This is a genomic window from Curtobacterium sp. VKM Ac-1376, from assembly GCF_015351025.1.
Taxonomy (GTDB): Bacteria; Actinomycetota; Actinomycetes; order Actinomycetales; family Microbacteriaceae; genus Curtobacterium.
Genome location: NZ_JADKRV010000001.1, coordinates 168,980 through 393,809, shown reverse-complemented (window position 1 = coordinate 393,809; position 224,830 = coordinate 168,980). Strand labels below are relative to the sequence as shown.

The window sequence follows — 224,830 nt, the reverse complement described above, 5'->3', positions numbered from 1 at the left end:
GCAGCAGCGCGACCACGCGCACCAGGACGAGAACCGCTCCCCCGCGCACGGCCGCCGCGGCTGGTTCGACTGCGCCTGCTGCCCGCCAAACATCATGCGGACGTTCGCCAGTCTGGACGGCTACCTGGCGACGGCGACCGACGGCGGCCTGCAGATCCACCAGTACGCCACCGCCTCGCTCGGGAGCGTCGACGTCACGACGGACTACCCGCACGACGGCCGCGTGGTCGTCACGGTCACCGAGGACGGCCCGCTCGCCCTGGGACTGCGGATCCCGGCCTGGTCGGACACCACGACCGTCACGGGTCCCGACGGGTCGGCGAACCCGACGGCGGGCACCCTGCACGTCATCGACCGCGAGTGGTCGGCCGGGGACACCGTCGAGCTCGTCTTCGACACGACGCCGCACCGGTACGTCGCCGACACCCGCATCGACGCCGCCCGCGGGCAGGTCGCCATCGAGCGCGGTCCGCTCGTGTACGCGGTCGAGCAGGCGGACCAGCAGGGCTTCACGGTCGACGACCTGACGGTCGACGCCGACGCGCCGATCACCGAGGAGCGCCGCGACGACCTGCTCGACGGCGTGGTCACGCTGCGGATCCGCGGGCACGCGCCGGCCGAGCACGAGCAGCCGGCCTGGCCGTACCAGCGGCTGGACGGGCCGGGAGGCGCGACCACCGCCCGCGATGCGACCAGTGTCGACGACGTGGCCGGTCCTGCGGACGCCACCACGGGCCTCCAGGCCGGTCACGACGTCACCGCGACCGCGGTCCCGTACTACGCGTGGGCGAACCGGGGAGCCGCGCCGATGCGCGTCTGGCTCCCCCTGGCGCGGTGACCTCGTGGACCGCAGAGCGTTCCTCGTCGGCGGTGTCGCCGGCGGGGCGGCCCTCGCCCTGGCCGGGTGCTCCGGCACCCTGCCGAAGGTCGTCGCGAAGCCCGCGAGCTTCGGGAAGGACGCGACCGGCACCGTGCAGGTCTGGTGCCGGTCCGCGACCCAGGCGGGCCTGACCTCGGCCGTCGCGGGGTTCAACAAGGCGAACCCCGCGTTGCAGGTCCAGCTCACGCCGGTGCCGGACGCGCAGTACGTCACGAAGCTCGCGACCGCGATCCGCGGCGGTGAGCCGCCGGACGTCGTGGACATCGACGACATCAACTCGCAGCTCTTCATCTTCCGCGAGGCGTTCGCCGACCTGACCGACGTCGTCACGGGCCTCGACTACTTCGACGCGATCTCCCCCGGGCACCTGCGGCTGCTCGAGTACCGCGATCGGTACTACGGACTGCCGTACCTGGCGGACAACTCGCAGCTGTTCGTCAACACGGAGCTGTTCGACAAGGCCGGCCTCGACGTCGAGGACTCCACGAAGGACCTCGACTCGCTGCTGGCAGCGGCGAAGGCGATCCGGAAGACCGGCGACGACGTGTACGGCTGGTCGATCTCCGGCAACGCCGCGGGCATCATCGGCTTCGTGACGCAGCCGCACGTGTGGGCGACCGGCGTCGACATGATGTCCGGCGAGGTCGGCAAGCAGACGGCGAACATCACCGGCAACGAGGCCCTGGAGCGGATGCTCGAGTTCTACCGGAAGCTCTGGAAGGACGGCGTGCTGTCGAAGGCGACGTACTCCGACGCCGGCACCACGTGGGGCGCCGACTTCCGGGCCGGCAAGGTCGGCATCTTCCCGACGTCGTACGGGGCCACCGTGCCCGCCGCGACGAAGGCGATGCGGGCGAAGATGCAGACCGTCCTCATCCCGTCGTGGGACGGCAAGCGGTCGTTCTTCGACGGCGGCGACAACATGTGCATCCCGAACGGGGCGGCCAACCCGTCCGGGGGCTGGGCGTTCATGCAGTACGCGAACGCGCTCCAGCAGCAGCAGGCGCTGCCGGACGGCGGGTACTTCCCGACCCGGTCGGACGCGGCCACCCCGGCGTACCGGAAGCGGTTCCCCCTGGCGTACGGCCCGCTCGACGCCCTCGAGAAGGGCTACGCGCCGCAGACGCTGGCGTACAACCTGCTCGTCAACCAGCCCTCGTCGCCGTACTTCGCGATGTTCCGTCAGGCCGTGTTCGGGTCGGGGAGCGCCGCCGCCATGCGGACGGCGCAGTCCGACTACCAGCGCATCCTCGACCAGGTGCAGGCCTGAGCCGCTGCCCTTCCCGCTCGTCTCGCTCTTGTTGATGCACAGAGAGGTGCACGCATGTCGACCATCTCCACCCGGCGCCCAGCCGGTCGGACCGGCGCCGGCCGTTCGACCGTCGGTCGCGGTCCGGGCCGCGGCCCGGTCCGCTCCCGCAACTCGCTCACCCATCCGCCGCGCGCCGGCGCCGTGCTCGTCGCCCCGGCGATCCTGTTCGTCGCCGTCTTCGTGCTCGTCCCGCTCGTGTTCGCGCTCTACATCTCGTTCACGAACTGGCCGCTGATCGGTCCGTACCGGTTCATCGGACTGCAGAACTACCTGACGCTGTTCCAGGATCCGACGTTCGTGCACGCGATCGGTTACACGCTGCTGTACACGGCGATCGTGACCCTGCCGATCCTGGCGCTCGGGTACTTCCTGGCCGTGCTCGTCCGGGCTCGCCGCCGCGGCAGCACCGTGCTGCGGACGGTGTTCTTCCTGCCGTACGTGGTCGGGCTGACGACGCTCTCCTTCATGCTCGTGCTCGAGGCGCAGCCCAACTCCGGTGCCGTGAACATGGTGCTCCGCTGGCTCGGGATCACCGACGGCACCACCGCGTGGCTCGTGAACGGGCCGCTCGCGACCCTGCTCATCTGCGTCCTCGTGGTCTGGGCGGTGTCCGGGCTGACCATGGTGCTGCTCATGTCGGCGATGCAGGGCGTGCCCGACGAGGTCTACGAGTCGGCGCAACTCGAGGGGGCGTCGTGGTGGCAGACCGAACGCCTCATCACGTTCCCGATGATCCGCTCGACAGTCGCCCTGAGCGTCATCATCTCGGTGATCGGGTCGCTGCTCGCGTTCAACCAGTTCTACATCCTGACCCAGGGCGGGCCGGGCACCGAGACCACCACGATCGTGAACGCGATCTACAACCGCGGGTTCGTGAACCTGCAGCTCGGTGCCGCAACTGCCCAGTCGATCGCCCTCGTCGTCGTGATCGCCGCCGTGACGGTGTTCCAGTTCTGGGCACTGCGAGAGAAGGACTGACGCCATGAGCACCACGACCTCCCGTGCGGCCCTGCCGGCGCCGGACCTGTCCACGCGCACCCTGACCACCACCGGCGACGGCCGACGCCGACGCCACCAGCAGGGCAGCGTCCAGCACCCCCGCGACACCGCGGTCAAGCGCACCCTCTTCGCCATCGCCGGCATCGGCTCGGCACTGGTGTTCGGGGTCCCGCTGATCTGGGCGGTCCTGCGGGCGTTCCAGCCCGAGGCCGTCATCACCCAGGCACCGGACCCGGCGACGTTCTTCCAGCTCGGCTGGCAGAACTTCGCGGCCGTGTTCGCCTCGTCGTCGCACCTGCTCACCGGCGTGGTGAACTCGCTCATCGTGTCGATCGCCACGGCGGTGCTGACGGCGGTGATCGCCACGATGGCCGGCTACGGGTTCGCCCGCTTCCGGTTCCGCGGGTCCGGGCTCGTGTTCGGGCTCGTGCTGCTGACGATGATGGTGCCGTTCCAGGCGATCCTGACGCCGCTGTACCTCGAGCTGAACGCGATGGGGCTGACGAACTCGCTGCTCGGGCTCGTGCTGTTCTACACGACGGTGAACCTGCCGTTCGGGGTGTTCGTGATGCGGAACGCGTTCGAGTCGATCCCCACCGAGCTCGAGGACTCGGCCTTCGTCGACGGGGCCTCGCGCTTCCGGGTCGTCGTGTCGGTGCTCCGCCCGCTGCTCCTGCCCGGGGCGGCGACCGCGGCCCTGTACGCGTTCCTGGCCTCGTGGACGGAGTTCCTCGGAGCGCTGACGTTCCTGACGAAGGACTCGCTGTACACGCTGCCGGTCGCGCTGCTCAACCTGCAGACCGGGGCGTACGGGCAGGTCTCGTACGGCAACCTCGTCGCCGGTTCGGTGGTGGCGATGATCCCGTGCATCGCGCTGTACGTCGGGCTGCAGCGGTTCTACGTCGCGGGGCTGTCGTCCGGTGCGCTGAAGGGCTGACGGTCGGGTCAGCTCGGGGCCTGCCCCCTCGCACCGTGCGAGGGGGCAGGCCTCGCACCGTGCGAGGGCCCGCTCCGGTGCGAGGTTCCGTACTCCGTGCCAGGCACGATGGCTCGCACGGAGTACGGAACCTCGCACCGTTCGGCGCCGCACCTCGCACCGTGCGACCTACGTGCTGCGCCGCACGACGAGCTCGGGCGCGAGCAGCGTCTCGTCGCGTGGCTCCCCCTCGACCAGGGCCCGCACGGTGTCGAGCACCCGCTCCCCCATCGCCCGGAAGTCCTGCCGCACGGTGGTGAGCGGCGGCGTGAAGTGCGCGGCCTCGGGCACGTCGTCGAACCCCACCACGGCGATGTCGTCGGGAACGCGGAGGCCCTCGTCAGCGAAGGCGTGCAGCACCCCGAGCGCCATCTGGTCGTTGCCCGCGAAGACCGCGTCGACCGTGGTCACGTCGATGTGCCGCGCCGCGTCGAACCCGCTCGCCGGGGTCCAGTCGCCCTCGAGCACCAGCGGTTCGAGCCCGGCGTCCCGCATGATCCGCACGTAGGTGTCACGCCGGACCTCGGACTCCTGCGACACGTGCGGCCCGGCGATGTGGACGATCCGGCGGTGGCCGCGATCGAACAGGTGCTGCATGACGAGTGCGGTCCCCGCGGCCTGGTCGATCGCGACGGCGGCGACGCTGGGCGCGACCGGGGTCCGGACGGCGTCGCGCTGCACGGCGTTCGACACCACCACGGGGACGGTGACGGGCACGGTGAGCGAGGCGAGGGCGTCGAGCACCCGGTTGTCCGCGGCCACCAGGACGATCGCGGCGACGTCCTGCGCCAGCAGCGTCGTGAGCGCGCCGGACAGGTCGGTCGGGCTCGGTTCCTCGGGCAGGGTCGACAGCAGCACGTGGTACCCGGCCGAGCGGGCCGCGCGTTCGAAGCCGATCGCGGTGCTCGACGGGCCGTACAGGGCGTCGCCGGCGGTGATGATGCCCAGCGCCTTGCTGCGTCCCCCTGCGAGCGCGCGGGCAGCGGCGCGGGGGCGGTAGCCGAGCTCGGTGACGGCGTCGGAGACCTGCGTGCGGTACTGCTCGCGGACGGTCGGGTCGCCGTTGATGACACGGGAGACGGTCTGGTGGGACACGCCGGCGCGCTCGGCGACGTCGAAGATCGTGGGTGCCTTCCGGCGCTTGCCGCCCTTGCCCTCGGGGGCGGTCGTGGTGGTCACGTGGCCAACCGTACCGCTCGGTTCGGCCACCGCGGCAAGATCGCGAAACGGTCTCGTTGAGTTGACACCCCGTCACGGAACCCACGAGATGTGAGCGCTCACACGAGCGCGATCGGTGGCAACGCCCTGGCCGCGCAGCTGTCGGGTGTGAAGACGAAGCGCGTGACCTTCCTGCTCTTCGTCAACGTGGGCGTCATCTCGGCGCTGGCGGGCGTGGTCTTCACCGGCCAGCTCAACCTGGCGGCACCCGGTGCGGGCAACGGCTTCGAGCTCGACGCCATCGCCGCCGTCTTCATCGGTGGTGCCGCCGTCACCGGTGGCATCGGCACCGTGCCGGGAGCCATCGTCGGTGGTCTCATCATCGGCCTGCTGAACAACGGCAGGTCGATCCTGGGTGTCGGTACCGGGTTCCAGTCCCTGATCAAGGGCCTGGTGCTGCTCGCCGCCGTCGCGTTCGACGTGTTCAACAAGCGCCGGGCGGCGTCCGCGCGCAAGTAGGGCGCAGCGTCACCTTCGCGAAAGCGACAGATGTGCGCGGAACATCCGCGCACTTCTGTCGCTTTGGCGGTTCAGCGGGACAGGACAGCCCACCCCGCGGCCGGGAGGCGCAGGGTCCCGTCCTCGAGATCCGCTCCACCCGTCTCCACCTGCGTCGCATCAGCCGTGGGCACCTGGACGGGGTCGTCCGCCAGGTTCAGGGCGGTCACCACGGCGGCGTCCGCCGTCGCGGTCCGCAGCACCACGGCGGTGTTGGTCAGGTGCACGACGTCGGTGTGGGCGCGGTGCAGCCAGGGGTTCCGGCGGCGCAGGGCGATGAGCGCCTCGTACGCGTGGGTCAGCGCCGTGGGTTCCGGCGCCTGGTCCGGGAACTCCGGTCGGACCGCGTCGTCGCCGCCCTCGCGTTCCTCCTTCACCCCGGTCAAGCCGTACTCGTCGCCGGCGTAGAGAACCGGGGTCCCCGCCACCGTGAACAGCACTGCGGCCGTGTGCCCGGCAAACCGCTCCCCCACCGCGCTCACGATCCGGGTGACGTCGTGGTTGCCGACGAACGTCGTCGGGGCGAAGGTGGCCAGCAGGGCGTCGTGCCGCTCGATCGCGTGCGCGAGCTCGTGGCCGTTGCGGTCCGCGATGCCGTGCCAGATCCCCTGCCACAGCTCGTACTGGGTCAGCGAGTCCATCGTCGAGTCGCGCGCGATCGCCGCCGCGTCGCCGTGGATCACCTCGCCGCTGAACCAGGCGTCCGGGAACCGCTCCCGCACCCGCGGCAGCACCTGCGCCCAGAACGCCGGCGGCACCGCGTACGCCGCGTCGAGTCGCCAGCCGTCCACCCCGCGGTCCAGCCAGTGCGTCATCACTTCCACCACGAGGTCCTCGGTGGCGCGGCTGTCGTGGTCGAGCGCGACGAGGATGTCGTGGCCCTCGAACAGCCCGACGGGCACGGGCTGCCCCGGCTGCCACCCGGACCAATCGATGGCGAACAGGTCGGCGGTCGGCGCCTCCGGGCCGTGATCGGACAACACGGTGAAGGCCGGGTGCTCACGGCCGACGTGGTTGAACACCCCGTCCAGCAGCACCCGCACGCCCCGCTCGTGCGCCGCGGCGACCAGGGCGTCGAAGTCGGCGTCGTCACCCAGGCGCGGGTCGATGCGGAAGTGGTCGACCGTGTCGTACCCGTGGGTCGAGCTCGCGAACACCGGACCGAGCAGCAGCCCGTTCAGCCCGAGGTCGACGACGTGGTCGAGCCACCCGGCCAGGCGACCGAGGCGGTGCTCGACCGGTCGCTCCGCCACGGGTGTCGTCGGTCGGACCTCGGCGCCGACGAAGCCGAGCGGGTAGACGTGCCACCACATCACGTGCTCGACCCACGAGGGCTCGGACGGACGGGCGGGTGCGGTGTCGGCGTTCACCGCACCGATGCTGCCAGGCGCACCTGGGCCGCGTGCGTGGTCGCTGTGTGCCGAGGTGCACCTCAGGACGAGGATGGAGCGATGGGACGGTCGATCAGGACGGAAGCGGACGCGACGGCGTCGGGGTCGGCACACGCCGAGCGCACCTGTGACGGGTGCGGACGCCGGATGCCGTCGTCGGCGGCGCCGGAGGCGAAGTGGTGTTCCGGAGCCTGCCGGCGGCACGGTCTGGACGACACCGACCGGGCCCTCGAGCAGCGCATCGACGAACTGCTGGCCGCGCGGGCGCGGACCTCGAGCATCTGCCCGTCCGAGGTCGCGCGCTCGCTCGACCCCGACGACTGGCGACCGCTGATGGAGCCGGCACGTCGAGCTGCCCGGCGCATGGTGGCGCGCGGCGAGGTCGAGATCACCCAGGGCGGGTCCGTCGTCGACCCGTCGACCGCCAAGGGTCCGATCCGCATCCGTCGTCCGCGGTGATCCTAGTCGCGGCGCGCCTGTTTCAGGTGCGCTCGTGAACCGTGCGGATGAGCCGTTCGAGCGCGGTCACCAGCGCCCGTGTCTTCTTCTGGGTCACGCGCGACGTCGAGTACTGGAAGTTCGTCTTCTCATCGGTCAGCCGCTTGACGTGCAGGCCGGGTCGCGTGTCCGGTGCAGGCCTGGTCGAGCAGCCGACGAGCGGCAGCGTGGTCGTCACCGAGGTGGTGGTAGCCGAGGATCGCGCCGCAAAGAGCGTCCGACACCGCGATCCCGCCGAGCACAGCGTTCGCACCGGCGGCCTTCCAGTCCGCGTGACTCGTCGACTCGACGGAGAGGAGCGCGACCTCGAGGTAGGGCTGCGCTTCGTCTCGGCGCATCGCGACTGCTGCCCTGTCGACGGCGCACGCGAGCCGCCATCAGATGTACGTCCTGATCTCCTCGCCGAAGACTGTTCGGGCTTCTTCTCGCCACGACCCGACGAGCGGGTCTCCCTCGGCCACGAACCGACGGAGATCAGCGCGAGTCACGTCGAACACCTGGCACTCGTTCCCCGTCCACCGCCGGACGAGGTCACCGAGGCGGACGACGACGTCGGTGTCGACGGTCTGCTCGAAGACGACGAGGAGGTCCAGGTCGGACGCCGGCGTCGCGGTGCCCCGGGCGACCGACCCGAAGATCGAGACCGAGAGGACCCCGGCCTCCGCCGACTCGACGTACGCGCCGATCCGACGTTCGAGTTCGTCGCCGGCTTCGAGGCCGAGTTCCACCGCCGGCCAGAGCAGGTGTTCCCGGTTGACCCGGTAGGCCGAGCGCTGGAGACCACGCTCGACCTGCACGAGCCCTGCTGCCTCGAGCTTGTCGAGCGCGCGTTTGATGCCGGTGTGCTGCGCAGCGCCCGCGACCCGCGCAACCTGTCGTCCGGTCATGCCGGAATCGGTCCGGGCGAGGACGCGGAGCGCGTCAGCCTGCGTGGCCCCAGCAGTGTGGCGAGTGGTTTCACGAGTTGCATGTCGATGCCTCCGCAAGAAGTGACCGATCAGCGGTACATGTGGTGCGTTTTTGTGCACACTCCGCGCCGGACGGCACGCGGGGAGGGAACACGTGTCGTCCAACGTGGGTTGCATCGATGGATGACTGCAACCGGATCGACCGAACAGACTCCTGCCCGCCGCGAAGCCCTGGTCGTCGGAGCCAGCGGCATCACGGGTTCCGCCCTGGTGCGCCACCTGCTCGACCTCGGATGGGACGTGACGGCGCTCTCCCGCCGACCGCTCGCCGAACAGGGTGTCCGGACCGTCGCAGCCGACCTGCGCGACCCCGAGAGCCTGGCGGCCGCACTCGCCGACGAACACCCGACACACGTCTTCTTCACCGCCTGGCAGCGGCAGGACACCGAGGCGGAGAACATCCGCGTGAACGGCGGCATGGTCCGCGACCTGCTCGCGGCGCTGTCGCACGCTCCGCTCGAGCACGTCGCCCTGGTCACCGGCCTGAAGCACTACCTCGGCCCGTTCGAGGCGTACGCCGCCGGCGAGATGCCCGACACCCCCTTCCACGAGGAGGAGCCGCGCCTCGACACCCCGAACTTCTACTACGCGCAGGAGGACGAGCTCTTCGCAGCCGCCGAACGCCAGGGGTTCACCTGGTCCGTGCACCGCTCGCACACCGTCATCGGACACGCGGTCGGCAACGCCATGAACATGGGCCTCACACTCGCCGTGCAGGCCACGCTGGCGAAGGAGCTCGACCTGGACTTCGTGTTCCCGGGCAGCGAGGCGCAGTGGAACGGCCTGACCGACATGACCGACGCCGGGATCCTCGCCGAGCACATGGTCTGGGCAGCGACGTCACCCGAGGGTGCGGACGAGCCGTTCAACATCGTCAACGGCGACGTCTTCCGGTGGCGCTGGATGTGGCCGCGCCTGGCCGCGCACCTCGGCGTCGACCCGGCACGCGTGGTCGGCTACGAGGACGCCCCGCGACCGCTCGAACAGCAGATGGCCCCCTACGAGTCCGAGTGGCCCGGCATCGCCGAGCGCCACGGTCTCGCCGAGGCGGACATCACCCGGCTCGCCTCGTGGTGGCACACCGATGCCGACCTGGGACGCGCGATGGAGGTCGTCACGGACATGGGCAAGAGCCGCGAGGCCGGGTTCACCGCGTTCCGTCGCACCGAGCGGGCGTTCGCCGAGCTGTTCGACCGCTACCGTGCCGACCGCCTCATCCCCTGATCGAGCCCGGTCCCGATCAGAAGGCGTACCGGATCCGGCAGGACGGCAGGTGCTCGGCCACGAGTTCGCGGAAGCGCTCGACGAGCTGCCCCTTCATGCCGGACCGGTAGCGCACGTTCACGGCACCGTTCTGCGACACCTTCTGCTCCTGCAGGTCCGGGCGCCACAGCAGGTCCTCGGCCTTGGGGTGCCACCCGAGGTTGACCTCGTGCAGGGGCTGGTTGTGCGTCAGGAAGATCACCTCGGCGGCGAGCTGGGCCTTGGCTGCCGGTGACAGCACCTCACCGACCTGCCGGAGCAGCGCTGCCCAGTCCGACTCCCACGTCGGGGTGAGGATGACCGGCGAGAAGTTCAGGTGCACCTCGTACCCGGCGTCGACGAAGTCGTTCACCGCGGCGATCCGCTCGGCGATCGGGCTGGTCCGGATGTCGGTGACCTTCGCGGTCTCGTGCGGCATGAGCGAGAAGCGGACGCGGGTCCGGCCCATCGGGTCCCAGTCGAGCAGGTCGCGGTTGACGTACTTCGTGGCGAACGAGGCCTTGGCCGTCGGGGTCATCCGGAACAGGTCGCAGAGGTCTCGGACGTTGTCGCTGATCATCGCGTCGACCGAGCAGTCGCTGTTCTCACCGATGTCGTAGACCCAGGATTCCGGGTCGCACTGGTTCGGCTCGGTCTTCGGCCCCTGCTTGGCGATGTTCCGGGCCACGTGCTTCGTGATCTGGTCGATGTTCGCGAAGACCGTCACCGGGTTGCTGTAGCCCTTGCGCCGCGGCACGTAGCAGTACGCGCACGCCATGGCGCAGCCGTTCGCGGTCGACGGCGCGATGAAGTCGGCGGAGCGGCCGTTCGGCCGGGTCACCAGCGACTTCTTCACGCCGAGCACGAGCGCCTCGGTCTTGATCCGCACCCAGCGCTGGACGTTCCGTTCGTCGCCGTGCACCTCGGGGATGTTCCAGTGCGACTCGACGGGGACGATCTCGGCGTCCGGCCAGCGCCCGACGATCTCCTGCCCACGCTGCAGTTCGAGGGCGGCCGGCTCGGCGTAGATGCGTCGGACGTCGAGCATCGGGCGGACGCGTTCGTGGCTCATCGGCTCCTGTCTACCCGGGACCACCGACGGTGCAGACTCGGACCATGACCGCCGAACCCGACGACCACTTCTTCGTCGTGGACGGCCGACGCTGGCGCCGGACCGACCCCGCCCTGCCCGAGGAACTCGCCGCCGCGCTCCGCTCCCACCTGGGCCGCGGGCGGAACGCCGTGAAGACCGCGAAGCGTGCGGGCGACGACGCTGCGTTGGCGGCGGCACGGCACCGGAACGGCCTGGCCAAGCACGGGCTGGGCGAACGCGGCCCCGAGTGGTGGACGCGCCCCGAGGCCGACCGGATCGCCGACGCCGAGCGAGCCCTGGCCGACCTGGACGCCCTGCCGTGACCACGATCCGGCCGCCTCGCTTCGAACGGCTCCTGAGCCTCGTCGTGTTCGGACCGGTCCTCATCGGCACCGGAATCACGCTCGCTGCCGTGGCGCTCGTGCCCGGGGCATCCGCGCGGGGCTTCGTCCTCGTGCTCGGAGTCGCCCTCGTCGCGGCACGAAGTTCGCCCCGCTCTGGCGACGCGAGGCGCTGCTCCAGGTTCGAGCCTGGGCAGCAGCTCACGAGGTCCGAAACGTCCCATGACGCTCGCGATGGGGAGCAGAATCGGGCGTACCTGGTCCGCCGACTAAGCCTCGGTGTGCCCCAGGTGCGGCTCGAGGAGCAGGCACGCCGTGCGCGACGCGGCGGCGTGCAACTCGAGCACGACGAGTTCGTTCCGGCCCTCGCGGAGCACCGGCCCCGGGATCGCCAGGGTCTGCTGCGGCCCCCGTGACCAGTATCGACCGAGGCAGAACCCGTTGACCCAGGCGACACCCTTGCGGAACCCGTCGAGCGACAGGTAGCGGTCGTCCACGGTACCGAGGTCGAACGACCCCGCGGCGAAGGTCGGACCGGCGAGCACGTCACCGCCGGTCCGTGTGGCCTCGGACAGCGCGGCGACCGCCGCGGGTGCGATCGGGTCGAGCGCGAGCGGGGACGCGGTCCACCGTGCGACCGGAGCGCCGTCGATCGCAACGCCCCCGATCAGTCCCTTCGGCTCACCGATCCGGACGCCGTAGTCGACGCGGCCCTGGTCCTCGACGAGGAGTTCGAGCGTGCCGGTCACCACCGGCAGGGTGATGGCACGGTCGTGGTGCTCGCGCTCCAGGACACCGACGACGACACCGTCGACGGAGACGATCGCGCGGTCGCGCACCTCGGTGCCGACGGTGAGCACGCCACCGGCGGGCAGGTCGACCTCGGTTCGGTAGGCGACGAAGCCGCTCGCGGCCCCGAGGGAGTCGAAGGTCGGCGGCTCGTCGTGCGCGGACCACGTCGTGAGGGTGGGCAGCAGGGAGCGGAGCGACGCGACGCGGTCCAGACGGACGGCGAGGTCCGTGGCGGGGGTGATCCGGGCCTCCAGGCCGACTCCGTCCGGCGCATCGGACGCGAGCCGACCCGAACCACCCGGCTCCATCGACGCGGGCAGCGGCGGGACGGGCGCGTAGCGCTCGATCACCGACCGGAAGGCGTGGAACTTCGGCGTCGGCCGACCGGCCTCGTCGAGCGGGGCGTCGTAGTCGTACGACGTCGCGATCGGGCGGTAGACGCCCTTGTCGTTGGCGCCGTTGGTGAAGCCGAAGTTCGTGCCGCCGTGGAACATGTAGATGTTGACCGAGCCACCGGCGGCGAGCAGCACGTCGAGGTCCTCGGCACTGGCAGACGCCGGCGTGGTGTGGTGGTGCTCACCCCAGCTGTCGAACCAGCCGTCCCAGAACTCCGAGCACATCAGGGGGCCGGTCGGCTGGGCCTGGCGCAAGCGCTCGAGGCGGGCGGCCGAGCGCGATCCGAACGAGCCGGTCTTGTGCAGGGACGGCAGCGAACCGTCCTCGAGCATGGTGCCCATCGGCTGGTCGACGCTCGTGAACGGGACCGTCAGGCCGATCGAACGGTGCATCTGCTCAAGAGCCCGCAAGTAGGACGGGTCGGAGCCGTAGGCGCCGTACTCGTTCTCGACCTGCACCAGGACGATGGGCCCGCCCTGGTCGATCTGCCGCGGGACCAGCACGGGGGCCAGGTGCTGCAGGTACGTCTCGACCGCTGCGAGGAACCCGGGCTCGTTGCGTCGGACGCCCACCGAGCCGTCCGCGAACAACCAGTACGGCAGACCGCCGTTCGTCCACTCGGCACAGATGTAGGGGCCGGGGCGGACGATGGCGTGCATGCCCTCGGCGGCGATCAGGTCGAGGAACCGGCCGAGGTCGAGGCCGCCGGTCAGATCGAAGACGCCGGGCGACGGCGCGTGCGCGTTCCAGGCGACGTAGGTCTCGATGGTGTTGAGGCCCATCAGCTTCGCCTTGCGGATGCGGTCGGCCCACAGATCGGGGTGCACGCGGAAGTAGTGGATCGCACCGGACAGGATCCGGTGCGGCTCGCCGTCGAGCAGGAAGTCGGTGTCGCCGATGGCGAAGCGCATGGTGTGACCTTCTCATGGCCGGCCGGAGCCGGGCGTGGAGCGGGGCCGTGCGGACGTGTCCGCACGGCCCCGCGGGGTGTGCCGGGAACTACTTCGACGAGACCGTGAAGCCCTGGTCCTCGCCGTACTTCACGAGGGCCTTCTGCCAGGCCTCGAGACCGGCGTCGAGCGAGGTGCCCTTCTCGTACGCCTGGCCGACGGTGTCGGCGTAGACGCTGTTCGCGTACACCTGGTACGGCAGGTACGTGAAGTCGTTGTCCGAGGACTTCGACGCGTCGACGAGCACCTTGTTGATCTGCTGGCCGCCGAAGTACTCCGGCTTCTCGTCGAGGAAGGCCGCGGAGTCGAGGTCAGCGGTGGTCGAGGGGAACCCGCCGGACTCCATGAAGACCTTCGTCGACTCCTTCGAGGAGTTCAGCCACTTGAGGAAGCCCGCGGCGAGGGCGGGGTTCTTCGACTGCTTCATGACGACCTCGGCGCTGCCGCCGTTGTTCGCGGTCTGGGCGGTACCACCGTCGTAGGTCGGCATCGGGGCGACGCGCCAGTCACCCGAGGCCTGTGCGACGCCGGACTCCAGGTTGCCGGGCATCCAGGCGCCCGTGATCATCGTGGCGATCTCACCGTTGCCGAGCTGCTTGTACCAGTCGTCCGTCCAGCCGACCGTCTTCGACAGCAGGCCCTGCTCGACGAGCTCGTTCCAGGTGCTCGTCCACTTCTTGGTGCCCTCGTCCTGCAGGTTGATGGTCACCTTGTCGCCATCCGTGGTGAACGGGGTGCCACCGGCCTGGGCGATCATGCTCGTGGTGAAGCCCGCGTCGCCGGAGTCGGCCGCGATGTACGCGTTCGGGTCGGCCTCGTGCAGCTTCTTGGCAGCAGTGACGTACTCGTCCCACGTCTTCGGCACCGCGATGTCGTGCTTGTCGAAGACGGTCTTGTTGTAGAACAGCGCCATGGGCCCGGAGTCCTGCGGCAGGCCGTAGACCTTGTCGTCGATCGACACCGAGCTCCAGGTGCTCTTCGCGAACTTGTCCTCGAGCGAGTCGAAGCCGTAGCCCGACAGGTTCAGGAGCGAGTCGGACAGGGCGAACTGCGGCAGCGCGAAGTACTCGACCTGGGCGACGTCGGGGGCGCCCGAGCCGGCCTTGATCGTGTTCTGCAGCTTGGTGTACTGGTCCGCGCCGGTGCCGGCATTGACGAGCTTGACCGTCACCTTGGGGTACTGCTTCTCGAACGCCGCGACCTGGGCCTTCGCCGACGGGGTCCACGACCAGTAGGTCAGGGTGCCACCGTCCTTCAGGGCCTTGTCGATGTCGTCGGCCGAGCCGCTGGAGCCGGAGCTGCCGGAGGCGCACGCGGCGAGGGCGATCGCGGCGGTGACGCCGATGGCGAGGGCGCTGAGCCCGCGCCGGAGACGCTTGTTCATGGGAGTGCCTTTCACTTCTTCGTGGAGGGGGTGGTGCTGCTGTGTACCGGACCGGGAGCCGCGTGGCTGGGTCGCCCCGGGCCTCCCGTCCGAGGGATCAGGCCTTGACGGACCCGGCCGCGAGGCCGGACTGCCAGAAGCGCTGGAGGAAGAGGAACGCGACCACGATCGGGATGATCGTGAGGAGCGACCCCGTGACGACGAGGTTGTAGATCGGCTGCGCGCCCGACCCGGTGGCCTGCGCGTTCCACTGGTTCAGGCCGACGGTCAGCGGGTACCACTTCGGGTCGCTCAGCATGATGAGCGGCAGGAAGTAGTTGTTCCAGGTGGCGACGACCGCGAACAGCAGGACGGTGACGACACCGGGAGCGAGCAGGCGGAGCGCGATGGTGAAGAAGATCCGGAACTCACCGGCGCCGTCCATGCGGGCGGCCTCGAGGAGCTCGGCGGGGATCGCGTCGACCGCGTAGGTCCAGACCAGGTACATGCCGAACGGGCTGATGAGCGACGGCAGGATGATCGCCCAGGGGGTGTTCGTCAGGCCGACCTGCGAGAAGAGCAGGAACGTCGGGACCGCCAGCGCCGTGCCGGGGACCGCGATGGCACCGAGGACGACGGCGAAGACCGCGCGGCGGCCGGGGAACTGGAACTTCGCCATGCCGTAGCCCGCGACGGTGGCGAGCAGGGTCGCACCGCCGGCACCGACGACGACGTAGAGCAGCGTGTTGCCGAACCACTGCAGGAAGATGCCGTCGTTGTACGTCACCGTGTCGACGATGTTCTGCCAGAGGTTGAAGTCCCCGCCGAACCACAGGCCGAACGTGGAGAGCAGCGACGCCTGCGTCTTCGTGCTGTTCACGAGCAGGTAGAACAGCGGCGCGAACGAGTAGACGACGAAGACGACCATGACCGCGGTCAGCAGACCGGATCGCTTCGGCTTGCGTCCGTCGACGTGCTGCTCGGTCTTCCGGGAGGCGCGGATCGAGCGGGTGCGCGGCGAACGCTGCGTCGTGGTCGCCTCGGTGGCCGTGGCGGCCGCGGGTCCGGTGGGGTGCTGGATGGTGCTCATCGGTTCTCCTCGCGGGTGCCGCGGACCTGGACGACGTAGGCGATCACCGCGGTGATGACGCCCATCACGATCGCGACGGTGGCGGAGTAGTTGAACTGCTGGCCGCTGAAGGACAGCGAGTAGGCGTACATGTTCGGGGTGAAGGCGCTGCCGATGACGTTCGGGGCGAGCGTCTTGAGCAGGTTCGGCTCGTTGAAGAGCTGGAAGCTGCCGATGATCGAGAAGATCGTGGCGATGACCATCGGGCCGCGCAGGGCCGGCAGCTTGATGGAGAACACGGTGCGCATGGGGCCGGCGCCGTCGAGTTCGGCCGCCTCGTACAGCTCACCGGGCACGGTGCGCAGTGCGGCGTAGAAGATCAGCATGTTGTAGCCGAGGAACTCCCACGTGACCACGTTGCCGATCGACGTCAGCACCCAGCTCGGGCTGAACGGCTGCAGCAGGTCGATGCCGAGCGCGTCGTTCGCGGCACCCGTCAACCCGAACTGGTTGCCGTAGATGAAGCCCCAGATCAGGGCGGCGACGACACCGGGGACGGCGTACGGCAGGAACACCGCGATGCGGAAGAACGACGTGCCCCAGAGCCGGGCGCTGTCGAGGGCCAGGGCGGCGACGAGCGCGAGACCCAGCATGATCGGCACCTGGACGACCAGGAAGATCGCGACCCGACCGAACCCGGACCAGAACTTGGCGTCCTGGACGAGCTGCACGTAGTTGGCGAACCAGACGAACTGGTTGCCGCCGATGAGCTGGTCGCGGAACAGGCTGAGCCAGAGCGCGTACCCGATCGGCACGATGAGCATCAGGACCAGGACGACGACGAACGGGCCGACGAACAGCCAGCCGGTGAACCGTCCGCGCGGCTTGGGGCGCCGGCCTGCGGGGCGCTGTGCGGCGGGGCGCGGTGCTGCCTCGCCGGGGCGCGCTGCGAGCGTGCTCATGTGACTCCTTCGTCTGCTGCGTTCGGGTGTCGATGTCGCGTCACGGCCCGGACCGGATCGGGGTGTCCGGGCGGTCACCGATGTTGACGTCAACATCCAACCGTCGCGACGATAGCATGGCAACGTCAACATGCGCTAGCGTCCGGGGAGGCCGAGCACTCGGCAACCTCGACCGGAAGGAGCGCAAGCGTGACGACGGAGACCCCCGCCGGCACCCGCCGCGCCCCCTCGATGGCCGCCGTCGCCGACGCTGCCGGGGTCTCGATGCAGACCGTCTCGCGCGTCGCCCGGGGCTTCGACAACGTCAGCCCGGACACCCGCGACCGGGTCCAGCGCGCGATGGAGTCGCTCGGCTACCGCCCGAACCGTGCCGCCCGCGCCCTGCGCTCCGGTCGCTTCCGCACCATCGGCGTGATCATGTTCACACTGGCGTCCTTCGGGAACATGCGGACGCTCGAGGCCATCGCCGACGCCGCCGGGGCCGCGGACTTCACGATCACCCTGCTGCCGATGGCCTCCCGGACCGAAGAGGGCGTGCGCTCCGCGTTCTCACGCCTGCACGAACAGGCCGTCGACGGCGTCGTGATCATCATCGAGTCGCACATCATCGACACGGCCGAGGTCGTGCTGCCCGACGGCGTGCCCATGGTCATCGTGGACTCCACCGGCAGCACCGAGCACCCCGCGATCGACACCGACCAGGCCGACGGCGCCCGGCAGGCGACCCAGCACCTGCTCGACCTGGGCCACGAGACGGTCTGGCACGTCGCCGGGCCGGAGTCGTCGTACTCGGCGGCCCGTCGACTCGCCGCGTGGCAGGACACCCTGGAGCGCGCCGGTCGCCCGGTGCCGCCGGTCTTCCACGGTGGGTGGACGACGGAGGACGGTTACCGGGCCGGGCTCGAGATCGCCGCACGCCCGGAGATCACCGCGGTGTTCGCCGCGAACGACCAGACGGCGCTCGGGGTCCTGCGCGCCGCACACGAGTCCGGCCGGCCGGTGCCGTCGTCGCTCAGCGTGGTGGGGTTCGACGACTCCCCCGAGTCCGACTCGTTCTGGCCGCCGCTGACCACCGTGCACCAGTCGTTCGACGAGGTCGGCCGCCGAGCGGTCGCGAACCTGCTCGCCCAGATCGACGGCGAGCGGGTCAGCGTGGCCGCCGACCTGGTGCCGGTGCGCCTGGTCGAGCGCGCGAGCACGGCGGCGCCGCCGGCGCGCTGACGCCACGGCCGGGCCCGTTCCCCGGAGCGACACTCTGCCGCCGAACATCCGTGGAGAACTGTCGCTTTCGCGGACCTGACGGACCCACTCAGCGCACATCTGTCGCGTTCGCGACCACACGCCAGCCGGGAGGCCCGGTGCCCGCCCGCCACGGGCCTCCCGGCCGCCGTCGGCGCGGCCCACCCACCTACCCGCCCGCGACGAGCAGAGGACGTCGGGCGCGAGCGCCCGACGTCCTCTGTGCTCACTCGACGCCCGCCGTGACGTGCGCCGAGGCGCCTTCTCAGCCGATCGAGACGGCGGTCCAGGAGACCGGCGGGAGCTCGATCGTGATGGTGTCGCCCTCGCGGCGGACCGACTCGTTCGTCCGGAGCCCCACCCGCGACGTGTTCGCCAGGTCGTTGACGGCGTGCAGGTCGTCGTCCCAGACACCCTCGGCGTGGACGTCGCCCGACGCACCGATGCCGGCGAGGTCGATCGTCACCGTGGTCGTCTCGGACGGGTGGCGGTTCACCAGGAACACCGCGGCCTTGCCGTCCTCGGAGACCGTGGCGGCGGAGTCCACGACCGGGACCTCACCGTGCTTGCCGCCGTCGACCGTGTCACCCGTCGACTTGATCTGCAGCGAGGTGCCCTGCGCCAGGCGCGAGGTGACCGAGAAGGGGAAGAAGGTCGTCTGCCGCCAGGCCGGGCCGCCGGGCTCCGTCATGATCGGGCCGATCACGTTGACGAGCTGCGCGATCGAGGCCGAGGCGACGCGGTCCGCGTGCCGCAGCAGCGAGATGAGCAGGCCACCCACGACGACGGCGTCGGCGACGGTGTAGACGTCCTCAAGCAGGCGCGGGGCGACGGGCCACTCGTCGAGCGTGAAGCTCTTGGCCTTCGCCTCCCACTTCTTGATCGACCAGACGTTCCACTCGTCGAACGAGATGTCGATGCGCTTGTCGGACTTCTTCTGCGCCTGGACGTGGTCGGCGGCCGTGGTGACCGTCTTGATGAAGTGGTCCATGTTGACGCCCGACGCGAGGAACGACGGCAGGTCGTCGTCCTCCTCGTAGTAGGCGTGCGCGGAGATGTAGTCGACGTCGTCGTAGGTGTGCTCGAGGACGATGCGCTCCCACTCGCCGAACGTCGGCATCGACGCGCTCGAGGAACCGCAGGCGACGAGCTCCAGGTCGGGCTGGATCTGTCGCATGGCCTTCGCGGTCATCGCCGCGAGCTTGCCGTAGTCGTCGGCGTTCTTGTGGCCGAGCTGCCACGGGCCGTCCATCTCGTTGCCCAGGCACCACATCGTGATGGCGAAGGGGTCCCGGCGACCGTTCGAACGGCGGTATTCGGACAGCGCGGTGCCGGCGTCGATGTTCGCGTACTCGAGCAGCTCGATGGCCTCCTGCGTACCGCGGGTGCCGAGGTTCACGGCGAGCATGAGCTCGGAGCCGACCTGGTCGAGCCAGTGCTGGAACTCGTGCAGGCCGACCTCGTTCGTCTCGGTCGAGTGCCAGGCGAGGTCGAGGCGTCGCGGACGCTGCTCGACGGGGCCGACGCCGTCCTCCCACTTGTAGCCGGAGACGAAGTTGCCGCCGGGGTAGCGGATGGCGGAGACGCCGAGTTCCTTGACCAGTTCGACGACGTCCTTGCGGAAGCCGTGTTCGTCGGCGGTCTCGTGTGCGGGCTCGTGGATGCCGTCGTAGACATGGCGGCCGAGGTGCTCGACGAACCCGCCGAACAGGCGACGTCGCACCGGCCCCACGGTGAACGCGGCGTCGAGGACGAGGTGTGTGCGGGGCATGGATCTCCTTCGATCGTGGCAGTGCGGTTCGTGCGGGGAGCGGGGCGGGGAACACTCCGGGTACCGAAGCGGGCCGTCACGAAAGTGAGCGCTCACCTGCCAGAAACGCTACCGGGTTCGCCGCCGACGCGAAAGGGGTGGCGGATGATCGGAGCGGGCGCTAATGTGAGCGCTCACGGAGCACCCGAAGACCGCTCCGTGTCCGGAGCAGCGATGCCCCGGCGGGAGCACCGACCCTGTTCCCGAGCCCGGCCCATCCCGATGGAGTGATGCCATGCCGATCCCACCCGCAACACCCGCGTCGCGGCTCTCGCGCCGCGGCTTCCTCGCCGCCGGCGCGGCGGCTGCGACGGTCCTGCCGCTCGCCGCCTGCTCGAGTCCGCTCGCCGCCGGTCTCGCCGGCAGCGCCCTCAATCCCGAGACGCTCGTCTTCTGGAACCTCTTCGGCGGCGGCGACGGCGTCCGCATGCAGGCGATGGAGGACGGCTACGCGAAGCAGCACGGCGGTTCGAGTGCACTGCAGGGCACCACGTTCGCGTGGGGCAACCCGTACTACTCGAAGCTGACACTGGCGACCGTCGGCAACAAGCCACCGGACGTCGCGATCGCGCACCTGACCCGTGCGAAGCCGCTCTGGGACGGTGACCTGCTCGACCCGATCACCTCGGACGACCTGGCGAGCGTCGGCCTGAGTGCGGCCGACTTCAACCAGAAGGCCTGGGCGGCGCAGAAGACCGACGGCAACAACATCGCGATCCCGCTCGACACCCACCCCTTCGTCCTCTTCTACAACGTCGACGTCTGCAAGAAGGCCGGCCTGCTCGACAGCGACGGCAACCTCAAGGACCTGTCCGGCATGGACACCTTCGAGCGTGCCCTCGCCGCGGTCTCGAAGGTCACCGGCGGCACAGCCCTCAACGTCGCGAACGTCGTGCCGGAGACCGCCACCCCGTGGCGCTTCTTCTGGACGATGTACAACCAGCTCAAGGACGCGACCCCGTTCCTCAGCAAGGGCGGCGCCGAGCTCACCGTGAACGAGGACGCCTACAACGAGGTCACGAGCCGCACCCAGAAGTGGGTGAAGGAGGGCTGGCTGAACAAGGCCCTCGACTACGCCACCGCGCAGTCGCTCATGTTCGACGGCAAGGCCGGCTTCTTCATGCAGGGCGAGTGGGAGATCAGCACCGCACAGTCGATCAAGGGGCTGAAGTTCGGCATGGCGCCGATCCCCCAGCTCTACGACAAGCCGGCGACCCAGGCGGACTCGCACACGTTCATCCTGCCGAAGAAGGCCCGCACGCCCGAGCAGCGCAAGCAGCACCTGCTCTTCATCAAGCAGATGCTCGAGCAGAGCCTGACCTGGGCCGAGGGCGGACACGTGCCGGCGTACATGCCGACGTTCGACAGCACGCAGTACCGGGACCTCAAGCCGCAGTCGAACTACGCGGCCGCTGCTGAGACCGCCGTGTTCGACGACGCCGCCTGGTACGGCGGTTCCGGGTCGACCTTCGAGGGCACGGTGGGCGCGCAGCTCGCCCTCGTGCAGCAGGGCAGCTCGTCCCCCGCGCAGGCGCTCCGTGCCATCAAGTCGCAGCTCGCGACGTACCTCAACACCCCGAGCCCCCTGTGACCCGGCACGTGACCGGCCGGCGCACCATCACCAGCACCGGCACCAGCACCAGCACCAGGCACGCGACCGCCGTGAACACCGCGCGAAAGGCACGATGACGTGACCACAGCACCTGTCCTCGACCGGCCGACCGACGCGGCCAGCGCGCCGCGTCTTCGCCGGAACCGTACGTACCGGAACAGTCTCAGCAGCGGCCAGGGCCGCAGCGGCTGGCTGTTCCTCGCCCCCTTCGGCCTGTTCTACGTGGCCTTCCTGCTCGGCCCGACGGTCTGGATGATCGTCACGAGCTTCTTCAACACGTCGACGGTCCGCACCGGGCTCGGCAGCTTCGCCGGGTTCGCGAACTACGCCGAGATGCTCGGGCGGTCCGACTTCTGGTCGTCGCTCTGGCACACCCTGCAGTTCACGCTCTACACGACTCCGCCGCTCGTCATCCTGGCGTTCATCTTCGCCGTGCTGACCAACCGGATGAACCGCGGTCAGTGGTTCTTCCGACTTGCGTTCTTCCTGCCGTTCATCCTGCCGTCGGCGACCATCTCGCTGATCTGGGTGTTCATCTTCACGCCGGCCACCGGCCTGTGGGCGAGCCTGCAGTCGGCGATCGGCATGACCCCGGGCTCCGGCATGCTGTCGAGCCCGAACACGGCCATGATCGGTGTCGCGATCGCCACCGTGTGGTGGACGCTCGGCTTCAACTTCGTGCTCTACCTGGCCGGTCTGCAGGAGATCCCGCGCGAGCTGTACGAGGCCGCTGCGGTCGACGGCGCGTCGAACTGGCAGCAGATCAAGTCGATCACGCTCCCCCTGCTCGGCCGCACGACGACGCTGGTCATCCTGCTGCAGATCATCGCGAGCCTGAAGATCTTCGACCAGGTCTACCTGATGACGAACGGCGGCCCGGGCATCTCCACCCAGGTCTCGCTGCAGCTCATCACCGGCGTCGGCTTCACCGACAACCGGCTCGGTGCCGCATCGGCCGCGTCGGTCCTCCTGTTCATCGTGATCGTGGCGATCGCGGTCATCCGGCAGCTCGTCGAGCGCGCTGCCGCCAAGCGAGAGATCGGGGCCTGACATGACCGCCACCGAGAGCATCACCACCGGCCGCGGCAAGCTCCGCACCGGCGTCTCCTCGGCCGCTCCCACGAGCGCCGCGAAGATCGGCGTCAGTGGGCGCGGCTTCACGATCGCGTCGGGGATCGTCCTGACGGTGTTCGCGATCATCTGGCTCATCCCGAGCGTGTTCGCCCTGAAGACGTCACTGTCCGACAACGGCGTCGCCGCCCTCGGCGCGAACGCGATCCTGTCGAACTGGAACCCGACGCTGCACTCGTACTCGTCGCTGTTCCAGGCGGGCGACATCTGGAACTGGTACCTCGCCAGCGCCATCACGAGCGTCGTCACCGCCGTGCTCACCGTGCTGTTCGCGTCGATGGCGGCGTTCGCGCTGTCCCGGCTCGTGTTCCGCGGCCGCAACATCGCGTTCCTGCTGATCATCCTCGGGATCATGATCCCGACCCAGGTGCTGATCATCCCGATCTTCCAGGAGCTCAACGCCGTCGGCCTGCTCAACACCTACTGGTCGGTGATCTTCCCGCAGGTGCCCGCCGTGATCGCGGTGTTCATCTTCAAGCAGTTCTTCGACGGCATCCCGAAGGAGCTGGAGGAGGCGGCACGCATCGACGGCGCCGGCATCTGGAAGATCTACTGGTCCGTCATCCTGCCGCTGTCGCGTCCGGTGATCGCGGCGGTGACGATCCTGACCTTCGTCGGGGTCTGGAACAACCTGCTGCTGCCGCTGTTCGTGCTGTCGAACCCGGACCTCATGACGATCCCGGTCGGGCTCGCCACGGTGCAGGGCAGCTTCGGCCAGCGCTACGCCGACATCCAGGCCGGTGCGATCCTCGCGGCGCTGCCGCTGATCATCCTCTACCTGATCTTCCAGCGGCAGATCGTGGAGGGCGTGACGGGTTCCGGCCTCAAGGGCTGACGCGACCCCACGACGGACGGGAGGCCCGGTGCCAGCTGGCACCGGGCCTCCCGTCCGTCCGTTGTTGCGTCACGTGGCGCGGCGCGGCTGGTCTGACCGGGCGGAACCGGGCGTACCTGGCGGAACCGGGCGTCGCCATGGGAAGGAACGGGCGCGGGTCAGGCGGGGACGGAGACCTTCGCCTCGTGCTTCCAGAAGCCCGAGAACGTGATCCGCGACTTCGGCAGGCCAGCGCGGTGCAGGTGGCGGCGCCCCTCGGTGGCGAGCCGGGACTCACCGACCACGAACGCGTAGCCCCTGTCGTCGGACGGCACGTGCCGCTGCAGCTCGGCGAGTGCCCCGCTGCCGGGGACCGTACCCGGCTGGCGCACGATCCACGTCACCTGCACGCCGGCCGGGGCGTCGAGGTCGCGGATGTCGGCGGCGGTCGGGACCTCTTGGATGATGCGGCCGACGGTGTCGCGGGGCAGCGACGCGGCGATGCCGACCACGCCGGGCAGTCCGGTCTCCTCGGCGGCGACGACGACCTCGCTGGTGCCGTCGGGCACGTCGAAGATGCAGCCCTGGTCGAGCATCGCGAGCTCGTCGCCGGGGCGGGCGGCGCAGGCCCAGATGGCGGCGCGGCCCTCGAGCTCGCCACGGTGGTCAAGGTGCACCACGAAGTCGATGTCGAGCTCCGCGGTGCCGTCCGCGAGCAGGCGGTACGCGGCGACCGTGTAGTTCGCGCAGTGCGGGCGGGTGGCCTCGGGGATGCCGAGGAACGTCGGCCACCACTTCTTGCCGTCCAGGTCGGGCATCCGGAAGGCGTCCTGGTCGGGGCGCTGGACGAACAGGCGGAACCAGTGGTCGAACCCGAGGTACCCGAACTCGTGCAGATCGTCGCCGGTGACGGTGACGCGCTGCATCGAAGGGGTCACCCGCTCGGTCCGCAGGACACGGGCGCGGAAGAGCCGGGGGTTCGTCGGCAGGAGCCGCGGGGTCTTCGCCATGAGGCAAGGCTAACCTAAGATGATCTTCGTGCCAGCCCCCTCTTCCACCCTGGCTTCCGGTCCGGAGGCCCTCGACACCGACGCCTCCCGCGCCCTCGGCGTCCACCGGACCGCGGTGCGCCGACGCGTCGCGCTGATCGTCGGCCTCGTCGTCGCCCTCGTGCTGGTGGCCGCCGCGAGCATGCTGCTCGGCAGCAACCGGATCGGCATCGACCAGGTGTGGGCAGGGCTGACGCGCACGGGCTCGACCACCGACGAGGCGATCGTGTGGGGCTCCCGCATCCCGCGCACGCTCATCGGCGCCGCGGTCGGCGCGGCCCTCGGCATCGCCGGGCTGCTCATGCAGGGGCACACCCGGAACCCGCTCGCCGACCCCGGCCTGTTCGGCGTCTCGTCCGGTGCCGGGCTCGCGGTCGTCCTCGGCGTCTACGTGTTCGGGGTGACCAGCACCAGCGCGACCGTGTGGTTCGCCCTGGTCGGCGCGCTGGTCGCCAGTGTCGTGGTGTTCTCGGTGACCATCGCCGGCAGCGGCACCGCGAGCCCGGTGCCGCTCGCCCTGGCCGGGGCCGCGGTCTCGGCGTTGCTCGCCGCACTGACGTCGTTCGTCGTCCTGACCGACCAGGAGTCGCTCGACGCGTACCGGCTGTGGGTCGTCGGCTCGCTCGCCGCCCGTCAGCTCGACATCCTCGCCGCGGTGTGGCCGTTCCTGGCCGCCGGGCTGGTGCTCGCGGTCCTGAACATCCGGGCACTCGACGCGCTCGGTCTCGGCTCCGAGCTGGCGAAGGGCCTCGGCGAGAACGTGCTGGTCGCGCGGCTGGTCGGTCTCGGCGGGATCACGCTCCTCGCCGCCGGGGCGACCGCGGCCGCCGGTCCGATCGGGTTCGTCGGCCTGACCGTGCCGCACGTCGCCCGCGCCCTGGTCGGCACCGGCCACCGCTGGACCCTGCCGGTCTCGGGTCTGGTCGGTGCCGCGCTCGTCCTGCTCGCCGACGTGATCGGTCGGTTGATCGGCGGGTTCTCCGAGGTCGAGGTCGGCATCGTGCTCGCCGTCATCGGCGGCCCGGTGTTCGTCGCCGTGGCCCGTCGCCGATCGCTGGTGTCGCTGTGAGCGGCGCGGCGGTCCGCGCGGTCGGCGACACCCCCGGCCCCACCGGCGACCGCGCGGCCGGTGACGCCCCCGCCCACACCGTCGACCGCACGCCGGGCCGCGCCGGCGTCCGGATCGGACCGATCGGGCTCGCCTGGCGCCCCCGGGTGTTCTGGTACACGGTCGCCTCGCTCGTCGCCGTCCTGGTGCTCGTCGTCATCGGGGTCGCGATCGGCTCGACGTGGATCGCCCCCGGGGTCGTGGTGCGCTCCCTGCTCGGGCTCGAGTCCGGGCCCGACGCCTTCATCATCACCACCCTGCGTCTGCCCCGCGTGCTCACCGGCGCACTCGTCGGCCTGACCCTCGGCGTCGCCGGCGCACTCACGCAGACCTTCACGCGCAACCCGCTCGGCACCCCGGACATCATCGGCGTCACCGCGGGGGCGAGCGTCGGAGCGGTCGCGGCGATCGTCCTGGGCGGCGGCACGTACGCTGTGTCGTCGCTCGTGCTCGGCGGGGGAATCCCGGTCGCCGCGACGATCGGTGCCCTGCTGGCGGCGGTCGTCGTGTACGGCCTCGGATGGCGCGGCGGGGTGCAGAGCTACCGGCTCGTGCTCGTCGGCATCGGGGTGAGCGCGACCCTCGACGCCGTCACGAGCTACCTGCTCGTCCGCGCCAAGATCACGGTCGCCACCGCGGCGTCCCAGTGGCTCGTCGGCAGCCTGTCGAGCACCTCGTGGGAGAGCGTCTGGCCACTCCTGATCGTGGCCGCGGTCGCGGTGCCCATCGCGCTGGCGACGAGTGCCGCGCTCGGCATCGGGCAGCTCGGCGACGAGGTCGCGACCGGTGTCGGCCTGAGCGTCCAGCGACACCGGCTGCTCGTCATCACGCTCGCGGTCGTGCTGACCGCCGCCGCGGTCGCCGCCGCGGGCCCCGTCGGCTTCGTCGCGTTCGTCGTGCCGCAGGTCGCGCTCCGGCTCGCCGGCACGAACCGCCCACCCCTGCTGCTCGCCGGCACCCTCGGTGCCGTGCTCGTGCTCGCCGCCGACCTGCTGTCCCGATCCGCGTTCCCGTGGCAGGTGCCGGTCGGCATCATCACCACCGTGATCGGGGCGCCGTACCTGATCTGGCTCCTCGTCCGTCACCGCAAGGAGATGTCCCGATGACGACACACCACCAGCACGACACCCCCGTGCTCGAAGCCAAGGGCCTGTCCGTCGGCTACGACCGGCACCCCGTGCTGCGCGACCTCGACCTGCGCATCGAGCGCGGCTCGGTCACGACGTTCCTCGGCGCGAACGGCTGCGGCAAGTCGACCCTGCTCAAGGCGTTCGGCCGTGTCCTCAAGCCGCAGGCCGGCGAGGTCCACCTCGACGGGGTCCCGATCCGCAAGGAGCCGAACCGCCAGGTGGCCCGGAAGCTCGCGATCCTGCCGCAGTCCCCCGTCGCCCCGGCCGGCACGAGCGTGCTCGACCTGGTCATGCGCGGTCGGAACCCGCACCAGTCGTGGGCGAAGCCGTGGACCGCCGAGGACGCCGCCGTCGCCGAGGACGCGATCGCCGCCACCGGGCTGACCGAGGTCGCGCACCGTGACGTCGCCAGCCTGTCCGGCGGGCAGCGCCAGCGCGCCTGGATCGCCCTCGTCGTCGCGCAGCAGGCCGAGACACTCCTGCTCGACGAGCCGACGACCTACCTCGACCTGGCCCACCAGCTCGAGGTCCTGCGCCTGGTGCGCCGGCTGAACCGCGAGCAGGGGTCGACGATCGTCATGGTGCTGCACGACCTGTCGCTCGCGGCGCGGTACTCGGACCGGCTCGTCGTGCTGCACGACGGCGGGGTCGTGGCCGACGGCGCTCCGCACGAGGTCCTCACCCCGGCACTGCTCGAGCACGCCTTCGGCCTGCACGCCCGTGTGTTCCCGGACCCGGTGACCGGTGCGCCGATGATCGTGCCCGAGGCGGACGAGCACGACCCCGTTCCGGATGCCCCGACCGAGCACGCGGCCCCGAGCACGAAAACAGAAGACGCGCTGGCGAGTGCCGCGAACTTAGGTTAGCCTCTCCTAACGTGAAGACCTTCCGACGTGGCCACCTGCGCGCCGCCCTCCTGACCTCCGTGACCGTCTCGGCACTCCTCCTGACCGGCTGCTCGAGCACCGGCACCTCGAACGACTCCGACAACGACGGCGACACCGCCTCGTCCGGTGCCTGGTCGTACGAGGACGCCACCGGTGCGACCGTGAAGGTCGACCACACGCCGAAGCGCGTCGTCGTCCTGAACGACATCGCACTCTCGTTCATCGAGTACGGCCTGAAGCCCGTCGCCACCTTCGGCCAGCTGACGATGGCGAAGGACGCCCGGTTCAAGGACCTCGACACCGACGGCATCACCCAGCTCGGCACCGCGTACGGCGACATCGATCTCGAGCAGCTCGCCGCGCTGAAGCCCGACCTCGTCGTGACCTCGGTCTACCCGACCGACGCGAAGGGCACGCTCGACACCACGCAGCCCGGCTACGGCTTCAAGGACACGGCGCAGGAGAAGCAGATCACGGCGATCGCTCCCGTCGTCCAGGTCAAGTGGGGCGGCGAGGGCGAGGACGTCATCGAGGAGATCGCGGAACTGTCCGAGTCGCTCGGTGCGAAGGAGTCGACGGTCGACGCCGCCGAGGAGCGCTTCGACACCGCAGCCGACGAGCTCGAGAAGGTCGCGAAGGACAAGGACCTGTCGGTCGTCTCGATGTACGCCGACGGCGACGGCGCGTACGTCACTCGTCCGACCGACGAGCCGTCCCTGCAGATGTACGCGTCGTACGGCGTCGACTTCGTGAACCCGAAGCCGAAGGGCTTCTACTGGGGCATCTACTCGTGGGAGAACGCCGGCCAGATCACCGGCGACGTGCTGCTGCTGTCGCAGCAGGGCTACCAGGTCGCGGATCTGGAGAAGCAGCCGACCTTCGCCGACAACGCCGCGCTCGAGGCCGGCCAGGTGCACAGCTGGACGTTCCCGGCCCTCGACTACGCATCCCAGGCCGACTACATGACCAAGCTCGCGGGCTGGCTCGAGGACAGCAAGAAGCTGTCGTAGAACGCACCCCCGGAGCGGCCTGGAGGCGCGGTGCCAGCTGGCACTGCGCCTCCGGTCCGTTCGTGGTCGCGTTCCGGGCCGTCAGCCGACCGGCAGCGCGGCGTTCACCGCCGTCTGCGCCTCGCGCCAGACGGCCGCGCGCGATCCCGCGTAGGTGCCACCCTGGCCGTTGGAGAACGACCGCAGGTTGTGCTTCGCGCCGTCCGTGTTGCCCTGCCAGTAGGCCGTGACCGCACGCGAGGTCCCGCCCACCAGCCACACCTGGTCGGCCGCGTCCGTGGTGCCGGTCTTGCCGAACAGGGTCGCACCGTCCGGGGTCTGCCCACCGCTCGCCGTGCCGCCCCGGAACGCGCCCTGCATGACGTCGAACGCGGTGGCCGCGGTCTGCGGGGACACCGCCTGCGAGCAGGTGCGCGGCTGCCCGCCGAGCTCCTCACCGTCTGGAGCGATCACCTGGTCGACGACCACCGGCGCGCAGAAGCGTCCGCCGTTCGCGATGCCGGCGTACGCCGATGCCATCGTCAGCGGCGCGATGCTCTCGGTCCCGAGCAGGGACGCCGGGTTCCAGGGCAGCTCGCCGCCGCTCGCCAGGTGCACGCCGAGCCGCTTCGCCACGTCGCGGATGTCGCAGAGGTCGAGCTGCTCGGCCATCGACTGGTAGGCGGCGTTCACCGACTGCGCCGTCGCCGCACGCACCGAGTACGGACCGCGCTGACCGGGTGAGTCGTTCTTCGGCTGCCAGAACGCGGACGCTGGTTCGCCGCAGGCGGTCCACTCGCTGTGCGGGTGCGGTGTGCCGTTGACGACCGTGTCCGGGCTCCGGCCGGCCTCGATCCACGCGAGCAGCGTGAACATCTTGTAGGTCGACCCGGTCTGGAACCCGGTCGAGCTGCCGTCCGCCTCGTCGGTCGCGTAGTTCAGCGAGGTCGCGGTCCGGGGCGCCTGCACCGACCGGTCGTAGTCGGTGTTCTGCGCCATCGTGAGCACCCGCCCGGTCCCCGCCTCGACGGTGTTGAGCGTCGCCCCGAGCGCCAGCCGCGTCTCGGTCTTCGGGTCGTACTGATCGAGCAGCTGCTTCTGCTCCGCGTTCAGGTCGAGGTCGAGCGTGGTCTGGATCCGGTACCCGCCGGTACGCCAGGCGTCCGCCCGCTGCTGCTTCGTCGCACCGAGTTGCGGGAGCCGCTCGGCGATGGTCGTCGCGTGGTCGCAGAAGAACTCCGCGCCCATCTCGACCGCCTCGCACCCCTGCTCCGGTGCCGTCAGGTGGACGGAGTCGGCGACGCGGGACAGTCGAGCCGTGCGGTACTCCTCGGTCGACAGGTGCCCCTGCTCGTGCATCGACCGCAGGATGACGTTCCGCCGGGCGGCGTTGTCGCGGTGGTGGTCCGGCGTCGACAGGTCCCGTCGCTCCGGCCACTGCACGATCGCGATGAGGGACGCCGCCTCGGCCGGGGTCAGGTCGGTCGCCGACTTGCCGTAGTAGTGCTGCGCCGCCGACTGCACGCCGTAGGTCTGGTCGCCGAAGTAGGCGATGTTCAGGTACGCCGCCAGGATCTGCTGCTTCGTGTACTGCTTCGCCAGGCTGATCGCGAGCTTCATCTCGGCGAGCTTCCGCTGCGGTGTCCGCCGGGTCGCCTCCTTGTACGCGGCCTCGCGCTCCTCGGCGGTGGGCAGTTCGCTCGCCTGCTGGATCTTGATGTTCCGGACGAGCTGCATCGTCAGCGTCGACCCGCCCGAGCCGCCCTCGCCGCCAGATGCGGCCACGCCGACGAGCGACCGGACGACCGACGTCGCGTCCACGCCGCCGGTCTCGTAGAACCGCTTGTCCTCACCGTCGACCGCTGCGTGCTCCAGCTCGTCGCTGATCTGCTCGAGCGTCAGCTCCTGCCGGTCCTGGTCCCACACGTTCGCCAGGTGCACGGGCTCGCCACTGCGGTACGCCCAGATCTGGTTGCGCTGCGGCAGATCACCGATCTCGATGTTCTCGGGCAGCGACTCGAACACCCCGATCGCCGAGGTCGTTCCGACGCCGGCGACCGCGATCACCGGTGTCACCCCGACGCTCACCATCAGGCCCGCGAGCACACTGCCGCCCACGAAGCCGAGCGTGGCTCCCCCTGCACGTCTCATCGTCATCGTCGTCGTTCCCCCTCGTCGCGCCACCAGCGGCGCGGTCCGAGGAGCGTCCCAGTCCTGCTCGGGCGGTCGCCGGGACTTCGCCGCAGAACACCGTCGTGTCCGCTGGGAAAGTGCCGGGGTCGGTCGGCGCCGCGACACCGCGCTACGATCCGGTACCCCCTCCACCACGGAACGAGACGGCATGGCCCCGGTAGCGCCCCGCGTCCTGCACATCCTCTGCACGGCGTTCCTCGTCGTGGCCTTCCTGTCGGCGTTCCTCGGCGGGTACGCGATCGCGGACGACTCGGGCGAGGGCGGGGTCAACATCGGTGCCGGGGTCCTGATGTTGCTCGGCGCGCTGTTCGGCGCGATCGGCCTCGTGCTCGGGGTCGCCGCACTCGTCGCGGCGGCGGTCACGAGGCGCGCGGCGAGGCTGCGGGCCTGAGCGCCCGGCCGCCCCGCACCCAGACCGAGCGCGTACGGTGAGACCCGTGACACGCACCGCTCCGGTACGACCGCACCGCCTCGCACTCATCGCCGCAGCCGTCGCGCTCGTGGCGGGCGTCGGGTTGCTGTTCACACCCTGGGACGGCCCGGTGATCGTGCTCGCATGGGCGCTGATCATCGCGTCGATCGTCGTCGGTGCCGTGACCCTCTACCTGGTGCGCGCGCCCCGGAGCTAGTGCATCCGCACGCCACGCCGTCAGCCGCGCCGGCGCGTGCTCGCTGAGCGCGGTGGGTTCGCGCGGAGGTGCTCGGCAGCACCGCCGAGGATTCGTGCGAGGTCGTCGACGTCGGCGTCCGACATCGTCGCGAACAGCAGGCTGTGCAGCGTCTCGATGTGCCCGGGGAACACCTCAGCGAGCGCTGCCCGGCCGGCCTCGGTGATCGTGACGACGGTGCTGCGCTCGTCGTCGGGTGACGGGCCACGCGTGACGAGCCCGCGCTGGTCGAGCAACTGCGCCTGGTAGGTCAGTCCGCTCCGGCTGTAGACGACCCCGTCGGCCAGGTCGGTCATCCGCTGCTGCCCACCCGGGGCGTCGCCGAGCCGCGCGAGCACGTGGAACTGCACGTAGCTGAGTCCGCCGACGTCGCGCAGCTGCTGCTCGATGCCGTGGCGGAGCAGGCCACTCACCTCGGTGAAGGCGAAGTACGCCGCGAGCTGCGTCGGGGACACGGAGTTCGGCACGTCGGTCATGGGATCCATCCTACCCGTTGCTTCGAGTTCGAAACAGTGCTAGCGTCGGCAGCAGTTGCTTCGAAGTCGAAGCACATCAGCACCACCCGACGAGAGGCACGATCATGAAGGCAGCACGGTTCCACGAGGTCGGCGGTCCCGAGGTGCTCCGCATCGAGGACGTCGAGACCCCCGCTCCGGAAGCCGGGCAGGTGCGACTCCGCGTCGCCGCCTCGGCGTTCAGCGCAGCGGACAACGGCATGCGGGCGGGGTTCCTGCCGATCCCGATCGAGCTGCCGCACGTGCCGGGCTACGACGTCTCCGGCACCGTCGACGCGCTCGGCGAGGGCGTCGACGGACTCACCGTGGGCGACGCGGTCATCGCGTTCCTGCCGATGGAACGCGACGGCGGGGCTGCCGAGTACGTCATCGCCCCGGCCGACGCCGTCGTCGCGGCGCCGACGAGCATCCCGCTGGCCGACGCCGCGGGACTGCCCTCGGTTGCCCTCACCGCCTGGCAGGCCCTGTTCGACGACGGTCGGCTCGAGGCGGGCCAGCGGGTGCTGATCGTGGGCGCCGGCGGCGTGGTCGGCAAGTACGCGATCCAGCTGGCGGTCCGGGCCGGGGTGCACGTCACCGCGACGGCCAGCCCGCGCAGCATCGGCGCGGTCCGGGCAGCCGGGGCGGACGAGGTGATCGACCACACCACGACCGACGTCCAGACCGCCGTGACCGAACCCGTCGACGTGCTCCTCAACCTGGCGCCGATCGACCCCGAGGAGTTCGCAGCGCTCGTCTCGCTCGTGCGGGACGGCGGCGCGGTCGTCAGCACCACCGCGTTCATGGCCACCCCGGGCGACGAGACCCGAGGGGTCCGTGCGGCGACGGTGTTCGTCCTCCGGAACCGTGAGCGGCTGACGGAACTGGTGTCCCTGGTCGACGCCGGGGCGCTCACCGTGGAGGGCACGCGGCGCATCACACTCGACGAGCTGCCCGCCCTGCACGCCGAGGCGAGCGCGGGACGCGTCACCGGCAAGGTCGTGGTCCTGGCGGAGTGAGCCGCAGCACCACCACCACCCGCAGCCGCGCCGGATACGCTCGGCGCATGACGGACCGGGGGTGGCACGAGGACGTGCTCGGAGCGCCGTACGAGCGGCTGGAGCTGCCGCTCGGCACCGACTCCGAGGGCCCCGTCGTCGCCACCCTGGTCCGCCGCCGGCACACCCCGACCGACATGCTGCTGCACGGTCGCGGGCCCCTGCACGGCGTCGATGTGCTGTACGTGCACGGGTGGTCGGACTACTTCTTCCAGGTCGAGCTCGCCGAACGGCTCGAACGGCTCGGCGCCCGGTTCCACGCGCTCGACCTGCGGAAGTACGGCCGGAGCCTCCGACCGCACCAGACTCCCGGCAACGTCGACGACCTGGCCGTGTACGACGAGGACATCGCCGCCGCACTCGACGCGATCTCCGCCGAGCACCCCGACTCCTCCAACCGTCGACTCGTCCCGATGGGCCACTCCACGGGCGGCCTGACCCTGTCGCTCTGGGCGGCCCGGCACCCGGGTCTCGTGCACGGCCTGGTGCTGAACAGCCCCTGGCTCGAGTTCCAGGCCACCGCCGTCGGTCGGGCGATCGTCGCACCGGTCATCAAGCTCGGTGCTCGCCGGAACCCGCTCGCGCCGATCCCCGCCGTCGACCCGGGCTTCTACACCCGCACGGTCTCCGCCGAGGGCGAGGGCTCGTGGACGTACGACCAGCAGTGGCGCCCGGAGCGCGGCTTCCCGCTGCACCCGGGTTGGCTCGCCGCCGTGTTCGACGGGCAGGCGCAGGTCGAGAAGGGGCTCGGCATCGCGGTCCCCGTCCTCGTGATGCTGAGCGACAAGAGCATGCTCCAGCCGCGGTGGGACCCGGGGATGGCCCACGCGGACGTCGCCCTGAACGTCGACACCGTGGCACACCGAGCGCTGTCCCTCGGCGACGAGGTCACCGTCCGTCGACTCTCGGGCGCGCTGCACGACGTGGTGCTGTCCGCGCCGGACGTGCGGGAACAGGCGTACGACGCCGTCGGGCGCTGGGCGAGCACGCTCCGCTGAGCACCTCCGACGGTGCGGCGTCGGTCCGACAGCGGCGTCAGTCCGACAGCGCCGTCACGGCCGCCCGCGTCGCCGCTGCCACGAGCCCAATACGGTACGCGCCGACCGAGCTCGCGAGGGAGGGTGGCGGCGTCCCCACGGGCCTCCCGTCCGCCGCGTATCAGGACCGCGACAGACGCTCGACGGTTGCGTGCGCGCCGTCGGCGATGAGCCCGTCGAGCGCGTCGCGGTACGCGGCGACGAACCGTTCGTCGTCGACCAGGTCACCGAAGACCTGGCGGTTGGCGATGAAGGCGAGCCGGTCCTCGCGCTGGGTGAGTGCGATGCGGTGCAGCGGCTCGGCGAGCCGGTCGACGATCTCGATGGGATCGCCAGCCTCGTCGGTGCCCTCGTCGTATCGTGCCCACGACGCGACGATGCCCGCGGACAGGGTGACGGGACGGTCGGCGGCCAGGTTCTCGCGCACCACGGGGAGCAGCCACTTCGGGATCCGGTCGCTCGACTCGGCGCAGAGACGGGCGAGGGTGTCGCGGACCTCGGGGTTCTGGAAGCGCTCGATCAGGGTGGCCTTGTAGTCCTCGAGGTCGATGCCGGGCACCGGGTGCAGCGTCGGTGATCCCTCTTCGTCCATGTAGCGGCGCAGGAAGGTCGCGATCGCCGGGTCCTGCGTGGCCTCGTGCGCGTAGCGGTACCCGGACAGGTACCCGAAGTAGCAGAGCCCCTGGTGGCTGGCGTTGAGGAGCCGGAGCTTCATGAGCTCGTACGGCTCCACGTCGTCGACGAGCTGCACGTCGGCCCGCTCGTACGGCGGTCGGCCGGCGGGGTGGTCGTCCTCGAGCACCCACTGGAAGAACGGCTCGGCGACGACGGGCCAGGCCTCGTCGATGCCGAGCTCGTCGCGGACCCAGGCGCGGTCCTCGTCGGCGGTGACCGGGGTGATCCGGTCGACCATCGAGTTCGGGAACGACACGTGCTCGTCCATCCAGTCGGCGAAGGCCGGGTCCTGCAGCCGGGCGTACGCGGTGAACATCGCGCGGGCGACGTGCCCGTTGCCCTGGATGTTGTCGCAGGACATCACGGTGAAGGGGTCGAGTCCGCGGTCGCGTCGTCGACGCAGTGCCTCGACCACCAGGCCGAAGACGGTGCGCGGCGGGCCGTCACCGCGCAGGTCGGCGGCGACGCCGGGCTCGTCGGCGACGAACTCGCCGGTGACGTGGTCGAAGTTGTAGCCGCCCTCGGTGATGGTGAGGCTGACGATCCTGGTGTCCGGGTGCGCCATCTTCTCGACGACCGCGTCGGGCTCGTCGACGGCGAGCAGGTAGTCGACGATGCTGCCGATGACGCGGGATTCTCGGCTACCGTCCGGGTGCTTCAGGACGAGTGTGTACAGGCCGCCCTGCTCCGCCATCGCGGTCGCCATCCGGCGGTCCTGCTCGAGCACACCGACCCCGCAGATGCCGTACTCGCGGGCCTCGCCCCGCTGCAGGAGCCGGTCGATCACCATCGCCTGGTGGGCGCGGTGGAAGCCGCCGACGCCGAAGTGGACGATGCCGGCGATGACGCCGTCACGCTCGTAGGTGGGGACGGCGACACCGCTCGCGGCGATCTCGTCGAGGGTCTCCGGGGACAGGCGGACGGGCATCGGGTACTCCTTCGTACGGCGGGGGGGGTGCGGCGGGTCGTGCTGCGGATCGTCCGTCCAGTCTGACACCCGGTCCCCACCGAAGAACAGGTGTTCAGCACAGTGGTTCTGCATCGGGGGACGAACCTGGGGAAGCACCCAGTCTCGTTGCACCGAGTGCATCGATGCACCTAGTGTTCCTCCTCGTGACCATCGCGACCGATCGCCGAGCTGCCCTCAAGGCGAAGCACCGCGCAGCGATCCTGCAGGCCGCGCGCGACCTGATCGACGAGCGCGGCGGCCGCGACTTCAGCGTCGACGACCTCGCCACCCGGGCCGACATCGCCCGGCGCACCGTGTTCAACCACTTCGCCTCCCTCGACGAGGTCCTGCTGGCCGTGTGCGAGCAGGAACTGTCCGTCATCATCGACCGGTTCCTCGCCGACATGGCCCGCACCCCGGTCGGCGACGGCAGCCGGGCGTCGATGTTCGACGAGCTCGAGTCCGCGGCGCGCGGTGCAGACCTGGCCCCCGCGATCGCGAGCATGTACCGGATCCTCGGCGACCCGGGCAAGGACGACCCGAAGGGCGCCGTCCTGACGCAGACGGCCTTCTCGCGCGTGACCGAACGGCTCCGGGGCGAGGTCGCCCGGCGCTACCCGGCCGCCGACCCACTCGACGCGGCGCTGCTCGTCGAGTCGCTCATGAGCGGCATCGTCGTCATCGCGGAGCACTGGCTGGCCACGTCCGGCCCAGAACTCGACCGGCCGGCCCTCACCGCGTGGGACGACCTGCTCGCACGACTCGTGCACAGCGTCCGCAGCGGCTACATGGCCGACGACTGACACTCCTCATCCCCCAGGGGTCCACCGGCGCACCCCGCACCACCAGCACCTGACAACGAAAGGAACGCAGGCAACCGCATGGCCGGTCTCCTCTACCGTCTCGGACGGTTCTCCGCACGACGCCACTGGCTCGTGATCATCACCTGGGTCGTGGTCATGGCCGTCGCGGGCGTCACCTACACGCTCTTCGCCGGCACGATCTCGTCGTCGATCACGATCCCGAACACCAAGACCAGTCAGGTGCAGGACCAGCTCGCCGACAAGTTCCCGTCGGCGAACGGCGGCAACGGCACCATCGTCTTCGAGACGAAGGACGGCAAGGCGTTCTCGTCGTCGCAGCAGTCCGAGATCGACGACTTCCTGACGAGCCTCGAGGAGCTCGACGGCGTCAAGGGCACGACGAGCGGCTTCGACACGCAGCAGCAGCTCGACGACCAGCGACAGAAGATCGTCGACGGCCGCGAGCAGATCGAGTCCGGTCGTGACGAGATCGAGAGCGGACAGCAGCAGCTCGACGCGCAGAAGACCGAGCTGGAGTCCGGCAAGCAGCAGATCAAGGACGCCCAGGCGCAGCTCGACGCGCAGAAGGCACAGGCCGAGGCCGCCGGTGCAGCCAGCGGTGCAGCGGCGTCGGCCGCGCAGGCACAGGCCGCGGCGGCACAGCTCCAGCAGGCGCAGGCGCAGATCGACGCCCAGCAGGCGCAGATCGACGCCGGTGAGCAGCAGATCGCTGCCGCCCAGAAGACCATCGACGCGAACAAGCAGAAGCTCGACGACAGCGAACAGGAGCTGGAGCAGGGCTCGGAGCTCCTCGACCTGTCGAAGGACGTCCGCTTCGTGTCGAACAACGGCAGCGCCGCGATCGGCACCGTGCAGTTCACGAAGTCGACCTACGAGGTCCCCGCCGACACGAAGACCGCGATCGCGGACGACGCCGAGTCGGCCGACATCGACGGTGTGAACGTGTACGTGTCGAACGACATCGCCCAGGGCGTCCCGTCGATCCTCGGCCCGGGTGAGATCGCCGGTGTCATCATCGCGGCCGTCGTGCTGCTCCTGATGCTCCGCACGGTCATCGGTGCCGCGGTGCCGCTCATCAGCGCCGTCCTCGGCGTCGGGGTGGCCTCGCTCGCCGCCCTGTCGTTCTCGAGCCTGGTCGAGTTCATCTCGGTCACGCCGGTGCTGGGGGTGATGCTGGGCCTGGCGGTCGGCATCGACTACTCGCTCTTCATCCTGAACCGACACCGGACCCAGCTGAAGCAGGGCATGGCCGTCCCCGAGTCGATCGGGCTGGCCAACGGCACGTCCGGCAACGCCGTGGTCTTCGCGGGAGCGACCGTCATCGTGGCGCTGCTCGCGCTCAACATCACCGGCATCCCGTTCCTCGGGCTGATGGGCACGGTGGGTGCCGTCGCGGTGTTCTTCGCGATCCTCATCGCCACGTCCTTCGCACCGGCGCTGCTGTCGCTCATCGGCATGCGGATCCTGCGGAAGAAGGAGCGCACGAAGATCGGCAACACCGGTTCGACGCGCGTCCCGAACAAGCCGATGTCGACCTGGCGCGCCGTCGTCACGCTCGTCGCCGGCGTCGCCGTGCTCGGTACCGTCGCCCTCCCGGCGACCCAGATGCGCCTCGGCCTGCCCTCCGGCTCGTCGGAGGCCGTCGACTCCAGCCAGTACAAGGCCTACAAGACGCTCGAGAAGGAGTTCGGCGCCGGGCAGAACGGCCCGCTGCTCGTCGTCGCGACGCTGCCGGAGTCGATCAGCAAGAGCGACGTCACCGCCACCGAGGTCACCATCGGCAAGGCGATCGCGAAGAACGACGACGTCAGGGCCGTGCTGCCCATCGGTGCGTCGAAGGACCGCGACATCATCGCCTTCCAGGTGAAGCCCGCCGGCGGTCCGGACAGCGTCTCCACCGAGAACGTGGTCAAGGACCTGCGCGAGCAGACCGTCTCGACCGACGACGGCAGGGTCACCCTCGGCGTCGCCGGCAACGCGTCCGCGAACATCGACGTGTCCGAGAAGCTGTCGAACGTGCTGCCGCTCTACCTCGTGGTGGTCGTCGGCCTGTCGCTCATCATCCTGATCATCGTGTTCCGGTCGTTCCTCGTCCCGATCACCGCGACGGCGGGCTTCATCCTGTCCGTCCTGGCGTCCTTCGGCGGCCTGACGGCCATCTACCAGTGGGGCTGGCTGGGCTCGGTGTTCGGCGTGCACGACCCGGCACCGATCCTGAGCTTCCTGCCGATCATCGAGATCGGCATCCTGTTCGGGCTCGCGATGGACTACCAGCTGTTCCTGGTGTCCGGCATGCGAGAGGCCTACGCCCACGGCGCGAGCGCCAAGGTGGCGGTCCAGCGCGGTCTGCACGCCGGTCGCGCGGTGGTCACGGCGGCGGCGATCATCATGATCTCGGTGTTCGCGGGCTTCATCTTCTCGGAGTCCTCGACCATCAAGCCGATCGGTTTCGGCCTGGCCTTCGGCGTGCTCGTCGACGCGTTCATCGTCCGCATGCTGCTGATCCCGGCTGCGATGCACCTGCTCGGCAAGAGCGCCTGGTGGTTCCCGAAGTGGCTCGACCGGATCGTGCCGGACGTGGACGTGGAGGGCGCGAAGCTCGAGCGCACCCACCCCGCCGCCGGGCACGAGGACGCCCACACCGGCACGCACGCACTCCCGGTGGAGCCGGACGCGCACGCGCACGACTCGGGGCACCCGCCCGCGCACCGCGCGTAGTCGACGCACCCAGCCTGGAGGCCCGGTGCCGGTCCACGAGACCGGCACCGGGCCTCCAGGCCGTTGCGCCCGCCGCCCGCTCACCGGGAGCACGCGCACGCAGAGGATGTACACGCAAGGGACGACGAAGCACGCGTCGATCGACCGGCGTTCCGTCGGAAGGTGCACGCGCATCGAAGCGCCGCCCGCACCCGGCGACACGCCACTTCGTGCACGAACGGTATCCTGGGCGCATGACCGAGACCGCACCGGACCCGCTCGCGCTCGACCGGCAGCTCTGCTTCGCCCTGGCGGCGACCAGCCGCAGCGTCATCGGGCTGTACCGCGACCTGCTCGAGCCGATGGGCCTGACGCACCCGCAGTACCTCGTGATGCTCGCCCTGTGGGAGCGGGACCAACGGTCGGTGCGCGAGATCGCCGGCGAACTCCGGCTCGACTCAGCCACCCTGAGCCCACTGCTCAAGCGCCTGGAGGCCTCCGGGTACGTCCGCCGGACCCGCAGCGCCGCAGACGAACGCCAGCTCGAGGTGTCCCTCACCACGGCCGGGCACGCCCTGCGCGACCGGGCCGAGGCGGTCCCTCTGGCCGTCGCCGACCGGCTGGGGTGGCCCCTCGTCCGGCTCGAGGCCCTGAAGGACGAGCTCACCGAACTGTTGGACCGCGTCGACCAGGTGTGATCCGCGATCTTCAGTGCAATAATGGTTCGTGCACGAACGAAAGGACGCACCGTGGGACGCTTCGGACACTGGTACCAACGGTGGAACACCACGCTCATCGACAAGATGGGCCCCTCGCAGATCGGCGCCGGCCACCCCGAGGGCGTCGACGACCGCACGATCGACCGCGGTTGCCCGCTGTGCGGCAAGCCGCTCTCGCTGCACCAGGTGATCCGCCCGGAAGGGCAGGTGCGCTCGTCGACGCTGGTGTGCCCGCGCGACTGAGCTGTCAGCCTGAAGAACTGCTCCGAGGCGGAATTGCATCGGACAACTCGTCGTTCGCCCTGACGTGAAGCTCTTCGAACCCGCCACCCTCGGCGCCCTGTCCCTGTCGAACCGCATCGTCATGGCCCCGCTCACGCGCACCCGCGCCGGCGAGCACGGGGTCCCCAACGACCTGCTCGTCGAGCACTACCGGCAGCGCGCCGGCCTCGGCATGATCATCACCGAGGGCACCTGGCCCGTGCAGGAGGGCCGCTCGTACCCGGGCCAGCCCGGCATCGAGACCGACGAGCAGATCGCCGGCTGGCGCCGCGTGACCGACGCCGTGCACGCCGCCGGCGGCACGATCGTCATGCAGCTCATGCACGGCGGCCGCGTCTCGCACACCGAGATCTCGCAGACCCCGCGCATCGTCGCCCCGTCCGCCATCGCCGCTCCCGGGCAGACGCACCTGGCCGACGGCTCGAAGGTTGACATGCCGGTGCCGCACGAACTGGCCACCGCCGAGGTGCAGGACGCCGTGCAGGAGTTCGTCCAGTCCGCCCGGAACGCGATCGCCGCCGGCATGGACGGCGTCGAGGTCCACGGCGCCAACGGCTACCTGGTGCACGAGTTCATGTCGCCGGTGTCGAACACCCGCACCGACCAGTACGGCGGCTCCCCCGAGAACCGCGCGCGCTTCGCGATCGAGGTCACCACGGCCATCGCCGAGGCCATCGGCGCCGACCGCACCGGCATCCGCCTGTCGCCCGAGCACGGGATCCAGGGCGTCATCGAGGACGACGCCGACGACGTCCGCGCCACGTACACGGCGATCGCCGAGGGCCTCGCGCCGCTCGGCCTCGCCTTCGTCGACGTCCTGCACGCCGAGCCGACCGGTGACCTGGTGCAGCACGTCCGCCGCACCGCGGGCGCACCCTTCGTCGTGAACTCGGGCTTCTCGTCGCTCACCACCCGCGACGAGGCGATCGCCATCGTCGAGGGCGGCCACGCCGACGCCGTCGCGGTGGGCCGCGCAGCCATCGCCAACCCCGATCTCGCCCACCGCTGGGAGCACGACGCCGAGCTCAACGAGCCGCGTCCGGAGCTCTTCTACGGCGCGACCGCCGAGGGCTACACCGACTACCCGTCGCTGGCCGAGGCGCGCGCCACCGTCGCGTAGTCGACGCACCGACAGACCGGACGGGCGCGCCCCGCTCCGCGATGACGCGCCAGCGGCATGCGGGGCGCGCCGACCGAGCCCGCGAGGGAGCGGTGGCGACACCGCCACGGGCATCCCGTCCGTCGTGCCCCGCCAAGGCGAGCCGGTCTCCTAGGATCGACGCAGTGAGAACTGCAACGTCGGGCGAGCGGGGCCCCGCGCACCGCGCGCGCGACACGACGCGGTGGGACATCCAGGGCCTCCGTGCGTTCGCCGTGCTCGCGGTGGTCGTCTACCACCTGTGGCCCGGCGCCCTGCACGGCGGATTCGTCGGCGTCGATGTCTTCTTCGTGATCTCCGGCTTCCTCATCACCGGGCTCCTGCTGGGCGAGCACGTGGCGACCGGCTCCATCCGGCTCGGCCGGTTCTGGTCGCGGCGGGCGAAACGCCTGCTGCCCGCCGCGTTCCTGACGATCGTCGTGACCGGCATCGCCGTCCTGGTCGCCGTGCCGAGTGCCCTGTGGGGGCAGTACGGGCGCGAGCTGATCGCCTCGACGGTGTACCTGCAGAACTGGGAGCTGGCGGCGAACGCCGTCGACTACCTGGCCTCGGCCGACGCCCCCTCGCCGTTCCAGCACTTCTGGTCGCTGTCGGTCGAGGAGCAGTTCTACATCCTCCTCCCGCTCCTGCTGCTCGGGCTGGCCGCGCTCGGCCGACGCCGTCGGCTCTCCCCCCTGGTCACCGCACGGCTGCTGCTCGGCGCGGTCGTCGTCGTGTCGCTCGTCTGGAGCATCGTGCAGACGGCCACGAACCCCGGCGTCGCCTACTTCTCCACCGGCACCCGGGCGTGGGAGTTCGCGCTCGGCGGGCTCGCCGCCACCGTGCACCTGCCCGAGGTCCGCACCGAGGTCGCCCGCAGGGTGCGACTCGTGGCGACCGGCATCGGCGTCGTGGCCCTCGCGCTGTCGCTCGTCGTCATCACACCGGACACCGCGTTCCCCGGCATCGCGGCCCTGCTGCCGGTCGGCGGCGCGACCCTCGTCGTGCTGTTCGGCGCGGGCACCGAGTTCGAGGACGTGGGCGCGCTCCGGCCCGTGGCGTTCCTCGGCCGGATCTCGTACGCCCTGTACCTCTGGCACTGGCCGTTCATCGTGATCCTGCCGATCATGCTCGGCCGCCCGCTCGGCTGGGCCACCAGCACCGCGGTCCTGCTCGTCGCGGTCGGCCTGGCGGCGGTGACGACGATCTGGTTCGAGGAGCCGGTCAGGTTCTCCACCTGGCTCCGCGACCTGCAGCCGCGGGGGGTCGTCTCCCTCGGCGTCATCTGCACGTTCACGGTCGTGACGCTCGGGGCCGCCACCCTGACGGCCGTCTACGTGCAGCAGGTCGACGCGACGACGGTGACCGAGCAGATCACCGCTGAGCAGGACGAGTCCTGCTTCGGCGCCGCGGCCAGGATCGGTTCGGACGACCCGTGCATCGACCCCGAGCTCGCCGACGTGCGGGTGCCGGCCCCCGCCGCAGCCGAGGACGACGACGACAACCGCGCCGAGTGCTGGAACGGCGCCTTCCGGACCTGCGTCCTCGGGAAGGCGACCGGCTGGTCCAAGCACCTCATCGTCGTCGGCGACTCCCACAGCAACGCCCTGCTGGGTGCCTACGAGAAGATCGCGGACGACAACGGCTGGCGCATCGACCTGGCCGGCATCGGTGGCTGCTACCTCACCACCGCCCAGCAGGACGCCGTCAACGACGAGTCGATGCGCGGGTGCAACGCCTGGAAGCACGCCGCGATCGACTACGTCCGCGAGCACCGCGACGCCGACGCCCTCGTCGTCACCCACTCCGCCACCCAGATGCCGGTCAGTCTGCCCGCCGGGAAGGCTCGCGACATCGCCACCCGGAACGGCCTGGTGGACGCGTGGGAGCAGGCGGCCGGCGACGAACTCCCCGTCATCGCGATCCGCGACAATCCGCTCCCCCGGCCCGACGTCATCGCCTGCGTGAGCAAGATGTCCGGCCCGACGACCGACGCCTGCGACCAGCCGCGGTCCGAGGCGCTCGGGACCACCGACTCGTCGGTCGAGGCGGTCGCCGCGTTCCGGGCAGCCGGTGGGCAGGCGGCGGTGATCGACCTGTCCGACCACTACTGCACCGACACCACCTGCCCGGCGGTCATCGGGGGCGTCCTGGTCTACCGTGACACGACGCACATCACGGCGACGTGGGCGGCGTCGCTCGAGCCGTACCTGGAGCGGGCACTGCGGAAGCGGTTGGCGGCGTTCGACCGCTGACGACCGCGCGCCCTGCTGAGCGCGGACAGCTCAGGTCACGACGGCCAAGGGAGTCGGACCCGCCAGCGAGCCCATCCCTCGAGCTGTGCCTTCGCGTTCTCGAGGCTGGTGTGACTCCCGGTGATCTCACCGAGGGTGGTCACGACCGCGTACTCGACCGCGTACCCGAGCGACGACGCGACGTTGCCGACGACGACACCACCGACGCGCGCTTCCCAGCGATGCGGGTCGACCACCGTCCAGCGGACCGTCTCCGCGACGGAACGCCCTGAGGACCACCCTGTGGTGGTCACCACGAGAGGGAACCGGCAGGGCAACGCGGCGCGGGCCGTACGAGCAGGTGAGGACGAGGATGCATGGGAGCTTCCGGCTGACATCGGACGATGGAATCGATCCGGCGGCCGGGGTCTCGGGTCACCTGTCGTCGACGGTAGGCGCTTCGGCTGGGAACGGAGCCGGTTGCGTGGCGCGGTCGAGCCCGGTCAAGGGCGGTCGACCGTCACTCCCGCTCGACGAGCACGCTCAGCAGACGCATGAGTTCGGCGCACTGGTCGTCGTCCAGCGGCGCGAACAGCGCGTCGAGGACGTCCGACGCCACGTCGTGACCGTCGTCGAGCGCAGCGCGCCCTGCGTCGGTGAGCACGTGCTCCAGGCGGCGACCGCGTCCAGCCGAGCGTTCGATGAGCCCGCGCTCGACGAGGCGGTTCGCGAGGGTCCCGAACGCCTGGTCACTCTGGAAGGTCGCAAGGGCGAGGTCGTGCGCGGAGGCTCCCGGCATCCGGTCGACGGCACGCAGCGCGTCCCACTGCACGAGCGTGACACCGACACCGCGTTCTCGCAGCGCGGCGTCCATCGTGCGGTGGTTCCGGTACTGGGCGCGCTTGACCGCTTTTCCGAGGGCCTCGAGATCCGTCGTCATGGTGTTACGGTATCAACATCCTTACATCAACATGCTTACTCAGGAGCGCCATGACCAGCACCCTCCCCGAAGACCTCCCCGTCGTCGCAGCCGGAGACCCCGCAACACGCACCGCACTGGTCCTCCACGGCGGCGGCGGTCAGCAGACCGTCGCGCCGATCGTCGGGCACCTCGCCGCCACCATGCACGCCCTCGCCCCCACGCACCCCGGCTGGGACGGCACGACCCGACCCGAGTCGATCGCCTCCGTCGCCGACCTCGCCCACGCCTACCTCGCGCTCCTCGTCGACCACGGCGAGCACGGCGTCGTCGTGATCGGTTCGTCGATCGGTGGCTGGATCGCCCTCGAGATGGCGGTGCAGGCCGCGGCCGACGAACGGTACGCCGGCGTCCTCGGTGGGCTCGTCGTGATCGACTGCGTCGGCGTCGTCGTCGACGGTGAGCCGATCGCGGACTTCTTCGCCCTCGACGCCCGCGAGCTCGCGGAGGTGGCATGGCACGACCCCGAGCGCGGCTACCGGGACCCGGCCGGGTTCACCGACCAGCAGCGCGCGGTCCAGCAGGCGAACGGGAAGACGATGGCCACCGTCGCCGGCAGGAGCATGAGCGACCCGGGGCTGTCGGCTCGCCTCGGCGCCGTGGCCGTCCCGACCCTCGTCGTCTGGGGCGCCAGCGACCGTGTCGTCACCCCCGCCTACGGACGGGCAGTGGCGGACGCCGTCCCGGGGGCGCAGTTCGCCGTCGTCCCCGATGCTGGACACCTCCCGCACCTCGAAGCACCCGACGCGACGTGGGCCGCGATCGATCCGTTCCTGACGCGGATCTGAGCACCAGGACGCGGCGGTCCGGGCGGCACCGGGCCGCACGCGTCGTACAGTGCACCATGACCGAAACAGCGCCAGTGCCACAGTTGCTCCGTCTCGGGGTCCTGGCCGTCTCCCGGAAGGCCGACGAGCGCCGCCTGCCGATCCACCCCGCCCACTTCGAACGGATCGACCCCGATCTGCGCGCGAACATGGTCCTGGAGCGCGGGTACGGCCAGCGCTTCGGCGTCCCCGACGACCACCTCGAACCCCTCGTCGGGGCGATGGCCGACCGTGACGAGATCATCGCGGCGTCCGACGTCGTCCTCCTGCCGAAGCCACAGGCCGACGATCTCGAGGACCTTCGCGAGGGCCAGGTGCTCTGGGGCTGGCCGCACTGCGTCCAGGACCGGGCCCTGACGCAGCTCGCCATCGACAAACGCCTGACCCTGATCGCGTGGGAGTCGATGAACCACTGGCGGGACGACGGTGGTTTCAGCCTGCACGTGTTCCACAAGAACAACGAGCTGGCCGGGTACTGCTCGGTGCTCCACGCCCTGCAGCTCTGCGGCTCCACCGGTGACTACGGACGGCGACTCACCGCCGTCGTCATCGGCTTCGGCGCCACGGCTCGCGGAGCGGTCACGGCGCTGAACGCGCACGGGGTCCACGACGTCCGCGTCCTGACCAACCGGGACATCGCCGCCGTCGGTTCCCCGATCCCGTCGGTCGACATCCTGCAGTTCAGCCACGACGACCAGGCACCGTTCGACAGCGCGGTCAAGACCGGGGACGGCCCGGTCCCGCTGGCGCCCTACCTGGCCGAGAACGACATCGTCGTCAACTGCACGCTCCAGGATCCGAACGCACCCCTCACCTACCTCCGTACCGAGGACCTCGACGCGTTCCGCCCGGGCAGTCTCATCGTCGACGTGTCGGTCGACGAGGGGATGGGCTTCAGCTGGGCCCGGCCCACGTCGTTCGCCGAGCCGATGATCACGGTCGGCGGCTCGACCAACTACTACGCCGTCGACCACAGCCCGTCACTGCTCTGGAACTCCTCGACGTGGGAGATCAGCGAGGCGTTGCTGCCGTTCCTCCGGACGGTGATGTCCGGCCCGGCCTCGTGGACCGCGTCGGAGACGATCCGTCGGGCGATCGAGATCGAGGACGGCCGGGTCCGCAACCCGGCGGTCCTCGCCTTCCAGGGTCGGTCCGGCGAGTACCCCCACCCCACGACGAGGTGACGCGGTCGTCCGCGAGTCCCCGGGGGCGGGACCAGCGGACGGGAGGAGAGCGAAGAAGGGCCCCGGCGATTCCGCCGAGGCCCTTCTTCTGTGCAGCTGCACCAGCTGCGTCTCACTGTGCGCTCGAAGGGACTCGAACCCCCAACCTTCTGGTCTGTAGTCGATCAGGCCGCCTGACGTGGTGCACCGGGCGCGCCCGCTAGCGCACCCTCGCCGTCGCGGTCAACCCCCGATTCACCGAGCGCGGCCCGTGGATAGTTCCAGCGTGAACATTCCGACAGCATGGGGAACCGCGATAGCGGGGTTCCTCGGCTCGCAGCGCGCTGCGGGCCTCCCTGAGACGACGATCTACACCCGCCGGCAGCACCTCGAGCACATGGCCAGGCGCATCGGCACCGAGGACCCGTGGACGACGAGCGGCGCGCAGCTGGTCGCGTGGGCGGGCGCGCAGACCTGGGCACGCGAGACACGGCGCGGCCGACGCACGACGTTCCGGGCGTTCTGGCTCTACGGCGTCGAGGCCGGCCACACGACGACGAACGCGGCCCTGGCGCTGCCGAGGGTGAAGCCGGCACCGCCGCTCCCCCACCCGACGCCCGACACGGTCTACCAGACCGCCCTACGGCGCGCTGACGAGCGCGAGCGGCTGATGATGCGGCTCGCGGCCGACGCCGGCATGCGCCGCGCGGAGATCGCCGTGGCGCACTCGGACGACGTGTTCGAGGACATGCTGGGCTGGTCGATCGTCGTGCACGGCAAGGGCGGCAAACGGCGCGTGGTGCCCCTCACACGCGGTTTCGCGGCCGTCCTGCGGGATCAGCCCTACGGGTACCTGTTCCCCGGCGACGAGGCCGGCCACCTGTCCCCGCGGTGGGTCGGGAAGCTTGTCAACAGACTGTTGGACGGCGACTGGACGATCCACTCACTGCGACACCGGTTCGCCTCCCGGGCGCACCGGGTGAACCGGGACCTGGCCGTCGTGCAAGACCTCCTGGGGCACGCCTCGCCGGCGACGACGCGGATATACGTCGCGACCGACGACACCGACCGACGACGCACGATCGAGGCGATCGCGTCGTGAGGCGGGGGCCGGAGCGTGACCCGAACACACTCCGGCCCCCGGTCGTGGGGGTGGCGACGATCGCCACCCCCGGCGGAGACTGACCCCATGGGGTTCAGCTTCCGCAAGTCCGTCCGCGCCGGCAAGGGCTTCCGCATCAACCTGTCGAACACGGGCGTCTCCGCGTCGAAGCGGGTCGGCCGGGTGTCCGTCAGCACCCGCGGCCGAGTGTCGGTGCGCCTGTTCCCCGGGTTCTTCTGGCGCTCGAAGTAGCCCTGGTCAGATCAGCGCGAGCGCCTTCCGCGCCTGCCATGCCCGTACCGCGTCGTGTGCGGCGCGTGCGAGGTGGTAGTGCCCCTGCTCGTTCGGGTGCACCTGGTCGGACAGGACATCATTCGCCTTGTCCCAGTAGCCGGCCTGGTTCGGGTCCGCCACGATCAGGTTCGGGAACTCGGCAGACATCTGGTCCACGATCGCGTTGAACGCGTCGAGCGCAGCGTCCGAGCCATTGGGGAACTGCGTCGAGGCGGCGTAGTTCGCTAGGTACGGTTCCTTCATCCAGAGCACGGGCGGTGGGTTCGGGCTCACGGGCAGCACCGCATCGATGTAGAGCGAGGTTCCACCGGTCTTCGTGAACCGCACCGTGTGTCCTCGAGCCGACGCCGGCGTGCGCCAGACGTAGATCGACGCGTTAGCGATGCTGCTCGCCGAGAGGTCGAGCCCGGTGACGAGCGTCGTGCCGGCGGTCTGGTCCGTGATGTTCACCACGGCGCCGGCGGTGCCAGCCCCGCGGCAGACCGTCGCTATGAACACGTCCCTGTCGGCAGGCACCACGTACTCGAAGTACGACCCGACCGTGCTGCTGTACTGCGCGGTGCCGCCGGCGAAGAATCCGGTTCCGACCTGCCAGGTCGTCGCCGACTTCACGATCCGGGCATCGGTGTCCTGCACGATTTCGGACGCGTTCACCAGGGCCATGATGCCGCGGGCGCTGTTGATGGCGCTCGTGATGTCAATGGCGGTCGCGCCGTTCTGGCGGGCCGAGTTGATCAGTGCCTGGAGCACGACCAGCGCCTTGGTCCCTGGCACCCAGGGCGCGGTGCCGATGCCGCCGGCGACGCGGCCGAGCGAATCACCGATTGTCGTTCCCCCGGACGCGCGCTTCAGGTCGTTCGCGGGGCCGCCGTCGCTCGTGGGGTAGGTGAGGCCGAGGGACTTCGCGAGGCGTCGCGCCCAATACTGCGACTCGTCTGTCAGGCCCTGCTCGGCGAGGAACGAGTGACCGTAGGTGATCAGCTGCGCCCGGCTGCCCGGCGACGTCGGGACCGCGGGCAGCGCCGTGCTGCCGTCCGCGCCCTGGTCCCCCTTGGGGCCGCGGGGCAGGACCAGGTTCAGCTGCTTGACGGTCTCGTCACCGGTGAGGAAGGCGTCCGCGTCCGCGGTGGCGTCGACTGTCTGGACCTCGCCGATCGTGACGTCGGTGACGGCGCCGGGCTCGCCGCGGATGATCGCGGCGCCGTTCGCGGTGGCCACCGGAGCGACGACGGCGAGGTCGATGGTCTGGCCGGCGGGGACGGCGATCGAGAACGAGCCGTAGGACACGGGGGTGCCGGCGTAGGTGAGGCTTTCGAACGAGACCCTGTAGGTGAAGCCGGTCGGGTTGGTCTCGGTGGTGTCGGTGGCGATCAGGTTTACACCGCGCTTGCCGTTGAGGGTCAGGTAGCCCTCGCTGTCCAGGTCGCACTTGATCGGGACCGGCAGGATCGTCGCGCCGGCGGCGACCACCTTCAGCGCGGTCGCCGATGGGGTGAAGACGACTCGGCCCGACAGGGGCACTTCGTCGGGGTTGAAGTCGGCGTCGACCACGCTGTCTGCGACGGCGGCGAGCAGCCGTCCGGTGACGGTTCCGTACTGCATGGGGTGTCCTATCCGAGTGCGTCGTCGGGCTCGGACTTGAGCCCGTCTGGGTAGCCGGCGGTGGTCTGCTCGTCGGGGTTGGGGCGGTTCGCGGCCTGCCAGGCGGCGTAGCCGGCGGTGAGGGCCACGCCGAATCCGGCGAGGGCGATGCCGTGCCACTCGTCGCCGGTGATCGTCGTCCCGCCGGCGGACTTCTCCTGCACGGCGGCGACAGCTGCGGTGAACGCGCCGCCGACGCCGGCGGTGACGGCCGCGGCGATCGCCTTGCGCGCCTCGGCGAGCTTCTGCCCGATCGTCGGCCAGATGCCGGTGGCGGTCTGCTCGTGCTCGCCCATCAGTTGATCCGCTTCAGGTAGCCAGCGACGATGTCGAGTTCCGCGGCGAGCATGGCGTCGGAGCCGTCGTTGTCGCGGTAGCGGACGAGCAGCGCGCCGTCGTCGCTGCTCTTGATCGGGGCGCGCTTGCCGCTCGCGCCGCACACGTAGGCGACGTTGGCCTCCACATTCGGGTTCTTCGTGACGGGGATGATGCTGTACATGCGGTGCCTCCTAGGGGCTGTGCGGGTGCTGGCGGGCTTGGGAGCGATCGGGGTTGGGGTCGTGTCCCACCGGGGGCGGAACCGGCCCTGGATGTAGCTCACGGGGCGGGTGCGGTAGCGGGCCTCGCGGCTGTCGGAGCCGTTGGCGCCGTAGGTGGTGACGTAGCCGTTGCCGAGGTCGCCGACCATGAACTCGACGTGGTTGCCGACGCCGTTGCCCTCCCAATCGAAGATCAGGACGTCCCACGGTGCGAGGTCGTCGGTGCCGGCGGCGTACGTGCCGTCGCCGGCGGTCTTGAAGTTGTCGACCCAGAGGATCGGTCCGGGCTTGCCGCCCCAGAGGACGTGCGAGCAGAACGCCGCGCAGTCGTCCATGGCAGCGGAGTTGGTCCACGGGACGGGCAGCCGGTCGCGGCTGCTGCCGGCGAGGCTGAGCGCGTACGCCGAGGCGTCGGCGCGGGTGCGGCGGGTGAGGGTCACTGTTCGGGTCTCCTGTCTCGGGTGTTCTCGACTTCGTGCTCGAGCTCGCCGATGCGGTAGCCGTGCTCGCCGAGGGTGCGGAGGATGAGCTTCACGTCGTCGCGGATCGTCGTGAGAGTGCCGGCGTTCGCTTCGTGGCGCTCGTCCTGTTCCTCGCGGAAGTTGGTCTTGTGGTCGTTCTTGACCTCGTGCTTGACCACAGCGAGGTCGCGACTGATGCCCTCGAGCCACGGGCGGACCTTGCGCCAGACTCGCCAGCCTCCGACGCCGAGGCCGACAACGAGAGCGGCGTAGACGATCCACCGGGTGGTGGGTTCGGCCCAGATGGTGCCGGCGAAGTCGGCCCAGGTGTCGCTGGCGACGATCACTGTTCCGCCAGCCACATGCAGTTGAAGTTCGCGTCGTTGCCGGTGCCGACCGCGACCACGCCGTCGGTGTCGATCGGGAACGACATCAGGGCCGCGGCCGAGCCGGTGCCGTTGAGGGCGACGAGGCGGATCAGCTGGCCGGGCCGGTAGCCGGCGGGCAGCGTGAACATCGTCGTGCCGTTGCCCCCGGAGGCGCGCCCCTGGAGGAAGGCGACCGGTCCGAACTTCGTGTACCGGACCCGCTGGGCGGAGTCGTTGGTCCAGCCGTTCTGGAGCGGCGGGTACGTCCACGGCAGGAGGTTCGTGCGCGCCATGAGGGTCGCCAGGTCCGAGTCCAGGGGCGGCTGGCCCTGGTTCTGGAGGATCGCTTCGAGCTTCAGCGCGTTCTGGTAGTCGATGTCCGCGAGGTCGCGCACACGGTCGGTGGAGGCGAACGCCGGCAGTGCGTAGGTGGGCGTGTAGCGGGACATGGTCAGAGTCCTGTCGTGACGTTGGCGAGGTCGCCGAGCCGGATGTCGGGGTCGAACTGGCCGAGTTGCGCGGCCGAGGTCGTGCCGAACACGGCGGCGATGTCGGGGTCGGTGATCGTGCGGGGCTGCGCCGGCGTCATCACGAGGTCGTGCGTCCAGCCGCGGTCGTAGCGGAGGGTGCCGCCGATCGGCTGGTACTGGGGGCCGGCGTTCGGGAGCGTGTTGAACACGGACCCGGTGAAGTACAGGGCGGTCTTCAGCTGGAACGGCCGGTAGAGGACGTCACTGGTCGCGGCGTCGAGCGGGAACCGGCGGTCGTCCAGTCGGACGGTGGGCAGCCGCAGTTGCCCGTTGATCGTGTCGACGATCCCGACGATCTGCTCGGCGAGCCAGCCGGGGGTGCGGTTGATGTAGGGCACCACGCTGTCGGCGGCGTACTCGTCGGGGTCGAGGAACATCGCTTCGGTGTCGTACTTCAGGATGCGGTTGCTGTCGCTCGTCGCGCCGCGTGCGGTCTTCTCCTGGCGGATGCCGCCGGTGTAGATCACGCGCTTCTGCTGGCCTGCGGAGAGGTTCGGGTCTGCGCCGTACCAGGTGTAGGAGACCTGCACGATGTCGATCGCCTCGGCCGAGGTGCTCTCGACTGCGAGCCCGTCTGGCACGGCCACCCGGTCGGCGCTGACGGCGCGGCCGGAGGGCAGGTCGAACCGGACGACGCCGCCGGTGTAGACGAGGTTGATGCTCGATGCTTTCGCGTAGGACCCGATCCGGACCGCGTTCGCGTCGGGGTCGTAGTTGACGACGCCGAGCGGCACGAGCCGGTAGACCTGCTCGATCAGCTCGAGCAACGTCCGCTGGTCCGACGCCGACTGCCCGTGCATGCGGCGGAGGATCGTGCCCTGCGAGTTGGCCTCGCTCGGCACGGTGTCGTAGGCGCTGAAGACGCGGCCCGCGCCGCGGTCGAACAGGTTCGTCATGCGGGTCACGGGGTTCTGCTCGCCCCATCCGCCGGGCCCCTCAACGGACTTCTCGCCCATCTCACCGGTGAGGATCGTGGACGCCGCCTCGGCGAGCCTGTCGCCGGCGCTGATGTTCACGACCCAGACGGGATCGCGGGTCTTCGTGACCGGGTTGAACACGCGCCGGCGGGTGGCGCTGGCCTTGCTGATGCGGCCTCGGAACACGATCAGGTCGCCGAGGATCGCGGACGTCCGGACAACGGCGATCTTCTGCCCGCCCAGGGTCTCCCCGGTGATCCAGTCGCCGGTGGGGTCGATCACGCTCGCCGACAGGGTGCCGGGCTCGGCGGCGTCGTAGGCGTCCTCGCGGCCCCAGACGATCGACAGGTCGTTGAGCGCGACCATGCGGGTCCCGTCCCACTTCGAGGCGATCGTGCGGCCGCTCAGGAGCAGCTGCACGCCGAACGTCGTCACGACGCCTCCCCCGGCATCGTGCGGCCGGTGGTCCTGTAGAACTCGCGGAGCACGCTCGCGACCTCGCGGCCGATCGCGGTCTTGTCGCCGACGCCGGTGTTCACCTCGATCGTGACGTGCGTCGGTGCGGCCGTGGAAGCCGCCGGCGTTGTCGAGCGGGTGAGGTCGGTTGCGTCCCATCCGCCGGTGGCACTCAGCGTCGACACGGAGGCGACACGAGCGAACCGGGCGACGCCGACGGTCTGCGCGCTCGCCTGCTCGACGGTGCGCGCGGAGCGGGCGCCGCCGAACAGGTCGCCGGCCTTGTCGATCGCGCCGGAGATGTTGAACGTTGCGACGTCGCCGAGCAGACCGATCAGCTTCCCGCACCACTCCCACGCGGTCTTGATCCAGTCGACAACCGGGGAGATGGCGACTTCGATCGCGGTGAACGCGACCTCGGCCGTCTGGCGAATCTCGTCCCAGTGCTGCACGACGAGGACGACGGCGGCGATGACGAGGCCGAGCACGACGATGATCGCGAGGACGATCCAGGTGATCGGGTTCGCGAGCCACGCGGCGTTGGAGGCCCACTGCGCGGCGGTCTGGATGGCCTGCACGGCCGCGTAAACCTTCATGGCGCCGGAGATGAGGGTGATCGCGCCGGCGACGACGGCGATCACGAGCGCGAGCGGGCCGAGCACCGGCGCCCACTGCTGGAGATGCAGCAGCACCGGTTCGAGCACGGGCAGCGCCGACGCGCCGATGTCGGTGAACGTGGTCATGACGACGCGCTTCAGCTTCTCGAAGCCCTGATCCTGGCTGACGGTCTCGTCCAGGCGCTTCGCGGCGCCGGCGACCTCGCCGAGTCCCTGCACGGCGGTCGTCGGGTCGAGGGCGAACAGGGCCGCGCCCAGGTCTTCTGCCTGGGTGCCGAACAGGTTCACCGCGGCGGCGTTGCGCTCCACGGGGTCCTGCATGTTGCGGAGCCGGTCGAGCACGGTGTCGAGGCCCTGCGCGGCGCCCTCGCCGCCGGCGGCGATCTGCGCGGTCGCTTCCTGCGCGTTGAGGCCGAGCGCCTCGAATCCGGCGGCCGAGCTAGCGGAGCCGTCCGTGGCACGGATCTGGAATTCCTTCAGGGCGTCGGCCACGAGGTCGGTGTTCCGTGCGCCGGCGGCGAGCCCCTGGTCGATCAGGCCGGTTGCGGTCTGCCCGTCGAGGCCGAGCCGTTGGAACAGTGCCGGGTACTCGGTGAACGTGTCGATCAGGTCTTCGCTGGCGCGGGCGTTGCCCTGGAGCCCTGACGTGATGATGTCGAGCGCGGCCTCGGCGTCGGGTGCCATGCCGGTCCGCATCAGCTGCCCGATGGCGGTCGTGACGCCGCCGAGGTCTTGGTCGAACGTGGTCGCGACGTCGAGGACCCCGGCGGTGACGTCCTTCGTCATCGAGTCGCTGGCGTCGCGCATCCCGTCGATGTTGCCGATCACCTGACGGGAGGCCTCGGCGACCTGCTCGAGACTGTCGCCGTAGGCCTCGGCGAACAGTTCGCCGTTGATCCGGCCGAGCCGTTCGGACTCGGCCGGGTCGAGGCCGAGTTGGCCGGCGAGCTTGTTCCCGACCTGTGCGTTGTCGACGGCACCGAGGACCCCGGCGGCCAGGGCAGCGCCGGCGGCGGCGCCGGCCAGCTGGAGGCCGGCGGCTGCCTTCTCGGCGTGCTCCTGGATACCGTCGACCGCCTTCTCGGCGTCGCGTGCGGCGCTCTGTGCGCCCTTCGCGTCGCCGAGAATGCGGACGGCGAGAATCGCGGTCTTACCGGCCACTTCGTGCCTCGTTTCGTTGGCCGATCAGGTCGACCATGGTTGCGATGTCGTCGGGGTCCTCGTGTCGCCAGACCGAGGCGGGGATGCCGGTTTCGAGGGCCAGCGCGACTAGAAGTCGGTGGGCTGACCCTCGGGGATGGATTCCCCCAGGCCCTCCACCGCCGCGGCCTCGGGGTCGGCCTCGACCTCGTCGGCCTTCTTGAACGAGACGTCCGTCACGGCGTGCTCGCCGGACGAGAACTCGTCCCAGGTCTGGGTGGTCTTCCCCTCGCGCTTCGCGGCGCTCCAGGCGCGGAAGAACATCATCCGCATGGCGTTGTCGGTGAGCCCGCCCCACGCCTTGTTCTTCCGGAGGGTGGACTCGAACGCGAGCGTGTCGCCGATGTTCGGGGTGACGTCGACCGTCTGGCCGTCGTGCTGGGTGATGGTGAGGGTTGCGTTGGACACGGGTCATGCTCCTTGGATGGTGTCGATGGCGCTTTGGACGTAGTTCTCGTAGACCGGCAGCCAGCGACCCTCGGAGTCGCGGGCGCCGTCCGACAGGAACGGCTGAGCTTTGATGTGGCGTCGCGACCAGCCCCAGTGGATCGGGGCCACGTACGGGACGCGGGAGGTGCCGGCGCGGATCACGCCGGCGGTCTTCGTGCCGGACGCACGGATCGTGGCGCGGAGCCGGCCCGTGCGGTACGGGGCGAGCGCGGCCGAGGCGTGCGCTGCGATGGTGGCGGCGCGCTTGTGTGCGTCCTTCAGGTCCGAGAGGTCGTCGCCGGCTTGCTTCAGCGCCGAGCGGAGCCGACGGGCTCCGTCGACCTGGACGACGGTCTCGATCATCAGACGAGGACGAGCGGGGTGCCGTCGACGTCGACCGGGATCGGCTCGCCGATGACGCGGAACTCGAAGTCGGACGTGTTCTTCTTCTTGACGTCGCCGCCGGCGGTCAGCGGGACGATCGTGCAGACGCCCGACCAGGACACCTCGTGCGCGGTCGACGGGGTGAACAGGAATGGGACGTCCTGGATGCGGTGCTGGTAGCACCACAGCTCGAACGAGTCGAGGCCGAAGTCCTGGTTCGCGGTGCCCTTCAGCGCCCAGTCGGTCTTGGCGTCGCCGGCGACGACCTCGCCGGACAGGACGGGGATGTCGTCTTCGAAGTCGGTCGAGGGCTCGATGCTGAACTTCGTGAGCTGCTGCGCGGTCTCGCGCTGGCTGGCGGTCTCGCCGAGCTTCAGCGAGCCGGGGCCGAGCACGTGGGACGTAGCGACCATGGGGTTGCTCCTATTCGGGGTCGGTGTAGGTGAGGACGTAGGCGGGCAGGGCGGGGCCGGCGGTCGGCTGGAAGCTCGTGGGCTCGGCCTCGGTGAAGTCGAGGGACGGGGCAATCGCGGCGATGATCGCGTCGACCCGGGACCAGGACACGATGTGGTTGTCGGTGGGGCCGGCGGTGACGCAGACCTCCCAGGTGGTCTCGACCTGGTGGTAGGTCGGGAACGTCAGGCGGGGCGGGAGGACGATCACGGCGCCGTCCGGTGCCCCCTGGGGGACCTCGGTGCCGTTGAACGTGACGACGACGGCGGCGAGGTCGGTGGGGAGCGCGGCGCGGATCATGGCTGCGATCTGCTCGGCCCGCTCGACCCGCGGGGCGGTGGGGCTCATGCGAGCCCCACCAGCCACGGGGCGAGGATCGACGTCGCCGTGCTCATCGGGTCCCGTGCGAGCCGCATGGGCTGCACGTCCTGGGTCTCGAACCCGACGACGCCGTTGCGGGACGCCTTCCGCCAGTACAGGTCCGCGCCGACCTCCAGGATGGCCCGCCGGCGGACCGGCGGCGGGACGTCCGCGTAGGCGGTCGTCCCGATCCGCTTGTCGACCATCGCCTCGGCCTCTTCCGCGGAGTCCGCGACGAGCTTCAGGGCGGCGTCACCGGCCGCGCCGACGTACTCGGCGAGGGTGACGTGATCGGCGTCGGCCATGCTCAGGCGGCCGGAGCGGCCGGGTCCTTCGTCACGACGGGGATCAGCGCGCCCGGGATCTCGGCGGCGATCGCGGCGTAGTAGTACACCGAGAATGCCTGGGTGAGGTTGATGATGTTCGAGTCGGTCAGCTGCACCAGCGGGCTGTTGTACGCACGCAGGGCCAGCTTGTTGACGAACTGCGGCGTGGCGTCGGCCTGCTTCGGGTCGACCCGGACGATGACGCCGGCGAGGTTGCCACCGAGCGCCTCGGGGGCGATAGTGCCGACGGCGTTCACGCCGGTGCCGGAAACGGTCATGAGCGGCCGGCCGGTGGTGTCGGTCATGTTCGCCAGGCCCTTGAACGTGGCCTTGTCCACGAGCATGACGTCGAGCGAGAGACCCTGGTCCTCGTAGAGGCCAGCGGCGTCGATGATGCCGCCCACCCATCCGGTGTACTTCGTCTGGTCGGTGATCGTGACGGCCGTCCGGGCGTTCGGTCGGTCGGCGTCGACACGGGCGGCGCGGAGCGTTGCGACGGCGGCGCGCAGGTTCACGTTCTTGTTCCGGCCGGCGGCGATCGCCATGCCGCGGAGGTTGAGGTCGAGCATGTTGACGCTGGAGCGCTCGATCTCCTTGCGGGACAGCTGCGTGTACCCACCGATCGTCTTCACGGGCGCGGTGCGGGTCTTGACCTTCACCTTGCCGTACACGAGGTCGTCGCCCTCGTTGACCTGCTCGGCGACCTGCGTGGTGTTCGTGTCGAGCTCGCCGAACTCCAGGGTCTCGCCCTGGTCGGGGAGCGTGCCGCTCGAGAAGATGCCCGACAGGATCGAGTTGTCCTCGATCAGACGGGTGAGGTCGCCGACCCAGGCGGGGCGCAGGCCGCCCTGGTCGCCGAGGACACCGCCCTGCCCGTCCGGGCCGTAGGCGCGTTCCATCAGGTCCTCGTAGGCCTGGATGGTGCTCTCGTCGCCGCGGACGAACGCCTTGATCCACTGACCGGCGCTGCGGTTGTCGACGGGGGCGTCCGCGCCGCGGTGCTCGCCGAGGCGGGCCGTCAGGGCGTCGAACTGGCGGCCGTTCTCGGCGCGCTCCTGGGTGAGCGCGGCGTCCAGGCGGCGCTGGAACTCTTCGGTGTCCACGGGGTCTCCTTGGGGTGTGTGGTCGTTGCTGATGGGCTGGCGGTGGCGAACGTCGGTGACGGTGGCACCGTCGTAGGCGGGCATGGGAACGAGGGACACTTCACGGACCCGAACGGCGGTGCGAGTGATGTCGCCCGACTCGTCGTCCACCTCGTAGCTGACGGACTGGAACCCGACCGACATGGACGTGACCACGCCGTCGCGCAGCAGCGTGTAGGCCTCGTCGCCCAGCGGGGTCTCGGAGATTCGGGCGGTGACCTCCCAGCCGCCGTCCGTGTCGCGGTGCGACGTGATTCGCCCGATCGGGTCGCTGTGGCGCCAGTACAGGAGCGCGTCGTCGGAGTCCTGCACGGACCCGCGGGCGAACGTCTCGTTGTACGTGCCGAACCAGTCGTTGATCGGCACCTGCTGGTCGTACGGGACCGCGATCCCGGTAAAGGTCCGGGCGTCCGAGTCGACTTCGCGGACGTGCAGCTCGCGCACGTGCAGCTGGTCGTCGGCGCCGGCTCGGCGGTGCAGCTGGTCAGGCATCGGTGTTCTCCGTCTTCGCGGGTGCGGTGGGCTTGCGCGCGGCGATCCGCTCGCGCTGCGTGTCGGTGAGCGGGGGCCGGCCTTCGAGCGCGCGAACCTCGTCCACGTCGAGCCAGCCGGCGGTGAGCCCGATCGAGTAGGACTCGTATCGGGTCTTCGTGTCGGTGCGCAGCAGCACGTCGATGTTGAATCGGACCGTCTGGCCGCGGACGCTGACCTCGGTCAGCGCTTCCTCGATTTCGCGGAGGACGTTCATCAGCGAGAACCGGACGTAACCAATCCAGTCCTGCTCGACGTTCGCGTAGGTCTGCGAGCCGCCCTGGACGGCGGCGAGGAACAGCGACCCGGGGACGCCCATCAGGCGGGCGATCTGGGTCGTGGAGAACTGCTGGGACTCGAGGAACTGGACGTCGGCCGGCTTCAGCAGCAGCGGCGCGTACGACAGCCCCTTGCCGAGGACCTTCACGTCGTGGGCGTTGAAGTCCTCGCGGGGGTTGCCGTCCTTGTCCAGCCCCTTCCAGACCTTCTTGTAGGTCTCGGCCTCGTCCTGGTTGAGCGGCTGGTCGGTCTGGAGGATGCCGTTCGGCATGCTGCCCTCGGAGAACCACCCGGAGCCGTAGTCGCGGGCGTCGATCGCGCCGGCGATTTCGAGGCGGGCCGCGGTGATCGGGCCGAGCCCGCGGGCCATGCCGGGGATGCTGAGGAACTTCAGGTGGGCGATATCGGAGGTCGTCCAGTCGTTCCGGCCGTCGTAGGCGAACGTCTTCCGTCCGGTCTTTGGGTCGGTCGTGGGCGTGACCTTGCGCGGGTCCAGAACCTCGGTGTCGATCCACTCGCCGTTCAGGCGAATGATCCGGAGGAACGCGTTCCCGTCGAGGTACAGGCAGACGGTGATTTCTTCGAGGAACCGCGACCGGGACATCGACAGGGCTGGCTTCTGAATCTGGAGCGGCGTGTCCGAGAGCACCTGTCCGCCGCGCTCCACGACGAGGGGCAGCTGGGCGACGGCGGTGGCGTGGATTTGCACGGCGCGGAACACGGTCGAGAGGGTCAGCGCGCGTTCCTGGGTGACGCCGTAGGCGATGTCGCGGCGCGGGGGCTGGAGCTTGGCCGGCATGGTCCCGGTCGAGTTGGCGCCGGTGGTTTCGGCAGGTGCGCCGGCCCGGAGGAGGGCGGCGGTGCGGGACCAGAACGACGACATGGCAGGAACCCTCCAGGGGGTCCCTGCCATGCGGCAAGCTCGGCGGTCGGTAGCGGTCGGCTCGGGTCGTTTGCGGTCGTTTCGGGTCGGCTTAGAACAGCTGCATGCCGACCTTCTCGGGCAGGTGGTCGACGGCCCACGCGGCGAGGGTGCTCGCCTCCAGGGCGCTGATCGATCCGACCGAGGCACGCCGGCCCCAGGTCCACGCGCCGTCGCCGATCCACCGGCGGGTGGCAAGCTCGGCGGCGCTGTCGAGGGCGGCGTGCGGGCGGTAGCGGAACTTCGGTTTCGGCTCGGTGGTGACCCAGGCGAGCACGTTGGACGCGGCCGCGGTGACGCCGGACGAGGTCAGGGGGACGAGGTTGAGCTTTGCGCGCTCGGCGGCGTCGAACAGCGTGGCAGACGGGCCGACACGGTCGATCGCGGCCGGTGCGTCGAACTCGTCGCACAGCTGGGTGAGTCGCGGGATGACCCAGTCCGAGCCGGGTCCGTGGCCGTTTGGGACGACGGTGACGATGATGTCGCCGGCGACGCGGACCGCGGCGACGATCGTGGCGTCCACGTTGTCGACGCCGATCGCGGCGCCGAACGCGATCGGTCCCTCGGGCTTAGTGTCGTCGGTCCACGCGGCTCGCTTCCAGGCCTCGAGCGGGATCGTGCGTTCGGTCGCGCCGGTGCGGCGGTTCCCGTAGGCGCGGGCGAACTCGCCGGGGCCGAGGCGCTGGAGGTTGTCCACGAGGGTCTGCATGTCGAACAGGTAGCCGTACCCGGGGTGTGCGGCGGCGACGGCGTCGAGGTCGGTCGGGTCGACGTCGGGGCCGATGCCGTAGTCGATCAGGCACACGGTCGGATCGCCGGCACGGGCGCGCTCCAGGACGGCGTTGAAGAAGGTCGAGTCGACGGTGCCCTCGGTGCTCTCGATCCATACCTGTGGCCGCTGCCCGGTGACCATGGACCGGGAGCCGGCGGCGCCGGCGATCGCCTGGACGAGCGCCTGACCGTCCGTCTGCGAGAACGCCCAGGCCTCGTCGATCGAGGCGCGGTCGACTTGCTTCGAGTGCAGGGAATCGGCGGTCGGCGGGTGTGGTCGGAAGGTCGATCCGGTCTTGAATCGCAGCGCTTCCGACCCATTGGAAAGACGGGGCTTATTGGCGATCGGTGCGAGCAGGGATTGCGCCCAATCGTCTTCCACCATTTCTCGCCACTTGTCCGTGGCGTGCTGGCCCGATTGCGCCGTGTACCAGGACCGTCGCCCCTTTCCCATTGTCGCGTTCTGAATGCTGCCGGCGAGGTCGAGCGTCGTTTTGCCGCACTGGCGTTGAACGGTCATAACGACGTCGGAGTACACGAACCGGCCGTCCGAGTCGACTTCGAGCGCGACGTCGCCGGCTTGCCGCTGCCAGGGGATCAGCGGTTTGCCCATGGCAGAGGCGACGAGGGCCAGGTGCCCGCCGTAGGTGGCGCGGTCAGGATTCCGTGGCGTCGACTGCCGAGGTTCCACCGACTGTGGGCGGGGTCGCGAGTGCATCGATGATCCTTCGTAGTTCGGGTGAGAGGTTGAGGTCGTCGTGGTCCTCGACGGTGGGGTCGAGCTGTTCCATGAGGCTGGCGAGGGTCGCAACCTCGTTCGCTACGGCCCTGCCCTTGCGGTTGCCGGCGGCGACGTTCTGCGCGAGGGACAGGCACATACGGGCGAGCGCAATTCGCGATCCGACCAGCGGGTTTTTCTCCGCTATCTCGATCAATGCGACGCGGACGGCCGCTTCTTCGTGCGATTCGCCGTAATCGAGTTTTATCTCGTCCAATCCGGCGAGTAGATCGGGTGCGTCAGTTTGCATTTTCCGGGCCTCGCTTTTTTCTTTTCTGGTCAAGTTGGGGGAGAGAACGACGGTGGGAACGCTGGGTGTCGTTTCCGCCGGCGTCAGAAAAACGGATCATCCCCACCAGCCGCCGTCCGGCGGACCGACAGTGGCCCGCTCAGGCTCTTTCACGGCCGCATCGGGCACAGGCTCACGCTCGGGCTGTCGTGCCCGTGGTGCGGCTGCTGCCAGGGCTGGGGCCACGATGTCGTACCAGGTCGCGACGTGCTGACGCATGACCTCGGGCCGCTCGGCCAGGGCTCGGCGCTCGACGGTCTCGCGGCCGGGGTCGACGGTGACCACCTTGTAGCGCAGGGCGCGGTACTCGGCCAGGTCGTCAGCCGAGGGCATGCTGTGGATGATCCACACGCCGCACGGGACCTGGAGCCGGCGTGCACGCTGGATCGCTGCCGAGCGCGCACCGATCGCCACGTGCCGCACGTGCTGCGGGTACACGTGCGTCTGCTCGGGCTTCACGGGCATCAGCGCTCGAGCAATCTCGTCCAGGTCGATCGCGACGTCGAGCGGGCTCGCGTGCTCGCGGACGTAGGTGGACTTGCCGCCGGCGGGCGGGCCGATCAACACGGTGATGATCGGCCCGCCGGCGCCCGACATGGCGAGGTTGCGGCGCTTCGAGTTGCACGACTTGCAGGCGGGCCGGAGGTTGTCCATGTCGTCGGACCCGCCCTCGTGGAACGGGATCACGTGGTCCTTGGTCGTGGCCTTGTACGAGCATCCGGGCAGCTGGAGCCAGCACAGGTCGCCGTAGAACTCGATCACGCGCCGTGTGAGCGCCGCTGAGGCGCTACCGCCGCGCTTAGCCCCTCCCATGCTCACCGCCCCGCTCACAGGCCCGGAGCCAGTCATTTACGGCCGCGGGACGGTACCGGATCAGCCGGCCGTCCTTCACGTACGCGGGTCCACGGCCGGCGGCACGCATGCGCTTCAGGGCCTCGGGCTTCACCTGCAGTAGCTCGGCGACCTCGGCCGGCGTCATGTACTTACCCACGGCGGCGCGCCTCCAGGTCCGTCGCGAGCATGACGACTTCGAGGTCGATCAGCAGGTCGATGCCGTAGACGGCAACGGATCCGGTCTGGCCGGCGAACGCGAGCGACAGGTTCAGTGAGCGCCAGTTGGGCCAGGTGTCGCTATCCAGACGGCCGGCGAGCACGACGCGCTTCGTGCTTCCGTCCTGAGCCTGGCGCGGAGCGCCGCCCTGGGCGTGAGTCGTCAGTGCCAACGGTTCCTCCAGGTGTTCGTCTTCGGGGCGTGGAGCCCGAACGAGGCTCCTGTCGCTCGTTCTGCTGCTCGGGCTCGCTGAGCCGAGTCCACGAGGCAGAGGTCGCACATGTGGTCCGAAACGACGCCGAGCAGGTCGTCGTCGGTGGCCTCGCGAATGAACCAGGCCCCGGCGTCGAGCAGCGCCAGGTGGCGCTGAAGCATCGTCCGATCGTTCGCGATCGTGCCGGCGTGACCGCAGAGGCGATTGACGAGCGCGTAGATCGTGCTCATGCGCTGGCCTCGCTCGTCGTGTGCAGGTCCACGACGCTCCATGCGTCCGCGAACGTCGGCACGTGAGCGCACCGCGCGATCGTGCCGTCGGCGGCCGTCAGGACGGCGAACCAACCCGGGAGGCGGTATGTGGTCGTTCCGCCGCGCTCGACGCGCCAGCGGCCGACTGCAGCCGTCGCCTGCATGACGTGAGCGCTGCGAGGCTCGGAGCAGCGGACGGTGCCGTGCGTCCAGGTGCGGACGATCGGTGCGTGGCACCTGCCGTCGTCGCCGAACCGACCGTGCGTGTACGGGTGGTTAGTCATCATCATGCGATGTCCTGTCGTTCGCCGCATGCGTTGCGGCAATGGCCGGTGACGGGGTGGAAGTCGTGGCGACCGCTGCGGGAGCCCCCGCAGTCGTTCCCGATCGCTCGCGCGGTCTGTGGTCGCGTTAAGACCTGTGGAGTGGACGGTTCTACGGGTGGTTCTCTAAGGACGGTTTGGGTGACACTGGCGTCACCCGGTGGGGGTGACACTGGCGTCACCCGGGGGGTGACACTGGCGTCACCCGGTGACGTGAACGCCACCCGCTTCGGGGCGCACTCTGTGGTGCGGTGATTGAGCAGCCGGAGGCGCCGTTCACGGGCCTTCAGCGGCTTTCCGCAGTGGGTGCAGATCACGCGGTGGGCCGTCGTGCCGTCGCAGTTGGGCGGGCAGCTGAGGCGGAGCCTGTAGAGGTTGGGGCGCCGGTGATCCGCCATGTCGCGCATGCCGCCCGCCTGGTAGTCGCGGGCTACTTCGCCCGCGGCCACCAGCGCATCGATCGACCGCTGCACGCTGCGCTCGTCCACGTTCGCGTAGAGGGCGAGCGTCGACACTGCCGGCCACGCTCCGCCGTCGCCGTCGTGGTTTGCGATGCCGAGCAGGACGATCTTGGCGGTGCCCTTGGCGTTCGAGTGATGCAGCGCGAGTGCCATAGCTTCAGCGCTCACGCGGCGGTCCCGCGGGGCTCGGTGGGGCAGACGTCGGCCGGGTCGAACAGGTAGGTTCCCGTCTGACCGGGCAGCTTGTGCGCGGGCTTCAGCGAGCCGGCTTCTACGCGCTGGAGGACGGCCTGGCGACTGACGCCGAGCACCTGAGCGACCTGCGAGGTCGTCATGTAGTCCAAAGTTGACATGCGTCAACCTTGCAAGTTGGACACACGTCAAGCGTGCAAGACACGCCGACAAACTTGATGCGCGTCCAATCCCGGCCACTAGTCTTGTCACATGACAATGCATCCCGTTGGGCAGCCGGGCTTCATCCCGAGGTGGACGACCGCCGACCGTCTTCGCAAGGCGCGCGAGGCGTCCGAGCTAGAGCAGCAGGACATGGCCGACCGCACTGGCCTGTCCCGAACGACCGTCAGCAACTATGAGCGCGGCGCTGTGAAGCCGCGGCGGGCGGGCATGATCGCGTGGTCCCTGGCGACCGGCGTGCCGCTCCAGTGGCTCCTGACGGGCCAGACGGAAACAGAAAACGCCCCCGGTCCCGATGGTGGGACCGAGGGCGATTCGGATGGTGTGCGCTCGAAGGGACTCGAACCCCCAACCTTCTGATCCGTAGTCAGATGCTCTATCCATTGAGCTACGAGCGCGTGGCCTTGCGGCCGTGGAAGACTCTACAACAGGTGCGGCTCGGGCGCCAATCGAGGCGGTCCCGACCCCGCGATCGGCGTGTCGCACAGCGCCAACCGATCACCCAGCCGGGCCCATCGTCAGAGCGCAGCGGGCTCCTCGCCGAACACCTCGGCCAGGAACACCCGCAGCGCCTGCCACGAACGACTGTCCGCACGCTCCTGGTACTGCGCGCCGTGGTCCGGCGCGTCCGCCCCGGGGACGGCGAACGCGTGCATCGCGCCCGCGTACGTGACGACCTGCCAGTCGACCTCGGGCGCTGAGCGCATCTCGTCCTGCCACGCGTGCACGGTCTCGTCGGGAACGACCGGGTCCGCTCCCCCGGTGAGCACGAGGAGCTTCGCCCGGATGTCCGCCGCGTCCGAGGGGTCGTGCGTGATGAGGCCGCCGTGGAACGACACCGCCCCGGCCAGGTCGGCTCCGGTCCGTGCCAGTTCGAGCGCGGTGGAGCCACCGAAGCAGTACCCCATCACCACGACGCGCGTCGGGTCGACGTCGGGGTCCGCGAGCAGCCGTTCGAGTCCGGCCGTCGCACGGGCCCGGAGCAGCGGCAGGTCCTGGTAGTACCCACCGGCGACCCGGGCCGCGGTGTCGTCGCCGGGGCGGATCCCGGCGCCGTAGACGTCCGCCCCGAACGCCACGTAGCCGAGTCGGGCGAGCATCGTGACCCGTGCCTCGACGTGTTCGTTGACGCCGTGCCAGTCGTGCACGACGAGGACGGCTGGACGACGGCCCGCGATCGCGGTGTCCTTCGCGAGCACGCCGAGCAGCTCGGTGCCCTGGTGGTCGTAGGCGACGGCACCGACACGGATGTCGGCGCCGGCGGGTTCGGGAACGGTCTGCAGGACGTCATCGGTGGTGTTCACGTCGCCCGACGCTACGCCGCGGACCGGCTCAGGCGTCGATGTTGTCCCAGCCGACGGGGCCGGACGAGCCGGCCGCGTACTCGTCGAGCGGCGTCTTCCCGGCACGCCAGGCGTCGAGGAAGGGTCCGACGACCCTCCAGCCCCGTACGGCACTGTCACCACGGACGGACAGGGTCGCGTCGCCCTCGAGCACGCCGGCCAGCACCTCACCGTAGGCGCTGAGACGCCCGGGGTTGAAGGTCACTTCGAGGCTGGTGTGGTCGAGCGTGTACGGATCACCCGCACCGTTGACGTTGAGCTCGAGCTGCATCTCGTCGGGTGCGATCCAGATGCGGAGCCGATCCGGCCGCTCGGTGCCGGTGAGTCCCTCGGGCACGTGCGGCGAGTCCTTGAACGTGACGATGATCTCACGGCGCTGCTCGGCGAGCGCCTTGCCCGACCGGAGCGTGAACGGCACGCCGGCCCAGCGCCAGTTCGCGATCTCCAGGGTGATCTGCGCCAGGGTCTCGGTGCCGAGGGCGGGGTCCACGCCGTCCTCGTCCGCGTACGACGGCAGGTCGCGGTCACCGATCGTCCCGGCGGTGTACCGGGCGCGCCTGCCGGCGGTGACGACGTCGCCGCCCCACGGTCGGACGGCCCGCAGCACCAGCTCCTTCTGGGTGCGCAGGTCGTCGGCGTCGATCGACGCGGGCGCCTCCATCGCGACCACGGCCATCACCTGCAGCAGGTGGCTCTGGATCATGTCGGTGAGCGCCCCGGCCTTGTCGTAGTAGCGGGCCCGGCCCTCGAGCCCGAGGGTCTCGTCGTACACGATGTCGACGCGCTCGACGTGCTGCGAGGACAGCAGCGGCTCGATGATGCGGTTCGCGAAGCGCAGCCCCAGCAGGTTGAGCACGGTGGACCGCCCGAGGAAGTGGTCCACGCGGTGGATCCGTTCCTCGGGGATGAACGAGTGCAGCAGGTCGTTGAGGTGCGACGCACTGTCGGCGTCGGTGCCGAAGGGCTTCTCGAGTGCCAGGCGGGTGCCGGCGGGCAGGGTGATGTGGGCGAGCTGTTCGCAGCTCTTCTCGGTGACCGCCGGCGGCAGGGCGAAGTAGATCGCGGGGTCGTGGTGGCACTCGGCCAGCAGCGCCCGCAGGTCGTCCGGGTCCGTGACGTCGGCCTTCCGGTAGGTCGATGCGTCGACGACCGCCTGCAGCCGCGCCGGCAGGGACGCGTCGGCGGAGGCCCCCTCGTCCTCCTCGTTCTTGGACGCCTGCGCGTTCGCGAAGGACTCGCGCACCTGCGCCTTCCAGTCGGCCTCGGACAGGTCCTCGACCCCGGCGCCGACGAGCTGGACGTCCCAGTCGTCCTTGACCTGGAGCAGGGTGGCGAGGCCCGGCATGAGCAGGCGTTTGGACAGGTCGCCGCTGGCTCCGAGGATGAGCAGGCTGGTCTGGAGGCTCGACATGCATCAGACCGTACTCATCGGCCCCCCAAGGGCGGCCGGGCCGCTACGGTGGTGTCAGTTCGGCGCGAGGGAGCACCATGAGCAGTGGGTACGAAGGGCGGCGCCTCCGTGTCGCCGTGGTCGGGACGGGCATGATCGCAGGCGTCCACGCCCGCGCCGCCAGGGCCTCGGGTGCAGAGGTGCTCGGTGTGCTCGGCCGGAACCCGACGCGGTCCGGCCAGGTGGCGGCGCAGCTCGACCTGCCGCGGGGGTACGCCTCGCTCGACGAGGTCATCGGCGATCGACCGGATGTCGTGCACATCTGCACGCCGAACGACCAGCACCACCCGCAGGCGCTCGCGGTGATCGCCGCCGGCATCAACGTGGTGTGCGAGAAGCCCCTGGCGATCGACCCTGGCCAGGCCGCCGAGCTCGTCGCCGCAGCTGCCGAGGCCGGCGTCGTGGCCACGGTGCCGTTCGTGTACCGCTACCACCCGATGGTCCGCGAGATCCGGGCGCGCATCGCCGACGGCGAGCTCGGTCGGCTGCTCGCGGTGCACGGCCACTACCTGCAGGACTGGATGCTCGACGAGAACGCCTCGAGCTGGCGGGTGGACCCGACGTCGAGCGGGCTGTCCCGCGCCTTCGCGGACATCGGCTCGCACTGGTGCGACCTGGTCGAGTTCGTCACGGGCGAGCGCTTCACCTCGGTCTCCGCGGCGACCGACATCGTCTACCCGACCCGTCCGGCGGCGTCCGGCCCGTCGTTCTCCGGCTCCCCTGACCCGGACCCCGTGGCGGACGCGGCCCAGCGGGCCGAGGTGACCACCGAGGACACCGCGGTCGCGACGTTCCGCACCGGCACCGGCCGCATCGGCAACGTCGTGATCTCGCAGGTGGCGGCCGGCCGGAAGAACCGACTGTGGTTCGAGGTCGACGGCACCCGCGGCTCGGCTGCGTTCGACCAGGAGCAGCCCGAGTCCGCCTGGTTCGGCAACGAGCGGGGGGCGCAGATCATCGTCCGCGACCCCTCGCAGGGGTACCCGGACCAACGGCGTCTGGCGATCGTGCCGTCCGGGCACCCGCAGGGCTACCTCGACGCCTTCGCGGCGTTCGTCGCCGACACCTACACAGCGGTCCGCACGGGGGTCGCCCCCGACGGCCTGCCGACCTTCGCGGACGGCGCACGCTCCGCCGACATCATCGAAGCCGTGATCGGCAGTGCGGCCGGGACGACGTGGCGGGCGATCCTGTGAAGCTCGGGATGCTGACGGCCTGCCTGCCGGGTTGGTCCCTCGACCGGATCGCCGGGTTCGCGCAGACGCAGGGCTACGAGCGACTCGAGGTCGCCGTCTGGCCGGGCACCGGGGGCCGCGACTTCGAGGCCGCCCACCTGCCGGTCGCCACGTTCACCGACGAGGACGCCCAGTCCACCCGCGACCTGCTCGACCGCACCGGACTCGAGGTCTCCGCGCTGGCGTACTACGAGAACAACCTGCACCAGGACCTCGCCCGCCGCGACGAGGTGCGGACGCACCTCAAGCACGCGATCGACACCGCACAGACGCTCGGCGTCCCGTACGTCGGCACGTTCATCGGCCGCGACACCACCAGGTCCGTCCGCGAGAACATGGCCGAGGGGGACCGGGTCCTGCCCGAACTCGTCGACTACGCCGGCGAGCGCGGCGTGCGGCTCATCATCGAGAACTGCGTGATGGAGGGCTGGCACCCCGACGGGTACCCGGGCAACATCGCGTACTCCCCCGAGCTCTGGGACTGGGTGACGGGCCTCGGCTTCGGGCTGAACTGGGATCCATCGCACCTGACGTGGATCGGCATCGACCCCGTCGAGACGATCCTGCCGTTCGCCGAGCACATCGTGCACGCGCAGGCGAAGGACGTCGAGCTCTTCCCCGCCGAGCGCAACGAGTACGGCTTCTTCGGCAAGGTCGACAAGGGCGACGACCCGTGGGACATGGGCTGGTGGCGCTTCCGCGTGCCCGGGCGCGGCGTCGTCGACTGGCCGCACGTGGTCGACCGCCTCTACGAGGCCGGCTTCGACGGCACCCTGAGCGTCGAGCACGAGGACCCGCTCTGGGGCGGAACGGACGACAGGGTGCTCGAGGGGCTGCGCATCGCGCACCGCACGTTGCGTCCACTGATCGCACAGGAGCCCTAGCCGGGAGGCCCGGATCACGTGACCGACGTCGGTCAGGTGATCCGGGCCTCCTCTTCGAAGGCTGTGAACGGACCCGTGCGCGCTCGCGCACGCTGGGCCCATGAGCACGACCGTGAGCGACTTCGTCATCGACCGCATCAAGGCGTGGGGCGTCTCCCGCGTGTTCGGCTACCCCGGCGACGGGATCGGCGCCTTCGACGGAGCGCTCGGCAAGGCGGCATCGGGGGGTGACGGCCTGGAGTACGTCCGCCCCACCCACGAGGAGATCGCGGCGCTGATGGCGACCGCGCACGCGAAGTTCACCGGCGAGGTCGGGGTCTGCGTCGCGACGTCGAGCCCCGGCGCCTTCCACCTGCTGAACGGCCTGTACGACGCGCAGATGGACAACCAGCCGGTGGTGGCGATCGTCGGACAGCAGGGGCTCGCGGCGATGGGGTCGTTCACGCAGCAGGAGTCGAACCTGGAGCGGGTCTTCGCCGACGTCGCCTGCTACGTGCAGACCGTGGCCACACCCGAAGCCGTGGGTGTGGTCGTCGACACCGCCTTCCGGACCGCGTCGCTCCGGAAGCAGCCAGCCGTGGTGATCCTGCCCCACGACGTGCAGGCGATGGCCTACGACGCACCACCGCTGGAGCACTGGGCCTCGCGGTCGAGCGACGTCCCCGCGTCCACCCGGATCACCCCGCCCGCGGACGAGGTCCAGAGGATGGCCGACATCATCAACGCGGGATCGAAGGTGACGTTCCTGGTCGGTGCGGGTGCACGCGGTGCGACTGCCCAGGTGCTCGCCACCGCCGAGAAGGCGGGCGCGGGGATCATCACGGCACTCCGCGGCAAGGACGTGATCCCGTCGGACGTGCCGTACCACTCGCAGCAGCTCGGCCTGCTCGGCTCGTTGCCGTCCCTGCACCAGATCCGCGACTGCGACACCCTCGTCCTGCTCGGGACGAACTACCCGTACGGCGAGTACATGCCGAAGACGGGACAGGCCAGGGGCATCCAGGTCGACATCAAGCCGGAGCAGCTGGGCCTGCGGTACCCGACCGAGCTCAACCTGTGGGGTGACGTCGGCGCGACGCTCGACGCCGTGCTCCCGTTGCTCGAGCAGAAGGACGACAAGTCGTTCCAGGAGACCATCGCGCACGGGATGCGCGAGTGGGAGTCCGAGATGCGCGCGCAGTCCGAAGTGTCCTACAGCGACGGCGTCAATCCCCGTCGGGTGATCCAGGCCGTGAACGACCGGCTCCCCGACGGCGTCACGGTCACGGCCGACGCCGGCACCACCGCCGACTGGTACGGCCACCACATCCGGCTGCGCGAAGGCATGCGGGGCGACATGTCCGGTCGGCTGGCGACGATGCTCGCGGCGATGCCGTACGCGGTCACGGCCAAGTTCGCGTTCCCGGATCGTCCAGCGGTGTGCACCATCGGTGACGGGGCGTTCCAGATGCTCGGCATGAACGAACTCATCACCGTGAAGAAGTACATGGCGGCGTGGCCGAACCAGCAGCTCGTGATCGTGCTCATGCACAACGACGACCTCGGCCAGGTCTCGTGGGAGATGCGCACCGAGGACGGCAACCCGATGTGGCGCGGCTCGCAGGACGTCGAGTCGATCGACTACGCCGGGTACGCGACGCTGCTCGGGTTCCAGGGCATCGCGGTGCACGAGGACTCGGAGGTCGACGCGGCGGTGGAGCGCGCCTTCGCCCACCAGGGCGTGACGCTCATCGACGCGTACGTCAGCCGGAGCGTCCCACCGCTGCCCCCGCACATCACCAAGGAGTACGCGATCAACACGGCGAAGAGCCTGCTCAAGGGCGACCCGGTCGAGTTCGACGTCGTGAAGGACTCCGCGAAGGCGATGGCGACCGAGGTCACCGAGCGGGTGAAGGGCACCTTCAGCCGCGACTGATCGGCTGCGGTGTTGCCCACGTGAACTTCACGTGACGTGTTGCCGTCGGCGCTGGCGCGTCGGCTGTGCGTCTTCGTAGGTTCGTCGCCGATGAACACTTCCAACACCACCGGACCCGCCGGTGCGACGACCCGGCGGCGCCTCGGCGCCGGCGCGGCCTTCGTGACCGCCGGGATCCTGGTCGCGCTGTCCGTCCCGTCCGCAGCCGTCGCCGCCGTCGGCGACACGACGATCGACATCATCGATGTCAACGACTTCCACGGTCGCCTCGAGTCCGAGGGCACCGAAGCCGACGACGCCGCCGGCGCCGCCAAGCTCGCCGGTGTGGTGCAGTCCTACCGCGAGGCCAACCCGAACACGATCTTCGCGAGCGCCGGCGACAACGTCGGCGCATCGACGTTCACCTCGCTGATCCAGCAGGACGAGCCGACGATCGACGCGCTCAACGCCATGGAGCTCGACGTCAGCGCGATCGGCAACCATGAGCTCGACAAGGGTCAGGACGACCTGACCGGCCGCATCGAGGACCACGCCGACTGGCCCTACGTCTCGGCGAACATCGTCGAGGAGGGCACCACCGCTCCCGCTTTCACCCCGTACTCCATCGTGGAGAAGAGCGGCGTCAAGGTCGGCTTCATCGGCGCGACCACCGAGGACCTCATCCCCGGGCTCGTCAGCCCCGGTGGCGTCGAGGGCCTCGCGATGGCCCCGATCGTGAGCCAGGTCAACACCTACGCTGACCAGCTCACCGACGGCGACGACGCGAACGGGGAGGCCGACGTGCTGGTCCTCCTCGTGCACGAGGGCGCGGCCACGAGCGCCCTCGCGGACGCCACCGGCACCGGCGCCTTCGGCACGATCACCTCCGGCGTCTCGTCGAAGGTCTCGGCCATCGTCTCCGCACACACACACGCGACGTACAACCATTCGATTGCCGGCCCCGACGGAACGGAGCGCCCCGTGATCCAGGCCGGGTCCTACGGCGTCAACTACGGGCACCTGCAGCTCACCGTGAACGCGGACAAGCAGCTCACCGGCATCACGTCCGAGGTCAAGTCGGTCAACGCGGAGACGCGCGTGCCGGCCGACCCGACCTCGGTGAACGCTGTGGCGGACATCGTGACCGCGGCGAAGGCCGTCGCCGACGTCGAGGGCAGCAAGAAGCTCGGCGAGATCACCGCCGACATGCGCCGCGCGGTGCAGTCCGACCGCACCGCCGAGAACCGCGGTGGCGAGTCCGTCCTCGGCAACTACATCGCCGAAGTGCAGCGCAGCGCCACCGAGCGCAACGGCTCGCAGGTCGCCTTCATGAACCCCGGCGGGCTCCGCACCGACATGGTCTACGCGTCGAGCGGCGCCGGCGACCCGGACGGCACCGTCACCTACAAGGAAGCCGCGCTCGTCCAGCCGTTCGCCAACACGCTGGTGACGGAGGACATGACCGGCCAGCAGATCAAGGACGCCCTCGAGCAGCAGTGGCAGCCGGACGGCCTCGAGCGGCCCTTCCTGAAGCTCGGCGTCTCGGACGGTTTCGCCTACACGTACGACCCGTCGAAGGGCCGCGGTGAGCGCATCACCGGCATGACCCTCGACGGCAAGGCGATCGCCCTGACCGACACCCTCAAGGTGACCGTGAACTCGTTCCTGTCGACCGGTGGCGACAACTTCGCCGCCTTCGCGACCGGCACGAACGTCGCGGACTCGGGCCAGGTCGACCTGCAGGCGCAGGTGGACTACTTCCTCGCGAACCCGACGGTCACACCCCCCGTCGACCAGCGCGCCGTGGGCGTCACGGTCACGCCGACCCCGGCGGGCGGCTTCCAGCCCGGTGACGAGATCTCGATCGACCTGTCGTCGCTCGTGTTCAGCAGCGATGACCCCGCCAAGGCCGGCACCGTGTCGGTCAGCGCCGACGGCAACGAGCTCGCCTCGGCGCAGGTCGACCCGACCATCGTCGACAAGACCGACGAGCAGGGTCGCGCGAACCTGACCGTGACGGTCCCCGAGATCGAGGCGCCGACGGCCCGCGCTGCGGCGCTCACCACCGGCTCCGTTGCGCTCGCAGCCGTCGCCGAGCCGGTCGCCGCGACCGACGCACCGCTCGTGGTCACCCTCCCGGGCGGCCAGACCGTGACCCTCGCGGTGACGATCCCGGTCGCCGCTGCGGTCGACCCGACGGATCCGACCGACCCGACGGACCCCACCGACCCGACGGACCCCGTCGACCCGAACCCGGGCACGGGCGGCGGGGTCACCCCCGGCCCCGGCACGGGAGACGGTGACGACGCCGGCATCGGTGGCGTCGGCGGGACCGACGACGGCCCGCGCGCCGGTGGCGACCTCGCCTACACGGGTGCGGACCTGACCGCTCCGGCCATCGCGGCGGGCATCCTGCTGCTGGCCGGGATCACGGCACTCGTGGTCATCCGCCGGAAGCGCGCACACCGCGACGCGACGGTCCTGACGGACTGACCCCGCGCCTCCGGGCACACGCAGCGAACGGGCCGTCTCACCCTGGTGAGGCGGCCCGTTCGCGTCGTCCTGGAGGCACGGATCACCCCCGGCGCGCACGTCGCGCACCCGGGCTCGCGCGATGGCTGTCCCATCGCGGGAGAACACTGCGGATCCGCGGATCTGCGGGGTACTCTCGGGGTTGTCGCACCGCGACGCGTCGCGCCGGGTCGCTCTTCAGCAAGTCGACGGTGGTTCCGTTCGGCGAGACTCCACGACGCGGGCGTCCTCCGCCTCCAGGGAAACGGCGGAGGACGCCCACTCCTCCCGTCCGCGGTGCGTTCAGCGGAACAACTGCTCGCCGATGTACGAGCCCTTGCGGGGCGCCGGCGGCACGGCGAACACCGCGGACCCGATGTGCGAGACGTACTCGTTCAGGCGGTCGGAGGCGCCGAGCTTCCGCTGCAGCCGGGTGAAGTGCTCCGGGTCGTTCACGTACGCGATGAAGAGCAGTCCGGCGTCGAGCTGGCCGTACTCGTTCAGCCCGTCCGTGTAGTTGTAGGGCCGCCGCAGGATCTTCACGCCACCGTTCGCCTCGTGCGCGGCGAGGGCGATGTGCGACGTCGGGTCGATCTTCGTCGCGCCGTCGTGGTCCTCGGCGTGGAAGTCCGGGGTCGTGTGTTCCTGTCCGCCGGACAGCGGGGCGCCCTGGATCTTCGTCCGCCCGAACACCCGCTGCTGGTCGCTGACGACGTCCGCGTCCCAGATCTCGATGTTCATCCGGATCTTCCGCACCACCTGGTAGGTCCCGCCGGCCATCCACCCGGCGTCACGGTCGAGCCAGACGAACCGGTCGTGGTCGGCGTCCGTCGTGATGTTCCTGGTGCCGTCCTTGAACCCCATCAGGTTGCGCGGGGTCGTCTGGTGGGGCCCGGCCGACGCGCGCCCGAAGCCGAGCACGGTCCAGCGCACCGTCGCGGTGCCCCGGGCCATCCGCGCCAGGTCGCGCACCGCGTGGTAGGCGACCTGCGGGTCGTCGGCACAGGCCTGCAGCGACAGGTCGCCGCCGGTCAGGCCCGCCTGCAGGTTGTCGCTCGGCAGCGCCGGGATGTCCGCGAGCGCAGCGGGACGCCGGTCGGCCAGCCCGAAACGCTCGTCGAAGACACCCGGGCCGAGGCCCACCGTGACGGTCAGGGATGCCGGGCCGAGGTCGAGCGCCTCGCCCGTGTCGGCGCCGACCCCGTTGCCGTGCGCGGGTTCGACGCTGCCGACCGTCTTGCCTGCCTGCAGCTGGGCGATCGCGGCCGACCAGCGGGCCAGGAGCACCTGCAGTTCGGTCGTCACGGTCGTCGACAGGTCGAACGTCATGGAGACGCAGTACCGCTGCGGGGCGGTGCGGATCCCGCCCTGCGGCTGCCGGGAGGCGGTGGCGTAGAACGGGTGGCTCTGCGACAGGTCGATCGACTCGTCACCGTTCGTGGCCGCGGTGAACGGGCTGACCCCGGTCGCGGCGGTGGCACCGCCGATGCCCGCCGCAGCACCGACACCGGCGCCGGCCACGGCCAGCCCGGCGCCGAACAGCCCGCGGCGGGAGACGTCCGCCCGGGGTGCTCCGTCCGGCTCGGTCACGCGGTCGCGACCTTCTCGGCCAGGCGCGACAGGGGGTCCTGCAGCGCCTGGATCTGCTGCGAGATCGTGTTCGCGTCGGACTGCTTGGTCGCGGCGTCCCACGCGGCGAAGCCGCCCAGGTCGCCGGCGTCGCGGTAGCCGTCCATCAGGGTGTTCGTCGCGTCGAACTGCTTCGCGATCTGCTTCGTCAGGGTCGGGTCGAGCTTCGTCAGGCCCGGCTTGAGGAACGCGAAGGCCTGGCGCGCACCCTCGACGTTGGCGGCGAGGTCGACGAGGTCGATGTGGCTGTACGCCTCTTCCTCGCCGGTGATCTTGTTCGACTGCACCTCTTCGAGCAGGCCGGCGGCACCGTTCGCAAGGTCCTCCGGCTTGTAGTCGAGCGTCGGCACGAGCTCCGCGAGCAGCTGCACGTTGTCCGTCAGGTCGGCAGCGGCCTGCTTGGTCGAGGCGGTGATCTTGCCCGCCTGGAACAGGTCCTTCTCGACGGCGTGGAACCCGCTCCAGCCGACGGCCGGGTCGAGGTTCGACGCGCGCATGTCGATCAGGTAGTCGAGGTTGCCGGCGTTGTCGGTGGCCTTGTGGCCCTGCTTGACGAAACCGTCGACGTCGCTCTCGACGTGCTCGTAGAACGGGCGGGCGTTCGCGTAGTCCGTCTTCGCGGCCGCCAGGTCACCGGCGTCGATGTCCTCCTGCAGCTGCTCGACCGCGGCGACCATGTCGCCGACCTGGCCGTCGACGTAGGTCGCGTAGCCCTTCGCACCGTCGCGGAGCAGGGTGGCGGCGCTGCTGTTCTCGGTCGACACCGCCTTGCCGGTGACGGTGAAGTCCGTCAGCTCGGTCTCCGCGCCGGGGCAGTACACCTGGTACTTCCCGCCGGTCAGCGTCGCGGTGAACTGCACCGCGTCGAGGCCGGGGGCCAAGTTCTCCTTCTCGCCGAGGATCCGCTGGTCCTGCAGCAGCTCGACCTCGGTGATGGCCGTCGACGACTCGTTCTTCACCGAGAACGTGACGGGGCCGGCCGGGACCTTCGTCTCGGACACGGCGCACTGGTCGGAACCGTCGTTCGTCAGGGTGATGGTGACGCGCGAGACCTCCGCGGTGTCGGTGGAGCTGTCGGATGCGCCGTCGGTGCTCGCGCAGCCGGTGAGGGCGAGCGCGGTGACGGCGCCGAGGGTGGCCAGGGTGATCAAGGGTCGAACGGGCTTACCGAAGGACATGGTCGGTGCTCCTTGCAGGGTCCGCGGACGGAGGGCCGCGGACGGGGACGGGTTCGGGAGTGGGGGTCTTGGGGAGTCGCCGACGACGGCGGTCGGGGATCGCCAGCAGCGCCTGGGCGGCGGCCGCGATGCCGAGGGCGACCGGCAGCCAGGCCTTCCAGAGCAGCAGCTCGGCGGAACGCGTGTCCGCGGCGGCCACCGAGGCGGCCGACCGCTCGACGCGGGCGTCGGGGACGGACCAGACGGTGCGGTCCAGGGTCGTGGTGCGTGCGGACGGGAGGCCCCCACCGCTCAGCGTCAGCACCTCGCGTTCATCGCGGGTGGCGTCCAGGACCCCACCGCGGACCGTCCACAGGGTCACGGTGTCGCGCACGGCCCAGCGGGCCGCGAACGGCCCGGGGTTCGTCGACGGGGAGACGCCGACGGGCAGGCGGCCGAACAGGGTGACGAGGTCGTCGAGGGTCAGCGTCGACGGGCGGTCGGCACCGCTCCCCTGCTCGCCGGTCCCGTCCTGCACGACGCGCCACCGGTCGGCGGCCACGCCCGCGCGGGTCACACGGCGGTGGGCCGACGTCGGCATGGTGATGTGGGCCTCCTGGCCGGTTCCGGTACCGGCCACACGCAGGACGCCGGACGCACCGTCGACGCTGGCGGAGACGGAGCTGGCGTCGCCGCTGACCGCGGTGGTGCGGGGCAGGTCGACGCCGCCCGTCGGCACGGCGATCGCGAGTGCCGCTGCGGCGACGGCGAGTGCGCCGGCGACCACGGCGCGCACCCGGGGCAGGCGGTCCGGCGACGGACGCCAGACGCGCGGCCAGAGGGTGAGGGCCAGCACGGGGACGACGTACAGGACCCACCCGAGCACCTCGATGACGCGTGGGTCCGGCGGGATGCCGAGCACACCGGTGACCAGGGCGCCCTGCACGGAGCCGTTCGGGGCGAGCCACGACAGGTCGACGGTGCGCTGCTGGCCGATGGTGATCCAGCCGGCCTCGTGGGCGCGGCGGAGGACGGTCAGCACCAGGCCGCCGGCGACGAAGACCAGGAAGACCCCGGTGCCGGTGAAGAACCGCGACAGGTCGAGTCGGACGCCACCCGCGGAGATGCCGAAGCCGACGACGACCGCGGCCGCGATGCCGATCACAGCGCCCAGGGCGGCGAGGCCGGTGTCCGACGACGCCTGGAACGTGGCGAGGAGGAACACCGAGGTCTCGAAGCCCTCCTTCAGGACGGCGAGGAATGCCGTACCGGCCAGCGCCCACGCGGTGCCACGACCGAGCGCCGCACTCGCGCTGGCCTCGAGCTCGGCGGTCAGGGTGCGCGCGTGGGTGCGCATCCAGACGATCATCCCGGTGACGAAGACGACGGCGACGATGCCGATGACCGCCTCCATCCCCTCCTGCTGGGCCTGCGGCAGTGCCTGATCGACGGCCTGCAGCCCGAAGCCGACGGCGACGCTGAGCAGCACCGCGAGTCCGACGCCGGACCACATGGGGGCGAGCGGGACACGGTTCCGACGCAGGAACGCGGCGATGATGCCGACGATGAGCGTGGCTTCGAGGCCTTCGCGGAGGCCGATGACGAGGGTGGCGAGCATAACGAAGGTTAGGCTAACCTAACCTCGGTTCGGCCCGCCAGTCCTGCGATGTGATGTTGGATGGTTCTCATGAACCTGCTGTCCGTCGAGGGCCTGGCGTCGGTCACGAACGTGCTCGACCTGGCCGGAGTCTTCGCGTCCGCCCTGCTCGGCGGCTCCATCGCCCGCGCGATGGACTTCGACCTGTTCGGGTTCCTGGTCGTCGGTTTCGTCTCGGGTCTCGGCGGCGGCATGCTCCGCGACACCCTGCTGCAGAACGGCCCGCCCGTCGCGCTCGTCGACCCGCTGTACGTGCCCGTCGCCGTCGCCGGGGCACTGATCGCCTTCCTCGTGTCGTTCTCGGAGCTGACGTGGGACCGCCTGTTCACCGTCCTCGACGCCGCCGTCATCGGCTTCTGGGCCGTCGTCGGCGTGCAGCGCACCTACGACGCCGGGCTCGAGTGGCCCGCCGCCATCATCATGGGGACCATCACCGCGGTGGGTGGTGGAGCAATGCGCGACCTGCTGCTGCGGCGCGTACCGGCGGTGTTCGGCGGGAACGCGCTGTACGCCACCGTGGCCGTCGCCGCTTCGGCCGTGATGGTGATCACGTCGGCGCTCGGGTCGCCCTCGCTCGGCATCCTGCTGGCGGTCACGCTGTCACTCGGGCTCCGCTGGGGCGCCGTCCGACGCGGGTGGGGGCTGCCGAACGGCCGCGACTGGCAGCCGAAGTCGACGCTCGGATCGCTGCTCCGACGCGGTCGCAGCCTGCGGCCCGATGCCCTGCGCCTGCTCCGCCGCCCGGGTCGTCGCACCGGCGCCGGCAGTGTCCGGGAAGAGCACGAGGACTGAGGGGCTGTCGCGCGTCGGTGCTCGGCGCTACCATGGATACCGCCGGGTATCGTCCCGGCGCACGCTGTCCGCACTGCACCGACGCGACCCGAACGCGCCGGTTCCGAGCAGACGTGGGGATGGGGGCTTCGCTGATGCCGCGCGTGATCAGACGCGCGGCGCGGCAGGTCCCCACCGCGCTGCTTCCCCCGACGGCCCCGGGCCCGGTCGAATCAGGAACCGATGAGTGACGACGACTCCCCCACCCAGCGCATCCCGCGGGCCGAGGTCCGCGAACGTCTGCTCGCCGCCGGTGCCGTCGTCTTCGCCGAACAGGGCGTGTACGGCGCGCGGCTCGACGACGTCGCTGCCCGTGCGGGGTTCAGCAAGGGTGCGGTCTACTCGAACTTCTCGTCGAAGGAGGACCTGCTCGCCCAGGTGATGCAGCGTTCGACGAACCTGGTGCTCGGATCACTGCAGGAACTCGTGCACGAGGACACCGCGGCGGTCGAGCTCGGGGACCTCGTCCGCGCCGCGTTCGGCCTGCACGACCAGAGCGAGCAGTTCGCGCTGCTGTCGGCGTTCCGCGGGTACGCCGTTCGGCACCCGGAGTTCCTGCCCGAGTTCATCCGCCAGCGCCGGATCCTGCAGGACGGGGTGCTCGAGCTCGTGCGGCTGTGGTTCGGCGCCCACCCGGAGGCCGACGCAGGCATGCCCCTGGAGGACTTCGCGATCGTGGTCATCGGTGCGAACGTCGGGATGGTGTTCGACGCGCCGGCGCTGCCGGGGGTCAACACGGGCGAGGTCGTCGCCGCCCTGGTCGAGGCGGTCATCCGTCGGCGCTGACGCGGGCGGCGCGGCGCGCTCTGCTCGAACCGTGCGAGGTTCCGTCTTCCGTGCGAGGTCGCGCGGCTCGCACCGAGTGCGGAACCTCGCACCACTCGCGCCCCTCGCACCGTGCGAGGGCGCCCGCGTCAGGCCGTCCGGCGGTCGTGGCGGGGCTTCGGGCCGTCGTGGGACCACGCTGACGAGGGCAGCAGGCTGGGCGGCAGCAGACGCGACCGCACCACGCGCACCGCGGGGACCGATGCGTCGAGGGCGACCCGGGCCTCCCGGACGTGGCGTGCCAACGCGTCGCCGTCCACCGAGGCGGCCCCGCCGGCTGCGAAGCGCTCACGGTCGACGGCGTCGACCGCGACCTCCAGGTGCGGCAGCACCGACGCGGGCAGTCCCGGGCGCAGGCGTGCGAGCACCCCTCGGGCGGTCCGGGCGACGGCGGCGGAGTCTCCGGGCGGCGCGATCCCCGGGGCGTACCCGTGGTCAGCGACGTCGTCGAGCAGCTCCCGCCACGCCTGCACGGCGGGTGAGCGCCCTTCGGAGATCGCCGCCAACCGGGAGCGCCGCCGGACCGCACGCACGACACCGGGGGCGGCGAACAGCGCGAGGACGAGCAGCAGGCCGATCACCAGCCCGGCGGGCCCACCGCCACCGCCGGTACCGGTCGCTCCGGCCGCACCGGGTGCCGGGGACGCCGTCGAGGTCGGCGACGCCGAGCCCTCGGCGGGTGCGGACTGCTCGGGTGCCGGCAGCGGGGTCCCTGGGTTCGCCGCTGTCGGCGATGCGGACGGTTCCTCGGACGGCGCTGCCTCGTCGGAGTCGGGCGTCGGCTCGAACGCGACCCAGCCGGCGCCCTGGATGTACAACTCGGGCCAGGAGTGCAGCTGCCGGTTCGACACCGCGTACTCACCATCGGGCTGGGCCGCCCCGGCCCGGTACCCGACCGCGATGCGGGACGGGATGCCGAGCGTGCGGGCCATCACCGCCATCGCCGACGAGAAGTGCACGCAGTAGCCCTCGCGCACGCGCAGGAAGGTCGAGACGACGTCCATGCTGTCGCCGTCGTACCCCTGCTCGACCGGGGCGGTCTCGGAGTAGGTGAACAGGTCGCTGCGGAACCACTGCTCGAGCGCCCGGGCCCGCGCGTAGTCGTCGGCGGCGCCACCGGCCACGCGCGTCGCCGCTGCCGAGATGTTCGCGGGCAGGTCGTCGGGCAGGGTCAGGTCGGTGCGCAGCTGCTCGCGGCTCGGCTCCTGGAACCCCCGGCCATCGGAGCGCGCGAGGACGCCGGAGGCTGCGACGGCGTCGAGGTAGTCGTTGGCGAAGGTGGAGGCGCCGTACACCTCGTACATCGCACCGCGTGCCGTCGCGGCCCCGGTCGAACGGACCGTGCTCGAGTTCCCCATCCAGCGCCACTGCGACAGGTCCAGGTTGGTGGACTGTGACTCGATCGACACCGCCCCGGACGGCACCGGCAGGTAGGTACTCGACAAGCCGGTGATCCGCACGGTGACGTCGCCGCGGGTCGCCAGGCGCGGGTTGACGCCCTCGGCCCACTGCTGCTGGTCGGCAGTGTCGGCCTCCGCCGCGTTCGTCACGGTCGGGACCCAGTCGCCGGTGCCGAACTCGTCGAGGTCGGCGAGCTTGAGGTACTCGGGCTGCCCGTCGGACGAGCGGTACCGGAACACCTCGAGCTCGCTCGGACGGCGCAGGTCGTTGCCGAGTTCGAGCAGGGTGCCGGGGCGTCCGGGCTGGATCGGGGACTGGATCGCCCCGGTCACGCTCGACAGCCAGCTGGCGTTGAGCGGCACGATCGTCGGCAGGCCGATCGCGATGACGAGCCCGATCGCGCCGACCACCGCGGCCGGCAGCGCGCGCTGCACCGGGCGGACCGAGAGCCAGAGCAGCGCGAGGAACGCCACCGCCGTGGCGATCACGAGCGGCGTGCCCGCTGGCTGCCCGGTGATGACGCCGGGCACGATGAGGATGACGAGCGCGGGGGCCGCAGCGAGCGACGGGATCCGTGCGATGGCGGCGAGGAACAGCGAGACCGCTGCCACCCAGCCGATCGACACCGTCACCACGAGTCGGATCGAATCGGTCTGCGGCAACGGTGCGGGGTTCAGGCGGATGGCGGCGAGGGTGGAACCCAGCGCCCCGTCGGCGTCGAGCCACCCCAGCGGTTGCACGTCGTTCACCAGTGCGGTGGCGCACGAGCACGCGATGACCGTCGCCACCAGGGCCACGAACCGGATCCCAGGCACCTGCCGTCGGACCGCGAGCACCACCGCGACGAGCACGGCGACCACGACGACGCCCGATGCCCACCATGCGATGCCCTGCACGAGCGGTCGGATGGCGAGCGAGGCCAGGAGTACCGGCACCGGGGCGAGTGCGACGACCCAGGCGCTCGGCCCGTCACGGAGGTCGTCGTCGCGGTCGAGGATCTCGCGCACGTCCGCCCGCGGACGGGCCTGCGCGGCGACCCCGCTCACCGTGCCGCTCCGGACGGCGTCGCACCGGCGACCGGGACGACCAGCGTCCGCCAGCCGCCGCGGTCGAGGATGCCCCGCACGGCCGGGTCCGGCGGCACGATGGTCGCCAGGATCCCGCGGCTCGAGCCGCTCGTGGCGCTGATGAGCTCGGCGGCCTGCTCGGCGGTGCAGTTGCCCGTGACGACAGCGGTCATGCCGTGCACGTCGCGACCGCGCACCTCGGGCAGGACGTCGGTGACCTCGCGCGCCTCCGACCGCAGGCGCACGTCGGCCAGCCCGACGAGCACGTCGGTGAGGCCACCGACGTCTCCCGCGTGCCGGGTGCTGCCGTCCGGGCCGTCGAACACGAGCACGACGCGTGAGGTCCGGGCGGCGAGTGCGCGGGCGACGCTGGCGGCCACCACGACGGCGTGCTCGAACGCCTGGTCGCCTCCGAGGTCGGAGATCTCGGCCAGGTCCTCACGGCCGAGCCGCTGGTAGGACTCGCGGCGGACGTCGAGCGCGATGACGGCCTCCGGTGGTTGCGCCTGCGTGGTCTGGCGGACGTGCAGTTCACCGCGACGCGCACTCTGCGCCCAGTGCACGCGGCGGATCGGGTCGCCCGGTCGGTACGGACGGAGCTCGCTGTCGTCGGCCGAACCCCCCTGTCCGACCCGGCCTTCGTCGGCCGAGACGGCACCTGCGAGCGCGCCGGCGTCGATCGCACCGAGCGGGGCCGAGGCGGGGACGACCACCACCTCTTCTGCGGGGACGACGGGGCGGTCGATGCGGAGCAGGCCGAACGGGTCCTCGACCCGGATCGTGACCGGACCGACCAGGCTGCGACCGCGGTGCATCGCGAGCGCCTCGACGTCGAGGACCGCCGGTGGCACGCCGGGGCCGACCTCGGCGTAGGTCTCCGCCTCGGCAAGGCTGGCGAAGGCGTCCTCGAGCTGTTCGCGCACGAGCAGCGTCGCCCGCGGCCCGATCGGCAGGCTGGTGCTGCCGAGGGTGATGCGTTCGCGGTACACCTCGCCGACCTGCACGATGGCGCGCGCGGTGCTGCGGCTGCCCCGGAGCGGCGTGGCGACGACGAAGGCCATGACGATGCCGAGCACGACGAGCACGAGCAGCAACAGCCCGGCCGAGACCGCGACGCTCGTGGTGCCGACCAGGCCCCCGCCGACCAGACCGATGCCGATCGCGATGACCGTCCAACCGCGGACCGTCGGGCGCGGGAACGGGGTCCGTCGGGCCAGGGAGAGTCCGCGACGACCGAGCCGTGACGCCGTGGACCGCGCGGCACCGACGCGTCGCAGGAACGACGACGGTACCGATGGACCGGCCATCAGGAGCGGACTGGGGTGGCCGTGAACGGGATGGCCATGTCCGAGACGATGCGCACGACGATCTCGCGCACGGTGTCCTCGCCGGTGCCACCGAGCCCGCGGGCCACCGGGACGAGCCGGTGCGCGAGCACGATCGGCGCGAGGGCCGCGACGTCGTCCGGCGTGACGAACGGTCGGCCGAGCAGGGCGGCGTGCGCACGTGCGGCCTGGGCCAGGTGGAGGGTGGCGCGGGGGCTCGCGCCGAGCACGAGGTCGGGGTGGGTGCGCGTGGACCGGACGATGGCGATGATGTACGCCTCGACGTCCGGGGCGATGTGCACCCGCGAGACGGTCTCGATGATCGCCCGCAGCGTGGTGACGTCGACGATCGGGTGCAGACGCGACAGCGGGTCACTGCCGCCGCGGTTCGCGAGCATCTGCCGCTCGGCGTCGACGCTCGGGTACCCCATCGCGATGCGCGCCATGAAACGGTCGCGCTGCGCTTCGGGCAGCGGGTAGGTGCCCTCCATGTCGATCGGGTTCTGCGTCGCGACGATCATGAACGGACGGTCGAGCTGCCGGGTCACGCCGTCGACGGTGACCTGCGACTCGGCCATCGCCTCGAGCAGGGCCGACTGGGTCTTCGGGCTGGTGCGGTTGATCTCGTCGCCGATGACGACGTTCGCGAAGACCGGGCCGGGCGAGAACCGGAACGTGCCGGAGGACTGGTCGAAGATGTTCACGCCCGTGACGTCCGACGGCAGCATGTCCGACGTGAACTGGATGCGGTTCACCGACCCGCCGACCGAGGCGCCGACTGCCTTGGCGAGCACGGTCTTGCCGACGCCGGGTACGTCCTCGACCAGCAGGTGCCCCTCGGCCAGCATCACCGTCAGTGCCGTGCGGATGGCTTCCGTCTTGCCGTCGATCACCGTGGCGACGGAGGCCACGATGTCGTCGCCCACCGCTCGCACGCGTTCGAGCGGGAAGGCGGGGTCGGTCGGCTCCGGCACGCAGGGCTCCATCGTCTCGGGACAGGTGTCGTGCATGCTACCTCGGGCCGGTGACAGCACCCGGTACGGGTGCACGGACTGGTCGTTCCGCGCACCGGTGGCCGATCCGCGTGTGGTGGGCCGGGAGGCACGGCCCACCACACGGGATCCGTCACCTCGTGCGCGGAACGGCCCACGGGCCTCCAGGCGGTGACGGGGTCAGCTGCCGGACGTCAGGTCGAGGGTGCCAGCGCCGCGTCAGCGGCGCGCAGGACGCGCGCGGCGACCGCGACCCCTTCTTCGCGACCGAGCTCGGTGTCCTCGTGCTCGATGTTCACCCACATGTCCGGGTCGATCGCACGCAGTGCCTGCAGGAAGGACGACCAGTAGGCCTCGTCGTGCCCCTTGCCGAGCGCGACGAAGTCCCACGCCGACGGCTTCGGCCACTCGTTCGCCCACTCGTCACCGCCGAGGTTCGTGCGCGGCTCGTCCGGCGACAACCGCCGGAACCCGTTGTCGAGCACCCCGTTGATCGCGGCGTGCGGGTTGATCCGGACGTCCTTCACGGCCGCGTGGAACACGAGGGGACCGAGGTCACGGGCGACCGCCACCGGGTCCATCTGCTGCCAGAACAGGTGCGAGGCATCGAGCTCGACGCCCACGTTCGTCAGGCCGCCGCGCTCCACGAGCTCGCGGATCGTCGCCGGGTTGAACACGACGTTCTGCGGGTGCAGCTCGAGCGCCACCTTGACACCGTGCTCGCGTGCCAGGGCGTCGATCTCCTGCCAGAACGGCACCGCCACGCTCCACTGGTGCTCGAGCACGTCGAGCGCGGCGGAGTTCCAGGCGTTGACGATCCAGTTCGGCCGCGTCCCCCCGGGCTCCCCCGCCGGCAGCCCCGACATCGTGACGACGCGGTCCTGGCCGAGCCGTGCGGCGAGCCGGATGCTGCGTCGGAGGTCCTCGGCGTGCGCCGGGCCGATCGCCGGGTCGGGGTGGAGCGGGTTGCCGTTGCAGTTCAGTCCGGCGATCGAGACGCCGGTCCCCTCGAACTGCGCGAGGAACGTGTCACGGGCGGAGTCGTCCACCAGGATCGCGTCGAGGTCGGGCACGTGCACCGGGGGCAGGAACCCACCGGTGTTCAGCTCGATGCCGGAGAGCGCGTTGGCGGCGATGACCTGGAGCGCGTCGGCGAGGGGGCGGTCGTGCAGGATCGCGTTGTACAGCCCGAGCTTCATGCGCGGACCCCCTCGGCGGTCGTGTCGCCCGCGGCCGTCCCGTCGGTTGCGGCCACGTCGACGGACGCTCCCCCGGTCGCCGCGGACCGTGCCACCGCGTCGAGGACCTCCATGTTGTGCACGCCGTCGTCGAACGTGGCGTTCGCGGGCAGCGCGTCGGGCACCGGGCCGGAGCGCCCCACGATCTCGTCGAGGAACGCCCGCGCCTGGTACTCGAACATCTGGTTCTGCCCCCAGCCGACGCCCGGGGCGTCCATCGCCATGCCGCCCGCGACGTAGGGGTGGTCCGGGCCGAGCACGACCTGGCGGTACCCGCCCAGGCGCGAGCCGTCGGACTGCAGCGCGAGGCCGATCTCGGAGGCACGCTCCTGGTCCCATCGGGCGGCGCCGCGCTCGCAGAACACCTCGATGACGAGGCCGTTCGGGTGCCCGGCCGCGACGCGGGAGGCCTCGAGCGACCCGACGACCGTGCCGTCGCCGAAGCGCGCGCTGAAGGTGGCGTAGTCGTCGTTGCCGACGGCCTCGACCTCGCCGGTGAGCGGGACGGCCTGCCCGCGCAGGGCATGCCCGGCGGCGACGGGCCGTTCGGTGATCGACGTGGTGAAGGTCCCACCGCTGACGCTCCGGACCGGGCCGGCCAGGAACTCGGCGACGTAGGACAGGTGCGAGCCGACGTCGGCGAGGGCCCCGGACCCCGGTTCCCCGGCGAAGCGCCACGAGAACGGGACGTCGGGCGAGGCGCCGTAGTCGGTCCAGTACCGGCCGGACACGTGCAGCACCCGGCCGAGCGTGCCGTCCTCGACGAGCTGCTTGACCGCGGCGAGGCCGGGCGCCCGACGGTAGGTGAAGCCCACCCGTCCGAGCACCCCGCGCTGTGACGCCTCGGCGGCAGCGGCGGCCATGGCCCGCGCGTCGTCGAGCGAGTCCGACAGCGGCTTCTCGCACAGCACGTGCTTGCCCGCGGCGAGCAGCTCCTCGACGATCTCGCGGTGCAGGCTGTTCGCCACGACGACGCTCACGACGTCGATGTCGTCGGCCGCGGCGATCGCGCGCCAGTCGGTGTCGTGCCGCTCGTAGCCGAAGCGCCGTGCCGCCTCGGCAGCCAAGGGCTCGTAGACGTCGCCGACCGAGACGAGCCGGACGGGCGGCAGCGTCGGGGCGAAGAGGGACGGTGCGTTCCGCCACGCAGCCATGTGGGCCTTGCCCGCCATGCCCGCGCCGATGACGGCGACGCCGATGCTGTCGCTCATGTTCTCTCCTTCGAGAAGGTGGCTGGATTCCTGTTCTGCAACGTTCTGGAACGTTCCAGAACGTGTCGGTAGACTGTAGCCGCACCAGCCCATGTCCTGTCAAGCACCGTGCCGGAAAGGCTCAGCGTGACCCCTCGCCCGCCGACGATCATCGACGTCGCCGCACGCGCGGGCGTCTCGAAGTCCCTGGTCTCGATGGTGCTGCGCGACGATCCCGGCGTTTCCCCCGCCCGCCGGTCCGCGGTGCTCGAGGCCGTCGCCGAGCTCGGGTACCGCCCGAACCGCGCCGCCGCCATCCTCGCCGGCACCCGGACCCGGACCATCGGGGTCATCGTCGACGACTTCCGCAACCCCTGGTACGTTCCGATGCTCGACGGCATCCGCGAGGCCCTCGCCCCGCACGGCCTCCGCCTCACCCTCGCCGACACCCGCGCGAACGCCCACCTCGGGTCCTCGCCGTTCGACGACCTGGTGTCCCTGCGGGTCGACGGCGTGGTGCTCGCCGCCGAGGGCTTCCCCGACGTCGTCGTGCCCGCGGACACCCCGGTCGTCGTCGCCGGCGCGCGGGAGGACGTGCCCGGCGGCCTCGACGTGGTCGCCTCCGACGAAGCCGCCGGCGGACGGTTGGCAGCGGATCACCTGATCGGCCTGGGTCACCGCCGCATCGCCCACGTCACCGGCTCGGGAGGCCCGGCTGCCGTCCGCCGTCAGGCCACCGTCGCGCAGCTGGTCGCGTCCGGCATCGAGCCGCTGGTCTACGGCTCCGGCCCGACCTCGGAGACGACCGGCTACGAGGGCATGCGGCTCGCACTCCGGGAGCACCCCGACCTGACCGCGGTGTTCGCCGCGAACGACGTCATGGCGATGGGCGCGATCGCCGCCGTGCAGGAATCCGGACGCCGCGTGCCGCAGGACGTCTCGGTCATCGGCAACGACGAGACCCCGCTCGCCGCGTCACCGCTGCTGCGCCTGACGACGGTGGACCCGCACAACGACGAGGTCGGGCGCCTGGCGGCCGCGCGGTTGGTCGAGCGGATCGGCGCGGCTGCGGCGGCTCCGGCAGATCCGATCCGGACGCTCGTGCCGCCGACGCTCGTGGTGCGGTCGACGACGGGGCCGCCGCGCGCCTGAGTGGTGACCACCCGGGGCCGACGCCGGCGGGGCGGAGGTGTGCCGGGCCTCCAGGCCGGGTGCGAGGTGACCCGAGGTCAGACGCGCGCGCCCTCGAGCCGGTCGACGGACTCGGCCAGGTCGGCGAGCTCGGGGACCCTGTGCGCCTCGGCGAGCGCGCCCTCGAGCGCCTCGGCGTGGATCGGGGTGGCACGCTCGAGCAGTGCCGCCCCGGCGTGCGTGAGTTCCGTGTACAACCCGCGGCGGTCGTCGGCGCACAGGACGCGGGTCAGGAGGGCGCGCTCCTCGAGCCGGTTCACCAGCCGGGTCGTCGCACTCGGACTGAGGGCGGCGGCGCGGGCGAGCTGCTGCATGCGCATGTGGAAGCCGTCCTGGCGACGGAGGGCATCGAGGACCGTGAACTCCACGACGGACAGGTCGACCTCGCGCAGGGCACGCTCGAGTCGCGTCTCAATCAGGCCGTGCAGCGCCGCCAACGTGCGCCACCCGTGGGCACGGACGGCAGTGGAGGTGTCGTCGACGGACATCGGGGCTCCTTCGGATCGCTGCGGACACAGGCACTTGCTTGCGCGGATACCCCGCGTGTGCAACTATCGATATGCCGCGTCCGCAACAATTAGCGTACGCGGTACAGCTGCACCGCACAACGGAAGGACACCCCATGCCCGCGGGACTCATCGCCCTGGCACTCGGCGGATTCGGCATCGGCCTCACCGAGTTCGTCATCACGGGACTGCTGCCCGAGGTGGCGGCCGACTACGGCGTCACCGAGACCACCGCCGGCTGGCTCGTCACCGGGTACGCCCTGGCGGTCATCGTCGGAGCCCTCGGCCTGACCGCGGCCACCACCCGGCTCCCCCGCAAGCCCGTCCTGCTCGGACTGCTCGTGCTGTTCATCATCGGCAACACCCTGTCCGCCCTCGCCCCGACGTACGGCGTGATGATGACCGGACGCGTCATCGCCGCGCTGTGCCACGGGGCGTTCTTCGGCATCGGCTCCGTCGTCGCCGCGAACATGGTCGAGCGGGCCAAGCGGGCCTCGGCCGTCGCCCTGATGTTCACCGGACTCACCGCGTCGAACGTGCTCGGCGTGCCCTTCGGCACCTTCCTCGGGCAGGCCGCTGGCTGGCGTGCGACCTTCTGGGCCATCGCGGCGATCGGGGTCGTCGCCCTGGTCGGTGTGCTCGTGCTCGTCCCCGCCGTCCGCTCGACCGAGGTCCCCTCGCTCGCCCGCGAACTCGGGGCCTTCCGCTCCGGGCAGGTCTGGCTGTCGCTCGGCATGACCGTGCTCGGCTACGGCGGCATGTTCGGTGCCTTCACCTACATCGCCTACACGCTGACCTCGGTGTCCGGGTTCCCGTCGTCGGCGGTGCCGTGGCTGCTCATCGTGTTCGGTGTCGGGCTGTTCGTCGGGAACTTCGCGGGCGGCAAGCTCGCGGCCCGCTCCATCGACCGCACGCTGCTCGTGGTGCTCGTCGTGCTGACCGTGGTGCTCGCGGTGTTCGCCCTCGTCGCGACCTCGCCCGTGCTCACCGTGATCGCCCTCGTGCTGATGGGGGCGTTCGGGTTCGCCACCGTGCCGGCCCTGCAGACGCGGGTGATGCAGTACGCCGACCACGCGCCGACCCTGGCGAGCGGGGCGAACATCGCCGCGTTCAACCTCGGCAACGCACTCGGGGCCTGGATCGGCGGGTTGACCATCGCTGCCGGGCTCGGGTACACGTCGCCGATCTGGGCGGGTGCCGGGATCACCCTGGCCGCCGTGGTGCTGACGCTCGTCGCCATGGGAGCGGTGCGTCGGGGTCGTGCAGCGACGCGGACCACGACGACGGGGAGCATCGCGACGGTCTGAGCCGAGCGCATCGGCTCCGAGAACGACGAAACCCCGGTCCGATCGGACCGGGGTTTCGTGCTGCTGTTCGTGCAGTGCGGAGACGGAGGGATTTGAACCCTCGGTCCCCTAAAGGGGACTCCACCTTAGCAGGGTGGTGCACTCGGCCGGACTATGCGACGTCTCCAAGCACTCTCGCGAGCGCTGCGACCACCATACAGGAGGACCGCGCCACTCTCGACCTGAGCGCACACCGGGCGTGGCAGGCACCGGGCGTGGCAGGCACCGGGCGTGGCAGGCACCGGGAAGCGCGGTCCCCCGAAGTGGGGACACCGAGGGGTTGTCCGCGTGTACCCCGCTGCATAGCATCGTCGGGACGCGGCAATCACGTTCCGGGGCTCGTTCCCGTCGTCGCGACACAGCACCCGACGTCGTTCCCCGTGCGGCCCGGCGCGCCCGATCGCGTGGCGCCCGCCGGGGAACGGCTTCCTGGGGGCGCGGCCCACCACCGCGCCTCCGTTCTCGGCGTTCCGGGGTCGTTCGACCGGGACGGCTCGGTCCGCGCTCGGCGACGGCCAGTCCGGCGAAAGCGACACTGTGCCGCCGATCCGGCCCGACCGTGCCGCCAGAGCGACAGTGTGCCGCCGATGTTCGGTGGCACACTGTCGTTTTCGCGAAGAGGGGGCGACGCCCGCCGACCGACCGCACCCGCGCCCGGCTCAGTACCCGAACGCCTTGGAGCAGGTCTGCTGGTCGGCGAACTGGCCCTCGGGCCCGTCAATGGTCTCGGGCGTCGCCGAGGGGGTGCGTGGTGCAGCGGACGACGCGGTGCCACCAGACGGAGCTGCCGGCGTCGCGGGCTCCGGCGCAGCGGCCGGCGACGACGGTGCGGCGGTCGGCTGCGTCGAGCGCATCCGCAGGTGCCGCGGGTCAGGCCGGTACGACCACCCGGAAGCGGTCGGGCAGCGCGATCAGGGCACTGGACAGGTCGAGGAGCGCGGCGGCGCAGTCGTCGAGGGCGTCACGGTCGGCGGCCTCGACCGCGCGCTCCACGATGTCGACGCGTCGTCGCCGATCGACCACGGCGTCGATCCCGTTCGCCAGGGCGACGTCGTCGGTGAAGAACATGTCGAGCAGGATGCGCTGCGACTCCAACCAGTCCCCACTGACCGTCGACCCCCGCCGCCGCAGGTACCAGGCTCCGAGCTCGACGAAGGCGCCCGCCTCGGTCCAGCACTCCCGCAACCACATCTTGTCGAACCGGTCTTCGGACCCCGCGGAGCACGAGGGCGGATCGACGAGCATGGTCTGCGCGATCCGCAGGCGTTCGATCATCTGGTCGACGGACCACTGCGAGATGACGACACCGACGTACCGCTGCACGGTGACGAGTTGCAACGACTCGAGCGTGACCAGGGCTTCCCGTACGGGCGTGCGCGACACCCGCATGTCCTCGGCCATGGTGTCGAGCCGCAGGCGCTGCCCCCGCCGGTACTCGCCGCGCAGCACGTTGTCGAGCAGGCGGAGGAACACGGCGTCGCGCAGCAGACTGCGGCGCAGGCCGTGGGGATCGAGGCCGCCGGCCCCGGCCCGCATGGGCGTCTTCTCCATGAGCCCAGACTCACGCACGAGTGGAACCCCCGCGGGGGATGCTGCCGCTGCCGTGGATCATCGTCGCCGGTGTCGCGCTGTGGAGGAGTGCCATGCAGGCACAGTGACAGCGCCACGACGGCGCCGCTAAACACTCTGAATACAGAATGTCAGCGCATCGCTGCGGGCCTCACCGCCGGTCGGCCTTCGCGTCGCCGGTCAGCACTGAGAGCGGCTGGGTGACGTCCTCCAGCCCCTTCCGGGCGGCATCGACGCCGAACACCAGCGCCACCACACCGCCACCGATCATCACAGCGGACCCGAGCAGGTACCCCCAGAACAGCGGCTCGCGGGACGACCCGTCACCGATGAAGGCGCCGTAGATCGCCGGCGCGATCGCGCCGAAGATCTGCGCCAGGGCGAAGAAGTACGAGATGGCCTGCGACCGCAGCTCGAGCGGGAAGATCTCGCTGACGGTCAGGTAGGCGCTCGACGCCCCGGCCGAGGCGAAGAAGAACGAGACGCACCAGAACGCCACCTGCACCGTCGCCGAGATCGCGTCGGCGCGGAACAGGAACGCCGAGGCGGCGAGCACGAGCCCCGACACCAGGTACGTCAGGAAGATCATCTGGCGACGACCCCACGTGTCGAAGAAACGCCCGAGGACGATCGGCCCGAGCAGGTTGCCGATCGCGAACGGGAAGAAGTAGACCGCCGTCTCCGCCGTCTTCAGCCCGAAGAAGTTCGTCAGCACCAGCGCGTAGGTGAAGAAGATCGCGTTGTACAGGAACGCCTGCGTGATCATCATGGTCGCGCCGACGAGGGTGCGGGTCGGGTACTGCTTCAGCAGCACGCGCGCGATGGTCAGGAAGCCCACGCGATCGGTCGGCGTGACCGTCATCGCCTTCGACCGGTCGACTTCGGGGAGTTGCTTGCCGGTCGCCTGTTCCACCGACGCCTCGATGCGGCTGACGGTGGCCTCGGCCTCCTCCTCGCGCCCGTGGGTCATCAGCCACCGCGGACTCTCCGGGATGTGCCGTCGCAGGAAGATGATCGCGATGCCGAGCACCGGGCCGAGGAAGAACCCGATGCGCCAGCCGACGTCCTCGGCGAAGTACGACGTGTCGAGCAGGTAGATGTTCGCGAACGCGCCGAGCGCCGCACCACCCCAGTAGGTGCCGTTGATGGCGATGTCGACGTGCCCGCGGTACTTCGCCGGGATGAGTTCGTCGATCGCGGAGTTGATCGCCGCGTACTCGCCACCGATGCCGAGCCCGGCGACGAACCGGAAGGCCGCGAGGAACCAGAAGTCCTGCGCGAGACCCGCGATGCCGGAACCGATCAGGTAGATCGCCAGTGTGAGGATGAAGAGCTTGCGGCGCCCCAACCGGTCGGACATGCGCCCGAACACCAGCGCACCGACGACCTGCCCGACCAGGTAGATGGTCCCGAGGGACGTCACCTGCTGCGTCGACAGGTTCAGGTCGGCCTGGAACCCCGCGTTGGACACGATCTGGATCTCCAGACCGTCGAGGACCCACGAGATGCCGAGTCCCACGACGACGCTCCAGTGGAACCGGGTCCACGGCAGTCGGTCCATCCTGGCGGGCACCAGGCTCTTGATGGTTGCGTTCGCGCTGCTCACGAAAGGGGACCGTACGCCGAGGTCGCCGATGTGGTTCGGATGCGGAACGAGGGACCGGGGACGGAGCCGGATCCCCCTACTTCGAATCCGGCTCCGTCGCCGGGATCTCAATGATCGCAAGTGCTGTGGAAACCCACAAGGGACGGGAGGCGCGGTGCGCGGCTGGCACCGCGCCTCCAGACCGGAACGGCGTACCGTCCAGAACGTGACCCGACCTGACATCCGCACGGTCGGCGAGCTCCGCACCTCTGGTCACGTCCAGAAGACGGTCCGCGCCGAGATCCGCGACAACCTGCTCACCGCCCTGCGACAGGGCACCGATCCGTGGCCCGGCCTGCACGGCTTCGAGACCACCGTCATCCCCCAGCTCGAACGCGCCCTGATCGCCGGCCACGACGTCGTCCTGCTCGGCGAGCGCGGCCAGGGCAAGACCCGCCTGCTCCGCACCCTGCAGGGCCTGCTCGACGAGTGGACGCCGGTCATCACCGGTTCCGAGCTCGGCGAGCACCCGTACGAACCGATCACCACCGCGAGCATCCGGCGCGCCGAAGACCTCGGCGACGCCCTGCCGATCAGCTGGCGACACCGCGACGACCGCTACGTCGAGAAGCTCGCGACGCCGGACACGAGCGTCGCCGACCTGATCGGCGACGTCGACCCGATGAAGGTCGCCGAGGGACGCAGCCTGGGCGACCCGGAGACCATCCACTTCGGGCTCGTTCCCCGCGGTCACCGCGGCATCGTCGCGATCAACGAACTCCCCGACCTGGCCGAGCGGATCCAGGTCGCGATGCTCAACGTGATGGAGGAGCGCGACGTCCAGATCCGCGGGTACGTGCTGCGGCTGCCGCTCGACGTGCTCGTCGTCGCGAGCGCGAACCCGGAGGACTACACGAACCGCGGCCGGATCATCACGCCGCTGAAGGACCGCTTCGGCGCCGAGATCCGCACGCACTACCCCATCGAGCTCGACGACGAGGTCGCCGTCATCCGGCAGGAGGCGCAGCTGACGGCCGAGGTGCCGGACGCGATCGTCGAGATCCTCGCCCGCTTCACCCGGGCACTGCGTGGCTCGAGCGCCGTCGACCAGCGCAGTGGCGTGAGCGCCCGGTTCGCGATCGCCGGCGCCGAGACGGTCGCCGCCGCGGCCGTGCACCGCGCAGCGCGGCAGGGTGAGCCGGACGCCGTCGCCCGCCCGATCGACCTCGAGACCGCGGTCGACGTGCTCGGCGGCAAGATCGAGTTCGAGAACGGCGAAGAGGACCGGGCCGACGAGGTCCTCGCGCACCTGCTGCGCACCGCGACGGCCGAGACCGTGCGCTCCCGCTTCACGGGCCTCGACTTCGCCGTGCTGGTCGACGCGCTCGACGGCGGCACGATGGTGACCACGGGCGAGCAGGTCGGAGCGCGGGCGTTCCTCGAGGGCCTGCCGTCGATCGGCGAGTCGGACCTGTACGACCGGGTGTGCGAGCGCCTGGGCGCGACGAACGACGGCGAGCGGGCTGGCGCGATCGAGCTCGCCCTCGAGGGGCTGTTCCTGGCCCGACGCATCAGCAAGGAGTCCGGCGGGGGCGAAGCCGTCTATGGCTAGGCAGAACCGGCGCCTGACGCGCGACACCCGGTACGGCCAGTACACCGACGGACCGGACCCGCTCGCCGCCCCGGTCGACCTGGCCGAGGCGCTCGACGCCATCGGGCAGGACGTGATGGGCGGCACGTCGCCCGAGCGGGCGATGCGGGAGTTCCTGCGGCGCGGCGGTCGGACGCAGCGCGGCCTCGACGACCTGGCCCGCCGGGTGGCCGAGCGCCGCCGTGAGCTCACCAGCAGGAACAACCTCGACGGCACCCTGCAGCAGGTGCGCGAGCTCCTCGATGCGGCGCTCCTCGCCGAGCGCGGGGAACTCGCCCGCAACGTCGACTTCGGCGACGGTGACCGTGCCCTGGCCGAACTGCAGCTCGACAGCCTGTCGCCCTCCCCTGCAGCCGCAGTGCAGGAACTGGGCGACTACGACTGGAGGAGCCCGACCGCCCGCCAGAAGTACGACGAGATCAAGGACCTGCTCGGGCGAGAGGTCCTGGACCAGCGCTTCGCCGGCATGAAGCAGGCGCTCGAGGGCGCCACGGACCAGGATCGCGCCGCGGTCAGCGCGATGATGCAGGACCTCAACGCCTTGCTCGAGGCGCACGCCCGCGGCGAGGACACCCAGCAGCAGTTCGACGACTTCATGGACCAGCACGGGGAGTACTTCCCGTCGGACCCGAAGAACGTCGACGAGCTGCTCGACGACCTGGCGGGCCGGGCGGCGGCAGCACAGCGCATGCGGAACTCGATGACACAGGAACAGCGCGACGAACTCGACGCGCTCGCCCAGCAGGCGTTCGGCTCCCCCGACCTGATGGGGCAGCTGTCCCAGCTCGACGGCACCCTGCGCGCACTGCGCCCCGGCGAGGACTGGGGCGGCTCGGAGCGGCTCGACGGCGAACAGGGCCTCGGGCTCGGTGACGGCACCGGGGTGTTCCAGGACATCGCGGACCTCGACGCCCTCGCGGACCAGCTCGCGCAGTCCGGACCCGGGTCGGAGCTCGACGACCTCGACCTCGACGCGCTGTCCCGGCAGCTCGGCGACGAGGCCGCGGTCGACGCGAAGACCCTGCAGCGCCTCGAGCAGGCGCTCCGGAACTCCGGGGCGCTGCGCCGCGGAGCCGACGGGCAGCTCCGGCTGACGCCGAAGGCGATGCGGCAGCTCGGCAAGAGCCTGCTCAAGGACGTCGCGCAGCGAATGTCCGGTCGACAGGGCGCGCGGGACCTCCGTCGCTCGGGGTCCGCCGGCGAACCATCGGGTGCGTCACGGCAGTGGGCGTTCGGCGACACCGAGCCCTGGGACATTCCCCGCACGATCACGAACGCGGTGGTCCGGACGGCGGCCAGCGGTCCACAGGGCGCCGGCGTGCGCCTGACCATCGACGACGTCGAGGTGCAGGAGACCGAGGCCCGCACCCAGGCCTGCGTCGCCCTGCTCGTCGACACGTCGTTCTCGATGGCGATGGAGGACCGCTGGGTCCCGATGAAGCGCACGGCCCTGGCGCTGCACACCCTGGTGTCGACTCGGTTCCGCGGTGACGACCTGCAGCTCATCGCGTTCGGCCGCGAGGCCGAGGTGATGGACGTCGAACAGCTCGTCGGCCTCGACGCGATGTGGGACAAGGGCACGAACCTGCACCACGCCCTGCTGCTCGCGAACCGGCACTTCCGGAAGCACCCGACCGCGCAGCCCGTCCTGCTCATCGTCACCGACGGCGAGCCGACCTCGCACCTCGAGCCGAACGGGCAGGTCTGGTTCGACTACCCGCCGGACCCGGTGACGATCGCGCTGACCGTGCGGGAGCTCGAGAACAGCGGACGCCTCGGTGCCCAGACGACGTTCTTCCGCCTGGGCGAGGACCCGGGCCTGGCGCGGTTCATCGACGCGATGGCGAAGCGGGTGGACGGCACGGTCGTGGCACCGGAGAACGACGACCTCGGGGTCGCCGTGGTCGGGTCGTACCTCGGCTCGCGTCGCGGGGCCGGCGGCGCGCTCTTCCGCGACGACTGGGGGCTCTGAAACCGGCGACGGACGGCCTGGAGGCCCGTGGCGGGCCCGCCACGATCCTCCAGGCTGTGGACGGGGTGCGTCTAGAACAGCGGCCAGGGCACGGCGGGGCCGTGACCGGGCGGCGGCGGGAAGATCCCGACGGCGCGCAGGGCGGCGCAGCGTGCCCGGACCGTGTCGATCTCCTCGTCGGTCAGGTGCTCGGCGAGCTCGTCACCGAGACCACCGCGCAGGGCCTCGGACACCCGGTCCAGGCCCTCGAGCTCGTCGGGACCGAGCGGCTCGCCGATCCAGCCCCACAGGACCGTCCGGAGCTTGTGCTCGACGTGGAAGGTCAGTCCGTGGTCGACGCCGAAGCGGTGGCCGTCGGGCATGGCGAGCACGTGCCCGCCCTTGCGGTCCGCGTTGTTCACGACGACGTCGAAGACGGCCATCCGGCGCAGGGGTTCGGAGTCCTCGTGCACCAGCGTCACGGGCTGGTCGTCCTCGTCGATCGCCTCGAGGACCGGCAGCCAGGCGACTCCGTCCGCCTCGGCGACCTCGGGTGCGACCAGGTCGACGGCGTCCTGCTCCGGGTCGACGTCCTGCCAGCGCTGGACCATGCCCGGCCCGAACGGACCGTCGCCCATCCACGTCGGCGGCACGATCCCCCAGCCGAAGGCCTCGGACACCAGGTGCGCCGCGACCTCGCGACCGGCGAGCGTGCCGTCCGGGAAGTCCCAGAGCGGACGCTCACCCTCGACAGGCTTGTAGACGACGGAGTGCCCGTCCAGGTCGGCGAGGAAGGTGGCGTTCGACGCCTCGCGGATGCGCGCCGTGATGGAGAGCGAACCGTCGCTCATGCGTCGCCGGGCGGACGGCCGGCGGCGACGACCTCACGGGTGCGCTCGACGAACGCCCGGGCGGTGCCGACCGGGATCTTCACCTGGAACAGCTCCTCGGGCTCCGGGATCTCGACGACGGCCTCGATCTCGAGGCCGTCCTCGCTCTCCTCGGACACGATCTCGACGTCGTCGTCGATCGGGTACGCCTCGATGACGACCTGCGCGGTCGACGGGTCGAAGCCCAGGCTCAGGGCGCCGGCGCGGAACTCCGCCTCGACCGGCTGGTCGAGCGGTGCCGCGTCCCGCAGTTCGACGGGCACCGACGGCGGCACGCTGAACCGGTTGTCGTCGACGGTGGCGACCTCGTCGAGGAGCTCGTCGATCTTGTCGGCGAGCACCGCGGTCTGCTCCTTCTCGAGCGCGACGCTGGTCACCCGCCTGCCGGAGCGGGCCTGGATGTAGAAGGCGCGCTCACCCGGACGGCCGATGGTGCCGATGACGAGGCGGTCCGGCCAGTCGAAGCCGTGGACGATGGTGGGCATACCCGCATTGTAGGAGGGCACGGCTCCGCCCGTTCAGGGTCTGGCAGGGCCGGTCCCGGCGTCGGGTCCTGGTCAGGCGCCAGCGGTGCCGGTGCCGGGTTCCGGGTGCCCCGCGCCACCGCCGACCGCGGCGTCCCCGGTCGGGGCAGGGGCACCGCGGAGCCAGGACAGATCGCCCGACTCGGTGTTCGTCGCGACGACCTCGGGCCGGTGCTCGCCGTAGCGCACGACGGACACCGAGGCCGGTCCGACGCCGATGCGCTGGAACAGGTCGAGGTGCATGCCGAACGCGTCGGCGAGGACGCTCTTGATGATGTCGCCGTGGCTGACCGCGACCCAGACGGCGCCGGGCCCGTGCTCCGCCTCGATCTCGGCGTCGATCCGTCGGACGGCCGCGACGGCGCGGGACTGCATGGTCTGCATCGACTCGCCGCCGGGGAACACGACGGCGCTCGGGTTCGCCTGCACGGTGCGCCAGAGCGGCTCCTTCGCCAGGTCGGCGAGCTTCCGGCCCTGCCACTGCCCGTAGTCGGCCTCGGTGATGGCCCGCTCGATCAGCGACGCCGGTTCGCCAGTCTGACGGTCCAGGATCGCGCGGGCGGTCTGCCGGCACCGTTCGAGCGGGCTGGACACCACGGCGACGACGGGGACGGCGGCGATGCGCTCCGCGGTCCGGTCGGCCTGGGTCCGCCCGACGGCGTCGAGTCGCACACCCGCGGTGCGTCCGGCCAGCACGCCCGTGGCGTTCGCGGTGGTGCGTCCGTGTCGGACGAGGAGGACGGTCGCCATGTGCCCGATCCTAAGCGCGGAGCCCGGCGACCCTTGACGGGCTGCCGTGGGACCGATCAGATGGTCGCATGGCCGGGCGACATCGACTCGCACTCTTCGCCACGTCGACGATCACCGGGTTCGGGATCGCCACGTGGATCACGCGGACGCCCGCCATCCGCGACGAGCTCGGTGCGTCGATCGAGGCGATGGGCCTCGTGCTGCTCGGGCTGTCGATCGGGTCGATGATCGGGATCCTCGCCGCCGGAGCCCTGGTGCGGCGTCTCGGCACGCGGCCGCTCATCATGCTCGGCGGGGCCCTGCCGGTGCTCGGCATGGTGCTCGTCGCCCTGCTCGCCCCGGCGCAGTCGGTTGCCGGGGTCTGGGCGGGGCTGTTCCTGATCGGGTTCGGCGCCGGGGTCGCCGAGATCGGGTTGAACGTCGAGGCCGCCGCGGTCGAACGGCGGATCGGTCGGCCGGTGGTGCCGGTGCTGCACGCCTGCTTCAGCCTCGGCACCGTCGTCGGTGGTGCGGTCGGCATCGCGATGACGGCGGCGCGGACCCCGGTCGGCGTGCACCTGCTCCTCGGCGCCGCGGTCATGGCGGCGCTGGCGGGGACGGCAGCCCTGAACCTCCGGCCGGTCCCCCGCGACGTCGAGTGGAAACCGCGGGCGGCTGCCGCGACCGCCGGCGTCGCAGCACCTGTCCGCCGGTCCGTCCTCACCGTGCAACTCGCGCTCATCGGCGTGATCACCCTGGCGATGGCCTTCGCCGAGGGCGCTGCCAGCGACTGGCTCCCACTCCTCATGACCACCGACCACGACGCTCCCGAGTCCGTCGGGTCCCTCGTGTTCACCGGCTTCGCCCTCGCGATGCTCGTCGGACGCGTGTCCGGCACCCCGCTCGTCGCCCGTTTCGGCCGCGCTCGGGTCATCCGGGTCTGCGCTGCGGTCGGTGTGGTCGGCGTCCTGCTCGTCGTCCTGTCCCCGACCCCACTCGTGACCGCGGTCGCCGCGGGTGTGTGGGGCCTCGGGATCGCCCTCGGGTTCCCGCTCGCGATCTCCGCCGCGGGCGACCATCCCACCGAGGGTGACCGCCGCGTGTCGGTCGTGGCCACCGCCGGGTACATCGCGTTCCTGGTGGGGCCCCCGCTGCTCGGGTTCGTCGGCGAGCACCTCGGGCTGCAGGTCGCGATGCTCGTGCCGGCCGCCCTGCTCGTCGCCGCGTTCGTGGTCGCCCCGGCAGCCCGGGGCGCCAGCGGAGACGACACCGGACGGACGATCGCCCCGGCGCAGGCGGCGCGTCGGTCCCCCGGTGGGTAGCGTCTCGGACATGCCGTTCTTCCGCGACGCTCCGCACCCGACCACCCCGCCCACGCCGTCGAGGGTCCAGGCGGCCTGGTCCGACTCCGCCGGGCACCTCGCGACCCGGTGCCTGCAGCTCATCATCCTCGTGGTGGTCATCGCCGGCGTCGTCTGGGCGAGCAACATCCTCAGCGTCGTCACGATCCCCGTGCTCCTCGCGCTCATCATCGCGTCGGCCATGCACCCGGTCGTGTCGTGGCTCCGCAAGCACCGGGTGCCCTCGGTCCTGGCCACCCTCACGGTGCTCATCGGCGTGCTCGCGGTCCTCGGTCTGCTCGGCTGGCTCATCGTCGTCGCGGTCGAGAACCAGTGGGCGGAGCTGCAGAAGTCCGCCGTCGACGGGTTCCAGCAGCTGCAGCAGTTCTCGAAGGACCTGCCGTTCTCGATCTCCGACAAGCAGGTCGACGACGCCGTCGCCGGCGCCACCGACTTCGTCACCAGCGCCCAGTTCGGCTCGGGTGCGCTCGCCGGCGCCTCGGCCACCGCGAACTTCCTCACCGGCCTGGTGCTCATGATCGTCGTGCTGTTCTTCTTCCTGAAGGACGGCCCGAGCATCTGGGAGTTCCTGCTCCGCCCCTTCACCGGCGAGCGGTACGCCCGTGCACGCCGGGTCGGTGACCGCGTCGTCTCGACCCTCGGTGGCTACGTCCGCGGCACCGCCACCGTCGCGGCGGTCGACGCCATCGGCATCGGTGTCAGCATCGCGATCGTCGGGGTCCCGCTCGCCCTGCCGCTGGCCGTCATCGTCTTCATCACGGCGTTCATCCCGATCGTCGGTGCGACCGCGGCCGGCGTCCTCGCGGCCCTCGTCGCGCTCGTCGCGCTCGGCCCCGTGCAGGCGCTCATCGTGATCGGCATCGTGATCGTGGTGAACCAGCTCGAGGGCAACTTCCTGCAGCCGGTCCTGATGGGTCGCACGCTCAAGCTGCACGGCCTGGTCATCCTGATCGGCCTGACCGCCGGCACCGTGCTCGCCGGCATCACCGGCGCCATCATCTCGGTGCCGCTCATCGCGGCGGGCTGGGGGGCGATCCTGGTCTGGGACGGCCCGGACACCCCGGCACGCCCGTGGCGGAAGAAGCGCAACGAGGACGTCACCGCCCACGAGCTCCCCCAGGGCTGACAGGGAGTCGCGTTGCGGACATCCACATCGCGCAATCCGGCTCGTGGCAGGAGGATGGACCCGTGCTCGTCTCGATCGTCTACATGAGTCGCGCCGTCGTCCCCTTCGACGACGACGCCCTCGCGGTGCTGCTCGCCGAGTCCCGGCTGCGCAACGAGGCGCTCGGGGTCTCCGGCCTCCTGCTCGCCAAGGGCGGTCGCTTCATGCAGCTGCTCGAGGGTCCGGCGTGGAGCGTGGACGACCGGTTCGCCGTGATCGCGAAGGACCGCCGACACACCGAGGTGAAGTCGCTCATCCGCGAGGACATCGAGCGCCGACGCTTCGACGGCTGGTCGATGGCACACCGCGCGCTCGACGACGCCGATGTCCGGGCCGAGGAGGGCTTCAGCCCGTTCCTCTCCGGAACGATGGACTTCCCACGCTCGTTCGACCGGACGAGCGCCGCGTGGCTGCTGAAGTGGTTCCGCGACCGCGAGCTCCACGACGTCTGACGTGATCGCTCGTGCGCGGTGTGGTGCGGTGCGCACGCACCGAGCACGAGCCGCGGTCAGGCGGCCCCGAAGGTGTCCTCCACCACGCCGAGCAGCCGGTCACGGTGCCTCGGGTCCGCCGTCGCCGCGATCACCACGCGCCACATCGTCGCCGCCCCCGCGAACAGGTCGGAGCGCCGGGTCCGGACGTCGGACACGAGCTGCACTCCCGTGAAGTACGGCACCACCGTCGAGCCGAGCTGCTCCGCCGTCAGGTCGGTGCGGAGCTCGCCGCTCGCGACGGACAGGCGGAACACGTCGACGATGCCGCCGATCCACTGCTCGTAGAAGCTCAGCGTCGCGGCCTGGAACTCGCCGCGCTCGAGCGACAGCCGGATCCCCGCCCGCACGATCGGGTCGGTCCGCAGGAGCGCAGCGATGCCGCGGGACGCCCCGATGAGCGCCGCGACGGGCGAACTGTCGGTGTGGCTGACGACGTCGAAGGTGCGTGCGTTCTGCTCGACGATGACGCCGAGCGCCAGGGCGAGTTTCGTCGGGAAGTAGAAGTGCAGGGTGCCCTGCGAGACGCCAGCGGTGCGGGCGATGCCCGCGATGGTCGCGCCGGCGAAGCCGACGCGGTCGAACTCCTCGGCCGCGGCCACCAGGATCTGCTCACGTCGCTCCACGGGTCCAGTCTGTCGGCCTGGAGGCGCGGGGCGGGTCCGCGCCGCTCCTCCAGTCCGAGGGGTGCGCGGTTTCAGGCCGCGTGTCGGCCGAGCGAGATCCGCTCCTCCGGCAGATCGCGCAGATCGCGCCCGCGGAACCAGTGGAGGAGCCACTCGGCGGGCGTGCCCGCCAGCCCGGTCGGCAGACCACTGCGGTCGCTGAGGAACGTGCTGAAGCCCGGCTCGTCGCGGATCTCGTCGGCGGTCGGGTTGCCGAACGCCATGGCCCAACCGTCGAAGCGACGCGCGGCGATGGACTCGCGTGACAGCGACTTCACGTCGGTGTGGCGCGGGTCGCGCTCGATGGCGGCGAAACGGTCCTCGACGCTCCAGGACGGGCCTTCGAGCACCTGCATGAAGCGGCCGCCCTTGGCGAGCAGGAGTCCGGAGACGCCGAGGGCGTCGTTGCGGAGCCGAGCCTCGCGCAGCATCGCGACCAGCTGGTCATCGGTCAGGTCGTCGACCGCGACCGACATGTAGACGAGTGAGGTGAGGGAAGTCATCCGTTGCAGTCTGGTTCGCGGTCCTCGGAGGGGTCAACGCGTCGTCCGCACAGCGCACCGGTCAGTGTCGAGACAGCTCATCGCACCGCTCCCGGAGGATCGTGTGGATCTACACGTGGGGAGTCGTTGCAACGCCGACCGAAGCAGCCGGTATCACCAGCGGTTGTCACGTGTAGACGAGGTGTGTCAGGATGGCCCTCGATCGCATCGGAGCGACCCGCTCGGCGACGCATCCCACACCCTGGAAAGGTCACTGATGATCTCTGTCGGCATGGTCGGCGCGGGCCAGTTCGCCCCCCAGTTCGCCAAGCTGTTCAAGCTCCACCCCGACGTCGACCGCGTCTACGTCACGGACCTCGTCGACGAGCGCGCGTCCGAACTCGTCGAGACGCAGCACCTCGACGGCACGTTCCCCGACTTCGACGCGGTGCTCGCCTCGGACGTCGACGCCGTCGCGATCTTCACGCAGCGCTGGACCCACGGCCCGCTCGTGGTCAAGGCCCTGCGCGCCGGCAAGCACGTCTACTCCGCCGTCCCGATGGCGATCTCCGTCGACGAGATCCGCGACATCATCCAGGCCGTCGGCGAGACCGGGCTCACCTACATGATGGGCGAGACGAGCTACTACAACCCCGCCACGGTGTTCGCCCGCAAGCAGGTCGCCGACGGGGCCTTCGGCCGGGTGTTCTACTCCGAGGGCGACTACGTGCACGACATGGACCTCGGCTTCTACGCCGCGTACCAGTACAGCGGTGGTGACGACTGGAAGCGCACCGCCAGCTACCCGCCCATGCTCTACCCGACGCACTCGGTCGGCGGGGTCCTCGGCGCGATCCCCGGGCACGCGGTCAGCGTCAGCTGCATCGGCGTGAAGGACGACCGCGGTGACGGCGTCTTCGACAAGGACCTCAGCCAGTTCGACAACGACTTCTCGAACGCCACCGCCCTGTTCGAGCTCGACAACGGCGGCGTCATGCGCATCAACGAGATGCGTCGCGTCGGCTACCCGTCGCACATCCGCGAGTCACGGTTCCGCTACTTCGGCACCGAGGCCAGCTTCGAGCAGCTCGCGAAGACCAGCGTCTGGCAGGACAAGGAGGACTCGCACGACATCAGCGACAAGATCAACACGCAGGCGACGATGTCGCTCGACGACCCGCGCCTGGCAGACGTCGACCCGTCCCTTCGCGAGGCGTTCGTGTCCGGCTACGCCGAGGTCCACGACACCGACCGCCTGCCGTCCGAGTACGACGGGGTGCCGACCGGCCACGAGGGCAGCCACCAGTTCCTCGCCGACGACTTCGTCCGCGCCGTCGTCGACCGGACCCTGCCGCCCGTGAACGCCTGGACCGCCGCCCGCTTCACCCTGCCCGGCATCATCGCCCACCAGTCGGCTCTGCAGGGCGGCGCCCGCCTCGAGGTGCCGGACTTCGGCGACGCCCCCGAGACGGCGAACGCGGCGGCGGGCGCTGCAGCGTCGGCCTGCGCTGCACCGTCGGCTACGATCGCGTCCGAGTAACACGTGTCGTTTCGGGCGCCGGTCCGTCGTGGGCCGGCACCCGAACGGCACTCCCGGACCCGACGAAGGTGGCACCCGTGACCGTCCCGACGAACCCGAGGGCGGTCACCCGTGCGGACGTCGCCCGCTACGCCGGAGTCAGTACCTCCGTCGTCAGCTACGTCGTGCACGACGGACCGCGCCCCGTCGCCGACGCCACCGCCGCCCGGGTGCGCGAGGCCATCCGGGTCCTCGGCTACCGCCCGAACGCGAGCGCCCAGGCCCTGCGCACCGGGTCGTCGAAGATGCTCGGCCTGATCGTCCCCGAGCTCGACAACCCGTTCTGGTCCGAGCTCGCCGTCGCGGTCACCCACGCCGCCGCCGCGCGTGGGTACGACGTCCTGCTCGCCAACAGCGACGGCGACGCCGCCCAGGAGCGCGAGCGGCTCCGCAGTCTCTCCGCCCGCCAGGTCGACGGCATCATCGTCACGAGCATCATGACCCGACCGGACCTGTCCACCGTCACCGACCCGGGCCTGCCGATGGTCCTGCTCAACACGTTCTTCGAGGTCCCCGAGTACGCCAGCATCGGTGTCGACGCCCTCCGTGGCGCCCACGACGGCACCCGGCACCTGGTCGAGCACGGCTACCGGTCGATCGGCCTCGTGATGGGCCACACCGGCTCGATGGAACTGCGCGAGCAGGGATGGATGCGCGCCCTCCGCGACGCCGGGCTCCCCGACGGCCCCATCGTCCGCACCGCCTTCACGCGGCGCGGCGGGTACGAGGCAGGACTCCGCATGTTCGCCGACGGCACCGGACCGCGAGCCGTCTTCGTCAGCTCCGACATGCAGGCCATCGGCGTGATGCGGGCGCTGTGGGAACTCGGTCTCCGGGTCCCCGAGGACGTCGCGATCGTGTCGTTCGACGGCGCGGCCGAGGCGGACTACACGAACCCGCAGCTCACGACGGTCCGACAGCCGATCGAGACGATGGCGGTCGCCGCGGTCGACCGCGTGCTCGGCCTCGACGCGGACAACCAGTGGCACCGTGACCTGGTGCCCGCCGAGTTGGTCCTCGGCGCGAGTTGCGGGTGCGACGTGCGTCGCTGACGCACCCACCAGACAGCCTGGGGGTCTACGCCGCCGGTTCCGGACGGACGCGCCAGCGGCGGACCGGCCGTGCCGGTGGGGAGGCGCGGGGCGGGCGCAGCCACCGCCCTCCCGTCCGTCAGCTGGTCGCGTTCAGGACGCGTGCTCCACAGCGGCGCTCAGGCGCGCGCCAGGATCGCCGGCGCCGACCCGCTCGTCGACGTCTCCGTCGAAGAGGTCGAGCGCGTCTTCGCGACGAACGTCTTCGGCACACTCCGCGTCGCCAAGGCCTTCGCCCCCTCGATCGCGGGCGGTGCGCTGATCGACGTGCACTCGGCGCTGAGCTGGGTCGCCCTCGCCGGCGCGTACTCGGCGTCGAAGGCCCCGTTCTGGTCGATCACGAACTCCCTGCGCCTCGAGCTCGTTCCCCAGGGCACGCAGGTCGTCGGCGCCCACCTCGGCACCACCGACACCGGCATGATCGCCGACCTCGACGTCGAGAAGTCCGACCCCGCCGACATCGTCCGCGCGATCTGGGACGCGGTCGAGGCGGGCGAGCACGAGGTCCTCGCCGACCAGGTCAGCCGTGACGTCCGTGCTGGCCTGAGCGCCCCGCTCACCGCGCTCTACCCGATGCTCGCCAGCGCCTGGGTCAGGGTCAGGGCGAGGTCAGCGCAGGCCGCCAACGAGCCCGGTGAAGATGATGAAGGCGAGCACGATCGGTGCCGCGACGACGACGCACGTCGCACGTCGCGAGGATCTTCTTCCCCCTCGGCGACTTCGGAACCCATCCCCCACCACCGGCTGGCATCGTCATGGGTCGACCGTACTCGACGGAGCGCTGACGGTTCTGGTTCACGAACACCCGGGTTCGTGATCGCTTCACCACTGGGACCCGCAGCAGCTCACTCGGTGAGCGCGACGGTCAACCGCCGGCGCCTCGGTCGGTGATCCGGCGGTTCGTGGTGGTGATGTCCGCGCACTCCGCGTCGGACAAGCCGCCGACACGCAGTATCCGCCCCAGCACCTCGCTCTTGCGCTCGATGTAGTCGTCGATGTCCTCGGCCTCGGCGGCCGCCCGGCGTTTCACGGCGGCGTACTCGTCGCGGAGCGCCGGGTCGGCACGCAGCACATCGCGGACGGCCAGGTGGTTCCGCAGCGCGAGCGACCCGGCTGCAACGACGTAGGTGTTCGTCGGGGCGAAACGGTCCGGGGCTCCGAACGCCTGCCGCCCCGGAACCCCCAGTTCACCGCGCGGCTCGAAGCCGATCCTCGCCATCGCCGCCACTGCAGCCGGGACGCCGGCAGCGTCGACCACGACGTCGACGTCGAGCACGGGCTTCGCCGCCAAGCCCGGCACGGAGGTGCTGCCCACGTGCTCGATGCTCCGGAACGGCACGTCGGCGTCGTCGAGCGCGGCGGCGTACGCATCGTGCAGCTGCCGGAACCGCTCAGGCCAGCCCGGTCGGTACTCGACGACCTCGATCACGGGGCCGGCGTCGGCGTCGGCGCGAGGAGCTGGAACATGACGTGGTCACGCCAGACCCCGTCGATCTTGATGTACTCCGGCGCGAAGCCGTAGCGGGTGAAACCGGCGGACTCGAGCGCACGCTGCGAGCCGACGTTCTCGGGCAGGGTCTCGGCCTGCACGCGGTGCAGTCGCAGCACGTCGAACGCGTGGTCAGCCGCGGCCCGGACGGCACGGGACGCGTGCCCCTGCCGCGTCCGGTCGGCACGGATCCAGTACCCCATCGCGCAGGACTGCAGGGCACCGCGGGCGACACCGTTCAGCGTGATGCGGCCGAGCAGTTCCCCGTCGGTCGACTCGATGACGAACGGCACGGCATTTCCGGCACGCTGCGCGGCGAGGGCCTGCGTGATGACGTCCCGCTGGCCGGACTCCGTGAAGTACGAGGGTGCTCGGCTCGGTTCCCACGGCCGCAGGTGGTCGGCGCTCGCGCTGATGACGTCCGCCAGCACTGCCGCGTCGTCGAGGCGGAGTGGGCGCAAGCGGGTGTCCATCGCGGAGGGTGTGGGATTCGAACCCACGAGACATCTCTGCCCACCTGTTTTCAAGACAGGCTCCATCGGCCGCTCGGACAACCCTCCAGTGACGCGACCACGTGGCGAGACGTGATCGCGTCCCGGGAAGTCTACCCGGGCCTCCAGGCAGGGGTGCGCGCGGAGGCGGACTAGCGGCGCCGCGCCCTCGCACCGTGCGAGGTCCCGCGCGCCCGCGCCCGAACGGTGCGAGGTTGCCGACTCGGTGCGGGGAGCGAAGCCCCGCACCGAGTACGGAACCTCGCACCACACGAACAACCGGCGCCGAGCACCGGCCCGCGCCCGCGTCAGCGGGGCAGGGAGTCGAGCGCCGCTGCCAGGCCGTCGTCGTTGATGCCACCGGTGAGCTCGTTGCCGGCGTCGACGACGTCCTCGGGCGCCTGACCCATCACGACACCGCGACCGGAGGTCGAGGCCCAGCGGAGCATGTCGATGTCGTTGCGGCCGTCACCCGCGGCGAAGACGCGCGAACGCGGGATGTCGAGCCACTCACGCACGCGCTCCATGGCGGTGGCCTTGGTGACGCCCTCGGGGGCGATGTCGAGCCACGACGTCCAGCCGACGGAGTACGAGACCTTGTGCAGGCCCATCTGCTCGACGATCTGCAGGAAGTCCTCGGTGTCGTGGCCGGGCGAGATGACGACGACGCGGGTGGCCTCGACGCCGAGCAGCTGCTCGAACGGCACGTGCTCGCCCTCGACGGTCATCGTGTCGTCGGGGAAGTTGCCGGAGAGCAGGAAGTGCCCGGTCTCGTCCTCGACGCCGAACGCTGCGTTCTCGAGCGATCCATGGATGGTCTGCAGCACCTCGGACGGGTCGAAGCGCTCGACGTGCTCACGCTCGTAGGAGCCGTCGGAGCGACGGGCCAGGATGAGCGCACCGTTGGCGCAGACCAGGTACTCCGGCCGGATGCCGAGGGTCTCGAGCAGGGGCACGGTCATGCCCTCGCTGCGGCCGGTTGAGAGCATGACCTCGTGCCCGGCGGCCTCGGCGTCACGGACGGCGGCGACGACGGCGTCGGTGACGACACCGTCCTCGCGCATGGTGGTTCCGTCGATGTCGAGCGCGACCAGCCAGCGCTTGGTGCGGGCGGGCGCGTCAGTGCCCCCGCTCGGTGCGGTGCTGTCCACGAACCGTCCCTGGGTGCTCATCGGGGCTCGATCACCTCGACGCCGCCGAGGTAGGGGCGCAACACCTCGGGCACGACGACCGACCCGTCGGCCTGCTGGTGCGTCTCGAGGATCGCGACGATCCAGCGCGTCGTGGCGAGGGTGCCGTTCAGGGTTGCGACCGGGGCCGTCTTGCCGCTCTCGGTGCGGTACCGGATGTCGAGGCGACGGGCCTGGTACGTCGTGCAGTTCGACGTCGAAGTGAGCTCACGGAAGGTGCCCTGCGTCGGGACCCACGCCTCGATGTCGTACTTCTTGGCGGCGCTCGTGCCGAGGTCACCGGCGGCGACGTCGATCACGCGGTAGTGGAGCCCGAGGTCCTGGAGCATCCGCTCCTGGTGGCCGACCAGGCGCTCGTGCTCGGCCTCGGCCTGGTCCGGGTGGACGTAGGCGAACATCTCGAGCTTGTTGAACTGGTGCACGCGGAGGATGCCGCGGTTGTCCTTGCCCGCCGAACCGGCCTCACGCCGGTAGCAGGTCGACCAGCCGGCGTAGCGGTGGGCCTGGCCTTCCTCGAGTGGCAGGATCTCGTCGGCGTGGAACCCGGCGAGGGCGACCTCGCTCGTGCCGGTCAGGTACAGGTCGTCGGCCTCGAGCCGGTAGACCTCGGCCGCGTGCTCACCGAGGAACCCGGTGCCGGCCATGGTCTCGGGGCGGACGAGCGTGGGGGTGATGAGCGGCTCGAAGCCGGCGGCGATCGCGCGGTCGAGGCCGAGCGACATCAGCGCGATCTCGAGCCGGGCGCCCATGCCGCGCAGGAAGTAGAAGCGCGAGCCGGAGACCTTGACGCCGCGCGGGATGTCGATGATGCCCAGGTGCTCGCCGAGGTCGGCGTGGTCCTTCGGCTCGAAGTCGAACTCCGGCTTGGTGCCGACGGTGCGGAGCGTGACGAAGTCGTCCTCGCCGCCCTCGGGGACACCGGGCAGCACGACGTTCGGGATACCGCGGACGACGGTGTTGAAGGTGTCCTCGGCCGCGGTGACGGTGGCCCCGGCCTCCTTCACCCTGGCGGCAAGCGTCTGCGCCTGCTGGACCAGCGCGGCCTTCTCGTCCTTCGGGGCCTTCGCGACGGTCTTGCCGAAGGCGTTCTGCTCGGCGCGGAGCGACTCGAACGAGGTGATCGCACTGCGGCGGGCGGAGTCGACGGCGACGGCCTCGTCGACGACGGCCACGGAGGCACCACGCGCCTGCTGTGAAGCCTTGATGACGTCCGGGTTGTCGCGAAGCAGCTGTGGATCGATCACCGCCCCATTCTAGACGGGGGCACCCGCACGCAGCATCGGTCGGTAGCGTGGACGTATGTCGACCCCTTCGGAGACCGCGCCCGCGGACCAGGACGCCCTCCCCACCGAGCAGCGGACGGCCGCGGTGGTGTACAACCCGGTCAAGGTCCACCTGCCGACCCTCAAGCGCACCGTCGACCAGCACCAGCAGGAGGCCGGCTGGGCTGAGACCCTGTGGTTCGAGACGTCGGAGGAGGACCCGGGCGGCGGCATGACCCGCGCCGCGCTCGAGGCGGGTGCGGACGTCGTCGCCGCTGCTGGCGGTGACGGCACGGTCCGGGCGGTCGCCGAGGTCGTGCACGAGGCCGGTGCCACCCTCGCGCTGCTGCCGAGCGGGACCGGCAACCTGCTGGCCCGCAACATGAAGCTGCCCCTCGACGACCTCGAGGCGAGCGCTCGGACGATCTTCCACGGCGACGACCGCCGTATCGACTTCGGGATGCTCAAGATCGAGCGCCCGGGCGGCGAACGTGAACGCTTCGGCTTCCTCGTCATGGCAGGCCTGGGGCTCGACGCCCGGATGCTCGTGAACACCCGTCCCGAGCTGAAGAAGAAGGTCGGATGGCTCGCCTACGTCGACTCGCTGTTCCGCTCGGTCCGCGACGCCAACGCGTTCGAGTTCCGCTACCGGCTCGACGACGACAGCAACCACTCGCTCCGCGCACACTCGTTGATCGTGGGCAACTGCGGCATGCTGCAGGCCGGGGCGATCCTGCTGCCCGACGCCGAGATCGACGACGGTGTGTTCGACATAGCCGTGATGCGTCCCCGTGGCTTCTTCGGCTGGGTCCGGATCGGCGCCCGGGTGTTCTGGGAGAACGGGATCCTGCGGGCCTTCCGTCGCTCGTCGCTCGGCAAGACGGCCGTGGGCCAGAAGATCGTGTCGAAGTCGCGTGAGGAACGCCCCTTGCGCTACCTGCGCGGGCAGGAGTTCACGGCGCGGCTCGAGCGTCCGGACGAGTTCGAGATCGACGGCGACCCTGTCGGCGAGGTCATCGCCTTCCGGTCGCGCATCGACCCGATGGGGTTGTCCGTGCGCGTGCCGGACCCGGCGGACGACCGCCACGGGTCGCGCCAGGTGCCCTGACCCGGGGATCCGCGGGCTCGCGGACTCCCCGTCGCTCCGTGCGAGGTTCCGTGGTCCGTGCGAGGGCCGCGGGCTCCCACCGAGTACGGAACCTCGCACCACACGGCCACGCGCCACGCGCCACGCGCCACCGCGGCACTGCGCCACCGCGCCACCGCGCCACCGCGGTAGCGGCACCCGCGCCGCGCGTGCCGCTACCGCGCCCCGGGCTCGCCGGACACGATGCCGCGCAGCCAGTCGCGCGCCTCGACGAACGCGGCGTCCGAGTAGCGGGCGGGCACCTCGGGGCGGGCACCGTCAGCGCGCGGGTACGACCCGAGGAACGTCACGCGCGGGCTGAACCGGCGGAGGCCGAGCAGCGCGTCCGCGACCCGCTCGTCCCGCACGTGCCCGTCGAGGTCGATGACGAACCGGTAGCGACCGAGCTCGTCGCCGATCGGGCGTGACGACAGCAACCCCATGTTGATGCCCCGCGTCGCGAACTGCTCGAGCATGTCGACCAGGGCGCCGGGGTGGTCGGCCGGCAGTTCAACGATGACACTCGTCTTGTCGGCACCGGTGGGTTCGGGCAGCGCGAGGGTCTTCGACACGAGCACGAACCGGGTCACCGCCGAGGCGTTGTCCCCGATCGACGACGCGAGCACGACGACGTCGTGGTGGTCGGTGATGCCGGGCGGGGCGACGGCGGCGTCGGCGGTGGGGTTCGCCTCGAGCAGTGCGAGGGCCGCGGCGACGTTCGAGGACGCCGGGATGTGGCCGTGGCCGGGAAGGTTCGCCTCGAGCCAGTTGTGGGTCTGCGCGTAGGCCACCGGGTGTGCGTTCACGGTGCGGACGTCGGCGAGGGTGGTGCCCGGGCGGGCGACGAGCACGAAGTCGACGGGGACCAGGTACTCCCCCACGATCCGTACGCCGGGGATCCGGGCCAGGGCGTCCTGCGTGGCGCTGACCCCGCCGTCGACGCTGTTCTCGATCGCGATGACGGCCCCGATCGAGCGGCCGGACATGACGTCGTCCAGGGCCTCGCCGACGTTGTTGACGCTCCGCCAGGGCTTGCCGGCGGCGGCCTCGACGAGCTTGAGGGCCGCCTCGGTGAACGTGCCGGCTGGTCCGAGGTAGGAGTACGTGTCGGACGGCGCAGCGGGGTCGGTCATGCGGCGAGCCTATTGCAGGGACACAGCCGCGAGCCTGCCTCAGTCCGTCGCCGCACCCGTCAGCCGCTGCTCGCAGATCGCGACGTCGTCGTCCTCGCGGGGGTACGTCAGCGCCGCGAACCGCCGCTCGGGGTCGAGCCGCGTCAGGAGCGACGCCGCGATGCCGTCGAGCTGCGCGACCTGCTCGTCACTGAGTGCGTCGATGACCATCCGGCGGGCGGTGCGGACGTGGTCCGGAGCCGCGTCGACGATGGTGGCGTACCCGGCGTCGGTCAGGCGGACGTCGGTGGCCCGGCGGTCCGAGGTCGACGGGCACCGGGTCACGAGCCCGCGCTTCTCGAGCCGGGACACCACGTGCGACAGCCGCGGCAACGAGGCGTTCGTGGCCGAGGCGAGCGCCGACATCCGCAGGGTCCGGGTGTCGGTCTCGGAGAGCATCGCGATGACCATGTAGTCGAAGTGCGTCAGGTCGGCGTCGCGCTGCAGCTGCTGGTCGAGCGCGGCCGGCAGGAGTTCCATGACGGCGACGAGCTTCATCCACGCGCGCAGCTGCTCGCGGGTGAGCCACGGGGTCTCGTCGGTCATGGGCACATCCTACTTGAAAGGTTGTCCCTTTAACCAGTGCTGCGCACCGCGGACGAACCAGCAGCGCGACGCGACCGCACCACCCCGACCACGAGCACCACCACCACGACGACGAGCAGCGCACCCTCGACCAGCACCAGGCGCGTGCCGTAGTCGAACGGCAGCACAGTGGGGTTCTTCTGGCCGTGGTCCTTGGCAGCGATCTCCGGCAGGACCACCAGGGCGAGCGCGCTGCCCAGCACGATCGCGGCCTGCACGACGACGAGCACCCAGGCCCGCAGCGAGCGTCCGGCCCGACGCAGCAGCAGCCCGGCACCGACCACGAACGGCGACAGGACCGCGTCGTGCAGCACCACCGCCGCGAGCAGCCACACCCCGAGCCCGCCGATGCGGTTCGGCTTGACGGACGTCACGAGCACGTACGCCCCGAAGGCGATGACCAGCACGCCGATCACCACGAGCACGATCCGCGCGGCCTTCACCGGAGCACCTCGATCTGCTCGATCCACTTGGTCTGCAGCACACCCGGCCGCCCCGGAGCGATGATCCGCGCCGGGAACCCGTGGTCCAGGTCGAGCGTCGCACCGTTCAGCTCGAGGGCGACGAGCGTCGTCGGGTCCTCGGCGTACTCCGGTCCCATGTCCATGATCCGGTAGCCGCCGTGCCGCTCCAGGCTCGTCACCCGCACGTGCGATCCCTGCGGCGCCTGCACGGCGTCGAGCAGGTCGCGCATCCGCACGCCCTTCCAGGTCGCCATCTGGCTCCACCCCTCGACGCACGAGATCGGCAGGTCGACCTGCGCGGTGCCGAGCGCGACGAGTTCCGCCCGGACGAACGTCCGACTCACGTCATGGCCGACGACGGTGAGCGTCCAGTCGGCGGCGGTCGCGCTGGCGAGGACACCGGCGGCACGCGCGGTGCGGTTGACCGGCAAGCCGTTCGCACCGATGCCGCGGCCGCGGGCGCCGAACGCGTTGAACGGTTCCGCGAGCTTCGAGGACTGCCCCGCCGTGAGCGCGACGACACCGACGGTCGCCGCCGTCACGCCGGCGAAGAACCCGCGTCGGGCGATCCGCTCACGTCGTCCGGTGGCTGCGTCCGGCGTCGGCCTGGAGGCCCGGCTCGGCTCCGCCACGTCGGCCGTCGGCTGGCCGAGACTCGGCTCCTCGGACACCTCGCGGGTCTCCGGGGCCGTGTCCGGTCCGGTGGGCCGAGACTCGGCGCCGCCGCCGGGGGCGGCGTCGACGCCGTCGATCCAGCGGAACACGCGGCCCAGCAGGCCGGCGGCGGTGGACCCGGCCGTCTCGGAGTCCGCAGCGCGCGGGGCGGAGGCACCACCCTCGCTCGCAAGCTCGCTCGGCGCATCCCGCGGGTCGCTGGCGCGATCCCGCTGAGCGGGCTGCGCCAGGCCGGGTGGGAGCAGCTCGCTGCCGGACGCGGGGTCCGCGATGAACCGGCCGTGCGTGTCGTAGGAATCGCGCTTCCGCCAGTAGCGGGCGATGACCGGCAGCTTGGCCGCGATGTGGATGGCCAGCGACCCGATGATCACGGAGGCCATCGCGTTGTGCACCTGGCGGAACGGGAACGGCCACGGGTACCACTGGTAGGTGTTGAGCAGGCCGGTGACGACCTGGATGATCGACGCGGACACCAGCACCGCGATCGACAGGCGCTCGAGCAGGTGCAGCACACCGCGGACCGGCGGCACCTGCACCAGGGCGGGCATGACGGTGTTGAGCTTCGCGAGCAGCAGCGGGATGATCGCGATCCCGGTCGTGATGTGCAGGCCCTGCGTGAACTGGTACAGCTGCGTCGGACGGGTCGGGAACCGCATCCAGCCGAGCGGTTCCTGCAGCAGGTGGCTGTAGATCCCGGTGCCGAAGCAGATCAGGAACGCGATGCCGAGCAGGCGCCCGAGCACGACCGCCGAGCGGGCGTTGCGGTTGGGGGACGCCAGAGCTGCTCGTCCGTCGTGCAGCAGGCGCTGGACGCCGGATAGCCTCGACGGACCATGAGCGACCGACTGCGTGCCCTCCGACCGTCCCTCGCCGGGGTGCTGGCCGTCCTCGGAGTGCTGGCCCTCGCGGGCGTCATCGCCGTCGGCGTCACGCATCTGGGGTTCCTCCGATCGGGCCATCGTTCTGCATTCGTTGCGTGGACGCTGATCGCTTGGACCGTCTTCGTGATCGCCGTGCTCGCGGTGCGTTTCGTGCCCGTCCGGTGGATGACCACGATGGTCATCGGCGGAGCGGTGGTGATCGGCATCGCCGCGCTGGTCGGCCCGCCGAACACGAGCACCGACTCCGCGCGGTACGCGTGGGACGGCATCGTCCAGCATGCCGGTGTCTCCCCCTACGCGCACACCCCCCAGTCCACGGCACTGTCCGGTCTCCGACCCGACTGGTTGTTCCCGGACAAGGTGGACGGCACGTGCGACCCCCTGAAGCCCCGGTTCCGCGGGCTCGGCGACGGGGCGGACGGCCACTGCACCGCGATCAACCGGCCGGACGTCACGACGATCTACCCGCCGATGGCCCAGCTCTGGTTCGCCGGGGTGCGGGCGTTCGTGCCGGCGACCGCCCAGTACCTGCCGTTCCAGGTCGCCGGGCTGCTCGTCTCGCTCGGGGTCACGATCGGGCTCGTCCTGGTGCTCCGACGCATCGGGCGGCCGACCTGGTGGGCGGCGCTGTGGGCCTGGTCCCCGCTGGTGGCGTCCGAGGCGGTCACCAACTCGCACGTCGACGTCGTCGGCGCCGCCCTCGCCACGGCCGGCGTGGTGCTCGTCGCGTTCGGCCGGCCGATCTGGGGCGGGATCGCCCTCGGCGCGGCGACCGCCACGAAGCTCATCCCGGCGATCGTGTACCCACCGTTGCTCGGCCGTGGCCGGGGCTGGTGGGCGGTCCCGGTCGGCATCGCCGTGTTCGGTCTGCTCTACGTGCCGTACGTGCTCACCACCGGGCTCGACGTGCTCGGGTACCTGCCCGGCTACCTGAGCGAGGAGGGCTACGAGGACGGCTCCCGCTTCGCCCTGGTGTCGACGGTGTTCCAGGGCGACGCCGCCACGGTGGTGGTCGGACTCCTGGTGCTGCTCGCCGCGTTCGTGGCGTGGCGGCTGTCCGACCCGGCGCGACCGTGGTCGGGCGAGGTCCTGATGATCGGCGTGACGTTCCTCGCCGTGACCCCGCGCTACCCCTGGTACGCGCTGCTGCTCATCCCGTTCGTGGTGCTGTCGGGGCGGTGGGAGTGGCTGTCGATCGGACTGGCCATCGCGCTGCGCGGGGTGTGGCCGTCGGCGGACGCCTACCGGTGGTGGCTGCTGGCCGCCGTGGCCGTCATCGTGGTCGTCACCCTGCTGCGCACGAGTCGGCCCGACTGGCGGCGGTGGTGGGAGCGGCTGACGTTCCGGCCCGTGGAACACGTACGCTGACGCCATGGCACCCGCGACCCTGCTCGGCACGACCGGCGGTCCGACCGAGCCCGGGCCGGGCGGCGCAGGGCTGGCCGACCGGTTCGGGCGGCGGGCCGTCGACCTGCGTGTGTCGCTGACCGAGCGGTGCAACCTGCGCTGCACGTACTGCATGCCGGCCGCCGGACTGCCGTTCGCCCCCGACGACGCCCTGATGACCGCCACGGAGATCGAGCGGCTCGTCCGCCTCGGCTCGTCGCGGTTCGGCGTGCGCAAGGTGCGGTTCACCGGCGGCGAGCCGATGCTCCGCCACGACCTGGTCGACGTGATCGCCCGGTGTGCGGCGCTGCCCGAGGCCCCCGAGCTGTCGCTGACCACGAACGCGATCGGCCTCGCCCACCGGGCGCAGGCCCTGTACGACGCCGGGCTCCGCCGGGTGAACGTGTCGCTCGACACCATCGACCCCGACGTCTTCACCACCGTGACCCGTCGCCCCTTCCTCGACAGGGTCATCGCCGGGCTGTCGGCCGCGCACGACGCCGGACTCGACATCAAGGTCAACGCGGTGCTGCTGCGCGGGATCAACGACGAGGCCGCGCCCGAGCTGCTCCGCTGGTGCCTGGAGCGCGGCTACGAGCTGCGGTTCATCGAGCAGATGCCGCTGGACCCCGACCACGCCTGGGACCGCACCTCGATGGTGACCGCCGCCGAGACCCGCGCGCTGCTGGCGACGCCGTTCGTGCTCACTCCGGACGACGCACCGCGTGACGGGGCCCCGGCCGAGCGGTACCGCGTGCACGATGCCGTCTCCGGGGAGCCGCTCGGCACCGTCGGGATCATCGCGAGCATCACCGAGTCGTTCTGCGCCGACTGCACCCGCACCCGGCTGACCGCCGACGGGCACGTGCGCAGCTGCCTGTTCTCCGACGAGGAGACCGACGTGCTCGGGCCGATGCGCGCCGGTGCGACCGACGACCAGGTCGCCGAGCTCTGGCGGCTCGCGATGTGGGCGAAGCCCCGCGACCACGGTGACGACAGCGACGAGCTCGTGCACCCCACCCGCGGCATGAGCGCGATCGGCGGCTGAGGCGTGACGACCATCCGGTTCTTCGCCGCGGCCCGCGCCGCCGTGGGTGTGGATTCGCTGACCACCGGGGCTGCGACCATCGGCGCGGCGCTCGGCGCGATCGACGCCGTCGCAGATCCTCCGCGCTGGACCGCGTTGCAGGAGCGCTGCTCGTACCTCGTCGACGGTGTGACCACGCGCGACCGGGCGACCTCGCTCGAGGGCGTCGAGGTCGTCGACGTGATGCCCCCCTTCGCCGGCGGCTGAGCGGCGCCCGTTCCTTCCCAGAGCGCTCGCGATGCCTGGGACTTTCGGGCGTACCGGGTCGGAACTTTCGGCCAGGTACGCCCGATTCCACCAGGTATGCCCGGAACGACCCGGCCGCCCCAGCGCCCCGGCGACCGGCCCGGCCCGGCCCGGCCCGGTCCGGTCCGCCCTACGGCGAGACCGACAGCACGATGAACGCCGCGAAGATCACCAGGTGCACCCCGCCCTGCAGCCGCGTCGCACGACCGGGCAGCACGGTGAGCACCGCGGCGACGATCGTCAGCGCGAGCAGCACGATCTGCGACGGCCCGAGCCCCAGCAGCAGCGTCCCCGGCATGAACAGCGACGCGACCGCGATCGACGGGATCGTCAGACCGATCGACGCCATCGCCGACCCCATCGCCAGGTTCAGGCTGGTCTGGACCCTGTTGCGAGCGGCGGCCTTCGACGCGGCGATGCCCTCTGGGAGCAGGATGAGCAGCGCGATCACGACGCCGACGAACGACGGCGGGAACCCCACTGCGGCGACACCGGCCTCGATCGCCGGCGACTCGACCTTGGCGAGCCCGACCACCGCGACCAGTGCGACGACGAGCAGCCCGAGCGACACCAGGGTCGTGCGACCGGTCGGCCGTGCGGCGTGGGCGTCCTCGGACTCGACGAGCACGCCGCCGGAGCGGTTGACCGGCAGGAAGAAGTCCCGGTGCGCCACGGTCTGCGTCACCACGAACAATCCGTAGAGCACGAGCGACGCCACCGCCACGAACACCAGCTGCGTGCCGGTGAAGGACGCGTCGTCGGTGCCGGTGGTGAAGGTCGGCAGCACCAGGGTCAGCACGGCGAGGGCCGCCACCGTCATGGTCGCGGCACTCGCGCCCTCCTGGTTGAACCGCACCGTGTTGTGCCGCAGGGTGCCAATCAGGATCGCGAGGCCAACCAGTCCGTTCATCGTGATCATCACGGCCGAGAACACGGTGTCACGGGCGAGGGTCTCCGCCTGCGCACCCCCGGAGCTCGACAGCGAGATGATCAGCGCCACCTCGATGATCGTCACGGCAACGGCGAGCACGAGCGACCCGAAGGGTTCCCCGACGCGGTGCGCGACGACCTCGGCGTGGTGGACCGCAGCCAGCACCGTCGCGGCGAGCACGACCGCGACGACCGCGACGACGGCGGTGCCGAGTCCGTACCGGCCGTACGAGAACATGAGCACGACGGCCGCCAGGACCGGGGTGGCCACGGGCCACACCTTGGGGAACCAGGAGGTCATCCGACCATTGTCTCAACCGCGGGGCGCGTAGACCGACACTTCCCTCGCCGGGACCTCGATGCGGACCGTGTCGCCCGGTCCGATCCCGAGCGCCGTGACCCGCGCGAGCGTCAGGTCGGCCACCAGGTCGCCGGCCCGCACACGCACCAGTCCGTCACGCGGTTCGAGTGACGTCACGGTCCTCGCCGGCCCGGTACCGTCCCGCGTCAGCACGGCGGCCGTCGGGTGGAACGCGGCCAGGGCAGGACGGCCGGGAGGCACGGGGTGCGTCCCCGACGCCAGCGCACCCCCGCCGTCGATCACGATCCCACCCGCGGTGGCGGTCCCGCGCACCAGCGCGAGTCCGGAGAACGTCGCGGCGAACGCACTGGTCGGGCATCCGAGCACGGCTGCCGGAGTGCCCTCCTCGACCACCCGTCCGCCCTCGAACACGACGACGCGGTCGGCCAGGGCGACGACCTCGACCGGGTCGTGCGTCACGAGCACGCTCGGTCGGTCGGCGACCGCGGCGCGGAGGGCCGCGCGGACCTCGTCGCGGACACCGAGGTCGAGCGCGGAGGTCGGTTCGTCGAGCAGGAGCACCGCGGGGTCGGTGGCGAGTGCCCGGGCGATGGCGACGCGCTGCGCCTGCCCGCCGGACAGGGTGTCCGGACGCCGCTCCGCGAGCGACTCGATCCCCACGGCGGCCAGGGCGCCGAGCGCCCGCTCCCGCGCCGCTGCCCGCCGGACACCGGCGGCGCGCGGCCCGAAGGCGACGTTCCCGACGACGTCGAGGAACGGGAACAGGTCGGCTCGCTGCGCGACGAGCCCGACCCGGCGACGGTTGGCGGGGACGCTGCGGCGCGGCCCGGACACCACGGCGTCGGCGAGCACGATCTGTCCGGCGTCGATCGGCAGCAGTCCGGCCAGGGCCTCGACGAGCGTCGACTTGCCCGCGCCGTTCGGGCCGATGACCGCCAGGCACTCCCCCGCGGCGACCTCGACCGACACGTCGACGTCACGGCGTTCGACGACGACGTGCGCTCGGACGCCGACCGTGCCCGTCGCCGTCATGCCAGGGCTCCGCGGGTCCGGAACGACGAGGCGCCGATGACCACGACGGCCACCACGACGAGCACCACGGCCAGCGCGACCGCGGTGTCCGGGTCGACCTCGCGCTGCAGGTAGACCTCGAGTGGCAGGGTCCGGGTGACCCCCTGCAGACTGCCGGCGAAGGTCAGGGTCGCGCCGAACTCGCCCAGCGCCCGGGCGAAGCAGAGCACGAGCCCGGACACGATGCCAGGCAGGACCCGCGGAGTCGTCACGGTCAGGAACGTCCGGGTCGGCCCGGCCCCGAGGGTCGCGGCGACCCGCTCGTACCGGTCGCCCTCGACGCGGAGCGCTCCCTCGACCGAGGACACCAGGAACGGCATCGCGACGAAGGTCTGCGCGATGACGACGGCCGCCGTGGTGAACGCGATGTGCAGGCCGCGGTCGTCGAGGAACGCCCCGACCACACCGAGCCGACCGAACGCCGCGAGCAGTGCGAGGCCGCCGACCACCGGCGGGAGCACGAGCGGCAGCAGCACCACGGCCCGGGCGACGCCGACCCAGCGCGACCGCGACCGCGCGAAGAGCACGGCGAGCGGGTACCCGAGGACGAAGGCGATGCCGGTCGCGGCGAGTGCCGTGCCGAGACTCAGCCCGAGCGCGGTGAGCGACGCGGTCGAGGTCACGAGCCCGACGATCGACGACCAGTCGACCCGGCCGAGCATCGCGAGCACCGGTACGACGACGAACAGCCCGCCGAGCGCCGCGGGCAGCGGCAGCCACCTGGCGACCGGCGGCCGTCCGTCAGCCCGCGAGGACACGGGTCACGGCTTCCCGAACCCGGCGGCGGTGAGCACCTTCTGGCCGCTCGAGGAGCGGACGTACTCGGTGAACGCCCGCGCGAGCTCCGGGTCCTCGGACTCGCGCAGCACGCCGATCGGGTAGGTGTTGACGGCCCGGGAGGACTCGTCGAAGGGAACCCCGTCGACCCTGCCGTCCGCACCCCGTACGTCGGTCACGTAGACGAGCCCGGCATCGGCCTGTCCGGACTCGACCTTGCCGAGGACGTCGGTGACGGACTGCTCCTCGCTGACGGGCTGCAGGTCGATGCCCGACGCGGATTCGACCTTCGCCGTGGCGGCGCCGCACGGCACCGGCGTGGCGCAGGTGACGAGCTGCACGTCGGCGCCGGTCAGGTCGTCGAGGCTCGTGATGCCCTTCGGGTTGCCCGGCGCCACGGCGATCTCGAGGACGTTCGTCGCGAAGTCCTGCGCCGACCCGCTCGCCAGGTCGGTCGAGGACAGCTTCGCCATGTTCGCCTCGTCGGCGGACGCGAAGACGTCGGCGGGGGCACCGTTCCGGATCTGCGTGACGAGGTCGCTCGAGCCCGCGAACGAGAACCGGATCGAGGCGCCGGGGTTGGCGAGCTCGAAGTCCTTGCCGAGCGTGGTGAACGTCTGCTGGAGCGACGCCGCCGCGAACACGGTGATCGAGCCCGACACGTCTGTGTCCCCGCTCGACGACGACGACGAGGACGGTGACGTCGCCCCCGCCGGGGCGTCGGTGGTGGAACACGCCGACAGCCCGAGCGCCGCCACGACGACGACGAGGGGAACGAGCAGCGAGCGGGTGTGCCGACGGATCATCGGGGGTCCTCCTGGTGAGCGGGCGCCTCGACCGCGACCATCGTGGCCTTGACCGACGCGACGGCGACGGCGCCGACCTCGAGCCCGAGGTCGCGGACGGCCTCGGCGCTCATCAGCGACACCACCCGGTGCGGGCCGCACTGCAGCTCGACCTGGGCCATCACGGTGTCGACGACCAGGTCGGTGACGATGCCGACGAACCGGTTCCGGGCCGAGTGCTTCACCTCGGACGCCGGATCGGTCAGCTCGGTACTCCGCGCGCGGGCGTACGCGGCGACTTCGCGGCCGTCGACCACAGCACGACCCGCCTCGTCCGTGGCACGGGCGAAGGTGCCGGCGTCGACGAGCCGGCGCACGGTGTCGTCACTGATCCCGAGGAACGCGGCAGCATCTCGTACCCGCAGTTGCGTCATGATCCGCTGATTGTATCCGCAGGCGCGGTGAAAGCGACCCGCTGGGTCAGGAGTCACGCTCGATCGTGACGAGCAGCCCCTCGCGACGCCAGGCCTCGAACCCGCCGTCGAGGACCGTCACGCGCCTCCCGGCCGGTTGCCGTGCCGCCCACGCGACCGCCCGGGGGCCACGGGCGCAGTAGACGACCACGTCGGCGGCATCGGTGTCGTCGCGGACGGCGCCGGCGACCACGCCGGCCGCGCGCTCCTCGTCGGTCCGGACGTCGACGACGACCACCGGGTCGGACGGGTCGGCGAGGCGGGCGGCGAGGGCGGACGGAGCGATGCGCGCGGGCTCCGGCCCGGCGACCGGTGCCGGTCGACGTGATGCGGGTCCGCGCCGGACCGGGCTCTCCGTCCAGAGCCAGCGCCGTGCGTCGACGGTCAGGACGCGTCCGAGCAGGGGGTCGCCGGTGCCGGCGACCAACGCCGAGACCTGGGCGGCCATCACCGCGCCGACCGCGCCGCACAGGGCGGGGACGACGCCGTCGAGGGCGCACGACCCCTCGTCGGGCAACGCGTCCGGGTGCAGGTCGTGGAAGTCGACGCCGTCGGGACCGGCATCGCGGAACACGCTGACCTGGCCGTCGTGGCCGAGCACGGTCCCCCACACGAACGGCATGCCGGCCACCGCGCAGGCGTCGGAGACCGCTCGGGTGACCAGGACGGAGTCGGCCGCGTCGACGACGACGTCGTGCCCGGCGACCATGTCCGGCGTGAACGACGCGACCACGGCGACCGCGTCGAGCTCGGGGTCGACGGCCACGGCACGGGCGACCGCGACCTCGGCCTTCGGCGACCCGACGTCCGCCGCCGTGAACAGGGTCTGCCGCGCCAGGTTCGACGCGTCGACGACGTCCGGGTCGACCACGGTCAGCCGGCCGACGCCCGCGAGGTACGCGACGACCGGCGCCCCCAGTCCGCCGGCGCCGACCACGAGGATGCGCGATGTGGCCAGCCGCCGCAGCCCGATCGTGCCGACGTCGGCGAGCGCTGCGGTCCGCGAACCGAGCTGCGCCCGCCACGGGGACAGCGCAGCGACGGGGGCGACGAGGGGATCCATCCCGTCATTCTGGCCCGTGGCACCGAACTCCTGCACGTGAGAGTTCAGCGCACGGACGCGGCGGACGCCCAGAGCAGATCGGTACGGTCGCGGGCGTGAGTTCCCCCCGCACCGGCACCGTACCGGTCCGGCGCGCGACGTCGGACGCGTCGGTCCGTGCGCGCCTCCGGGCACTCGCCGTCGCGGCTGTGCGGGCACTCGCCCGGACCCCCGAGATCACCGTCGGCGCCGTCGGTGTCGTCGTCGCCGCGGCCTTCGTCTGGGTGCCGTCGGTCTGGTACGACGAGGCCGCCACCGTCGCGAGCGCGCAGCGGAGCTGGCCGGCGCTCTGGGCCGAGTTGCAGAACGTCGACGCCGTGCACGGCCTGTACTACGCCGTGATGCACGTCTGGTTCACGCTGGTCGGGTACTCCCCGTTCACGCTGCGGTTCCCGAGCGCACTGGCGATCGGCGTCTCCGCCGGTCTCGTCGTCGCGCTCGGCCGCCGACTCGGCGGGTTCCGGCTCGGCGTCGTCTCCGGCATCGTCTTCCTGCTCCTGCCCCGTGTCGCCTGGGCCGGCACCGAGGGTCGGCCGTACGCGGCGGTCACCACCTTCGCCGTCGCGCTCACGCTCGTCGGGCTCACCGCCGTCCGGCGCGCCCGCAGCCGACGGCACGCGACCCGGTGGTGGGTGGTCTACGGGGTGCTTTCCGTCGTCGCCGTGCTGTTCAACGTCTACCTGTCCCTGGTCGTCCTCACGCACGGTGTCGTGCTCGTCTGGACCGGCATCAGCGATCGCGCGGCCCGTCGTCGCGCCGCCCTCACCGGCCGCTCCGGCGCCGTGGCCGCGCCGATGGTCGACCGTGCGGTGCTCGGGCGCTGGGCCGGCGCCGCGGTCGCTGCGGCCCTCGTGGTGTCCCCGTTCATCGTCCTCGCCGCCGGCCAGGCCAAGCAGGTCGCCTGGATCACCGGTATCGGGTGGGCCACCGTCCGGCAGGTGATCGCGACCGCGTGGTTCGGCGCCGTCTGGCCGTACGCCGCGCTCGGCTGGGTCCTGATGGCCGTCGGGGTGGTGCTCGCCGTCGGCGCCGTCCGCCGACCCTCCCCTGCAGCGCGCGACCTGCTCCGGGCGCAGGCGGTCCGGGTCGCCGTCCCCCTGACGCTCCTGCCCACCGCACTGCTCGTCGGTGCCACGGCCGCGGGCGAGCACCTGTACTCACCGAAGTACGCCAGCCTGAGCCTGCCGTTCGTCGCGCTCCTGATCGGTCTCGCGATCACCGCGGTCCGTCCCCGCCGCTGGCTCGCCCTGACCGTGGTCGCGATGCTGCTGGTGGCGGCCCCGACCAGCACGGTCGTCCGGCTGCCGCACGCCAAACAGGACTCGCACTGGGCGGACGCCGCGGCGATCATCGAGCGCGAGCGCGACTGGCGGACCGACAACGGTGAGGGCGTGGTCTTCGGCAGCGTCTGGGGGCACCCGACCACGACCGCGCAGGTCATCGCCGACACCTACCCGGACTCGTTCACCGGGATGCGGGACCTGGCCGTCGCCGAGACCGGTGCCGAGCGCGGACAGCTCTGGGACGTCAACGGTGCCATCGCTGCGACGGTGCCCGCCCGCCTGGACGGCATCGACACCGTCTGGTTCGTCGGCGGGAAGTCGCGGAACATCCGCCCGCAGGTCACCGGGACGCTCGAGGACGAGGGCTTCCACGTGGTGCGCCACTGGCACACGGGGACGGTCATCCTCTGGAAGTACAGCCGCTGACGATCGGCCGTCGCGCCGGCGTCCGCGCCGGCGTCAGGGCACCAGGCACACGCCGCGTCAGTGCACCACGCGGGCGCCGTGCACCGGACCGGTGGCCCGGAGGGCGACCATGCCGGCGGCACTGAGCTCGACCTGCAGCTCGAGCGCTGCGTCGCGGTCGCCGACCAGGAACGCCACCGTCGGCCCGCTGCCGGACACCAGGCCGGCGAGGGCGCCGGACTTCTCGCCGAGCTCGAGCGTCGCCGCGAGCCGGGGCAACAACCGCATCGCGGGTGCCTGCAGGTCGTTGTGGACGCAGTCGGCGAGCAGGTCGGGGTCGCCGGCACGCAGGGCCTGCAGCACGTTGGCCTCGACCACCGGGTGCGACGGCGCCGGCGCGATGTCGGCCCGGTAGCGCTCCCGGTGCTCGTCGAGCGCCCGGTAGACCGCGGGGGTGCTCAGGCCGTCGTCGCTCAGGGCGAGGACCCAGTGGAACTCGCCCTTCGCCAGGGCGGGGCTGAGCTCGTCCCCGCGGCCGGTGCCGACGGCGGTGCCACCCGCGAACGCGAAGGGCACGTCGGCGCCGAGCTGCGCGGCGAGCCGGAGCAGTTCCTCACGACCGAGTGCGGTGCCCCAGAGCGTGTCGACGGCGAGCAGCGTCGCCGCCGCGTCCGCGGAGCCGCCGCCCATGCCACCCGCGACGGGGACCTGCTTGTCGATGGTCAGTCGCACCCCGCCGCGGTGGCCGGCGGCGTCCGCCACCAACCGGGCCGCGCGGATCGCCAGGTTCGACTCGTCGACCGGCACGGCACTCGTGTCGATCGGGCCCGTGAAGGTGACCGAGAAGTCGTCCGCGTGCTCGGCGGTGACGTCCTCGTACAGGGACACCGCCTGGTACGCGGTGGCCACGTCGTGGTAGCCGTCGTCCTGCAGCGCACCGACGGACAGGTACACGTTGATCTTGCCGGGGGCGCGCGTCCGCACGCGGGTCGGGGCGGCCAACGTGGTCATGCGCCCAACCTATCCCGCTGCGGCTGCCGTGAACCCCCGCGCCAGGTCGGCGGTGATGTCGTCGATGTGCTCCAGGCCGATCGACAGACGGATGAGCCCGTCCCCGACACCGGCGGCCGCCCGTTCCGCCGAGGTCATCTGCACGTGGGTCGTCGATGCCGGGTGCACGACGAGCGACCGGACGTCACCGAGGTTCGAGACGTGGTCGAACAGCTCGAGCGCCGCCACGAACCGTCGCCCGGCGTGGACCCCGCCGGCGAGGTCGAAGGACAGCACCGCCGACGGCCCCTTCGGCACGTAGCGCTGCTGCAGGTGGTGCCACGGCGAGCCCGGCAGGCCGGCGTAGTGCACGTGTTCGACCTGGTCGTGTGCGTCCAGCCAGGTCGCGACGGCTGCGGCGTTCGACACGTGGCGGTCCATCCGGAGTGACAGGGTCTGGATCCCCTGCAGCACCAGGAACGCGTTGAACGGTGCGATCGCGGGCCCCAGATCGGCGGACAGCTTCGAGCGGGTGCGCTGGATGAAGGCACGGCGTCCGAACTTCGCGGCGAAGTCCGTGTTCGCGAACCCGGACTCCTCGACCGTCGCGAGCTGCGGGTACCGGTCGGCGTGGGCGGCCCACTCGAAGTTGCCGCTGTCGACGATGAGCCCGGCGATGGCGCTGCCGTGCCCGGCCAGGTACTTCGTCGCCGAGTGCACGACGATGTCGGCGCCGTGCTCGATCGGGCGGACCAGGTACGGCGTCGCGATGGTGTTGTCGACGATCAGGGGCACGCCAGCCCCGTGCGCCACACCCGCCACCCCGGCGAAGTCCAGGACGTCGCCGCGCGGGTTCGGGATCGACTCACCGAAGAACGCCTTCGTCTCCGGGCGAACCGCCGCGGCCCACTCGGACAGGTCCGTCGGGTCCTGCACGAAGGTGAAGGTGATGCCCAGGTCGCGGAGCGTCGACGCGAAGAGCGTGTAGGTCGCGCCGTAGAGCGAGGCGCTCGACACGACGTGGTCGCCCGCCCGCGCGACGCCGAGCACGGCGAGCGACGTCGCCGCCTGCCCGGACGCGAGCGCCAGCGCGCCGATGCCGCCCTCGAGGTCGGTGATCCGCCGCTCGAGCGCCGCTGCGGACGGGTTGTTCACGCGTGAGTAGGTGTGGCCGGGGGCATCGAGCATGAAACGTGCCGCGGCGTCCTCGCCCGACGGGTAGACGAACCCGGCGCTCTGCGCGATCGGCGGCACGTTCGCGCCCCACCCCGGATCAGCCTTGAATCCCGCACGGATCTGCCGGGTCTCGAACGCCCAGTCGCCCTCGGTGCTCACGAGACTGCCTCCGAGGCGCCCGCAGCCGTCGTCGCGGCCGTCTGCCGGACGAGCGGGATGACGTGCTCGCCGAACCGGTCCATCTCCTCGAGCTGCGGCGAGAACTGCAGCAGGAGCGTGTCGACCCCGGCGTCCTCGAACTCCTTGATGCGGTCGGCCACCTGCGAGGGGGTGCCGACGAACCCGGGACGCAGACCGCGGTTCGACACCGAGTAGTCCTCGAGCGAGGGCACGTGCTCGAGCTGCGACTTCGAGATGAAGTCCTGGTACGACTCGTACGCCTTGCCGTGCTGCACGTCGGTGATCCGGGCGAGCTCGGCCCGCGCCTCCTCCTCGGTCTCGCGGACGATGACGTACGCGGCCATGCCGAAAGCCTCGAACGGCGGCAGCCCGGCGTCGACGCGGCGCTGCTTCATCTCGGCGATCTTCGTGCGGAGTTCCTCGACGGTGCCGCCGTGCGTGACGTAGGCGTCGGCGTACCCGGTGATCGCGGCCTTGCCCGCCTCACTCTCACCGCCGGCGTAGATGCGCGGGGTCACGCGCGGCTTCGGCTCGAGGTGGGCGTTCCGGATGTCGTAGTACTCGCCGGAGAACGAGTACGGGGTCTCGCGCCACAGGCCCTTCAAGACCTCGACGAACTCCGCGGTGCGCTTGTAGCGGTCGTCGTGCTCGGAGAAGATCCCGCCGTACTGCTTCGCCTCTTCGGCCCACCACGCGCTCACCACGTTGAAGGTGAACCGGCCGCACGAGATGTCGTCGATCGTCGCCGCCTGCTTGGCAGTCACCGCGGGCAGGTGGTACCCGGGTCGCATCGCCGCCATGATCTCGAGCCGTTCGGTCGTCGCCGCGATGGCCGCCGCGAGCGACCAGGCCTCGAGCGACGGCGCGGCCGTGCCCTTGATGTCGTTGAGGTTGAGCTCCGGCACGAGCGTCAGGTCGAAGCCGATCCGCTCGGCGCGTTGCGCCAGTCGCTTCACGTAGTCGAAGGTGACCGGCATGTTCTCGTTGTCGACGTTGCGCAGCCAGCCGCCGAAGAGCGGGGTCCAGTATCCGAATCGCACGGGGTGAGTTCCTTGGGGAGGTGGGGAGTGCCCGGGAAGGGGCGCGGGACGGACTGGAGGCCCGTGGCGGGCCCGCCACGGGCCTCCAGTCCGGTGGTTCTTGCGTTGTCAGGCCGTCAGTTGCGGCGCGTACTGCGTCTCCAGCAGCCCGCCGAGGTAGCGTGCGATGGAGCGCGGGCCGGAGGCCGGCGCCGACTCCTCGACCGCGGGGTTGTAGTTCGTGTTCGTGTTGATGTCGTAGACGACGGTGCGGCCGTCCGTCGTCTCCATGAACTCGACGCCCGCGATGGTGACCCGCTGGTCGGCGAGGAACGTGCGGAGCTTCTGGACCAGCGGGTGCTCGGCCGTGATCTCCTGCCGGACGGCGAACGCTGCCGACGCGCCCGCGGGAGCGTCGGCACCGGGGACGTCGCAGACGGCACCGGCGATCACCTGCGGGACCTCGCACGCGTCGGCGGGGCAGAGCTCGAAGCTGCCGGCGCTCGTGTCGACGCGGACGGCGTAGACGAACTCGCCGCCGACGAACTCGACGCGGGTGATGAAGGGCTCGCGGGCGGTGAGGTACTCCTGCAGCAGGGTGATGCCGTCGACCGGGGCCTCGAACTCGGGGCTGTCGACGTAGGCGTCGAACTCGGCGAGCGAGTCGAACCGTCGCACGCCCAGGCCCTTGCCGCCCTGGTTGTGCTTCGTGATGAAGGGGACGTCCTGCCCGTCGGTGAAGGTGCGGGCGGCGTCCTTGAGGGTCGTCGTGCCGAACACGGCGGTGGTGCGGGGCACGTCGAACCCGGCCTGCTGCAGGAGGCCGTGCTGGGCGACCTTCGAGACCTCGAGTTCGAGGACGTGGCTGCCGCCGACGACCTGGCGACCCGCTCGTTCGAGCCAGCCGAGGACCGCGCGGGTGTACTCCTTGCTGTGCTCGTGGCCGCGGGTGTGGGAACTCGCGGACATGCGGGACCAGTAGACGCCCGGCGCGGGTTCGGAACCGAGGTCGATCTGCCCCTCGGTCAGGAGGATCTCCTCGACCGGGACGCCCTCGGCCTCGAAGGCGGCGGCGAGCGGGGGGAACCACTCGGGGTTCTCGTGGATGACGTACACGCGCGGAGTGCTCACGCCCCCACCCTAGGCAGGGTGTACGGCACGCGGCCAAGTGTGTGACGCGGCGTTGCTTCCGGGTTCTGTTCGTCCCGTGCGAGGTTCTGCACTCGGTGCGACCTGCTCGCCGCCGCACGGAGTACGGAACCTCGCACCGTGCGAGGGTCAGCCAGCGAACGTCTGCTGTCCGACGACGCCGAGGAGCTCGAGCTTCTGCGCGTCCTCCGACCCCGGAGGCGCGGTGAAGAGCAGCAGCGCCTGCGCCTGGTCGTCGGTGTGCAGTACCTGACAGTCGACGGTGATCCGTCCGAGCTCCGGCTGCACGATGGTCTTGTTGTCCGACCAGCGCGTCGCCACCTCGTGCAGGGCCCAGAGTTCACGGAACTCCGGGCTCCGCGCCTCGAGCTCGGCGATCAGTTCGGTCGCGCGCCGGTCTCCCGGCCCCGCGAGCGCAGCCGTCGCCCGGAGCGAGGCCACCACGACCCTGGCCAGTCGCTCGTGCTGCTCCGGGGCGTACTTCGTGAGCTCCTCACCCGTCACGAACCAGCGCCACGCCTGGTACCGCCGGTTACCCGGCAGGTCGACCGAGCTGCCGAGGAGCGCCGCAGCGAGCCGGTTCTCGACGAGCGTCTCGCCCAGGTGGCTCACGACGACCGCCGGGGTGTCCTCCAGCCGGTCGAGCACACGCAGGATCGCCGGGTCGATGTGGTCGGCGCGGTGCATCCGGGTCGGGGCGTTCTGCCCGGCCAGGTGGAACAGGTGATCCCGCTCGTCCAGGCTGCAGCGCAGTGCCCGGGCGATCGCGGCGATCATCTGCTCCGACGGCTGGGGGCCGCGCTGCTGCTCGAGGCGCGTGTAGTAGTCGACGGACATGCCGGCCAGCGAAGCGACCTCTTCGCGCCGGAGACCAGGCGTGCGGCGGCGCGGGCCGTGCCCGAGACCGACGTCCTCGGGGCGCAGCAGTTCGCGGCGACGGCGGAGGAAGTCGGCGAGCGCGGCACGGTCCATGGCTCGATCATGGTCCGGTTCCCGCGCGTGTGCCAGGGATCGCCGATCCCCCGATGACCGCGCTCTGGTTGCCGCAGCGACCGCGGAGCATCGTGGTGGACATGGACATCACGAACTCCACCGTCTTCATCCCCGGCGCCACCTCGGGAATCGGTCTCGCACTGGCCCAGCGGCTGCAGGCCGCCGGCAGCACCGTCGTCATCGGCGGTCGCCGACAGGCGCTGCTCGACTCCCTCGCCGCCGAGCACGGTTTCGGCACCGTGCAGATCGATGTCGCCGACGCTTCGTCGATCGATGCCGCTGCCGCCTCGGTGCTCGACGCGTACCCGTCGCTCGATGCCCTGATCACCATGTCCGGCATCATGCGCAACGAGGACCTTCGCTCCTCCGACCACATGGACGACGCAATCGAGACCATCCAGACGAACCTGGTCGGGACGATCCGGCTCATCGACGCGTTCCTGCCGCACCTGCTCGCGCAGCCCGCCGCGACGCTGATGACCGTCACCTCCGGCCTCGCGTTCGTGCCGCTCACCGCGACGCCGACGTACAGCGCCACGAAAGCCGGCGTGCACTCCTACACCCAGGCCCTGCGCCAGCAGCTCGTCGGGTCGTCGCTCGAGGTGCTCGAGCTCGCACCGCCGGCGGTCATGACCGACCTGATGGGTGGCGCGGACTTCGGCGGGATGCCGCTCGACGCCTTCGCCGACGAGGTCATCGCCCTGCTGTCCTCTGGCGCATCGCCCGAGATCCTGGTGCAGAACGTGCACCCCCTGCGCTTCGCCGAGCGCAACGGCAACCACCAGCAGATCCTCGAGATGATGGCGTCCCGCGAGCACTGACGCGCGTGCGCCGCGCGGCGCCAGCGCGGCGTCAGCACGGTGCGAGGTTGCGTGTTTGGTGCGAGGCGCTTCGGCTCGCACGGACCACGGAACCTCGCACCACGCGTGGTGTTGTCACCGAACACCGCGCTCGCTCCTCAGCTTCGGAACACCACGCGGCGGCCGTCCGGTATTTCGTCTCTCGCAGGAGCAGGGCGATGTACCCGGGGCGCTACTCCGCCGCCGCCAGCACCGTCCGCCCGAGTCGCACGAAGTCGTCGACCCCGATCGCCTCGCCCCGTGCGGTCGGGTCGATCCCCGCCGCCGTCAGGACCTCGGACGCGTGCGCGCTGCCGCCGAGCACCCCGGACAGGCTCTGCCGCAGCATCTTCCGCCGCTGCTGGAACGCCGCGTCGACCAGGGAGAACACCCGCGACCGCAGGACCTCGTCCCCCGGGGGCTCGTGCCGGTCGAAGGCAACCAGGACACTGTCGACGTTCGGGACCGGCCAGAAGACCTGACGGCTGACGAGCCCGGCAGTACTCCACGACCCGTACCAGGCCGCCTTGACGCTCGGCGAACCGTAGACCTTGCTGCCGGGACCCGCGGCGAGACGGTACCCGACCTCGGCCTGCACCATCACGAGCGACCGTTCGATCGACGGGAAGGTCGCGAGCAGGTGCAGCAGCACGGGTACCGAGATGTTGTAGGGCAGGTTCGCGACGAGGTGGGTGGGCTCGACGTCCAGGTCCGACGCAGCGACGGTCATGGCGTCCTGCTGCACGACCGTCAGCGTGGCGTCTGGCTGCATCGACGCCACCGTCGACGGCAGCTTGGCGGCGAGCCGCTTGTCGATCTCGACCGCGGTCACGGGCGCGCCGGTCTCGGTCAGGCCGAGCGTCAGTGATCCGAGTCCGGGCCCGATCTCGAGCACCTGCGACGACGGGGTCACGCCGGCGACGGACACGATGCGCCGCACCGTGTTGGCGTCGTGCACGAAGTTCTGACCGAGCTTCTTCGTCGGGGTGACGTCGAGTTCGGTGGCGAGCTCCCGGATCTCCGCCGGGCCGAGCAGGGCGCCCACGCCTACTCGTCCACCGTCACGGGCTCGGCGTCCCACGCACCGTAGACGAGCTCGGTGGTCGAGGCGATCTGCGCCGCGAGCATCGAGGCGTCAGTGCCGATGGTCTCCGCCATCGACCGCAGCGTGAGCGGGATGAGGTACGGGGCGTTCGGACGTCCGCGGTACGGGGTGGGGGTGAGGAACGGCGCGTCCGTCTCGACCATGATCAGGTGCCGAGGCGCGACCACCAGCGCTTCGCGGAGCAGCGCGGCGTTCTTGAACGTAACGGTGCCGGCGAAGGACATGTACCACCCGCGCTCGGCGCAGAGCCGGGCCAGGTCTGGTCCGCCGGAGAAGCAGTGGAACACGGTGCGCTCGGGGGCACCGACGCGGTCGAGGACCTCGACCACGGCGTCGTGCGCGTCGCGGTCGTGGATCGTCAGCGCGAGGTCGTGCTCCTTCGCGATGCGGATGTGCTCCTCGAACGAGCGGATCTGGGCGTCGCGGCCGTCCTCGCCCGTGCGGAAGAAGTCGAGGCCGGTCTCACCGATCGCCCGGACGCGCGGCAGCGACGCCAACTGCTCGATGCCGGCGAGGTGGTCGTCGAGCAGCCCCTGCTCCTGCAGCACGGGTGCCTCGTTCGGGTGCAGCGCGACGGCTGCGAGGACACGCGGTTCGCGCGCGGCGATCGACGCCGACCACTGCGAGGTGGCGAGGTCGGTGCCGACCTGCACGACGCCGCGCACGCCGACGCTCGACGCGCGGTCGAGGTGCTCGCGGTACTCGAGCGGACCGTCGCCGCCGTCGCCAACGCCGTCGGCGATCTCCAGGTGCGTGTGGTTGTCGTACACCGGCACGACGAGCGCCTGGGGCAGCGGTGGGTACGTCAGGTCGCGCTTCGAGCCGCCGGACGATCCGTCGCCGCGGGACCGGACGTGCGCATCCGCGTCGGTCACGCTGCGCCCTGCTCCGCCTGCTCGATGCGCGGGAAGAGCCCGCTCTCGAGGGCGACGACGTGCGCGGCACCCTGCCACTCGAACGCGCGGTCCACGCGCTGCTCGGCGACGGAGCCACCGGCACCGATCGCGGCCCAGAGCTTCTCGGTCGCCTTCGGCATCACCGGCGAGAGCAGCACGGTGACGGTGCCGAGGCCGCGGAGCGCCGTCGTCAGGACGGTGCCGAGCCGCTCGCGGTTGGCATCGTCCTTCGCGAGGGCCCACGGCTGCTGCTCCGTGATGTACCCGTTCAGGGCGTCGACGAGCTCCCACACGGCGGCGATTGCCTCGTGCGGCGCGAAGGCCGCGATCGCTGCGTCGGCACGCTCGGTGACCGCCACCGCCAGGGAGTCGATCGCCTCGTCCGACGCGGTCAGCTCACCGCGCGACGGCACGGCACCGTCGAAGTACTTCTGCAGCATCGCGACCAGGCGCGAGGCGAGGTTGCCGTAGCCGTTCGCGAGCTCCGCCTGGTAGCGGGCCGAGATGTCCTCCCAGCTGAAGTTGCCGTCCTGCCCGAAGATGATCGCGCGGAGGAAGTAGTAGCGGAAGGCGTCGGACCCGAACGTGTCGGTGATCTCCGACGGCGCGATGCCGGTCAGCTTCGACTTGGACATCTTCTCGCCGCCGACGAGCAGCCAGCCGTGACCGAAGACGCGCTCCGGCACGGGCAGCCCCGCGGCCATGAGCATCGCCGGCCAGATCACGGCGTGGAACCGGGCGATGTCCTTGCCGACGATGTGCACGCTCGGCCAGAGACGCTGGAACGCCTCGTCGTCCTCGGTGCCGTAACCGAGCGCCGTGACGTAGTTGAGCAGGGCGTCGAACCACACGTAGAGCACGTGGTCGCTGTCCCACGGGATCTGGATGCCCCAGTCGAAGCTGGAGCGCGAGATCGACAGGTCACGAAGACCCTGCTTCACGAACGAGATGATCTCGTTGCGGACGCTCTCCGGCTGGATGAACAGCGGGTTCGACTCGTACAGGTCGAGCAGGCGCTGCTCGAAGTCCGACATGCGGAAGAAGTAGTTGCGCTCGGACAGCACCTCGACCGGGATCGAGTGGATCGCGCAGACCTGCTGCCCCTCGTACGGACCGGTGCCGGCGACGAGGTCGCTCGGCTGCTTGTACTCCTCGCAGCCCACGCAGTAGAAGCCCTCGAACTCACCGGCGTAGATGTAGCCGTCGTCGTAGAGCTTCTGCAGGAACGCGGTCACGCCACGCTCGTGGCGCTCGTCGGTGGTGCGGATGAAGTCGTCGTTCGCGACGTCGACGGTGTCGAGCAGCGGCTTCCAGGCGTCGTTGACCAGGCGGTCGGCCCACTCCTTCGGCGTGACGTCGTTCGCCGAGGCGGTGCGCAGGATCTTCTGCCCGTGCTCGTCCGTGCCGGTGAGCAGCCAGGTGTCGTCACCGCGCTGCCGGTGCCAGCGCGCGAGGACGTCCGCGGCGACCTCGGTGTAGGCGTGCCCGATGTGGGGCACGTCGTTCACGTAGAAGATCGGCGTGGTGATGCTGAACGAGGACCCGTCGGACATGCGGACCATCCTACGGGCGCGCGGAAGCCGGATGACGCGCTCGGCGGTGGACTGTGGAAAACCGGATCCGGGAGGCCCGTGGCGGGCCCGCCCCGCGCCTCCCGGCCGACGAACGCGAACGTGACGTCCCCCGCTCAGCGCGCCGCGAGCGCCCCTTCGTACAGGTCGCGCTTCGACAGCCCGGTCGCGTCCGCGACCGCCGCGGCGGCCTCCTTCATGCGCATGCCCGCGGCCACCCGCTCGAGCACGAGGCGGACCCCGTCGTCGAGCGTGGCCTCCTCCGTGGCCTCCGAGGCACCGCCCACCACGATGCAGATCTCGCCCTTGACCCCCTCGGACGCCCAGGCCGTGAGCTCGTCGAGCGTCCCGCGCCGGACCTCTTCGTACAGCTTGGTGAGCTCACGGCACACCGCAGCCCGACGATCGCCCCCGAAGCCGAACGCCATGTCGGCGAGCGTGTCCGCGAGCCGGTGCGGCGACTCGAAGAACACCATCGTCCGCTGCTCCCCCGCGAGCGCCTGGAACGCCCGGCGCCGCTCCCCGCCCTTCCGCGTCGGGAACCCCTCGAAGGTGAAGCGGTCGGTCGGCAGACCGGAGACGGCCAGCGCCATCAGCACGGCGGACGGTCCGGGCAGTGCCGTGACGGTCACACCGGCAGCCGCTGCGGCCTCGACCAGCGGGAAGCCCGGGTCGCTGATCGCCGGCATGCCCGCGTCGGTGAGGACCACGACGTCCTCGTCCCGGGCGAGCTCGACGACCTCGGACGCCTTCGCCCGCTCGTTGTGCTCGTGCAGGGCGATGAGCCGCGGACGGTTCTCGATGCCGAGGGCGCGCATGAGGTGGATGGCGGTCCTGGTGTCCTCCGCCGCGACGACCGTGGCGTTGGAGAGGGTCTCGACGAGACGGCGCGAGGCGTCCCCGAGGTTGCCGATGGGCGTTGCTGCGAGGACGATCACCCACCCATTGTCGTCGCAGTCCGGCCGCGGCGCGGCCCGGCCACCCTCGCACCGCCGTCGCAGCACGGACCTGGGGTCGATCCGTAGGATGCTCACCGATGACCAGCGAGCTGACCGACGACCGCACGGCCGTGCCCGACGGGCCGGTCGGCTCGCGCCTCGACGACTGGTGGGGTCGGGTGCTGTCCACGTCCCGCCGCATCGCACTGTGGCGTTGGACAGGACCCCTGGCGGTGACCCTGCTTGCCGCCGTGCTCCGCCTGGCGAACCTCGGCAACCCGCACTCGCTGGTGTTCGACGAGACGTACTACGTCAAGGACGGTTGGTCGATCGTGCACCTCGGGTACGAGGGCACATGGCCGGCCAACCCGGGCGACGACTCGTCGCCGACCACCGACGAACGCTTCGTCCGCGGTGAGACGGACATCTTCACGAGTGCCGCGGAGTTCATCGCGCACCCGCCGCTCGGCAAGTACCTGGTCGGGCTCGGCATGCTGCTGTTCGGCGCGGACAACGCGTTCGGCTGGCGCTTCACCGTGGCCGTCCTCGGCATCGCGACGGTGTTCCTCACCGCGGTGATCGCCCGGTCGCTGTTCCGCTCGACCATGATCGGCACGCTCGCCGGGTTCCTGCTCGCGATCGACGGCCAGGCCATCGTGATGTCGCGGGTGACGCTGCTCGACGGCATCCTGACGTTCTTCGTGGTCCTGGGGTTCGGCGCACTGCTGCTCGACCGACGGCAGAGTCAACGGAGGCTCGACGAGTGGGTCGCAGCCCGGGCAGCTGCGGGCCGGACCACCCTGTGGGGACCCGTGCTCTGGTGGCGGCCCTGGCTGTTCGCGATGGGACTCGCCCTGGGGCTCGCGACCGCGACGAAGTGGTCCGGCCTGTACTTCCTGGCGTTCTTCGCCGTGTACTCCGTGCTGAGCGACATGATGATGCGGCGCCGCGCCGGGGTGGAGTTCTGGTCGTCGAGCGCGCTGCTGCAGCAGGCACCGGTCTCGTTCCTGCTCACCGTGCCGATCGCCGCCGTCACCTACGTCGCGTCGTGGACCGGCTGGTTCGTGTCGAAGGACGGCTGGGACCGGAACTGGCTGACCTCTGGCGGCGAGCGCTGGACCGGCGTGCTGGCATGGGTGCCGGACAGCCTGCAGAACTGGTGGCACTACCAGTCCGAGATCTACAACTTCAACATCGGGCTCCAGACCCCGCACTCGTACCAGGCGAATCCGCTGCTCTGGCTCGTGATGCAGCGGCCCACGTCGATGTTCTACCTCGGCACCGACGGCGGCCAGGACGGCTGCTGGGCATCGCGCTGCGGCGAGGCGATCACCGGCATCGCGAACCCGTTCATCTGGTACGCGGCGGTCATCGCGACGGTGGCACTGCTCGTGCTCTGGGTGCTGCGCCGGCGGTGGGAGTACGGCTTCGTGCTGCTCGGCGTCGCCGCGGGCTACCTGCCCTGGCTGATGTACGTCGACCGGACCGTGTTCCAGTTCTACACGATCGCTTTCGAGCCCTTCATGGTGATGGCACTGGCAGCCGCGATCGGACTGGTGCTCGGGTCACGGAACGACGATCGGCACCGGCGGACGCGGGCGATCATCTGGGTCGGCGTGTACTTGGTCGTCGTCGTGCTCGCGTCGGTGTACTGGTACCCGATGTGGACCGCGATGCAGGTGCCGTGGGACTTCGTCCGGTCGCACTACTGGCTGCCGAGCTGGCTGTAGCAGCGCGCATCGCGCGGTGACCGCCGGCCGTCTGGCCGGTGCCGGTGCCGGTGCCGGTGCCGGTGCCGGTGCCGGTGCCGGTGCGCCATGGTCGCGACCGAAACCGGACGGGAGGCCCGTGGCGGCGCCGCCACGGGCCTCCCGTCAGTGATCAGGACTGCGCGTGCAGCGCGCGCTCGATCGACTCGCGGTCCAGCGGGCCCCCGAGCATCGGCTCGGTGTCGTCGGAGCCGGGCAGGACGCCCTGGATCAGGAGCTCGGCGTACCGACGCCAGGCATTCGGGTCGTGCTCGCGGGTGGCGTCCGAGACGGCTCCGACCATCGCCGTGAGCATCGGGAGGTCCCGGTAGTCGAACCCGGTGCGGACGACTCCGGCAGCCTCGGCCCTGGCGATGATCGCGGCGACCTGGTGTTCGAGCCGGTCGCGCTCGTGCACGATCGACGGGCGCGACTTTCCGGCACGCACGATCGCGTCGGCGAGGGCGCGGTCACGGGCGCGGAACTCGAAGACACCCATCAGGTAGACCCGGAGCGCCTCGCGCGGGTCGGACACGTCGGCGGCTCGCGCGGCAGCGTCGTTCATGGCCTCGAACTTGGTGGCGAGCAGCGCCTCGATCAGGGAGTCCTTGTCGGCGAACCGGCGGTAGACGGTGCCGACACCGACCCCGGCTTCGTGCGCGATGTCGTTCAGCGTCACCGAGAGCCCGCGCTCGGCGAAGCACTTGCGCGCCGTCTGCAGGATCAGCTCGCGGTTGCGTGCCGCGTCGGCGCGCAGCGGTCGCTCGAGGTCGGACGCGGACTCGGTGGTGCTCACGCGTCAGACGGTAGTTGAACTTTCTGGGAATAAGTGGATGCGGCCCTTCCGTTTCGGTCTACACTGGCCGCAAGCGGATGCCGTGCATCCGTTTGCTCCACCCGCTCTCCGGAGTGCCCGACGGCGCGTGCTCCACCTTCCCCTCCAACCTTCTCGAAGGAGGCTGCCGTGACGGCAGAACACACCGTGCCGACCCCCACCGGGGCAGCACCCACGACTCCGGGCACCACCCCCGCCAAGCGCAACCACCGCTGGATCGCCCTGGCGGTCATCGCCCTCGCGCAGCTGATGGTGGTGCTCGACGCCACCATCGTGAACATCGCACTGCCCTCCGCCCAGGCCGACCTGGACTTCGGCACCGACCAGCGGCAGTGGATCGTCACCGCGTACTCGCTGGCGTTCGGCTCGCTCCTGCTGCTCGGCGGTCGTCTCGGCGATCTGTTCGGCCGGAAGAACACCTTCATCATCGGGCTCGTCGGCTTCGCGGTCGCCTCGGTGCTCGGTGGCCTCGCCGACTCGTTCGGTCTGCTCGTCGCGGCCCGCGCGCTGCAGGGCGTCTTCGGCGCGCTGCTCGCCCCGTCCGCGCTCGGCATGCTGACCACGACGTTCCGCGACCCGAAGGAGCGCGGTCGTGCGTTCGGCATCTTCGGGTCCATCGCCGGCTCGGGTGCGGCCATCGGTCTGCTCCTCGGCGGCGTGCTGACCGAGTACGCCTCGTGGCGCTGGTGCCTCTACGTCAACGTCGTCTTCGCCGTGCTCGGCGTGATCGGCGCGCTCGTCTTCATGGAGAAGCCGCCGAAGGTCGAGCGTCCGCGCATCGACGTGCTCGGGGTCATCACCATCACGCTCGGCCTGGTCGGGGTCGTCTACGGCTTCTCGAACGCCGAGACCGACGGCTGGGACTCCCCCGTCACCATCGCGATGCTCGCCGGCGGCGTGGTGCTCATCGCCGCCTTCGTGTTCATCGAGACCCGCGTCGCACACCCGCTGCTGCCCCTCCGCGTCGTGCTGGACCGCGACCGCGGCGGCTCGTTCATCGCCATCGGCCTGGTCGCGATCGGCATGTTCGGCATCTTCCTGTTCCTGACCTACTACCTCGAGCAGACCCTCGGGTTCAGCTCGCTGCAGACCGGTCTCGCGTTCCTGCCGATGCCGCTCTCGATCATGATCTCGGCGACGCAGATCGGTGGCCGCCTGCTGCCGCGCGTCGGCCCGAAGGTGCTCATCTTCGCCGGCGGTCTGGTCGCCGCGGTGGGGCTCCTCCTGCTGCTCCGCACCGACCTCGACAGCTCGTACGCGGGCACCGTGATGCCGGCGTTGATCGTGATCGGACTGGGCATGGGCACGATCTTCTCGTCCGCGATGAACACCGCGACGACCGGGGTCGCCCGGTCAGACGCCGGTGTCGCCTCGGCGACGGTCAACACCATGCAGCAGATCGGTGGCTCGATCGGCACCGCGCTGCTGTCGACGATCTTCGCCGACGTCGTGGCGAACAGCCTGTCCGGGTTGTCCGCCGCTCCGACGAAGCTGCAGCAGGCGCAGGCCGTGCTCGACGGGTACCACGCGGCGTTCGGCATCTCCGCCGGTGTGCTCGTGCTCGTCGCCCTCGCCGGCGGCCTGCTCATCAACCGACAGTCGGTGCGGGTCGAGCGGCTCGCTGCCGCCGGTTCCGCCACGACCGGGAGCATCCCCGCCGCGGCGCACTGACGCGGCCGCCCGCACGACGGCCCGTCCCGGTTCGCCGGGGCGGGCCGACGTGCGTGCGGCGGGCGCGTGCGCCGGGCGCGTGCGCCGGGCACGTGCGGCGGGCGCGTGCGCCGGGCACGTGCGGCGGGCGCGTGCGCCGAACACCCGTTTCGCGACGATCCACCTGTCGAACGACGCGTGCATCGTCGATGAATGCGCACGCACTCGTTGCACGTGCATGTTCCGACCGACCACTCGTCGAACGACTGGTGCCTCGTCGATCACTGCCCACGCATGCACCGCCCCCGCGCCCGGTTGCGCCGTGTGTCCACCACTCTGGCCCACGTCAGGGGCGCGGATTATGGTGGCCGGCATGGCCCCCGTCCTGACCTCGCCGCTCGTGTCGACGCAGTGGCTCGCAGACCACCTCGGTGCTGACGAGCTCGTCGTCCTCGACGCCTCGGTGCACACGGCGGGGACCGGTCTCCAGACGACCTGGCACGCCGCGCAGGACGCCTACGAACAGCACGGGCACGTCCCCGGCGCCCGTTACGCGGACCTGATCACGGCTTTCTCCGAGCCCGGGTCCCACGTCCCGTTCACCCGTCCCGGCGCCGAACGCTTCGAAGCCGCCGCCGCCGAGCTCGGGGTGACGAACACCTCGACCGTGGTGGTCTACGACGACAGTGTCGGCGAGTGGTCGGCACGCCTGTGGTGGATCTTCCGCTCGTTCGGCTTCGACTCGGTCGCGGTGCTCGACGGCGGCTTCACGAAGTGGCGCGACGAGGGGCGGCCGGTCCGTGTCGGCGCACTCCGCACGCCCGCTGCCCCGTCCGACCCCGGCGCCGGTGCGTTCCTGGCCGGCGAAGAGCGCGCGCTGTGGGCCGACCACGACCGCGTCCTGCGCGCCGTCACGGGCGAGGAACCCGCGTCCCTGGTGTTCGCCGCGCCCTGGGCCACCCTCGGCGACGACCACCCACCCATCGTGCCGGGCAGCACCCCGATCACGGCGGACACCCTGGTGAACCCCGACACGAACGCGTACCTGCGCGGATCTGACCTCGAACGGGCGTTCGCCGCGGTGATCGGTGCCGGCGAGATCGTGACGTACTGCGGTGTGGGCAGCGCGGCATGCGTCGACGCCCTCGCACTCACGGTGCTCGGTCACGACCGGGTGAAGGTCTACGACGGCTCGCTGGCCGACTGGTGGCGACACGAGCAGCTGGCCTCCTGACGCGCCGCGCTGCCCGGGGGACCGGGCCGCGCTGGCCGACGGACCGCACTACCGTTGCACCATGAGCACCAGACGCGCGGTCATCCTCGGCGGCACCGGCGGGATCGGCTCGGCGGTCGCTCGCGAACTCCTCGACGCCTCGGGCCGCGGCGGCGACGACTGGCAGGTCGACCTGGTGGCACGGACCGGCGGGCCCGTCGCCGACTCGCTGACCGCCGCCGGTGCGACCTTCCTGGCTGGCGACCGACGCGACCGCACCGTCCTGCGCGACCTGCTCCGCCCCGGCGCCGACCTGCTCGTCGACACCGTCGGCGTGACCCGGGACGACGCCCAGCAGCTCCTGCCGTTCCTCGACGACGTCGGCTCGACCGTGTTCGTGTCGTCCAAGGCGGTCTACACCGACGAGCAGGGCCGGCACGCGAACTCGCTCGACAAGCCGGTGTTCGGTGGCGCGGTCACCGAGACCCAGCCGACGGTGACCGCTGGCGACGGTGACCCGACGAGCCGCGACGGCTACGGTGCCGCGAAGGTCGCCGCCGAGCAGGTCCTCCTCGACCACGGCGCCCCGGTCACCGTGCTCCGCCCGTCGAAGGTGTACGGCGTCGGCATCGGGCGCCCCCGCGAGTGGTTCGTCGTCCGGCGCGTGCTCGACGGCCGGGAGCGTGTGCTCCTCGCCGACCACGGCCGCGGCGTCGACCACACGACCGCGGCGAGCGGCATCGGATCGCTCGTGCGCCTGGTCGCGGACTCCCCCGACCGACGGATCCTCAACGTCGCGGACGCCTCTGCCCCGACCGTGCTCGAGATCGTCCGGGCGATCGGCGCGCACCTGGACCACCGGTTCGATGAGGTCCTGCTCGACGAGGACGCCCCAGCCTTCGTCGGCGGCACGCCCTGGTCGTCGCCGTCGCCCTTCGTGCTCGACACCACCGCGGCCCGGGCACTCGGGTGGCAGCCGCCGGAGTTCGTGACCGCCGTCACGCCGGAACTCGACTGGCTGGTCGAGACCGCCCACGCCGTGCCTGCCGACGGCGACGTCCCATGGGCCGACGACCCGTTCTGGGACCGCATGTTCGACTACGGCCCCGAGGACGCGGCACTCGCACTCCTCTCCCTCGGTTTGGGCTGACGTGCCGCGGTCCGAGGTCCTGTTCATCGGCGGACGTTCCGGGGTGGGCAAGTCGACGGCGGCCGAAGCGCTGCACGACCTGCTCGTCGCCGCGGATGTCCGGCACGCGGTGATCGAGGGCGACCTGCTCGACCTCGCCCACCCCGCCCCACACCTCGAACACCCTGAGGCGCGCCTGGCCGAGCGGAACCTCGCCGCGATGTGGAGCGCCTACCGGGAGCTCGGACACCACCGCTTGGTCTTCACGAACACCGTGTCCGTACTGGAACACGAGCGTCTGGCGGCTGCGATGGGCGACCGCCCACTGGTCTCCGCCGTCCTGCTCCGCGCCACGGACGGCACCACCGCCGAGCGGCTGGCCCGGCGGGCGGGTGGCGCCGTCCCGCAGGCGCAGCTCGCGCACAGCACACGGACGGCCGGGAGGCTCGACTCGGCCACCACGGACGCGGTCACCCGGGTGGACACCGACGACCGGGCCCCCGCCCAGGTCGCCGCGCACCTGGCGTCCCTGACGGGCTGGCTCACCCGCTGATCGTCGCGCCGCGCATGTGCACAGCGCGGGTCCGTCCACAGATCGCCCTGCACGGTGGTCCGCCCAGTCGCCGGCGGGCACGCTGGACCCATGAACGACAACCGACTCGGCACCGCGGTGAGTCCCTACCTGCGTCTGCACGCTGACAACCCGGTGGACTGGCGCGAGTGGGGTCCGGCGGCCTTCGCCGAGGCTCGTGAGCGGGGCGTTCCCGTCATGGTCTCGGTCGGGTACGCCACGTGCCACTGGTGCCACGTCATGGCGCGGGAGAGCTTCGCGGACCCGGAGATCGGAGAGCTGCTCCGCCGAGACTTCGTGTCGGTGAAGGTCGACCGTGAAGAACGACCGGATGTCGACGCCAGCCTGATGGCCTCGGCGAGCGCCTTCACGCAGCAGCTGGGTTGGCCGCTGACGACGTTCCTGACGCCGGAGGGCCACGTGTTCTTCGCGGGCACGTACTTCCCGCCCTTCCCGGTGGGACAGGTGCCGGCGTTCCGGCAGATCCTGGCGGCGGTGCTCGACGCCTGGACCGAGCGGCGGCACGAGGTGGACGCGAACGCGGCGGCGATCGCGGCGGCGATCCGGCAGGGTGCCGAGGCGGACGCGACCGCACGTTCGGGTGACGGCGGTGCCGGAGCAGATCAGGGCCTCCCGTCCGTCGACGCGATCCGTGCGGTCGTCAACCAGCTGTCCCGTGCCGAGGACACCACCTACGGGGGTTTCGGAGGCGCGCCGAAGTTCCCGAGCACACCGTTGCTGGAGTTCCTGGCCGATACGGCGGCCGACGGCGATGCCGAGGCCGACGGGCTGCTCGACCGATCGCTGCACGCGATCCGCGGGTCCGAGCTGACCGACGCCGACGGCGGCGTCTTCCGGTACGCCACCCAGCGCGATTGGAGCGTGCCGCACTACGAGCGCATGCTGTACGACAACGCGGGGTTGCTCGCGGTCGCCGGGTCCGAGCAGGCCCGCGGTGTCGCGGACTTCCTGCGGAACACGCTGCGGCGGGACGACGGCGCGTTCGTCGCGGCGCAGGACAGCGAATCGACCATCGACGGCCGCCGGGTCGAGGGCGAGTGGTACCGCCGACCGATCGCCGAACGCGCACAGCTCGACCCGCCGCCGCTCGACGACCAGGTGCTGACGGGGTGGAACGGCCTGGCGATCCGGGGCCTCGCGATCGCCGGTGCCCGTCACGGCGACCCCGAGCTCGTCGCGCTGGCCCGTGGCGCCGCCGACGCGGTGCTCGCCGCCCACGTGCAGGACGGCCATGTGACCGTCCGCTCGAGTACCCCGCGCGGGGCCTCGTCCGCTCCCGCAACGGTGGAGGACATCGGGCTGCTGGCCGAGGGCCTGCTCGAACTCGCCCTGGCCACCGGCGAGGTGTCGTACGCCGTGACCGCCCGGTCCCTCGTCGACGACGGCCTCGCCGAGCGGTTCCCCGTCGATCCCGTCCTCGCTGCCGCCGGGACCGCCACGGGGGAACAGCCGCAGACGGCGATGCGCTCCGGCACCGCGGCACTGGCGGCCGCCGCGACGACGCTCTCGTCCGTGACCGGCGACCAGACCCTGCGGTACGCCGCGGCACGGCTGGTCGCGGAGCGCGCCCGCACCGGTACCGAGCGCCCCCTCGGCCATGCGGATGCCCTCGGCGTCGCGCTCGCCCTGCAGCGGCCGTCGCGACAGGTCGTCGTCGTGACGAGCGACCCGGACGACCCGATGCATGCCCTCGCGGCCGGGGCTCGACGCCCCGGCACCGTCGTCGCCACCGTCACCCCGGGGCAGGCGCGCGCCTGGGCCGGTGCCGGGTTCTCGCTCTTCGAGGCGAGGGATGCGCTGGACCCGGCTGCGTACGTCTGTCACGACCGGGTGTGCGATCTCCCCGCTCGGACACCCGACGTGTTCGCCGAGCAGATCGACTGACGACAGTCCCGGTCGACACCCCTGTATCCTGGAATGCTCATGTCTTCTCCGCTGCCCGTCATCACGTACCCGCCCGAACTGCCGGTCTCGCAGCGACGGGAGGACATCGCGGCTGCCATCCGTGACAACCAGGTCGTCATCGTCGCCGGGGCCACCGGCTCGGGCAAGACGACGCAGCTGCCCAAGATCTGCCTCGAACTCGGTCGCGAGCACATCGGGCACACCCAGCCGCGACGGATCGCGGCACGCACCATCGCCGAGCGCGTGGCCGAGGAGCTCGGTGGCGGTGAGCTCGGCGGGCTCGTCGGCTACCAGGTCCGCTTCACCGACAAGGTCAGCTCCGAAACCCGCGTGAAGCTGATGACCGACGGCATCCTGCTCAACGAGATCCACTTCGACCGCGACCTGAAGCGGTACGACACGATCATCATCGACGAGGCGCACGAGCGCTCGCTGACGATCGACTTCCTGCTCGGGTACCTGAAGCGGCTGCTTCCCCGCCGGCCCGATCTCAAGCTCATCATCACGAGTGCGACGATCGACCCGGAGTCCTTCTCGAAGCACTTCGGCGATGCCCCGATCATCGAGGTGTCCGGCCGCACCTACCCGGTCGAGATCCGCTACCGACCACTCGTGGCCGAAGACCAGGGCGACGACGCCGACGACGAGTCGGACTCCCGTACCGGGGACAGCGGGAACGCCGCCGACGACCGCGACACCATGCAGGGCATCACCGACGCCCTCGACGAGCTGGCGCAGGAAGACCCGGGCGACGTCCTCGTCTTCCTGTCCGGCGAGAACGAGATCCGCGACGCGCAGGACGCGATCGAGGGCAAGCGCTACCCGGGCACCGAGGTCCTGCCCCTCTACGGCCGGTTGTCCGCCGCCGACCAGCACCGGGTCTTCGAGCGCCGGAACACCCCGGGCATCCGCCGTCGCGTCGTCCTCGCCACGAACGTCGCCGAGACCTCACTGACCGTGCCCGGCATCAAGTACGTCATCGACACCGGCACCGCTCGTGTCTCCCGCTACTCGCCGCGGGCGAAGGTGCAGCGCCTGCCCATCGAGGCGATCTCGCAGGCCAGCGCGAGCCAGCGCTCCGGTCGCGCGGGCCGCACGAGCGCCGGCATCGCGATCCGGCTGTACTCGGAAGACGACTTCGGCCGACGCCCGGAGTACACCGATCCCGAGATCCTGCGCACGAACCTCGCCGCGGTGATCCTGCAGATGATCTCGCTCGGCTTCGGCGACATCGAGTCGTTCCCGTTCCTGCAGCCGCCGGACAGCCGCGGCGTGAAGGACGGCCTCGACCTGCTCCGCGAACTCCGAGCCGTCGACCAGGACGGCCGGATCACGAAGTCCGGCCGGCAGCTGACCCGCCTGCCGATCGACCCGCGCCTCGGCCGCATGGTGCTCGAGGCCGGACGGCAGGGCGTCGGGCGTGAGGTCATCGCGATCGTCAGTGCCCTGAGCATCCAGGACCCTCGCGAGCGGCCCCTCGAGAAGCGTGCACACGCCGACCAGCTGCACGCTCGGTTCGCCGACCCGACGAGCGACTTCCTCACCCTGCTCAACCTCTGGAACCACATCGAGGACCAGCAGGAAGAGCTCTCGTCGAGCGCGTTCCGCCGCCTGTGCAAGGCCGAGTTCCTCAACTACCTGCGGATCCGCGAGTGGCAGGACCTGTACCGCCAGCTCTCCCGCGCCGCGAAGCAGGTCGACGTGCGGGTGGGCCAGGCCCGCTCCGACGACGGCGACGCCGTCCACCGGGCGCTGCTCGCCGGGCTCCTCAGCCAGATCGGGCTGCGCGATCGCGAGAAGCGCGACTACCTCGGCTCGCGGAACACCCGGTTCGTGGTGTTCCCGGGCAGTGTCCTGGCGAAGAAGCAGCCCGACGCCGTGATGGCCGCCGAGCTCGTCGAGACGAGCCGGCTGTTCGCCCGGACCGTCGGCCGGATCGACCCCGCCTGGGTGGAGCCGCTCGCCGGCGACCTGCTCAAGCGCACCTTCGGCGAGCCGCACTGGGAAAAGAAGCAGGGCGCCGTCGTCGCCTACGAGCGGGTGACCCTGTTCGGCGTCCCGATCGTGCAGCGACGCCGCGTGCAGTACTCGCGGGTCGACCCGGAGCACTCGCGCGAGCTCTTCATCCGGCACGCCCTGGTCGAGGGCGAGTGGGACGCCCAGCAGGCCTTCGACCGCGCCAACCGGAAGCTCCGCAAGGAACTCGAGCAGCTCGAGGAGCGCACGCGCCGCCGCGACATCCTGCTCGACGACGAGAACGTCTACGAGTTCTACGACGCCCGCATCCCCGCCGACGTCGCGACGACCCGTGACTTCGAAGGGTGGTGGCGGACGACGCGCCGCGACCAGCCGGACCTGCTCACGATGCGCAGGGCGGACCTCCTGGACGAATCCGCGGCCGAGGCCGCGGAGGACGACGTCGAGTACCCGACCCAGTGGCGGAGCGGCGACCAGCGGCTCGCCATCCAGTACCGCTTCGAGCCCGGCGCCCAGGACGACGGCGTCAGCGTGCAGGTGCCCCTCGCGCTGCTCCCCCGCATGCGTGAAGAGGGCTTCGACTGGCAGGTGCGCGGCCTCCGCAAGGAACTCGTCACCGCGCTCATCAAGTCGCTGCCGAAGCAGATCCGCAAGAACGTGGTGCCCGCAGCCGACTGGGCCGAGAAGATCGTGGCCGAGCTGCCCGACGACGCCCCGACCGAGCCGACCGAGTCGTTCCGTGCCACGCTCGCCAAGACCATCCAACGCATGACCTACGTGCCGGTCTCCGAATCGGACTTCGATCTGTCCCGCGTGCCCGCGCACCTGCTGCCCACCTGGGCCGTCGTCGACGAGCGCGGTCGGCGCGTGGAGACGGGCAAGGACCTGCCGGCCCTGCAGACCAAGCTCAAGGACCGCACCCAGCAGAGCGTCGCCTCCGCCACGGCGAAGGGTGCCGGGCGGCCAGGAGGCGCGGCTCGCGTCGCGTCCGCCGGCGGCGGTCGTCCGCTGGAACAGTCCGGTCTGACCGCCTGGCCCGACCAGGACCTGCCGCAGACGCTCGACACGAAGCAGGCCGGCGGGGTCATCCGCGCGTACCCGTCGCTGGTCGAGGAGGGCACCGGCCCGAAGGCGACCGTCGGCGTGCAGCTCCTGGCCACCCCGTCCGACCGGGTGGTCCGGATGCCCGCCGGGGTCCGTCGCCTCGTGATGCACGCGGTGCCCTCACCCGTGTCGTACATCCAGTCGCACCTGACCGCGCAGGAGAAGCTCGCGCTCGCCGCCAGCCCCTACCCGTCGACGGCCGCGCTGTTCGACGACGTCCTCGCTGCCGTCGTCGACGCGGGCATCCGTCGGGCGCACCCGGACGGGCTGGTGTTCACGAAGGCGGAGTTCGAGTCCGTTCGCGACGCCGTCTCCGGCACCGTCGTCGACACCATGTTCACCGCGGTGTCCGAGGTCGCGGCCGTCCTCGCCGCCCAGCGCTCCGCCGAACGAGCGCTCAAGCAGGCCAATTCGATGTCCCTGCTGGCAGCCCTCAGCGACATGCGGCAGCAGATGGAGCGCCTGGTGTTCCCGGGGTTCGTCGCCGTCGCCGGACTCGATCGACTCCGGCGCATCCGTGTGTACCTGCAGGGGATCGAGGCCCGCGTGCAGAAGCTCCTGCAGAACCCGGGACGCGATGCGACCTGGATGCGCGAGGTCACCGTCGCGACCGATCGTTACACCGATGCCGGTGGTTCGTTCCCGCCCGCGGTCGGCGCACACCCCGAGCTCGTGCACGCGCGGTGGATGCTCGAGGAGTTCCGCCTCAGCCTGTTCGCGCAGGAACTCGGGACCGCCGAGACCGTCTCGTTGCAGCGGATCACGAAAGCCCTGGCCGCGGCGCGCTGATCGGTCTACGGTGTCGTCCATGATCGGCACACTCGACGTCGTCGTCCTGGACTGCCCGGACCCCCGCGCGCTCGCCCGCTTCTACGCGGAACTGCTCGGCGGCGAGATCGTCGACGGCGACGGCGACGGCGACGGCGAGGAAGACGACTGGACGGAGATCGCCCTGCCGTTCACCGACCGTCGGCCCATCCTGGCGTTCCAGCGGGTCGCGGACTACCGCGCACCGGATTGGCCAGGGCAGGCGGTCCCGCAGCAGAGCCACCTCGACGTGAAGGTCGACGACCTCGACGACGGCGAGGCAGCGGTGCTCGCGATCGGTGCGACCAGCACGGGCTCGGGAACGGACACGTTCCGCGTCTACCTGGACCCGGCCGGCCACCCGTTCTGCCTCGTCACGCCGTCGGACTGACCGCCTCGGTCGCCAGTCCCTCGACGACCGTCACGTTCGGCAGCGCGGTGAGGGCTGCACCGGGCAGGAAGAGCTTCGCGGCGCGACGTCCGGCGCCGATGACGACCTCGGGCGCTTCGAGCACGCGGGCGTCGATGTAGATCGGCCACGACGACGGCAGCCCGATCGGTGTGATGCCGCCGTACTCCATCCCGGTCAGCTCGACCGCCTGGTCCATCGGGGCGAAGCTCGCCTTGCGGACGTCGAGCAGCTGCTTCACGACGCGGTTGACGTCGAGCTTCGTCGACGCCAGGACGACGCAGGCGGCGTAGCGGACCTCGTCGCCGCGCTTGCCCGCGACGACGATGCAGTTCGCCCCGCCTGCCAGCGGGTACCCGTAGGCCTCGGAGAACGTGGCGGTGTCGGCCAGGTCGGCGTCGATCGGTGCACCCTCGATCTTCGTGAGCACGGCGCTCGGCAGTGCCACGAGGGCTTCGGCGACGGGGATGGCGAGGAATCCGGTGGCGACCAGGGCGGGAACACGTTCGAGCGTCGGCATGCCTCCACCGTAGGGAAGCGATCCCGCACGAGGGTGGAGCCATGACCGAACTCCGGGCGATCGACGTCGACCAGTGGCCCCGCCGGGAGCACTTCGAGCACTACCGGCGCCGGGTGCCGTGCGCGTACGAGGTGACCGTCGAGCTCGGCGTCACCGCATTCGTCGAGCGCGTCCGAGCGACCGGCCGCCGGACCTACCCGTCGCAGCTCTGGGCCATCGCGACGGTGGTGAACCGGCACGCCGAGTTCCGGATGCAGCTGCTCGAGGACGGCTCCCCCGCCGTGTGGGACCAAGTCCACCCGATGTTCACCGCAGGACGACCGCCCCAGCAACGTGTTCGACGTCTCGACCCTGCCGGGAGCATCGTTCACCGGCTTCTCGTTGCAGGTGCGGGACGGCTGGGACCACCTGCTGCCGATCATCACGCTCGGGCGGTACCGGAGCACGGGTGACCGGACGCTGCTGCCGCTGGCCCTGCACGTCAACCACGCCGCTGCCGACGGCTTCCACACCACCCGGCTGCTGCGTGAGCTCGAGCAACTGTTCACCGGCCCTGACTGGCTCGGCTGACCCCGCCCGTGGTCCCCCGGCATCTCCTACGCTGACCCCATGACGTCGCAGTCGAAGCCCCTCGCCCGGAAACGCATCGGTCTCGTCGGCGCGGGCGGCATCTCCGTCGCGCACCTGCCCGGACTGCTCCGCCTGGGTGACGTGGTGGTGCACGCTCGGGAGGGCGCGCACGAACTCGTCGCAGCCTTCGCCGACACCGCCCGCGCCGAGGGCAGCACCATCACCGTCGTCGACACCCTCGACGAGCTGCTCAGCAGGGTGGACCTGGTGGACGTCGTCGTGCCGACCCCGGTGCACGCCGAGGTCGTCCGCGCCGCGATCGCGGCCGGCAAGGACGTCGTCTCCGAGAAGCCCCTCGCCCGGTCCGACGCGGACGCGGCAGACCTGGTGACCCGCGCGGCGGACGCGGGCGTACAGCTGTACCCGGCCCACGTGGTGCGCTGGTTCCCCGCGTACGTGCGCCTGCACGAAGCCGCGACCACGGGCCTCCTGGGCGACCTGGCGGTGCTGCGGTTCTCACGGTCCGGCGCCTTCCCCACCCGCGTCCCCTGGTTCGGCGACCGCGCACTGTCGGGCGGGATCGTGATGGACCAGATGATCCACGACATCGACATCGCACGCTGGGTGGCGGGCGGGGTGACCCGGGTGTCGGCCGTGAGCGTCCGAGCGGGCACCGAGACCGAGCCGGTCGAGGCGGCGCACGTCCTGCTCACGCACGAATCCGGGGCGATCAGCCACGTCGCGGGCCTGTGGGGGCCGCAGCACCTCGCGTTCTCCACCGAGTACTCGGTGACGGGGACGCTCGGCAGCCTGTCGCACTCCTCGCTCGCCGAGGAGGACACCCGCAGCGACCTCGCCGCACCGACGGCGGTGGACGGGTTCCTGCCGCCGGTGGACCCCGCCGACGACCCCTACGCGCTCGAACTCGCGGACTTCGTCGCGGCGTTCGACGGCGGCCCACCGCCCCGGGTCACCGCGGCCGACGGCGCCGCAGCGGTCCGGATCGCCAACGCCGCGATCGCATCGATCGAGTCCGGCCAGCCGGTGGAGCTGCAGCGATGACGCTCCGGGTCGGGGTGCTCTCGTTCGCCCACACGCACGCCATCGGCTACCTCGGCGCCCTCGCGGCGATGCCCGACGTCGAGGTCCGGGGCACGGACCCCGGCGGGGTGTCGACCGGCACGACGCTCGGCGAACTCCGCGGCGCGGACCTGGCGGCGGCACTCGACGTCGGGTACGCGGACTCGGTCGACGAGCTGTTCGCGTGGCGACCGGACGCCGTGGTCGTGACGAGTGAGAACGCCCGGCACCGCGAGTTCGTGGAGCTGTCCGCGGCCGCGGGTGTGCACGTGCTCTGCGAGAAGCCGCTCGCCACGACGTGGGAGGACGGCCTCGCCATCCGTGATGCGGTGCGGCGAGCCGGTGTGCTGCTCATGATGGCGTTCCCGGTGCGGTTCGCCTCGGCGTTCGACCGGTTGCGTGCAGCCCGCGACTCGGGGGCGCTCGGCACGGTCTTCTCGGTGCGCGGCGCGAACAACGGGATGCTGCCGCTGACCCGGGACTGGTTCACCGATCCCGCACTGAGCGGCGGCGGGGCACTCGTCGATCACGTCGTACACGTCGCTGACCTGGTCGACGGACTGACCGGTGCCGTGCCCGTGACGGTGACCGCCGTCGCGAACCGGGTCCTGCACGCCGACCGGGCTCGGGCCGAGACCGCCGGGCTGGTCACGGTGACGTACGACGACGGCATGGTCACCGCGATCGACTGCTCCTGGAGCCGGCCGGACACGTCGCCGACCTGGGGCGGGCTGACGCTCGACGTCGCCGCGACGGGTGGCACGGTGTCGGTCGACTTCTTCGGGGCAGCCGCTCGTGGCCTCGACGCCGTCGGGGGCCGGCCGATCGAACTGCGGTACGGCCCGGACCACGACCTGCCGATGCTCCGCACCTTCCTGGCTGCCGTGCGGTCCGGTGTCCAGCCGCAACCGGACGTCGGGGTCGGGCTGCGGACAATGTCCGTCGTGCTCGCCGCGCAGGAGTCCGTGGGGACCGGCAGGACGGTTCCGGTGCACGCGGCGGTGTGACGCGGCGACCCTGCCCGGCGCGCCCGCAACCGGGTCCGACGCTCGCTGTTCCCTGCCCGCGCTACGCTCGACCCGATGCGCGCGACCGTGCGGGACGTGGCTGCCCTCGCCGGGGTGTCGCCGAAGACCGTCTCCAACGTCATCAACGGCGGCGTCGTCGTGCGCCCGGAGACCCGTGAACGCGTCGAACAGGCCGTCGCCGAACTCGACTACGTCCCGAACCTCTCCGCCCGTGGCCTGCGCAACGGCCGGTCCGGCGCGATCGCCCTGACCCTGCCGGAGATGGGCAGCGCCTACTCGGCCGAACTCGCGCAGTCGTTCGTGGAGCTCGCCCGCGAACGCGGCTGGGTGGTGCAGCTCGACCAGACCGGCAGCGACCCGGCCCGCGAGCGCGAACTGGTGTCCCGGGCCCGGGCGCACCTGGTGGACGGGCTGATCCTCAACCCGGTGTCGCTCAGCGCCAGCGTCCTGGCCTCGACCGAGGGGCTGCCACCGACGGTCGTCATCGGCGAGGTCGAGCCCGAGCACGTCGACCAGGTGCACGTCGACAGCCGAGCGGCAGGCGAGCAGGTCACGGCCCACCTGATCGCCCGCGGACACCGGCGGATCGCGATCGTCGGTGCGTCCCTCGACGGCGCTGCGACGGCGACGAGCGAGCTGCGGGAACGCGGCCACACCGCCGGGCTCGCTGCGGCCGGCATCACGCCCGACCCGACCTTGCGCGTGCCGCTGCCGTCGTGGACCACGAGTTCGGCGGCGACGACCTTCGCCGCGTGGCTCGACGAGCACCCCCTGCCCGACGCGGTGTTCGCGTTCACCGACTCGATCGCGTTCGGCGTACTGCACGTGCTCGCCGCCCGGGGCGTCCGGGTGCCCGAGCAGGTGAGCGTCATCGGCTTCGACGACGTCGATGCGGCCGCGTACGCGATCCCCTCGCTCAGCACCGTTTCGTTCGACCGCCGGGCCTTCGCGACGGCGGCGCTCGACCTGCTCACCCGGCGGATCGCCGACCGCGACGCACCACCCGAGACCGTCGTGGTCCCGCACCGCATCGTCGAGCGCGCGAGCGTCGCCGACCGCTGACCGCTGACGGCTGTGCTCGGCCGGGACCTCGCGCTGGGCGAGACCTCTCGGCGTCGCCAGCCCGTGATCCGTCGCTCAGCGCGAAACACCGCCGGACCCCCCGCCAGCGCCCCCCGCGCCGCCGCGCGGGTCCGCCGCCGCGAGCACCGCTGACCGCGTCCGCGCGTCACCGAGGATCCGGAAGTGCCCGCCGACCGGCAGCTGCACGTTCGTCGCGCCGGTGAGCTCGCTGCCCTCCGGGATGAGCGTGTCGAACACCCCGTACACCGACGTGATCCGCCCGTTCGCGTCGAGCTCCCGTGCGAGCTCGGCGATCACCGGATCCGCGGCGCGGAACGCCCGCAGGTGCGGCACCGGCGCCAGCCGCGCGTAGACCGAACCCGCGAACGGCGTCGACACCGCCACCATCCGGTCGATCCGCTCGTGGTCGTCGAGCCGGGTCATCGCGTACTTCCCGATGAGCCCACCCTTGCTGTGTGCCAACACGAGCACCCGTCGCAGGTCCCGTTCCGCGAGGTACGCCATCACGTCCCGTGCTGACGCCGGCACGGGACGCAGGTTGTGCCGCAGGACCGGCAGCACGTGCACCGGGTGCCCGCGGTCGTGCAGCGGGTCCATCAGCGGCCGCATGAAGTGCCAGGTCTCGTAGACGCCGGGGACCACCACGACGGGCTGACCGTCGCCGGTCCGGTAGTCGTCGGCGGTCGTCGGGCCGAGGCTGCGCACCTGCCAGCGTGCCGCGTAGCCCCAGTCGAGTGCGGCCCACCACGCGCGTCGCGCCAGCGGGACCCGGTCGGGAGGCGCGGCTCGCGCCGTGCGCGCCGCGGACGTCCCCGACGTGGCCGGGCCCGACCGCGACGTCGCGGGCCCCGACCCCGATGTCGTCGGCTCCGTCATCGCGGGCCCTCGACCGGCTGCGTCCGCTCGAAATCGGCGACGAGCCGGGCGAAGGCGGCCGGCTGACGCTCCTGCACGTGGTGCGGCCCCGCCAGCTCGACGAACGCACCGATCGGCGCGGCGCTCGCGAGCCGCTCCGCCCAGTCGTGCCGGGCGATGGGGTCCTGGGCCCCGCGGACGACGAGCACCGGCTGCGTGACCTCGGCGATCGTGTCCTCCGTCCGGTAGTGGAGCATCGGGCGGAGCTCGCGGGTGTACTGCCGCATGCTCCGCAGGTAGTCGGTGACGAGCACGGCGTTCATGCGGACGCGCTCGACGAACCCGTCGCGGGCGAGGTCGAACGCCTGCAGGGCGAGGGACCGCCGCTCCGCCACGACCACCGGTCCGACGAGGACGATCGACCGCACCGCGTCAGGGTGCCGACGGGCAGCCTCGACCACGACCTGCGCACCCATGGACTGCCCGATGAGCACGAGGTCGTCGTGGCCGCGCGACCGGACGGCCCGGACGACGAGGTCGCCGAGTTCCTCGATCGACAGTCGTCGTCCGGCGGCACGGAGCCACCCGAACCCGGGCAGGTCGACGCTGATCGTGGAGTGGGTCTCGGCGAGGGCACGCTGGGACCGGGCGAAGGACCGGTGGGACATCCCGATGCCGTGCACGAAGACCACGATCGGCGCGGGGTCGTCGGGCACCCGGCCCGCCGGCGCCATGGCGTACAGGCGGACGGGCAACCCCTCGATCAGGACGGTCTCCACCTCGGCGCGCACGATCCGAGGCTACGCGGCGGTTCGCAGCACCGGGTCAGCCTCGTCATCGGCTGCCCATAGCCGAGCGGTGTGCACTCCTGGCATGAGCGACACCACTCCCACGAACGGTCACGAGCCGGACGGTTCCCCCCGGACTCCCCACGCAGCGTCGTCGGCCGGCTGGGGTTCAGCCCCGACGCCGACCTCCACGGCGACCCTCGAGACCCCCGCACCCGACCACAGCACCCCGTCGGGCCCGTCCGCCCAGCAGCAGCCGTACCGCGCAGACACCGGCGCCTGGAACCCCGGCGCCCCGAACGGCGCCACCCCCTGGTACGGCGCCGCGGCCCCGACGAACCGGAGGAACAACGCGCCGAAGCCGCCGTGGTTCTGGCCGATCCTGGCGGCCATCGTCGGACTCGCGGCACTCCTCATCGGCGGGGGGATCGGCTTCGCCATCGGACACGAGATCGGCGGCGACCAGTCGCAGTCCACGACGCAGGTGCCCGGCACGAACGGCGGCACGAACCAGTTCCCGGGCAACGGCACCGGGCAGGCACCCGGGTACGGCTCCGGCAGCAGCGACGGCAGTGGCAGCACGGACGGCAGCGACAGCGGCACCGGGAGCTGATCTGCCCGCGGGCGGGGCCGTCATTCGACACGGGAAACCGCGCGTACCCTCGATGGTGACCATCCGCCAGCCGAGGAACACCGGAGCAAGCATGACCCAGGACACCCGCCCGCACGTCGTCATCGTCGGCGGTGGATTCGCCGGGGTCGCCGCCATGCGCGAACTCGCCGACGCTCCGGTGCGGGTCACCCTGGTCGACCGCCACGTCTACAACATGTTCCAGCCGCTCATGTACCAGGTGGCGACGGGCGGCCTGAACGCCGGCGACGTGACCTACTTCCTGCGTTCGCTCCGCGCCCGACAGTCGAACGCGGAGTTCCGGCACGGCCTGCTCACCGGCATCCGCACCGACGAGCGCATCGCCGAGATGTCCGACGGCGAGCACCTGCACTACGACTACCTGATCCTCGCCAACGGCGTGAACACGAGCTACTTCGGCACCCCGGGCGCCTACGAGTACGCGTACTCGATGTACTCCCGCTCGCAGGCCCTCCGGATCCGGGACGAGCTGTTCACCCGCCTCGAAGAAGCGGCGGCGAACCAGGGTCCCGACGAGATCCGCATCGTGATCGTCGGCGGCGGTGCGACCGGCGTCGAGATGGCCGGCGCCCTCGCGGAACTCCGCGACCAGGCGCTCGTCGGCGCCTACCCGGAGATCGAGCGCGGCAACATCTCGATCACCCTGGTGCACCGGAGCGGTGAGCTCCTCAAGCCCTTCGCACCGCGCCTGCGTCGCTACGCCGCCAAGGTCCTGCGGAAGCGCGGCGTCGTGCTCCGGCTCGACACCGGCGTCTCCGAGGTCAAGCGCGACGGCGTCATGACCGCCGAGGGCGAGTTCATCCCGGCCTCCCAGGTCATCTGGGCGACCGGTGTGTCCGCGCACAAGGAGGTCGCCGGCTGGGGCCTCCCGCAGACCCACGGCGGCCGCATCCAGGTGAACGACGACCTCAGCGTGAAGGGCGCGGAGCGGATCTTCTCCGCCGGCGACATCGCCGCGCAGGACGACGCCCTCGCCCAGCTCGCACAGCCGGCGCTGCAGGGTGGTCGACACTCGGCGCGGCAGATCGTGCGCCTGCTCGAGGGCAAGGCCACCGAGCGCTTCAAGTACTTCGACAAGGGCACGATGGCGACGATCGGCACGAACGCCGCGGTCGCTCAGCTGCGGGGTGGGATCACGATGGTCGGCCCGATCGCGTGGCTCGCGTGGGTGTTCGTGCACATCACGAGCCTGCTCGGCGCCGGCAACCGGATGTCGACCCTGACGCACTTCTTCGTCCGGTACGTGTGGTTCATGCGGAAGCGCTCGATCCCGATCGTCGGCGACGTGCGCCCTGTGCGCCCGAACGGCGACCGGGAGCCCGACCCCTGGCAGCTGCAGAAGGCGGAGTAGCCGCCGGGAGCGCTCACGCGGTCGCTTCTGCGGTGGGCACGGGGTGTGACGGCCGGGAGGCCCGTGGCGGCGCCGTCACGGGCCTCCCGGCCGGTGTGTGGTGCGCGGTGTGGCGCCGCCGCGTTCCCGGCCGCCGCGTCCGCGCCCCTACGGGACCCGGACGTCGGAGTACGCGCCGGCGGCGATGTCCTCGAGCAGGCCGGGGCCGGTGGGCTCCCAGCCGAGCAGCTCTCGTGTGGCCTCGGACGTGGCGGACATCTCCATGCCGAAGAACGACGCCATGAACCCGAAGTGCGCGGGTGCGTCGGCGGGGTCGACCGAGGTGACGGGCAGCCCGAGTCCCTCGCCGATGGCCTCGGCGATCGCCCGTGTGGAGATGCCCGTCTCCGCCACGGCGTGCATCCGGGTGCCCGCCGGTGCCTGTTCGAGCCCGAGCCGCACGAGCCGGGCGGCGTCGGTGACGTGCACGGCCGCCCAGCGGTTCGTGCCCTCGCCGATGTACGCCGAGACCCCGTGCTGCCGGGCGGCGTCGACGATGTACGCGACGAACCCGTGGTCACCCGTGCCGTGGGTGGTCGGGCTGAACCGTGCGGCGACGGCGCGGACGCCCTGCTCGACGAAGTCGAAGCCGCGGTTCTCGCCGCCGCCGCGCGGAGCGTCCGGACCGACGAACGGGTTGGGATCGGCCTCCGTGGCCGGACGACCGGACGCCAGGCCGGCGACCCCGGCGGCGAACACGAACGGACGGTCGCTGCCGGCCAGCGCAGCGCCGATCGTCTCGATCGACGCACGCTCGGCCGCGTCGGAGACCGCCGGGTTCGCGAAGTCGTGCTTGTTGGCGAGGTGCAGGACGCCCTCGGCCTCGGCGGCACCTCGGCGGATGGCGTCGAGGTCGTCGAGGTCGCCGCGGAGGACGCCGGCGCCCTTCACCTCGAGCGCTGCGGCCGAGGCATCGGAGCGGGCGAGCCCGGTGACGGTGTGTCCGGCGGCGAGCAGGTCGTCGACGGTGTGGGAGCCGATCCAGCCGGAGGCCCCGGTGACGAACACGTGCATGTGCGTTCCCTTCGCTGTGCCCACGACGCTGATGTCATGAACTGACGTCACGGTAGCACTCGATGTCAGCGGCTGTCATCAGTAGACTGCTGACCATGGCTCGTTGGCAACCCGGCACCCGCGGACGACTGCAGGCGGTCGCCCTGCAGCTCTTCGCCGAGCAGGGCTACGACAGGACGACGGTCGCCGAGATCGCCGGCGCGGCCGAGGTCACCGAGCGCACCTTCTTCCGCCACTTCGCCGACAAGCCCGAGGTGCTCTTCGCGGGGCAGGACGGGTTCCTCGGCATGTTCATCGACCCGATCAGCACCGCACCCGACGGCACCCCGCCGTTCGACCTGATCCGCCGCGCGCTCGACGCCAGTGCCGCGTTCTTCCCCGAGGAGCGTCGGGTGTGGTCGCGCGCGCGACAGGAGATCATCGACGCGAACGCGGCCCTCGGCGAGCGGGAGCTCGGCAAACTCGCCACATTGAAGGCCAGCCTCGGCGAGGTCCTGCGCGACCGAGGTGTCGCCGAACCGGTGGCGACGATGGCCGCCGAGACGGCAGTGACCGTGTTCCACCTGTCCTTCGCACAGTGGATCGCCGCGGACGAGGACCGGCCCTTCGCCGCCATCGCCCACGAACGGGTGGACGCCCTGACGAACCTGGTGCAGTCCGCTCGTTGAGCCACGTGCCCAGCGCCGGCGGCGCTGCGCTGGGTGGTCGCGCAGCGTGCCGCGTCGCAACCGACCGAGACGCGGTCACCGCGACCACACGACGGACGGGAGGCGCGGTGCCCGCCCGCACCGCGCCTCCCGTCCCGCTGGGACCCGCGTCAGGGGCGCGTGGAGCCGTCCTGGTCCAGGTCGATCTCCTCGTGGGAGACGTCCTCGGACACCTGCTGCTGCTCCGTCACGGTCTCCTTGCCGACCCGGACGCGCTCGACCGGCACGGTCTCCTTGTCGACCACGACGCGTTCCTCGTTCAGGGTCACCTCGTGCTGTTCCTCGGACAGTGCCGGTCCGTCGAGCGCCGCACCGGCGTTCGCGTCGGTGATCGGTTCGGTCTCGACCCGGAGCTCCTCGTGCTGCACCGGGATCGTGACGTTCTGCTGCTCGGTGACGACGTGCTTGCGCAGCCGGACACGGCCGGCCGGGACCTGCTCGGTGCCGACGGCGAGGCGCTCCTCGGAACGGGTCATCGCGTCGTCGGTGTCCGGACCCGAGGTGTCGTGCCCTGCGGAGCGGGTCGTGTCGTGCCCTGCGGAGCGGGTCGTGTCCTGGCCGGCCGACGCGGACGTGTCCTGCCCGGCAGCGCCCGACGAGGCGGACGTGTCCTGCCCGGCAGCACCAGCAGTCAGGTCGGGGTCCGTACCGGTCGTCGCATCGGTCGTGTCGGAGTCGGCGTCGGCGTCGGCGTCGGTGCCGATCTGCTGCCCGGTCTGCTGCCCCGCCTGCTGGCCGCCGCCGATCCCGTAGTGGTCGAAGACGCGGTCCTGTTCCTCGTCGCTGAGCTCGCCGTCACCCTCGACCCGCGGTGCGTCCTTGATCTGGTCCTTGCCGTAGGCCACGCGGAGCTCGTCACCGCTGAGGTCGGCCCCCTCCAGCGGTACGAAGGACTCGGAGCGCCCGAAGAGCCCCGTGCTGACGCTCGCGAAGAGCGGGTGGCCGTCGTGCTGGTCGACGTAGACCTGCTTGACGGTGCCGACCTTGGCGCCGTCGGGATCGGTGACCTGGGCGCCGAAGACGCTGTTCAGGTTCGTGGAGTCGATCATCGTGTGTTCCCTTCCGTGCTGTCGTGCTGGTGGGCCGGGCGGCCTCAGCGGCCGAGGCCGACGCGGTCGACCCGGCGGTGGTAGCGCATGCCGAGGATCCCGCCGAGGACGGCCCCGACCAGGCTGATGATCGCGACGACGATCGCCGTCACGATGCCCGTCACGGTGAGGGCGCCCTCGTCGATCGGGATCCGCGGGAAGCTGTTGACGTTGCCGAGCACGTTGAACTGCGACCCCGCGACGGCGGTGACGATGGCCACGACGACCGCGATGACGACCGCCCAGATCCACACGGCGATGCCCTGCTTCGCACCGGCGAACCGGGCCATCCGGCCGGCGACGTACCCGCCGCACAGGTACGCGACGAAGAGGATCACCGCGAGGGCGATCGCTCCGACGATCCCGACCACGTCACCGTTCCGGGTCACGTCCTTCGCTGCGTCGTCGACGTCGCCGCCGTTCTGGCCGAGTCCGACGCCGGCGCCCACCGCGCTGAGGATCGCCGTCAGGATCACGGCCGTGCCCGTCGCGGTGAGCCAGCCAAAGAAGGCCGACCCCCACTTGAAGCCGGAGAACTCCTCCTTCTCGCGCTCGAGCACGGTCTCACGCTGGGTCGCTCCGCGTTCCGCCGGGACGGCACGGGTCGGCCGGCCGTCGCCCTGCGCCGGCCCCGTCCCCGTCCCCGTCCCCGCGTCACTCCGCGCGGCGTCGACGTCGGGTCGAGTGCGGTCGTCGGGTGTGCTCATGGTGAAACCTCCAGGTGCTGATCTGTCCCCTCGCGGGCAGACAACTCCGGTGCACGTGGGAGCCCGGCCAGGCGGAGTGGCCCATCGCTCTCGGCACATCCGGGTGCATCGCTCCGTAGGCTCGCTCCGTGCACTCGGAACGGACGGACGTCCTCGTGGTCGGCGGTGGCCCCGTCGGGGTGTTCCTCGCCGCCCTCCTCGCCACGCGTGGCCTCGACGTCCGGGTGTGGGAACGCCGAGCGGAGCCCCCGGCCGGATCCCGCGCGATCGGGATCCACCCGCCCTCGCTCGACGCGTTCGCCGCTATCGGACTGGACACCCCGGTCCTCGCCGAGGCCGTCCTGGTCCGTGCGGGCGTCGCCCGGAGCCGCGGCCGCACCCTCGGCAGCCTGTCCTTCGACCACGCGTCACCGACGCACCCGTACGTGGCGACACTCGACCAGCACCGCACCGAGGCACTCCTGCGCGCCCGGCTCGACGCCACGGCACCCGCAGCGCTCTGCACCGGGACCACCCTGACCGCGCTGAACCGGCACCCCGACCACGTGGACGCCGCGGGCACCGGCCCGGACGGAGCCGTCGTCACCGTCCGGGCCGCCTTCGTGGTCGGCGCCGACGGCGCGAGGAGCACCGTTCGCGACCTGCTCGGCATCGGCACCACCGGGCGCGACTACCCGGACCGCTACGTGATGGGCGACTTCGCCGATCCGGAGGACCCTTCCGATCGCTCGGCAGCGCTGGTCGACGTCGGTCCGGACGGCGTGGTCGAGTCCTTCCCGCTGCCCGGAGGGCGGCGGCGGTACGTGGCACTCGTGTCGGAGACCAGCACCGGCACCGGCACCGGCACCGGCACCGGCACCGGCACCGGACGGGACGGCAGCCCGGACCCCGCCACCGCGGCTCGCCTGGCGGAGATCGTCACCGCACGCACCGGGATCGAGCCCGACCCGTCGACATGCACGATGACGAGCACCTTCGGGGTCCGACGACGCACCGCGGAGCGCGTGGGCGTCGGACGGGTCGTGCTCGTCGGGGACGCCGCACACGAGATCAGCCCGATCGGCGGCCAGGGCATGAACCTCGGCTGGCTCGACGCGGCCGAGCTCGCACCCCTGCTCGCCGGCGCGGTGCGCACCGGCGTCGCCGGCCCCTGGCCCGGCCACGCCGACCGCCGCCAGGCCGTCGCGCGGCGCGCGGCACGACAGGCCGAGGTGAACATGGCACTCGGCCGTCCGCTCGGCCCGGTCACGGCGGTCGGTCGGGAGGCGCTGCTCAGGACCGTCCTGTCGCTGCCGACCGCACACGGCCTGGCCCGTCTCTACGCGATGCGCTGGGCCTGACGGCTCGCGTCACCTGCTCCGGCTCGTCAGACCACGAGCCGTGCGCCCGCGAACCCGAGCTCGACGACGAGCACGAGCGACGAGGTGATGACGAGCCGGAACAGGGTGCGCGACGCCCGCCCGGCGAGCACCAGCCGGACGCCGACGACCGCCAGCCCCAGCACCACGACGGCACCGACCACCGCGAGGAGGACCCCGCGGCCGCGCACCGGGTCGTCGCCCAGCACCTGCCCACCGAGCACCAGGGCAGCCGCGACGACGAGCGAGCCGAACGCGACGACACCAGCACCACGGAGCCCGAGCCGGTGCGGGAAGCCCCGGACCCCGGTCGCGGCGTCGTCGACCAGGTCGGGCAGGACGTTCGTGCAGTGGATCGCGATCCCGAACACCGCGCCCGTCGCGATCGCCCACCAGGTCGGCCACTGCCCCTCGGGACCGGCGGCGACGGCGACGACGGGGAGCAGGCCGAACGCGACGACGAACGGCGCCACGGACCACACCGTGCGCTTCAACCCGGCGTCGTAGGCCCAACCGGCCGCGACGAGCACCAGGTGCGCGACCGCGGCCACGGGCCCGAGCAACAGCGAGACCACCACGGCGGCCCCGGCTGTCCCGACCGCGGCGGTCCGCACGGTCCCGACCGCGATGAGCCCGCGAGCCACGGGCTTGTCGCTCCGCCCGACGGCACGGTCACGGTCCGCGTCGATCCAGTCGTTCGCCAGGCCGATGGACAGCTGTCCCGCCAGGACCGTCAGCGCCACCGACGCCACGAGCCACACCGGGTGTCCGACCGCCGCCGCGATCACCGCCGCGAGGACCGTGACGGTCACGGTGGGTCCCGGGTGCGACGAGGCGAACAGGAGGCGCACGACGGAGGGCTTCGGACCGGCGGTCATCCGGCCAGGCTACGGATCGTCGGGGCTCGCCGCTCAGGCCGCAGCCGTCGACGGTGTCCTCCGGCGGACGAGCGCCCCGGAGGCCAGGGCGATGCCGAGCAGCACGACGAGACCGCCGACGGGTTCGTTCCACCGCACCCGCTCCCCCAGGACGAGCACGCCGAGCGCCACCCCGACCACCGGCGTCAGGTAGGTGACCGTGGAGGCGCGGCCGGCGCCCCATGCCTGCACGAGCCGTGTGTTCCAGGCGTAGGCCAGCCCCGTGCCGACGCAACCGAGCGCGATCATCGCGGCCACGATCCTCCCGTCCAGCTGCACCGGACCGGTCGCGATGACGGGCGCGACCAGCAGGAGCATCACGGAGGCCAGCGTCAGCTGGACCGTCGCCAGTGTGACGGGGTCGTACGCGCTCGCCACGGCCACCCGCCGCAGGTAGGCGAGCCCGATGCCGTAGGACGCGGTCATGCCGAGCAGCGCGACCTGGCCGGGGACGCTCGCCAGCACGGCGGGGTCCGTCAGGACGTCCCACGGGCCGACGAGCACGAGCACCCCGACGATGCCGAGCACGATGCCGAGCACCTGCCGACCGCGCAGCCGTTCGGAGGGCACGAGCACGGCGAGCGCCGCCAGCGTCATGATCGGTGTCGTGGCGTTGTAGATGCTCGCGAGCCCGGACGGCACGGTCTGCTCCGCCCACGCCATCAGGGACGACGGCACCGCGTTGAGGAACACCGCGACGACTGCCAGGTGCGCCCAGGTCCGCGGTTCACGGGGCCACCGACGACGCGTCGCGACCAGCACGACGACGAGCGTCAGGCCGCCGAGGACGGTCCGCACGGTGGCGACCTGCTGCGGGGCGAGCCCGTCGAGACCGATCTTCGCGAAGAGGAAGCTCGACCCCCAGGTGAGTGCGACGAGGGCGTAGAGGAGGGCGTTCACGTCGCCTAGTGTCGGACCAGCGGAACGCATGCGGCAAACGCATGTGGTTCATGGCCCCATGAGGAGGACGCATGACCGTCTCGGTCCAGCAACTGCGCGCGTTCGTCGCCACCCTCGACGCCGGATCCTTCACCGCGGCCGCCGCGGCACTCGGAGTCGGACAGTCAGCGGTGTCGCACGCCGTCGCCGGGCTCGAACGCGCGGTCGGTGGCCCCGTCGTCCGACGCGGCACGGTCGCGGCAGCCACGCCCCTGGGCGAGCGCCTGCTGGCCCACGCCCGCAGCGTGCTCGCCTCCGTCGACGCCCTGGAGGCCGTGGCCCGGCCCGCCACGGCCCGCGGCACCGTGCGCCTCGCGGCCGTCCCCACCGTCTGCCAGGGCCTGCTGCCGCGGCTCCGCGAGCTGTGGGCGGTGACGCTGCCCGACGTCGACGTGCAGGTCTACGAGGGCGACGACGACGAGATGCCGGAGTGGCTGGAGGCCGGCACCGTCGACGCCGCCGTACTCGTCGACCCGTCGCCGGTGCCGGCCGGTGGTGTCGTCGTCGCCCGGGACGAGATGGCCGCCGTGGTCCGCCGTGACCACCCGCTCGCCGAACTGCCGGCGCTCACCCTGGACGACCTGCACGAGGACGGTCTGGTGGCCGGCGGCGGCGGGTGCGAGTACCAGATCCAGAAGCTGCACGAGCTCGACGGGCGCCCCTTCCGGTACGCCCACAGGGTCCGGGAGATGAGCACGATGTTCGGGATGATCGAGCGGGGCGAGGGTGTCTCGATCGTGCCGACGCTGGGCCGGGTGATGCTCCCGCCGCAGCTCGTCATGGTGCCGATGGCCCGACGGCTCGAGCGGACCCTGGTGCTGAGCGGGCCGTCGTCGCGGGAGTGGCACCCGCTGGCGCGGGCACTGGTCGACGCGGTCTGACGGCGGGCTGAACGGCAGCCGCCGCACGGCCGGCAGGATGGACCGATGGCCGAGACGCACGTGAAGACCTTCACCACCGCGGACGAAGCGGCAGCCGAGGCCGCCGGGCTCGAGTGGCTCGCCGAGGCCGAGGCCACCGGCGGCACGCGCACCGCCCGGGTGCTGGGGCAGCCGAGCCCGACGGTGCTCGACCTCGAGCGGATCTCGGACGGTTCCCCGACCGCTGCACAGGCGGAACGGTTCGGCCGCTCCCTCGCGCACACGCACGCGGCAGGGGCCCGCCACTGGGGAGGACCGCCCGCTGGCTGGTTGCCGGGTGCACCGCTCCGGATGGGCCGCTCACGCACGCCGTTCGTCGACGCCGAGCACGCGCCGGCGACCTGGGGCGAGTTCTTCGCCGAGTACCGGATCCGTGACTTCGTGCGCCGGATCGTCGACGCCGGCGGATTCGACCGTGACGAGGCCGCCGCGTTCGACCGGGTCGCCGAGCGGGTGCAGGACGGCACGCTCGGGTCGCCGCAGCCCGCGCTCGTCGGCGACCGTCCCGCGCGGCTGCACGGCGACCTGTGGGCCGGGAACGTGCTCTGGCCGACGGACTCATCCGAGCCGACCGGGGCCGTGCTCATCGACCCGATCGCGCACGGCGGGCACGCGGAGACCGACCTGGCGCTGCTCGGGCTGTTCGGGCTGCCCCGGCTCGAGACCGTGCTCGCCGGGTACGACCGGGAGTCGCGGCTCGCCGACGGCTGGCAGGAGCGCGTCGACCTCCACCAGCTCGCCCCGCTGCTGCTGCACGTGTTCCTGTTCGGGGGCTCGTACACCGGGGCCGCACTGCGGGCGGCGCAGCGGTACGCCTGACCCTCGCACCGTGCGAGGGGCGTCGCACGAACGGTGCGAGGTTCCGTACTCCGTGCGACCCCGCGTGCCTCGCACCGAGTACGGAACCTCGCACCACGGCAGACCGCCCTCGCACCGTGCGAGGGGCGCACCGAGCGTCCTTAGCGCGCACATAGCCAGCGCAGTGCAGCAGTCGGGGAACGCCCCGGATGCTCATCGACATGACCACGTACCCGGTACCCGTGACCGACCGACGCGACTCCGCGCGCAGTGCCGCGCGGGATCGGCGCCGCCCGCCCCTCGCCCGGCTGTTCCTCGGCGAGCGCGAGGACGCCCGCTGGCTCCGGCCGGCGTTCTGGGCGCTCCTGGCCGTGACCGCCGTGGTGTACCTCTGGGACCTCAGCGTCTCGGGCTACGCCAACAGCTTCTACGCCGCCGCCGTGCAGGCCGGCACGAAGTCGTGGGAGGCGTTCTTCTTCGGCTCCCTCGACTCGTCGAACTTCATCACCGTCGACAAGCCACCGGCCTCGCTGTGGGTGATGGTCTTGTCGGCCCGCCTGTTCGGCTTCTCGAGCTTCAGCCTGCTGCTCCCCCAGGCCCTGATGGCCGTCGGCTCCGTCGCGCTGGTGTGGGGCACGGTGCGTCGCAGCGTGGCCCGGCTCGGCGCCACCACCGCGAACGTCGGCGCCCTGCTCGCGGGGTTCGTCGTCGCCGCGACCCCGGCAGCGGCCCTGATGTTCCGGTTCGACAACCCGGACGCCCTGCTCGTGTTCCTGATGACCGCCGGGGCGTACTGCACCGTGCGGGCCCTGCCGAAGGGCAGCTGGAAGTGGATCGCGCTGGCCGGGGTCGCCCTCGGCTTCGCGTTCCTGACGAAGATGCTGCAGGGGCTGCTCGTCCTGCCGGCGTTCGGCCTCGTGTACCTGTTCGCCGCCCGCACCGGCTGGGGCAGGCGCGTGATCGGTCTGCTCATCGCCGCCGGCTCCCTCGTGGTGGCGGCCGGCTGGTGGGTCGTCGCCGTGTGGCTCTGGCCCGCCGAGTCCCGCCCCTACATCGGCGGCTCGACGAACAACACCGTGCTCGACCTGGTGTTCGGCTACAACGGCCTCGGCCGGATCTTCGGCGGCTCCGGCAACGGCGGAAGCGGAGACGGAGGCGGCATGACCGGCGGGACGGCCGGCGGTTCCTTCGGCGGCTCGACGGGCCTGAACCGCCTGTTCTCGTCCGAGATGGGACTCGAGATCTCCTGGCTCCTGCCCGCGGCACTCATCGCCCTCGTGGTCGGCCTGGTCGTCGTCGGCCGCCGGCACCTGGCCGACCCCGCCCGCGCCGGACTGGTCCTGTGGGGCGGCTGGCTGCTGGTCACCGGTCTGGTGTTCTCGTACATGTCCGGCACGATCCACCCGTACTACACGGTCGCCCTCGCCCCGGCGATCGCCGGACTCGTCGGCACCGGAGGCGCCCTGCTCTGGCACGCACGCCACCGGTTCGTCGGCCGCCTCGGCCTCGCCGCGATGATCGGCGTCACGGCGTTCTGGGGCTGGTGCCTGCTGAACGAGAACCCGACCTGGCTGCCCTGGCTGCGCTGGGTGATGCTCGCCGGCGGCTTGCTCTCCGCAGCACTGATCGTCATCGGCAGTGTGCCGTCGCTGCGCAGGCTCGTCACGATCGGCGTCCTCGCCGGCACCCTGTTCGGGCTGTCCGGCACCACCGCTTACGCCCTCGCCACGACGACCGTCGCGCACTCCGGCTCGATCCCGAGCGTCGGTCCGGCGGGCAGCGGCTCCGGTGGGATGGGCGGTGGCACCGGTGGCTTCCCGGGAGGCACGGGCGGCCCGGGTGGATCGGCCTCCGCTCCTGACGACGGCAGCTCCGACAGCTCGTCGGACTCCCAGCAGGGACCCGGCGGGACCCCGCCGGAGGGTGCCTCCGGCGAGGCGCCCGAGATGCCGGACGGCACGTCCGGCACGGCACCGGGCAGTGGTCAGGACGGCACGGACGACGCGACCTCCGAGGGCGAGTCGGGGACGGGCCTCCAGGCCGGGGGCGGCGGCGAGGGCACGACGACCTCGTCCGCCCTGCAGAAGCTGCTGGAGGCGTCCGACGCGAAGTGGGCGGCCGCGATCAACGGGTCCCAGTCGGCCGCGCAGCTCGAGCTCGACACCGACACCGCCGTGATGGCGATCGGCGGCTGGTCGAGCGACCCGGCACCGACGCTCGCGCAGTTCAAGGCACACGTCGCCGACGGTGACATCGGGTACTACGTGTCGTCCGGCTCCGGCGGCGGGATGGGTGGCGGCTCGTCGACCGCGTCGGCGATCCAGGAGTGGGTCGCGGCGAACTACGAGTCCACGACCGTCGGCGGGCAGACCGTCTACGACCTGAGCAACGCGAAGTGACCGATGACGAGGGCGCGGTGGATAGGCTCCCGGACATGACCGGCCAACCGCTGCAGCGCACCGACGGTTCCCCCGTCCGCGCCCTCGTCGTCGACGACGAGCACGCCCTGGCCGACGCTGTCGCCCTGGCGTTCGAGGGCGACGGCTGGGCCGTGCGGTCCGTCCACCGCGGACGCGACGTGCTGTTCGCGGCTCGGGAGTTCCAGCCCGACGTCATCGTGCTCGACGTGATGCTCCCGGACATCGACGGGTTCGAGGTGCTCGAGCGGCTCCGCGACTCCCGCGACGACGTCCGCGTGCTGTTCCTCACCGCCCGCGACGGACCCGAGGACCGGCTCGCCGGACTCACGGGCGGCGGCGACGACTACCTGACGAAGCCCTTCGGCATCGACGAGCTGCTCGTCCGGGCGCGGATCCTGGCGCGGACATCGGCCCGGGTCGCCGCGGTGGGGACCAGCGCCGAGGTGGTGGTGGGGGACCTCCGGCTCGACGAGGACGCCCGCGCCGTGAGCCGTGGCGGCGAGGCGATCGAGCTCACCCCGACCGAGTACGAACTGCTGCGACACCTGGCCCGGAACGCGAACCGGGTGCTCTCGAGGGAGCAGCTGCTGGCCAACGTGTGGGGGATGGACTTCGGGTCGTCGTCGAACCTGGTGGACATGTACGTGTCGTACCTGCGGAAGAAGCTCGACGCCGGACGCGAGCCGATGCTGCAGACCGTCCGTGGGGCCGGTTACGTGCTGCGACCGACGACGTGAGCCGACCGGTGCAGCCGCGCCGCGCCTCCCGGCCGTCACGCGTGCCGTCGCTGCGCTGGCGGATCGTGGCGGCCGTGGCGCTGCTGCTCGTCGCGATGAACGTGGTGGTGGGGGCGGTCACCGTCGTCGCGTTCCGGGGGTACCTGGTCGACCGGCTCGACGCGGAGCTGTCGACGGCGGCGGACCGGACCGTCGGCGGTCTGGACGGTGCTGATGCGCCACCCGGTCCGCCGCCCGGCGAGTCGTCGTCGCCCGGGGACCGTCCCGACCCGGACAACGTGTTCATCGGCGCGCCGGGGCAGTCCGCCGGCACCGTCGTGGCGATCGTCGGCGACGGTGCCGTGGTGCTGGGCGGCTACACCGACAGCGAGGGCGAGCAGCACGGCCTGACCGACGCGCAGGAGCGGACGCTCGCCGCAGTGCGCAGCGGCGCCGCCCCGGCGACCGTCGAACTCGGCACGCTCGGCACCTACCGGGTGCAGGCGGTCGGGGACGACGGCGACGTGTTCGTCACCGCGCTCCCCCTCGGCGACCTGAACGCCGCCATCGCCCGGCTGCTGCTCGTCATCGGGGTACTGACCGTGCTCGGCCTCGCCGTCGCGGCCTGGGCGCTCGCCCTGCTCGTCCGCCGTTCGCTCCGGCCGCTCGAACGGGTCGCCTCGGTGGCTTCCGACGTGACCGCGCTCGACCTGGAACGCGGCGATCCGGACATCCCCGGGCGCGTCTCCGACGCCGACCTGACCGCGAACCGCGAGGTGGCGCAGGTCGGCACCGCGCTGAACCGCCTGCTCGGCCACGTCGCCCGAGCACTCACGGTCCGCCGCGACGCCGAGGCCGGCATGCGGACCTTCGTCGCCGACGCCTCGCACGAACTGCGGACGCCGATCGCGACCGTCCGGGCGTACGCCGAGCTGAGCGCGGGGTCGTCCGACCTGGACGCGATCCACCGCAACGTCGACCGGATCGGACGCGAGGCCGTGCGGATGGGCGACCTGGTCGAGGAACTGCTGCTGCTCGCACGGCTCGACGCCTCGGCCCTGGCATCGGGGGCGCCGGCGTCGCAGGTCGTCCGCGAGCCGGTCGACCTGACGTCGCTCGTGGTCGAGGCAACCATGGACGCTCGCGCGACTGCCCCGGACCACCGGTGGACGCTGCAGATCGTGGACGACCAGCCGCTGCTCGTGGCCGGCGACGAGGTGCAGCTCCGACGGGTGATCACGAACCTGTTGACCAACGCCCGGACGCACACGCCGCCCGGGACGGCCGTCGTGGTGTCGTTGCAGTCGTTGCAGTCGGTGCCCGGGTCGGGAGGTGCCGTCGTCCGCTTCGTCGTGGCGAACGACGGGCCGCCGATCCCCGCCGAGTCCCTGCCGACCCTGTTCGACCGGTTCACCCGGGGTGAGGCCTCGCGCTCACGGGAGCACGGCTCGAGCGGCCTCGGGCTCGCGATCGTGCGGGCCGTGGTCGTGGCGCACGGCGGCAGGGTGCGAGTCGCGTCCGAGCCGGCCCGGACCGCGTTCACCGTGGACCTTCCTGCCTCGGCCGAGGGCGCGGGCGCGGGCGCGGACGCCGGGTCGCATACTGGTCGGAGAACGCCGGACGAGGAGGCACGGTGACGAACGCGTACGACAAGCTCCCGGGCCGCCCGGACCCCGCCGACCTGGTGGTCGAGGTCCCGGCGTTCGAGGACGACCGCCCCCAGCCAGAGCCCGCACCGCCCGCCGCGGCGCCGGAGCTCGTGGCCGCGACCGAGTTCGCGCGCTCCTCGCACGCACCGCCCACGATCCGCCGGACCCAGATGCGGGCGGGCGCGTGGATCGCGGGCGTCCCGATCGCGGCGCTCGTGGTCGTCGCGATCGTGCAGATCCTGCTGCCCCGCTGACCGAGAACTCCACTGAGATGGAGAGTGGTACGCCGTGGGGGCGCGGTGGTGACGACAGCGGCGAGCGGGTACCGAGAGGTCCTCGTCGAGCCGCTCCTGGCCCTACCGGACGCAGTGGGGTGGGCGTGGGCGAAGGGCGGCGACTGGCGACGTCGTTGCCCGACGGAGCTCACCGTGATCGACGCCTGAAACGCGCAGAACCCGAGCGCCCAACCGTCCGGATGGGTCTCGGGCCCACTTCTCGAAGCTCAACGCAACGAGCACGAGCACGATCACGATCACGATCACGATCACGATCACGATCACGATCACGCTACCACCGTGCCATGTCACACGCCAGGACCGGCAGACGACGGCACGGTGACCGGGCGCCGTCCGGATCGTCACGTGGCGTTCGTTCTTACCCGGGCCACAGCGCCCTGCCTCGGCCCCCGTAGCCCCGCTGCCGAGCATGAGCGGCATGACGGAGACGAACCAACCCCTCGACATCGACATCGTCGTCCCCTGCTACAACGAGCAGGACACGCTCGCCGCCCACGTCCGGCGGTTGCACGCGTTCTGCCGGACGTCGCTGCACCACTCCTGGCGCATCACGATCGCCGACAACGCCTCGACCGACGACACCGCCCGCATCGCCGACGACCTCGCCGCGATGCTCCCCGGCGTGCACGCGGTGCACCTGCCCGAGAAGGGACGGGGCCGTGCGCTCAAGGCCGTGTGGGCGGCATCACCGGCGACCGTGCTCGTCTACGTGGACGAGGACCTTTCCACCGACCTCGCCGCGCTCGAGCCGCTCGTGGCGCCGCTGCTCTCCGGGCACTCGGACCTGGCCATCGGCACCCGGCTGGCCGACTCGTCGCGCGTGGTGCGGGGCAGCAGGCGGGAGTTCATCTCACGCTCGTACAACCTGCTGCTCCGGACCACGATGGGGGTGTCGTTCTCCGACGCGCAGTGCGGGTTCAAGGCCGTCACGAAGCTCGCCGCCGATCACCTGCTGCCCCTGTGCGAGGACGACGCGTGGTTCTTCGACACCGAGCTGCTCGTGCTGGCCGAACACGCGGGGCTGCGCATCCACGAGGTCCCCGTCGACTGGGTCGACGACGTCAACTCGTCCGTGCACATCGCGTCCACCGCCACCGAGGACCTGAAGGGCATGTGGCGGGTGTCGCGGAACATCGCCACCGGCCGGGTGCCGGTCGCCGCCGTGTACGAGACGATCGGCCGGCAGCCGTTCACTCCACCGAGCGTCGGATTCCTCGGCCAGGTCCTGCGCTTCGGCGCGATCGGCGTCCTGTCGACCCTGGCGTTCGCCGCCCTGTACGCCCTGTTCCGGCCGGCGATCGGCGCCCAGACGGCAGACTTCCTCGCGCTGCTGGTCACCGCGATCGGCAACACCGCGCTGAACCGACGGTTCACGTTCGGGGTGCGGGGCCGCGCGGGAGCGGGTCGGCACCACGTGCAGGGGCTGGTCGTGTTCGGCATCGCCTGGGCGATCACGTCGGGGTCGCTGGTGGTGTTGCACGCGTCGGTACCGGGAGCCTCGCACGGTGCGGAGATCGCGGTGCTGACCGCGGCCAACCTGGTGGCGACCGGGGTGCGGTTCGTGCTGTTCAAGACGTGGGTGTTCCGCGGTCGCCGACGCCCGGAGCTCATCCTCCCCGGCACCACCCCGGCTGCCGACGCCAGCACGGCGGTCACCGAACCGATCACGACGCCCGAGCGCACCGGCGACCGCGCCGCCTGACACCGCGCCGGGTCCGTCCCACGGGCGGGCGTGGCAGGCGCGAGCAGCGCGGCTCAGGCGTGCCGCGTCACCCATCCGGTGCGAGGTCGTCCACTCCGTGCGGCGCTGCGACCTCGCACCGAGTGCTCACCCTCGCACCACCCGGAGAACGCCGCACGGTGCGCCGCGGCGCCCGTGTTGCATGGTCGGTATACCAAGCCGTAGCATCGCCCTACCGCACCACAACCCCACAGGGCCCGACTGCCACCATCGGTCTGCCCGCGGCGAGCGCTCCATCGATGCAGCCCTGGCCGTCCGCTGCCGGCAACGCCCCTCTGGACCCGCACGTGAACCCCACACCTTTCGGTCTCTACGACCCTGCCCGCGAATCGAGCGATTGCGGCGTCGGCTTCATCACCCGTCTCGACGGGATGCCGAGCCACGACGTCATCCGCAAGGGCGACGAAGCGCTGTGCTCCATCCCGCACCGCGGCGGCAAGTCCGCCGAGGGTGTCGGTGACGGCGCGGGCGTCAGCATCGACCTGTCGGTGGAGTTCTTCAGCGCCATCACCGGCCAGCAGCTGCGCGCCGGGCACTTCGGTGTCGCGAACTGCTTCGTGCCGAGCGGCGACGGGCCGAGCGGCGCCGACGACCGAACACGCGCGCAGCAGACCGTCACGGACACCATCGTGGCCGAGGGCTTCGAGCTGCTGCTGGTCCGCGACGTCCCGGTGGACCACTCGGTCGCCCGCCCCGAGGCCGAGCAGTACCAGCTGCCGATCGTGCAGTGGGTCTTCCGCGCACCGTCGGACTGGGAGCGCACCGAGGTCGACGCCGCGGCGAACCGCGCCCTGCTCGCGATCGAGGCCGTGTCCTACGGCGAGGCCGCAGCCGCACGTGCCGAGCACGCCGCCCTGTACCCGCTGTCCCTCAGCGCCCGGACCCAGATCCTGAAGGGCCGGCTGAACTCCGGCGAGGTGATCGGCTACTTCACCGACCTGCGCGACCCCCGGCACTCGGTGCGGACGCTGTACTTCCACACCCGGTTCTCGACCAACACCGAGCCGCACCCGACGATGGCGCAGCCGTTCCGCCTGATGGCGCACAACGGCGAGCTGAACACCGACCGGAAGAACCGGCTGTCGGACGAGGCGCTGGCCCGGGCCCGCACCCGGAGCATCGTCCGCCCGCCCGGTCAGTCGGACTCGAGCCGCCTGGACCAGACCCTGCAGAGCCGCGTCTTCGACGACGGGCTGGAGATCGTCGAGGCCGTGGTCTCGCTCATGCCGCCGGCGTGGGAGAACGACCGCACGCTGACCCCCGACGTCCGGGACATGCTCGAGTACTTCTCGCTGTACGAGGAGAAGAACGACGGCCCCGCCGCCGTGATCTTCAGCGACGGTGACGTCGTCGGCGCCCGCCTGGACCGTCTGGGGCTGCGCCCGCTGCGCACGGTCGAGACGGCCGAGTACCTGATGGTGTCGTCCGAGGCCGGCCAGGTCGAGTTCGACGCCGCCGAGGTCGTGCACCGCGGCCGCATCGAGGCCGGCGGCATGCTCGTCGTCGACCACCGGACCGGCACCCGGATGCGCACCGACGAGGTGCTGCGCATGCTCGCGGCCCGCCGCGCCTACGGCACCCTGCTCGACGCCGCCCGCGTGAACCTCGACGACCTGCCCGCACCGGACTACGAGCGCACGACGTCGACCCTGGGCTACGAGGGCGACCTGTCCCTCGCGGGCCGCTACGTGGCGTACTCGCTGAACCAGGAGAGCTTCCGGTTCATGCTCGACCCGATGCTGCAGAACGGCTCGGAGCGCATCTCGGCGATGGGCTACGGCAACGCGATCAACGCCCTGAGCGACACCGAGGGCGGCATGGCGAAGTACTTCTCCCAGCGCTTCGCCCAGGTGACGAACCCGCCGCTCGACTCGATCCGCGAAGCGGACGGCATGAGCATGCGCGTCGCCCTCGGTGCCAAGCCGGACGGTACCGGGACGACCGGGCGCCAGCTCGTCGTGCAGTCCCCGATCCTCGGGCACCTCGACATGGTGCGCCTGCGCGACCAGGACATCGTGCCGCTCGAGCGCTTCGACATGCTCTACGTACCGGTGCCCGGCGCCGAGCAGGCCAACGCCGACGCGATGCGCGGCGCGCTGGACGCCCTGTGCGACGCGGTCGAGGCGTTCGCGGCGGGCGGCGGCGGGATCGCGGTCGTGACCGACCGCGAGGTGTCGTCGACCCATGCGCCCCTCCCCGTGATCCTGGCCGTGGCCGCCGTCAACCAGCGACTCATCGAGACCGGTCTGCGCCTGCGGGTGTCCGTGGTCGCGGAGAGCGGTCAGCTGCCATCGTCACACCACGTGGCGACGGCGCTGGGCTTCGGTGCCGCCGCGGTGTACAGCTTGAGCGCGCGGCTGCGTGCGGAGGAGAAGTACCCCGCCGCGCCCGCGCCCGCCGGAGAGCTGACCGCGACGGACCTCGCGCTCAAGCAGTTCCGCAAGGCAGCCGAGAAGGCCCTGGCGAAGACGATGGGCCGCGTCGGCCTGTGCACCGCCGAGAGCTACATCGGCGGCGAGTTCTTCGAGCCGAACTACCTCGACACCGGTGACGACGTGCTCGCCCGGGTGTTCCCGCACATGCAGGCCCCCGTCGGCGGCGTCGGCTTCGCGCGCATCGCCCAGGCGGCCACGGACTGGCACGAGCGTGCCCGTTCGGTGACCTCGGAGGGCCAGGTCCCCCTGCTCGGGCTGTTCAAGGAGCGGTCGGACGGAGCGGGGCACTCCTACGGGGTCGCGAGCGTCCGTGGCTTCGGTGGCATGACCGAGGAGCGTCCTGCCTTCGAGCGCGCCGGCGACTCGGACGCGCTGCGCCTGCTCACGCTCGGCCAGCTCGACGACTCGTTCGGCATCACCGACGCGGCGTACCGGAACACGGGCTACGACCGGCTCAGCGATGCCGAGATCGACGCGCACCGCATCACGCCGGGCTACGTCACGTTCCTGCAGACCACGCACGACGAGCGGTCCCGCCGCCCCGCCGCGCTCCGCGACGTGCTCGCGCTGCCCGCCGACGTCACGGGCATCGACGACGCCTCGGACTTCGCGCGCGAGCTCGGCCGCTTCTCGACGACCGGCAACGCCAGCGTCACGGTGCGCGGGCTGTCCGGCTCGCGTCCGTCGTCCTCCGACGGGCTCCCGGGAGGCACGGAGCGGTTCCGCCTCGAGCTCACGTCGACGGGGACCACGGGTGCACTGCGTCACGCGGCCCTGGCAGACGGGCTCGCCCTGCTGTACCCGGGCCAGGTCGACGTCGACGCCGTCGACGAGACCCAGGTGACGCTCCGCGCCACCGGTGCGGCCGTCGGCCTGCTCACCCTGCTGCAGAGCGCCCCGGGCAGCGTCGACCTCGACGAGGTGCAGTCGGCGCACGAGATCACCCGGACCCTGGCGTCCGGCGCGATGAGCCACGGTGCCCTCGTCGCCACCGCCCACGAGGCCGTCGCGCACGGCACGAACATGGTCGGCGGCATGTCGAACAGCGGTGAGGGCGGCGAGCACCACTCCCGCTACGGCACCATCCGCGGCTCGCGCATCAAGCAGTTCGCATCGGGACGCTTCGGCATCTGGGCGGGCTACCTCGCCGACCCCATGCTCGAGGAGCTCGAGATCAAGATCGGCCAGGGCGCGAAGCCCGGCGAGGGCGGTCAACTGCCCGCGCCGAAGGTCACGGTGGACATCGCCGCGGCCCGCGGTGGCACGCCCGGCGTCGAACTGATCTCACCCCCGCCGCACCACGACACGTACTCGATCGAAGACCTGGCGCAACTCATCCACGACTGCAAGGCGGCCCGGGTCCGGGTGATCGTGAAGCTCGTGTCGTCCGAGGGCATCGGCACCATCGCGGTCGGCGTCGCCAAGGCCGGCGCGGACGTCATCAACGTCGCCGGCAACACCGGCGGGACGGGCGCGGCAGCCGTCACGAGCCTGAAGTACGCGGGCCGCTCCGCGGAGATCGGCGTGTCCGAGGTGCACCAGGCCCTGGTGGCGAACGGCCTGCGCCAGAAGGTCACGCTCCGCTGCTCCGGCGCACACCAGACCGGCAGCGACGTCGTCACGAGCGCCCTGCTCGGCGGCGACAGCTTCGAGTTCGGCACGACCGCGCTGATGATGCTCGGTTGCGTGATGGCGAAGAACTGCAACGTGAAGTGCCCGGCCGGCCTCACCACGAACGCCGAGGCGTTCGAGGGTGACCCCCGCGCGCTCGCGCAGTACCTGCTCAACATCGCCCACGACGTGCGGCAGATCCTCGCCCGTCTCGGTCTGCGCTCGCTGCGCGAGGCCCGCGGCCGCACCGATCTGCTGCAGCTCCTCGACCACCCGGCGAGCGTCGGGCGGCTCGACGCCCGCGCGCTGCTCGCCCAGCTGCCGGAGAAGGTCGTCGCGGACCCGGAGTACCTGGAGAAGGACTTCCACACCGACGACGCCCTGCTCGAGCGAGTCCGGACGGCCCTGGTCGACCACGCGCAGGAGCACGTGCTCGTGCACGGCGTGCTGCTGGGCAACAGCGACAAGTCGGTGGGTGGCCAGCTCGGCATCGACCTCGAACGCCTGCTCAACCACGAGCTCGGTGCCGAGGACGTCGCCGGGCTGCCCGCCGTGACGACCGACGACCGCGGTCGCCGCCGACTGGTGGACGGTGCGGTCACGATCCGCACGCAGGGGTCAGCCGGACAGTCGTACGGCGTCTTCAACAACGACGGTGTGGTGCTCGAGCACACCGGCACCGCGAACGACGGCGTCGGCAAGAGCCAGAGCGGTGGACGGATCATCGTCCGCGCCCCCGGCGGCGGCAGCGCCGAACAGGGCGGCAACGTGCTGGTCGGCAACTTCGCGCTGTTCGGTGCCACCGGGGGCCGCACGTTCGTCGAGGGCGAGGCCGGTGACCGGTTCGCGGTCCGCAACTCCGGCGCGACCGCCGTCGTCGAGGGCCTCGGTGACTTCGGCTGCGAGTACATGACGGGCGGTGCCGTGTTCAACCTCGGGTCGTTCGGCAAGGGCCTCGGCAACGGCATGTCCGGTGGGTTCCTGTACCAGTACGACCCCTCCGGCCAGGTCGCCCAGCGTGCCAGCACGGACTCGCTCCTGGTGTTCCCCGTCACGGACACCGAGCGCGGCGCCTTCCACGAGCCCGCCGCGCGTCTGCTGCTCGAGTGGCACCTCGAGGCAACCGGTTCGGCCCTGGCCGAGCGGCTGCTCGCCGAGTGGGAGTCCGCCCGCGCGCACGTGTACGTCGGGATGCCCCGTGCGCTCCTGCTCACCCAGGACGCCGGCGAGATCCTCGCGGCGGCGACCCGGAACGAGCTCCTCGACGAGCTCGCGACCTCGATCGCGACCGACAAGCTCCGCGCGTTCAAGGTCGACTACCGCGACCAGCGCGCCGTGCTCGGTGGCCGTGCTCCGTCGCTCGGGGACCAGGGCGACGACATGTTCTCGCTGCTGTCGTCGTACACGGTGCTCGGAGTCGCCCAGGACGTCGCGCTCGAGCGCGTCCCCGGTGCCCTCGGCCAGAACGACCCGCGGGTCGCCGAGGCCGTGAAGAACCTGGTGCTGACGGAGGACTTCTCCGTCAAGCAGCGGGTCGTGAAGTACCTGCGCGGCACGCTCGACCGGTTCGCCGACGACGAGCTCGCGACCCTCATCGCGATCAAGCGGCTCGACGACTACAAGCGCGCGCTCACGCAGCGGAACAACCGCAGCATGGACGCGCCGGGCACCACGGGGTGGATCATGCACCAGAACGCCAAGAACGCCGGACGCGTCCGGCAGGCCCGCTTCGACGAGATGCTCGCGACCGCGGCGCTCGAGGACATCGCCCGGCGCGCGCCGCAGGCACCGACCGAGGCGGTGTCCGCGTGAGCCTGCTGCCCCCGACCGGGTCGCTGATCCCGGTCGACGCACCGTTCTCGGCCGCCCAGGAGTCCTGGCTCGCCGGGTTCATCGAGGGCATCGCCGCCGCCGGCAAGAAGGCCTCGGGCAGCGCGCCCACGACGACGATCGACGTGCTCTTCGGCACCCAGACCGGCAACGCCGAGTTCCTGGCCGACGAGCTCGTCGCCGGCGCGAAGGCCCGCGGACTCGGCGGTCGCGCCAGTGCGCTCGATGCCGTCACCCCCGAACAGCTCGCCGGGATGTCGCACGTGCTCATCGTCACCTCGACCTACGGCGAGGGCGAGATGCCCGACAACGCCGGCCTGTTCTGGGACGCGGTCCAGGCGAGCACCGTGCCGCGGCTCGAGGGACTGCAGTACGCCGTCCTCGGGCTCGGCGACACCAGCTACGACGAGTTCTGCCAGGCGGGCAAGCTCCTCGACACCCGCTTCGAGCAGCTCGGCGCGACCCGGATCCACGACCGCGTGGACTGCGACGTCGACTTCGAGGACCCGGCCGCACTGTGGACCGCGGCGGTCCTCGACCGCCTCGCCGCCGAGGCCGGCGCGACGGCCGCACCCGGCGCGACCACGGGCGGTGGTGCCGGCGATGGTGCCGGCGCGACCGGCGGGGCGGGCGCGAGCCGTGCCTCCCGGCCGGGGTCGCAGTGGAACAAGCGCAACCCGTACCCGTCGCGCCTGGTCGAGAACCGCCTGCTCTCCTCGCCGCGCAGCGCGAAGGAGATCCGGCACTACGAGTTCGACCTCGGCGACTCGGGCATCGAGTACGCAGCGGGCGACGCCCTGGCGGTCGTGCCGGTGAACGACGAGGTCTTCGTGGCGGACCTGCTCGAGCAGGTCGGCGCGAACGGCGGCGAGGTGTTCGACGGCCTGCCGATCACCGAGGTCCTGCGGACCGACCGTGAGATCCGGACGCCGTCGAAGGACCTCATCGCCGACCTCGTGCAGCGCGCGCCGTCGAGCGAGCTCGCCGCCGTCGTGGCGCACGGCGACAAGCACGAGCTCGACCGCTGGTTGTGGGGACGCGACGTGCTCGACCTGCTCCGCGACGCCGGCCCGGCCGCCCCGGGACTCGACGAGCTGCTGCCGAGCCTGCGGCCGCTGCAGGCGCGGCAGTACTCGATCTCGTCGAGCCCGCTGGCGCACCCGGACCGCATCCACCTGACCATCGCGTCGGTGCGCTACGGCGACCCGCACCGGATGTACGCCGGTGTCGCGTCGACGTTCCTGGCCGACCGGGTCGGCCCCGACGGCACCGTGGACGTCTACCTGCAGCCGAACGCGGCCTTCGGGGTACCGGCGGACGCGTCCGCACCGATGATCATGATCGGACCGGGCACGGGGGTCGCGCCGTTCCGTGGGTTCCTGCACGAGCGTGCCGCCGCCGGTGCCACGGGACGCAACTGGCTGTTCTTCGGCGACCAGCACCGCGACACCGACTTCGTCTACGAGGACGAGCTCGCGGAGCTGCAGGACCAGGGCGTGCTGAACCGGCTCGACCTGGCGTTCTCACGCGACCAGGCCGAGAAGGTCTACGTGCAGACCCGGATGCTCGAGCGATCGGCGGAGCTGTTCGCCTGGCTCGAGGAAGGCGGCCACGTGTACGTGTGCGGCGACGCCTCGCGGATGGCGAAGGACGTCGAGGCCGCACTGCTCCAGGTCATCCGGACCGGTCGTGGCCGCGGCGAGGACGACGCGCAGTCGTACCTGGCCGACCTGCGACGGGCGAAGCGGTACGTGCGCGACGTCTACTGAGCGCAGGAGCGGTGAGTCCGCCCCGGCCACGGAACCCGAATCCGATGGCCGGGGCGGTCCCGGAGGAGTGCCGGTCGATGGGGGCGGACCGGCGGGCCCAGCAGCGTGACGCAACGAACCGGGTGCGATGCCCCGGCCACCTGGACGGTGAGTCCCCTGATCCGGGACTCCCGTCGTGCACGCTCCTCGGGCACCGGTGGTTCGTCGGTGCCGGGCGCGTACTGCGTCACGGCCAATCGGGTTCTCCTCCTGCCGCGGGTCGTTGCCTGCACCGGCGCCCTAGATGCCGGTGCTGGGGGACGACAGCGAACCGCGGTACCGAAACGGTACGTTCCGGACAGTCTGAGCGGAAGCCGTTGACCCGGATCAGCGCGCCGTGGTACTGCTCCCTGTCCCCGATGCGTCATCCGCGTCTCCCGGTGCGACAGCGTTCGACCAGGCCGAGTCCTCCGCCGTGCTCGTGTCCGGTGGCTCCGGGGTCAGCACCAGACCGGACCCCGAGGTCGCCGACCGGTAGAGGTCCTCGAGCCAACTCCGGTTGATCGAGGGCACACGGCTGCCGATGAACTTAAAGTGCAGGCTCACGTTCGGGTGCAGCCAGATCGTGCTGCGGCCGTCGCCGTGCACCACGTCGTCCTTCCACGAGAAGGCGAACCGGTGGTCGCGGCGGAGCATGTTCACGATGACGATCTGCAGGTGCGTGAGCGCGCGGTCGTCGATCCGCAGGTCGAGCGGTCGGCCGTCGTAGATGAGCTGCCCCATGGCTACTTCTACTCCTGTCGACCGGTGAGCCCCGTTCGTGACGCCCAGGTCGTGATGGTCCTGTCGAACCAGACCGCGTCGACGTTGCGCTCCCAGGCGTGCTCGGCCGGCTCGCTGATCGCCAGAGTCACCGTGTCGGGGTGCGCGGCGGCGAACTCCTGACTGGCCGAGAAGGGCACCGTGGTGTCGCCTGCAGAGTGGATGAGCAGGGTCGGCGGCAACTGCCGTGGAGCGCGCAGCCAGGACAGGGCACGCACGTCGACCGGCGAGCGCAGCCCCATCGACCGGCAGAGGAGGGGTGTCCCCATCGCCCGGAGGGCACCCCCTGCGACGAAGCCCGGCACCCCGGCGCGCCGGGCTTGGCTCCGCACGGTGACCGACCAGTCCAGCGCCGGAGCGACGAGCACGATCCCGACCAGACGGTCGCGGTGCGCCGAGCGGGCGAGGAGTTCGTGGGTGATCGTCGCCCCCATCGACCAGCCCACGACGACGATCCGTTCGGCACCGTTCGCGACGGCGTGGTCGAGCGCCGCCTCGACGTCCACCCACTCGCGGGCGCCGAGGTGCGAGGCGCGGCCCTCCCAGGGTGCCTCGCCGTCGCCGCGGAAGGACGGCACGACCGAGGTCCACCCGAGCTCGAGTGCGGCGGGGACGGTCCGGAGCGCCGTGACCCGGGTCGTCCGGATCCCGTGGACGTGGACGGCCCAGGTGGCCGAGGCGCCGGCGTCGGCCACAGCGCCGGCTTCGGAGTCAGCGTCGGCGCCGCCCCCGACCGCCGGCCGGACCACCCACGCCGGCGCGGGGCCGACCGGCGTCGACAGCAGCACCTCGGACCAGTCGACGTCCATCGCCGCCGGGTCCGGGTGCACGTGCCCGCTCCACCGCACGCGGGACGACACGTCGCCGGTGGTCCGCACCACGGCCCGCCGCACGAACCCGGCCGCTTCGTCGAGCTCGAGCACCGGCCCGACGGTCGTGTGCCCCGAGCCGTCGTGCCACAGGCCGTACTCCCCCGGGCGCACGGTGTCGTCGGTGATCGGCAGCCGGACGGAGTCCGCGTCGGACTCGATCACGGGCGTCCACCGGTCGCCACCGGGCAGCACGATCCTGCCGACGACCTTCCGCAGGACGACCAGGACGACCAGGACGACCAGGGACACCGCCGCCAGCACCACGAGCGCTCCCAGCGCCCACCACACGATCGTCACGGGGTCATCCTCCGAGGCTCCGGGTCAGGGTCCGTTCCGCCGACCGCACCTGGGCGAGTTCGGCGTCGTCGAGAGTCCGCCCCTGCACCTCGGCGTCGCGGATCGCGATCACGAGGTCGTAGGTCCGGGCCTGGGGATCACCGGGACGTTCGACCGCCCGCACCGCGTGACGCCGTGCGATCCGGCGCAACCGTCGGTGGTGCCCACGGTGCCGGAGGTCTCGGCCCCAGCGCCGGAACGTCAGCGAGGCCATCGCCACGACGATGAGCACGATGCCGAGGTAGAACGGAGGGTCGAACGCCAGGCGCAGGGCGTCGCGCGCCCCGGCGGCGAAGAGCCCGAAGTGGTCGGCCGTCAGCGACACGACCTCGTCGATGCTCGCGACGACGACCAGGGCGAGCCCGACGCGGAACACCACCAGCGCCACCGGGTTCTGCAGGACCCCGTGCCGGAGCGTCGTCGCCGCGATCACCGCCACACCGGCCATGTAGACCGACGCGTAGACCCACATCGCCGGCTGGTCGATCTCACGGACGATGAAGTGGAAGTCCGTCCCGTGGCGCTCCCGCACCAGCAGGAACGGCACCGTGAAGGCCACGACCACGACGAGGAGCGCCGCGGGGTCCGCGAGCGCCGGGCGCGCCGGCAGGTCGTTGGTGCTCGCCCGCAGCATCAGCCAGAACGCGAGGGTGGCGCAGACGTTCTGCACCAGGTTGATCAGGTTCATCCCCCCGAGCGCCCCGTCGAGCACGGGCTGCGGCACCACGCTGCCGAGGGTCAGGAGCCCGAGCGCGCCGACGCCGGTGGCACCCCAGGCTGCGCGGCCGCGCGGGTTCCGGAGCACGTGCGGCGTGCGCGCGAGGAAGATCAGCGCCGCGAACCAGAAGGCCGCGGCGTGCAGGGGCGCCATCAGCCGTAGGCTCGCTCGTCCGCGGCGGAGGCACCGGCGAGCAGCACGGTCGCGAGCTCGTAGGCGAACCGCTCGGCGAAGTGCTCGTCGTCGTCGGAGATGCTCACGAGCCCGGTGTCGCCGTCGAGCGCACGGCGGCAGACATGCCCGCCGGCGGCGAACTCGGCGATGGACGACGGGCTCGGCGTGCCGACGTCGCCGTGCACCAGGTGTCCGAGCTCGTGCAGGACGCAGTGCATCCGGTAGAGCGGGGGCGACCCCGCGGGCACCAGGACCAGGTTCTCGTGCTCGAACTGCGACACGAGGGCCGTCAGCGGGCCCCAGCTCGGCCCGTCGACGTCCACGACGCGGGTGGGCTTGCCGACCGTCCGACCGACGCCGGTGACCACATCGGACAGGCGCGGCGCCGGGGGCAGGGTCGCGACGAGCGCGCGGACAGCATCGGGAGCACCCAGCCGCTCTGCCATCGCCCCTCCGATCTCCGCGGCCAGACTACCGGCAGGTCGCCCCCTCGTGGACGAAGGGACGGCGGCGGTAGACCGCCGGAACGACCCCGAACCCGAGACACCAGGAGCAACGATGCCCACCACGTCCGTCCACACCGACCCCGACAGGCTCTCGATGACCCTCGTCGCCGAGTTCCCCGTCCCCGTCGACCGCCTCTGGGCCCGCCTTCATCGACCCCCGCCAGCTCGAGCGTCACGCTCATGACACCGCTCATCACCTACCCGGACCGCGAGCAGCGGGACGCGATCCTCGCGACCGGCATGACGGAGGGCATGGAGGCCAGCTACCAGCGTCTGGAGCGCGAGGTCCTGCCCGTCACGTGACCGCGCCGCGGACGGGAGGCCCGTGGCGGCCCCGCCACGGGCCTCCCGTCCGTCCTGCAGGAGCGACCGATCCCGGCGCGCGCACCGGGTCAGGCCCGCCGACGCGACAGATCCCCGCGGATGTTCCGCGGGGATCTGTCGCTTTTCGCGAGGGTGGATGGGTGGGATCGGCCGGTTACGCCGGCTGCTCCGGCTGCGCCGTCACCTCGTAGTGCCGCGCACCGCCGCGCACGCCCGCGAACCGGTACGGCGCGGCCGTGACGCGCGGACGCTCGACGTCCTCGCTCGTGGCGGCCGCGGCGGCGTGCAGCTGCCGGTAGGCGTCGACGGTCAGGGGCACGCGCGCGGCCAGGATCTCCGGCACGCGGCCCTGGCGTCGGTGGGCGTGGTAGCCCGGCTGCACGACGCCGGTGATGAGCTCGCCGACGCTGCCCGAGCCGTAGCTGAACAGGCCGAGTCGCTCCCCCGCCAGGTCGTCGTCCAGGTCGAGCAGCGCCGCGAGCCCGATCCAGAGCGACGCCGTGTAGGTGTTGCCGGTCTGCCGGTTGTACGTGAACCCGATCGCCAGGTCGGACTCGTCGAACGGTGCGCCCACGTGCTGCGTGAGCTTCCGGTGCGCCTTGATCGCCATCTTCGTGAACGGCTGGTGGTGCACGAACCGGGCGATGTCGTCGTACGCCGGGCCACCCTGCTCCGCCAGGTCGTCCCAGGCACCGACGAACGCGTTGACGTACGCGCTCACCGAGAGCCGCCCGTCCACGAGCGCCGTGGAGCGGTCGTTCGGCCGCCAGAAGTCGTCGACGTTGGCTGTGTACACGCCGGCGGCCGGCTCGATCTCGATCAGGTCGGGGTCGGCGGACACCAGGATCGCGGCGGCACCGGCACCCTGGGTCGGCTCGGCCGGGGTGTCGACGTCGTACCGGGCGACGTCGGCGGCGATGACGAGCACCCGCTCGTGCGGGGCACGGGCGACGATGCCGAGCGCGAGCTGCACCGCGGCCATCCCGCCGTAGCAGGCCTGCTTCAGCTCGACCACGCGGACGGCCTTCGGCAGCCCGAGCAGGCCGTGCACGTACACGCCGGCGGCCTTCGACTGGTCGACGCCGGACTCGGTGGCGAACAGCACCGTGCGGATGCCCTCGACGCCGTGCCGGTCGACGATCTCCTTCGCGGCGGCGGCGCCCATCGTGACGATGTCCTCGTCCGGGGCGGGCACGCTGAAGGCGTCCTGCCCGATGCCGACGTGGTACTTCGCCGGGTCGACACCGAGGCGCTCGGCCAGGTCGTCGAGGTCGAGGACGTGGTGCCCGGTCGCGATCGCGATGTCGTGGATGCCGACGCGCGTCATGCTGCGCCTCCGGCCGGCTTCGCGCCGCGGCGTTCCATCGCGACGTGGGCGGCCATCAGCTCACCCGGGTTGGTCTGTGCGGCGAGGAGCGAGAGTTCGCCGCACAGCACCGTCGCGGCGCAGAGCGCGGCGAGGCGGCGGGCGTTCGCGCCGGGCTCACGGTCTTCACGGCACCCGAGGCGGACCAGGGCGTCCTCGACGACGGGCAGGTCCCCGCCCTTGCCGTTGCCGACCGTGCCGACGATCAGGTGCGGCAGCGAGGTGGCGAAGTACAGGTCGCCGCCGCGGTTCTCGGTCGACGTGATGCCCTGCGAGCCCTCGACGATGTTGGCGGCGTCCTGCCCCGTGGCCAGGTAGAAGCCGAGCAGCATGTTCGCGTAGTGCGCGTTGGCCGAGCGGATGGCCCCGGCGATCGTCGACCCGATCAGGTTCTTCGCGATGTTCAGCTCGACGATGCGCTCGGTGCTCGACCGGAGGCGCTTCTCGACGATCTCGCCCGGGATCACGATCTCGGCGATGGTGTTCCGGCCCCGACCACGGATGCCGTTCACCGCGGTGGCCTTCTTGTCGGTGCAGAAGTTGCCGGACACCGAGACGTACCGCAGGGCGGGCTGCCAGTCGAGGATCGCCGGCAGGAGCTTGTCCGCCGCCTGCGTGACCATGTTGTGCCCGGAGGCGTCGCCCGTGGTGAAGGCGAAGCGCAGGAACAGCAGGTCCCCGACGATCTCCGGGTGCACCTCGATGAGCTTCGCGAACCGGCTCTGCCCGGACACGATTGCGGCGAGTTCGTCCTGGCGGGCGAGGATCTGCCCGGCGGCGATGTGGGCAGCAGCGGCGCTGGCGGCACGGACGACCACGGACCGGGTCATGCGCTCGTCGACGACGGTCGTGACGATGCCGTCCTCGACCATCCGCGAGATGCGGGCACCCCGGCCGACGGACGGCCAGAGCGGCGACTCGTACGTGGCGAGGGGGACCTCGTGCTCCCCCTGCACGGCGTTGCCGCTGACGCGGATCGGGCCGACCCACTTGGTCGGGATCGGTGTGAGCAGGTCACTCATCGAGGGCTCCTTCTGGTGCTCGCACCGCGACGCTGAGGTGTCTGATGTCGTGCGCCTCCCAGGCGCGGTGGATGCCGGCGGGGTCGATGTCCGCCGGGACGAGCGCGATGCCGCAGTCGCCGCCGCCGGCACCGGACGGCTTCGCCGCCCCGCCCGCCGCCTCGACGACGTCGCACAGGGTCGCGAGACGCTCGGTCTCGATCTGCGACCCGACGGAGGCGCCGAGGCGCTGCAGCAGCCCCCTGGCCCGTCGCAGGGCGCCGAGCGTGCGCTCGGCATCGCCGGTCTGGAGGCCCGTGGTCAGGTCGTCGACGGCGCTGCGGCTCTCGTCGAGGAACGCCTGGTACCCGCCGTTGCGGTGCCGACGCACCACGTCGACGAGCTTCGTGGTGGACGCGGGCGAGCCGGTCCAGCCGACGAGCAGCTGCAGGTTCTCGGGGGCGGGGAGCCGCTCGACGTCGAAGCCCTGCCACGCGGCACGGTCCGTCAGGATCTCCGACACCGCCCGGTCGCCGAGCATCGCGGCCAGGCGCTCGCGGTCCGGGGCGCTGTAGCGCAGCCACCCGCCGAACGTGCTCGCAGCGAGGTCGCCGCCCGAGGCCCGGGGGTTGACCCGGATGGTGGCGAGCAGGGCGACCTGGAAGCGCTGTCGCTGCGTCAGACCGATCCCGTAGAAGCGGTCGAGCGCACCGACGGTCGCGACGGTCACCGCGGCCGACGACCCGAGCCCGAACTTGCGCCCGCTGGCGTCGTCGAGCTGGCTCTCGATCCGCAGGTCGTGGAACCGCGGAGCGATGCCGTGCTCGGCGCGCAGCTTCTCGACCAGGTCGATCGTCGCCATCACGTAGTCGTAGGGGTGGTGCTCGCGGTCCAGGGCGAGGCCGTCTTCGGCACGGGTCCACGTCAGCGGCAGGTGCCCGTACTCCTCGGAGTGCACGCTGCCGGCCCCGTGGCCTTCGGAGACCTTCGCCGTGATGGCGCGGTCGAGGGCGATCAGGACGGAGGGCTGGCCGGGCTCGACGACGGCGTACTCGCCGGCGACGAACAGCTTGCCGTGTGCACGGAACTCGATCACTGCACGGACTCCTTCTGGTCGGGATCGCTCCCCGACTCTTCGGAACGGAGCACCCGTGCGGCGGGTCCGGTGCCGGACTCGATCACGTCGCCGAACGACGCGAGCGCGGTGGCGACGGCACCGCGGTCCTCCGGCTTCGTGAGCACGACGACGTTCGGGCCGGCGTCGGCGGTGGCGTAGGCCTCGACCCCGGCGGCGCGCAGCTCGGCGACGGCGTCGAACACCGCGACGCTGCGGGCGTTCAGGTACCGGATGGGCGGGAACGCGCCCTCGATCGTGGCGTGCATCCGCAGGGCGTTGCTCTCGGTGAGCTCCCCGATGCGCGTGAAGTCACCGGCCGCGCAGGCGGTGAGCACGTCGCCGACGGTCTCGGTGGTCGAGGTGACCCAGGCGGGGTAGAACGGCGACGTCGCGATGGTGCGGCGCATGGCCTCGCGCGAGCCGATCGGCTTCGGACCGGCGTCGATCGTGACGACGACCATCGCCATCGGCGGGGCCGGGATCGGCTCGGCGAACGAGCCCTGGTCGTCGCCCGCGTGCCAGACCGCGACACCGCCGGGGATCGACCGCGTGGCCGATCCGGAGCCGCGTCGGGCGAGGCGGGACAGGTCGCGCTGGGACAGGTCGAGGCCGTACGCGGCGGCGGCGGCGGTCGCGAGCGCCGCGAAGCCCGAGGCGCTCGATGCCAGACCGGCACCGGTCGGCACGGTGTTGTCGGAGACGACGCTCGCACGTGCGTCCGTGCCCGCGAGCTCGCGCACCAGGTCGAGGAACTGCTGCACGCGCACCAGCGCACCGTCGTCGACGGCCTGACCGTTCAGGGTGAACCCGTCACGAGCCTCCTGGCCGTCGCCCGACCCGCCGTCCACCGTGACGGTCGTCGTCGTCGGGAACACGTCGAGTCCCATCGAGACACTGCCCGTCGCGGGCAGCGCGAGCTGCGCGTCCGCCTTGCCCCAGTACTTGACGAGGGCGATGTTGGGGTGCGCGACGGCGGTGGCGGTCATCAAGCGCGGGCTCCGATCGTGGTGGTCCAGGTGGCTGCGGCCCCTGCGCCGCGGAGTGCGGCCGCGATGCGGTCCGCGTGGTCGTCGTCCGCGGCGAGCGCGAGGACGCACCCGCCCCGCCCGCCGCCGGTGAGCTTCGCGCCGAGGGCGGCCGCATCGCGTGCGGCGTCGACGAGCCGGTCCAGGTCGGCGCTCGACACGTCGAGCGCGCTGAGCAGGTCGTGCGCGGCGTCCATGGTGGCACCCAGACCCTGGGCATCGCCGTCCACCAGTGTCCCCCGTGCTCGTCGGGCCAGCGCACCGATCCGGTCGATCACCGAACCGACGCCGGCCGGGTCCTGGTCGTGACGTGCACGGACGGCGGACACGGCCTCGCGGGTGTGCCCGGGGACGCCCGTGTCGGCGACGACGAAGGTGAAGCGGGCGCCGAGGGCGACGGGCTCGATGCGTCCGCCGTCGAACCAGACCGGTGCCGAGGCGACGACGCCGCGGGCGTCGAGCCCGGACGGGCGCCCGTGGGCGACGCGCTCGCACTCCTGGATGAGCTCGTGGTGGGTCTCGACGTCGAGCGTCTCGCCCAGGGCGTCGGCGACGGCGGCGGTCACGGCGGCGGCGACCGCGGCACTCGAACCCATGCCCCTGGCCGTCGGGACCTCGCTGTCGACCCGGACGTGGAAGTGCCGGTCGGTGACGCCGAAGTGGCGCAGGGTCGCGGTGACGGCGGTGACGGTCGGCATCACGGCCGCCGGCGCCAGGTCGAGGGGGCCGGTGTGCACCGTCGACTCGAGGCTGTGCCCGGGCTGTTCGGCGCCGACGTCGACCGGGGTCACCGTCGCGACGACCCGTGCGTCGAGCACCGGCAGGACGAGAGCGGGTGCGCCGTACACCACGGCGTGCTCACCGATCAGGATCGTCTTGCCGTGGGACGACGCCGATCCGTTGCCGGGGGGCGTGGTGGTGTCGAGGTCGTTGGTGGTCATCGTGGGTCACGTCAGCCTAACCGCCCCTGCCGTCGGCGTGCTCGTCGTGCGCTGTCGGCGGACTCCCGCCCGGTGGGCCGCGCGCTGCGACACACCTGGGACCCCGTTCCGGGTGCAGGGTGCACCATCGGGGTCCCCCACGACGAGGAGCTGCGATGCCGCACGCGTTCCGCCCGGCCCGACCGCGCACGGTCCGACTCGACGAGCTCGCCCTGGTACTCGGTGTCGACAGCCCCGGCGACGGCACGGTGACCGGCCTGGCGCTCGCCACCGACCAGCTCCGACAGGGAATGCTGTTCGCCGCGCTCCCCGGGCGTGTGGTGCACGGCGCCGAGCACGCCGGGGCGGCCCGCGCAGCCGGCGCAGCCGCGGTGCTGACGGACCCGGACGGGCAGGCCGCCGCGCGACGCAGCGGACTCCCGGTCCTCGTTGTCCCGGGCGTCCGCGGGCACCTGGGCACCGTCGCCCGGCTCCTCGCCGGCACGGCAACGCTGCCGTTCCCGCTGTTCGGCGTGACCGGCACGAACGGCAAGACCTCGACGGTGCACCTGCTCCACGCCCTCATGCGACGGCTCGGGTGGCGGACGGCGATCAGCAGCACGGTCGAGCGCCGCATCGTCGACGAGTCACTCCCCAGCGCGCTGACGACACCGGAGGCACCCGAACTGCACGCGTTCCTGGCACGGGCCGCCGAACGCCGGGTCGACGGTGCCGCGCTCGAGGTCAGCGCGCAGGGCCTGTCCCGGCACCGCACCGACGGTGTGCTGCTCGACGTCGCGGGCTTCACGAACCTGTCCCACGACCACCTCGACGACTACGCGGACATGGACGAGTACCTCGCGGCCAAGGCGGTGCTGTTCACCCCCGCTCGCACGCGCTCGGGCGTGGTGTCGCTCGACTCCCGGGCCGGTGGACGGATCGTCGCGCGGGCGACGGTCCCGGTGACGACGATCTCGACCGACCCGGCCGCCGGGGCTGACTGGACCGTCGTGGTGCGGGACCAGCGACCGGACGGCACGCGGTCGACGCTGACCGCGCCGGACGGTACGGCGCTCGACCTCGACCTCCCACTGCTCGGCGTGCACATGGCGGCGAACGCCGGGCTGGCGGTGGCCATGCTCGCGACCGCGGGCGTGCCCGTCCCGGCCCTGCTCGACGCGACCCAGGGGCCACTCGACGTCGTCGTCCCCGGGCGGATGGCCGATGCGTCCGCAGCGACCGGGCCGCGCGTCTTCGTCGACTTCGCGCACACACCGGACGCGTTCGCGAAGAGCCTGGCGGCCGTGCGGGCGTTCGCGACCGGTCGGGTCGCCATCGTCCTCGGTGCCGACGGCGACCGCGACACGAGCAAGCGGTCGGCGATGGGCGCGGTCGCGGCGGCGGCAGCAGACGTGGTCGTCGTGGCCGACCACCATCCGCGGTTCGAGGACCCCGCCCCGATCAGGGCGGCGATCGTCGACGGTGCGCGCAGGAGCGGACACGACGCGCTGGTCGTCGAGGAGCCGGACCCCGCGCGGGCCATCCGCCGGGCACTCGCCGAGGTCGGTGACGACGGGGTCGTGTACTGGGCCGGCCCGGGACTGACCGACTACCGGGACGTCCGCGGGGTGCACGTGCCGTACTCGTCGTTCCGTGATGCGCAGGCCGCGCTCACCGAAGCGGGACACCCGGCGGGTGTGCGGCACGAGCACGAGCGCGTGTCGATGTAGGTTGCGCACAACCTTGTTGCGTGACAGGCTGAAGTCATGCCCGTGACCGATGAGATGGTGTGCTTCTCCCTCTACGCGGCGTCCCGCGCCACCACGCAGGCGTACCGCGCGATGCTCGACCCCTGGGGTCTGACGTACCCGCAGTACCTGGTGCTCGTCACCCTGTGGGTCGAGGGCGACCAGACCGTCTCGAGTCTCGGCGAGCACCTGCAGCTCGACTCCGGCACCCTGTCGCCGCTGCTCCGCCGCATGGAGCAGTCCGACCTGGTCCGCCGCGAGCGCCGCAGCAGCGACGAGCGGGTCGTCACCGTGACCGTCGGAGACCGGGGCCGCGAGCTGCGGTCCGAGCTGAGCGGGATTCCCGCCCGCATCGCCGCCGGGACGGGCCTGTCGGACGAGCGCGCCGCCGCCGAGCTCATCGCGACGCTGCACCGGCTGACCGAGACGATGCACGCCGCCGCCGCTCCCGCCGCTCCCGCTGGCCCCGAGCGCGAGGTTCCGCGCTGAGCGACGCCTCACGCCGCCCCGCGCCCGTGAACCGTCGGTGAGCACGAAAGCGGCCGTCGACAGCGCATCCCACTCCTGCACGATCCGCCCACAAGGAAGGAACCCCATGGAAGCCCTCTACACCGCCGAGGCCCTGGCCACCGGTGAAGGCCGCAACGGCCACGTCGCCACGAGCGACGGCACGGTCGAGTTCGACCTCGCCATCCCGAAGGAGATGGGTGGCTCCGGCAACGGCGCCAATCCCGAGCAGCTGTTCGCCGCCGGGTACGCGGCGTGCTTCCACTCCGCACTGCAGGGCGTCGCCCGCAGCCAGAAGGTGAAGATCTCCGACTCGTCCGTCGGCGGTCGTGTGCAGATCGGCCCGAACGGCAACGGTGGCTACCAGCTCGCCGTCATGCTCGAGGTCGTCATCCCCGGCCTGGAGCACGACCAGGCCCAGGCCCTCGCCGACGCAGCCCACCAGGTCTGCCCGTACTCGAACGCGACCCGCGGCAACATCGACGTCACCATCGTCGTCTCGGAGGACTGACCCATGAGCACCACCACCCCCACCACCATGCGCGCCGTCGTCCACGAGACCTTCGGCGAGCCCGCCGACGTCCTCGAGTTGCAGGAACGCCCCGTCCCGACGCCCGGTGCCGGCGAGGTCCTCGTCCGCACGGTCCTCTCCCCCATCCACAACCACGACCTGTGGACCGTCCGCGGCACCTACGGCGTCAAGCCGGAGTTGCCCGCAGCCTCGGGCACCGAGGCACTCGGTGTCGTCGAGGCCCTCGGCGAGGGCGTCACGAACCTGCAGGTCGGCCAGCGCGTCGCCGGCGGGTCGTTCGGTGTCTGGGCCGAGTACTCCACCGCCAACGCAGCCGGGCTCGTCCCCGTGCCGGATGCGATGACCGACGAGGCCGCCGCCCAGCTCGTGTCGATGCCGTTCAGCGCGATGAGCCTGCTGCACTCGCTCGACCTGCACGAGGGCGACTGGCTCATCCAGAACGCCGCGAACGGCGCGGTCGGCCGCATGGTCGCCCAGCTCGGCGCGGCCCGTGGGATCAACGTCATCGGCCTGGTGCGTCGGGCCGCCGGTGTCGACGAGCTCCGCGAGCAGGGCATCGAGCGCATCGTCGCCACCGACGCGGACGACTGGGAGGACCAGGTCGCCGCGATCACCGGTGGTGCACCGATCACCGCCGGCGTCGAGTCCGTCGGTGGCAAGGCCGCCGGCGACATCGCGTCCGTCCTGGGCGAGAACGCCACGCTCGTCGTCTTCGGCGCGATGGCGTCGCCGACGCTCGAGATCCCCTCGGGCAAGGTCATCTTCGGCCAGCTCACCGTCACCGGCTTCTGGGGTTCGGTCGTCAGCAAGACCATGCCGGCCGAGACGAAGGGGCAGCTCTTCGGTGAGCTCATCACCCGCGTGCTCGACGGCTCGCTGACGCTCCCCGTCGCGGAGACCTTCGCCTTCGAGCAGGTCCGCGACGCCGTGCGTGCGAGCGACACGGCCGGCCGCGTCGGCAAGGTGCTCCTGCGCCCGTAGCGCGACCAGCAGGACGGCGGGGTGGCCGGTGGGGTATCCGCCACGGGCCTCCCGTCCGTCCTGCACCGCCGTCAGCCCCCGATGGTGTGGATCCCGAATGCCGTGAAGAACCCGAGGACCGCGATCAGGCCGGTCCAGGGGCCGGTCTTCCGGAACGCCTCCGGCAGCATGGTGTCGGCGAGCATCGCGAGGATGGCACCAGCGGCGACGGCGGTCACGGCGCTCTGCACCCCCGCTGGCGCCTGCCCGAGGACGGCGTACCCACCGAGCGCCGACAGGGCGCACGCGAGCGCGATCCCGCCCCAGACGCCGAAGACGTACCGCGCACTCCGTCCGTTCGCCTTCATGTCCGACGTGCTGGACAGTCCCTCCGGCAGGTTCGAGATGATGACCGCGGCGACGACCGCGATCGACAGCGAGCCACCGGCGGCGAGTCCCACGCCCTGGACCGCTGTCTCCGGGATCCCGTCGAGGAGCGCACCGAGGGCGATGCCGAGGCCCGTGCCGGACCCCGGTGAACCGGCTCCGCTGCGCTTCTTCCGCGCACCGCGCTGTTCCAGCAGGACATCGAGTCCGACGTAGACGACCGCGCCGCCGAGGAACCCGGCCATCGCCGTCCAGAAGGTGCCGGACCGGGTCGCCTCCTCGACCAGGTCGAAGGAGAGCGCCGAGATGAGCACGCCGGCGCCGAAGGCGGTGATCGTCGCGACGACCGTGCGCGGCACCCGGACGAACCAGGCGACCGCCGCGCCGACGACGAGGGCCAGACCGGATGCCAGGCCGGCCCCGGTCGCGAGGATGAGGGGATGCACGGCTCGAGTGTAGGAACCATGTGGTCCATGCGCCCCAAGGTGGATGCACCCAGTGCGCAGAAGACGTCGGGTGCCCTGCGGCGACCCGACGTCTTCTGCTCACTCGATGAAGCGCGGAGCGACCTACCGGCGCGACTCCTTCACGGGGACGGTGAAGATGTTGCCGGTGGTGACGCCCTCTTCCACCTCTTCCAGGGTGCGGCCTCGGCTCTCCGGCACGAACTTCCAGATGAAGAACAGTGCCAGCAGCCCGACGATCCCGAAGCCGAAGAACGTGCCCGTGATGCCGGTCGCGGCGACGATCGTCGGGAAGTACAGCCCGAGGAACGCGTTCGCGATCCAGAGGCAGAACACCGAGATGCCCATGCCGAGCGCACGGATCTGGGTCGGGAAGATCTCCGACAGCACGACCCAGACCGCGATGTTGAGGAAGGTCTGCATCGAGCCGACGAACGCGACGACCAGGAACAGGATCACCCACGGGCGGGCGGGGTTGCCCTCGGGCAGTGCGACCGAGGCGATGCCGATGAGGAAGTGGCAGATCGTCGTCAGCGTGAACCCGAGGATCAGCGTCGTCCGGCGGTTGATCTTCTCCATGTTGTACAGCGCGATGACGCCACCGACCACGGCGATCACACCGGGCGCGATGTTCGCGATGAGGGCTGCCGATGCCTGGAACCCGGACTCGATGAGCACGGTCTGGCCGTAGTACATGATCGAGTTGATGCCGGTGAGCTGCTGGGCGACCCCGAGCCCGGCACCGATGAGCACGATGCGGATGAGCCACTTGTTCCCGCGCAGCGTGTGCCAGCCGCTGACGCGCTCGACCTTCGCCTCGAGGTCGTTGCTCCGCTTGATGTCGTCGAGCTCGGCGCGGGCCCGATCGGTGGTCCGCACCTGCTGGAGGACGGAGAGGGCCTCGTCGTAGCGGTCCTTCGACGCGAGCCAACGCGGCGACTCCGGCACCCGGAGCATGCCGACGAAGAGTGCGATGGCGGGGAGCGCGCAGACGGCCAGCATGATGCGCCAGACGCCGTTGCCCTCACCCCACAGGTTGCCGATGACCGCGTTGACCACGAACGCGGCGAGCTGGCCGATCACGATCATGAGCTCGTTGCGCCCGGACAGGGACCCGCGGATCTCGTACGGCGCGAGTTCGGCGAGGAACACCGGCACCACCGTCGATGCGCCACCCACCGCGAGGCCGAGGAGCACTCGACCGATGACGATGACCTCGAACGTCGGCGCGAACACGCAGATCAGCGTGCCGACGAAGAACGTGACGGCGAGCAGGATGATCGTCTTGCGGCGACCCCAGCCGTCGGCGATGCGGCCGCCGAGCATGGCACCGATCGCGGCGCCGAACAGCAGAGAGCTGGTGACGACACCCTCGGTGAAGTTGGTGAGGCCGAGTTCGGCCTTCATCGGGTTCAGGGCACCGTTGATGACACCGGTGTCGTACCCGAAGAGCAACCCGCCGAACGTGGCGACGAGGGCCAGGACGCCGAGACGTCGGCGGTGTGGCCCGGTTCCCAGCGGGGGCAGTGCGACGCTCGGGGCAGTCGGTTTGATGTCGACCATTCGGTGACTCCTTCGTCCGTGATGGCGCTTCTTCGCGTGCACCGATCGTAACCCGATTTCATGTCCTGTCAATTGGACATTCTGTCGCCATGCCCGTTGGACCGATCCACATTTCGCCTGATCAGGGCAGGAGCGGTCCGGTGCGCGCACCGCGCCATCGTGTCCCCCGCCGGGATGACGGACCGTCGACCTGGCGCGGAGCGCGGTCGTCAGTCCTGGTCGGTCCCCGGCCCGTCACCGAGGACGTCACCGAGGGACGGCATGTCGGCACCGTGATCCGTGTAGCGGCGGACGGTCCGTCGGGCGGCAGCACTGGCGGCCCCGGACAGTGCCGGGTTGCGGCGTGCGGCATCGGCGACCCGGCCTGCGTGGCCCGCGGTCGAGAGCAGCACGTTGGCGAGCGCGCGGGCGTCACCGCGCTCGGGGACCCCGGCGACGGTCCACGCCGTGCGGACCTGCGAGTCAGGGGTGATGCCCCGGCGGGTCCCCATCCTGTGCCAGTCGGACAGCACGCCCTCGGTCCGGGACGCCGCACGGTCGGCCTCAGCCGCACGCCGGCGTGCAGCGTCGCGCGCGCCGGACTCGCCGCTCGTACCCTCGACCGTGTCGTACCGGTCCGTGAGGCCGTCGGCTCGACGCCGGACGCTGTCGGCCCGTTCACGGGCTGCGGCGTCGTCACCCCCTTCTTCGGCGATGCGGGCGGCGTGCGCGGCGGCAGCCGCGGCGAGGATCTCCGAACGCTCCATGCCCTCGACCGTAGCCGCTCCGACCGACACCGCCCTGCCACGGCCGCTCGGACCGACACCGCCCTGCCGCGGATGCGACGGGGCCGTCCATCGCGGGACACAGCCCGTGACCGCCGCGCGTGGAACGACCGCCGTCGGGTTAGCATCGAGCTGAGGGGGAATCATGAACCGGACGTGTGCGATCGCTGTCGTGGTGGCGGCCACGGTGCTGCTGTCGGGTTGCTCGCTGCTGCGCGGCCCGGACGCGCCGCCCGCTCCCTCCACCCTGCGAACGGCGGCACCGACGGCGAGCGACACCCCGTCCCCGACCCCCGACCGTGAGTCCGCATCGGACCTGCTCGAAGCGTCGGCGAACCCCCGCACGCCGACGCCCGCACCGACCGAGGCCGCCGCACCCGCGCCGACGCTGACACCGATCCCGGCCGGCACCGTCCTGGCACAGGGCGATGTGTCCTCGCCGAAGGGCAGCATCCACTTCCACTTCCGGATGATCGCGAACGGCGACGACACGTTCACCGCGCAGTACTCCGGCGTCACCTCGACACTGCCGGTGCCGATCGGCGTCGGGTTGTTCGACCTGCCCCGCGCGGTCGGTGACGGCCTGACGTACCCCGGCGTCGGCGACCGGAACCTCGGCGGTCCGACCAGCACGGCGATCGCTGTGGACGTGCCCCTGAGCGGTTCCGGGGTCGACCCGTCGCACCTCACGACCCTCGTGACCTACTCCGCCGCGGCGCCGGGCCAGGACGTCCCCGTCGAGATCGCGGCCGACAAGGTCCTCGCGGTGTCGACCGTGCGCTGGTCGGTCCCTGCTCGGCAGACGAACGTGCACCCGGCGGACGGCGGCGCCCGGGCGAACGCGAACGGTCCGGTCACGGCGACGACCGCTGCCGGGGCGCCGAAGTCGTACACCGTCGCGCCGGACGACCTCGTCGGCGACGTCGCCGCGCGGTTCGGCATCAGCGTCCGGGCCCTCGTGTGGTTGAACGAGGGCGTGCAGGTCTTCGGTGAGGACCAGCACCTGTACGAGGGCACGACCCTCAACCTCGACCCGCTCGGCCGCTGACGACCACGAGAGCGACAGATCCCCGCTGAACGTACGCGGGGATCTGTCGCTTCGGTGGAACAGTTACTTGCGCAGCTCCAGGTACTTCGCGATGAGCGCCTTGGTCGACGGGTCCTGCGCGTCGAGCGCCGCCTGGTCGCCCTCGACGGCCGGCGTGACCTGCAGCGCCAGCTGCTTGCCGAGCTCCACGCCCCACTGGTCGAACGAGTCGATGCCCCAGATCGTGCCCTCGGTGAACACGATGTGCTCGTACAGGGCGATGAGCTGGCCGAGGACGCTCGGGCTCAGCTCGGGCGCGATGATCGACGTGGTCGGCTTGTTGCCCGGGAACGTGCGCGCCGCGACGATCCCCTCGTCGGTGGTGCCCTCGGCCCGGACCTCGTCGGCGCTCTTGCCGAACGCGAGTGCCTTCGTCTGGGCGAAGAAGTTCGCCAGGAACAGCGTGTGCACGTCGGTGCCGGGTGCGACGCCCTTGCCGTCGCCGGTCTCGTCCTTCAGCGGGCGGGCCGGGTTCGCGACCGTGATGAAGTCGGCCGGGATCAGACGGGTGCCCTGGTGGATGAGCTGGTAGAACGCGTGCTGACCGTTCGTGCCGGGCTCGCCCCAGAAGACCTCACCGGTCTCGGTGGTGACGGGCGAGCCGTCCCAGCGGACGCGCTTGCCGTTCGACTCCATGGTGAGCTGCTGCAGGTACGCGGCGAAGCGGTGCAGGTACTGCGTGTACGGCAGGACCGCGTGGCTCTGCGCACCGAGGAAGTTCGTGTACCAGACGTTGAGCAGACCCATCAGGACGGGCACGTTCTGCTCGAGCGGCGTGGTGCGGACGTGCTCGTCGATGGCGTGGAAGCCGGCGAGGAACTGCTCCCAGTTCTCCTTGCCGATCGCGATGACGACGCTCGTGCCGATGGCGGAGTCGACCGAGTAGCGACCACCCACCCAGTCCCAGAAGCCGAAGGCGTTCTCGGGGTCGATGCCGAACGCCTCGACCTTGTCGAGCGCGGTGGAGACGGCGACGAAGTGCTTCGCGACGGCGTTCTTCTTCTCGTCGTCGGACGAGCCGGTGAGCCCGAGCTTCTCCCACAGCCACTGGCGGGCGAGACGCGCGTTCGTCAGGGTCTCGAGCGTGCCGAAGGTCTTCGACGCGACGATGAACAGGGTGGTCTCGGGGTCGAGGTCGGCGGTCTTCTCGTAGATGTCCGCCGGGTCGATGTTCGACACGAAGCGGGCCTCGAGGCCGGGCTGGACGTACGGCTTGAGCGCCTCGTACACCATGACCGGACCGAGGTCCGAGCCACCGATGCCGATGTTGACGACGGTCTCGATGCGCTTGCCGGTGACGCCGGTCCAAGCGCCGCTGCGGACCTGCTCCGCGAAGCCGTAGACCTTGTCGAGCGTGGCGTGCACGTCGGCGTCGACGTCCTGGCCGTCGACGGTCAGCGGGGCCGCCGGCACGAGGCCCTCGGTGGCCTTCGGGCGGCGCAGCGCGGTGTGCAGCACGGCGCGGTCCTCGGTGACGTTGATGTGCTCACCGGCGAGCATCGCCTGGAAGCGCTCGGCGACGCCGGTGTCCTTCGCGACCTGCAGGAGCGCGGCGAGGATCTCGTCGGTCACCAGGCCCTTGGACAGGTCGACGGTCAGGTCGGCCGCCTGGAAGGTGTACTGCTCGGCACGACCGGGGTCGCTGTCGAACCACCCTCGCAGGTCCGGGGTGAAGCCGGCGGCGATGCCGTCCAGCTTCTTCCAGCCTTCGGTCGATGTGGGGTCGACGGGAGCGGATTCGGTCACGGGTCCTCCTGGATCACCTTCAAGACGTACAGCCCGCGGGTCACGCAGCGCTGCGTCGCGGACCGTCTTCGAGCGTAGTGCGCTCCGGCAGGTGGTGCGCACAGTCGGCCAGGAGGCGCGGCTCGCGTTCGCTGCCCGCGTCACGCCCCCTGGGTGGCCGTGTCCAGGGCCCACGGTCGGCTGGTCGCGTTCAGGGGCGTGGTGCGAAGCGGCGCAGCCGCAGGCTGTTCGTCACCACGAAGACGGATGAGAACGCCATCGCCGCGCCCGCGAGCACGGGGTTCAGCAGCCCCGCCATCGCGAGCGGGATCGCCGCCACGTTGTACGCGAACGCCCAGAACAGGTTGCCCTTGATGATGCCGAGGGTGGCGCGGGACAACCGGACGGCGTCGGCGACGACGGTGAGCCGGCCGCTCACGACCGTGATGTCGCTCGCCGCGATGGCCGCATCGGTGCCGGCACCCATCGCGATGCCGAGGTCGGCTGCCGCGAGCGCCGCGGCGTCGTTCACGCCGTCCCCGACCATGGCGACGCTCCGGCCCTCGGACTGCAGCCGGCGGACCGTCTCGAGCTTCGACGCCGAGGTGGCGCGGGCGTGCACCTCGTCGATGCCGACCCGGGCGGCGACGGCTCTGGCAGCTCCGTCGTTGTCACCGGTGAGCAGGACCGGGTGCAGGCCGAGCGACCGGAAGCGGGCGATCGCGTCGGCGGCCTCGGGCTTCACGGTGTCGCCGACGACGACCGTGCCCAGGGCACTGCCGTTCCGGGCGACGACGACCGCGGTGGCCCCGTCGGCCTCGGCGGTCTCGACGGCCGCGGCGAGGAGCGACGGCAGGGTGATCGACCACGACTCGGCGAGCCAGCGGGTCGTGCCGACGAGGACGACGTCCCCGTCCACGACGGCCTGGACCCCGGCACCGGGGGCGGCGGTGAACTGCGATGCCGCGGGCAGGTCGATCTCCCGCTGCCGCGCCGCCTCGGTCACGGCCCGGGCGACGGGGTGCTCGGACCCGTCCTCGACCGCCGCGGCGAGGCGGAGGACGACGTCCTCGGTCTCGTCGACCGCGGTCACCGACCGCAGGGTCATGGACCCCGTGGTGACCGTGCCGGTCTTGTCGAGCACGACGGTGTCGACGGCGCGGGTGCGCTCGAGCACCTGCGGACCGCCGATCAGGATGCCGAGCTGCGAGCCGCGGCCCGTTCCGACCAGCAGTGCTGTCGGTGTGGCCAGCCCGAGGGCGCACGGGCAGGCGATGATCAGCGTGGCGACGGCTGCGGTGAAGGCCGCGGTGACCGAGCCGCCGAACACGAGCCAGCCGACGAAGGCCAGCACGGCGAGCGCGATGACGATGGGCACGAAGACCCCGGAGACCCGGTCGGCGAGCCGCTGCACCTCGGCCTTGCCGGTCTGGGCGTCCTCGACGAGGCGGCCCATGCGCGCGAGCTCGGTGTCGGCACCGACGCGGGTGATGGTCACGACGAGCCGCCCGCCGACGTTGATCGTCGCGCCGGTCACGCGGTCGCCCGGACGGACCTCCACCGGCACGGACTCGCCGGTCAGCATGCTGAGGTCGACGGCCGAGGACCCGTCCTGCACCAGGCCGTCGCTCGGGATCCGCTCGCCGGGCCGGACGACGACGACGTCGCCGACGGCGAGCGACGCGGCGGGCACACGGTGCTCGACGCCGTCACGGAGCACGGTGGCGTCCTTCGCGCCGAGCTCGAGCAGGGCGCGCAGGGCCGCACCGGACTGGCGCTTGGCCCGGGCCTCCATGTACCGGCCGGCGAGGATGAAGACCGTCACGGCCGTGGCGACCTCGAGGTACAGGTCGGTCGCTCCCGGATCGGTCGCGAACCACGAGAAGGTCATGTGCATCCCGGGTGTGCCGGCGTCGCCGAAGAACAGGGCGTACAGCGACCAACCGAAGGCGGCGAGGACCCCGACGCTCACCAGCGTGTCCATGGTGGCGGCGCCGTGGCGGGCGTTCACCCACGCGGCACGGTGGAACGGGAGCGCTCCCCAGACGGCGACCGGCGCGGCGAGGGTGAGCGCGAGCCACTGCCAGTTCGGGAACTGCAGGGCCGGCACCATCGAGAGCAGCACGACCGGCACCGCGAGCACGGCCGAGACGATCAGCCGGTGGCGCAGCGGGTCGGAGGGGTCGTCACCGGCCGGGGTCGCATCGGCAGCGACGGCGGGCGGCGCGGGCAGTGTGGCGCCGTACCCGGCTGACTCCACCGCGGCGATGAGTGCGTCCGGGTCGGTGGCGTCCGGGTCGGCGACCTGCACCTGCGCCTTCTCGGTGGCGTAGTTGACGGTGGCGGTGACCCCGGGGAGCTTGCCGAGCTTCCGCTCGATGCGGTTCGCGCAGGAGGCGCAGGTCATGCCGGTGATGTCGAGTTCGACGAGTGTGCCGGTCACGACGGCACGACCTCGTACCCCGCTTCGGCGACGGCAGCACGGAGCGCATCCGTGTCGACGGGGGCGGCGGAGGTGACGGTGACCTCGGAGGACCCGCCGACGACGAGACGGACGTCGACGCCCGACACTCCGTCGAGCTCGGTGAGCTCCTCGGTGACGCTCATCACGCAGTGTGCGCAGGTCATGCCCTCGACGAGCAGTGTTTCGGTGGTCATGGTGTCTCCTCCTCGGTGACGGTGGTCGGTGGTCGGTGGTCAGGAGCGGACGAGCCGGGCGATGGCCTGACTGGCCTCGCGGACCTTCGCGTCGGCGGCGTCCCCGCCCTCGGCGACGGCCTCCGCGACGCAGTGCGCGAGGTGGTCCTCGAGCAGCGACAGCGCGACGCGTTCGAGCGCACGGTTCGCCGCCGAGATCTGGGTGAGGACGTCGATGCAGTACGTCTCGTCCTCGACCATCCGGGCGATGCCGCGCACCTGCCCCTCGGCGCGACGGAGCCGCTTGAGCAGGTCGTCCTTGTCGCCGATGTACCCGACGTGTTCGTGCATGTCTGCCTCCACCGATCTCAATACGGTACCCCCCTAGGGTATTCCCTTCGGCTTCGGGCGCGACCGGTGGGCCGGGGAACGCGGGCGGGTCCGACAAGTCCTGTGTGACGAATCGCCGCCACGGCCCGTCTCATCCGTGAACGGCAACCGCTGGGAACACCCGGCGGACCAACGGAAGGAACGAACCATGGCTGACACCATCACCCCCACCCCGGCCACCGCGACGACCCGTGTCTCCTCCCCCGCCGGCTCCACCGGAGTCCCAGGAGTCACCGGCAAGACCGTCATCGACGAGACCGTCGTGTCGAAGGTCGCCGGCATCGCCGCCCGCGAGGTCGACGGCGTGCACTCGCTCGGCAACGGTGCGGCCCGCGCCATCGGCGCCCTCCGCGACGCGATGGGCCAGCGCGACCTCGGCCGGGGCGTCAAGGTCGAGGTCGGCGAGACGCAGGTCGCGGCCGACATCGTGATCGTCGCCGAGTACCCGGTGTCGCTCCAGCAGGTCGCCGACGGCGTCCGTGCCGGCGTCGCCCGTGCCCTCGAACAGATCGTCGGCATGGAGGTCGCCGAGGTCAACGTGACGGTCCAGGACGTCTTCATCCCGGGCGACGACGACAGCGAGGACGAGAAGAAGGAAGCCCGAGTCGCATGAGCAACACGCTGATCGGCGCCCTCATCGGCGCCGTCCTCGCCGTCGCCGCACTGCAGTTCGGCTTCTGGGGCTTCGTGCTCGTGGCCGTGTTCGCATGCGTCGGGGGCCTCGTGACCGCCCTCGCCACCGGCCGCATCGACCGTGGAGCACTCGCCGACGCCTTGACCGGACGCCGGAGCTCCCGGTGAACGGGGGCCCGGACGTCCCGGGCCGCGTCGAGATCACCGCTCGCGCGCTCGCCTCACTGGCGCGGGCTGTCGCAGCCGAAGGGCTCGGCGCCCCCGTCGATCGCGTGCGGGTCGGGCTCGCCGACGCGTCGGGAGCGCTCTCGCTCGACATCACCGGGCCGATCGCCGCGAGCGACGACATCGTCTCCGGGTCGATCCGGATCGCGGACCAGATCAAGGGTCGCGTGAGCGACCTGACCGGGCGCCGCGTCGGCAGCGTCCACATCGAACTCACCGGGATCGTGCGCGAGCGCGAGTCCCGCGCCCGCTAGGAGGCCACCATGAGCAACGGTTCCGTCGAACGACGCATCCGTCGCCGGAGCGTGCACCGCTCCCGCTCCACCGCAGTGGCGGTGTCACTCGTGGTGCTCGCCCTGGTGGCCGCCTGGCTCGGGACCGAGTCGGTGCTGCGCGCCATCGGACGTCCCCCGCTCTTCGCCGACCCGCAGACGGTCGTCGACACGGCACTCCGCCCCGACGCCGCGTTCGTCACGGTCGTCGAGGCCGTCGCGGGCGTGCTCGTCGTCCTCGGCGTCGTGCTGGTCGTCCTGGCGATCAACCCGGGTCGCCGGCACCGGTCGGTCGTCGAGCACGAGCGCGGCGCGGTGGTCATCGACACCCGCATCGTCGCCTCCACCGCGGCGAACGCCGCCGGCACGGCAGCCGGTGTCCCCGAGGGGAACACCTCCGCCACCGCCCGTGGTCGTTCGACCGTGGTCCGCATCGTCCCCGTCACCGGTGTCCCGGTGGACGAGGCGAGCATCCGCGCAACCGTCGAGGATCGCCTCAGCGCTCTCGACGAGCGCTTCGGCCGGCGCGTCGACGTCCGGGTCGACGAGAAGGGGACCCTGGCATGACCACGAGCAACCGGACCGTGAACCGGATCATCCTGTTCGTCCTCGGCCTCGTCGCCGTGGTCGTCGCGATCACCATGGGAGCGGGCGTGCTGCCCGCCGTCCGGGACGCCGTCGCGCCGTACGTCGACCTCCCCCGCAGCCTCGACGTACCCGCGTCCGCGCTGTGGATCGTCGCCGGAGCCTGCGCCCTCGTGATCGTCCTGTCGCTCGCGTGGGTGTTCACCCGCGGTGGCGGGGGCACGTCCGTCGCCGTCCGGGAGCGCTCGGGCGACGACGTGGTCACGGTCAACGTCGCACTCGTGCGGGACGTCGTCGAACACGAGCTCTCCGGCGTCCGCGACGTGGTCGGCTCCCGCGTCGACACCTACCTCGTCCGCCGGCAGCGCGCCGCACGGATCCGTGTCGCGGTCCGCCGTGGCGGGGACGCCGTCACCGTGCTCGACGCCGTCGACCGGGCCGTCGCGGTCCTCGACCGAACCCTCGGCCGCCGGGTGCCGGTGCTCGTGCACCTCACCGGCGGTACCCGCTCGACGTTCGCGAAGCCGGCCCGAGTCCGCTGACGCCCGTCGGCCCGGGAACGTGGGGGACGCCTGCGGTCCGCTAGCCTCGCGACGTGAAGCGTCTCTCCCCCGGCCAGCGCTGGGTCATCGGTCTCGGCGCGTTCGCGCTCGTCTGCCTCGTCGTCGGCATCATCGCGATCGCCGTCGGGATCACCGACGGCGGAGCCGAGTGCGTGGACTTCGAGGACGAGGGCTCGTCGTACCCGTGCCCCGGCGACACCTCCGGGGTGCTCTGGGGCAGCGTCCTCGCCGTTGTCGGCCTGCTGCACCTCGGCCTGACCGGCCTGGCCGGTGCGCTCGTTTGGACCTCGACCCCGGCGATCGCTCCGCGCCCCGTGAAGCGCCCGACCCCGCTCCCCGGCGAGACGCACCGGGTCTTCTCCTACGGCACGCTCCAGCAGCCCCTCGTGCAGGAGTCACTGTTCGGTGAACACGTCCCCACCACCCCGGACTCCCTGCCCGGCTGGCGGCTCGACCGGGTGACGATCACCGACCCGGACGTCATCCGGACGAGCGGCTCGAACCAGCACCCGATCCTGCGCCGCGGTACTCCTGACGACGTCGTCGAGGGCGTGGCCCTGGCCCTCGGGTACGAGTGGCAGCTCCGCGCGGTCGACGGGTACGAGGTCGCCGACTACCAGCGCGTGCGCGTCACACTCGCCTCGGGTCGGACGGCCTGGGTGTACGTCGCCGCCGACGAAGCCTGAGCCGCTGCCGCCGCCGCCAGCCGTTCGAGCCCCTCGTCGATCGACACCGACGGGGTCCACCGCAGGTCCCGTCGGGTCCGGCGCTGGTCGAACCAGTGCGCGGTCGACAGCTGTTCGGCCAGGAACCGGGTCATCGGCGGCTCGTCCTCCCCCGGTCGGACGCGCCAGACGGCCTCGACGACCGAGCCGGCGGCCCGGGCGACCGCGGCGGGCACGTGCCGCCGGGGCGGTCGGACGCCGGAGGCCGTGCATATCCCGGCGAGCAGGTCGGCGACGGGCCGGGGCTCACCGTTCGTCACGACGTAGGCGTTGCCGTGCACGCCGTCGTCGGTGACGCGGTCCAGCGCCGCGACCATGGCGGACGCCGCGTTGTCGACGTAGAGCGTGTCGATGAGCGCAGCGCCGGAGTCGAGCAGCGGGAGCCGACCGGCCCGGGCGCGCTCGACGATCCGGCCGACGAGCTGCGTGTCGCCCGGACCCCACACCAGGTGCGGCCGGATCGCCACGACGGCGAAGTCCGGCCCGTCGGCCTCGAGTGCGAGCAGTTCCGCCGCGGCCTTGGTGCGGGCGTAGTCGCCGCGGGCGCGGGACGGCTCGGCGGGGCCGGCCGCGGCGCCGACGAGCGACGATCCGGTGTGTGCGACCGACGGCGACGACACGAAGACGAAGCGTCCGACCCCGGCGGAGCGGGCCGCCCACAGCAGGGAGCGCGTCCCCTCCACGTTCACACGGGTGAAATCGGCCGGGTCCCCGGCGAGCGAGACCTTGGCGGCCAGGTGCACGACGGCCTCGACCCCTGCCACGGCGCGGGCGACGGCGTCGGGATCGGTCATCGTGCCGGCGACGTCCTGCGCACCCGCGACGCCGGAGGGCCGGCGCTGGAACGTCCGGACCTCGTGACCGGCGTCCAGCAGCGCGGTCGCGGTGGCCCGCCCGAGGAACCCGCTGGCCCCGGTGACCAGGACGTTCACGGTCGGACCATCCGTCCGCCGGAGAGCACCGAGCCCGCCCAGCGGGACAGCCGGGTGCGGTCGACCTTCGAGTTGTGGCGGATGTCCGTCGGCAGCACGGGCACGACGAGCACCGCGGCGAGCGGCACCCCGGCAGCGGCACGGACCGCGCTGGAGAGCTGCGGCGAGGCCAGCCCGGGGCGCCGCACGGCGGGGACGGTCTCGACGACGGCCACGACCTGCTGCGTGCCGACGGGCCCGATGCCGGCGACCCCGGCACGTCCGACACCGTCGACGCCCTCGATCCGCTGCTCCGGACCGACCGGCGTGACGACGCCGCCGGGGGTGGTCAGCACGTGTTGCAGGCGCCCTTCGACCCAGACCCGACCTGCGGCGTCGAGGTGTCCGACGTCACCGGTACGGTGTCCGCGCGGGTCGTCGACGCCGAGGCGCGAGACCCGGTCGGTCCGCCAGAGCCGGTCGTAGTGGTCGCGCACGTGCGGTGCTGCGACGACGATCTCGCCGGTGACCCCCGGCTCGTCGAGCAATACCCCGGTCGAGCGGCCGGAAGCGTCGAGCGGCGCGATGCGGACGCGGACGTTCGCTGCCGGAACGCCGACGCAGATGCCCTCGTCGTCGGACCGCCCCGCGGCACGGACTCCGTCGAGGTCGACGTCGGTCATGAGGAGCCCCTCGGTCATGCCGTAGGGGGTGTGTGCCGTCGCGTTCGGCATGAGCTCGGTCGCCGCGGTCAGCAGTGCGGCCGACACGGGAGCCCCGGCCGACAGGAACAGCCGGACGCTCTGCAGCGCCGTCCGGTCGGCGTCGGTGAGCGCCGACGCGGTGACGACGACGTTCGCCAGGGCTGCCGGCGACAGGAACACCACGGTGGCGTCGGCCGCAGCGACCGACGCAGCGACCGCCTTCGCAGTCAGGGTGCGGGGCGCGGTGACGTCCATGTCGGGCGCGACCGATCGCGCACCGAGCGCCGGGCCGAGCAGCGCGAACGGTGCGAAGCCGGCGACGAGCCCGGTGCCGACCCCGATGTCGTACTGGGTGGCGAGGGCGTCCCGGACGGCGCTGAGCTGCCCGTGTGTGTACACGACGCCCTTCGCCGGGCCGGTGGACCCGGAGGTGAAGAGCACGGCCGCGGGCGCGTCCGGCGACGGTGCTGCGGGCAGTGCGGTGCCCTGGGCGAGACGGCCGGCACCACGTCGGGCGACGTCGACGAGCGTGTACTCCACCCGCAGCGCCTTCCGGGCCGGCGCTGGCAGCGAGACGGTCGCGATGCGACGGCCCGGCCAGCCGAGGGCACGTGCGGCACCGAGTCCGGGCAGCGCGCCGATGATCCAGTCCGGTCGGGCCCCGCGGACGGCTCGGGTCAGACCGCCGAGTCCGAGTCCGGCATCCGCGACGACGACGACCGCGCCGATCCGCACGCAGGCGTACAGGACGGCGGTCAGGTCGGCACCGGGGGTCACCAGGAGCGAGACCCGGTCCCCGCTCCGGACCCCCAGGTCGTCCAGTCCGGCGGCGATCTCGCCGACCCGTCGGGCGAGCAGGCGCCAGGTGATCGTGCGCGGACCGCCGGGAGCGGCCATCTCGACCAGCGCGGGTTCGTCGCTGTCGCGCAGTTCGTCGAGTCGCGCCCAGAGCGGCGGGGTCGCCTCTGCGGGCTGGTCCCGGTCCACGTCGGCCTGGAGGCCCGTGGTGCCCCGCGCGGGTCGGCTCCCGCCCGGCTGGCGGTCGCCCAACCAGTCGAACACCGCACCGGCGACGTCGGCGTCGTCCGGCAGCAGGTGCCCGGCACCCTCGAAGCGGTGGACGTCGGCGTGCGGCAGTCGCTCGGACAGGTCGTCGAGGTAGCGCTCGAGGAACACCGGGTCGCGCGGGCCCCAGAGCAGGAGCGCCGGGACGTCCAGCGCCGCGACGCCGGCGGCGATGCGGTCGAGTTCGGGGGCGCTGCGGTGCCGGGCATCGACGGGGATGTCGGCCACGAAGCCGCCGATGCCACCGCGTCGGGCTGCTCCACGGTAGGGCGCCCGGTACGCGTCGGCGACGGCACGGTCGAGCTTCGGGTGCGCGATGGCGAGCGTGGTCTCGAGGAACGCGGGCGTGACGACGGTGGCACGGCCGAGCATCCCCGGACCGAGCGCGAGCCGCAGCGGAGCGGGGATCGGGGCGTCGTCGGGCTGGTGCACGGCGGTGTTGCACGTCATCACGGCAGCCAGGACGTCGGGGTGGTCGACCGCCCAACCGAGCGACACCACACCGCCCCAGTCGTGGCCGAGGGTGACGACCGGCCCGGTCAGCCCGAGCTCGTCGGTCAGGGCCCCGAGGTCCGCGACGCGCTGCGCCAGGCCCCGCTCGACCCCGGTGCGCTCCGAGAAGCCCATGTCGAGCTGGTCGACGGCGACCACGCGCCAGGCAGGTCCGCCGGCGCCGGCGACCTCGAGCGAGGTGCGCAGCACCGACCGCCACAGGTACGACCACGTCGGGTTGCCGTGCACGCAGAGGACCGTGCCGACCGGTTCCACGCCGAGCGCGGCCAGGGACCCGGCCGTGTCGAGGAGGTGCCACGTGCGCGCGGCGCGATCCGTGCCTCCCGTCCGCTCCGGCACCGTGACCAGGCGCGACCAGGCCGGGTCGAGGCCGGGCAGGGAGGGCGGCTGCGTCGCCGGAGCGGTGCTCGCGGCGACGCGGGGCAGCCGGGTCCTCACCAGTGGAGTTCCATCATCGCCGTGTTGATGCCGGACCCGACGCCACCGAGGAACACCCGGTCGCCGCGGCGGATGCCACCGGAGGCGACCTCGTCGGCGAGGGTGATCGGGATAGAGGCGGGGCCGACGTTGCCGAAGCGCTGGTACGTGGTGGGGACCTTGTCGCGCGGGATGCCGATCGCCTCGACGAAGGCGTTCGTGTGCACATCGGAGACCTGGTGCAGCACGTAGCGGTCCATGTCGGCCCAGTCGAAGTGGGCACGCGCTTCGGTCCAGGCCGCGACGACGAGCTCCATGCCACCCTTGAGCAGCATCTTCGCGTCGGTGAACATGCCGTCGACGCTGCCGACGCAGAGGTCGTACCACTGGGTCGCCGCGCGGGTGACACCGCCGACGATCCGGTGTCCTTCGGGGTGCAGGTCCGCCGGGCCGAGCACTGCGGCCGCCGCACCGGACCCGAGGGTCAGGCTCGCGAACTCGCTCATGAAGTCCTTGCGGTTCCGGCCACCCTGGTTCAGGCGGTCGATGGTGTTGAGCTGGACCTGGTCCGCGTCCTCGCCGTCGACGACGAGCGCGTACTTGATCTGGCCGGAGTCGATCATGCCCGCAGCGACGCTCATCGCGTTGACGAACCCGAGGCACGCGTTGGCGATGTCGAAGTTGATGGCCGACGACGGCAGCCCGAGACCGTGGTGCATCCGCACGGCCACCGAGGGTTCGAGGTGCGGCCGGGTCACCGAGGTGTTGATGAGCAGCCCGATCTCGTCGGGGCGCACACCGGCCTCGGCCATCGCACGGTGACCGGCATCGATCGCGGCGTCCTGGAAGGTCTGGCCCTCACCCCAGTTGCGACGCTCGATCACCCCGGCGACGCGCTCGAGGAGCCCCATGGGCAGACGGAGTCGACGGAGGACGCCACGCAGGCGTGCCTCGATGTCGGCCGAGGTCGTCACGCGCTCCGCCGTGGTGGTCGCCACTGCCAGCAGTGAGACGTTCTGGTGCTTCGCCGTGGCGTTGCCGGGCTGCTCCGGTTCGTTGCTCGCTGCCTGGTCGACCGGCCGTTCCGTCATGATCGTCACCGATACATACTTCCGCATCTGGCCTGTGTGCGCGATCCGGATGCGCTGGGCGCGCCGTGTCAGACGTCTTTCGGGAGCTTCCGGACCTTCGCGCGCCGCTTCCGGCGCTCGGGGATCATCGACCGCATCTCCTCGAGCTTGCCGAAGCAGAGCAGGCGGTCCCCCGCCTCGAGCGCCACGCCGCTGCGCGGATTCGGGATCACGTTCGAGCCGCGGTGCAGGGTCAGCACCGTGATGTCGCGGTCCCAGAGGCCGGAATCCTTGATGGTCTTGCCCACCAGGTCGGCGTTGGTGTGCACGAGGAGCTCGGCCACACCGTAGCCCGTCGACACGGACAGCCGCTGACGGACGTCGATCTCCGGGAACGCGACCTGGTTCGCGATGAAGTCGACGACGGCCCCGGCGATGTCGAGGCCCGTGGCGCGTTCGACGCCCTCGAGCCCTGGTGAGGAGTTGACCTCCATCACGAGCGGACCGTCGTTGCCCTCGAGCATGTCGACGCCCGCGACCTTGAGGCCCATGATCTGCGCCGATCGGACCGCGACCGCCTCGTACTCGGGCGACAGCGTGACCTTCTCGACGGTGCCGCCACGGTGCACGTTCGACCGGAACTCATCGCCCGAGGCGGTCCGGCGCATCGCCGCCACCACCCGGTCGCCGACGACGAGCGCGCGGATGTCACGACCGCGGCTCTCCGCGATGAAGCGCTGGATCAGGACGTTCTGCTTCGTCGAGTGCAGGGTCTCGACGATCGACTCGGCGACCTTGGCCTCCGGCGCGAGGATCACGCCGATGCCCTGCGTGCCCTCGAGCAGCTTGATGACGACGGGAGCACCACCGACCCGTTCGATCGCCCCGCGCACGTCGTTGCGACCGGCCACGAAGGTCGTCGCCGGCATGCCGATGTCGTGCCGCGACAGGATCTGGTTCGCCCGCAGCTTGTCGCGCGAGTTCGTGATGCCGTTCGCCGTGTTCGGCGTGTACACGTCCATCTGCTCGAACTGGCGCACCACGGCGGTGCCGTAGTAGGTGATCGAGTTGCCGATGCGGGGCAGCACGGCGTCGTAGTCGCTCAGGAGCTTGCCGCGGTACAGCAGGTCCGGGTCCTCGCCGGACAGGTCGATCGCGAAGCGCAGCGTGTTGAGCACCTTGACCTCGTGTCCGCGGTCGAGCGCCGCTGCGCGGAGGCGCTGGGTCGAGTACGCCTGGGGCGCACGCGACAGGATGGCGAGTTTCATCGAGGGGTTCTCCGCGGGGTCGGATCGACGGCGACGCTCCATCCAAGCATGCGGACGTGGCCGCGGAGCATGCGACAGGATGGGCACATGGTCCGAGTTCCGAAGTCCTCCGACAGCGGGCTCGTCGTCGCCGGGTGGCGGGAATGGGCCGGGTTGCCGGACCTCGGCGTGCCGTGGATCAAGGTGAAGCTCGACACGGGCGCCCGGACCTCGGCGCTGCACGCATTCGACCTCGAGGAACTGCCCGGCGAGCGGGTCCGGTTCTCGCTGCACCCCTGGCAGGACACCGATGCCGACGCCTCCACCATCGAGTGCGACGTGCACGACCGCCGCATCGTCCGCAGCTCGACCGGGCACACCCAGGAGCGCATCGTCGTCCGCACGCGGATCGCGTTGGCCGGGCAGGTCGTCGAGTCCGAGGTCACGCTGAGCAACCGGGACCAGATGGGGTTCCGGATGCTCGTCGGTCGCGAGGCGCTCCGGCAGGGCTTCCTCGTCGATCCCGCGCGGTCCTTCATGGCCGGGCGGGCTCCGAAGGAGATCCGGCGCCGCAACCGCGGTCGCGCCTGAGCGCTCCTGGTCACGCGGCACGGGCCGTTGCGGTGACCGCTCGACGGCCTGGAGGCGCGGTGCGGGGCTGCCACGGGCCTCCCGTCCGCCTCGACGCGCGTCCCGAGCGCGGGTCGGGGCGCTGGTCGGGTCAGCGACCGAGGTGGCGGCCGAGGAAGGCGAGCTGCTGGGGCGCCAGGCGGCGCCAGTAGCCGTGCGTGTGGGCGCCGGGTTCGAAGCCCCCGGCCGGATGCTTCGCGAAGCCGTCGACGTATGCGTGCACCGCGGGCGCGAACCCGTCCCCGTTGCCGCAGTCGACGCGGACGGCGACGCCGTCGAGCGCGCGCTGCCGGCCGAGGACGGTGTTCGCGCGGAAGGCGGCAGCATCGTCGAAGGCGCCGCGAGCGGTGTCGGCGGCCGACGTCCAGAGCGCGGGGCTGATGGCCGAGACGGCCCGGACGCGCGAGGCACCGAGGACCCCGCCGAGCCGGAGCGCGCCGAAGCCACCCATCGAGTAGCCGGTCAGGGCGAGGCGGTCCGTGTCGAAGCCGCGGCGGGCGATCAGGGGCAGGAACTCGTCGACGACCATCGCGGCGGGGTCGTCGCCGTCGGCACGCCGGTGCCAGTAGCGGTTGCCGCCGTCGATCGAGGCGATCGCGAACGGTGCTCCGCCGTCGGCGACGTGCGCTGCGAGGAACCGGTCGTAGCCCAGGCTCCGCCCGAAGAACGACGTGTGGTCGTCGCCGTAGCCGTGCAGGGCGACCGCCACCGGCAAGGGGGTGTCGGACGCCGGCGCCGCGATCGTCCAGCCGACGGTGCGACCGTTCCGCGCGGTCGAGATGAAGGTGCCGGAGGCGGTGGGGACCGGCTCGACGTCGGGGACCGTGCCGTCGGTGCCGTCCAGACCGAGGACCCGGTACAGGGTCGAGCGTCCGGGCAGCAGGCTGAGGTTGATCGCCTCGGCCACGGCTCCCGCTGCGACGACGCCCGTGCCACCGATCAGCAGGGAACGGCGGGTGATCGTGACAGCCCGCGATCGGGTCATGTGGTGGGCGCCGTTCCGTCGGGTGTGGTGTGTTCCCTGATGAGGGACGCGGCGACGGACCGTGCCGTCGTCGTGTCGAGCGCGGGGTCGCGCAACCGCATCGCGAGGTAACCGGAGACGATGAGGAGCAGCTGGTCGGCGAGGGCCTCGGCACGGGGACCGACCACCGGCACCGCCCGCGCCACGAGCCGACGGCGCAACGTGGTGGTCTCGAGGTCCAGGACCTGCCGGACCTCGGCGGGAGCGTCCGCGTACTCGGCGGCGGTGCCGAGGAAGGCGCACCAGCGGGAGCCCGTGGGCGTCGAGCGGTAGTCGTCGAGGGCGTCGAACACCGACAGGAGTCGGCCCAGGTGGTCCCGTTCCGCGGCGACCGCACGGTCCCAGGTGGCGATCCAGTCATCGTGGCGACGGGTGAGTGCCGCGGCGACGAGCGACTCCTTGCTCGCGTAGCCGCGGTACAGCGTGGCCGTCGAGACCCCGGCCCGTTCGAGGACGGCGTCGATCGGGGTGGCAGCGATGCCCTGTGAGAAGAAGAGCTCCTCGGCGGCGTCGAGCAGCCGTTGCTCGGTCCCTGGGCGCATCACCATGAGAGCACCCTAGGCTCTGAAAAGTGAAACGATCGTTTTCGTTACGACATCGACTGCTCCTGGTGAGCGGACTCGGCCTGATCGCCGCCACCTACGGCCTGGTGCGCCTGGCGTACGGGCTGTTCCTGCCCGACGTGCAACGGGACCTGGTGCTCCGGGCAGATGCCGCCGGGTGGGTCTCGTCGGGTGCCTCTGCGCTCTACTGCGTCGGTGCGGTGGCCGGGTTCCTGCTCGCCGCACGGATGCCCCGCGTGCTCGTCACGGTCGCGACCCTGGTGGCCGGGGTCGGTGCGATCACCATGGCGACGGCCGGCGGCTCGCTGGCGTTCGGCATCAGCGCCGTGCTCGCGTCGGCAGGTGCCGGACTCGCGTCCCCCGCCCTCGTGCGGATCGTCGCCGAGCAGGTGCCGTCGGCGCTGCTCGGTCGAGCGCAGGCGATCGTGAACGCCGGCACCGGCCCCGGGCTCGTGGGCGCCGGGGTGCTCGCCCTCGTACTGCTGCCCGACTGGCGGACGGCCTGGGCGGCGTCTGGGGTGTTCTCGCTGGCGATCGGCACCCTGCTGCTCGTGGTGTCCCGGGGTGGCACGGCGGCATCCCGGCCTCCGCTGCCGGGTGCTCCGTGGTTCGCGGCGCACCGAGGGGTCCTCGTGCTGGCGCTGCTGTTCGGGGCGGGCTCCGCCGTGGTCTGGACCTACGGACGTTCGGCGCTGGTCGAGGCCGGCGCGTCGGTCGTCGTCTCGGTGTCGGCCTGGATCGCGCTCGGGATCGGTGGAGCGGCCGTCGTGGTCACCACGCGGTGGACGAACGGACTGCGCGCCCGGAGGCTCTGGGCGGTCACGGCGGGTTCGGTCGCCGTCGCCGTCGTGGTGCTGGGGGCTTTGCCGCAAGCGACGGTCGCGGCACTGCTGGCGTGTGCCGTGTTCGGCTGGGGCTACACGGCGGCGACCGGGGCACTGATCGCGTGGACGACCGAGATCGATGCCGAGCGGTCGTCGGCGGGCACGTCGATGCTGTTCGTCGCACTCGTGCTCGGGCAGGCCGTCGGCGCCGCGGGTGCCGGAGCGCTCGTCGGTGCGATCGGGTTCGTCGCGACGTTCGTGGTCGGGGCAGGCGTGACCGCGGCGAGCGCCGTCCCCGCGGTGGTCCGTCGGCCGGGTGGGGTCCGTGCCGTCAGAGCAGCGGGCGGAGCTCGATCTTCCGGTTGCACGCCTGCGACGCCTGGTGCGCCACCCGGGCAGCCGTCTCGGCATCCGGGAGGTCCATGACCCAGAACCCGGCGACGTACTCGTCGGTGCTCGTCGCGGGCACGGTCGTGGCGGGCCGGGTCGTCGTGTCGGCCGTCGTAGCGGCCGCGCCCTCGCGGGCGTCGACCACGGTGGCGTCAGCGGGTGCGGAGACCCCGGCGGCGAACACGATCGCGTCGGCCATCCGTTGGTTGAAGGCATCGACCGCGGCGGCTTCCGCGTCGGTCGCGGAGTACGTGTTGCCGACGGCGGCGGCCTGGCCGTCGTCGATGACGTTGACGAGGAACTGCATGGCGTCTCCCCTGCTCGTTGGCGGGAGGCTACTCCTGCCGTGCACCGACCACCCAACGCAGCGCGATGCACCCGCAATCAGGTCGAGTCAGGCCCAGCCTCGCGCGCGCGCCGAGCGGGCCGCGGACAGCCGAGACGAGGTCCCGGTCTTCGCCATGGCAGTCGAGAGGTAGTTCCGGATGGTGCCCGGTGCAAGATGCAGCGCTGCCGCCATCTCGCGGACGCTCATCCCGAGGTCGGTCAACTCCAGCAGCTCCGACTCGCGGTCGGTGAGCGGGCTGTCATCCGACATCGCCGCCGCGGTGATGTCGGGGTCCACGTAGCGCCGGCCCGCCGCAAGCTCTTCCACCACCTCGAGGAGCTTGCCTGGTCCGACGTCCTTGGAGAGGAACCCGCGAACTCCGGCACGCAACGCACGACGGAGCACTCCAGGTCGAGCGTGCCTCGTGACGATGAGCACGGCGGCCTCCGGTCGCGCAGCGAGAATTTCCCTGGCCGCACCGAGCCCGTCGAGGACCGGCATCTCGAGGTCGAGCAGGACGACGTCCGGTGAGACACGCGCGTGCTCGGCGACTGCCTCGGCTCCGTTCGCGCACTCGGCGACCACGTCGACCCCTTCTGCGTGCCCGATGAACGACACGAGCGCCGCACGCATGAGCGCTTCGTCCTCGGCGACGAGCACAGTCGTCATGCGACGAAACCCCGGACTCGGAACACGTCCTCGACGACGCCACTCGAGAACGAACCGCCATCGGCTCGGAATCGCCCACCGAGCGTCGCGAGTCCTCGCGGCGCAGCAGTCGGCCGACACACACCGTCATTCTCGACCAGCACACTGTCGGGGGTGATCTCGATCCGCACCCACGTCGCCTGCGCATGACGCAGAATGTTTGTCGCGCTCTCTCGGACGAGCTGACCGAAGAGCCTGTTCCGTTCCGGCGGCACGGTACCGCGAGCATCGACTTCGCATCGGATGGCGGCGGCGTCGAAGAGGTTCACTGCGTTAGTCACCTCCTGTTCGAGCACGACTTCGCGCTCCCCGAATGCGAGCGATCGACCTATCCGGATGGAGTCCTCGACGAGTTCGGACGCCGCGCGGAGCTCGTCCGCAGCTGCCCGGCCATCACGCTCGAGGAGTACCTCGGCAGTGGCGAGGCGCATCCGGAGCACGTGGAGGCTGTGTCCCTGCACGTCGTGTAGATCACTCGCGAACCGAACACGCTCTCGGAGGACAGCAAGCTCGGCTTCCGCCCGTCCCGCCGCGGCGATGCCCGAGGCAAGGCGCCAGGCGTAGCCGTTGAGGAGCACGACCCCGTAGGCGGCGCCGAAACCGAGGAACGCGATTACCGCGATGTCGAAGAAGGCACCGCCGTCATGATCGGCCGACGTGACAACGGTCGGCACGGCAATCAGCGCCGTCACCAGCACCACCACGTGGACGATCACTCGACGGACGTGGGGCGTGCGGAACGCGAGGACCAGTGCGACCGGGACGACCGCGAGGCCCTCTCCGGCGAGCGCCCCGACAGCCCAGAGCGGAGCGGTCAATGCCACTCCGCTGGCGAAGATCGCGCTCGGAGCGCGCCGGTCCCACCAGACTGCGAGCAGCGAGGCGACGGCCGCGCCGACCAGGAAGATCGCCCGCACGGTGACGTCCTCGACTCGCGGTGCCAGCGAAACGGCGGTCAGTGCCAGTGCAGCGACGAGGCTGAGCGTCGTGTAGCGGTGCAGTCGTCTCAGTGGGTCCGCACCCGGCGGCCCCACTGTCACTCGTCCGCCCTGCTGCGCAGCACCTATCCCCATGGACATCCCCCGATATCTGACATTCGTGGTAGAACTCCGTCTGAGCCTAGCTTCGAGACCTGACAATTGTCATGCGCGACGCTGCTGTCTGTCACTGTGCCAGAGCACCTTCGAGCCACAGACTGACTCCATGCATCCTGTTGCACTGGACCACGTCATCGAGGCCCGGGGCGTCGACCATCGCTTCGGAGACAGCCAGGTGCTCTGCAACGTCGATCTCGACGTCCCCGCCGGCCAAGTGACAGCCGTGCTCGGCACGAACGGAGCAGGGAAGTCGACCTTGTTCGACATCATTCAAGGCCACACCACCCCGGACCAGGGATCGGTCCGGGTGTTCGGCCTCGACCCTCAGAACCGCCGTCAAGTGCACCGCCGGACAGGCGCCGTGCTCCAGGAAGGCGGCACATCCCCGGACCTCTCCGTCAAGCAGTGCCTCCGAGTACTCGGCGAGGTCTCCGGTAGACACGACGACCTGGGCCGTGTGCTCGACCTCGTCGGCCTGACCGACCATGCTCGTCGTCCGGTGAAGTCGCTCTCCGGCGGAGAGCGCCGACGACTCGACCTCGCCGCTGCCGTGTGGGGCGGACCGGAGCTCCTGCTCCTCGATGAACCGACGACCGGTCTGGACCCGACAGCACGGTCCGGGATCTGGGAACACATCGACAGCCTCCGCAGACAGGGCACTACGGTCGTGGTCTCCACTCACTACCTCGAAGAAGCAGAACGGCACGCTGACCGCATCGTCCTCATGCACGCAGGCAGGATCGTCTCAGCCGGCAGCGCGAGCGAGATCCTCGCTCGAGAGATCGGCGCCGTCTCGTTCCGGACGGATTCCGGATCCGCGATCACGGACCTCGACGCCGTCCGCGATCACGACGGCCGCATGACGATCCGGACCAGCGACGTTCAGTCGACCGTGCGAGCGGTTTTCGCATGGTCAGATCGGACCGGCGCAAGCGTCGCGGACCTCACGACGGCCGCACCACGGCTCGAGGCCGTTTTCAACCGGCTCGGTCGGGACCAGAACGGGACGGAGACCGTCCAGTGATCGCCATCGCCCGCGCCGAGCTGCTCATGTTGCTCAGGAACCGGACCGTCCTCGCGAGCGCAGTGCTCCTGCCGATCGCATTCGGCGCATTCTTCGTGTTCTCCGGAGCGCGCAACGGCTCAGCCGCGTACGCGAGTGCGTGCATCGTGGTCGGTCTCAGCGCGATGGGCACTTACTCCGTGTCCACCACGACGCTTGCGGCACGACGGCAGACACACTTCTTGAAGCGCCTCCGGAGCACCGTGCCGTCCGATGTGGAAATCCTCCTCGGGATGACGCTCCCCATCGTGGTCGTCAACCTCGTCCAGCTCGCGATCGTCTTGATCGTGCTGGGCACCACCACGGGCGAGCCGCTCACGCACCCGTGGTTGCTCGGCCTCACGGTCATCGCCGCCGAGGCGATGTTCATTGGCCTCGCGATGGCCACTGCGGGAGTGACCGGTTCGCCGGAGAGCGCACAGTACACGTGCCTCCCGGTGTTCATGGGCACCATCGTCGTGGCCGTGTGGGCGCTCATGTCGGACCAACCGATCGCCGGCTGGCTCCCCGGTGGAGGAATCGCACTGCTCGCCGAGGCGTCGTGGACCGGGGACCTCGGGGCGACTTGGCTGTTCCTGCTGCCCACGTTTGGCTGGGTGGCACTCGGCGGGTTCGTCGCGAAACTGGTGTTCCGCTGGGACGTCAGGTCGTGACCCGAATACACGTTTAGGATCTATGAACATGAGCGCTCTTGATCGACCCTCTGGACCCGAAGCCCGCCTCGGACACGGCCGCGGCTGGCAGTCCCCCGTGTTCCTGTGCAGTGCAGTGGTCGTTGCTGGGTTCGTATTCTTCGTCGAAGGACTGGGCACCCCCCGGCTCCTCAGCCTCGTGGTCGCAGCAGCGATCGTCGTCACACTCTGGCTCGTGGCCGCCACTCGGCGCGTCGTGCCACGAGGCGGCAACAAGCTCATGACAGCAGCCTGGGCGACCACCGGCATCCTGTACCTGCTCGCTGTCGCACCGCTCGAAGCCGCGGTACTGCGAGGCCTCGATGGCACCGCTTCGGTGGCGGCCTGGGGCGCGACGTCGTTGGTCGTTGCCGCACCCCTGATCGTGGCTGCGGTGCTCGCCCGGCCGCGTCGACGATGACACCGGGCCCGCATCCAAGGCACGAGCTTGACGACCGGGTGCACTCACCGGTTCGATTCTCGCTGCTGGCTCTGCTCCGCACGGTTGACGAAGCCGAGTTCAGGGCAGTCCGCGATGCCCTCGAAGTCAGTGACTCCACGCTGTCGCAGGCCGCCACCGTCCTCCGGGACGCCGACTTCGTCACGGTTCGTCGGTTGCGGGTCGGACGCAGTACACGGAGCTGGCTTGCGATCACAGATAACGGGCGCGTTGCCTTCGAGCATCATCTGACAGTGCTGCGGACCATCGCAGAATCGCATTCCACCTGAGACAGCACAGCGAATGCGCAACCGGACGGCCCCACTGGGACCGCCCGGTCGTGGCTTGCTCAGTCGAGCGTGGTGACGATCAGCTGCGCAACGCCGACACCGGCCAAGAAGAACGTCGGGGTTCCCATCACGACGTCGGCGGACGAGTCGACCAACGCTGCGCGGTCTCGGGAGGTTCGCGCTTCGTGAACGCTGGCCTGCTCGGTGATGCTCTCGATAAGGGTCATCGTGTTCTCCTTGGGTTCGGTGGATCGGTGTCCGGCACGAAGCGCCGGGCGGGTGGCGGGGCCGAGCCGGTTGACTCGGCCCCTCGCCCTCGGCCGGTGGGGTCAGTGGGCCCGGAACACGAGGACGTCGTGGACGGACGGCCGGTCCGCCGGCTGTCCGCTGAGATCGGTGTAGTGGCCCTCGAGTCGCAGCCCTGCAGCATCTGCCCACCGAATCAGGTCGGCTACGTCGGCCAGGCGGACCGATTCGCTTCGTCGGACCACGCGGTCTCCGTCAATCCAGACCTGATCGGCGTGGAAGACGTCATCGACGACCGAGCCGAACGAGACCAGGCCACGTGTGCGCCCGGGGTACGGCGCGAAGACGGCGCCCGGGCCATCCGGGCCGAAGAACCCGCGGACGAGCTCTGCGTTCTGTGTCTCGACGACCAGCACTCCGCCCGGCCGCAGCGCGGCTGCGGCCGTCAGGAACACCTCGGCCTCTGCACCGGGGTCAATGCTCATCCCGATGGTGTTGCAGACACAGAGCACCATGTCGAACCGTTCCTCGGTCCGGAACGCCCGGATGTCGGCAGTGACGGCGCACACGTCCAGGCCGAGTGCGGTGGCGTCGAGACGCGCAAGCATCTCGGGGGACGCATCGACCCCGACCAGCGAGGCGTTCGAACCGCGCCCGCGGAGGACTCGAGCGAGCGGCACGAGCACGCGTCCGGTCCCGACACCCAACTCGAGCACAGACGGAGCCGCCTCGTCGACGAGCGCGAGCACCCACCGCACCATGTCGTCCGTGAACGACACTCGCGGGATGAGGTCGTCGTAGATGTCCGCGAACTGCGCCCCGTAGTCGGTCACGTCCGTCATGCGCGCACCGCTGCAGAGTCGGCAGGCTCGGTAACGGGTATCCGCCGAGACACGAACAGCACCGCGGGGTCGATGGACTCATCGAATCCCGTACTCGTGGCGATGCAGAACTGGACATCGTCGGACGCCGCGAGTTCGGGACGAGCAGCCGCGAGGCGTCGCACGTAGCCCTCGAGCACTCGATAGGGCGGTTGCTCGTTGACCGAGAGCCCATCCACAGAGCGGAACACACTGAGCAGATCGGTCATGACGTCGAAGACCGCCTTCTGCACCCGGTGCTCGGGAAACCAGACCGCGTGCCGCAACGTCCGATCCACCGGCGGGTGGAGGTCGATCCAGCCGGTCGTCGTTCCTCCGGCGTCGAGGCCGCGCGCGAAGAGGTGGTAGTCGGTCGTGGCGGGCTTGGGCGCGAAGAACCTCCAACTCGGTACGAGTGCGAACAAGTCGACTTCGCGGACTCGACCGAACCCGTTGCCGGGAAGCTGCGTGAAGACCGTCGCGGCGAGATGCGCCCCGAACGCCATCGGGGCGATCATACGACTGCCTCCTCGTGCGAGTCCGGACGGAACTCGGAACCAGATCGCGCTCCACCGCCGCGCACCACGGAGTGCGCGGCGCTTGGTTCTAGGTCGTAGAGGAAGGCACGGAGCGTCTGCGCGAGTCGCGCTGCATGGTCGGGGTTCGTCAACATCGAGTCATGTGTCACGTCGTCGATGACCACGTTCCGCACGAGGGTGTGTCCGGCATGAGCGTCGATGATCTCGTTATGCAGAGCGAGGATGTCCGGATCACCTTGGAGCGTTCGCCCTGCGCTCACCAGCAGCGCCGCAACCGATGGATTCGGCCCCACCGCGGCACCCTGCGCGAGGTCGTGGCGCATGGCAGTCCATTCCTTCCGACCAGCGCGCCAGAGCCGGCCGTCCCGGAATTGGTCGGCAGCCCGCGCCTGAGCGTCGGACGGGAGCGTGCGAATCCACGCAGGGACGGTGAGGAAGGTCCCGAGGGACAACCGGGTCGAGAAGTCGAACGACGCGAGGTTGTCGGAGAAGTCGCGAACGGTCGCTCGCTGCGCTTCGGAACGACTCAGCTGATCCGGGTGCGTGGGATCGAGGTAGACCACACCTGCGATCGCATCCGTCGTCTGGGCGACCCGCCGCACGATCTCACCGCCGAGGGAGTGCCCGACGAGGACGACGCCTGGATGGTCCGAGCGGACGGAGCGAACCAGGGCAGCGAGGTTCATGGCTGCTCGTGACACGGACACGTCCCCGCCGTCAGCATCACCGCTTGCTCCGTAGCCCGGACGGCAGTACGCGACGGTGGCGTACCCGGCCTCGTGGAGCGATCGGCGGAGCCAGGCGTAGTGCTCCGGCAGCCCGAGGAGCCCACTCTCGAACACGACGATCGGCTTGGAGTCGTCGCCCGGCGCCACTTCGACTCCGAGCCGCGCGCCGGTGTCCACCTGCATAGTGGTCCGGTTCCGCACCCGCTGACGGCGGAGGATCGATGCGATCACCGACACGGTCATCGCACCACCGGTCGCTACGACCGCCATCACCGGAGTGGCCGTCGACATCCCCGTGCGCCGGTCCTTGGTAGTGGCCGTCAGGTGCGGGTGCATGCTGGCGAACGCGAACACGAAGCGCCACAGCCCCATGGCGTGTCCGTTGACGAGGTGGAAGCCCAGGGCACCAGCCATGAGGCCTCGGACGGCAGCTGGTGGGAGGACGTAGACCACCGGGAAGGCACACTCGAAGCCGAGGACTGTCCAGGTCATCGCGCGTCCGATGGCCGGATGCCGGTCCAGTAGTCGCCACATGCGCTCGTTCCCGTAAGCACGAGTCCGCAGGATGTCGGCGACGGCGCTGCCGTCCCGCCAGGACCCACCTGCGAGCTTGATCCAGCCGGCTGCGGTGTACGACAGGCAGGACTGGAGCGAGACGTTCCAGACGGCCGCGTCGGTGACCCGTGGTCTCGTCTGTCCGAGGCGTGCCACGCCGTTGCTGATCTGCACCACGGCGGTGGCCTGGTCAGCGCCGTCGCTCCCGTACCGCTCGCGCGGCGAGAGAAGCGCCGTGCTCAGGCCACTGGCGAGACTCGCAGCAGCCCTGACGAGCCGCCACTTCGGCGGAGCCACGAGCAACGTCGCGTTCGAGACCACCCTGACGACGTGCATCGCCGTGTTGACACGGTCCCGAGCGACCAGGTCGAGGCCGGCCCGCACGATCCGCGGGGCTCCGGCATAGGTTTGGCGGGAGATGCTCCAGTCCGTGAGCATCGGCGCTCGACGGGCCGAGTTGTAGAGAGTCTCAGCACTGGCGAGCAGTGCGGGGACCGCTCCGATCACCTCGGATCGGTACAGCGTCGAGCCGATGGTCCGTTCGGTCGCCCGGGGAGCAACGGTCCTCGGCAGCCGCGACGATGGAAGCCTTGACATGAGTCTCGATTTCACCTTTACTGTTCATGAACGTCAAATACTCGACCCCGACCGACACATCCGCTCGAAACCGGTGCCGTGATCGTCCAAGGCGACCCTGACCGATCGGGGTCGCCCTGGACGACGAACGTCAACCGCCGCAGTCGGCCTTGCCCTTGTTGTAGGCCGCCACCAGTGCGTTCGCGACGCCGAGCGTCGCGACGACGGCCGGGAGACCGAGTTCGGGCCGCCGAGGGGTCGGCTCGATGGACGCGTTGTCCGTGTCCCACTCGGTCTCGTCGAGGATCTCGGTGATCTTCATCTGGACGGACATCAGCCTGCCTGCCTTCCTGCGTCGTAGAACGCCGCGACGAGTGTGGCGCCGCCCCAGAAGGCGATCGCCGGTGTGCCGAGGACCGGATGGTTCCGCTCGACGTCGATGACCGCCCGGCTGGTGTCCGGCGCGGGCATCGTGGCCAGCCGCTGTGCGACCATGTGCAAGACGCGATCGTCCTTCACGCGTCACCCCTTTTCTGTTTGGTTGTCGTGACCCCAACGGGAGTCTGTCGTCCACGACCGGCTGGGTGTAGTGACGAATGTCACGAACGGGCGGAAGCAGTCGCCGCGGTCCGCTAGCGTGTCGACCGTGGGGGCAGAGCAATGGAAACGGTTACCCGTCGGCCCGACCGAGCTGCGCAGCGACGCAGTCCTCGCGGTCGGCTTCGCCGCGGCGCTCGCGCTCACCACGACCCTGTCCGGCGCGGCCGGTGCCTACGGCGACAACCAAGCACCCTGGTGGGTCTCGGTGCTCATGGTCGCCGCGAATGCCGCACCAATCGCGTTCCGCCGTCGGTTCCCGATGACCGCAGCCGTCGCGTCCGCAGCAGCGTTCGCGGGCACACAACTCCTTCACGTCCCAGAGCTGTTCCTCACCAACGTCACACTGTTCATCGCGTTGTACTCCGTCGGCGCGTGGTGCTCCGACCGGGTGCGGGCCGAGGCGGTCCGCTGGGTCGTCATCGGTGGGATGTTCGCGTGGCTGTTCCTCGTTATCTCGTTCGGGTGGGCGGTGCCGAACGCACTGCCGAGCGACGCGGGCGCACTCATCCCGCCGTACATCGCTTACTCGCTGCTCAACATCGTCATCAACGTCATCTACTTCGGCGCCGCCTGGTACGCCGGCAACCGCGCCTGGGCCTCCGCGGTCGCACGACACGAGCTCGCGGAACGCACCGCCGAACTCGCCGCCGAACGGGAGCGGTCCGCGGCCCAGGCCGTCACGATCGAGCGGGTGCGGATCGCCCGCGAGCTGCACGACGTGGTCGCCCACCACGTCTCGCTGATGGGCGTGCAGGCGGGTGCTGCACGGCGCGTGATCGGCCGCGACCCCGCGCAGGCCACCGCCTCGCTCGGGGTGGTCGAGGAGAGCGCCCGCACCGCGGTGGAGGAACTCCGGCGGATGCTCGGCACCCTGCGCTCCGACAACGACGCGTCCGGCCTCGGGGCGGCCGGTGGCGACGGCCCGAGCACCGAGGGCATCACGCGGATCGCCGAACTGGCCGAGTCCGCCCGGGTGGCGGGCCACCCCGCCGAGTACGTCGTCGTGGGCGACGAACGCCCGGTGCCGCCGACGGTGGCCGCGGTTGCGTACCGGATCGTGCAGGAAGCGGTGACGAACATCCTCAAGCACGCCGGACCGACCGCCCGCGCCGACGTCCGGCTGCGGTACCTGGACGACGGCGTCGAGGTCGAGGTCACGGACGACGGGCTCGGTGCCCGTGCTGCCCGGAGCACCTCCGGCAGCGGCCTCGGACACGTCGGGATGCGGGAACGCGTCGCCGCCGTGGACGGACGGATCGAGATCGGGCCACGAGCCCGGGGAGGCTACCTGGTGCGGGCATGGCTGCCGACGACCTGACCATCGTGCTGGCCGACGACCAGGAGCTCGTCCGCGCCGGGTTCCGCGTGATCCTGGAGTCCGAGCCCGGGTTCCGGGTCGTGGGCGAAGCCGCGGACGGCGCAGGGGCGGTCGAGGCCGTGCAGCAGCTCCGTCCGGACGTGGTCTGCCTCGACGTGCAGATGCCGGGCGTCGACGGGCTCGAGGCCGCGCGACGGATCGCGGCGCTGCCGGACCCGCCGGCGGTGCTCATCCTCACGACGTTCGACAGCGACGACTCGCTGTTCCAGGCGCTCGAGGCGGGAGCGAGCGGGTTCCTGCTGAAGAACGCCTCCCCCGAGCGGCTGATCGACGCCGTGCGGACCGTCGCCGCCGGGGACGCCCTGCTCGCGCCGGACGTCACACGGCGGGTGATCAGCCGGGCGACGGCGTCGGTCGCGGCGCAGCCCTCGGCGACCACCACGACCGCGACACCTGCCACGACGGGCGAGGACGCGCTCGCCGCCGCCGGGCTCACCGAGCGGGAGACCGAGGTGCTGCGGCTCCTCGCCCGGGGCCTGAGCAACGCGGAGATCGCCGCCGAGCTCTCCGTCGGGGACGCCACCGTGAAGACCCACGTGTCGAACGTGCTGCAGAAACTCGCACTGCGCGACCGGATCCAGGCCGTCGTCTGGGCGT

The 224,830-nt window shown here is 71.3% G+C and carries 217 protein-coding genes, 3 tRNA genes and 3 pseudogenes (2 of these 223 cut by a window edge); 99 read left to right on the top strand and 124 right to left on the bottom strand.

Features of this window, described 5'->3' with window-relative positions; translation table 11 throughout:
- The 4 genes in view from ITJ56_RS18215 to ITJ56_RS01895 are tightly spaced (at most 54 nt apart) and all read left to right on the top strand, a layout consistent with a single transcriptional unit that may run on beyond the window.
- Positions 1-838: the final stretch of a glycoside hydrolase family 127 protein gene (locus ITJ56_RS18215; protein WP_228516917.1), read on the top strand. The gene continues 1,148 nt to the left of window position 1, outside the view; only the last 838 of its 1,986 coding nucleotides appear in the window; its start codon lies off the left edge, out of view; it ends in the stop codon at positions 836-838.
- Between the two features lie 4 nt (positions 839-842).
- A complete protein-coding gene (locus ITJ56_RS01905; protein WP_323749693.1) occupies positions 843-2,150 on the top strand; it encodes a sugar ABC transporter substrate-binding protein in 1,308 nt (435 codons plus the stop codon).
- Between the two features lie 54 nt (positions 2,151-2,204).
- Entirely contained in the window at positions 2,205-3,170 is a 966-nt protein-coding gene (locus tag ITJ56_RS01900) for a carbohydrate ABC transporter permease (RefSeq protein WP_194626981.1), read from the top strand.
- Between the two features lie 4 nt (positions 3,171-3,174).
- Positions 3,175-4,128, top strand: coding sequence for a carbohydrate ABC transporter permease (locus tag ITJ56_RS01895; RefSeq protein WP_194626979.1), 954 nt, complete (start codon positions 3,175-3,177; stop codon positions 4,126-4,128).
- Positions 4,129-4,296: 168 nt separating this feature from the next.
- On the opposite strand, the gene ITJ56_RS01890 is transcribed toward ITJ56_RS01895, so the two are convergent.
- On the bottom strand, positions 4,297-5,346 hold the full coding sequence (locus ITJ56_RS01890; protein WP_194626976.1) for a substrate-binding domain-containing protein: 1,050 nt from the start codon (positions 5,344-5,346) through the stop codon (positions 4,297-4,299).
- Between the two features lie 99 nt (positions 5,347-5,445).
- Between ITJ56_RS01890 and ITJ56_RS01885 the strand changes: the two are divergent.
- A pseudogene (locus tag ITJ56_RS01885) lies at positions 5,446-5,844 on the top strand (ABC transporter permease subunit); the annotation flags it as partial.
- Between the two features lie 71 nt (positions 5,845-5,915).
- Here the strand turns inward: ITJ56_RS01885 and ITJ56_RS01880 are convergent.
- Complete coding sequence (locus ITJ56_RS01880) at positions 5,916-7,253, bottom strand: alpha-amylase family glycosyl hydrolase (protein ID WP_323749692.1); 1,338 nt, start codon at positions 7,251-7,253, stop codon at positions 5,916-5,918.
- A gap of 81 nt (positions 7,254-7,334) precedes the next feature.
- Here ITJ56_RS01880 and ITJ56_RS01875 point away from each other — a divergent pair, with 81 nt between their 5' ends.
- Positions 7,335-7,733: a DUF3253 domain-containing protein gene (locus tag ITJ56_RS01875; RefSeq protein WP_194626966.1), complete on the top strand. Its 399-nt coding sequence runs from the start codon at positions 7,335-7,337 to the stop codon at positions 7,731-7,733.
- A gap of 22 nt (positions 7,734-7,755) precedes the next feature.
- Here ITJ56_RS01875 and ITJ56_RS01870 read toward each other — a convergent pair whose 3' ends face one another.
- Together ITJ56_RS01870 and ITJ56_RS01865 are read right to left on the bottom strand one after the other, a co-directional pair.
- Positions 7,756-7,950, bottom strand: a complete 195-nt coding sequence (locus tag ITJ56_RS01870; RefSeq protein WP_194626964.1) for a hypothetical protein — start codon at positions 7,948-7,950, stop codon at positions 7,756-7,758.
- Between the two features lie 199 nt (positions 7,951-8,149).
- On the bottom strand, positions 8,150-8,659 hold the full coding sequence (locus tag ITJ56_RS01865; RefSeq protein ID WP_194626962.1) for a nucleotidyltransferase domain-containing protein: 510 nt from the start codon (positions 8,657-8,659) through the stop codon (positions 8,150-8,152).
- A gap of 204 nt (positions 8,660-8,863) precedes the next feature.
- Here ITJ56_RS01865 and ITJ56_RS01860 point away from each other — a divergent pair, with 204 nt between their 5' ends.
- Positions 8,864-9,964 (top strand): SDR family oxidoreductase, encoded by a 1,101-nt coding sequence (locus ITJ56_RS01860; protein ID WP_194626960.1) that lies wholly within the window; start codon positions 8,864-8,866, stop codon positions 9,962-9,964.
- Between the two features lie 16 nt (positions 9,965-9,980).
- Here the strand turns inward: ITJ56_RS01860 and ITJ56_RS01855 are convergent, their stop codons facing one another.
- Positions 9,981-11,054, bottom strand: coding sequence for a spore photoproduct lyase family protein (locus tag ITJ56_RS01855; protein ID WP_194626958.1), 1,074 nt, complete (start codon positions 11,052-11,054; stop codon positions 9,981-9,983).
- 44 nt (positions 11,055-11,098) lie between these two features.
- Between ITJ56_RS01855 and ITJ56_RS01850 the strand changes: the two genes are divergently transcribed.
- Entirely contained in the window at positions 11,099-11,398 is a 300-nt protein-coding gene (locus ITJ56_RS01850; RefSeq protein ID WP_194626956.1) for a biopolymer transporter Tol, read from the top strand.
- 287 nt (positions 11,399-11,685) lie between these two features.
- Here ITJ56_RS01850 and ITJ56_RS01845 read toward each other — a convergent pair whose 3' ends face one another.
- The 4 genes from ITJ56_RS01845 to ITJ56_RS01830 form a co-directional block, all read right to left on the bottom strand.
- Positions 11,686-13,515, bottom strand: a complete 1,830-nt coding sequence (locus tag ITJ56_RS01845; protein ID WP_194626954.1) for a glycoside hydrolase family 35 protein — start codon at positions 13,513-13,515, stop codon at positions 11,686-11,688.
- 88 nt (positions 13,516-13,603) lie between these two features.
- Positions 13,604-14,938: an ABC transporter substrate-binding protein gene (locus ITJ56_RS01840; RefSeq protein ID WP_194626952.1), complete on the bottom strand. Its 1,335-nt coding sequence runs from the start codon at positions 14,936-14,938 to the stop codon at positions 13,604-13,606.
- 97 nt (positions 14,939-15,035) lie between these two features.
- A complete protein-coding gene (locus ITJ56_RS01835; RefSeq protein ID WP_228516915.1) occupies positions 15,036-16,007 on the bottom strand; it encodes a carbohydrate ABC transporter permease in 972 nt (323 codons plus the stop codon).
- Complete coding sequence (locus tag ITJ56_RS01830) at positions 16,004-16,948, bottom strand: carbohydrate ABC transporter permease (protein WP_194626950.1); 945 nt, start codon at positions 16,946-16,948, stop codon at positions 16,004-16,006. Before ITJ56_RS01830 ends, ITJ56_RS01835 begins: the two co-directional genes overlap by 4 nt.
- A 189-nt stretch (positions 16,949-17,137) precedes the next feature.
- Between ITJ56_RS01830 and ITJ56_RS01825 the strand changes: the two genes are divergently transcribed.
- Positions 17,138-18,169, top strand: a complete 1,032-nt coding sequence (locus tag ITJ56_RS01825; RefSeq protein WP_323749691.1) for a LacI family DNA-binding transcriptional regulator — start codon at positions 17,138-17,140, stop codon at positions 18,167-18,169.
- Positions 18,170-18,452: 283 nt separating this feature from the next.
- On the opposite strand, the gene ITJ56_RS01820 is transcribed toward ITJ56_RS01825, so the two are convergent.
- Entirely contained in the window at positions 18,453-19,958 is a 1,506-nt protein-coding gene (locus ITJ56_RS01820; RefSeq protein WP_194626948.1) for an alpha-N-arabinofuranosidase, read from the bottom strand.
- 274 nt (positions 19,959-20,232) lie between these two features.
- On the opposite strand from ITJ56_RS01820, the gene ITJ56_RS01815 reads away from it, so the two are divergent.
- The 3 genes from ITJ56_RS01815 (at position 20,233) to ITJ56_RS01805 (ending at position 23,575) form a co-directional block, all read left to right on the top strand.
- Positions 20,233-21,588, top strand: a complete 1,356-nt coding sequence (locus ITJ56_RS01815) for an extracellular solute-binding protein (protein WP_194626946.1) — start codon at positions 20,233-20,235, stop codon at positions 21,586-21,588.
- Between the two features lie 99 nt (positions 21,589-21,687).
- On the top strand, positions 21,688-22,659 hold the full coding sequence (locus ITJ56_RS01810) for a carbohydrate ABC transporter permease (RefSeq protein ID WP_194626944.1): 972 nt from the start codon (positions 21,688-21,690) through the stop codon (positions 22,657-22,659).
- 1 nt (position 22,660) lies between these two features.
- Positions 22,661-23,575 (top strand): carbohydrate ABC transporter permease, encoded by a 915-nt coding sequence (locus tag ITJ56_RS01805; protein WP_194626942.1) that lies wholly within the window; start codon positions 22,661-22,663, stop codon positions 23,573-23,575.
- A gap of 158 nt (positions 23,576-23,733) precedes the next feature.
- Here the strand turns inward: ITJ56_RS01805 and ITJ56_RS01800 are convergent, their stop codons facing one another.
- Complete coding sequence (locus ITJ56_RS01800; RefSeq protein WP_194626940.1) at positions 23,734-24,564, bottom strand: siderophore-interacting protein; 831 nt, start codon at positions 24,562-24,564, stop codon at positions 23,734-23,736.
- Between the two features lie 28 nt (positions 24,565-24,592).
- Between ITJ56_RS01800 and ITJ56_RS01795 the strand changes: the two genes are divergently transcribed.
- The 4 genes from ITJ56_RS01795 to ITJ56_RS01780 are packed head-to-tail and all read left to right on the top strand — an operon-like array spanning position 24,593 to position 28,738.
- Complete coding sequence (locus ITJ56_RS01795) at positions 24,593-25,672, top strand: iron ABC transporter permease (RefSeq protein WP_323749690.1); 1,080 nt, start codon at positions 24,593-24,595, stop codon at positions 25,670-25,672.
- Positions 25,669-26,817, top strand: coding sequence for an iron ABC transporter permease (locus ITJ56_RS01790; protein ID WP_323749689.1), 1,149 nt, complete (start codon positions 25,669-25,671; stop codon positions 26,815-26,817). The genes ITJ56_RS01795 and ITJ56_RS01790 overlap by 4 nt, the downstream gene beginning before the upstream one ends.
- Positions 26,814-27,707, top strand: coding sequence for an ABC transporter ATP-binding protein (locus ITJ56_RS01785; RefSeq protein ID WP_194626937.1), 894 nt, complete (start codon positions 26,814-26,816; stop codon positions 27,705-27,707). Before ITJ56_RS01790 ends, ITJ56_RS01785 begins: the two co-directional genes overlap by 4 nt.
- 11 nt (positions 27,708-27,718) lie before the next feature.
- Positions 27,719-28,738 (top strand): ABC transporter substrate-binding protein, encoded by a 1,020-nt coding sequence (locus ITJ56_RS01780; RefSeq protein WP_194626935.1) that lies wholly within the window; start codon positions 27,719-27,721, stop codon positions 28,736-28,738.
- An 81-nt stretch (positions 28,739-28,819) separates the two neighbouring features.
- Here ITJ56_RS01780 and ITJ56_RS01775 read toward each other — a convergent pair whose 3' ends face one another.
- On the bottom strand, positions 28,820-30,868 hold the full coding sequence (locus tag ITJ56_RS01775) for a transglycosylase domain-containing protein (RefSeq protein WP_228516913.1): 2,049 nt from the start codon (positions 30,866-30,868) through the stop codon (positions 28,820-28,822).
- 190 nt (positions 30,869-31,058) lie between these two features.
- On the opposite strand from ITJ56_RS01775, the gene ITJ56_RS01770 reads away from it, so the two are divergent.
- Entirely contained in the window at positions 31,059-31,301 is a 243-nt protein-coding gene (locus ITJ56_RS01770; protein ID WP_194626933.1) for a hypothetical protein, read from the top strand.
- A 46-nt stretch (positions 31,302-31,347) separates the two neighbouring features.
- Positions 31,348-31,539, top strand: a complete 192-nt coding sequence (locus ITJ56_RS01765; protein WP_194626931.1) for a hypothetical protein — start codon at positions 31,348-31,350, stop codon at positions 31,537-31,539.
- Positions 31,540-31,559: 20 nt separating this feature from the next.
- Here ITJ56_RS01765 and ITJ56_RS01760 read toward each other — a convergent pair whose 3' ends face one another.
- Complete coding sequence (locus tag ITJ56_RS01760; protein WP_194626929.1) at positions 31,560-32,054, bottom strand: MarR family winged helix-turn-helix transcriptional regulator; 495 nt, start codon at positions 32,052-32,054, stop codon at positions 31,560-31,562.
- Positions 32,055-32,158: 104 nt separating this feature from the next.
- On the opposite strand from ITJ56_RS01760, the gene ITJ56_RS01755 reads away from it, so the two are divergent.
- Positions 32,159-33,091, top strand: coding sequence for an NADP-dependent oxidoreductase (locus ITJ56_RS01755; protein ID WP_194626920.1), 933 nt, complete (start codon positions 32,159-32,161; stop codon positions 33,089-33,091).
- A 47-nt stretch (positions 33,092-33,138) separates the two neighbouring features.
- Positions 33,139-34,128, top strand: coding sequence for an alpha/beta hydrolase (locus tag ITJ56_RS01750; protein WP_194626918.1), 990 nt, complete (start codon positions 33,139-33,141; stop codon positions 34,126-34,128).
- 160 nt (positions 34,129-34,288) lie between these two features.
- Here ITJ56_RS01750 and ITJ56_RS01745 read toward each other — a convergent pair whose 3' ends face one another.
- A complete protein-coding gene (locus tag ITJ56_RS01745) occupies positions 34,289-35,770 on the bottom strand; it encodes a mannitol dehydrogenase family protein (RefSeq protein ID WP_194626916.1) in 1,482 nt (493 codons plus the stop codon).
- Positions 35,771-35,955: 185 nt separating this feature from the next.
- Here ITJ56_RS01745 and ITJ56_RS01740 point away from each other — a divergent pair, with 185 nt between their 5' ends.
- From ITJ56_RS01740 to ITJ56_RS01715, 6 genes are all read left to right on the top strand, one after another.
- The gene (locus ITJ56_RS01740; protein ID WP_194626914.1) at positions 35,956-36,594 is read left to right on the top strand and encodes a TetR/AcrR family transcriptional regulator; all 639 of its coding nucleotides are present in this window, start codon (positions 35,956-35,958) and stop codon (positions 36,592-36,594) included.
- 78 nt (positions 36,595-36,672) lie between these two features.
- Entirely contained in the window at positions 36,673-39,333 is a 2,661-nt protein-coding gene (locus tag ITJ56_RS01735; protein ID WP_194626912.1) for an MMPL family transporter, read from the top strand.
- A 233-nt stretch (positions 39,334-39,566) separates the two neighbouring features.
- Positions 39,567-40,010, top strand: a complete 444-nt coding sequence (locus ITJ56_RS01730) for a MarR family winged helix-turn-helix transcriptional regulator (protein ID WP_194626909.1) — start codon at positions 39,567-39,569, stop codon at positions 40,008-40,010.
- Between the two features lie 51 nt (positions 40,011-40,061).
- Positions 40,062-40,274 (top strand): hypothetical protein, encoded by a 213-nt coding sequence (locus ITJ56_RS01725; RefSeq protein ID WP_194626906.1) that lies wholly within the window; start codon positions 40,062-40,064, stop codon positions 40,272-40,274.
- Positions 40,275-40,338: 64 nt separating this feature from the next.
- On the top strand, positions 40,339-41,433 hold the full coding sequence (locus ITJ56_RS01720) for an alkene reductase (protein WP_194626904.1): 1,095 nt from the start codon (positions 40,339-40,341) through the stop codon (positions 41,431-41,433).
- Positions 41,434-41,597: 164 nt separating this feature from the next.
- Positions 41,598-43,706 carry an acyltransferase family protein gene (locus ITJ56_RS01715; protein WP_194626902.1) on the top strand — a complete coding sequence of 703 codons (2,109 nt, stop codon included), beginning with the start codon at positions 41,598-41,600 and terminating at the stop codon, positions 43,704-43,706.
- Between the two features lie 35 nt (positions 43,707-43,741).
- Here the strand turns inward: ITJ56_RS01715 and ITJ56_RS01710 are convergent, their stop codons facing one another.
- Positions 43,742-43,999 carry a hypothetical protein gene (locus ITJ56_RS01710; RefSeq protein ID WP_194626900.1) on the bottom strand — a complete coding sequence of 86 codons (258 nt, stop codon included), beginning with the start codon at positions 43,997-43,999 and terminating at the stop codon, positions 43,742-43,744.
- A 206-nt stretch (positions 44,000-44,205) separates the two neighbouring features.
- Complete coding sequence (locus ITJ56_RS01705) at positions 44,206-44,625, bottom strand: MarR family winged helix-turn-helix transcriptional regulator (RefSeq protein ID WP_194626898.1); 420 nt, start codon at positions 44,623-44,625, stop codon at positions 44,206-44,208.
- 50 nt (positions 44,626-44,675) lie between these two features.
- Here ITJ56_RS01705 and ITJ56_RS01700 point away from each other — a divergent pair, with 50 nt between their 5' ends.
- From ITJ56_RS01700 to ITJ56_RS01685, 4 genes are all read left to right on the top strand, one after another.
- The gene (locus tag ITJ56_RS01700; protein WP_194626896.1) at positions 44,676-45,452 is read left to right on the top strand and encodes an alpha/beta fold hydrolase; all 777 of its coding nucleotides are present in this window, start codon (positions 44,676-44,678) and stop codon (positions 45,450-45,452) included.
- 56 nt (positions 45,453-45,508) lie between these two features.
- Complete coding sequence (locus tag ITJ56_RS01695) at positions 45,509-46,675, top strand: N(5)-(carboxyethyl)ornithine synthase (protein ID WP_194626894.1); 1,167 nt, start codon at positions 45,509-45,511, stop codon at positions 46,673-46,675.
- A 265-nt stretch (positions 46,676-46,940) separates the two neighbouring features.
- Positions 46,941-47,756: a tyrosine-type recombinase/integrase gene (locus tag ITJ56_RS01690; RefSeq protein ID WP_323749688.1), complete on the top strand. Its 816-nt coding sequence runs from the start codon at positions 46,941-46,943 to the stop codon at positions 47,754-47,756.
- 87 nt (positions 47,757-47,843) lie between these two features.
- The gene (locus ITJ56_RS01685; protein ID WP_194626892.1) at positions 47,844-48,008 is read left to right on the top strand and encodes a DUF4236 domain-containing protein; all 165 of its coding nucleotides are present in this window, start codon (positions 47,844-47,846) and stop codon (positions 48,006-48,008) included.
- 6 nt (positions 48,009-48,014) lie between these two features.
- Here the strand turns inward: ITJ56_RS01685 and ITJ56_RS01680 are convergent, their stop codons facing one another.
- The 23 genes from ITJ56_RS01680 to ITJ56_RS01570 all read right to left on the bottom strand — a co-directional run bounded on the left by ITJ56_RS01680 (position 48,015) and on the right by ITJ56_RS01570 (position 64,096).
- Positions 48,015-49,652 carry a hypothetical protein gene (locus tag ITJ56_RS01680; protein WP_194626890.1) on the bottom strand — a complete coding sequence of 546 codons (1,638 nt, stop codon included), beginning with the start codon at positions 49,650-49,652 and terminating at the stop codon, positions 48,015-48,017.
- Between the two features lie 8 nt (positions 49,653-49,660).
- Entirely contained in the window at positions 49,661-49,987 is a 327-nt protein-coding gene (locus ITJ56_RS01675; protein WP_194626888.1) for a hypothetical protein, read from the bottom strand.
- On the bottom strand, positions 49,987-50,670 hold the full coding sequence (locus ITJ56_RS01670; RefSeq protein WP_194626886.1) for a hypothetical protein: 684 nt from the start codon (positions 50,668-50,670) through the stop codon (positions 49,987-49,989). Before ITJ56_RS01670 ends, ITJ56_RS01675 begins: the two co-directional genes overlap by 1 nt.
- Positions 50,667-51,038, bottom strand: a complete 372-nt coding sequence (locus ITJ56_RS01665; RefSeq protein ID WP_194626884.1) for a hypothetical protein — start codon at positions 51,036-51,038, stop codon at positions 50,667-50,669. Before ITJ56_RS01665 ends, ITJ56_RS01670 begins: the two co-directional genes overlap by 4 nt.
- Complete coding sequence (locus ITJ56_RS01660) at positions 51,035-51,508, bottom strand: hypothetical protein (RefSeq protein ID WP_194626882.1); 474 nt, start codon at positions 51,506-51,508, stop codon at positions 51,035-51,037. The genes ITJ56_RS01665 and ITJ56_RS01660 overlap by 4 nt, the downstream gene beginning before the upstream one ends.
- Before the next feature lie 2 nt (positions 51,509-51,510).
- Positions 51,511-52,941: a hypothetical protein gene (locus ITJ56_RS01655; RefSeq protein WP_194626880.1), complete on the bottom strand. Its 1,431-nt coding sequence runs from the start codon at positions 52,939-52,941 to the stop codon at positions 51,511-51,513.
- On the bottom strand, positions 52,938-54,740 hold the full coding sequence (locus ITJ56_RS01650) for a phage tail tape measure protein (protein WP_194626878.1): 1,803 nt from the start codon (positions 54,738-54,740) through the stop codon (positions 52,938-52,940). The genes ITJ56_RS01655 and ITJ56_RS01650 overlap by 4 nt, the downstream gene beginning before the upstream one ends.
- 108 nt (positions 54,741-54,848) lie before the next feature.
- Positions 54,849-55,187 (bottom strand): hypothetical protein, encoded by a 339-nt coding sequence (locus ITJ56_RS01645; protein WP_194626876.1) that lies wholly within the window; start codon positions 55,185-55,187, stop codon positions 54,849-54,851.
- A 3-nt stretch (positions 55,188-55,190) separates the two neighbouring features.
- Positions 55,191-55,571, bottom strand: a complete 381-nt coding sequence (locus ITJ56_RS01640; RefSeq protein ID WP_194626874.1) for a hypothetical protein — start codon at positions 55,569-55,571, stop codon at positions 55,191-55,193.
- Positions 55,571-56,005 (bottom strand): hypothetical protein, encoded by a 435-nt coding sequence (locus ITJ56_RS01635; protein ID WP_194626873.1) that lies wholly within the window; start codon positions 56,003-56,005, stop codon positions 55,571-55,573. Before ITJ56_RS01635 ends, ITJ56_RS01640 begins: the two co-directional genes overlap by 1 nt.
- Positions 56,006-56,015: 10 nt before the next feature.
- Entirely contained in the window at positions 56,016-56,393 is a 378-nt protein-coding gene (locus ITJ56_RS01630; protein WP_194626871.1) for a hypothetical protein, read from the bottom strand.
- Positions 56,390-56,710, bottom strand: coding sequence for a hypothetical protein (locus tag ITJ56_RS01625; RefSeq protein WP_194626868.1), 321 nt, complete (start codon positions 56,708-56,710; stop codon positions 56,390-56,392). Before ITJ56_RS01625 ends, ITJ56_RS01630 begins: the two co-directional genes overlap by 4 nt.
- Before the next feature lie 2 nt (positions 56,711-56,712).
- A complete protein-coding gene (locus ITJ56_RS01620; protein WP_194626866.1) occupies positions 56,713-58,365 on the bottom strand; it encodes an HK97 family phage prohead protease in 1,653 nt (550 codons plus the stop codon).
- Complete coding sequence (locus ITJ56_RS01615; RefSeq protein WP_194626864.1) at positions 58,358-59,566, bottom strand: phage portal protein; 1,209 nt, start codon at positions 59,564-59,566, stop codon at positions 58,358-58,360. The genes ITJ56_RS01620 and ITJ56_RS01615 overlap by 8 nt, the downstream gene beginning before the upstream one ends.
- A 91-nt stretch (positions 59,567-59,657) precedes the next feature.
- Positions 59,658-61,094: a hypothetical protein gene (locus ITJ56_RS01610; RefSeq protein WP_194626862.1), complete on the bottom strand. Its 1,437-nt coding sequence runs from the start codon at positions 61,092-61,094 to the stop codon at positions 59,658-59,660.
- Positions 61,033-61,437: a hypothetical protein gene (locus ITJ56_RS01605; protein ID WP_228516908.1), complete on the bottom strand. Its 405-nt coding sequence runs from the start codon at positions 61,435-61,437 to the stop codon at positions 61,033-61,035. Before ITJ56_RS01605 ends, ITJ56_RS01610 begins: the two co-directional genes overlap by 62 nt.
- A 63-nt stretch (positions 61,438-61,500) precedes the next feature.
- Positions 61,501-62,205: an HNH endonuclease gene (locus ITJ56_RS01600; protein WP_194626858.1), complete on the bottom strand. Its 705-nt coding sequence runs from the start codon at positions 62,203-62,205 to the stop codon at positions 61,501-61,503.
- Between the two features lie 37 nt (positions 62,206-62,242).
- Positions 62,243-62,422 (bottom strand): helix-turn-helix domain-containing protein, encoded by a 180-nt coding sequence (locus ITJ56_RS19085; RefSeq protein ID WP_194627444.1) that lies wholly within the window; start codon positions 62,420-62,422, stop codon positions 62,243-62,245.
- Positions 62,423-62,426: 4 nt separating this feature from the next.
- Positions 62,427-62,666, bottom strand: a complete 240-nt coding sequence (locus ITJ56_RS01590) for a hypothetical protein (RefSeq protein WP_194626848.1) — start codon at positions 62,664-62,666, stop codon at positions 62,427-62,429.
- Positions 62,657-62,938: a hypothetical protein gene (locus tag ITJ56_RS01585; protein WP_194626846.1), complete on the bottom strand. Its 282-nt coding sequence runs from the start codon at positions 62,936-62,938 to the stop codon at positions 62,657-62,659. The genes ITJ56_RS01590 and ITJ56_RS01585 overlap by 10 nt, the downstream gene beginning before the upstream one ends.
- Positions 62,935-63,249: a hypothetical protein gene (locus ITJ56_RS01580; RefSeq protein ID WP_194626844.1), complete on the bottom strand. Its 315-nt coding sequence runs from the start codon at positions 63,247-63,249 to the stop codon at positions 62,935-62,937. Before ITJ56_RS01580 ends, ITJ56_RS01585 begins: the two co-directional genes overlap by 4 nt.
- A complete protein-coding gene (locus ITJ56_RS01575; RefSeq protein WP_194626842.1) occupies positions 63,246-63,896 on the bottom strand; it encodes a helix-turn-helix domain-containing protein in 651 nt (216 codons plus the stop codon). The genes ITJ56_RS01580 and ITJ56_RS01575 overlap by 4 nt, the downstream gene beginning before the upstream one ends.
- A gap of 11 nt (positions 63,897-63,907) precedes the next feature.
- The gene (locus ITJ56_RS01570) at positions 63,908-64,096 is read right to left on the bottom strand and encodes a helix-turn-helix domain-containing protein (RefSeq protein ID WP_194626840.1); all 189 of its coding nucleotides are present in this window, start codon (positions 64,094-64,096) and stop codon (positions 63,908-63,910) included.
- Positions 64,097-64,187: 91 nt separating this feature from the next.
- Between ITJ56_RS01570 and ITJ56_RS01565 the strand changes: the two genes are divergently transcribed.
- On the top strand, positions 64,188-64,517 hold the full coding sequence (locus tag ITJ56_RS01565) for a helix-turn-helix domain-containing protein (protein ID WP_194626838.1): 330 nt from the start codon (positions 64,188-64,190) through the stop codon (positions 64,515-64,517).
- On the opposite strand, the gene ITJ56_RS01560 is transcribed toward ITJ56_RS01565, so the two are convergent.
- From ITJ56_RS01560 to ITJ56_RS01550, 3 genes are all read right to left on the bottom strand, one after another.
- Positions 64,483-64,555, bottom strand: a tRNA-Arg gene (locus tag ITJ56_RS01560). The genes ITJ56_RS01565 and ITJ56_RS01560 overlap by 35 nt on opposite strands.
- Positions 64,556-64,675: 120 nt before the next feature.
- Positions 64,676-65,461, bottom strand: coding sequence for a dienelactone hydrolase family protein (locus ITJ56_RS01555; protein ID WP_194626836.1), 786 nt, complete (start codon positions 65,459-65,461; stop codon positions 64,676-64,678).
- Positions 65,462-65,489: 28 nt separating this feature from the next.
- Positions 65,490-66,911, bottom strand: coding sequence for a glucose-6-phosphate dehydrogenase (locus ITJ56_RS01550; RefSeq protein ID WP_194626834.1), 1,422 nt, complete (start codon positions 66,909-66,911; stop codon positions 65,490-65,492).
- Between the two features lie 77 nt (positions 66,912-66,988).
- On the opposite strand from ITJ56_RS01550, the gene ITJ56_RS01545 reads away from it, so the two are divergent.
- The 4 genes from ITJ56_RS01545 (at position 66,989) to ITJ56_RS01530 (ending at position 73,456) form a co-directional block, all read left to right on the top strand.
- Positions 66,989-68,146, top strand: a complete 1,158-nt coding sequence (locus ITJ56_RS01545) for a Gfo/Idh/MocA family protein (protein ID WP_194626832.1) — start codon at positions 66,989-66,991, stop codon at positions 68,144-68,146.
- Entirely contained in the window at positions 68,143-69,069 is a 927-nt protein-coding gene (locus ITJ56_RS01540; protein ID WP_194626830.1) for a sugar phosphate isomerase/epimerase family protein, read from the top strand. Before ITJ56_RS01545 ends, ITJ56_RS01540 begins: the two co-directional genes overlap by 4 nt.
- Before the next feature lie 100 nt (positions 69,070-69,169).
- Positions 69,170-70,984: a thiamine pyrophosphate-requiring protein gene (locus ITJ56_RS01535; protein ID WP_194626828.1), complete on the top strand. Its 1,815-nt coding sequence runs from the start codon at positions 69,170-69,172 to the stop codon at positions 70,982-70,984.
- A gap of 90 nt (positions 70,985-71,074) precedes the next feature.
- Positions 71,075-73,456, top strand: coding sequence for a bifunctional metallophosphatase/5'-nucleotidase (locus tag ITJ56_RS01530; protein ID WP_194626826.1), 2,382 nt, complete (start codon positions 71,075-71,077; stop codon positions 73,454-73,456).
- 321 nt (positions 73,457-73,777) lie between these two features.
- Here ITJ56_RS01530 and efeB read toward each other — a convergent pair whose 3' ends face one another.
- The 3 genes from efeB to efeU are packed head-to-tail and all read right to left on the bottom strand — an operon-like array spanning position 73,778 to position 77,878.
- Positions 73,778-75,064 carry an iron uptake transporter deferrochelatase/peroxidase subunit gene (gene efeB / locus ITJ56_RS01525; RefSeq protein ID WP_194626824.1) on the bottom strand — a complete coding sequence of 429 codons (1,287 nt, stop codon included), beginning with the start codon at positions 75,062-75,064 and terminating at the stop codon, positions 73,778-73,780.
- Complete coding sequence (gene efeO / locus ITJ56_RS01520; protein WP_194626822.1) at positions 75,061-76,281, bottom strand: iron uptake system protein EfeO; 1,221 nt, start codon at positions 76,279-76,281, stop codon at positions 75,061-75,063. The genes efeB and efeO overlap by 4 nt, the downstream gene beginning before the upstream one ends.
- Positions 76,268-77,878 carry an iron uptake transporter permease EfeU gene (efeU, locus tag ITJ56_RS01515; RefSeq protein ID WP_194626820.1) on the bottom strand — a complete coding sequence of 537 codons (1,611 nt, stop codon included), beginning with the start codon at positions 77,876-77,878 and terminating at the stop codon, positions 76,268-76,270. Before efeU ends, efeO begins: the two co-directional genes overlap by 14 nt.
- Before the next feature lie 69 nt (positions 77,879-77,947).
- Between efeU and ITJ56_RS01510 the strand changes: the two genes are divergently transcribed.
- Both ITJ56_RS01510 and ITJ56_RS01505 read left to right on the top strand, forming a co-directional pair.
- Positions 77,948-78,709 (top strand): trimeric intracellular cation channel family protein, encoded by a 762-nt coding sequence (locus ITJ56_RS01510; protein WP_194626818.1) that lies wholly within the window; start codon positions 77,948-77,950, stop codon positions 78,707-78,709.
- 222 nt (positions 78,710-78,931) lie between these two features.
- Positions 78,932-79,534, top strand: coding sequence for a TetR/AcrR family transcriptional regulator (locus tag ITJ56_RS01505; protein ID WP_194626817.1), 603 nt, complete (start codon positions 78,932-78,934; stop codon positions 79,532-79,534).
- 128 nt (positions 79,535-79,662) lie between these two features.
- On the opposite strand, the gene ITJ56_RS01500 is transcribed toward ITJ56_RS01505, so the two are convergent.
- The 5 genes from ITJ56_RS01500 to ITJ56_RS01480 form a co-directional block, all read right to left on the bottom strand.
- Positions 79,663-82,020: a transglutaminaseTgpA domain-containing protein gene (locus tag ITJ56_RS01500; protein ID WP_194626815.1), complete on the bottom strand. Its 2,358-nt coding sequence runs from the start codon at positions 82,018-82,020 to the stop codon at positions 79,663-79,665.
- Entirely contained in the window at positions 82,017-83,348 is a 1,332-nt protein-coding gene (locus ITJ56_RS01495) for a DUF58 domain-containing protein (protein WP_194626813.1), read from the bottom strand. Before ITJ56_RS01495 ends, ITJ56_RS01500 begins: the two co-directional genes overlap by 4 nt.
- Positions 83,348-84,340, bottom strand: coding sequence for an AAA family ATPase (locus tag ITJ56_RS01490; RefSeq protein ID WP_416354743.1), 993 nt, complete (start codon positions 84,338-84,340; stop codon positions 83,348-83,350). The genes ITJ56_RS01495 and ITJ56_RS01490 overlap by 1 nt, the downstream gene beginning before the upstream one ends.
- Before the next feature lie 212 nt (positions 84,341-84,552).
- Entirely contained in the window at positions 84,553-85,557 is a 1,005-nt protein-coding gene (locus ITJ56_RS01485) for a sugar phosphate isomerase/epimerase family protein (protein WP_194626811.1), read from the bottom strand.
- Positions 85,554-86,807 (bottom strand): Gfo/Idh/MocA family protein, encoded by a 1,254-nt coding sequence (locus ITJ56_RS01480; RefSeq protein ID WP_194626809.1) that lies wholly within the window; start codon positions 86,805-86,807, stop codon positions 85,554-85,556. Before ITJ56_RS01480 ends, ITJ56_RS01485 begins: the two co-directional genes overlap by 4 nt.
- A 126-nt stretch (positions 86,808-86,933) precedes the next feature.
- Here ITJ56_RS01480 and ITJ56_RS01475 point away from each other — a divergent pair, with 126 nt between their 5' ends.
- Complete coding sequence (locus ITJ56_RS01475) at positions 86,934-87,938, top strand: LacI family DNA-binding transcriptional regulator (RefSeq protein ID WP_194626807.1); 1,005 nt, start codon at positions 86,934-86,936, stop codon at positions 87,936-87,938.
- A 77-nt stretch (positions 87,939-88,015) separates the two neighbouring features.
- Here the strand turns inward: ITJ56_RS01475 and ITJ56_RS01470 are convergent, their stop codons facing one another.
- On the bottom strand, positions 88,016-88,465 hold the full coding sequence (locus ITJ56_RS01470) for a MarR family winged helix-turn-helix transcriptional regulator (RefSeq protein WP_194626805.1): 450 nt from the start codon (positions 88,463-88,465) through the stop codon (positions 88,016-88,018).
- A 134-nt stretch (positions 88,466-88,599) separates the two neighbouring features.
- Here ITJ56_RS01470 and ITJ56_RS01465 point away from each other — a divergent pair, with 134 nt between their 5' ends.
- Positions 88,600-89,790, top strand: coding sequence for an MFS transporter (locus tag ITJ56_RS01465; protein ID WP_194626795.1), 1,191 nt, complete (start codon positions 88,600-88,602; stop codon positions 89,788-89,790).
- Positions 89,791-89,867: 77 nt separating this feature from the next.
- Here ITJ56_RS01465 and ITJ56_RS01460 read toward each other — a convergent pair.
- The 4 genes from ITJ56_RS01460 to ITJ56_RS01445 form a co-directional block, all read right to left on the bottom strand.
- Positions 89,868-89,956: transfer RNA gene (locus ITJ56_RS01460), tRNA-Ser, on the bottom strand.
- A 532-nt stretch (positions 89,957-90,488) separates the two neighbouring features.
- The gene (locus ITJ56_RS01455) at positions 90,489-90,683 is read right to left on the bottom strand and encodes a hypothetical protein (protein ID WP_194626793.1); all 195 of its coding nucleotides are present in this window, start codon (positions 90,681-90,683) and stop codon (positions 90,489-90,491) included.
- A 16-nt stretch (positions 90,684-90,699) separates the two neighbouring features.
- The gene (locus ITJ56_RS01450) at positions 90,700-91,380 is read right to left on the bottom strand and encodes a GntR family transcriptional regulator (protein WP_194626791.1); all 681 of its coding nucleotides are present in this window, start codon (positions 91,378-91,380) and stop codon (positions 90,700-90,702) included.
- A 169-nt stretch (positions 91,381-91,549) separates the two neighbouring features.
- Complete coding sequence (locus ITJ56_RS01445) at positions 91,550-93,004, bottom strand: MFS transporter (RefSeq protein WP_323749687.1); 1,455 nt, start codon at positions 93,002-93,004, stop codon at positions 91,550-91,552.
- A gap of 205 nt (positions 93,005-93,209) precedes the next feature.
- On the opposite strand from ITJ56_RS01445, the gene ITJ56_RS01440 reads away from it, so the two are divergent.
- Positions 93,210-94,595, top strand: a complete 1,386-nt coding sequence (locus ITJ56_RS01440; RefSeq protein ID WP_194626789.1) for an AAA family ATPase — start codon at positions 93,210-93,212, stop codon at positions 94,593-94,595.
- Complete coding sequence (locus ITJ56_RS01435; protein WP_194626780.1) at positions 94,588-96,606, top strand: VWA domain-containing protein; 2,019 nt, start codon at positions 94,588-94,590, stop codon at positions 96,604-96,606. Before ITJ56_RS01440 ends, ITJ56_RS01435 begins: the two co-directional genes overlap by 8 nt.
- Before the next feature lie 71 nt (positions 96,607-96,677).
- Here the strand turns inward: ITJ56_RS01435 and ITJ56_RS01430 are convergent, their stop codons facing one another.
- The 3 genes from ITJ56_RS01430 to ITJ56_RS01420 form a co-directional block, all read right to left on the bottom strand.
- Positions 96,678-97,436: an SCO1664 family protein gene (locus tag ITJ56_RS01430; protein ID WP_194626778.1), complete on the bottom strand. Its 759-nt coding sequence runs from the start codon at positions 97,434-97,436 to the stop codon at positions 96,678-96,680.
- Positions 97,433-97,960 (bottom strand): DUF3090 domain-containing protein, encoded by a 528-nt coding sequence (locus tag ITJ56_RS01425; RefSeq protein ID WP_194626777.1) that lies wholly within the window; start codon positions 97,958-97,960, stop codon positions 97,433-97,435. The genes ITJ56_RS01430 and ITJ56_RS01425 overlap by 4 nt, the downstream gene beginning before the upstream one ends.
- A gap of 72 nt (positions 97,961-98,032) precedes the next feature.
- Positions 98,033-98,749 carry an MSMEG_4193 family putative phosphomutase gene (locus tag ITJ56_RS01420; protein WP_194626775.1) on the bottom strand — a complete coding sequence of 239 codons (717 nt, stop codon included), beginning with the start codon at positions 98,747-98,749 and terminating at the stop codon, positions 98,033-98,035.
- Between the two features lie 68 nt (positions 98,750-98,817).
- Here ITJ56_RS01420 and ITJ56_RS01415 point away from each other — a divergent pair, with 68 nt between their 5' ends.
- From ITJ56_RS01415 to ITJ56_RS01405, 3 genes are all read left to right on the top strand, one after another.
- Positions 98,818-100,050: an MFS transporter gene (locus ITJ56_RS01415; protein ID WP_194626773.1), complete on the top strand. Its 1,233-nt coding sequence runs from the start codon at positions 98,818-98,820 to the stop codon at positions 100,048-100,050.
- 10 nt (positions 100,051-100,060) lie between these two features.
- Positions 100,061-101,215: an AI-2E family transporter gene (locus ITJ56_RS01410; RefSeq protein WP_194626771.1), complete on the top strand. Its 1,155-nt coding sequence runs from the start codon at positions 100,061-100,063 to the stop codon at positions 101,213-101,215.
- A 62-nt stretch (positions 101,216-101,277) separates the two neighbouring features.
- Positions 101,278-101,706 (top strand): BLUF domain-containing protein, encoded by a 429-nt coding sequence (locus ITJ56_RS01405; protein ID WP_194626769.1) that lies wholly within the window; start codon positions 101,278-101,280, stop codon positions 101,704-101,706.
- 56 nt (positions 101,707-101,762) lie between these two features.
- Here the strand turns inward: ITJ56_RS01405 and ITJ56_RS01400 are convergent, their stop codons facing one another.
- Together ITJ56_RS01400 and ITJ56_RS01395 are read right to left on the bottom strand one after the other, a co-directional pair.
- Positions 101,763-102,371 carry a TetR family transcriptional regulator gene (locus ITJ56_RS01400; protein WP_194626767.1) on the bottom strand — a complete coding sequence of 203 codons (609 nt, stop codon included), beginning with the start codon at positions 102,369-102,371 and terminating at the stop codon, positions 101,763-101,765.
- A 71-nt stretch (positions 102,372-102,442) separates the two neighbouring features.
- Positions 102,443-102,913, bottom strand: coding sequence for a BLUF domain-containing protein (locus ITJ56_RS01395; protein WP_194626765.1), 471 nt, complete (start codon positions 102,911-102,913; stop codon positions 102,443-102,445).
- A 256-nt stretch (positions 102,914-103,169) separates the two neighbouring features.
- On the opposite strand from ITJ56_RS01395, the gene ITJ56_RS01390 reads away from it, so the two are divergent.
- The 3 genes from ITJ56_RS01390 to ITJ56_RS18205 all read left to right on the top strand — a co-directional run bounded on the left by ITJ56_RS01390 (position 103,170) and on the right by ITJ56_RS18205 (position 106,453).
- The gene (locus tag ITJ56_RS01390; protein ID WP_416354742.1) at positions 103,170-104,432 is read left to right on the top strand and encodes a Gfo/Idh/MocA family protein; all 1,263 of its coding nucleotides are present in this window, start codon (positions 103,170-103,172) and stop codon (positions 104,430-104,432) included.
- A 77-nt stretch (positions 104,433-104,509) separates the two neighbouring features.
- On the top strand, positions 104,510-105,523 hold the full coding sequence (locus tag ITJ56_RS01385; RefSeq protein WP_323749686.1) for a LacI family DNA-binding transcriptional regulator: 1,014 nt from the start codon (positions 104,510-104,512) through the stop codon (positions 105,521-105,523).
- 141 nt (positions 105,524-105,664) lie between these two features.
- Positions 105,665-106,453: an SDR family NAD(P)-dependent oxidoreductase gene (locus tag ITJ56_RS18205; protein WP_323749685.1), complete on the top strand. Its 789-nt coding sequence runs from the start codon at positions 105,665-105,667 to the stop codon at positions 106,451-106,453.
- Here the strand turns inward: ITJ56_RS18205 and ITJ56_RS01375 are convergent.
- The 5 genes from ITJ56_RS01375 to serS all read right to left on the bottom strand — a co-directional run bounded on the left by ITJ56_RS01375 (position 106,428) and on the right by serS (position 109,976).
- Positions 106,428-106,991 (bottom strand): GrpB family protein, encoded by a 564-nt coding sequence (locus tag ITJ56_RS01375; RefSeq protein ID WP_194626760.1) that lies wholly within the window; start codon positions 106,989-106,991, stop codon positions 106,428-106,430. The two genes, ITJ56_RS18205 and ITJ56_RS01375, sit on opposite strands and share 26 nt — an antisense overlap.
- Entirely contained in the window at positions 106,988-107,512 is a 525-nt protein-coding gene (locus ITJ56_RS01370; RefSeq protein ID WP_267239009.1) for a GNAT family N-acetyltransferase, read from the bottom strand. Before ITJ56_RS01370 ends, ITJ56_RS01375 begins: the two co-directional genes overlap by 4 nt.
- A 14-nt stretch (positions 107,513-107,526) precedes the next feature.
- Positions 107,527-107,611, bottom strand: a tRNA-Ser gene (locus tag ITJ56_RS01365).
- Between the two features lie 239 nt (positions 107,612-107,850).
- Positions 107,851-108,714, bottom strand: a complete 864-nt coding sequence (locus ITJ56_RS01360; protein WP_194626756.1) for an HAD family hydrolase — start codon at positions 108,712-108,714, stop codon at positions 107,851-107,853.
- Positions 108,711-109,976 (bottom strand): serine--tRNA ligase, encoded by a 1,266-nt coding sequence (gene serS, locus ITJ56_RS01355; RefSeq protein WP_194626754.1) that lies wholly within the window; start codon positions 109,974-109,976, stop codon positions 108,711-108,713. Before serS ends, ITJ56_RS01360 begins: the two co-directional genes overlap by 4 nt.
- A gap of 55 nt (positions 109,977-110,031) precedes the next feature.
- Between serS and ITJ56_RS01350 the strand changes: the two genes are divergently transcribed.
- Positions 110,032-111,102 (top strand): diacylglycerol/lipid kinase family protein, encoded by a 1,071-nt coding sequence (locus ITJ56_RS01350; RefSeq protein WP_194626752.1) that lies wholly within the window; start codon positions 110,032-110,034, stop codon positions 111,100-111,102.
- 194 nt (positions 111,103-111,296) lie between these two features.
- On the opposite strand, the gene pheA is transcribed toward ITJ56_RS01350, so the two are convergent.
- Genes pheA through ITJ56_RS01330 form a run of 4 tightly spaced genes read right to left on the bottom strand, consistent with a single transcriptional unit; the run spans position 111,297 to position 114,951 of the window.
- On the bottom strand, positions 111,297-112,253 hold the full coding sequence (pheA, locus tag ITJ56_RS01345) for a prephenate dehydratase (protein WP_194626750.1): 957 nt from the start codon (positions 112,251-112,253) through the stop codon (positions 111,297-111,299).
- A 39-nt stretch (positions 112,254-112,292) separates the two neighbouring features.
- Positions 112,293-112,838, bottom strand: a complete 546-nt coding sequence (locus tag ITJ56_RS01340; RefSeq protein WP_194626741.1) for a MarR family winged helix-turn-helix transcriptional regulator — start codon at positions 112,836-112,838, stop codon at positions 112,293-112,295.
- Between the two features lie 29 nt (positions 112,839-112,867).
- Positions 112,868-113,320 carry a hypothetical protein gene (locus tag ITJ56_RS01335; RefSeq protein WP_194626731.1) on the bottom strand — a complete coding sequence of 151 codons (453 nt, stop codon included), beginning with the start codon at positions 113,318-113,320 and terminating at the stop codon, positions 112,868-112,870.
- Entirely contained in the window at positions 113,317-114,951 is a 1,635-nt protein-coding gene (locus ITJ56_RS01330) for a molybdopterin-dependent oxidoreductase (protein ID WP_228516904.1), read from the bottom strand. Before ITJ56_RS01330 ends, ITJ56_RS01335 begins: the two co-directional genes overlap by 4 nt.
- Between ITJ56_RS01330 and ITJ56_RS01325 the strand changes: the two genes are divergently transcribed.
- The 3 genes from ITJ56_RS01325 to ITJ56_RS01315 are packed head-to-tail and all read left to right on the top strand — an operon-like array spanning position 114,850 to position 117,577.
- Positions 114,850-116,265 (top strand): glycosyltransferase 87 family protein, encoded by a 1,416-nt coding sequence (locus ITJ56_RS01325; RefSeq protein WP_194626729.1) that lies wholly within the window; start codon positions 114,850-114,852, stop codon positions 116,263-116,265. The genes ITJ56_RS01330 and ITJ56_RS01325 overlap by 102 nt on opposite strands.
- Before the next feature lie 4 nt (positions 116,266-116,269).
- On the top strand, positions 116,270-117,331 hold the full coding sequence (moaA, locus tag ITJ56_RS01320) for a GTP 3',8-cyclase MoaA (RefSeq protein WP_194626727.1): 1,062 nt from the start codon (positions 116,270-116,272) through the stop codon (positions 117,329-117,331).
- 3 nt (positions 117,332-117,334) lie between these two features.
- Positions 117,335-117,577, top strand: a complete 243-nt coding sequence (locus ITJ56_RS01315; protein WP_194626725.1) for a MoaD/ThiS family protein — start codon at positions 117,335-117,337, stop codon at positions 117,575-117,577.
- A gap of 169 nt (positions 117,578-117,746) precedes the next feature.
- On the opposite strand, the gene ITJ56_RS01310 is transcribed toward ITJ56_RS01315, so the two are convergent.
- From ITJ56_RS01310 to ITJ56_RS01285, 6 genes are read right to left on the bottom strand one after another with little or no spacing between them, the layout of a single operon-like run.
- Complete coding sequence (locus tag ITJ56_RS01310; protein ID WP_194626724.1) at positions 117,747-118,847, bottom strand: calcium:proton antiporter; 1,101 nt, start codon at positions 118,845-118,847, stop codon at positions 117,747-117,749.
- Between the two features lie 12 nt (positions 118,848-118,859).
- Positions 118,860-119,900, bottom strand: a complete 1,041-nt coding sequence (locus ITJ56_RS01305; protein ID WP_194626722.1) for an ABC transporter ATP-binding protein — start codon at positions 119,898-119,900, stop codon at positions 118,860-118,862.
- Entirely contained in the window at positions 119,897-120,697 is an 801-nt protein-coding gene (locus tag ITJ56_RS01300) for an ABC transporter permease (RefSeq protein WP_194626720.1), read from the bottom strand. Before ITJ56_RS01300 ends, ITJ56_RS01305 begins: the two co-directional genes overlap by 4 nt.
- 3 nt (positions 120,698-120,700) lie before the next feature.
- Complete coding sequence (gene modA / locus ITJ56_RS01295) at positions 120,701-121,522, bottom strand: molybdate ABC transporter substrate-binding protein (RefSeq protein ID WP_194626706.1); 822 nt, start codon at positions 121,520-121,522, stop codon at positions 120,701-120,703.
- A complete protein-coding gene (locus ITJ56_RS01290; protein ID WP_194626703.1) occupies positions 121,519-121,935 on the bottom strand; it encodes a TOBE domain-containing protein in 417 nt (138 codons plus the stop codon). The genes modA and ITJ56_RS01290 overlap by 4 nt, the downstream gene beginning before the upstream one ends.
- Positions 121,936-121,981: 46 nt before the next feature.
- On the bottom strand, positions 121,982-123,037 hold the full coding sequence (locus ITJ56_RS01285) for a ThiF family adenylyltransferase (RefSeq protein WP_194626701.1): 1,056 nt from the start codon (positions 123,035-123,037) through the stop codon (positions 121,982-121,984).
- A 95-nt stretch (positions 123,038-123,132) separates the two neighbouring features.
- On the opposite strand from ITJ56_RS01285, the gene ITJ56_RS01280 reads away from it, so the two are divergent.
- Positions 123,133-124,785, top strand: coding sequence for a glycosyltransferase family 39 protein (locus ITJ56_RS01280; protein WP_194626699.1), 1,653 nt, complete (start codon positions 123,133-123,135; stop codon positions 124,783-124,785).
- A 57-nt stretch (positions 124,786-124,842) separates the two neighbouring features.
- Here the strand turns inward: ITJ56_RS01280 and ITJ56_RS01275 are convergent, their stop codons facing one another.
- The 5 genes from ITJ56_RS01275 to ITJ56_RS01255 all read right to left on the bottom strand — a co-directional run bounded on the left by ITJ56_RS01275 (position 124,843) and on the right by ITJ56_RS01255 (position 130,250).
- Positions 124,843-125,775 (bottom strand): 4-(cytidine 5'-diphospho)-2-C-methyl-D-erythritol kinase, encoded by a 933-nt coding sequence (locus tag ITJ56_RS01275; RefSeq protein ID WP_194626697.1) that lies wholly within the window; start codon positions 125,773-125,775, stop codon positions 124,843-124,845.
- 9 nt (positions 125,776-125,784) lie between these two features.
- Positions 125,785-127,089 carry an O-acetylhomoserine aminocarboxypropyltransferase/cysteine synthase family protein gene (locus ITJ56_RS01270; protein ID WP_194626695.1) on the bottom strand — a complete coding sequence of 435 codons (1,305 nt, stop codon included), beginning with the start codon at positions 127,087-127,089 and terminating at the stop codon, positions 125,785-125,787.
- Positions 127,086-128,150 carry an LLM class flavin-dependent oxidoreductase gene (locus tag ITJ56_RS01265; protein ID WP_194626694.1) on the bottom strand — a complete coding sequence of 355 codons (1,065 nt, stop codon included), beginning with the start codon at positions 128,148-128,150 and terminating at the stop codon, positions 127,086-127,088. Before ITJ56_RS01265 ends, ITJ56_RS01270 begins: the two co-directional genes overlap by 4 nt.
- A 108-nt stretch (positions 128,151-128,258) precedes the next feature.
- Positions 128,259-129,260, bottom strand: a complete 1,002-nt coding sequence (locus tag ITJ56_RS01260; protein WP_194626692.1) for an ATP-grasp domain-containing protein — start codon at positions 129,258-129,260, stop codon at positions 128,259-128,261.
- Between the two features lie 147 nt (positions 129,261-129,407).
- Positions 129,408-130,250, bottom strand: coding sequence for a helix-turn-helix transcriptional regulator (locus ITJ56_RS01255; RefSeq protein WP_194626690.1), 843 nt, complete (start codon positions 130,248-130,250; stop codon positions 129,408-129,410).
- 101 nt (positions 130,251-130,351) lie between these two features.
- Here ITJ56_RS01255 and ITJ56_RS01250 point away from each other — a divergent pair, with 101 nt between their 5' ends.
- Positions 130,352-131,092 carry an SDR family NAD(P)-dependent oxidoreductase gene (locus tag ITJ56_RS01250; protein ID WP_194627435.1) on the top strand — a complete coding sequence of 247 codons (741 nt, stop codon included), beginning with the start codon at positions 130,352-130,354 and terminating at the stop codon, positions 131,090-131,092.
- Positions 131,093-131,303: 211 nt separating this feature from the next.
- Here the strand turns inward: ITJ56_RS01250 and rsmA are convergent, their stop codons facing one another.
- The 4 genes from rsmA to rsmI all read right to left on the bottom strand — a co-directional run bounded on the left by rsmA (position 131,304) and on the right by rsmI (position 135,620).
- Positions 131,304-132,155: a 16S rRNA (adenine(1518)-N(6)/adenine(1519)-N(6))-dimethyltransferase RsmA gene (rsmA, locus tag ITJ56_RS01245; protein WP_194626688.1), complete on the bottom strand. Its 852-nt coding sequence runs from the start codon at positions 132,153-132,155 to the stop codon at positions 131,304-131,306.
- Positions 132,156-132,157: 2 nt separating this feature from the next.
- The gene (locus tag ITJ56_RS01240) at positions 132,158-133,090 is read right to left on the bottom strand and encodes a TatD family hydrolase (RefSeq protein WP_194626686.1); all 933 of its coding nucleotides are present in this window, start codon (positions 133,088-133,090) and stop codon (positions 132,158-132,160) included.
- A complete protein-coding gene (metG, locus tag ITJ56_RS01235) occupies positions 133,087-134,664 on the bottom strand; it encodes a methionine--tRNA ligase (protein WP_194626684.1) in 1,578 nt (525 codons plus the stop codon). Before metG ends, ITJ56_RS01240 begins: the two co-directional genes overlap by 4 nt.
- Positions 134,665-134,798: 134 nt before the next feature.
- Positions 134,799-135,620 carry a 16S rRNA (cytidine(1402)-2'-O)-methyltransferase gene (rsmI, locus tag ITJ56_RS01230; protein ID WP_194626682.1) on the bottom strand — a complete coding sequence of 274 codons (822 nt, stop codon included), beginning with the start codon at positions 135,618-135,620 and terminating at the stop codon, positions 134,799-134,801.
- Between the two features lie 98 nt (positions 135,621-135,718).
- On the opposite strand from rsmI, the gene ITJ56_RS01225 reads away from it, so the two are divergent.
- Positions 135,719-137,350: a dolichyl-phosphate-mannose--protein mannosyltransferase gene (locus tag ITJ56_RS01225; protein WP_194626680.1), complete on the top strand. Its 1,632-nt coding sequence runs from the start codon at positions 135,719-135,721 to the stop codon at positions 137,348-137,350.
- Between the two features lie 151 nt (positions 137,351-137,501).
- Here the strand turns inward: ITJ56_RS01225 and ITJ56_RS01220 are convergent, their stop codons facing one another.
- Positions 137,502-138,164, bottom strand: coding sequence for a TetR/AcrR family transcriptional regulator (locus ITJ56_RS01220; RefSeq protein WP_194626672.1), 663 nt, complete (start codon positions 138,162-138,164; stop codon positions 137,502-137,504).
- Positions 138,165-138,332: 168 nt separating this feature from the next.
- Here ITJ56_RS01220 and ITJ56_RS01215 point away from each other — a divergent pair, with 168 nt between their 5' ends.
- The 7 genes from ITJ56_RS01215 to ITJ56_RS01185 all read left to right on the top strand — a co-directional run bounded on the left by ITJ56_RS01215 (position 138,333) and on the right by ITJ56_RS01185 (position 148,971).
- Positions 138,333-139,874, top strand: coding sequence for an MFS transporter (locus tag ITJ56_RS01215; RefSeq protein ID WP_194626670.1), 1,542 nt, complete (start codon positions 138,333-138,335; stop codon positions 139,872-139,874).
- Between the two features lie 352 nt (positions 139,875-140,226).
- Positions 140,227-141,087 carry a sulfurtransferase gene (locus ITJ56_RS01210; RefSeq protein WP_194626668.1) on the top strand — a complete coding sequence of 287 codons (861 nt, stop codon included), beginning with the start codon at positions 140,227-140,229 and terminating at the stop codon, positions 141,085-141,087.
- A 61-nt stretch (positions 141,088-141,148) separates the two neighbouring features.
- Positions 141,149-142,216 (top strand): NAD-dependent epimerase/dehydratase family protein, encoded by a 1,068-nt coding sequence (locus tag ITJ56_RS01205; protein ID WP_194626666.1) that lies wholly within the window; start codon positions 141,149-141,151, stop codon positions 142,214-142,216.
- A 1-nt stretch (position 142,217) separates the two neighbouring features.
- Entirely contained in the window at positions 142,218-142,748 is a 531-nt protein-coding gene (locus ITJ56_RS01200; protein ID WP_194626664.1) for an AAA family ATPase, read from the top strand.
- Between the two features lie 90 nt (positions 142,749-142,838).
- On the top strand, positions 142,839-144,671 hold the full coding sequence (locus ITJ56_RS01195; protein ID WP_194626662.1) for a thioredoxin domain-containing protein: 1,833 nt from the start codon (positions 142,839-142,841) through the stop codon (positions 144,669-144,671).
- Positions 144,672-144,710: 39 nt separating this feature from the next.
- Complete coding sequence (hrpA, locus tag ITJ56_RS01190; RefSeq protein ID WP_194626660.1) at positions 144,711-148,562, top strand: ATP-dependent RNA helicase HrpA; 3,852 nt, start codon at positions 144,711-144,713, stop codon at positions 148,560-148,562.
- Between the two features lie 19 nt (positions 148,563-148,581).
- Positions 148,582-148,971: a VOC family protein gene (locus ITJ56_RS01185; RefSeq protein WP_194626650.1), complete on the top strand. Its 390-nt coding sequence runs from the start codon at positions 148,582-148,584 to the stop codon at positions 148,969-148,971.
- On the opposite strand, the gene ITJ56_RS01180 is transcribed toward ITJ56_RS01185, so the two are convergent.
- Positions 148,955-149,509, bottom strand: coding sequence for a YbaK/EbsC family protein (locus tag ITJ56_RS01180; protein WP_194626648.1), 555 nt, complete (start codon positions 149,507-149,509; stop codon positions 148,955-148,957). The two genes, ITJ56_RS01185 and ITJ56_RS01180, sit on opposite strands and share 17 nt — an antisense overlap.
- 41 nt (positions 149,510-149,550) lie before the next feature.
- Here ITJ56_RS01180 and ITJ56_RS01175 point away from each other — a divergent pair.
- From ITJ56_RS01175 to ITJ56_RS01160, 4 genes and pseudogenes are all read left to right on the top strand, one after another.
- Positions 149,551-150,079 (top strand): annotated as a pseudogene (locus ITJ56_RS01175) (CatA-like O-acetyltransferase).
- A gap of 39 nt (positions 150,080-150,118) precedes the next feature.
- The gene (locus ITJ56_RS01170; protein ID WP_194626646.1) at positions 150,119-151,141 is read left to right on the top strand and encodes a Gfo/Idh/MocA family protein; all 1,023 of its coding nucleotides are present in this window, start codon (positions 150,119-150,121) and stop codon (positions 151,139-151,141) included.
- On the top strand, positions 151,138-152,166 hold the full coding sequence (locus ITJ56_RS01165) for a Gfo/Idh/MocA family protein (RefSeq protein ID WP_194626644.1): 1,029 nt from the start codon (positions 151,138-151,140) through the stop codon (positions 152,164-152,166). The genes ITJ56_RS01170 and ITJ56_RS01165 overlap by 4 nt, the downstream gene beginning before the upstream one ends.
- Before the next feature lie 75 nt (positions 152,167-152,241).
- Positions 152,242-153,249 carry a LacI family DNA-binding transcriptional regulator gene (locus ITJ56_RS01160; protein ID WP_194626642.1) on the top strand — a complete coding sequence of 336 codons (1,008 nt, stop codon included), beginning with the start codon at positions 152,242-152,244 and terminating at the stop codon, positions 153,247-153,249.
- Positions 153,250-153,324: 75 nt separating this feature from the next.
- Here the strand turns inward: ITJ56_RS01160 and ITJ56_RS01155 are convergent, their stop codons facing one another.
- The gene (locus tag ITJ56_RS01155) at positions 153,325-154,146 is read right to left on the bottom strand and encodes an esterase/lipase family protein (protein ID WP_228516899.1); all 822 of its coding nucleotides are present in this window, start codon (positions 154,144-154,146) and stop codon (positions 153,325-153,327) included.
- Positions 154,143-154,916, bottom strand: coding sequence for an alpha/beta fold hydrolase (locus ITJ56_RS01150; protein WP_194626634.1), 774 nt, complete (start codon positions 154,914-154,916; stop codon positions 154,143-154,145). Before ITJ56_RS01150 ends, ITJ56_RS01155 begins: the two co-directional genes overlap by 4 nt.
- 82 nt (positions 154,917-154,998) lie before the next feature.
- Between ITJ56_RS01150 and ITJ56_RS01145 the strand changes: the two genes are divergently transcribed.
- Entirely contained in the window at positions 154,999-155,526 is a 528-nt protein-coding gene (locus ITJ56_RS01145) for a hypothetical protein (protein ID WP_194626625.1), read from the top strand.
- 91 nt (positions 155,527-155,617) lie between these two features.
- Positions 155,618-156,916: an NAD(P)/FAD-dependent oxidoreductase gene (locus ITJ56_RS01140; RefSeq protein WP_194626623.1), complete on the top strand. Its 1,299-nt coding sequence runs from the start codon at positions 155,618-155,620 to the stop codon at positions 156,914-156,916.
- 147 nt (positions 156,917-157,063) lie between these two features.
- Here ITJ56_RS01140 and ITJ56_RS01135 read toward each other — a convergent pair whose 3' ends face one another.
- Complete coding sequence (locus ITJ56_RS01135) at positions 157,064-157,969, bottom strand: SDR family oxidoreductase (protein ID WP_194626621.1); 906 nt, start codon at positions 157,967-157,969, stop codon at positions 157,064-157,066.
- Between the two features lie 95 nt (positions 157,970-158,064).
- On the opposite strand from ITJ56_RS01135, the gene ITJ56_RS01130 reads away from it, so the two are divergent.
- Positions 158,065-158,637, top strand: a complete 573-nt coding sequence (locus ITJ56_RS01130; protein WP_194626619.1) for a TetR/AcrR family transcriptional regulator — start codon at positions 158,065-158,067, stop codon at positions 158,635-158,637.
- Positions 158,638-158,786: 149 nt separating this feature from the next.
- Here ITJ56_RS01130 and ITJ56_RS01125 read toward each other — a convergent pair whose 3' ends face one another.
- Together ITJ56_RS01125 and ITJ56_RS01120 are read right to left on the bottom strand one after the other, a co-directional pair.
- On the bottom strand, positions 158,787-159,725 hold the full coding sequence (locus tag ITJ56_RS01125; protein WP_194626617.1) for a DUF2382 domain-containing protein: 939 nt from the start codon (positions 159,723-159,725) through the stop codon (positions 158,787-158,789).
- Between the two features lie 44 nt (positions 159,726-159,769).
- Positions 159,770-160,471: a hypothetical protein gene (locus ITJ56_RS01120; RefSeq protein ID WP_194626615.1), complete on the bottom strand. Its 702-nt coding sequence runs from the start codon at positions 160,469-160,471 to the stop codon at positions 159,770-159,772.
- 128 nt (positions 160,472-160,599) lie between these two features.
- Between ITJ56_RS01120 and ITJ56_RS01115 the strand changes: the two genes are divergently transcribed.
- The gene (locus tag ITJ56_RS01115; protein WP_194626613.1) at positions 160,600-161,811 is read left to right on the top strand and encodes an FAD-dependent oxidoreductase; all 1,212 of its coding nucleotides are present in this window, start codon (positions 160,600-160,602) and stop codon (positions 161,809-161,811) included.
- A 26-nt stretch (positions 161,812-161,837) separates the two neighbouring features.
- On the opposite strand, the gene ITJ56_RS01110 is transcribed toward ITJ56_RS01115, so the two are convergent.
- Positions 161,838-162,707, bottom strand: a complete 870-nt coding sequence (locus ITJ56_RS01110) for a UbiA family prenyltransferase (RefSeq protein WP_194626611.1) — start codon at positions 162,705-162,707, stop codon at positions 161,838-161,840.
- 33 nt (positions 162,708-162,740) lie between these two features.
- The gene (locus ITJ56_RS01105; protein ID WP_194626609.1) at positions 162,741-163,646 is read right to left on the bottom strand and encodes a DMT family transporter; all 906 of its coding nucleotides are present in this window, start codon (positions 163,644-163,646) and stop codon (positions 162,741-162,743) included.
- Between the two features lie 71 nt (positions 163,647-163,717).
- On the opposite strand from ITJ56_RS01105, the gene ITJ56_RS01100 reads away from it, so the two are divergent.
- From ITJ56_RS01100 to ITJ56_RS01055, 10 genes are all read left to right on the top strand, one after another.
- The gene (locus ITJ56_RS01100) at positions 163,718-164,566 is read left to right on the top strand and encodes a LysR family transcriptional regulator (protein WP_194626607.1); all 849 of its coding nucleotides are present in this window, start codon (positions 163,718-163,720) and stop codon (positions 164,564-164,566) included.
- 45 nt (positions 164,567-164,611) lie between these two features.
- Positions 164,612-165,424 carry a fructosamine kinase family protein gene (locus tag ITJ56_RS01095; RefSeq protein ID WP_194626604.1) on the top strand — a complete coding sequence of 271 codons (813 nt, stop codon included), beginning with the start codon at positions 164,612-164,614 and terminating at the stop codon, positions 165,422-165,424.
- 200 nt (positions 165,425-165,624) lie between these two features.
- Positions 165,625-167,802 carry an ArnT family glycosyltransferase gene (locus ITJ56_RS01090; protein ID WP_228516895.1) on the top strand — a complete coding sequence of 726 codons (2,178 nt, stop codon included), beginning with the start codon at positions 165,625-165,627 and terminating at the stop codon, positions 167,800-167,802.
- Between the two features lie 35 nt (positions 167,803-167,837).
- A complete protein-coding gene (locus tag ITJ56_RS01085; protein WP_323749683.1) occupies positions 167,838-168,560 on the top strand; it encodes a response regulator transcription factor in 723 nt (240 codons plus the stop codon).
- On the top strand, positions 168,557-170,176 hold the full coding sequence (locus ITJ56_RS18800) for a sensor histidine kinase (RefSeq protein WP_194626600.1): 1,620 nt from the start codon (positions 168,557-168,559) through the stop codon (positions 170,174-170,176). Before ITJ56_RS01085 ends, ITJ56_RS18800 begins: the two co-directional genes overlap by 4 nt.
- A complete protein-coding gene (locus ITJ56_RS01075; RefSeq protein WP_071406090.1) occupies positions 170,173-170,442 on the top strand; it encodes a hypothetical protein in 270 nt (89 codons plus the stop codon). Before ITJ56_RS18800 ends, ITJ56_RS01075 begins: the two co-directional genes overlap by 4 nt.
- A gap of 48 nt (positions 170,443-170,490) precedes the next feature.
- Positions 170,491-170,631: a hypothetical protein gene (locus ITJ56_RS01070; protein ID WP_228516893.1), complete on the top strand. Its 141-nt coding sequence runs from the start codon at positions 170,491-170,493 to the stop codon at positions 170,629-170,631.
- Positions 170,632-170,893: 262 nt separating this feature from the next.
- Positions 170,894-172,186, top strand: coding sequence for a bifunctional glycosyltransferase family 2/GtrA family protein (locus ITJ56_RS01065; RefSeq protein WP_194626596.1), 1,293 nt, complete (start codon positions 170,894-170,896; stop codon positions 172,184-172,186).
- Positions 172,187-172,512: 326 nt separating this feature from the next.
- A complete protein-coding gene (locus ITJ56_RS01060) occupies positions 172,513-178,083 on the top strand; it encodes a glutamate synthase-related protein (RefSeq protein ID WP_194626594.1) in 5,571 nt (1,856 codons plus the stop codon).
- Positions 178,080-179,870, top strand: coding sequence for a sulfite reductase subunit alpha (locus tag ITJ56_RS01055; protein ID WP_194626592.1), 1,791 nt, complete (start codon positions 178,080-178,082; stop codon positions 179,868-179,870). The genes ITJ56_RS01060 and ITJ56_RS01055 overlap by 4 nt, the downstream gene beginning before the upstream one ends.
- Positions 179,871-180,236: 366 nt before the next feature.
- On the opposite strand, the gene ITJ56_RS01050 is transcribed toward ITJ56_RS01055, so the two are convergent.
- From ITJ56_RS01050 to ITJ56_RS01035, 4 genes are read right to left on the bottom strand one after another with little or no spacing between them, the layout of a single operon-like run.
- Positions 180,237-180,632 (bottom strand): ATP-dependent DNA ligase, encoded by a 396-nt coding sequence (locus ITJ56_RS01050; protein ID WP_194626590.1) that lies wholly within the window; start codon positions 180,630-180,632, stop codon positions 180,237-180,239.
- Between the two features lie 8 nt (positions 180,633-180,640).
- Positions 180,641-181,840 (bottom strand): alpha/beta hydrolase family protein, encoded by a 1,200-nt coding sequence (locus ITJ56_RS01045; RefSeq protein ID WP_194626588.1) that lies wholly within the window; start codon positions 181,838-181,840, stop codon positions 180,641-180,643.
- A gap of 4 nt (positions 181,841-181,844) precedes the next feature.
- A complete protein-coding gene (locus tag ITJ56_RS01040; RefSeq protein WP_194626586.1) occupies positions 181,845-182,750 on the bottom strand; it encodes a hypothetical protein in 906 nt (301 codons plus the stop codon).
- Complete coding sequence (locus tag ITJ56_RS01035) at positions 182,750-183,217, bottom strand: hypothetical protein (RefSeq protein WP_194627506.1); 468 nt, start codon at positions 183,215-183,217, stop codon at positions 182,750-182,752. The genes ITJ56_RS01040 and ITJ56_RS01035 overlap by 1 nt, the downstream gene beginning before the upstream one ends.
- A 234-nt stretch (positions 183,218-183,451) precedes the next feature.
- Here ITJ56_RS01035 and ITJ56_RS01030 point away from each other — a divergent pair.
- A pseudogene (locus ITJ56_RS01030) lies at positions 183,452-183,580 on the top strand (ATPase); the annotation flags it as partial.
- A gap of 175 nt (positions 183,581-183,755) precedes the next feature.
- Here the strand turns inward: ITJ56_RS01030 and ITJ56_RS01025 are convergent.
- From ITJ56_RS01025 to mvk, 5 genes are read right to left on the bottom strand one after another with little or no spacing between them, the layout of a single operon-like run.
- Entirely contained in the window at positions 183,756-184,928 is a 1,173-nt protein-coding gene (locus ITJ56_RS01025) for a hydroxymethylglutaryl-CoA synthase (RefSeq protein WP_194626578.1), read from the bottom strand.
- The gene (locus ITJ56_RS01020) at positions 184,925-185,989 is read right to left on the bottom strand and encodes a hydroxymethylglutaryl-CoA reductase (protein ID WP_194626576.1); all 1,065 of its coding nucleotides are present in this window, start codon (positions 185,987-185,989) and stop codon (positions 184,925-184,927) included. Before ITJ56_RS01020 ends, ITJ56_RS01025 begins: the two co-directional genes overlap by 4 nt.
- Positions 185,982-187,064: a phosphomevalonate kinase gene (locus ITJ56_RS01015; RefSeq protein WP_194626574.1), complete on the bottom strand. Its 1,083-nt coding sequence runs from the start codon at positions 187,062-187,064 to the stop codon at positions 185,982-185,984. The genes ITJ56_RS01020 and ITJ56_RS01015 overlap by 8 nt, the downstream gene beginning before the upstream one ends.
- On the bottom strand, positions 187,061-188,071 hold the full coding sequence (gene mvaD, locus ITJ56_RS01010; protein ID WP_228516890.1) for a diphosphomevalonate decarboxylase: 1,011 nt from the start codon (positions 188,069-188,071) through the stop codon (positions 187,061-187,063). Before mvaD ends, ITJ56_RS01015 begins: the two co-directional genes overlap by 4 nt.
- Positions 188,071-189,051 (bottom strand): mevalonate kinase, encoded by a 981-nt coding sequence (gene mvk, locus ITJ56_RS01005; protein ID WP_194626570.1) that lies wholly within the window; start codon positions 189,049-189,051, stop codon positions 188,071-188,073. Before mvk ends, mvaD begins: the two co-directional genes overlap by 1 nt.
- 155 nt (positions 189,052-189,206) lie before the next feature.
- Between mvk and ITJ56_RS01000 the strand changes: the two genes are divergently transcribed.
- The 4 genes from ITJ56_RS01000 to ITJ56_RS00985 all read left to right on the top strand — a co-directional run bounded on the left by ITJ56_RS01000 (position 189,207) and on the right by ITJ56_RS00985 (position 192,798).
- Positions 189,207-190,760, top strand: a complete 1,554-nt coding sequence (locus tag ITJ56_RS01000) for a Mur ligase family protein (protein WP_194626567.1) — start codon at positions 189,207-189,209, stop codon at positions 190,758-190,760.
- Between the two features lie 36 nt (positions 190,761-190,796).
- Positions 190,797-191,267, top strand: coding sequence for a MarR family winged helix-turn-helix transcriptional regulator (locus tag ITJ56_RS00995; protein ID WP_194626565.1), 471 nt, complete (start codon positions 190,797-190,799; stop codon positions 191,265-191,267).
- Between the two features lie 106 nt (positions 191,268-191,373).
- Positions 191,374-191,796: an organic hydroperoxide resistance protein gene (locus ITJ56_RS00990; protein WP_194626564.1), complete on the top strand. Its 423-nt coding sequence runs from the start codon at positions 191,374-191,376 to the stop codon at positions 191,794-191,796.
- Positions 191,797-191,823: 27 nt separating this feature from the next.
- A complete protein-coding gene (locus ITJ56_RS00985) occupies positions 191,824-192,798 on the top strand; it encodes a zinc-binding dehydrogenase (RefSeq protein WP_194627430.1) in 975 nt (324 codons plus the stop codon).
- Between the two features lie 71 nt (positions 192,799-192,869).
- Here ITJ56_RS00985 and ITJ56_RS00980 read toward each other — a convergent pair whose 3' ends face one another.
- The 3 genes from ITJ56_RS00980 to ITJ56_RS00970 form a co-directional block, all read right to left on the bottom strand.
- Positions 192,870-193,610 (bottom strand): ZIP family metal transporter, encoded by a 741-nt coding sequence (locus ITJ56_RS00980; protein WP_194626562.1) that lies wholly within the window; start codon positions 193,608-193,610, stop codon positions 192,870-192,872.
- A gap of 123 nt (positions 193,611-193,733) precedes the next feature.
- A complete protein-coding gene (locus tag ITJ56_RS00975; RefSeq protein ID WP_194626560.1) occupies positions 193,734-195,191 on the bottom strand; it encodes a sugar porter family MFS transporter in 1,458 nt (485 codons plus the stop codon).
- A gap of 209 nt (positions 195,192-195,400) precedes the next feature.
- On the bottom strand, positions 195,401-195,937 hold the full coding sequence (locus ITJ56_RS00970) for a hypothetical protein (protein WP_194626558.1): 537 nt from the start codon (positions 195,935-195,937) through the stop codon (positions 195,401-195,403).
- Between the two features lie 163 nt (positions 195,938-196,100).
- Between ITJ56_RS00970 and ITJ56_RS00965 the strand changes: the two genes are divergently transcribed.
- Complete coding sequence (locus ITJ56_RS00965; protein WP_194626556.1) at positions 196,101-197,003, top strand: LysM domain-containing protein; 903 nt, start codon at positions 196,101-196,103, stop codon at positions 197,001-197,003.
- 63 nt (positions 197,004-197,066) lie between these two features.
- On the opposite strand, the gene pgi is transcribed toward ITJ56_RS00965, so the two are convergent.
- The 4 genes from pgi to ITJ56_RS00945 all read right to left on the bottom strand — a co-directional run bounded on the left by pgi (position 197,067) and on the right by ITJ56_RS00945 (position 201,755).
- Entirely contained in the window at positions 197,067-198,788 is a 1,722-nt protein-coding gene (gene pgi, locus ITJ56_RS00960) for a glucose-6-phosphate isomerase (RefSeq protein ID WP_194626554.1), read from the bottom strand.
- A 190-nt stretch (positions 198,789-198,978) separates the two neighbouring features.
- Positions 198,979-201,210 (bottom strand): heavy metal translocating P-type ATPase, encoded by a 2,232-nt coding sequence (locus ITJ56_RS00955; protein ID WP_194626552.1) that lies wholly within the window; start codon positions 201,208-201,210, stop codon positions 198,979-198,981.
- Positions 201,207-201,425, bottom strand: a complete 219-nt coding sequence (locus ITJ56_RS00950; RefSeq protein ID WP_194626550.1) for a heavy-metal-associated domain-containing protein — start codon at positions 201,423-201,425, stop codon at positions 201,207-201,209. The genes ITJ56_RS00955 and ITJ56_RS00950 overlap by 4 nt, the downstream gene beginning before the upstream one ends.
- 39 nt (positions 201,426-201,464) lie before the next feature.
- Positions 201,465-201,755, bottom strand: coding sequence for a metal-sensitive transcriptional regulator (locus ITJ56_RS00945; RefSeq protein WP_194626548.1), 291 nt, complete (start codon positions 201,753-201,755; stop codon positions 201,465-201,467).
- Between the two features lie 187 nt (positions 201,756-201,942).
- Here ITJ56_RS00945 and ITJ56_RS00940 point away from each other — a divergent pair, with 187 nt between their 5' ends.
- Genes ITJ56_RS00940 through ITJ56_RS18795 form a run of 6 tightly spaced genes read left to right on the top strand, consistent with a single transcriptional unit; the run spans position 201,943 to position 204,758 of the window.
- Entirely contained in the window at positions 201,943-202,407 is a 465-nt protein-coding gene (locus ITJ56_RS00940; protein WP_194626546.1) for an Asp23/Gls24 family envelope stress response protein, read from the top strand.
- Positions 202,404-202,595, top strand: a complete 192-nt coding sequence (locus ITJ56_RS00935; protein ID WP_194626544.1) for a DUF2273 domain-containing protein — start codon at positions 202,404-202,406, stop codon at positions 202,593-202,595. Before ITJ56_RS00940 ends, ITJ56_RS00935 begins: the two co-directional genes overlap by 4 nt.
- Complete coding sequence (locus ITJ56_RS00930; protein WP_194626542.1) at positions 202,592-202,906, top strand: hypothetical protein; 315 nt, start codon at positions 202,592-202,594, stop codon at positions 202,904-202,906. The genes ITJ56_RS00935 and ITJ56_RS00930 overlap by 4 nt, the downstream gene beginning before the upstream one ends.
- Positions 202,907-202,915: 9 nt before the next feature.
- A complete protein-coding gene (locus ITJ56_RS00925) occupies positions 202,916-203,491 on the top strand; it encodes a DUF6286 domain-containing protein (protein WP_194626540.1) in 576 nt (191 codons plus the stop codon).
- Positions 203,488-204,051 (top strand): hypothetical protein, encoded by a 564-nt coding sequence (locus tag ITJ56_RS00920; RefSeq protein ID WP_194626539.1) that lies wholly within the window; start codon positions 203,488-203,490, stop codon positions 204,049-204,051. Before ITJ56_RS00925 ends, ITJ56_RS00920 begins: the two co-directional genes overlap by 4 nt.
- 53 nt (positions 204,052-204,104) lie before the next feature.
- The gene (locus ITJ56_RS18795) at positions 204,105-204,758 is read left to right on the top strand and encodes a gamma-glutamylcyclotransferase family protein (protein ID WP_323749681.1); all 654 of its coding nucleotides are present in this window, start codon (positions 204,105-204,107) and stop codon (positions 204,756-204,758) included.
- On the opposite strand, the gene ITJ56_RS00910 is transcribed toward ITJ56_RS18795, so the two are convergent.
- The 4 genes from ITJ56_RS00910 to ITJ56_RS00895 all read right to left on the bottom strand — a co-directional run bounded on the left by ITJ56_RS00910 (position 204,686) and on the right by ITJ56_RS00895 (position 210,745).
- Positions 204,686-205,729, bottom strand: coding sequence for an NAD-dependent epimerase/dehydratase family protein (locus tag ITJ56_RS00910; protein ID WP_194626536.1), 1,044 nt, complete (start codon positions 205,727-205,729; stop codon positions 204,686-204,688). The genes ITJ56_RS18795 and ITJ56_RS00910 overlap by 73 nt on opposite strands.
- A complete protein-coding gene (locus ITJ56_RS00905) occupies positions 205,726-208,428 on the bottom strand; it encodes an alpha/beta fold hydrolase (protein ID WP_323749680.1) in 2,703 nt (900 codons plus the stop codon). The genes ITJ56_RS00910 and ITJ56_RS00905 overlap by 4 nt, the downstream gene beginning before the upstream one ends.
- Complete coding sequence (locus ITJ56_RS00900) at positions 208,425-209,498, bottom strand: 3-oxoacyl-ACP synthase III (protein ID WP_194627426.1); 1,074 nt, start codon at positions 209,496-209,498, stop codon at positions 208,425-208,427. Before ITJ56_RS00900 ends, ITJ56_RS00905 begins: the two co-directional genes overlap by 4 nt.
- A gap of 68 nt (positions 209,499-209,566) precedes the next feature.
- Positions 209,567-210,745, bottom strand: a complete 1,179-nt coding sequence (locus ITJ56_RS00895; RefSeq protein WP_194626534.1) for a RimK family alpha-L-glutamate ligase — start codon at positions 210,743-210,745, stop codon at positions 209,567-209,569.
- 87 nt (positions 210,746-210,832) lie between these two features.
- Between ITJ56_RS00895 and ITJ56_RS00890 the strand changes: the two genes are divergently transcribed.
- Positions 210,833-211,315: an ATP-dependent zinc protease gene (locus ITJ56_RS00890; RefSeq protein WP_194626532.1), complete on the top strand. Its 483-nt coding sequence runs from the start codon at positions 210,833-210,835 to the stop codon at positions 211,313-211,315.
- A 130-nt stretch (positions 211,316-211,445) separates the two neighbouring features.
- Here ITJ56_RS00890 and ITJ56_RS00885 read toward each other — a convergent pair whose 3' ends face one another.
- Entirely contained in the window at positions 211,446-212,339 is an 894-nt protein-coding gene (locus tag ITJ56_RS00885) for an alpha/beta hydrolase-fold protein (RefSeq protein ID WP_194626530.1), read from the bottom strand.
- Positions 212,336-212,926 (bottom strand): TetR/AcrR family transcriptional regulator, encoded by a 591-nt coding sequence (locus tag ITJ56_RS00880; RefSeq protein ID WP_194626529.1) that lies wholly within the window; start codon positions 212,924-212,926, stop codon positions 212,336-212,338. The genes ITJ56_RS00885 and ITJ56_RS00880 overlap by 4 nt, the downstream gene beginning before the upstream one ends.
- A gap of 62 nt (positions 212,927-212,988) precedes the next feature.
- On the opposite strand from ITJ56_RS00880, the gene ITJ56_RS00875 reads away from it, so the two are divergent.
- Positions 212,989-214,191 carry an MFS transporter gene (locus ITJ56_RS00875; RefSeq protein WP_323749679.1) on the top strand — a complete coding sequence of 401 codons (1,203 nt, stop codon included), beginning with the start codon at positions 212,989-212,991 and terminating at the stop codon, positions 214,189-214,191.
- Here the strand turns inward: ITJ56_RS00875 and ITJ56_RS00870 are convergent.
- The 3 genes from ITJ56_RS00870 to ITJ56_RS00860 all read right to left on the bottom strand — a co-directional run bounded on the left by ITJ56_RS00870 (position 214,097) and on the right by ITJ56_RS00860 (position 215,907).
- Positions 214,097-214,462 (bottom strand): YciI family protein, encoded by a 366-nt coding sequence (locus tag ITJ56_RS00870; RefSeq protein ID WP_194626524.1) that lies wholly within the window; start codon positions 214,460-214,462, stop codon positions 214,097-214,099. The genes ITJ56_RS00875 and ITJ56_RS00870 overlap by 95 nt on opposite strands.
- A gap of 87 nt (positions 214,463-214,549) precedes the next feature.
- The gene (locus tag ITJ56_RS00865) at positions 214,550-215,152 is read right to left on the bottom strand and encodes a response regulator transcription factor (RefSeq protein WP_194626523.1); all 603 of its coding nucleotides are present in this window, start codon (positions 215,150-215,152) and stop codon (positions 214,550-214,552) included.
- Complete coding sequence (locus tag ITJ56_RS00860) at positions 215,149-215,907, bottom strand: sensor histidine kinase (RefSeq protein ID WP_323749678.1); 759 nt, start codon at positions 215,905-215,907, stop codon at positions 215,149-215,151. The genes ITJ56_RS00865 and ITJ56_RS00860 overlap by 4 nt, the downstream gene beginning before the upstream one ends.
- A gap of 487 nt (positions 215,908-216,394) precedes the next feature.
- Here ITJ56_RS00860 and ITJ56_RS00855 point away from each other — a divergent pair, with 487 nt between their 5' ends.
- Genes ITJ56_RS00855 through ITJ56_RS00840 form a run of 4 tightly spaced genes read left to right on the top strand, consistent with a single transcriptional unit; the run spans position 216,395 to position 218,751 of the window.
- The gene (locus ITJ56_RS00855) at positions 216,395-217,312 is read left to right on the top strand and encodes an ABC transporter ATP-binding protein (RefSeq protein ID WP_194626519.1); all 918 of its coding nucleotides are present in this window, start codon (positions 216,395-216,397) and stop codon (positions 217,310-217,312) included.
- On the top strand, positions 217,309-218,004 hold the full coding sequence (locus tag ITJ56_RS00850; protein ID WP_194626517.1) for an ABC transporter permease: 696 nt from the start codon (positions 217,309-217,311) through the stop codon (positions 218,002-218,004). The genes ITJ56_RS00855 and ITJ56_RS00850 overlap by 4 nt, the downstream gene beginning before the upstream one ends.
- Positions 218,005-218,032: 28 nt before the next feature.
- Entirely contained in the window at positions 218,033-218,443 is a 411-nt protein-coding gene (locus tag ITJ56_RS00845) for a hypothetical protein (protein WP_194626515.1), read from the top strand.
- Positions 218,440-218,751, top strand: coding sequence for a transcriptional regulator (locus ITJ56_RS00840; protein ID WP_194626513.1), 312 nt, complete (start codon positions 218,440-218,442; stop codon positions 218,749-218,751). Before ITJ56_RS00845 ends, ITJ56_RS00840 begins: the two co-directional genes overlap by 4 nt.
- Before the next feature lie 59 nt (positions 218,752-218,810).
- On the opposite strand, the gene ITJ56_RS00835 is transcribed toward ITJ56_RS00840, so the two are convergent.
- The 6 genes from ITJ56_RS00835 to ITJ56_RS00810 form a co-directional block, all read right to left on the bottom strand.
- Positions 218,811-218,978, bottom strand: a complete 168-nt coding sequence (locus tag ITJ56_RS00835; RefSeq protein ID WP_194626511.1) for a hypothetical protein — start codon at positions 218,976-218,978, stop codon at positions 218,811-218,813.
- Between the two features lie 102 nt (positions 218,979-219,080).
- A complete protein-coding gene (locus ITJ56_RS00830) occupies positions 219,081-219,839 on the bottom strand; it encodes a class I SAM-dependent methyltransferase (protein WP_194626509.1) in 759 nt (252 codons plus the stop codon).
- Positions 219,836-220,375 (bottom strand): DUF5819 family protein, encoded by a 540-nt coding sequence (locus tag ITJ56_RS00825; RefSeq protein ID WP_194626507.1) that lies wholly within the window; start codon positions 220,373-220,375, stop codon positions 219,836-219,838. Before ITJ56_RS00825 ends, ITJ56_RS00830 begins: the two co-directional genes overlap by 4 nt.
- Entirely contained in the window at positions 220,372-222,186 is a 1,815-nt protein-coding gene (locus ITJ56_RS18790) for an alpha/beta fold hydrolase (protein WP_194626505.1), read from the bottom strand. The genes ITJ56_RS00825 and ITJ56_RS18790 overlap by 4 nt, the downstream gene beginning before the upstream one ends.
- Before the next feature lie 220 nt (positions 222,187-222,406).
- A complete protein-coding gene (locus ITJ56_RS00815; protein WP_152376810.1) occupies positions 222,407-222,589 on the bottom strand; it encodes a hypothetical protein in 183 nt (60 codons plus the stop codon).
- Positions 222,589-222,774 carry a hypothetical protein gene (locus tag ITJ56_RS00810; RefSeq protein ID WP_194626503.1) on the bottom strand — a complete coding sequence of 62 codons (186 nt, stop codon included), beginning with the start codon at positions 222,772-222,774 and terminating at the stop codon, positions 222,589-222,591. The genes ITJ56_RS00815 and ITJ56_RS00810 overlap by 1 nt, the downstream gene beginning before the upstream one ends.
- Positions 222,775-222,901: 127 nt before the next feature.
- Here ITJ56_RS00810 and ITJ56_RS00805 point away from each other — a divergent pair, with 127 nt between their 5' ends.
- Positions 222,902-224,173, top strand: coding sequence for a sensor histidine kinase (locus tag ITJ56_RS00805; protein ID WP_323749677.1), 1,272 nt, complete (start codon positions 222,902-222,904; stop codon positions 224,171-224,173).
- A protein-coding gene (locus ITJ56_RS00800; protein WP_194626501.1) for a response regulator crosses the window boundary here: on the top strand, positions 224,155-224,830 show its 5' portion. It continues 23 nt past the right edge of the window; the window shows 676 of its 699 coding nt (coding positions 1-676); it begins with the start codon at positions 224,155-224,157; its stop codon lies beyond the right edge, outside the window. Before ITJ56_RS00805 ends, ITJ56_RS00800 begins: the two co-directional genes overlap by 19 nt.

Excerpts from the sequence above, each read along its gene's own strand:
- ITJ56_RS01415 (WP_194626773.1), top strand. The coding sequence starts at position 98,818 with ATGGCCGGGCGACATCGACTCGCACTCTTCGCCACGTCGACGATCACC.
- ITJ56_RS01125 (WP_194626617.1), bottom strand. The coding sequence starts at position 159,725 with ATGATCGACTCCACGAACCTGAACAGCGTCTTCGGCGCCCAGGTCACC.
- ITJ56_RS01545 (WP_194626832.1), top strand. The coding sequence starts at position 66,989 with ATGAGCAGTGGGTACGAAGGGCGGCGCCTCCGTGTCGCCGTGGTCGGG.
- ITJ56_RS01140 (WP_194626623.1), top strand. The coding sequence starts at position 155,618 with ATGACCCAGGACACCCGCCCGCACGTCGTCATCGTCGGCGGTGGATTC.
- ITJ56_RS00865 (WP_194626523.1), bottom strand. The coding sequence starts at position 215,152 with ATGACGACTGTGCTCGTCGCCGAGGACGAAGCGCTCATGCGTGCGGCG.
- ITJ56_RS01285 (WP_194626701.1), bottom strand. The coding sequence starts at position 123,037 with ATGGATCCCCTCGTCGCCCCCGTCGCTGCGCTGTCCCCGTGGCGGGCG.
- ITJ56_RS01860 (WP_194626960.1), top strand. The coding sequence starts at position 8,864 with ATGACTGCAACCGGATCGACCGAACAGACTCCTGCCCGCCGCGAAGCC.
- ITJ56_RS01530 (WP_194626826.1), top strand. The coding sequence starts at position 71,075 with ATGAACACTTCCAACACCACCGGACCCGCCGGTGCGACGACCCGGCGG.
- ITJ56_RS01340 (WP_194626741.1), bottom strand. The coding sequence starts at position 112,838 with ATGACCGACGAGACCCCGTGGCTCACCCGCGAGCAGCTGCGCGCGTGG.
- ITJ56_RS01065 (WP_194626596.1), top strand. The coding sequence starts at position 170,894 with ATGAGCGGCATGACGGAGACGAACCAACCCCTCGACATCGACATCGTC.
- ITJ56_RS00925 (WP_194626540.1), top strand. The coding sequence starts at position 202,916 with ATGAGCAACGGTTCCGTCGAACGACGCATCCGTCGCCGGAGCGTGCAC.
- ITJ56_RS01210 (WP_194626668.1), top strand. The coding sequence starts at position 140,227 with ATGGCCCCCGTCCTGACCTCGCCGCTCGTGTCGACGCAGTGGCTCGCA.
- metG (WP_194626684.1), bottom strand. The coding sequence starts at position 134,664 with ATGTCCGACGGGTCCTCGTTCAGCATCACCACGCCGATCTTCTACGTG.
- ITJ56_RS01170 (WP_194626646.1), top strand. The coding sequence starts at position 150,119 with ATGACGTCGCAGTCGAAGCCCCTCGCCCGGAAACGCATCGGTCTCGTC.
- ITJ56_RS00870 (WP_194626524.1), bottom strand. The coding sequence starts at position 214,462 with ATGCAGTTCCTCGTCAACGTCATCGACGACGGCCAGGCCGCCGCCGTC.
- ITJ56_RS01035 (WP_194627506.1), bottom strand. The coding sequence starts at position 183,217 with ATGGCAGAGCGGCTGGGTGCTCCCGATGCTGTCCGCGCGCTCGTCGCG.
- ITJ56_RS01350 (WP_194626752.1), top strand. The coding sequence starts at position 110,032 with ATGTCGACCCCTTCGGAGACCGCGCCCGCGGACCAGGACGCCCTCCCC.
- ITJ56_RS00920 (WP_194626539.1), top strand. The coding sequence starts at position 203,488 with ATGACCACGAGCAACCGGACCGTGAACCGGATCATCCTGTTCGTCCTC.
- ITJ56_RS01395 (WP_194626765.1), bottom strand. The coding sequence starts at position 102,913 with ATGACTTCCCTCACCTCACTCGTCTACATGTCGGTCGCGGTCGACGAC.
- ITJ56_RS00945 (WP_194626548.1), bottom strand. The coding sequence starts at position 201,755 with ATGCACGAACACGTCGGGTACATCGGCGACAAGGACGACCTGCTCAAG.
- ITJ56_RS01625 (WP_194626868.1), bottom strand. The coding sequence starts at position 56,710 with ATGGCCGACGCCGATCACGTCACCCTCGCCGAGTACGTCGGCGCGGCC.
- ITJ56_RS01420 (WP_194626775.1), bottom strand. The coding sequence starts at position 98,749 with ATGGCGACCGTCCTCCTCGTCCGACACGGACGCACCACCGCGAACGCC.
- ITJ56_RS00880 (WP_194626529.1), bottom strand. The coding sequence starts at position 212,926 with ATGGTGATGCGCCCAGGGACCGAGCAACGGCTGCTCGACGCCGCCGAG.
- ITJ56_RS01700 (WP_194626896.1), top strand. The coding sequence starts at position 44,676 with ATGACCAGCACCCTCCCCGAAGACCTCCCCGTCGTCGCAGCCGGAGAC.
- ITJ56_RS01695 (WP_194626894.1), top strand. The coding sequence starts at position 45,509 with ATGACCGAAACAGCGCCAGTGCCACAGTTGCTCCGTCTCGGGGTCCTG.
- ITJ56_RS00840 (WP_194626513.1), top strand. The coding sequence starts at position 218,440 with ATGACACCGGGCCCGCATCCAAGGCACGAGCTTGACGACCGGGTGCAC.
- mvk (WP_194626570.1), bottom strand. The coding sequence starts at position 189,051 with ATGACCACCAACGACCTCGACACCACCACGCCCCCCGGCAACGGATCG.
- ITJ56_RS01640 (WP_194626874.1), bottom strand. The coding sequence starts at position 55,571 with ATGATCGAGACCGTCGTCCAGGTCGACGGAGCCCGTCGGCTCCGCTCG.
- ITJ56_RS01465 (WP_194626795.1), top strand. The coding sequence starts at position 88,600 with ATGCCCGCGGGACTCATCGCCCTGGCACTCGGCGGATTCGGCATCGGC.
- ITJ56_RS01610 (WP_194626862.1), bottom strand. The coding sequence starts at position 61,094 with ATGCACTCGCGACCCCGCCCACAGTCGGTGGAACCTCGGCAGTCGACG.
- ITJ56_RS01755 (WP_194626920.1), top strand. The coding sequence starts at position 32,159 with ATGAAGGCAGCACGGTTCCACGAGGTCGGCGGTCCCGAGGTGCTCCGC.
- ITJ56_RS00895 (WP_194626534.1), bottom strand. The coding sequence starts at position 210,745 with ATGAAACTCGCCATCCTGTCGCGTGCGCCCCAGGCGTACTCGACCCAG.
- ITJ56_RS01100 (WP_194626607.1), top strand. The coding sequence starts at position 163,718 with ATGACCGTCTCGGTCCAGCAACTGCGCGCGTTCGTCGCCACCCTCGAC.
- ITJ56_RS00950 (WP_194626550.1), bottom strand. The coding sequence starts at position 201,425 with ATGACCACCGAAACACTGCTCGTCGAGGGCATGACCTGCGCACACTGC.
- ITJ56_RS01750 (WP_194626918.1), top strand. The coding sequence starts at position 33,139 with ATGACGGACCGGGGGTGGCACGAGGACGTGCTCGGAGCGCCGTACGAG.
- ITJ56_RS01745 (WP_194626916.1), bottom strand. The coding sequence starts at position 35,770 with ATGCCCGTCCGCCTGTCCCCGGAGACCCTCGACGAGATCGCCGCGAGC.
- ITJ56_RS00815 (WP_152376810.1), bottom strand. The coding sequence starts at position 222,589 with ATGTCCGTCCAGATGAAGATCACCGAGATCCTCGACGAGACCGAGTGG.
- ITJ56_RS01800 (WP_194626940.1), bottom strand. The coding sequence starts at position 24,564 with ATGGCGAAGACCCCGCGGCTCCTGCCGACGAACCCCCGGCTCTTCCGC.
- ITJ56_RS00990 (WP_194626564.1), top strand. The coding sequence starts at position 191,374 with ATGGAAGCCCTCTACACCGCCGAGGCCCTGGCCACCGGTGAAGGCCGC.
- ITJ56_RS01025 (WP_194626578.1), bottom strand. The coding sequence starts at position 184,928 with ATGACGCGCGTCGGCATCCACGACATCGCGATCGCGACCGGGCACCAC.
- ITJ56_RS01095 (WP_194626604.1), top strand. The coding sequence starts at position 164,612 with ATGGCCGAGACGCACGTGAAGACCTTCACCACCGCGGACGAAGCGGCA.
- ITJ56_RS01090 (WP_228516895.1), top strand. The coding sequence starts at position 165,625 with ATGACCACGTACCCGGTACCCGTGACCGACCGACGCGACTCCGCGCGC.
- ITJ56_RS01425 (WP_194626777.1), bottom strand. The coding sequence starts at position 97,960 with ATGCCCACCATCGTCCACGGCTTCGACTGGCCGGACCGCCTCGTCATC.
- ITJ56_RS01160 (WP_194626642.1), top strand. The coding sequence starts at position 152,242 with ATGCGCGCGACCGTGCGGGACGTGGCTGCCCTCGCCGGGGTGTCGCCG.
- ITJ56_RS01185 (WP_194626650.1), top strand. The coding sequence starts at position 148,582 with ATGATCGGCACACTCGACGTCGTCGTCCTGGACTGCCCGGACCCCCGC.
- ITJ56_RS01570 (WP_194626840.1), bottom strand. The coding sequence starts at position 64,096 with ATGTCAACTTTGGACTACATGACGACCTCGCAGGTCGCTCAGGTGCTC.
- ITJ56_RS01180 (WP_194626648.1), bottom strand. The coding sequence starts at position 149,509 with ATGCCGACGCTCGAACGTGTTCCCGCCCTGGTCGCCACCGGATTCCTC.
- ITJ56_RS01020 (WP_194626576.1), bottom strand. The coding sequence starts at position 185,989 with ATGAGTGACCTGCTCACACCGATCCCGACCAAGTGGGTCGGCCCGATC.
- ITJ56_RS01845 (WP_194626954.1), bottom strand. The coding sequence starts at position 13,515 with ATGCGCTTCGCCATCGGCGACACCGACTTCCTGCTCGACGGCGAGCCG.
- ITJ56_RS01195 (WP_194626662.1), top strand. The coding sequence starts at position 142,839 with ATGAACGACAACCGACTCGGCACCGCGGTGAGTCCCTACCTGCGTCTG.
- ITJ56_RS01840 (WP_194626952.1), bottom strand. The coding sequence starts at position 14,938 with ATGAACAAGCGTCTCCGGCGCGGGCTCAGCGCCCTCGCCATCGGCGTC.
- ITJ56_RS01805 (WP_194626942.1), top strand. The coding sequence starts at position 22,661 with ATGACCGCCACCGAGAGCATCACCACCGGCCGCGGCAAGCTCCGCACC.
- ITJ56_RS01470 (WP_194626805.1), bottom strand. The coding sequence starts at position 88,465 with ATGTCCGTCGACGACACCTCCACTGCCGTCCGTGCCCACGGGTGGCGC.
- ITJ56_RS01820 (WP_194626948.1), bottom strand. The coding sequence starts at position 19,958 with ATGCCCCGCACACACCTCGTCCTCGACGCCGCGTTCACCGTGGGGCCG.
- ITJ56_RS01455 (WP_194626793.1), bottom strand. The coding sequence starts at position 90,683 with ATGCGCTCGACGCAGCCGACCGCCGCACCGTCGTCGCCGGCCGCTGCG.
- ITJ56_RS01165 (WP_194626644.1), top strand. The coding sequence starts at position 151,138 with ATGACGCTCCGGGTCGGGGTGCTCTCGTTCGCCCACACGCACGCCATC.
- ITJ56_RS01390 (WP_416354742.1), top strand. The coding sequence starts at position 103,170 with ATGATCTCTGTCGGCATGGTCGGCGCGGGCCAGTTCGCCCCCCAGTTC.
- ITJ56_RS01430 (WP_194626778.1), bottom strand. The coding sequence starts at position 97,436 with ATGAGCGACGGTTCGCTCTCCATCACGGCGCGCATCCGCGAGGCGTCG.
- ITJ56_RS00835 (WP_194626511.1), bottom strand. The coding sequence starts at position 218,978 with ATGACCCTTATCGAGAGCATCACCGAGCAGGCCAGCGTTCACGAAGCG.
- ITJ56_RS01485 (WP_194626811.1), bottom strand. The coding sequence starts at position 85,557 with ATGAAGCTCGGGCTGTACAACGCGATCCTGCACGACCGCCCCCTCGCC.
- mvaD (WP_228516890.1), bottom strand. The coding sequence starts at position 188,071 with ATGACCGCCACCGCCGTCGCGCACCCCAACATCGCCCTCGTCAAGTAC.
- ITJ56_RS01255 (WP_194626690.1), bottom strand. The coding sequence starts at position 130,250 with ATGGACCGTGCCGCGCTCGCCGACTTCCTCCGCCGTCGCCGCGAACTG.
- ITJ56_RS01830 (WP_194626950.1), bottom strand. The coding sequence starts at position 16,948 with ATGAGCACGCTCGCAGCGCGCCCCGGCGAGGCAGCACCGCGCCCCGCC.
- ITJ56_RS01785 (WP_194626937.1), top strand. The coding sequence starts at position 26,814 with ATGACGACACACCACCAGCACGACACCCCCGTGCTCGAAGCCAAGGGC.
- ITJ56_RS00985 (WP_194627430.1), top strand. The coding sequence starts at position 191,824 with ATGCGCGCCGTCGTCCACGAGACCTTCGGCGAGCCCGCCGACGTCCTC.
- ITJ56_RS00940 (WP_194626546.1), top strand. The coding sequence starts at position 201,943 with ATGGCTGACACCATCACCCCCACCCCGGCCACCGCGACGACCCGTGTC.
- ITJ56_RS01895 (WP_194626979.1), top strand. The coding sequence starts at position 3,175 with ATGAGCACCACGACCTCCCGTGCGGCCCTGCCGGCGCCGGACCTGTCC.
- ITJ56_RS19085 (WP_194627444.1), bottom strand. The coding sequence starts at position 62,422 with ATGACGCCGGCCGAGGTCGCCGAGCTACTGCAGGTGAAGCCCGAGGCC.
- hrpA (WP_194626660.1), top strand. The coding sequence starts at position 144,711 with ATGTCTTCTCCGCTGCCCGTCATCACGTACCCGCCCGAACTGCCGGTC.
- ITJ56_RS01760 (WP_194626929.1), bottom strand. The coding sequence starts at position 32,054 with ATGACCGACGTGCCGAACTCCGTGTCCCCGACGCAGCTCGCGGCGTAC.
- ITJ56_RS01875 (WP_194626966.1), top strand. The coding sequence starts at position 7,335 with ATGGGACGGTCGATCAGGACGGAAGCGGACGCGACGGCGTCGGGGTCG.
- ITJ56_RS01085 (WP_323749683.1), top strand. The coding sequence starts at position 167,838 with ATGACCGGCCAACCGCTGCAGCGCACCGACGGTTCCCCCGTCCGCGCC.
- ITJ56_RS01900 (WP_194626981.1), top strand. The coding sequence starts at position 2,205 with ATGTCGACCATCTCCACCCGGCGCCCAGCCGGTCGGACCGGCGCCGGC.
- ITJ56_RS00885 (WP_194626530.1), bottom strand. The coding sequence starts at position 212,339 with ATGACCCGATCGCGGGCTGTCACGATCACCCGCCGTTCCCTGCTGATC.
- ITJ56_RS01275 (WP_194626697.1), bottom strand. The coding sequence starts at position 125,775 with ATGACCACGTTGGCCGCCCCGACCCGCGTGCGGACGCGCGCCCCCGGC.
- ITJ56_RS01730 (WP_194626909.1), top strand. The coding sequence starts at position 39,567 with ATGACCGAGACCGCACCGGACCCGCTCGCGCTCGACCGGCAGCTCTGC.
- ITJ56_RS01130 (WP_194626619.1), top strand. The coding sequence starts at position 158,065 with ATGGCTCGTTGGCAACCCGGCACCCGCGGACGACTGCAGGCGGTCGCC.
- ITJ56_RS01770 (WP_194626933.1), top strand. The coding sequence starts at position 31,059 with ATGGCCCCGGTAGCGCCCCGCGTCCTGCACATCCTCTGCACGGCGTTC.
- ITJ56_RS00965 (WP_194626556.1), top strand. The coding sequence starts at position 196,101 with ATGAACCGGACGTGTGCGATCGCTGTCGTGGTGGCGGCCACGGTGCTG.
- ITJ56_RS01505 (WP_194626817.1), top strand. The coding sequence starts at position 78,932 with ATGAGTGACGACGACTCCCCCACCCAGCGCATCCCGCGGGCCGAGGTC.
- ITJ56_RS01615 (WP_194626864.1), bottom strand. The coding sequence starts at position 59,566 with ATGTCGTCGTTCTGGTCCCGCACCGCCGCCCTCCTCCGGGCCGGCGCA.
- ITJ56_RS01290 (WP_194626703.1), bottom strand. The coding sequence starts at position 121,935 with ATGACGCAACTGCGGGTACGAGATGCTGCCGCGTTCCTCGGGATCAGT.
- ITJ56_RS01135 (WP_194626621.1), bottom strand. The coding sequence starts at position 157,969 with ATGCACGTGTTCGTCACCGGGGCCTCCGGCTGGATCGGCTCCCACACC.
- ITJ56_RS00830 (WP_194626509.1), bottom strand. The coding sequence starts at position 219,839 with ATGACGGACGTGACCGACTACGGGGCGCAGTTCGCGGACATCTACGAC.
- ITJ56_RS00935 (WP_194626544.1), top strand. The coding sequence starts at position 202,404 with ATGAGCAACACGCTGATCGGCGCCCTCATCGGCGCCGTCCTCGCCGTC.
- ITJ56_RS01225 (WP_194626680.1), top strand. The coding sequence starts at position 135,719 with ATGACCAGCGAGCTGACCGACGACCGCACGGCCGTGCCCGACGGGCCG.
- ITJ56_RS01835 (WP_228516915.1), bottom strand. The coding sequence starts at position 16,007 with ATGAGCACCATCCAGCACCCCACCGGACCCGCGGCCGCCACGGCCACC.
- ITJ56_RS01145 (WP_194626625.1), top strand. The coding sequence starts at position 154,999 with ATGAGCGACACCACTCCCACGAACGGTCACGAGCCGGACGGTTCCCCC.
- ITJ56_RS01205 (WP_194626666.1), top strand. The coding sequence starts at position 141,149 with ATGAGCACCAGACGCGCGGTCATCCTCGGCGGCACCGGCGGGATCGGC.
- ITJ56_RS01360 (WP_194626756.1), bottom strand. The coding sequence starts at position 108,714 with ATGAGCACCCAGGGACGGTTCGTGGACAGCACCGCACCGAGCGGGGGC.
- ITJ56_RS01310 (WP_194626724.1), bottom strand. The coding sequence starts at position 118,847 with ATGACCTCCTGGTTCCCCAAGGTGTGGCCCGTGGCCACCCCGGTCCTG.
- ITJ56_RS01660 (WP_194626882.1), bottom strand. The coding sequence starts at position 51,508 with ATGTCCCGCTACACGCCCACCTACGCACTGCCGGCGTTCGCCTCCACC.
- ITJ56_RS00855 (WP_194626519.1), top strand. The coding sequence starts at position 216,395 with ATGCATCCTGTTGCACTGGACCACGTCATCGAGGCCCGGGGCGTCGAC.
- ITJ56_RS00890 (WP_194626532.1), top strand. The coding sequence starts at position 210,833 with ATGGTCCGAGTTCCGAAGTCCTCCGACAGCGGGCTCGTCGTCGCCGGG.
- ITJ56_RS00845 (WP_194626515.1), top strand. The coding sequence starts at position 218,033 with ATGAGCGCTCTTGATCGACCCTCTGGACCCGAAGCCCGCCTCGGACAC.
- ITJ56_RS01580 (WP_194626844.1), bottom strand. The coding sequence starts at position 63,249 with ATGATGATGACTAACCACCCGTACACGCACGGTCGGTTCGGCGACGAC.
- ITJ56_RS01675 (WP_194626888.1), bottom strand. The coding sequence starts at position 49,987 with ATGGGCGAGCACGAGCAGACCGCCACCGGCATCTGGCCGACGATCGGG.
- ITJ56_RS01000 (WP_194626567.1), top strand. The coding sequence starts at position 189,207 with ATGCCGCACGCGTTCCGCCCGGCCCGACCGCGCACGGTCCGACTCGAC.
- modA (WP_194626706.1), bottom strand. The coding sequence starts at position 121,522 with ATGATCCGTCGGCACACCCGCTCGCTGCTCGTTCCCCTCGTCGTCGTC.
- ITJ56_RS01550 (WP_194626834.1), bottom strand. The coding sequence starts at position 66,911 with ATGTCGAGCCTCCAGACCAGCCTGCTCATCCTCGGAGCCAGCGGCGAC.
- ITJ56_RS01305 (WP_194626722.1), bottom strand. The coding sequence starts at position 119,900 with ATGACGGCGACGGGCACGGTCGGCGTCCGAGCGCACGTCGTCGTCGAA.
- ITJ56_RS01510 (WP_194626818.1), top strand. The coding sequence starts at position 77,948 with ATGAACCTGCTGTCCGTCGAGGGCCTGGCGTCGGTCACGAACGTGCTC.
- ITJ56_RS01585 (WP_194626846.1), bottom strand. The coding sequence starts at position 62,938 with ATGAGCACGATCTACGCGCTCGTCAATCGCCTCTGCGGTCACGCCGGC.
- ITJ56_RS00995 (WP_194626565.1), top strand. The coding sequence starts at position 190,797 with ATGCCCGTGACCGATGAGATGGTGTGCTTCTCCCTCTACGCGGCGTCC.
- ITJ56_RS01575 (WP_194626842.1), bottom strand. The coding sequence starts at position 63,896 with ATGGCACTCGCGCTGCATCACTCGAACGCCAAGGGCACCGCCAAGATC.
- ITJ56_RS00900 (WP_194627426.1), bottom strand. The coding sequence starts at position 209,498 with ATGACGGAACGGCCGGTCGACCAGGCAGCGAGCAACGAACCGGAGCAG.
- ITJ56_RS00975 (WP_194626560.1), bottom strand. The coding sequence starts at position 195,191 with ATGGTCGACATCAAACCGACTGCCCCGAGCGTCGCACTGCCCCCGCTG.
- ITJ56_RS01620 (WP_194626866.1), bottom strand. The coding sequence starts at position 58,365 with ATGCCTGACCAGCTGCACCGCCGAGCCGGCGCCGACGACCAGCTGCAC.
- ITJ56_RS01850 (WP_194626956.1), top strand. The coding sequence starts at position 11,099 with ATGACCGCCGAACCCGACGACCACTTCTTCGTCGTGGACGGCCGACGC.
- moaA (WP_194626727.1), top strand. The coding sequence starts at position 116,270 with ATGGCACCCGCGACCCTGCTCGGCACGACCGGCGGTCCGACCGAGCCC.
- ITJ56_RS01815 (WP_194626946.1), top strand. The coding sequence starts at position 20,233 with ATGCCGATCCCACCCGCAACACCCGCGTCGCGGCTCTCGCGCCGCGGC.
- ITJ56_RS01865 (WP_194626962.1), bottom strand. The coding sequence starts at position 8,659 with ATGACCGGACGACAGGTTGCGCGGGTCGCGGGCGCTGCGCAGCACACC.
- ITJ56_RS01680 (WP_194626890.1), bottom strand. The coding sequence starts at position 49,652 with ATGCAGTACGGAACCGTCACCGGACGGCTGCTCGCCGCCGTCGCAGAC.
- pheA (WP_194626750.1), bottom strand. The coding sequence starts at position 112,253 with ATGACCGACCCCGCTGCGCCGTCCGACACGTACTCCTACCTCGGACCA.
- ITJ56_RS01120 (WP_194626615.1), bottom strand. The coding sequence starts at position 160,471 with ATGAGCACACCCGACGACCGCACTCGACCCGACGTCGACGCCGCGCGG.
- ITJ56_RS01685 (WP_194626892.1), top strand. The coding sequence starts at position 47,844 with ATGGGGTTCAGCTTCCGCAAGTCCGTCCGCGCCGGCAAGGGCTTCCGC.
- ITJ56_RS01435 (WP_194626780.1), top strand. The coding sequence starts at position 94,588 with ATGGCTAGGCAGAACCGGCGCCTGACGCGCGACACCCGGTACGGCCAG.
- ITJ56_RS01480 (WP_194626809.1), bottom strand. The coding sequence starts at position 86,807 with ATGAGCGACAGCATCGGCGTCGCCGTCATCGGCGCGGGCATGGCGGGC.
- ITJ56_RS01705 (WP_194626898.1), bottom strand. The coding sequence starts at position 44,625 with ATGACGACGGATCTCGAGGCCCTCGGAAAAGCGGTCAAGCGCGCCCAG.
- ITJ56_RS01050 (WP_194626590.1), bottom strand. The coding sequence starts at position 180,632 with ATGGGGCAGCTCATCTACGACGGCCGACCGCTCGACCTGCGGATCGAC.
- ITJ56_RS01535 (WP_194626828.1), top strand. The coding sequence starts at position 69,170 with ATGAGCACGACCGTGAGCGACTTCGTCATCGACCGCATCAAGGCGTGG.
- ITJ56_RS00825 (WP_194626507.1), bottom strand. The coding sequence starts at position 220,375 with ATGATCGCCCCGATGGCGTTCGGGGCGCATCTCGCCGCGACGGTCTTC.
- ITJ56_RS01565 (WP_194626838.1), top strand. The coding sequence starts at position 64,188 with ATGACAATGCATCCCGTTGGGCAGCCGGGCTTCATCCCGAGGTGGACG.
- ITJ56_RS01410 (WP_194626771.1), top strand. The coding sequence starts at position 100,061 with ATGCCGTTCTTCCGCGACGCTCCGCACCCGACCACCCCGCCCACGCCG.
- ITJ56_RS01855 (WP_194626958.1), bottom strand. The coding sequence starts at position 11,054 with ATGAGCCACGAACGCGTCCGCCCGATGCTCGACGTCCGACGCATCTAC.
- ITJ56_RS01325 (WP_194626729.1), top strand. The coding sequence starts at position 114,850 with ATGAGCGACCGACTGCGTGCCCTCCGACCGTCCCTCGCCGGGGTGCTG.
- efeU (WP_194626820.1), bottom strand. The coding sequence starts at position 77,878 with ATGCTCGCCACCCTCGTCATCGGCCTCCGCGAAGGCCTCGAAGCCACG.
- ITJ56_RS01040 (WP_194626586.1), bottom strand. The coding sequence starts at position 182,750 with ATGGCGCCCCTGCACGCCGCGGCCTTCTGGTTCGCGGCGCTGATCTTC.
- ITJ56_RS01635 (WP_194626873.1), bottom strand. The coding sequence starts at position 56,005 with ATGGTCGCTACGTCCCACGTGCTCGGCCCCGGCTCGCTGAAGCTCGGC.
- ITJ56_RS01630 (WP_194626871.1), bottom strand. The coding sequence starts at position 56,393 with ATGAGCCCCACCGCCCCGCGGGTCGAGCGGGCCGAGCAGATCGCAGCC.
- ITJ56_RS00970 (WP_194626558.1), bottom strand. The coding sequence starts at position 195,937 with ATGGAGCGTTCGGAGATCCTCGCCGCGGCTGCCGCCGCGCACGCCGCC.
- ITJ56_RS01155 (WP_228516899.1), bottom strand. The coding sequence starts at position 154,146 with ATGACGGAGCCGACGACATCGGGGTCGGGGCCCGCGACGTCGCGGTCG.
- ITJ56_RS01450 (WP_194626791.1), bottom strand. The coding sequence starts at position 91,380 with ATGGAGAAGACGCCCATGCGGGCCGGGGCCGGCGGCCTCGATCCCCAC.
- ITJ56_RS01250 (WP_194627435.1), top strand. The coding sequence starts at position 130,352 with ATGGACATCACGAACTCCACCGTCTTCATCCCCGGCGCCACCTCGGGA.
- ITJ56_RS01775 (WP_228516913.1), bottom strand. The coding sequence starts at position 30,868 with ATGAGACGTGCAGGGGGAGCCACGCTCGGCTTCGTGGGCGGCAGTGTG.
- ITJ56_RS01110 (WP_194626611.1), bottom strand. The coding sequence starts at position 162,707 with ATGACCGCCGGTCCGAAGCCCTCCGTCGTGCGCCTCCTGTTCGCCTCG.
- ITJ56_RS01495 (WP_194626813.1), bottom strand. The coding sequence starts at position 83,348 with ATGGCCGGTCCATCGGTACCGTCGTCGTTCCTGCGACGCGTCGGTGCC.
- ITJ56_RS01735 (WP_194626912.1), top strand. The coding sequence starts at position 36,673 with ATGGCCGGTCTCCTCTACCGTCTCGGACGGTTCTCCGCACGACGCCAC.
- efeO (WP_194626822.1), bottom strand. The coding sequence starts at position 76,281 with ATGTCCTTCGGTAAGCCCGTTCGACCCTTGATCACCCTGGCCACCCTC.
- ITJ56_RS01330 (WP_228516904.1), bottom strand. The coding sequence starts at position 114,951 with ATGCGTGACGCCGACGGCGATGACGCCCGCGAGGGCCAGCACTCCGAG.